Annotated in this window: 211 protein-coding genes, 4 tRNA genes and 1 riboswitch (1 of these 216 only partly in view); of the genes, 95 read left to right on the forward strand and 120 right to left on the reverse strand. The window is 60.8% G+C overall.

Annotated features, from left to right (window positions below):
• The 6 genes from HKD28_RS01845 to HKD28_RS01870 all read right to left on the reverse strand — a co-directional run.
• Positions 1 to 624 carry the start of a hypothetical protein gene (locus HKD28_RS01845; RefSeq protein WP_194266625.1) on the reverse strand. The gene continues 654 nt to the left of window position 1, outside the view, so the window shows 624 of its 1,278 coding nt (coding positions 1-624); the start codon lies at positions 622 to 624; the stop codon falls past the left edge of the window.
• Positions 614 to 1,801 carry a rod shape-determining protein RodA gene (gene rodA / locus HKD28_RS01850; RefSeq protein ID WP_194266626.1) on the reverse strand — a complete coding sequence of 396 codons (1,188 nt, stop codon included), beginning with the start codon at positions 1,799 to 1,801 and terminating at the stop codon, positions 614 to 616. The genes HKD28_RS01845 and rodA overlap by 11 nt, the downstream gene beginning before the upstream one ends.
• Positions 1,798 to 3,801, reverse strand: coding sequence for a penicillin-binding protein 2 (gene mrdA, locus HKD28_RS01855; protein ID WP_194266627.1), 2,004 nt, complete (start codon positions 3,799 to 3,801; stop codon positions 1,798 to 1,800). Before mrdA ends, rodA begins: the two co-directional genes overlap by 4 nt.
• A 63-nt stretch (positions 3,802 to 3,864) precedes the next feature.
• On the reverse strand, positions 3,865 to 4,431 hold the full coding sequence (locus HKD28_RS01860) for a hypothetical protein (RefSeq protein ID WP_194266628.1): 567 nt from the start codon (positions 4,429 to 4,431) through the stop codon (positions 3,865 to 3,867).
• A gap of 4 nt (positions 4,432 to 4,435) precedes the next feature.
• Positions 4,436 to 5,365: a rod shape-determining protein MreC gene (gene mreC, locus HKD28_RS01865; protein ID WP_194266629.1), complete on the reverse strand. Its 930-nt coding sequence runs from the start codon at positions 5,363 to 5,365 to the stop codon at positions 4,436 to 4,438.
• A 17-nt stretch (positions 5,366 to 5,382) separates the two neighbouring features.
• Positions 5,383 to 6,432 carry a rod shape-determining protein gene (locus HKD28_RS01870; protein WP_062033912.1) on the reverse strand — a complete coding sequence of 350 codons (1,050 nt, stop codon included), beginning with the start codon at positions 6,430 to 6,432 and terminating at the stop codon, positions 5,383 to 5,385.
• 310 nt (positions 6,433 to 6,742) lie between these two features.
• On the opposite strand from HKD28_RS01870, the gene HKD28_RS01875 reads away from it, so the two are divergent.
• On the forward strand, positions 6,743 to 6,997 hold the full coding sequence (locus HKD28_RS01875) for a YMGG-like glycine zipper-containing protein (RefSeq protein WP_062110705.1): 255 nt from the start codon (positions 6,743 to 6,745) through the stop codon (positions 6,995 to 6,997).
• 47 nt (positions 6,998 to 7,044) lie between these two features.
• Positions 7,045 to 7,545 carry a hypothetical protein gene (locus HKD28_RS01880; protein ID WP_194266630.1) on the forward strand — a complete coding sequence of 167 codons (501 nt, stop codon included), beginning with the start codon at positions 7,045 to 7,047 and terminating at the stop codon, positions 7,543 to 7,545.
• Between the two features lie 25 nt (positions 7,546 to 7,570).
• Here the strand turns inward: HKD28_RS01880 and HKD28_RS01885 are convergent, their stop codons facing one another.
• From HKD28_RS01885 to HKD28_RS01895, 3 genes are all read right to left on the reverse strand, one after another.
• Entirely contained in the window at positions 7,571 to 8,338 is a 768-nt protein-coding gene (locus HKD28_RS01885) for a sulfite exporter TauE/SafE family protein (protein WP_194266631.1), read from the reverse strand.
• A gap of 167 nt (positions 8,339 to 8,505) precedes the next feature.
• Positions 8,506 to 10,077: a 2-isopropylmalate synthase gene (locus tag HKD28_RS01890; RefSeq protein ID WP_194266632.1), complete on the reverse strand. Its 1,572-nt coding sequence runs from the start codon at positions 10,075 to 10,077 to the stop codon at positions 8,506 to 8,508.
• 209 nt (positions 10,078 to 10,286) lie between these two features.
• On the reverse strand, positions 10,287 to 11,114 hold the full coding sequence (locus tag HKD28_RS01895) for an N-acetylmuramoyl-L-alanine amidase family protein (protein WP_194266633.1): 828 nt from the start codon (positions 11,112 to 11,114) through the stop codon (positions 10,287 to 10,289).
• Between the two features lie 568 nt (positions 11,115 to 11,682).
• Here HKD28_RS01895 and HKD28_RS01900 point away from each other — a divergent pair.
• Positions 11,683 to 14,514, forward strand: a complete 2,832-nt coding sequence (locus tag HKD28_RS01900; RefSeq protein WP_194266634.1) for an Rne/Rng family ribonuclease — start codon at positions 11,683 to 11,685, stop codon at positions 14,512 to 14,514.
• 92 nt (positions 14,515 to 14,606) lie between these two features.
• On the opposite strand, the gene HKD28_RS01905 is transcribed toward HKD28_RS01900, so the two are convergent.
• Complete coding sequence (locus HKD28_RS01905; RefSeq protein WP_194266635.1) at positions 14,607 to 14,966, reverse strand: hypothetical protein; 360 nt, start codon at positions 14,964 to 14,966, stop codon at positions 14,607 to 14,609.
• A gap of 36 nt (positions 14,967 to 15,002) precedes the next feature.
• Positions 15,003 to 16,556: an exodeoxyribonuclease VII large subunit gene (gene xseA / locus HKD28_RS01910; protein ID WP_194266636.1), complete on the reverse strand. Its 1,554-nt coding sequence runs from the start codon at positions 16,554 to 16,556 to the stop codon at positions 15,003 to 15,005.
• A gap of 66 nt (positions 16,557 to 16,622) precedes the next feature.
• On the opposite strand from xseA, the gene purD reads away from it, so the two are divergent.
• Positions 16,623 to 17,852 (forward strand): phosphoribosylamine--glycine ligase, encoded by a 1,230-nt coding sequence (gene purD, locus HKD28_RS01915; protein ID WP_194266637.1) that lies wholly within the window; start codon positions 16,623 to 16,625, stop codon positions 17,850 to 17,852.
• A gap of 10 nt (positions 17,853 to 17,862) precedes the next feature.
• Here the strand turns inward: purD and HKD28_RS01920 are convergent, their stop codons facing one another.
• Genes HKD28_RS01920 through polA form a run of 4 tightly spaced genes read right to left on the reverse strand, consistent with a single transcriptional unit; the run spans position 17,863 to position 23,668 of the window.
• The gene (locus HKD28_RS01920) at positions 17,863 to 18,537 is read right to left on the reverse strand and encodes a hypothetical protein (RefSeq protein WP_194266638.1); all 675 of its coding nucleotides are present in this window, start codon (positions 18,535 to 18,537) and stop codon (positions 17,863 to 17,865) included.
• A 15-nt stretch (positions 18,538 to 18,552) separates the two neighbouring features.
• Positions 18,553 to 20,211: an ABC transporter substrate-binding protein gene (locus HKD28_RS01925; protein WP_207728809.1), complete on the reverse strand. Its 1,659-nt coding sequence runs from the start codon at positions 20,209 to 20,211 to the stop codon at positions 18,553 to 18,555.
• Positions 20,212 to 20,820 (reverse strand): SCO family protein, encoded by a 609-nt coding sequence (locus HKD28_RS01930; protein ID WP_099285431.1) that lies wholly within the window; start codon positions 20,818 to 20,820, stop codon positions 20,212 to 20,214.
• A gap of 13 nt (positions 20,821 to 20,833) precedes the next feature.
• On the reverse strand, positions 20,834 to 23,668 hold the full coding sequence (gene polA, locus HKD28_RS01935) for a DNA polymerase I (protein WP_194266639.1): 2,835 nt from the start codon (positions 23,666 to 23,668) through the stop codon (positions 20,834 to 20,836).
• 50 nt (positions 23,669 to 23,718) lie between these two features.
• On the opposite strand from polA, the gene HKD28_RS01940 reads away from it, so the two are divergent.
• Positions 23,719 to 24,744 carry an alpha/beta hydrolase gene (locus HKD28_RS01940; protein ID WP_194266640.1) on the forward strand — a complete coding sequence of 342 codons (1,026 nt, stop codon included), beginning with the start codon at positions 23,719 to 23,721 and terminating at the stop codon, positions 24,742 to 24,744.
• Positions 24,745 to 24,830: 86 nt separating this feature from the next.
• Positions 24,831 to 24,907 (forward strand) — tRNA-Arg (locus tag HKD28_RS01945).
• A gap of 102 nt (positions 24,908 to 25,009) precedes the next feature.
• Here the strand turns inward: HKD28_RS01945 and HKD28_RS01950 are convergent.
• The 3 genes from HKD28_RS01950 to panC form a co-directional block, all read right to left on the reverse strand.
• A complete protein-coding gene (locus tag HKD28_RS01950; protein ID WP_194266641.1) occupies positions 25,010 to 26,017 on the reverse strand; it encodes a glycosyltransferase family 8 protein in 1,008 nt (335 codons plus the stop codon).
• A gap of 189 nt (positions 26,018 to 26,206) precedes the next feature.
• Positions 26,207 to 27,904, reverse strand: coding sequence for an adenine deaminase (gene ade, locus HKD28_RS01955; RefSeq protein ID WP_194266642.1), 1,698 nt, complete (start codon positions 27,902 to 27,904; stop codon positions 26,207 to 26,209).
• Between the two features lie 58 nt (positions 27,905 to 27,962).
• Complete coding sequence (panC, locus tag HKD28_RS01960; protein ID WP_194266643.1) at positions 27,963 to 28,790, reverse strand: pantoate--beta-alanine ligase; 828 nt, start codon at positions 28,788 to 28,790, stop codon at positions 27,963 to 27,965.
• A gap of 74 nt (positions 28,791 to 28,864) precedes the next feature.
• On the opposite strand from panC, the gene HKD28_RS01965 reads away from it, so the two are divergent.
• The 4 genes from HKD28_RS01965 (at position 28,865) to HKD28_RS01980 (ending at position 35,166) form a co-directional block, all read left to right on the forward strand.
• The gene (locus HKD28_RS01965) at positions 28,865 to 30,100 is read left to right on the forward strand and encodes a TIGR03862 family flavoprotein (protein WP_194266804.1); all 1,236 of its coding nucleotides are present in this window, start codon (positions 28,865 to 28,867) and stop codon (positions 30,098 to 30,100) included.
• 4 nt (positions 30,101 to 30,104) lie between these two features.
• Positions 30,105 to 31,544, forward strand: coding sequence for an ATP-binding protein (locus HKD28_RS01970; RefSeq protein WP_194261928.1), 1,440 nt, complete (start codon positions 30,105 to 30,107; stop codon positions 31,542 to 31,544).
• Between the two features lie 108 nt (positions 31,545 to 31,652).
• Positions 31,653 to 34,046 (forward strand): TonB-dependent receptor, encoded by a 2,394-nt coding sequence (locus HKD28_RS01975; protein ID WP_194266644.1) that lies wholly within the window; start codon positions 31,653 to 31,655, stop codon positions 34,044 to 34,046.
• A 13-nt stretch (positions 34,047 to 34,059) separates the two neighbouring features.
• Positions 34,060 to 35,166 (forward strand): glycerophosphodiester phosphodiesterase family protein, encoded by a 1,107-nt coding sequence (locus HKD28_RS01980; protein WP_194261926.1) that lies wholly within the window; start codon positions 34,060 to 34,062, stop codon positions 35,164 to 35,166.
• A gap of 75 nt (positions 35,167 to 35,241) precedes the next feature.
• On the opposite strand, the gene HKD28_RS01985 is transcribed toward HKD28_RS01980, so the two are convergent.
• The 10 genes from HKD28_RS01985 to tkt form a co-directional block, all read right to left on the reverse strand.
• Positions 35,242 to 35,769: a type 1 glutamine amidotransferase domain-containing protein gene (locus HKD28_RS01985; protein ID WP_194261925.1), complete on the reverse strand. Its 528-nt coding sequence runs from the start codon at positions 35,767 to 35,769 to the stop codon at positions 35,242 to 35,244.
• A 62-nt stretch (positions 35,770 to 35,831) separates the two neighbouring features.
• Entirely contained in the window at positions 35,832 to 37,274 is a 1,443-nt protein-coding gene (aldA, locus tag HKD28_RS01990) for an aldehyde dehydrogenase (RefSeq protein WP_194266645.1), read from the reverse strand.
• Positions 37,275 to 37,594: 320 nt separating this feature from the next.
• Positions 37,595 to 38,122, reverse strand: coding sequence for a YaiI/YqxD family protein (locus tag HKD28_RS01995; protein ID WP_194266646.1), 528 nt, complete (start codon positions 38,120 to 38,122; stop codon positions 37,595 to 37,597).
• 3 nt (positions 38,123 to 38,125) lie between these two features.
• On the reverse strand, positions 38,126 to 38,668 hold the full coding sequence (locus tag HKD28_RS02000) for a gluconokinase (RefSeq protein WP_194266647.1): 543 nt from the start codon (positions 38,666 to 38,668) through the stop codon (positions 38,126 to 38,128).
• On the reverse strand, positions 38,665 to 39,360 hold the full coding sequence (rpiA, locus tag HKD28_RS02005; protein WP_194266648.1) for a ribose-5-phosphate isomerase RpiA: 696 nt from the start codon (positions 39,358 to 39,360) through the stop codon (positions 38,665 to 38,667). Before rpiA ends, HKD28_RS02000 begins: the two co-directional genes overlap by 4 nt.
• A complete protein-coding gene (pgl, locus tag HKD28_RS02010) occupies positions 39,357 to 40,097 on the reverse strand; it encodes a 6-phosphogluconolactonase (RefSeq protein WP_194266649.1) in 741 nt (246 codons plus the stop codon). The genes rpiA and pgl overlap by 4 nt, the downstream gene beginning before the upstream one ends.
• Positions 40,094 to 40,954: a Cof-type HAD-IIB family hydrolase gene (locus HKD28_RS02015; RefSeq protein WP_194266650.1), complete on the reverse strand. Its 861-nt coding sequence runs from the start codon at positions 40,952 to 40,954 to the stop codon at positions 40,094 to 40,096. Before HKD28_RS02015 ends, pgl begins: the two co-directional genes overlap by 4 nt.
• A 107-nt stretch (positions 40,955 to 41,061) precedes the next feature.
• The gene (gnd, locus tag HKD28_RS02020; RefSeq protein ID WP_194261918.1) at positions 41,062 to 42,060 is read right to left on the reverse strand and encodes a phosphogluconate dehydrogenase (NAD(+)-dependent, decarboxylating); all 999 of its coding nucleotides are present in this window, start codon (positions 42,058 to 42,060) and stop codon (positions 41,062 to 41,064) included.
• A gap of 3 nt (positions 42,061 to 42,063) precedes the next feature.
• The gene (locus tag HKD28_RS02025) at positions 42,064 to 44,937 is read right to left on the reverse strand and encodes a bifunctional transaldolase/phosoglucose isomerase (protein WP_194266651.1); all 2,874 of its coding nucleotides are present in this window, start codon (positions 44,935 to 44,937) and stop codon (positions 42,064 to 42,066) included.
• Positions 44,938 to 44,949: 12 nt separating this feature from the next.
• Positions 44,950 to 47,007 carry a transketolase gene (tkt, locus tag HKD28_RS02030; protein ID WP_194266652.1) on the reverse strand — a complete coding sequence of 686 codons (2,058 nt, stop codon included), beginning with the start codon at positions 47,005 to 47,007 and terminating at the stop codon, positions 44,950 to 44,952.
• A 137-nt stretch (positions 47,008 to 47,144) separates the two neighbouring features.
• On the opposite strand from tkt, the gene HKD28_RS02035 reads away from it, so the two are divergent.
• The 4 genes from HKD28_RS02035 (at position 47,145) to HKD28_RS02050 (ending at position 50,198) form a co-directional block, all read left to right on the forward strand.
• Entirely contained in the window at positions 47,145 to 48,149 is a 1,005-nt protein-coding gene (locus HKD28_RS02035) for an MBL fold metallo-hydrolase (RefSeq protein WP_194266805.1), read from the forward strand.
• A 65-nt stretch (positions 48,150 to 48,214) separates the two neighbouring features.
• Positions 48,215 to 48,715 carry an ankyrin repeat domain-containing protein gene (locus HKD28_RS02040; RefSeq protein WP_194266653.1) on the forward strand — a complete coding sequence of 167 codons (501 nt, stop codon included), beginning with the start codon at positions 48,215 to 48,217 and terminating at the stop codon, positions 48,713 to 48,715.
• On the forward strand, positions 48,712 to 49,779 hold the full coding sequence (gene hisC / locus HKD28_RS02045) for a histidinol-phosphate transaminase (RefSeq protein WP_194266654.1): 1,068 nt from the start codon (positions 48,712 to 48,714) through the stop codon (positions 49,777 to 49,779). Before HKD28_RS02040 ends, hisC begins: the two co-directional genes overlap by 4 nt.
• Positions 49,780 to 49,922: 143 nt before the next feature.
• Positions 49,923 to 50,198 (forward strand): hypothetical protein, encoded by a 276-nt coding sequence (locus tag HKD28_RS02050; RefSeq protein WP_194266655.1) that lies wholly within the window; start codon positions 49,923 to 49,925, stop codon positions 50,196 to 50,198.
• A 54-nt stretch (positions 50,199 to 50,252) separates the two neighbouring features.
• Here the strand turns inward: HKD28_RS02050 and HKD28_RS02055 are convergent, their stop codons facing one another.
• Positions 50,253 to 51,071 (reverse strand): glycosyltransferase, encoded by an 819-nt coding sequence (locus tag HKD28_RS02055; RefSeq protein ID WP_194266656.1) that lies wholly within the window; start codon positions 51,069 to 51,071, stop codon positions 50,253 to 50,255.
• A gap of 79 nt (positions 51,072 to 51,150) precedes the next feature.
• Between HKD28_RS02055 and HKD28_RS02060 the strand changes: the two genes are divergently transcribed.
• The 3 genes from HKD28_RS02060 to HKD28_RS02070 all read left to right on the forward strand — a co-directional run bounded on the left by HKD28_RS02060 (position 51,151) and on the right by HKD28_RS02070 (position 53,480).
• Positions 51,151 to 52,434 (forward strand): aminopeptidase, encoded by a 1,284-nt coding sequence (locus HKD28_RS02060; protein ID WP_194266657.1) that lies wholly within the window; start codon positions 51,151 to 51,153, stop codon positions 52,432 to 52,434.
• Entirely contained in the window at positions 52,431 to 52,991 is a 561-nt protein-coding gene (locus HKD28_RS02065) for a hypothetical protein (protein ID WP_194266658.1), read from the forward strand. Before HKD28_RS02060 ends, HKD28_RS02065 begins: the two co-directional genes overlap by 4 nt.
• Positions 52,992 to 53,057: 66 nt before the next feature.
• Positions 53,058 to 53,480, forward strand: coding sequence for a hypothetical protein (locus HKD28_RS02070; protein ID WP_194266659.1), 423 nt, complete (start codon positions 53,058 to 53,060; stop codon positions 53,478 to 53,480).
• Here HKD28_RS02070 and fliJ read toward each other — a convergent pair.
• Together fliJ and fliI are read right to left on the reverse strand one after the other, a co-directional pair.
• A complete protein-coding gene (gene fliJ, locus HKD28_RS02075; RefSeq protein ID WP_194266660.1) occupies positions 53,471 to 53,896 on the reverse strand; it encodes a flagellar export protein FliJ in 426 nt (141 codons plus the stop codon). The genes HKD28_RS02070 and fliJ overlap by 10 nt on opposite strands.
• A 13-nt stretch (positions 53,897 to 53,909) precedes the next feature.
• The gene (fliI, locus tag HKD28_RS02080) at positions 53,910 to 55,268 is read right to left on the reverse strand and encodes a flagellar protein export ATPase FliI (RefSeq protein ID WP_194266661.1); all 1,359 of its coding nucleotides are present in this window, start codon (positions 55,266 to 55,268) and stop codon (positions 53,910 to 53,912) included.
• A gap of 189 nt (positions 55,269 to 55,457) precedes the next feature.
• On the opposite strand from fliI, the gene HKD28_RS02085 reads away from it, so the two are divergent.
• Positions 55,458 to 56,201, forward strand: a complete 744-nt coding sequence (locus tag HKD28_RS02085) for a response regulator transcription factor (protein ID WP_194266662.1) — start codon at positions 55,458 to 55,460, stop codon at positions 56,199 to 56,201.
• A gap of 55 nt (positions 56,202 to 56,256) precedes the next feature.
• On the opposite strand, the gene glmM is transcribed toward HKD28_RS02085, so the two are convergent.
• The 16 genes from glmM to secA form a co-directional block, all read right to left on the reverse strand.
• Positions 56,257 to 57,615 (reverse strand): phosphoglucosamine mutase, encoded by a 1,359-nt coding sequence (glmM, locus tag HKD28_RS02090; protein WP_194266663.1) that lies wholly within the window; start codon positions 57,613 to 57,615, stop codon positions 56,257 to 56,259.
• Positions 57,616 to 57,711: 96 nt separating this feature from the next.
• The gene (gene ftsH, locus HKD28_RS02095; RefSeq protein ID WP_099285457.1) at positions 57,712 to 59,616 is read right to left on the reverse strand and encodes an ATP-dependent zinc metalloprotease FtsH; all 1,905 of its coding nucleotides are present in this window, start codon (positions 59,614 to 59,616) and stop codon (positions 57,712 to 57,714) included.
• 171 nt (positions 59,617 to 59,787) lie between these two features.
• A complete protein-coding gene (gene tilS / locus HKD28_RS02100) occupies positions 59,788 to 61,020 on the reverse strand; it encodes a tRNA lysidine(34) synthetase TilS (protein WP_235993238.1) in 1,233 nt (410 codons plus the stop codon).
• Positions 61,021 to 61,031: 11 nt separating this feature from the next.
• Positions 61,032 to 61,907 (reverse strand): tetratricopeptide repeat protein, encoded by an 876-nt coding sequence (locus HKD28_RS02105; RefSeq protein ID WP_194266664.1) that lies wholly within the window; start codon positions 61,905 to 61,907, stop codon positions 61,032 to 61,034.
• A gap of 144 nt (positions 61,908 to 62,051) precedes the next feature.
• Complete coding sequence (gene pal / locus HKD28_RS02110) at positions 62,052 to 62,531, reverse strand: peptidoglycan-associated lipoprotein Pal (protein ID WP_062029150.1); 480 nt, start codon at positions 62,529 to 62,531, stop codon at positions 62,052 to 62,054.
• 286 nt (positions 62,532 to 62,817) lie between these two features.
• Positions 62,818 to 64,329, reverse strand: coding sequence for a glycoside hydrolase family 32 protein (locus tag HKD28_RS02115; protein WP_194266665.1), 1,512 nt, complete (start codon positions 64,327 to 64,329; stop codon positions 62,818 to 62,820).
• A gap of 104 nt (positions 64,330 to 64,433) precedes the next feature.
• A complete protein-coding gene (gene tolB, locus HKD28_RS02120) occupies positions 64,434 to 65,795 on the reverse strand; it encodes a Tol-Pal system beta propeller repeat protein TolB (protein ID WP_194261903.1) in 1,362 nt (453 codons plus the stop codon).
• Between the two features lie 16 nt (positions 65,796 to 65,811).
• A complete protein-coding gene (locus tag HKD28_RS02125; RefSeq protein WP_099285462.1) occupies positions 65,812 to 66,807 on the reverse strand; it encodes an energy transducer TonB in 996 nt (331 codons plus the stop codon).
• Positions 66,808 to 66,819: 12 nt separating this feature from the next.
• Positions 66,820 to 67,260, reverse strand: coding sequence for a protein TolR (gene tolR, locus HKD28_RS02130; RefSeq protein ID WP_194266666.1), 441 nt, complete (start codon positions 67,258 to 67,260; stop codon positions 66,820 to 66,822).
• Between the two features lie 3 nt (positions 67,261 to 67,263).
• On the reverse strand, positions 67,264 to 68,055 hold the full coding sequence (gene tolQ / locus HKD28_RS02135; RefSeq protein WP_194261901.1) for a protein TolQ: 792 nt from the start codon (positions 68,053 to 68,055) through the stop codon (positions 67,264 to 67,266).
• A gap of 29 nt (positions 68,056 to 68,084) precedes the next feature.
• Entirely contained in the window at positions 68,085 to 68,510 is a 426-nt protein-coding gene (ybgC, locus tag HKD28_RS02140; protein WP_062029163.1) for a tol-pal system-associated acyl-CoA thioesterase, read from the reverse strand.
• A 52-nt stretch (positions 68,511 to 68,562) separates the two neighbouring features.
• Entirely contained in the window at positions 68,563 to 69,612 is a 1,050-nt protein-coding gene (gene ruvB / locus HKD28_RS02145) for a Holliday junction branch migration DNA helicase RuvB (protein ID WP_194261899.1), read from the reverse strand.
• Positions 69,609 to 70,211, reverse strand: a complete 603-nt coding sequence (gene ruvA, locus HKD28_RS02150) for a Holliday junction branch migration protein RuvA (RefSeq protein ID WP_077802342.1) — start codon at positions 70,209 to 70,211, stop codon at positions 69,609 to 69,611. The genes ruvB and ruvA overlap by 4 nt, the downstream gene beginning before the upstream one ends.
• Positions 70,208 to 70,714, reverse strand: a complete 507-nt coding sequence (gene ruvC / locus HKD28_RS02155) for a crossover junction endodeoxyribonuclease RuvC (protein ID WP_041111979.1) — start codon at positions 70,712 to 70,714, stop codon at positions 70,208 to 70,210. Before ruvC ends, ruvA begins: the two co-directional genes overlap by 4 nt.
• Positions 70,711 to 71,460: a YebC/PmpR family DNA-binding transcriptional regulator gene (locus tag HKD28_RS02160; protein WP_194266667.1), complete on the reverse strand. Its 750-nt coding sequence runs from the start codon at positions 71,458 to 71,460 to the stop codon at positions 70,711 to 70,713. Before HKD28_RS02160 ends, ruvC begins: the two co-directional genes overlap by 4 nt.
• 34 nt (positions 71,461 to 71,494) lie before the next feature.
• On the reverse strand, positions 71,495 to 74,260 hold the full coding sequence (gene secA, locus HKD28_RS02165) for a preprotein translocase subunit SecA (protein ID WP_194266668.1): 2,766 nt from the start codon (positions 74,258 to 74,260) through the stop codon (positions 71,495 to 71,497).
• A gap of 312 nt (positions 74,261 to 74,572) precedes the next feature.
• Between secA and HKD28_RS02170 the strand changes: the two genes are divergently transcribed.
• The 5 genes from HKD28_RS02170 to HKD28_RS02190 all read left to right on the forward strand — a co-directional run bounded on the left by HKD28_RS02170 (position 74,573) and on the right by HKD28_RS02190 (position 79,532).
• Positions 74,573 to 75,505: a peptidylprolyl isomerase gene (locus tag HKD28_RS02170; protein ID WP_194266669.1), complete on the forward strand. Its 933-nt coding sequence runs from the start codon at positions 74,573 to 74,575 to the stop codon at positions 75,503 to 75,505.
• Between the two features lie 7 nt (positions 75,506 to 75,512).
• Complete coding sequence (argJ, locus tag HKD28_RS02175) at positions 75,513 to 76,748, forward strand: bifunctional glutamate N-acetyltransferase/amino-acid acetyltransferase ArgJ (RefSeq protein WP_194266670.1); 1,236 nt, start codon at positions 75,513 to 75,515, stop codon at positions 76,746 to 76,748.
• Positions 76,749 to 76,880: 132 nt separating this feature from the next.
• Positions 76,881 to 78,110, forward strand: a complete 1,230-nt coding sequence (locus HKD28_RS02180; protein WP_194266671.1) for an NAD(P)/FAD-dependent oxidoreductase — start codon at positions 76,881 to 76,883, stop codon at positions 78,108 to 78,110.
• A gap of 80 nt (positions 78,111 to 78,190) precedes the next feature.
• On the forward strand, positions 78,191 to 78,940 hold the full coding sequence (locus HKD28_RS02185) for a 2OG-Fe dioxygenase family protein (protein ID WP_194261893.1): 750 nt from the start codon (positions 78,191 to 78,193) through the stop codon (positions 78,938 to 78,940).
• A gap of 52 nt (positions 78,941 to 78,992) precedes the next feature.
• Positions 78,993 to 79,532, forward strand: coding sequence for a hypothetical protein (locus HKD28_RS02190; protein ID WP_194266672.1), 540 nt, complete (start codon positions 78,993 to 78,995; stop codon positions 79,530 to 79,532).
• 22 nt (positions 79,533 to 79,554) lie between these two features.
• Here HKD28_RS02190 and HKD28_RS02195 read toward each other — a convergent pair.
• Positions 79,555 to 79,628: transfer RNA gene (locus tag HKD28_RS02195), tRNA-Gly, on the reverse strand.
• A 118-nt stretch (positions 79,629 to 79,746) separates the two neighbouring features.
• A riboswitch (SAM riboswitch) is annotated at positions 79,747 to 79,826 on the forward strand.
• Positions 79,827 to 79,899: 73 nt separating this feature from the next.
• Between HKD28_RS02195 and metZ the strand changes: the two genes are divergently transcribed.
• From metZ to HKD28_RS02210, 3 genes are all read left to right on the forward strand, one after another.
• Positions 79,900 to 81,093 (forward strand): O-succinylhomoserine sulfhydrylase, encoded by a 1,194-nt coding sequence (gene metZ, locus HKD28_RS02200; protein ID WP_194266673.1) that lies wholly within the window; start codon positions 79,900 to 79,902, stop codon positions 81,091 to 81,093.
• 41 nt (positions 81,094 to 81,134) lie between these two features.
• Complete coding sequence (apaG, locus tag HKD28_RS02205) at positions 81,135 to 81,608, forward strand: Co2+/Mg2+ efflux protein ApaG (RefSeq protein ID WP_062030082.1); 474 nt, start codon at positions 81,135 to 81,137, stop codon at positions 81,606 to 81,608.
• Positions 81,609 to 81,692: 84 nt separating this feature from the next.
• Positions 81,693 to 82,859 (forward strand): bifunctional 2-C-methyl-D-erythritol 4-phosphate cytidylyltransferase/2-C-methyl-D-erythritol 2,4-cyclodiphosphate synthase, encoded by a 1,167-nt coding sequence (locus HKD28_RS02210; protein WP_194266674.1) that lies wholly within the window; start codon positions 81,693 to 81,695, stop codon positions 82,857 to 82,859.
• Positions 82,860 to 82,936: 77 nt separating this feature from the next.
• On the opposite strand, the gene HKD28_RS15885 is transcribed toward HKD28_RS02210, so the two are convergent.
• The 11 genes from HKD28_RS15885 to aat all read right to left on the reverse strand — a co-directional run bounded on the left by HKD28_RS15885 (position 82,937) and on the right by aat (position 95,533).
• Positions 82,937 to 83,068, reverse strand: a complete 132-nt coding sequence (locus HKD28_RS15885; RefSeq protein WP_255314061.1) for a hypothetical protein — start codon at positions 83,066 to 83,068, stop codon at positions 82,937 to 82,939.
• Between the two features lie 154 nt (positions 83,069 to 83,222).
• Entirely contained in the window at positions 83,223 to 83,918 is a 696-nt protein-coding gene (locus HKD28_RS02215) for an ATP12 family protein (protein WP_194266675.1), read from the reverse strand.
• Positions 83,915 to 86,410 (reverse strand): AsmA family protein, encoded by a 2,496-nt coding sequence (locus HKD28_RS02220; protein ID WP_194266676.1) that lies wholly within the window; start codon positions 86,408 to 86,410, stop codon positions 83,915 to 83,917. The genes HKD28_RS02215 and HKD28_RS02220 overlap by 4 nt, the downstream gene beginning before the upstream one ends.
• Positions 86,407 to 87,411: an RluA family pseudouridine synthase gene (locus HKD28_RS02225; RefSeq protein ID WP_194266677.1), complete on the reverse strand. Its 1,005-nt coding sequence runs from the start codon at positions 87,409 to 87,411 to the stop codon at positions 86,407 to 86,409. The genes HKD28_RS02220 and HKD28_RS02225 overlap by 4 nt, the downstream gene beginning before the upstream one ends.
• Complete coding sequence (locus HKD28_RS02230; protein WP_194266678.1) at positions 87,408 to 88,793, reverse strand: replication-associated recombination protein A; 1,386 nt, start codon at positions 88,791 to 88,793, stop codon at positions 87,408 to 87,410. Before HKD28_RS02230 ends, HKD28_RS02225 begins: the two co-directional genes overlap by 4 nt.
• A gap of 96 nt (positions 88,794 to 88,889) precedes the next feature.
• A complete protein-coding gene (locus tag HKD28_RS02235; RefSeq protein WP_235993239.1) occupies positions 88,890 to 92,087 on the reverse strand; it encodes a DUF3971 domain-containing protein in 3,198 nt (1,065 codons plus the stop codon).
• Positions 92,088 to 92,212: 125 nt separating this feature from the next.
• The gene (gene bcp, locus HKD28_RS02240) at positions 92,213 to 92,716 is read right to left on the reverse strand and encodes a thioredoxin-dependent thiol peroxidase (RefSeq protein ID WP_194266680.1); all 504 of its coding nucleotides are present in this window, start codon (positions 92,714 to 92,716) and stop codon (positions 92,213 to 92,215) included.
• Between the two features lie 63 nt (positions 92,717 to 92,779).
• A complete protein-coding gene (locus tag HKD28_RS02245) occupies positions 92,780 to 93,169 on the reverse strand; it encodes a hypothetical protein (protein WP_194266681.1) in 390 nt (129 codons plus the stop codon).
• Between the two features lie 164 nt (positions 93,170 to 93,333).
• Positions 93,334 to 93,942 carry a hypothetical protein gene (locus HKD28_RS02250; RefSeq protein ID WP_194266682.1) on the reverse strand — a complete coding sequence of 203 codons (609 nt, stop codon included), beginning with the start codon at positions 93,940 to 93,942 and terminating at the stop codon, positions 93,334 to 93,336.
• Complete coding sequence (locus HKD28_RS02255) at positions 93,939 to 94,859, reverse strand: hypothetical protein (protein ID WP_194266683.1); 921 nt, start codon at positions 94,857 to 94,859, stop codon at positions 93,939 to 93,941. Before HKD28_RS02255 ends, HKD28_RS02250 begins: the two co-directional genes overlap by 4 nt.
• Positions 94,856 to 95,533, reverse strand: coding sequence for a leucyl/phenylalanyl-tRNA--protein transferase (gene aat / locus HKD28_RS02260; RefSeq protein WP_194266684.1), 678 nt, complete (start codon positions 95,531 to 95,533; stop codon positions 94,856 to 94,858). Before aat ends, HKD28_RS02255 begins: the two co-directional genes overlap by 4 nt.
• Before the next feature lie 130 nt (positions 95,534 to 95,663).
• Between aat and HKD28_RS02265 the strand changes: the two genes are divergently transcribed.
• Positions 95,664 to 95,882 carry a hypothetical protein gene (locus HKD28_RS02265; RefSeq protein WP_194261960.1) on the forward strand — a complete coding sequence of 73 codons (219 nt, stop codon included), beginning with the start codon at positions 95,664 to 95,666 and terminating at the stop codon, positions 95,880 to 95,882.
• Between the two features lie 11 nt (positions 95,883 to 95,893).
• On the opposite strand, the gene HKD28_RS02270 is transcribed toward HKD28_RS02265, so the two are convergent.
• Positions 95,894 to 96,733 carry an EcsC family protein gene (locus HKD28_RS02270; RefSeq protein WP_194266685.1) on the reverse strand — a complete coding sequence of 280 codons (840 nt, stop codon included), beginning with the start codon at positions 96,731 to 96,733 and terminating at the stop codon, positions 95,894 to 95,896.
• 154 nt (positions 96,734 to 96,887) lie between these two features.
• On the opposite strand from HKD28_RS02270, the gene HKD28_RS02275 reads away from it, so the two are divergent.
• Positions 96,888 to 97,406 carry a hypothetical protein gene (locus HKD28_RS02275; RefSeq protein WP_194266686.1) on the forward strand — a complete coding sequence of 173 codons (519 nt, stop codon included), beginning with the start codon at positions 96,888 to 96,890 and terminating at the stop codon, positions 97,404 to 97,406.
• Positions 97,407 to 97,418: 12 nt separating this feature from the next.
• Here HKD28_RS02275 and HKD28_RS02280 read toward each other — a convergent pair whose 3' ends face one another.
• Positions 97,419 to 97,835, reverse strand: coding sequence for an EVE domain-containing protein (locus tag HKD28_RS02280; RefSeq protein ID WP_194266687.1), 417 nt, complete (start codon positions 97,833 to 97,835; stop codon positions 97,419 to 97,421).
• Between the two features lie 213 nt (positions 97,836 to 98,048).
• On the opposite strand from HKD28_RS02280, the gene HKD28_RS02285 reads away from it, so the two are divergent.
• The 12 genes from HKD28_RS02285 (at position 98,049) to HKD28_RS02340 (ending at position 110,043) form a co-directional block, all read left to right on the forward strand.
• On the forward strand, positions 98,049 to 98,810 hold the full coding sequence (locus tag HKD28_RS02285) for a heme ABC transporter permease (protein ID WP_099285589.1): 762 nt from the start codon (positions 98,049 to 98,051) through the stop codon (positions 98,808 to 98,810).
• Positions 98,807 to 98,974, forward strand: coding sequence for a hypothetical protein (locus HKD28_RS02290; RefSeq protein ID WP_167315815.1), 168 nt, complete (start codon positions 98,807 to 98,809; stop codon positions 98,972 to 98,974). The genes HKD28_RS02285 and HKD28_RS02290 overlap by 4 nt, the downstream gene beginning before the upstream one ends.
• Positions 98,971 to 99,474 carry a cytochrome c maturation protein CcmE gene (ccmE, locus tag HKD28_RS02295; protein ID WP_172492861.1) on the forward strand — a complete coding sequence of 168 codons (504 nt, stop codon included), beginning with the start codon at positions 98,971 to 98,973 and terminating at the stop codon, positions 99,472 to 99,474. The genes HKD28_RS02290 and ccmE overlap by 4 nt, the downstream gene beginning before the upstream one ends.
• Positions 99,475 to 99,481: 7 nt before the next feature.
• On the forward strand, positions 99,482 to 101,461 hold the full coding sequence (locus tag HKD28_RS02300) for a heme lyase CcmF/NrfE family subunit (RefSeq protein WP_194266688.1): 1,980 nt from the start codon (positions 99,482 to 99,484) through the stop codon (positions 101,459 to 101,461).
• 12 nt (positions 101,462 to 101,473) lie between these two features.
• Complete coding sequence (locus HKD28_RS02305) at positions 101,474 to 102,028, forward strand: DsbE family thiol:disulfide interchange protein (protein ID WP_099285486.1); 555 nt, start codon at positions 101,474 to 101,476, stop codon at positions 102,026 to 102,028.
• Positions 102,025 to 102,495, forward strand: a complete 471-nt coding sequence (locus HKD28_RS02310) for a cytochrome c-type biogenesis protein (RefSeq protein WP_194266689.1) — start codon at positions 102,025 to 102,027, stop codon at positions 102,493 to 102,495. Before HKD28_RS02305 ends, HKD28_RS02310 begins: the two co-directional genes overlap by 4 nt.
• A gap of 5 nt (positions 102,496 to 102,500) precedes the next feature.
• Positions 102,501 to 103,241: a c-type cytochrome biogenesis protein CcmI gene (gene ccmI / locus HKD28_RS02315; protein WP_194266690.1), complete on the forward strand. Its 741-nt coding sequence runs from the start codon at positions 102,501 to 102,503 to the stop codon at positions 103,239 to 103,241.
• The gene (locus HKD28_RS02320) at positions 103,238 to 103,519 is read left to right on the forward strand and encodes a hypothetical protein (protein ID WP_062108981.1); all 282 of its coding nucleotides are present in this window, start codon (positions 103,238 to 103,240) and stop codon (positions 103,517 to 103,519) included. The genes ccmI and HKD28_RS02320 overlap by 4 nt, the downstream gene beginning before the upstream one ends.
• Before the next feature lie 78 nt (positions 103,520 to 103,597).
• Positions 103,598 to 104,494, forward strand: coding sequence for a DMT family transporter (locus HKD28_RS02325; protein WP_194266691.1), 897 nt, complete (start codon positions 103,598 to 103,600; stop codon positions 104,492 to 104,494).
• A gap of 126 nt (positions 104,495 to 104,620) precedes the next feature.
• Positions 104,621 to 106,024 carry a class II fumarate hydratase gene (locus HKD28_RS02330; RefSeq protein WP_194266692.1) on the forward strand — a complete coding sequence of 468 codons (1,404 nt, stop codon included), beginning with the start codon at positions 104,621 to 104,623 and terminating at the stop codon, positions 106,022 to 106,024.
• Between the two features lie 119 nt (positions 106,025 to 106,143).
• Positions 106,144 to 107,640, forward strand: a complete 1,497-nt coding sequence (locus tag HKD28_RS02335) for a S10 family peptidase (protein ID WP_194266693.1) — start codon at positions 106,144 to 106,146, stop codon at positions 107,638 to 107,640.
• Positions 107,641 to 107,823: 183 nt separating this feature from the next.
• Positions 107,824 to 110,043: a histidine kinase dimerization/phosphoacceptor domain -containing protein gene (locus HKD28_RS02340; protein WP_235993240.1), complete on the forward strand. Its 2,220-nt coding sequence runs from the start codon at positions 107,824 to 107,826 to the stop codon at positions 110,041 to 110,043.
• A gap of 71 nt (positions 110,044 to 110,114) precedes the next feature.
• Here HKD28_RS02340 and purF read toward each other — a convergent pair whose 3' ends face one another.
• The 3 genes from purF to HKD28_RS02355 are packed head-to-tail and all read right to left on the reverse strand — an operon-like array spanning position 110,115 to position 112,357.
• On the reverse strand, positions 110,115 to 111,554 hold the full coding sequence (gene purF / locus HKD28_RS02345; RefSeq protein ID WP_194266695.1) for an amidophosphoribosyltransferase: 1,440 nt from the start codon (positions 111,552 to 111,554) through the stop codon (positions 110,115 to 110,117).
• A gap of 25 nt (positions 111,555 to 111,579) precedes the next feature.
• Positions 111,580 to 112,143 (reverse strand): CvpA family protein, encoded by a 564-nt coding sequence (locus HKD28_RS02350; protein ID WP_194266696.1) that lies wholly within the window; start codon positions 112,141 to 112,143, stop codon positions 111,580 to 111,582.
• 1 nt (position 112,144) lies between these two features.
• Entirely contained in the window at positions 112,145 to 112,357 is a 213-nt protein-coding gene (locus HKD28_RS02355; protein ID WP_235993241.1) for a hypothetical protein, read from the reverse strand.
• 370 nt (positions 112,358 to 112,727) lie between these two features.
• Here HKD28_RS02355 and HKD28_RS02360 point away from each other — a divergent pair, with 370 nt between their 5' ends.
• The gene (locus HKD28_RS02360; RefSeq protein ID WP_194266697.1) at positions 112,728 to 114,590 is read left to right on the forward strand and encodes a Hint domain-containing protein; all 1,863 of its coding nucleotides are present in this window, start codon (positions 112,728 to 112,730) and stop codon (positions 114,588 to 114,590) included.
• Positions 114,591 to 114,692: 102 nt separating this feature from the next.
• On the opposite strand, the gene hemA is transcribed toward HKD28_RS02360, so the two are convergent.
• Positions 114,693 to 115,910 carry a 5-aminolevulinate synthase gene (gene hemA / locus HKD28_RS02365; RefSeq protein ID WP_194266807.1) on the reverse strand — a complete coding sequence of 406 codons (1,218 nt, stop codon included), beginning with the start codon at positions 115,908 to 115,910 and terminating at the stop codon, positions 114,693 to 114,695.
• 236 nt (positions 115,911 to 116,146) lie between these two features.
• Between hemA and HKD28_RS02370 the strand changes: the two genes are divergently transcribed.
• Positions 116,147 to 116,851 carry a pirin family protein gene (locus HKD28_RS02370; protein ID WP_194261866.1) on the forward strand — a complete coding sequence of 235 codons (705 nt, stop codon included), beginning with the start codon at positions 116,147 to 116,149 and terminating at the stop codon, positions 116,849 to 116,851.
• A 164-nt stretch (positions 116,852 to 117,015) separates the two neighbouring features.
• Positions 117,016 to 117,405, forward strand: coding sequence for a YidB family protein (locus HKD28_RS02375; protein ID WP_194266698.1), 390 nt, complete (start codon positions 117,016 to 117,018; stop codon positions 117,403 to 117,405).
• A gap of 36 nt (positions 117,406 to 117,441) precedes the next feature.
• Here HKD28_RS02375 and HKD28_RS02380 read toward each other — a convergent pair whose 3' ends face one another.
• On the reverse strand, positions 117,442 to 118,452 hold the full coding sequence (locus HKD28_RS02380; RefSeq protein ID WP_194261864.1) for an EAL domain-containing protein: 1,011 nt from the start codon (positions 118,450 to 118,452) through the stop codon (positions 117,442 to 117,444).
• Between the two features lie 250 nt (positions 118,453 to 118,702).
• Between HKD28_RS02380 and HKD28_RS02385 the strand changes: the two genes are divergently transcribed.
• Entirely contained in the window at positions 118,703 to 119,962 is a 1,260-nt protein-coding gene (locus HKD28_RS02385; RefSeq protein ID WP_194266699.1) for an MFS transporter, read from the forward strand.
• A gap of 18 nt (positions 119,963 to 119,980) precedes the next feature.
• Here the strand turns inward: HKD28_RS02385 and HKD28_RS02390 are convergent, their stop codons facing one another.
• The 3 genes from HKD28_RS02390 to HKD28_RS02400 all read right to left on the reverse strand — a co-directional run bounded on the left by HKD28_RS02390 (position 119,981) and on the right by HKD28_RS02400 (position 122,863).
• Positions 119,981 to 121,588 (reverse strand): NAD(P)/FAD-dependent oxidoreductase, encoded by a 1,608-nt coding sequence (locus tag HKD28_RS02390; protein ID WP_194266700.1) that lies wholly within the window; start codon positions 121,586 to 121,588, stop codon positions 119,981 to 119,983.
• The gene (locus HKD28_RS02395) at positions 121,588 to 122,217 is read right to left on the reverse strand and encodes a TIGR00645 family protein (protein WP_099285501.1); all 630 of its coding nucleotides are present in this window, start codon (positions 122,215 to 122,217) and stop codon (positions 121,588 to 121,590) included. Before HKD28_RS02395 ends, HKD28_RS02390 begins: the two co-directional genes overlap by 1 nt.
• 64 nt (positions 122,218 to 122,281) lie before the next feature.
• Positions 122,282 to 122,863, reverse strand: coding sequence for a DJ-1/PfpI family protein (locus HKD28_RS02400; protein ID WP_194266701.1), 582 nt, complete (start codon positions 122,861 to 122,863; stop codon positions 122,282 to 122,284).
• A gap of 174 nt (positions 122,864 to 123,037) precedes the next feature.
• Between HKD28_RS02400 and HKD28_RS02405 the strand changes: the two genes are divergently transcribed.
• The 3 genes from HKD28_RS02405 to HKD28_RS02415 all read left to right on the forward strand — a co-directional run bounded on the left by HKD28_RS02405 (position 123,038) and on the right by HKD28_RS02415 (position 126,615).
• Positions 123,038 to 124,081, forward strand: a complete 1,044-nt coding sequence (locus tag HKD28_RS02405; protein ID WP_194266702.1) for a cation diffusion facilitator family transporter — start codon at positions 123,038 to 123,040, stop codon at positions 124,079 to 124,081.
• A 9-nt stretch (positions 124,082 to 124,090) separates the two neighbouring features.
• Positions 124,091 to 124,984, forward strand: a complete 894-nt coding sequence (locus tag HKD28_RS02410; RefSeq protein ID WP_194266703.1) for a cation diffusion facilitator family transporter — start codon at positions 124,091 to 124,093, stop codon at positions 124,982 to 124,984.
• A 188-nt stretch (positions 124,985 to 125,172) separates the two neighbouring features.
• Entirely contained in the window at positions 125,173 to 126,615 is a 1,443-nt protein-coding gene (locus HKD28_RS02415) for a chloride channel protein (RefSeq protein WP_407925759.1), read from the forward strand.
• Positions 126,616 to 126,643: 28 nt separating this feature from the next.
• On the opposite strand, the gene HKD28_RS02420 is transcribed toward HKD28_RS02415, so the two are convergent.
• Complete coding sequence (locus HKD28_RS02420) at positions 126,644 to 127,438, reverse strand: acid phosphatase (protein ID WP_194266704.1); 795 nt, start codon at positions 127,436 to 127,438, stop codon at positions 126,644 to 126,646.
• Between the two features lie 126 nt (positions 127,439 to 127,564).
• On the opposite strand from HKD28_RS02420, the gene HKD28_RS02425 reads away from it, so the two are divergent.
• Positions 127,565 to 127,864 carry a SelT/SelW/SelH family protein gene (locus tag HKD28_RS02425; protein ID WP_194266705.1) on the forward strand — a complete coding sequence of 100 codons (300 nt, stop codon included), beginning with the start codon at positions 127,565 to 127,567 and terminating at the stop codon, positions 127,862 to 127,864.
• Here HKD28_RS02425 and HKD28_RS02430 read toward each other — a convergent pair whose 3' ends face one another.
• The 5 genes from HKD28_RS02430 to HKD28_RS02450 form a co-directional block, all read right to left on the reverse strand.
• On the reverse strand, positions 127,865 to 128,236 hold the full coding sequence (locus HKD28_RS02430; RefSeq protein ID WP_194266706.1) for a response regulator: 372 nt from the start codon (positions 128,234 to 128,236) through the stop codon (positions 127,865 to 127,867).
• Between the two features lie 25 nt (positions 128,237 to 128,261).
• Positions 128,262 to 130,331 (reverse strand): HWE histidine kinase domain-containing protein, encoded by a 2,070-nt coding sequence (locus HKD28_RS02435; protein WP_194266707.1) that lies wholly within the window; start codon positions 130,329 to 130,331, stop codon positions 128,262 to 128,264.
• 75 nt (positions 130,332 to 130,406) lie between these two features.
• Positions 130,407 to 131,447, reverse strand: a complete 1,041-nt coding sequence (locus HKD28_RS02440; protein ID WP_194266708.1) for a WD40 repeat domain-containing protein — start codon at positions 131,445 to 131,447, stop codon at positions 130,407 to 130,409.
• On the reverse strand, positions 131,444 to 132,442 hold the full coding sequence (locus tag HKD28_RS02445) for a CobW family GTP-binding protein (protein WP_194266709.1): 999 nt from the start codon (positions 132,440 to 132,442) through the stop codon (positions 131,444 to 131,446). The genes HKD28_RS02440 and HKD28_RS02445 overlap by 4 nt, the downstream gene beginning before the upstream one ends.
• Positions 132,443 to 132,461: 19 nt before the next feature.
• Positions 132,462 to 133,793 (reverse strand): O-antigen ligase family protein, encoded by a 1,332-nt coding sequence (locus HKD28_RS02450; protein ID WP_328748766.1) that lies wholly within the window; start codon positions 133,791 to 133,793, stop codon positions 132,462 to 132,464.
• 51 nt (positions 133,794 to 133,844) lie between these two features.
• On the opposite strand from HKD28_RS02450, the gene HKD28_RS02455 reads away from it, so the two are divergent.
• Positions 133,845 to 134,843, forward strand: coding sequence for an aldo/keto reductase (locus tag HKD28_RS02455; protein ID WP_194266710.1), 999 nt, complete (start codon positions 133,845 to 133,847; stop codon positions 134,841 to 134,843).
• A gap of 5 nt (positions 134,844 to 134,848) precedes the next feature.
• Here the strand turns inward: HKD28_RS02455 and HKD28_RS02460 are convergent, their stop codons facing one another.
• Positions 134,849 to 135,994, reverse strand: a complete 1,146-nt coding sequence (locus HKD28_RS02460) for a glycosyltransferase family 4 protein (RefSeq protein WP_194266711.1) — start codon at positions 135,992 to 135,994, stop codon at positions 134,849 to 134,851.
• A gap of 60 nt (positions 135,995 to 136,054) precedes the next feature.
• On the opposite strand from HKD28_RS02460, the gene HKD28_RS02465 reads away from it, so the two are divergent.
• Positions 136,055 to 137,791 (forward strand): putative bifunctional diguanylate cyclase/phosphodiesterase, encoded by a 1,737-nt coding sequence (locus tag HKD28_RS02465; RefSeq protein ID WP_194266712.1) that lies wholly within the window; start codon positions 136,055 to 136,057, stop codon positions 137,789 to 137,791.
• Between the two features lie 224 nt (positions 137,792 to 138,015).
• Here HKD28_RS02465 and HKD28_RS02470 read toward each other — a convergent pair whose 3' ends face one another.
• Positions 138,016 to 138,576, reverse strand: coding sequence for an HAD family hydrolase (locus HKD28_RS02470; RefSeq protein ID WP_235993242.1), 561 nt, complete (start codon positions 138,574 to 138,576; stop codon positions 138,016 to 138,018).
• A gap of 831 nt (positions 138,577 to 139,407) precedes the next feature.
• On the opposite strand from HKD28_RS02470, the gene HKD28_RS02475 reads away from it, so the two are divergent.
• The 5 genes from HKD28_RS02475 to HKD28_RS02495 all read left to right on the forward strand — a co-directional run bounded on the left by HKD28_RS02475 (position 139,408) and on the right by HKD28_RS02495 (position 144,875).
• Positions 139,408 to 140,859, forward strand: a complete 1,452-nt coding sequence (locus HKD28_RS02475; RefSeq protein ID WP_194266714.1) for a glycosyltransferase family 4 protein — start codon at positions 139,408 to 139,410, stop codon at positions 140,857 to 140,859.
• Positions 140,856 to 142,235, forward strand: coding sequence for a glycosyltransferase family 4 protein (locus tag HKD28_RS02480; RefSeq protein WP_194266715.1), 1,380 nt, complete (start codon positions 140,856 to 140,858; stop codon positions 142,233 to 142,235). Before HKD28_RS02475 ends, HKD28_RS02480 begins: the two co-directional genes overlap by 4 nt.
• A 170-nt stretch (positions 142,236 to 142,405) precedes the next feature.
• A complete protein-coding gene (gene mtnA, locus HKD28_RS02485) occupies positions 142,406 to 143,503 on the forward strand; it encodes an S-methyl-5-thioribose-1-phosphate isomerase (RefSeq protein WP_194266716.1) in 1,098 nt (365 codons plus the stop codon).
• The gene (locus tag HKD28_RS02490; RefSeq protein ID WP_194266717.1) at positions 143,500 to 143,904 is read left to right on the forward strand and encodes a hypothetical protein; all 405 of its coding nucleotides are present in this window, start codon (positions 143,500 to 143,502) and stop codon (positions 143,902 to 143,904) included. Before mtnA ends, HKD28_RS02490 begins: the two co-directional genes overlap by 4 nt.
• Positions 143,905 to 143,948: 44 nt before the next feature.
• Complete coding sequence (locus HKD28_RS02495) at positions 143,949 to 144,875, forward strand: DUF2272 domain-containing protein (RefSeq protein ID WP_207728811.1); 927 nt, start codon at positions 143,949 to 143,951, stop codon at positions 144,873 to 144,875.
• Here HKD28_RS02495 and HKD28_RS02500 read toward each other — a convergent pair.
• Positions 144,851 to 145,267, reverse strand: a complete 417-nt coding sequence (locus HKD28_RS02500; protein ID WP_194266718.1) for a rhodanese-like domain-containing protein — start codon at positions 145,265 to 145,267, stop codon at positions 144,851 to 144,853. The genes HKD28_RS02495 and HKD28_RS02500 overlap by 25 nt on opposite strands.
• Positions 145,268 to 145,335: 68 nt before the next feature.
• On the opposite strand from HKD28_RS02500, the gene HKD28_RS02505 reads away from it, so the two are divergent.
• The 4 genes from HKD28_RS02505 to HKD28_RS02520 all read left to right on the forward strand — a co-directional run bounded on the left by HKD28_RS02505 (position 145,336) and on the right by HKD28_RS02520 (position 149,951).
• Complete coding sequence (locus HKD28_RS02505) at positions 145,336 to 146,379, forward strand: cysteine synthase A (RefSeq protein WP_194266719.1); 1,044 nt, start codon at positions 145,336 to 145,338, stop codon at positions 146,377 to 146,379.
• Between the two features lie 81 nt (positions 146,380 to 146,460).
• The gene (locus tag HKD28_RS02510; RefSeq protein ID WP_194254179.1) at positions 146,461 to 147,186 is read left to right on the forward strand and encodes a response regulator; all 726 of its coding nucleotides are present in this window, start codon (positions 146,461 to 146,463) and stop codon (positions 147,184 to 147,186) included.
• A 5-nt stretch (positions 147,187 to 147,191) separates the two neighbouring features.
• The gene (locus HKD28_RS02515; protein WP_194266720.1) at positions 147,192 to 148,817 is read left to right on the forward strand and encodes an ATP-binding protein; all 1,626 of its coding nucleotides are present in this window, start codon (positions 147,192 to 147,194) and stop codon (positions 148,815 to 148,817) included.
• Between the two features lie 87 nt (positions 148,818 to 148,904).
• Positions 148,905 to 149,951: an aldo/keto reductase gene (locus HKD28_RS02520; RefSeq protein ID WP_194261841.1), complete on the forward strand. Its 1,047-nt coding sequence runs from the start codon at positions 148,905 to 148,907 to the stop codon at positions 149,949 to 149,951.
• 45 nt (positions 149,952 to 149,996) lie between these two features.
• Here HKD28_RS02520 and HKD28_RS02525 read toward each other — a convergent pair whose 3' ends face one another.
• Positions 149,997 to 151,355, reverse strand: a complete 1,359-nt coding sequence (locus HKD28_RS02525) for an RsmB/NOP family class I SAM-dependent RNA methyltransferase (RefSeq protein WP_194266721.1) — start codon at positions 151,353 to 151,355, stop codon at positions 149,997 to 149,999.
• Between the two features lie 57 nt (positions 151,356 to 151,412).
• On the opposite strand from HKD28_RS02525, the gene HKD28_RS02530 reads away from it, so the two are divergent.
• The 7 genes from HKD28_RS02530 to HKD28_RS02560 all read left to right on the forward strand — a co-directional run bounded on the left by HKD28_RS02530 (position 151,413) and on the right by HKD28_RS02560 (position 158,586).
• Positions 151,413 to 152,111, forward strand: a complete 699-nt coding sequence (locus HKD28_RS02530; RefSeq protein WP_235993243.1) for a YggS family pyridoxal phosphate-dependent enzyme — start codon at positions 151,413 to 151,415, stop codon at positions 152,109 to 152,111.
• Between the two features lie 114 nt (positions 152,112 to 152,225).
• Positions 152,226 to 154,253, forward strand: a complete 2,028-nt coding sequence (locus tag HKD28_RS02535; protein WP_194261839.1) for a potassium transporter Kup — start codon at positions 152,226 to 152,228, stop codon at positions 154,251 to 154,253.
• Positions 154,254 to 154,264: 11 nt separating this feature from the next.
• Complete coding sequence (hemW, locus tag HKD28_RS02540; protein WP_194266811.1) at positions 154,265 to 155,428, forward strand: radical SAM family heme chaperone HemW; 1,164 nt, start codon at positions 154,265 to 154,267, stop codon at positions 155,426 to 155,428.
• 36 nt (positions 155,429 to 155,464) lie between these two features.
• Positions 155,465 to 156,553, forward strand: a complete 1,089-nt coding sequence (locus HKD28_RS02545) for a nucleoside hydrolase (protein ID WP_194266722.1) — start codon at positions 155,465 to 155,467, stop codon at positions 156,551 to 156,553.
• Positions 156,554 to 156,595: 42 nt separating this feature from the next.
• Positions 156,596 to 157,015, forward strand: coding sequence for a DUF1489 family protein (locus HKD28_RS02550; protein WP_194266723.1), 420 nt, complete (start codon positions 156,596 to 156,598; stop codon positions 157,013 to 157,015).
• Between the two features lie 171 nt (positions 157,016 to 157,186).
• The gene (locus HKD28_RS02555; protein WP_235993244.1) at positions 157,187 to 158,131 is read left to right on the forward strand and encodes a VOC family protein; all 945 of its coding nucleotides are present in this window, start codon (positions 157,187 to 157,189) and stop codon (positions 158,129 to 158,131) included.
• The gene (locus tag HKD28_RS02560; protein ID WP_194266725.1) at positions 158,128 to 158,586 is read left to right on the forward strand and encodes a hypothetical protein; all 459 of its coding nucleotides are present in this window, start codon (positions 158,128 to 158,130) and stop codon (positions 158,584 to 158,586) included. The genes HKD28_RS02555 and HKD28_RS02560 overlap by 4 nt, the downstream gene beginning before the upstream one ends.
• Before the next feature lie 51 nt (positions 158,587 to 158,637).
• Here the strand turns inward: HKD28_RS02560 and HKD28_RS02565 are convergent, their stop codons facing one another.
• From HKD28_RS02565 to rimP, 10 genes are all read right to left on the reverse strand, one after another.
• Complete coding sequence (locus HKD28_RS02565; protein WP_194266726.1) at positions 158,638 to 160,626, reverse strand: FUSC family protein; 1,989 nt, start codon at positions 160,624 to 160,626, stop codon at positions 158,638 to 158,640.
• Positions 160,626 to 162,044, reverse strand: a complete 1,419-nt coding sequence (locus tag HKD28_RS02570) for an NAD(P)H-dependent flavin oxidoreductase (protein ID WP_194261833.1) — start codon at positions 162,042 to 162,044, stop codon at positions 160,626 to 160,628. Before HKD28_RS02570 ends, HKD28_RS02565 begins: the two co-directional genes overlap by 1 nt.
• A 65-nt stretch (positions 162,045 to 162,109) precedes the next feature.
• Entirely contained in the window at positions 162,110 to 164,260 is a 2,151-nt protein-coding gene (gene pnp / locus HKD28_RS02575; protein WP_099286145.1) for a polyribonucleotide nucleotidyltransferase, read from the reverse strand.
• A 196-nt stretch (positions 164,261 to 164,456) separates the two neighbouring features.
• Positions 164,457 to 164,726, reverse strand: coding sequence for a 30S ribosomal protein S15 (gene rpsO, locus HKD28_RS02580; protein WP_011253110.1), 270 nt, complete (start codon positions 164,724 to 164,726; stop codon positions 164,457 to 164,459).
• The gene (gene truB / locus HKD28_RS02585) at positions 164,686 to 165,687 is read right to left on the reverse strand and encodes a tRNA pseudouridine(55) synthase TruB (RefSeq protein ID WP_194266727.1); all 1,002 of its coding nucleotides are present in this window, start codon (positions 165,685 to 165,687) and stop codon (positions 164,686 to 164,688) included. Before truB ends, rpsO begins: the two co-directional genes overlap by 41 nt.
• 98 nt (positions 165,688 to 165,785) lie before the next feature.
• Entirely contained in the window at positions 165,786 to 166,214 is a 429-nt protein-coding gene (gene rbfA, locus HKD28_RS02590) for a 30S ribosome-binding factor RbfA (RefSeq protein WP_194266728.1), read from the reverse strand.
• A complete protein-coding gene (gene infB / locus HKD28_RS02595) occupies positions 166,211 to 168,973 on the reverse strand; it encodes a translation initiation factor IF-2 (RefSeq protein WP_194266729.1) in 2,763 nt (920 codons plus the stop codon). The genes rbfA and infB overlap by 4 nt, the downstream gene beginning before the upstream one ends.
• Positions 168,970 to 169,647: an RNA-binding protein gene (locus HKD28_RS02600; RefSeq protein ID WP_194261828.1), complete on the reverse strand. Its 678-nt coding sequence runs from the start codon at positions 169,645 to 169,647 to the stop codon at positions 168,970 to 168,972. Before HKD28_RS02600 ends, infB begins: the two co-directional genes overlap by 4 nt.
• Positions 169,622 to 171,175: a transcription termination factor NusA gene (gene nusA / locus HKD28_RS02605; RefSeq protein ID WP_099286149.1), complete on the reverse strand. Its 1,554-nt coding sequence runs from the start codon at positions 171,173 to 171,175 to the stop codon at positions 169,622 to 169,624. Before nusA ends, HKD28_RS02600 begins: the two co-directional genes overlap by 26 nt.
• 34 nt (positions 171,176 to 171,209) lie before the next feature.
• A complete protein-coding gene (rimP, locus tag HKD28_RS02610) occupies positions 171,210 to 171,821 on the reverse strand; it encodes a ribosome maturation factor RimP (RefSeq protein ID WP_099286150.1) in 612 nt (203 codons plus the stop codon).
• A gap of 216 nt (positions 171,822 to 172,037) precedes the next feature.
• Here rimP and HKD28_RS02615 point away from each other — a divergent pair, with 216 nt between their 5' ends.
• The 3 genes from HKD28_RS02615 to HKD28_RS02625 are packed head-to-tail and all read left to right on the forward strand — an operon-like array spanning position 172,038 to position 174,880.
• On the forward strand, positions 172,038 to 172,649 hold the full coding sequence (locus tag HKD28_RS02615) for a hypothetical protein (protein ID WP_194266730.1): 612 nt from the start codon (positions 172,038 to 172,040) through the stop codon (positions 172,647 to 172,649).
• 32 nt (positions 172,650 to 172,681) lie between these two features.
• Entirely contained in the window at positions 172,682 to 173,935 is a 1,254-nt protein-coding gene (locus tag HKD28_RS02620) for an AAA family ATPase (protein WP_194266812.1), read from the forward strand.
• Positions 173,936 to 173,938: 3 nt separating this feature from the next.
• Complete coding sequence (locus HKD28_RS02625; protein WP_194266731.1) at positions 173,939 to 174,880, forward strand: hypothetical protein; 942 nt, start codon at positions 173,939 to 173,941, stop codon at positions 174,878 to 174,880.
• Positions 174,881 to 174,901: 21 nt separating this feature from the next.
• On the opposite strand, the gene HKD28_RS02630 is transcribed toward HKD28_RS02625, so the two are convergent.
• Both HKD28_RS02630 and HKD28_RS02635 read right to left on the reverse strand, forming a co-directional pair.
• Positions 174,902 to 176,431, reverse strand: a complete 1,530-nt coding sequence (locus HKD28_RS02630; protein ID WP_194261825.1) for an ABC transporter substrate-binding protein/permease — start codon at positions 176,429 to 176,431, stop codon at positions 174,902 to 174,904.
• Entirely contained in the window at positions 176,431 to 177,177 is a 747-nt protein-coding gene (locus tag HKD28_RS02635) for an amino acid ABC transporter ATP-binding protein (protein ID WP_062030364.1), read from the reverse strand. Before HKD28_RS02635 ends, HKD28_RS02630 begins: the two co-directional genes overlap by 1 nt.
• A gap of 248 nt (positions 177,178 to 177,425) precedes the next feature.
• Between HKD28_RS02635 and ccmA the strand changes: the two genes are divergently transcribed.
• From ccmA to HKD28_RS02650, 3 genes are all read left to right on the forward strand, one after another.
• A complete protein-coding gene (ccmA, locus tag HKD28_RS02640) occupies positions 177,426 to 178,061 on the forward strand; it encodes a heme ABC exporter ATP-binding protein CcmA (protein ID WP_194266732.1) in 636 nt (211 codons plus the stop codon).
• Entirely contained in the window at positions 178,058 to 178,723 is a 666-nt protein-coding gene (gene ccmB, locus HKD28_RS02645; protein WP_062030368.1) for a heme exporter protein CcmB, read from the forward strand. Before ccmA ends, ccmB begins: the two co-directional genes overlap by 4 nt.
• A gap of 103 nt (positions 178,724 to 178,826) precedes the next feature.
• A complete protein-coding gene (locus tag HKD28_RS02650; protein ID WP_235993245.1) occupies positions 178,827 to 182,147 on the forward strand; it encodes a S41 family peptidase in 3,321 nt (1,106 codons plus the stop codon).
• A gap of 76 nt (positions 182,148 to 182,223) precedes the next feature.
• Here HKD28_RS02650 and HKD28_RS02655 read toward each other — a convergent pair whose 3' ends face one another.
• Positions 182,224 to 182,772, reverse strand: a complete 549-nt coding sequence (locus tag HKD28_RS02655) for a cytochrome b (RefSeq protein ID WP_194266733.1) — start codon at positions 182,770 to 182,772, stop codon at positions 182,224 to 182,226.
• Between the two features lie 144 nt (positions 182,773 to 182,916).
• Between HKD28_RS02655 and HKD28_RS02660 the strand changes: the two genes are divergently transcribed.
• Entirely contained in the window at positions 182,917 to 183,495 is a 579-nt protein-coding gene (locus HKD28_RS02660) for a YqaA family protein (RefSeq protein ID WP_194266734.1), read from the forward strand.
• A 5-nt stretch (positions 183,496 to 183,500) separates the two neighbouring features.
• On the opposite strand, the gene HKD28_RS02665 is transcribed toward HKD28_RS02660, so the two are convergent.
• Positions 183,501 to 185,465, reverse strand: coding sequence for a transglycosylase SLT domain-containing protein (locus HKD28_RS02665; protein ID WP_194266735.1), 1,965 nt, complete (start codon positions 185,463 to 185,465; stop codon positions 183,501 to 183,503).
• A 182-nt stretch (positions 185,466 to 185,647) separates the two neighbouring features.
• Entirely contained in the window at positions 185,648 to 186,505 is an 858-nt protein-coding gene (locus tag HKD28_RS02670) for a uracil-DNA glycosylase (protein WP_194266736.1), read from the reverse strand.
• Positions 186,506 to 186,604: 99 nt separating this feature from the next.
• On the opposite strand from HKD28_RS02670, the gene HKD28_RS02675 reads away from it, so the two are divergent.
• Genes HKD28_RS02675 through HKD28_RS02685 form a run of 3 tightly spaced genes read left to right on the forward strand, consistent with a single transcriptional unit; the run spans position 186,605 to position 189,719 of the window.
• Positions 186,605 to 188,380 carry a tetratricopeptide repeat protein gene (locus HKD28_RS02675; protein WP_194266737.1) on the forward strand — a complete coding sequence of 592 codons (1,776 nt, stop codon included), beginning with the start codon at positions 186,605 to 186,607 and terminating at the stop codon, positions 188,378 to 188,380.
• Positions 188,377 to 189,291, forward strand: a complete 915-nt coding sequence (locus HKD28_RS02680) for a 4-(cytidine 5'-diphospho)-2-C-methyl-D-erythritol kinase (protein WP_194266738.1) — start codon at positions 188,377 to 188,379, stop codon at positions 189,289 to 189,291. The genes HKD28_RS02675 and HKD28_RS02680 overlap by 4 nt, the downstream gene beginning before the upstream one ends.
• A 47-nt stretch (positions 189,292 to 189,338) precedes the next feature.
• A complete protein-coding gene (locus HKD28_RS02685; protein ID WP_194266814.1) occupies positions 189,339 to 189,719 on the forward strand; it encodes a hypothetical protein in 381 nt (126 codons plus the stop codon).
• 4 nt (positions 189,720 to 189,723) lie between these two features.
• Here the strand turns inward: HKD28_RS02685 and HKD28_RS02690 are convergent, their stop codons facing one another.
• The 10 genes from HKD28_RS02690 to HKD28_RS02735 all read right to left on the reverse strand — a co-directional run bounded on the left by HKD28_RS02690 (position 189,724) and on the right by HKD28_RS02735 (position 197,974).
• The gene (locus HKD28_RS02690) at positions 189,724 to 190,062 is read right to left on the reverse strand and encodes a hypothetical protein (RefSeq protein WP_194266739.1); all 339 of its coding nucleotides are present in this window, start codon (positions 190,060 to 190,062) and stop codon (positions 189,724 to 189,726) included.
• The gene (locus HKD28_RS02695) at positions 190,055 to 190,450 is read right to left on the reverse strand and encodes a response regulator (protein WP_194261816.1); all 396 of its coding nucleotides are present in this window, start codon (positions 190,448 to 190,450) and stop codon (positions 190,055 to 190,057) included. Before HKD28_RS02695 ends, HKD28_RS02690 begins: the two co-directional genes overlap by 8 nt.
• The gene (locus tag HKD28_RS02700; RefSeq protein WP_194266740.1) at positions 190,447 to 191,508 is read right to left on the reverse strand and encodes a protein-glutamate methylesterase/protein-glutamine glutaminase; all 1,062 of its coding nucleotides are present in this window, start codon (positions 191,506 to 191,508) and stop codon (positions 190,447 to 190,449) included. Before HKD28_RS02700 ends, HKD28_RS02695 begins: the two co-directional genes overlap by 4 nt.
• Entirely contained in the window at positions 191,505 to 192,362 is an 858-nt protein-coding gene (locus HKD28_RS02705) for a CheR family methyltransferase (RefSeq protein ID WP_194266741.1), read from the reverse strand. The genes HKD28_RS02700 and HKD28_RS02705 overlap by 4 nt, the downstream gene beginning before the upstream one ends.
• Positions 192,359 to 192,781, reverse strand: coding sequence for a chemotaxis protein CheW (locus tag HKD28_RS02710; protein ID WP_194266742.1), 423 nt, complete (start codon positions 192,779 to 192,781; stop codon positions 192,359 to 192,361). The genes HKD28_RS02705 and HKD28_RS02710 overlap by 4 nt, the downstream gene beginning before the upstream one ends.
• Positions 192,782 to 192,783: 2 nt before the next feature.
• Complete coding sequence (locus HKD28_RS02715) at positions 192,784 to 194,832, reverse strand: chemotaxis protein CheA (protein WP_194266743.1); 2,049 nt, start codon at positions 194,830 to 194,832, stop codon at positions 192,784 to 192,786.
• A complete protein-coding gene (locus HKD28_RS02720; protein ID WP_194266744.1) occupies positions 194,829 to 195,188 on the reverse strand; it encodes a response regulator in 360 nt (119 codons plus the stop codon). Before HKD28_RS02720 ends, HKD28_RS02715 begins: the two co-directional genes overlap by 4 nt.
• On the reverse strand, positions 195,185 to 195,454 hold the full coding sequence (locus tag HKD28_RS02725) for an STAS domain-containing protein (RefSeq protein ID WP_194266745.1): 270 nt from the start codon (positions 195,452 to 195,454) through the stop codon (positions 195,185 to 195,187). The genes HKD28_RS02720 and HKD28_RS02725 overlap by 4 nt, the downstream gene beginning before the upstream one ends.
• Positions 195,454 to 196,926: a methyl-accepting chemotaxis protein gene (locus HKD28_RS02730; RefSeq protein ID WP_194266746.1), complete on the reverse strand. Its 1,473-nt coding sequence runs from the start codon at positions 196,924 to 196,926 to the stop codon at positions 195,454 to 195,456. The genes HKD28_RS02725 and HKD28_RS02730 overlap by 1 nt, the downstream gene beginning before the upstream one ends.
• 118 nt (positions 196,927 to 197,044) lie before the next feature.
• Entirely contained in the window at positions 197,045 to 197,974 is a 930-nt protein-coding gene (locus HKD28_RS02735; RefSeq protein ID WP_194266747.1) for a retroviral-like aspartic protease family protein, read from the reverse strand.
• A gap of 201 nt (positions 197,975 to 198,175) precedes the next feature.
• Here HKD28_RS02735 and HKD28_RS02740 point away from each other — a divergent pair.
• Both HKD28_RS02740 and HKD28_RS02745 read left to right on the forward strand, forming a co-directional pair.
• Positions 198,176 to 198,252, forward strand: a tRNA-Asp gene (locus HKD28_RS02740).
• Between the two features lie 76 nt (positions 198,253 to 198,328).
• Positions 198,329 to 198,676, forward strand: coding sequence for a DUF3147 family protein (locus HKD28_RS02745; RefSeq protein ID WP_457851964.1), 348 nt, complete (start codon positions 198,329 to 198,331; stop codon positions 198,674 to 198,676).
• 9 nt (positions 198,677 to 198,685) lie between these two features.
• On the opposite strand, the gene HKD28_RS02750 is transcribed toward HKD28_RS02745, so the two are convergent.
• Positions 198,686 to 199,456 carry an ABC transporter ATP-binding protein gene (locus HKD28_RS02750; protein WP_194266749.1) on the reverse strand — a complete coding sequence of 257 codons (771 nt, stop codon included), beginning with the start codon at positions 199,454 to 199,456 and terminating at the stop codon, positions 198,686 to 198,688.
• A 4-nt stretch (positions 199,457 to 199,460) separates the two neighbouring features.
• Complete coding sequence (locus HKD28_RS02755) at positions 199,461 to 200,300, reverse strand: ABC transporter permease (RefSeq protein WP_194261806.1); 840 nt, start codon at positions 200,298 to 200,300, stop codon at positions 199,461 to 199,463.
• A gap of 134 nt (positions 200,301 to 200,434) precedes the next feature.
• On the opposite strand from HKD28_RS02755, the gene queE reads away from it, so the two are divergent.
• Genes queE through HKD28_RS02770 form a run of 3 tightly spaced genes read left to right on the forward strand, consistent with a single transcriptional unit; the run spans position 200,435 to position 202,337 of the window.
• A complete protein-coding gene (gene queE / locus HKD28_RS02760) occupies positions 200,435 to 201,076 on the forward strand; it encodes a 7-carboxy-7-deazaguanine synthase (RefSeq protein WP_194266750.1) in 642 nt (213 codons plus the stop codon).
• Positions 201,077 to 201,078: 2 nt separating this feature from the next.
• Positions 201,079 to 201,813 (forward strand): 7-cyano-7-deazaguanine synthase QueC, encoded by a 735-nt coding sequence (queC, locus tag HKD28_RS02765; RefSeq protein WP_194266751.1) that lies wholly within the window; start codon positions 201,079 to 201,081, stop codon positions 201,811 to 201,813.
• Positions 201,810 to 202,337, forward strand: a complete 528-nt coding sequence (locus HKD28_RS02770; protein ID WP_194261803.1) for a 6-carboxytetrahydropterin synthase — start codon at positions 201,810 to 201,812, stop codon at positions 202,335 to 202,337. Before queC ends, HKD28_RS02770 begins: the two co-directional genes overlap by 4 nt.
• A 15-nt stretch (positions 202,338 to 202,352) precedes the next feature.
• Here the strand turns inward: HKD28_RS02770 and HKD28_RS02775 are convergent, their stop codons facing one another.
• From HKD28_RS02775 to HKD28_RS02820, 10 genes are all read right to left on the reverse strand, one after another.
• Positions 202,353 to 203,252: a fructose bisphosphate aldolase gene (locus HKD28_RS02775; protein WP_194266752.1), complete on the reverse strand. Its 900-nt coding sequence runs from the start codon at positions 203,250 to 203,252 to the stop codon at positions 202,353 to 202,355.
• Between the two features lie 191 nt (positions 203,253 to 203,443).
• Positions 203,444 to 204,049, reverse strand: coding sequence for a CatB-related O-acetyltransferase (locus tag HKD28_RS02780; protein WP_194266753.1), 606 nt, complete (start codon positions 204,047 to 204,049; stop codon positions 203,444 to 203,446).
• Between the two features lie 121 nt (positions 204,050 to 204,170).
• Complete coding sequence (locus tag HKD28_RS02785) at positions 204,171 to 205,079, reverse strand: NAD-dependent epimerase/dehydratase family protein (RefSeq protein ID WP_194266754.1); 909 nt, start codon at positions 205,077 to 205,079, stop codon at positions 204,171 to 204,173.
• A 19-nt stretch (positions 205,080 to 205,098) separates the two neighbouring features.
• Complete coding sequence (locus tag HKD28_RS02790; protein ID WP_235993247.1) at positions 205,099 to 205,491, reverse strand: cupin domain-containing protein; 393 nt, start codon at positions 205,489 to 205,491, stop codon at positions 205,099 to 205,101.
• A gap of 29 nt (positions 205,492 to 205,520) precedes the next feature.
• On the reverse strand, positions 205,521 to 206,063 hold the full coding sequence (locus HKD28_RS02795) for an RrF2 family transcriptional regulator (protein ID WP_194266755.1): 543 nt from the start codon (positions 206,061 to 206,063) through the stop codon (positions 205,521 to 205,523).
• Between the two features lie 118 nt (positions 206,064 to 206,181).
• The gene (gene folE, locus HKD28_RS02800) at positions 206,182 to 206,856 is read right to left on the reverse strand and encodes a GTP cyclohydrolase I FolE (RefSeq protein WP_235993248.1); all 675 of its coding nucleotides are present in this window, start codon (positions 206,854 to 206,856) and stop codon (positions 206,182 to 206,184) included.
• Complete coding sequence (folK, locus tag HKD28_RS02805; RefSeq protein ID WP_194266756.1) at positions 206,853 to 207,752, reverse strand: 2-amino-4-hydroxy-6-hydroxymethyldihydropteridine diphosphokinase; 900 nt, start codon at positions 207,750 to 207,752, stop codon at positions 206,853 to 206,855. Before folK ends, folE begins: the two co-directional genes overlap by 4 nt.
• A complete protein-coding gene (folP, locus tag HKD28_RS02810) occupies positions 207,749 to 208,546 on the reverse strand; it encodes a dihydropteroate synthase (RefSeq protein WP_207728812.1) in 798 nt (265 codons plus the stop codon). The genes folK and folP overlap by 4 nt, the downstream gene beginning before the upstream one ends.
• A gap of 35 nt (positions 208,547 to 208,581) precedes the next feature.
• The gene (locus HKD28_RS02815; RefSeq protein WP_194266757.1) at positions 208,582 to 210,975 is read right to left on the reverse strand and encodes a putative bifunctional diguanylate cyclase/phosphodiesterase; all 2,394 of its coding nucleotides are present in this window, start codon (positions 210,973 to 210,975) and stop codon (positions 208,582 to 208,584) included.
• 409 nt (positions 210,976 to 211,384) lie between these two features.
• Positions 211,385 to 212,143, reverse strand: coding sequence for a DsbA family protein (locus tag HKD28_RS02820; RefSeq protein WP_235993249.1), 759 nt, complete (start codon positions 212,141 to 212,143; stop codon positions 211,385 to 211,387).
• A gap of 232 nt (positions 212,144 to 212,375) precedes the next feature.
• Between HKD28_RS02820 and HKD28_RS02825 the strand changes: the two genes are divergently transcribed.
• Positions 212,376 to 213,794, forward strand: a complete 1,419-nt coding sequence (locus HKD28_RS02825; protein WP_194266759.1) for a gamma-glutamyltransferase — start codon at positions 212,376 to 212,378, stop codon at positions 213,792 to 213,794.
• Positions 213,795 to 213,846: 52 nt separating this feature from the next.
• On the opposite strand, the gene fliP is transcribed toward HKD28_RS02825, so the two are convergent.
• Both fliP and HKD28_RS02835 read right to left on the reverse strand, forming a co-directional pair.
• Positions 213,847 to 214,569: a flagellar type III secretion system pore protein FliP gene (fliP, locus tag HKD28_RS02830; protein ID WP_407925761.1), complete on the reverse strand. Its 723-nt coding sequence runs from the start codon at positions 214,567 to 214,569 to the stop codon at positions 213,847 to 213,849.
• 41 nt (positions 214,570 to 214,610) lie between these two features.
• Positions 214,611 to 214,916: a flagellar biosynthetic protein FliO gene (locus HKD28_RS02835; protein WP_194266760.1), complete on the reverse strand. Its 306-nt coding sequence runs from the start codon at positions 214,914 to 214,916 to the stop codon at positions 214,611 to 214,613.
• Positions 214,917 to 215,141: 225 nt separating this feature from the next.
• On the opposite strand from HKD28_RS02835, the gene HKD28_RS02840 reads away from it, so the two are divergent.
• The 7 genes from HKD28_RS02840 to recA all read left to right on the forward strand — a co-directional run bounded on the left by HKD28_RS02840 (position 215,142) and on the right by recA (position 219,819).
• Positions 215,142 to 215,534, forward strand: a complete 393-nt coding sequence (locus HKD28_RS02840; protein ID WP_194266761.1) for a flagellar basal body rod protein FlgB — start codon at positions 215,142 to 215,144, stop codon at positions 215,532 to 215,534.
• Between the two features lie 13 nt (positions 215,535 to 215,547).
• Positions 215,548 to 215,955: a flagellar basal body rod protein FlgC gene (gene flgC / locus HKD28_RS02845; RefSeq protein WP_194261792.1), complete on the forward strand. Its 408-nt coding sequence runs from the start codon at positions 215,548 to 215,550 to the stop codon at positions 215,953 to 215,955.
• Between the two features lie 5 nt (positions 215,956 to 215,960).
• Positions 215,961 to 216,308 carry a flagellar hook-basal body complex protein FliE gene (gene fliE / locus HKD28_RS02850; protein WP_194261791.1) on the forward strand — a complete coding sequence of 116 codons (348 nt, stop codon included), beginning with the start codon at positions 215,961 to 215,963 and terminating at the stop codon, positions 216,306 to 216,308.
• Between the two features lie 2 nt (positions 216,309 to 216,310).
• Positions 216,311 to 216,583: a flagellar biosynthetic protein FliQ gene (locus HKD28_RS02855; RefSeq protein WP_194266762.1), complete on the forward strand. Its 273-nt coding sequence runs from the start codon at positions 216,311 to 216,313 to the stop codon at positions 216,581 to 216,583.
• 59 nt (positions 216,584 to 216,642) lie between these two features.
• On the forward strand, positions 216,643 to 217,497 hold the full coding sequence (locus HKD28_RS02860) for a flagellar biosynthetic protein FliR (protein WP_328748830.1): 855 nt from the start codon (positions 216,643 to 216,645) through the stop codon (positions 217,495 to 217,497).
• Between the two features lie 3 nt (positions 217,498 to 217,500).
• Positions 217,501 to 218,577, forward strand: coding sequence for an EscU/YscU/HrcU family type III secretion system export apparatus switch protein (locus tag HKD28_RS02865; RefSeq protein ID WP_194266763.1), 1,077 nt, complete (start codon positions 217,501 to 217,503; stop codon positions 218,575 to 218,577).
• A 204-nt stretch (positions 218,578 to 218,781) separates the two neighbouring features.
• Complete coding sequence (recA, locus tag HKD28_RS02870) at positions 218,782 to 219,819, forward strand: recombinase RecA (protein WP_194261788.1); 1,038 nt, start codon at positions 218,782 to 218,784, stop codon at positions 219,817 to 219,819.
• Positions 219,820 to 219,884: 65 nt separating this feature from the next.
• Here the strand turns inward: recA and HKD28_RS02875 are convergent, their stop codons facing one another.
• Entirely contained in the window at positions 219,885 to 220,859 is a 975-nt protein-coding gene (locus HKD28_RS02875) for a ferritin family protein (RefSeq protein ID WP_194266764.1), read from the reverse strand.
• A gap of 54 nt (positions 220,860 to 220,913) precedes the next feature.
• Positions 220,914 to 221,591: an ATP-dependent Clp protease proteolytic subunit gene (locus tag HKD28_RS02880; protein WP_194261786.1), complete on the reverse strand. Its 678-nt coding sequence runs from the start codon at positions 221,589 to 221,591 to the stop codon at positions 220,914 to 220,916.
• Between the two features lie 165 nt (positions 221,592 to 221,756).
• Between HKD28_RS02880 and HKD28_RS02885 the strand changes: the two genes are divergently transcribed.
• The 6 genes from HKD28_RS02885 to HKD28_RS02910 all read left to right on the forward strand — a co-directional run bounded on the left by HKD28_RS02885 (position 221,757) and on the right by HKD28_RS02910 (position 228,313).
• Positions 221,757 to 222,752 carry an OmpA family protein gene (locus HKD28_RS02885; RefSeq protein WP_194266765.1) on the forward strand — a complete coding sequence of 332 codons (996 nt, stop codon included), beginning with the start codon at positions 221,757 to 221,759 and terminating at the stop codon, positions 222,750 to 222,752.
• A gap of 123 nt (positions 222,753 to 222,875) precedes the next feature.
• Complete coding sequence (locus HKD28_RS02890) at positions 222,876 to 224,102, forward strand: LL-diaminopimelate aminotransferase (RefSeq protein ID WP_099286197.1); 1,227 nt, start codon at positions 222,876 to 222,878, stop codon at positions 224,100 to 224,102.
• Positions 224,099 to 225,388 (forward strand): homoserine dehydrogenase, encoded by a 1,290-nt coding sequence (locus HKD28_RS02895; protein WP_194266766.1) that lies wholly within the window; start codon positions 224,099 to 224,101, stop codon positions 225,386 to 225,388. Before HKD28_RS02890 ends, HKD28_RS02895 begins: the two co-directional genes overlap by 4 nt.
• Complete coding sequence (glpX, locus tag HKD28_RS02900) at positions 225,385 to 226,386, forward strand: class II fructose-bisphosphatase (protein ID WP_194261782.1); 1,002 nt, start codon at positions 225,385 to 225,387, stop codon at positions 226,384 to 226,386. Before HKD28_RS02895 ends, glpX begins: the two co-directional genes overlap by 4 nt.
• Before the next feature lie 10 nt (positions 226,387 to 226,396).
• The gene (gene recJ, locus HKD28_RS02905) at positions 226,397 to 228,196 is read left to right on the forward strand and encodes a single-stranded-DNA-specific exonuclease RecJ (RefSeq protein WP_194266767.1); all 1,800 of its coding nucleotides are present in this window, start codon (positions 226,397 to 226,399) and stop codon (positions 228,194 to 228,196) included.
• A 41-nt stretch (positions 228,197 to 228,237) separates the two neighbouring features.
• Positions 228,238 to 228,313 (forward strand) — tRNA-Glu (locus tag HKD28_RS02910).
• The last annotated feature ends 163 nt before the right edge of the window (positions 228,314 to 228,476 follow it).

Below are 228,476 nucleotides of genomic sequence, written 5' to 3' on the forward strand. Positions count from 1 at the left end.
ATGTGAACGATCTCGGACCGCCGCAACCCGGAGCAGAGCGATCGGAAACAGGAAGACGCAGAACGGCCCTGTCAGCCCCGACAGCAGCAGGACTGCACCGTCGAACAGGCGCTGCCCCCAGCCCTGTGGCGGCGTGCTCTGGAGAACCAGAAACGCCAGAATGGCGAGGTGCCACTGTGAGTTGGTAAGATTGACCTGCACTTCGTAGGAATTGGGCAGTGCGACCATAAACAGCGCGAACAGCAGACGCGACGTCCTTTCTGGCCATGCCTGATCGAGACGTCCGGTGAGCAGGAACAGAGGTGGCGCGAGTTGCACCAGAAAGGCCACAAACGCAAAAAGGGTCGGAGCCAGATGGAACGGCAGACCCTGCGCCAGAAGGCCGATCAGGCGGGGGAAGGTCTGGAGATATCCCGTCTCCGGATTGAGCAGGCTGGCCAGACCCTGCTCATAGGCCTGCGGGTACCAGACCCATGAATCTTCTCCCCAGAACTGCGCCATCAGCAGTGCGCCCGGATGTCTCAGGAACAGGGCCACTGCGAAGAGCAGTCCCCAAAGCACCATCTGACGCACGGACATCCCACCCTGCGGGATCGTGAGAGCACGCAGATACTCAGTCCTCATCGTCTTCCATCCCTGGATCGCGTTCATTCCGATGCACCCAGGCGGACATGAGCAGGCCAAAGCCGAACATCATCGTCAGCATCGCCGAACCGCCATAGGAAATCAGCGGCAGCGGCACGCCACCGACGGGGATGGCGCCCATAACCATCGACAAGTTTACGGCGCAGTACAGGAAAAAATCCATCGCAATGCCCAGACCCAGCAGCCGCCCGAACTGGTTGCGGCTGCGGATCGCAATGAGCATTCCGCCCATGACGAGCGTTGCAAGCAGCGTAATGACGGCGATGCCGCCGACAAAACCCCATTCTTCCCCGATCATGGTGAAGATGAAGTCCGTCTGTTTTTCCGGCAGGAAGTTCAGCTGTCCCTGACTGCCATGCAAATATCCCTCGCCCCACATGCCGCCCGAACCAAGGGCGATTTTGGACTGGATGATGTTGTAGCCCGCGCCGAGCGGATCATGTTCGGGATGCAGGAAGGTGTCGATCCGGGCTTTCTGGTAGTCATGCAGATGGCTGTAGATCAGCTTTCCCATGAAAGGCAGCGGCGCCACGAGCAGCAGGATTTGCCACAGCCGCATTCCTGCCGCGAAGAACATCGTCGCCCCGATGACGCCGATGATGGTGGCCGTGCCGAGATTGGGTTCCTTGAGCACCAGCAGGACCGGCAGCAATGTCAGGAGCGCTGGCGGGATCAGGCGCAGCGGATTGCCCATCCGCTCGTTGCCGATGCGGTGAAACCACGTCGCCAGCATCAGGACGAGGCCGATCTTGGCGAATTCGGAGGGCTGGAACTGCATCCCCGCCAGATTGATCCAGCGCTCCGCCCCCTTCCCCACATGCCCCATCCGCAACACAAGGGCGAGCAGCGTGACCGAAAGCAGATAGACCGGAACCGCCGCCATCCGCAGAACGCGCGGACTGACGAGCGAGACCGCAATCATCATGACAAGGCCGAAGCCGAACCGCACCATCTGCGGCCCGGCGAACGGCTTGGCCGACCCACCACCTGCGGAATAGAGGGCAATATAGCCTACGCCCGCCAGCACACAGACCAGCAGGACATACAGCCAGTTGACCTGCAACAAACGCGCCATGGGCCTGAAATCAGGCTCGGCACGCAGGAGGCGGCGGTCGGATTTGAGAAAGCCGAACGTGTTCAGGCCGTTGCGTTTCATTGCGTCGCTCCCCGCTCCGGCTGATCGTCTTCAACGGGACTATCCGTGGGAGCAGAAGCGCTGGCTTCAGCCGGGACGGACGGCGTTTGTGCCGCCGCAGGGGGTTGCGGAGCGACAGGTCGGACGTCACTGGCCGGATCGCGCAGCAGAGTATCGGTCATGATGAGTTTGGCGAGCGGAGCGGCTTCGTCCGCGCCCGCATTGCCATGTTCCACCACCACCGCGACGGCATATTTCGGATTATCGTACGGCGCAAAGCAGATGAACAGCGCGTGCGGGCGATATTCCCAAGGCAGGTTCATGGAGTTGAAGTGTCCGGATTCACGCAGTGCCCGCGACACACGCCGGACCTGCGCCGAGCCTGTCTTTCCAGCCATCTGGACCCCCGGCAGGTCCAGCCGTGCCTTAGGGGCCGTGCCGTGCTGATCGTTGACGACTGCAAACATGCCGCCACGCACGACATCCAGAAATTCCGGCGGCAGATCGACCTTTGGCACATCGTCCGTGGAAGCCATTGTGGAAATCTGGTCATTGGTCGCCCGCAGCAGATGCGGCTGAACATTGCGGCCCGAAGCGATGCGGGAGGTATAGGTCGCAAGCTCCAGCGGCGTGACCTGCACGAAGCCCTGCCCGATGCCGGCATTGACCGTATCGCCGCCATTCCAGTGAAAGCCGTGCTTCTGGCGCCATTCCGGTGTCGGGATCACACCGGACCGGACATGGGGCAGTTCGATATCCGGCCTGACACCCAGACCCATCAGGTTGCCGACGGCCTTGATCGGGTCCATGCCGCAACGACGCGCCACTTCGTAGAAATAGACGTCACAGGAATATTTCAGACCCTCGCGCATGTTGATCATGCCGTGGCCCCAGCGGTTCCAGCAATGGAAACGCACGCCACCCAGATCGTAATATCCGGGGCAGTTGAAACGGTCCTGCGCCGTAACGGAACCGGATTTAAGGGCTGCGAGCGCCACGGCGGGCTTGAAGGTCGAGCCGGGCGGATAAAGACCAGACACGGCCTTGTCCACGAGCGGCGTACGCGGATCACTGGCCCATTCGTTCCATTGGGCATGACTTACGCCTGAATCGAACAGGGACGGATCGAAAGACGGGGTGCTGACCATCGCCATCACCTCACCGTTCCGACAGTCCATGACGACCGCACTCGCCACACGGTCTTCAAGACGATCCAGCACTTGCTGCTGCAGGACGGAATCCAGCGTCAGGCGCACGTCCTCGCCCTGCTGCCCTTCCACGCGGTCGATCTCGCCAATGACGCGCCCGACCGCGTTGACTTCCATCTCAACGGAACCCGGTTCGCCACGCAGCGAGGCTTCCTGCGTCTGCTCGATCCCGGCGCGACCGACGCGCATCCCCGGAAGCGAGAGCGTCGTGTCCTTCGCCACGTCCTCTTCGTTCGGAGGCGCAACATAACCCACGATATGGGCGGTCAGTCCTTTGAACGGATAAAGCCGCGTCGAGCCGACATCGACCAGTACACCCGGCAAAGAGGGCGCATTCAGTTCGATCCGGGCCATGTCGTCCCAGGACAGGAATTCATGCAGCGTGACAGGGACGTATTTATGGACGTGTCGCAGATCACGCTCGATACGCGCGCGGTCATGCTCGTCCAAAGGCACGATCTGGGAAAAACGCTCGATAACGGCCGGGATGTCGGTCGTTTCTTCCGGCATCAGCAGCGCGCGCCAGCTCACCTTGTTGTCCGCAAGCGCCACGCCGAAACGGTCATGGACCGTGCCGCGGGCAGGCGCGAGAAGACGTTTGCTGGTGCGGTTACGCTCGGCAAGCTGGCGCAGATGGCCGCCATCCACGACCTGAAGATTGTACAGTCGCCGCCCGAGCACACCCAGAACCCCGGCCTGCACGGCCATGACCAGCAGAGCGCGGCGCGTGAAAACGCCGCGCCCCGAACGCACAGGCTCAGCCTGACGTTTCTGGCGTATCCGCGAGCGGAAAGGGGTGTTTCGGGAAAACATCAGGGCAGGAATTCAGATCCGGAAAAGAAAACAGCCTTCGACGCGGCACGCAGAAGGACGCTGTCAGGCCTGATCGGGATTGGCAAATGTGCGGCGTCCCCAGACGAACAGCGCGGTCAGGCTGGGATAGATACCGATTGTCAGCGCCGCCTGAAAGAGGCCAGGTGCGGGAGAGAGGAGTGCCACGGCGTGCAGACACACCAGCGCCCACTGAAAGAAGGAGGCGATTATAGCAAAAATACTGAAAATCAGCCACCCTATGAGAAATCCCAGGCGCGACAGGCCATAACGCCAGTGATGCGCCACGCCGTAAATCACCAGAAGCGACAGCAGCACCGTTCCCGGCGGCCCGAAGCTGAAAATTTCCACGACCAGCCCACACAGAAAGACCGCCAGTGCGGGCATGGAGCGGGGGCGGCTATGGGCCCAGAACCAGACCGTACACATCGCAATCCCGAATTGAAGCTGTGCCTGTCCGGGGATTCCAAACGGCGCGGACAGCAGGATGGCGGAGAACATGATGAACAACGACGGCATCGCCGCCCGGATGGACATGTCGAGCGCGCGGCGGAAAGTCTGTTTGGGTTCGACTGCGGAATGCAGATGGGGCGTGGAGTTCTCGGCGACCATGCGCTTACTGCCCTCCCCGTCCCGGCATATCCGGCAGGTTGGGCAGCCATGAAAATGGCAACGGCCCGATAAGCGGATTCTGCGGCAGCTTCTTTACCCGCACACGGCCCGGCGCATCCGGTGCTTGCGAATCGTCGTCGCCATAATCAAACACGCGCACGATATCGAGACGGTCCAGATCCGCATCCGGCACCACAACCGGGCGGTTCGGTGCGCTGTAATGCACCGTACCGACCGGCAGTCCGGCAGGCATCGTGCTCTGGCCCCGCGTCTCAACGCGCTCGCCTTCAACGGGATGATGGTCCTGCGGATAGAAAATCAGACGCGGCGCGGCGGTATCGTCACCGGCCATGATCGCATCCCCATGCGAGGAGGCCAGCGTGACGGGAATACGGCTGGCGTCGTCATTGATCATCAGAACACGGACCGTATGGGGGCCGACTTCCGTCACACGGCCCAGCAATCCGGCTGCATCCAGCGCGACATCCCCGATCCGGACCTGATGGCCACTGCCCACATCCAGCAGAACCGCCCGCGAATAGGGGCCGCCATCATCGCGGGTGACGCGCCCCGTCACGTACTGGGGAACTGTCTGCGGGATCCAGTGCAGGCTGTTTTTCAGACGGCCATTTTCCGCCGCCAGCGCAACCGCCACATCGTACCAGTGTCGCAGGGCGCGGTTTTCGTCCCGAAGACGAGAATTCTCTTTGGCAAGATCGGTCGCGCCGCGCAGATCCGTCAGCCAGACCATCGCACGTTCCTGCGGCCAGACCAGCCCATGATAGGCCGGGGCCATGAAATCCGTCGCCATCAGTCGCACGCCGTCAACGGCCGGACGACGGACCAGCCCCAGAAGGACAAGCCCGACCGCCAGCAGGATCAGGAGAGGCAGGATGGCCTTTGCAAGCACCTGCCGGGCATGGATGGACAGCATCCGGCGTCAGCCAGTCCTCAGTACATGCTGCTCAGAACACTACGCAGACGACGCATTTCCTCAAGCGCCCGCCCCGTTCCGAGCGCGACACACGACAGCGCGTTTTCCGCAACCGTGACCGGCAGGCCCGTGTAAAGGCGCAGCACCTCGTCCAGACGATACAGAAGCGCACCACCACCCGAGAGAACGATGCCCTTGTCCACGATATCGGCAGCCAGTTCGGGCGGCGTGTTCTCAAGCGCGGTCGTCACGGCATCGACGATCTGCATCACGGGTTCGGCCAGACTCTCGGCGATCTGGGCCTGACTGACGACCACTTCGCGCGGCACGCCATTAATAAGGTCGCGCCCCTTGATCTCCGTCAGCGGACCGTCGGGGTTGGCAGGATCGTCCGGCATCATGGCGGAGCCGAGTTCGATCTTGATCCGCTCAGCCGAGCTTTCGCCGACCAGAAGATTATAGGTCTTGCGAATATAGGAGATGATGGCTTCGTCCATCTTGTCTCCGCCCACACGCGCGGAACGAGCATAGACAATGCCGCCGAGGGAAATGACCGCAACTTCCGTCGTGCCACCGCCGATATCCACGATCATGCTGCCCGAAGGCTCCGTGACCGGCAGGCCCGCGCCAATAGCTGCCGCCATGGGCTCCTCAATCAGCATGACCTTGCGTGCGCCCGCGCTCTCTGCGCTTTCCTGGATGGCGCGACGTTCGACCGCCGTGGCGCCGGAAGGCACGCAGATAATAATCTGCGGGCTGGCGAAAGCGCGGCGGTTGTGAACCTTGCGGATGAAATGCTTGATCATTTCTTCCGCGACTTCAAAGTCCGCAATCACACCATCGCGCAGCGGACGGATGGCCGTGATGTTTCCCGGGGTCCGGCCGACCATCTGCTTGGCTTCATTGCCAACCGCAAGAACCTGTTTCTTGCCACGCACTTCGGCGATCGCCACAACGGAGGGCTCATCGAGGACAATGCCGCGACCCTTGACATAAACGAGCGTGTTGGCAGTGCCGAGGTCGATGGCCATGTCGGCAGACATGAGACCCAGCAGACGAGAAAACATCCAAAACTCCTGGCGCGGCTCTGTGCGGGTGACAGATGGCGGATCGTGATTGCGGGGCGGTTCCCCGCGGGTGGACTTAACCAGACGCGGCAGGTTCAGCAAGGCCCGGAGTGTCAATATAATGCGCGCGACGGGATCGGGGCGTCCAGATCCCATTTTTCAGATCCCATCCGGGGACATGGAAAAAAATAATCGTGCGCCCCGATCCTGCCACCCTTCTGTCACGTTATATGTGTCTAGAAGTGCGAAACCGTTCCTTCCGAACCGATCACCGGATGACGGACCGGAACGTCAAACAGGATGATTTGTCATGAAAACCCTTACAACACCCCGCTTTCTGGCAGCTCTGGCTCTCTGTGGCGTCGCTCTCACCGGCTGCGGCAGCCCGTATGACAGCGGATCCCGTGCCGGGTCCGGCGCCCTGATCGGTGCAGGTGGTGGTGCAGCAATCGGCGCGCTGGCCGGTGGCGGACGCGGTGCGCTCATCGGTGCGCTGGCTGGTGGCGGCACGGGGGCCGCAGTTGGTGCCGCAACGACACCTAACCGCCCACGCAACGGATATTGAGCTATAAGCAGCGCTCACTCCGTGAGAGACGATCAAGGATTCGGACTATGAGGACCGCTTTTTCCCATACTGGCCTGCGCTGCACGGCGTTGGTCGGAGCATTTGCCACGATCATGGCTCTGGGTGGATGTGAAGGGAATTACAACCCTGGCTCCCGCGCACTGGGAGGCGGCCTTTTAGGCGGCGGAACAGGTGCGGCGATCGGCGCTCTGGCGGGCGGCGGTCGTGGCGCAGCGATCGGTGCTCTGGCAGGCGGCGTTCTGGGTGCCGGTGCAGGTGCGATCACCACACCCAACCGCCCCAGTTCCCAGAGCGGCTATGGCCAGCAGCAGGGTTATTACAACAATCAGCAGGGTGCTTACCCGCAGCAGCAGGGTCAGTACATGCAGCCGCAGTACCAGTGTCCGCCGAACACGAACTGCCAGCAGTCGCAATATCCCAATAGCTACCCAAACAATACCTACCCGCCCAATAGCGGATATTCCCAGCAGGGTGGCTATCAGCAGCAACCCCCGGCCCAGAGCTATCCGGGCAATTACGGCTACTGAGCCGTAACACCCCGCCCCATCGACCTCAGATCATTCTCAGGCCGATAATGGCCAGAAGGATGCCCAGAAACCATCTCTGTGCATCCTCTGGCAGCCGTCCTGCCAGAAGCGTTCCCAACAGAATGCCAGGAATGGACCCCATCAGCAGTTCTACAAGCACGACGGAATCGACCGCGCCCTGAAGCCAGTGTCCGCCACCGGCCAGAAGCGCCAGCGGGACGGCATGTGCGATATCCGTCGCCACCAGTTCGCGCGTACTGACACGCGGATAAAGCACCGTCAGCGCGGCCATGCCGATTGCCCCGGCCCCGACGGATGACAGCGTGACCAGCGTTCCGAGAACGACCCCCAGAACGACCGTCAGCACATCAACCGTCTGCGGACGCAGCGTACCGGCATTGGCAGACCATTTCTGAAGCCACGGCTTGAACAGAATGGCAGGCACCGTCAGCAGGAGTGCTACGCCCAGCACTTCGGTGATGAGTTTCGAGATGAACGGGCTCGGACCGTAGTGACGCAGGAAGATAAGACACAGCAGACCGGCCGGAAGACTTCCCGCCATCTGAAGAAGAACGATCCTCCATCGTACAACACCGTGATGGCGATTGAGCGCCGTCCCGAAGATCTTGGTGATGGCCGCATAAAGCAGATCGGTGCCGACCGCCGATTGCGGTTTGACGCCGAAAAGCAGGATCAGCAGAGGGGTCATCAGGGACCCACCACCCACGCCGGTCATTCCAACCAGAAAGCCTACCAGCAGTCCTGAAAGCGTATAGAGCCATGAATGCGGCATGAGGGTTCCTTATCCGGCCAGATAAGAAAACCATACCGATCGTATTATGTTTGTCCACTGCTTATATAAACTATATTATATAGTTGATACGTGTAACAGACAAAAAAAACGGGCATGCAGAGATCCTCTGCATGCCCGGTGACTGAAGCCGAACCGTTTCGGTTGGATCAGGACAGAGCTTCCGGCTCCCGACGCTCGCGCTTGGTCAGGAGCTTGTTCAGTGCATGAATATAAGCACGGACAGCGGACACCACCGTATCGGCATCAGCCCCCTGCCCGTCCACGAGCTTGCCGTTTTCCTGCAAACGCACGGTCGTGCGCGCCTGCGCATCCGTGCCTTCCGTGACGTTCGCCACCGAGAACAGCGCCAGTTCGGCTGTGTGCGGGAACGCTTCACCAATGGCGCGGAAAGCGGCATCGACCGGGCCGTTACCACTGACCGCAGCGTACTGAATGGCGCCGTCCACGCTGATTTCGAGCTTGGCCTGAGACTTCTGCTTCGTCCCGGAAGCCAGTTCCAACGAGATCAGGTGGACCCGCTCATGATCGCGGCTCTCGTCATCGACAAGGGCGCGGATATCGTCGTCGAACACGACTTTCTTGCTGTCAGCCAGATCCTTGAAACGCGCAAAAGCAGCGTTCAGAGCCTCGTCTTCCAGCGGCGGGTAGCCGAGCTGCGCCAGCTTGTCGCGGAACGCCGCGCGGCCGGAATGCTTGCCCATGACCAGCGAGGTCTTGTTCCAGCCCACGCTCTCCGGCGTCATGATTTCGTAGGTCGCAGCGTTTTTCAGGATGCCGTCCTGATGGATGCCGCTTTCATGCGCGAATGCATTGCGCCCGACGATGGCCTTGTTCGGCTGCACGTCAAAGCCCGTGATCGTGGCCAGCATGCGCGACATGCCCAGCAGCTTCGTCGTCTCGATGCCGGTCGTCTTGCCGTACTGGTCGTGACGGGTCCGCAGGGCCATGACGATTTCTTCAAGCGCTGCATTGCCCGCGCGTTCGCCAATGCCGTTGATCGTGCATTCGATCTGACGGGCGCCACCCTCGACGGAGGCCAGCGTGTTGGCGACGCCGAGGCCCAGATCATTGTGGTTATGGGCGGAGAAAATTACCTGATCCGCACCCGGAACGCGCTCGCGCAGCATGGTGAAGATCGCGCGCATTTCTTCCGGCGTAGCAAAACCGACCGTATCGGGGATGTTAATCGTGTTCGCGCCATTGCGGATCGCCATTTCGACGCAGCGACACAGGAAGTCGGGATCGGTCCGCGAGCCGTCCTCGGCCGACCATTCCACGTCATCCGTGTACTGACGGGCCTTCTGGTTGCCGGACGCGATGATGTCCAGAACTGTTTCCGGCTCCATCCGCAGCTTGTACTTCATGTGCAGCGGAGACGTGGAAATGAAGTTGTGGATGCGCGGGCGCTCGGCCTTTTTCAGCGCCTCGCCACAGGATTCGATATCGCGCTTGCCACCACTGCGGGCCAGACCGCAGATCACCGAACCACGAACGTCCTCGGCAATCCGGCGCACACTCTCGAAATCGCCTTCGGACGCCACGGGGAACCCGGCTTCAATCACATCCACGCCCAGAGCGCTCAGCGCATGAGCCATGCGGAGCTTTTCTTCGAGGTTCATCGAAAAGCCGGGGGACTGTTCGCCGTCGCGCAGCGTGGTGTCGAAAATGATGACGCGGTCGTCGGCGATGGTGCCGAAAGACGGGTGATGGAAAGTCATGATTGTGATCGTCTCGTCTGGTTCAGGGTGGCTTTCGGTCTGTTATCCCCTGAACGCAACGGAGCGCTGTCCGCCTAGAATAAGGCGTTCAGGGGCCGATAAGTCGAAGCGAGAGGATCGAAAGAAACGTCATGGCTGCGTTAAATGACCGATTCTTGCGCCATGCGCAACCCGCATGATCATAAAGTCTCCCCCGCGCACAAAGCGGGTCAGCCGGTCATGACACCGGAATGCGTTGCGAAATAACGGTCTATGGCGGTTTTCATGGCACTGGCGACCTGTGTGCGATGCACGGCCTGACGCAGGGCGGCTTCATCAAGCCGGTTCGACATGAAGCCCATCTCGACCAGCACCGATGGAATTTCGGAAGATTTCAAAACCACGAACGCCGCATGACGTGACGGATGGGTCAGGAGGCCGATCCTGTTCCGGAACGAATTGACCACACTGGCTGCCATATGGGCCGACCCCCGACGCGTTTCTTCCGAAACGAGGCTCGCGAGAATCTGCTGCACATCGGGCGACATTCCATGAAAGGCCGGTCCGGCAAAGCGATCGGCACTGTTCTCCGTCCGTGCAAGGGATGCTGTCTGCGCGTCCGACGCCCCGCCTGAAAGTGTGTAAACACTCGCGCCCCGCACATCTCTGTCATGCAGGGCATCGGCATGCATGGAAATAAAGAGATGCGCTTGATGCCGTTGTGCCAGTTCGACACGTCCTTCAAGCGGAATGAACCGGTCTTCGGAACGGGTCATGGCAACACGGTACTGACCCGAAGCCAGAAGCTGGCGGCTCAGTTCTAACGCTGCGGCTTCGGCAATATGCTTTTCATAGGTACCGGAAACCCCGATGGCGCCAGGGTCTTTGCCGCCATGTCCGGGGTCCAGCATCACGAGAGGTTTCGGGGGCGGAGCCCCACGATGCACAGCGGGAGCGTGCAGCTTTGCGTGAACCGGGTGACGTCCGAAGGCTGTCAGAGGCGTCAGCAGAGACACTCCCGAAAGACCGCCGAAAGCCAATATGCGTCGCGTCAGCATCCCTTGTTTCCCGGTTGCAGCGGTGAATGACGAAACAACCATACAGCACGAAACCCTGTCAGGAACATGGCAGAAGGCTTAGGCCGACATCGCCCCACGCAGAAATGAAAAATGCCGCCTCTACCCCGGACTTGCCACAGACAGCAGTTTCGGTCATCCTGCGCGACAGGGACCTGTAAAGCGCGGTCCGACCGGATACGGGCCTTAACCTTTCCCGTGCCGCTCCCGCCTTTTCCTGTCCCCGCCACGACGTCCCGTCGTTTGACAGATGCGCGACTAGCCTTCCGCACCCTGTCCTGACCGGATCGAACTGGTGATATGTCACTCCGGTACAGGCCAGACGCCCGTCCGGATCAGGTTTTTCATCCGGCTCCGGAGTTCCGGACCGGCCGTCTGTTCAGGGGACGAATGTCACTCAACGTGCTCGCAGCCAACAACCTCAGTGAAACGGGACCCAACATGTCCCGTCGCTGTGCGTTCGGACTGCGCCGTTCCCCCCACCCCACACAATCTGACGTTCCCCCCGGCCCAGGCAGCCATTGCGGAGCGTCGTGGAGTTCAGTGTTCCATGACCAAGCGTATGCTCATCGACACCACGCACGCGGAAGAAACGCGTGTTGTGGTCATGGATGGTGACCGCGTCGAAGATTACGACGTCGAGACATCGACCAAGAAGCAGCTCAAGGGCAATATTTATCTTGCCAAGGTCATTCGCGTAGAGCCGAGCCTTCAGGCTGCTTTCGTCGAATATGGCGGCAACCGCCACGGCTTCCTCGCCTTCAGCGAAATCCACCCGGACTATTTCCAGATTCCTGTCGCAGATCGCGAAAAGCTCATCGCGCTCCAGGAAGAGGAAATTGCCGAACGCGGTGATGCCGAAGATGCGGCCGACAACGAAACGGTTTCCGAAGACGCTTCCGAAAGCGAAGACGGTGACAACCACGACCGTCGTGCCCCCGAAACTGTTGGTGGCGAGCATGATACGGGCGAGGAAAGCGCATCATCACGTCGCACGGCCCGCTTCCTGCGCAACTACAAGATTCAGGAAGTCATCCGCCGCCGTCAGGTGCTGCTGGTGCAGGTCGTCAAGGAAGAGCGCGGCAACAAGGGCGCGGCCCTGACCACCTACATCTCCCTTGCCGGTCGCTATTGTGTCCTGATGCCAAACGCCCTGCGTGGCGGTGGCGTCTCGCGTAAAATCACCTCCGATGCTGACCGCCGCCGTCTGCGCGACGTGATTGCAGAACTGGACCTGCCGAAGTCCATGGCGATGATCGTCCGCACGGCTGGTGCCGGACGCCCGGCGCAGGAAGTGACGCGCGACTGCGAATATCTGCTTCAACTCTGGGATGATATCCGCTCCCACGCCCTGTCCTCGGTCGCGCCGACGCTGGTTTATGAGGAAGCAAGCCTCATCAAGCGCGTCATTCGCGATCTGTTTTCCAAGGACATCGAAGACATCCTCGTGGATGGCGAAGCCGCTTGGAAGAGCGCACGCGAGTTCATGCGCCTGCTGATGCCGAGCAACGCCAACAAGGTGAAGCTGTGGCAGAACCGCGGCCAGAGCCTGTTTGCGCGCTATAATGTCGAACACCATCTGGACGCGATGTTCTCGCCGACCGCTCGCCTGCCTTCGGGCGGCTATCTGGTCATCAACCAGACCGAAGCTCTCGTCGCCATCGACGTGAACTCCGGCAAGTCCACCTCGCAGCGCAACATTGAGGAAACGGCCCTGCGCACGAACCTCGAAGCCGCCGAGGAAGTGGGGCGCCAGCTCCGTCTGCGCGATCTGGCCGGGCTTGTCGTGATCGATTTCATCGACATGGAAAGCCGTCGCCACAACGCACAGGTGGAAAAGCGCCTCAAGGAAGCGCTGCGCTCCGACCGTGCGCGCATTCAGGTCGGGCATATTTCCCATTTCGGCCTGCTGGAAATGTCCCGCCAGCGCCTGCGCCCGTCCATCGCAGAATCCGTTCTCACGCCCTGCCCGCATTGTCAGGGCACCGGCTTCATCCGTGGGACGGAAAGCTCAGCCCTGCACGTTCTGCGCGCCATTGACGAAGAAGGTGCACGCCAGCGTTCAGCCGAAATCGAAGTCTATGTCGGCTCCGAGATCGCGCTTTATATTCTCAACCACAAGCGCTCGTGGCTTGCGGATATCGAACGGCATCATCGCATGCAGGTCATCTTCCGTACGGAAGAAAACCTTGCAGCGGCAGATATGCGGATCGAACGTCTGAAAGCCCAGATCCCGGCTCCGACACAGAGCCGCGCTCCGGAACGGACGGAACGCGCCATGGAGCGTGCACCGGAAAGCGTCCGCACAATCGAGATCATCGAAGAACAGGCTCCGATCGCCCTGCGGACGGAGACCCCGGTCGTCGATGCGGAAATCATCGAGGATGTTGTGCCGTCGGAAGGTCACGAAGACAGCAACGATGGCCGTCGCCGCCGTCGCCGTCGCCGTCGTGGCGGTCGTCGGGAGCATAACGGAGACGTCGCAGCGGACGCACCGCAGGACCACATCGTCCATGCGCCCGAAGAGCGTGAGACCCCGGTTGCGGACAGTGCCGACGAAAACGGCATCATTCCGGGCCGCCGTCGCACCCGCTTCAAGCGCGTTGTTAAGGAGTCCGAAGGCTCCGAAGCACCACACGCAGAGCCCGTGGCCGAAGCCCGCGAGTTGGCACCCCGGCGCCCTGCTCCGGCAGCGCGCCCTGCCGCACCGGCGCCCGTCGCCCGCAACCCGCGCCGCTGGGAAGAACGCGAAGAGCGTCCCGTCCAGCATCGCTATACAGGCCCAACACCTGCCGATCCGTTCGGCGGCAGCTTCGACATCTTCGACGTGATCGAACAGGCGGAATTTGAAGGGACGACACAGGCCCTTCAGACCGGGATCAGCCTCCCTGCGGATGTTGTGATCGAGCATACTCCGGCTGTCGAAACGGTCGTTGTCGTGGAAGAGCCCGCAACCGAAGCTCCGGCAACGGAAGAGGCTCCGAAGGCCCGCCGTGGTCGCGGACGTCGCCCGGCCCGTGCCAAGGCGGTGGATGCCGCTCCTGCCGAGACGGTTCTGGAAGCCCCCGCAGCAGGCGTCGCTTCGGCTCCGGTTGCAGAAGAACCCGCAACCGAAGAGGCTCCCAAGCCCCGTCGGACCCGGGCCCGCCGCGCCCCGAAGACTGTTGCCGCTGAAGCTCCGGCCGAACCCGCTGCGGAAATCGTGGCAACTCCGGTAGAAGTCGCAGCGGAAGATCCTGCCAAGCCGAAGCGTGGCCGGACCCGTCGCACGCCGAAGGCTCCCGCTGTTGAGGCGCCTGCCGAGGATGGAAACATCCTTCAGCCGGTGAATATTGATGAAGTCGCTCCGGCTAAGCGTCGTGCAGGATGGTGGAAGCGCTGATCCGTCAGCACTTTCCATGCCTATAAAAAAAGGCCGGTCAGGAAATCCTGACCGGCCTTTTTCTTTGATACTGAATGAAGGGGGGACCTGCTTCAGCGGCAGACGCTCTGCGCCCCTGTCGCCGCGATATAGGTACCGGTCAACGGCTGGAAACAGGCATTGCGCGGACAGGAACTCGTGCTGGCCAGACTTTGCGGATACAGCGCCGCACCAGCCTGTGCCTGTTCCTGAAGCGCTGATCCGCAGAGCGGTGTATTCAGCGGCGCGGAAGGATCATTGAACAGCTTCTTCTTGCCGTCTTCAGGCGCTTCTTCCGCCAGACCCGGCGCAAAATCCTGTGGCGGGATCCGGGCCTGCGTCGCAGCGGCGGCAGGGCGCGCGGGGGCCGTGGGCTGCTCGGCGCAGGCTGCAAGCAGTGGCAGGGCAAGGAGACTCAACCAGAACGAACGCATGCAGACTCCGGATCGCAGATCAGATGGATGAAAAAATCAAAGCCCAAGATCGCCCTGCGGCGACAAGCTGTCCAGTCTTGCGCCACGATCTCCATCCACGAAAGACAGAACGACGCGATCGGCAACAGGTCGGGCTTCCGCACTCGTAACAGGCTGTCCGTTCATATCCTGCACGAGCACATAGCCGCGACTGAGAATGGCGCGAGGCGAGACGGCTTCAAGATGGCTGCCCAGCCCCTGAAGCCGCGCCTGCTGAAGACGGATGGCGCTTCTGAGAACGTCCGGCGACAGGCGCTGACGTTCGGTGCGCAAATGGAAATTCTGGAGCGACCGCTGCCATGAGGCGTCCAGACCGCCGGACACCATCTGCAAGGCGGCACGCCGACGTTCGATCAGTAACTCGGGGTTCGGCAGATGGGTAGTGGGGGCGTTCAGGCGAGCTCGGGCACGGCTGACGAGAAGTTCTGGCGCGGGCAGACGCAGGGCCTGCAAACGCGCTTGGCTGCGTCCGATCAGAAGCTCCGGCGACGGCAGATGCATGCCCGGCGCATCAAGTCGATGCCGGACGCGCATGACGAAGGACGGCAATGCCAGATCGAGCCGCTGGCCGCGATCCTCCAGACGCATCCGGGCGGAATCCAGCAGCCCCGGCAGGTCGGGCAGACGGGCGGCGGCCTGATCCAGTCGCGCGCGAGCTGTCTGAATGATGCGGGTCAGCGCACCCGTCAGACGGGCATTTCGGTGCGCCATGTCCGCAACCATTTCCGAGCGCAGCGGCACGGCCATCTCGGCGGCGGCAGTCGGTGTCGGCGCGCGACGGTCTGAGACGAGATCGATCAGGGTCGTGTCGGTCTCATGCCCGACTGCGGAAATGACCGGAACCGGACAGGCCGCGACGGCGCGAAGGACGCGCTCGTCGTTGAACGCCATCAGGTCTTCAAGAGAGCCACCACCGCGCGCAACGATCAGCACATCCGGCGTGCGCGGACGGCGGACGGACATGCCCTCAATGGCGGCGGCAATCTGGGCCGCCGCGCCTTCGCCCTGCACCGGCACTGGCCAGAGCAGAACATCGCGTGGGAAGCGGCGGCTGATCGTCGTGATGATATCGTGCAGGACCGCACCGGAGCGCGATGTAATGACGCCTACGAGAGACGGCAGGAACGGTATGGCCTTCTTACGCTCGGGGTCGAACAGTCCTTCTTCGAGCAGTTTGCGGCGCAGGCGCTCGATATTGGCGAGAAGCGCCCCCTCTCCTGCAAATTCCATGCGGTCGATGACGAGCTGATAGCTGGAGCGTTCGCCATAGGCCGAAACGCGACCGGTCGCGATGACCTCGTTGCCATTCTCGGGAGCCATGCCGAGGCGCGAGACACTCCCCCGCCAGATCACACCCGCGATCTTGCCGCCTTCATCTTTAAGCGACAGGTAGATATGCCCGGACGGATAGCGCTTGAGTTCCGTGATCTCTCCGCGCACGCGGACACGTCCGAATCCGGTCTCCAGAGTGCGTTTGATCGCCCCCGAAATCTCGGAAACCGAATATTGCGGTACATTCCCGCGGATCGACGCGCCATCACTCTCCATCATGGCGCCAGTCTATGCTACGCACGCCCTCAAACGAAGCCCATGAGTGCAGAATAAAGGATAAGCGGAATGCGCGTTTTGCTGGTCGGTTCCGGAGGGCGTGAACATGCCCTGGCTACATGTCTTGCGCGCTCGCCGAGCCTAACCGCTCTTTATGCGGCGCCGGGCAATCCCGGAATGGCGTCCGTTGCAACGCTCGTTCCGCTGAAAGCCGACGATGTTCTAGGTCTGGTCCGGTTCGCACAGGAACAGAAGATCGACCTGATCGTCCCCGGCCCGGAAGCGCCGCTGGTGGCCGGACTGGCAGACGCCTGTGCCGAAGCGGGCATTCCATGCGCCGGCCCGACGAAAGCTGCGGCCCTGCTGGAAGGCAGCAAGGCGTTTACGAAGGACGTGGCCGATGCGGCCGGCATTCCGACCGCGCGCTGGGAGCGTTTTGAAGACGAGGCTCAGGCCATAGAGTTTGTGCGTCGTCGGGGCGCCCCCATCGTCATCAAGGCGGACGGTCTGGCCGGTGGCAAGGGCGTCGTCGTGGCGCAGAGCGTGGATGAGGCTGAGGACGCCATCCGCAGGCTCGGCATGCCTCTCGTGATCGAGGAATGTCTGGTGGGCGAGGAAGTCTCGCTTTTTGCCTTCTGCTCGGACGACAAGGCTGTTCTGATCGGCGCGGCCCGCGATCACAAGCGCCTTGGAGATGGCGATACCGGCCCGAACACCGGCGGCATGGGGGCGATTTCGCCTCCTCCGGCTTTCGGGCGCGAGATGCAGGAAAAGGCGCTCGACATCATGGTGCGCCCGATGCTGGCCGAGATGGTCCGCCGTGGGACGCCATTCCGGGGCGTAATCTTTGCCGGGCTGATGCTGACGACCGAAGGGCCGAAGCTGATCGAATATAATGTCCGTTTCGGCGACCCGGAAGCACAGGCCCTGCTGATCCGCCTACAATCAGACCTGCTGCCAATCCTTGCCGCACTGGCGCAGGGCAATCTGGAACATGCCGCCGCCGAGTTCTCGGACGAACATTCGATCTCGCTGGTACTGGCCGCCAACGGTTATCCGGATGCCCCGAAAAAGGGTGGTCGGATCAGCGGAATCGAACGCGCCGAAGCCGTTCCGGGCGTTTCGGTTTTCCATGCCGGAACGAAGCTGGCGGATGGCGTTCTAGTCGCGGATGGCGGCCGTGTCCTGACGGTCTGCGCCAAGGCGGCAACGCCGGAAGAGGCCCGCAAGCTGGCCTATGAAGGGGCGTCTGCGATCCAGTGGGAGGACAAGATTTTCCGTAACGATATCGGATTGTAATTTTTACAACTCAGGACGAAACAGAGCTAATAGTATTTTTCTTTATTTCTATTGCCAAATTCAGAAGATCTATCGCTCTGTTAATCCCTTTTTCTCTCCGAAAAACAAATATATCCAAAATAGAAAAAATAGCTCTAAATACAAAGAATAGAGCCAATATCACAATTAAGTATTTAGGATAATTATTTAATATCAATATACCAACAATAATAGCTGCGGAAATTGGCAATAACCCAATTTTTCGGCTATCCCCAATAAACAGATTATTTGTATTTTGACGGAAAGTCATTTCACGATTGCATACGTTCAGTGCCAGACGAAGAGCATCAGAATCGTACCTTAGAAGCCTATTTACATAAGCAACATCCTCAATACCATAAACACTGATATCAGAACAAAAATTAGGAATATAATTCTTAATTCTTTTTCTCTGAACATTAATAAACCAAAAAATTTCATAAATAATCATCATTAATGAAATTAAACTAAGAGGATAAACAACACAAAAAAGGATAAAATTTGTTTTCGATACATAGAAATAGTATGCAATTGATATTAAAATCATTGAAATTATTAATATATGTTCAAATAAATAGAATAAAATCACCTCAATATTTTTTAATTTTATTCTATAAGATATTTCTCTTATTATTTTCAAAATATCATTTATGTCATTTTCTTTCATGCTTCCCTCTTGATTTTATTTAACCCAGACATGCGAAAACAGCATGTGGTTCAGAAGGGTCGAATAATAGTTCCCCAGCCGTTTTGAAACAAAATCGACCGTCTTCATCTGGATCATCGGAGCGCCGGGCATCTGCTGCATGATGGCATGGCCTGCGCCCTGCCAGATCGGCGCAGCTTTTGACGGGTCTATCTGGGCTTTTGCCTGATCGAACAAAGACTGGATGTGCGGGTCGCAGAAGCCTGTGACATTCGGGGAGACGGCTGAATTGGGATGGTAATTGTCACAGCCGAACAGGTCGTCGAGGAAGGTTGAGGCGGAAGGATAGTCCGCGAACCAGTAGGCCAGTGCGATCTGAACGTGATTAGCGGTATTCTGTTCGTAGGATTCCGCAAGGCCCGCCGTGATGGGGCGTAGCTGCGCGTTCAGGCCTACTGCCTGCAAGGCATTGCGCAGATAGGTGCCCATACCCAGTTCCATGGCACGGTTGGGCACCACCAATGTGACCGAAGCCCCCTCCGCCCCCGCTTCACGGATCAGACGGCGCGCGCGCTCCACATCCTGCGGACAGTCCAGTCCCAGATCCGCGCCGGGAATGCCGTGCGGCACCATCTGACACAGGGGAACAGAGATCGCGCTGCCCCCGAACAGGATCGTCATGGCATGGCGGTTGACAGCCATGCTGACGGCCTGACGCACCCGCACATCGGTGAAGGGTTTTTCGTGCGTGTTCATCGCCAGATAATACAGACCCAGCAGCGGCTCGATATGGACCTGCGCCGTGTATTGCGCGCCGAGTTCGCCCAGGCGGTCTCCCGGCTTGGCGTCCAGCATCCAGTCATACCGGCCCTGCTCGACCGCCGTGACCTGTGCTTCGTCCGAAAGACCGAAATCATATTCAATACGATCCACAAATCCGTCCGTCTGGGCCTGCGGATTCCAGACGTGGAAATACGGATTGCGCTCCAGAACCATGCCGTGTCCGGGATCGTACTGCGTGATGCGATATGGTCCGGTGCCGGGAATTGTTGTGCCGCCCATATCATGAGCGGGAGTTGTGGCGGGCAGAATCACCGCATGGGGGAAGGCCAGTTTGTAGAGAAATTCGCCATCCGGTTTCGTCAGATGAAAGACGATTTCGCCAGTCTCCGGATGTCCTTCGACGCCAGGAAGCGTGCAGCGGTCAGGCTTTGCCAGACAGTCCGCAGCTCCCTCGATACCGCCATAGAAAGATCCCGCCGTCGGGCCTCCGGCACGATAGATCCGGCGGAAAGACGCCACCACGTCTTCCACGCGCACGGGAGATCCGTCGGAAAAATGCAGGCCGGAGCGGAGATGCAGGCGCCATGTCAGGCCATCGGGGCTGATGACTGGCATGGCATCGGCAAGGTCCGGCACCACCTCCAGGCCCGCCGTTCCGCGCGCCAGACGAAACGTCAGGAGCGGATCGTACATGTTGAGGAACACCTGCATGTACTGCGTGCCGTAATTGATCTGCGGGTCCAGCGTGCCGCCCGGACCATCAGCCGTCAGATGCAGAGTGCCGCCACGATGGGGGCTGCCGAGCGTGATGCCGTTCCAGTCCGGCGGGGTCTCGTCCTGTGCACGGGCTTGAAAAGCCCCCAGCCCCAGAAACAGACCAGCCGCAAGAAGCGTAGCCCCCCGCCGTATCATTCAGCGCTTCGCAAGTTCACGCAGACGCGCGATCAGCGCATCTGCGTTGCCATCTGCCGGGATGGTTCCGGCATAGCGGGCGTTCGGGTCCATGATGACGATCTGTGGCGCGGGAACGAAATGGTCTCCCTCCTTCTGGAGCGGCGCATGATATTCTTCCGTCATGGCCTTGATCATGTTCGGGGTGCCGGTGAAAGGCATGACATGGGGGGCGACGGGCAGAACGTATTCCCGAAGCGGGTCGGCCTCGTCGAACGGATTGAGGGACACCGCAAGTGGCGAGACACGGATGCCGTCTTTGCGGAGCGCCACCAGAGCCTGCTCCATGCTCTTTAGGACCGGCTGACACTTATCTTCGGGGCAGTTGGCATCGAAGAACCAGACCAGCATCCAGGTATTATGGAAATCGCCTTCGGTGACGGTACTTTCCCCCAGCGAGTCCAAACGGAAACTGCCGCCGACCTCATTGCCGTTGGATTGGACCAGAAGACCCGGCCCACCATTGGACGCAAAGTGGAAGCCGACATATCCCAGAACGGCCGCCACGGCGAGAACGCCCCAGATGATGCGATTGCCGACCCGCTTGCGGCGTTCGTGATTGGTCTGCATGACCTTCCTGTCTTTAATGTGCGTCAGCCCAGCTTGGGCCGATACCGGTTTCGACTTCAAGGGCCACATCAAGTGTCGCGGCCCCTTCCATTTCCGTGCGGACAAACGCCGCCAGTGCCTTCGCGTCCTGCTCCTCGACTTCGAAGAGCAGTTCATCGTGCACCTGAAGCACCATTTTCGCCTTCAGGCCCGTTTCGGGCAGGCGTCGCGCCAGATGAACCATAGCGCGCTTGATAATGTCCGCAGCACCGCCCTGAAGCGGAGCGTTGATGGCCTGACGTTCCGCATAGGCGCGACGGGCACCATTCTTTTCGGCGATGCCCGGCACATAGCAGCGACGCCCGAACGGCGTGGTGACATAGCCGTGCTTTTTCGCCTCTTCCTTGGTCCGTTCCATATAGGCGCGGATGCCGGGATAGCGGGCGAAATAGGCATCGATATAAGACCGCGCCTCGCCCGGCGAAATCTGGAGCTGCTGCGCCAGACCGAAAGCCGAGATACCGTAGATGATGCCGAAATTGATGGCCTTGGCCCGGCGACGAGTCAGCGGGTCCATGCCTTCAAGCGGGATACCGAACACTTCGGACGCCGTGCGGGCGTGAATGTCCTGTCCCAGACGGAACGCTTCGAGCAGCGGCTCGATCTGTGCGACATGAGCCAGAAGACGGAGTTCGATCTGGCTGTAATCCGCAGACAGCAGAACGCAGCCGGGAGCGGCGACGAACGCCTTGCGGATGCGTGCGCCTTCTTCAGTGCGGATGGGGATGTTCTGAAGATTCGGCTCGTTGGACGATAGACGGCCCGTCGTGGTGATGGCCATCTGGAAGGACGTGTGAACCCGCTGCGTATCCTGATCCATCTGCTGGACCAGCGCATCGGCATAGGTCGATTTCAGCTTGGCCAGTTGCCGCCAGTCCAGAATTTTCCGTGGCAGGTCATGTCCCTGCTCGGCCAGCGCTTCCAGAACTCCAGAATCCGTGCCCCAGCTTCCGCTTTTCGTTCGTTTGCCGCCGGGGAGACTCATTTCGTCAAACAGGATTTCGCCAAGCTGTTTGGGAGAGCCGACATTGAAGCTCCGCCCGACCTGTTCGTGGATGTCCTGCTCGATCGCCCCCATGCGCTCGGCGAAATCGACGGACATGCGGCGCAGTTCGGTGGCGTCCACCTTGATGCCGACATCCTCCATATCCGTCAGGATCTGGATCAGCGGACGTTCGATTTCTTCATACAACGCTAGTGCCTGACGGGTCCGCAACTGCGGGCGCAGCACCTGCCACAGACGCAGCGTCACGTCCGCATCCTCTGCAGCATAGGCCGTCGCTGCCTCGATCGCGACCTGTGCAAACGGAATACGCTTGCGGCCCGTTCCCGTCACGGAATCATAAGTGACGGGCGTATGCCCCAGATGCAGTTCGGAAAGCTCGTCCATCCCCTGCCCGTGCTCACCTGCGGACTGGGCGTAGGAAATCAGCATCGTATCGTCGATCGGCGTAATTTCGGGAATGCCAGCGCCACGAAAGACAGTCAGATCGTATTTCGCGTTCTGAAATACCTTGAGAACAGACGCATCCTCCAACAGAGGCTTCAGACGCTCCAGCGCCTCGGTACGGTCCAGCTGGCGGAAGGCCGCTTCCCCGGTCGAATCTTCTTCCAGAAGGTCGCGGACGGTCTCGTGCAGGAACGGCACATAACAGGCCTTCCCCGGCGCAATTGACAGCGACAGCCCGACCATATTGGCCTGCCGCGCATTGAGACTGTCCGTCTCGGTATCGACAGCCACCACACCTGCGGTTCGGGCCTCTGCGATCCAGCGATCCAGCGTCTCCAGATCCGTCACGGTTTCGTAAGGTCCATAAGGCGCATCGGGGATCGTGATGGCCGCAGCGTCTTCCCGTTCCGCAGCCTTGTCTTCGGGCCGGACAATCTGGCGCGTGAACGGACGCGGCTTGGCGGCCAGACCCAGCCCCATACGCTGGATCGTGGAATGGAAACCCATCTCCTCCAGCCAGTCCCGCAGCGTTTCGCGAACCGGCTCGCGGCATCCCAGCTCGCTGATCGGCTGCGGCATCGGGGCATTGTCGTCCAGCAGCACCAGCTTGCGGGACATGCGCGCGGCCTCGGCATGTTCGATCAGATTGTCGCGCCGCTTGGACGCTTTCATGCCGGGGGCTGCGGCGAGGATCTGCTCCAGCGTGCCATATTCATTGACGAGTTGCGCCGCACCCTTCGGACCAATTCCGGGAACGCCGGGCACGTTATCCGTCGAATCTCCCATCAGCGCCTGCACATCCACAACCTGATCGGGGCGCACACCGAACTTGGCTTCGACCTCGGCTTCGCGGATCGGCTTCTGCTTCATCGGATCCATCAGCTCAACGCCGGGACGCACAAGCTGCATCAGGTCCTTGTCAGACGAGATGATGGTGCAGCACCCGCCCTCCTCCACGACCGCCTTGGCATAGGCGGCAAGCAGGTCATCCGCCTCCCAGCCCTCAAGCTCGATCGACGGCACATTGAAGGCGGCCGTGGCATCGCGGATCAGACCGAACTGCGGGCGCAGATCTTCCGGTGCTTCCGGGCGATGCGCCTTGTATTGCGGATAAATCTCGTTGCGGAACGTCACGCGACCAGCGTCGAAAATCACGGCCAGATGCGTGCCCACATGATCCCGCAGCAGACGCGTCAGCATGTTCGTAAAGCCATAAACCGCATTGACCGGCACGCCCTGCGGGCTGCTCATCGGCGGCAGGGCGTGGAAGGCGCGGAAGATGAAACCAGATCCGTCGATCAGGACCAGATGGGGCTTTCCCGAATCAGGCTTTTCCAGATCAGGTTTTTCTAACGGCACGAATGTCTCCCTTCTCGCCCCGAAGGAGCGGACGTTCTAAAATCCGCGCGATGATAGGCCCATTCCTTTCCGTTTCAAACCGCCTCACACGTCTTTCCTGCGGGCTGATTGGCCTGCTGGCGTTACAGGCCTGCACGGCACCGCCTATGCCCGACCTGCATCCGACGACGCGGGAAACGGCCCTGATCCCCCCAACACTGATGCTCGACATGTCGGACGGCGCCCGTGTTCCGCTGCGTCTTTATCCCGCCACCACATCAGAGCCACGTGGCATCATCCTCGCACTGCACGGATATGGCGACAGCCGGGACGCCTGGGAATTCGCGGCGCCAACCTTCACCTCCGCAGGCTTTACACTCGCCGCCCCGGACATCCGCGGCTTCGGACAGGCTCCGAACCGGGGCGGATGGAGCAACACGGCAAGGCTGGTGCAGGACGCCCGCGAACAGGTGCTCTGGCTGCACGCCCGTTATCCGCACGTCCCGATTCACGTCATGGGAGAAAGCATGGGGGGTGCCATCGCCCTCCTGCTGGCGACCACCGACACGCCGCAAATCAGCAGTACAATTCTGCTTGCCCCAGCGGCCCTGAATATCGGCCAACCTTGGGAAGCAGTTCTTGGCGGGATGGATTTTCTTGCTCCACACTGGAAACTGGACGGCTCGGCAGTGCCGGGTCATCGCGTCGCCAGTGACAATATTCAGGCGCTGCGCCGGATGTATTTCGATCCCCTCACCCTGCATAGTTCGACGATTCATCCGCTTTATGGCCTGACATTGTTAATGCACAGCGCCTACGAAGCGGCTCCAAAAACACGGACCCCGCTGCTCATCATTTTTGGAGGCCGGGACCAGTTCGTCCTGCCGCCCTTCACGGCACGACTTCTTCGCAGATTGCCTGCTGGTACTCGACTGGACGAACTGCCGGGCGCGCATCATCTTCTCAGCCGTGATCGCAGAGGGGCTGCACAGGATGCCGTGTCATGGCTGACCGAACCGGAGCATTTTCTGCCCTCCGGCGGTGATATCGCCGCTGCCGCATGGCAGGCCACGGCCCAGACACAGAGTTTTCCATGATCACCACCCGATCACAGGTCTGAACAACAGAACTTTAAAAAAGAGGGCTGGCAATCTTCCGCCGAAGCAGTTATCTGAACCCACATGGACCTGTAGCTCAGCTGGATAGAGCGTTGCCCTCCGAAGGCAAAGGTCACGCGTTCGAATCGCGTCAGGTCCACCATGCTCCCCAGATTTTGAGATGCTCAGGGTTTTTGGTTAACCTCAGTTCCTGCTGAAAGGGGAGCCAGGACGTTATTGCGCGCCCCGACCCTCAAAGCGACCTTCAGATAAAAAATCGCGTTGTTTTTAGATAGTTCAGGAGTTTGCGACGTCGCAGGATAACACGCCAGGGTGTCAGGATACGGGTTAGAAGCCACATTCTGTTCGCGTGACGGTCTATTTTGTTCAGACCGGACTGTCCTGACGAATGAAAGTATTCTCTGAGCGAATAGAAAGCCTCCAACTGCGGGAACTGTCTTAAAAGTTCAGCATAAGATGCCATGAAACGTCCCTGCCAAGGACGTGCTTTTGAAAACCATGGCTTTTCAGCACCTGTAAAATGAATGATCGACGGCTTAACAATGTTCAGGAGGTTGTTTTCGGTGAACATGGTCGTGAAATTATATTTGGGTGACATGGGTAGTCTTCTGCCGACACATACAGCGTTCAAAGCACTCTGATCGTGAAACATGCAATCTTCGGAATGTTTTACAAAATAATCGAATGCTTCTTTGCAAAGATTGATCCATGTCTCACGCGTTGCAGCCAAGACACCTGAGTTAAAATAATCTCCCTCATGCGAAATCCCCAATTTTTTGAGGTATTCGCGTGTTTTTTCTCCGGATTTGTCATGCTCCTTTGCTTTAAGGAACTGTCGGTCAATGACACCGAGTATCTTACCGTTCGGAATATCAGCATTTGCCAAATCAAAAATTGATCTAACAACCTGAACATCTCCATCAATATAGAGGATGTTTTCATATTTGGAATCTATATAAGATCCTGTAAAGAAACGGCCCAGGGCTGAAATGGAAATATGTGTCTTTCTAAAGGAAAGCGTTTCCTGTTCATTCAATACTTTATCAAGATCAAGCCTGATTATCGTAATGCCGTGGACTGTGACGAGATTGGTGATCGTGCGGAAATCGGTATCATCAAGATCTGTCGTGAACAGGAATAGATCCGCGACACTCATCGTATCTTTCTGGCGACTGATCTGAAGCATCGCGAGGATGCTGGGCACCAGAAAATTTCTATCCGCAACAAAGATAATTGCAGTTTTTTGGCCCAAAACAGGATCCTCTCTCGTCACAACAGCGTCAGACTTTCTATTGAGGATGCCATATTATTTTATAACTGTTTAGTTAATATTTTTCTCAACATGCCCTCAGAGCCTCTTTGCTACGGTGTATAGAAATAATCTTCAAAGCACTGAATTGCACCCATAGTATTCATGGCTGCCAAGCAGGCAGCCAAAATGTCAGAGCAGACTCATGGTCCGGACGTCGATCATTCCGAAATCCGTAATCTTGAGATGGGGAATGACCGGGAGGGGCAGGAACGCCAGTTGCAGGAACGGCTCCTCTAAAACCACGCCCATCTCTTTCGCGGCCTGTCGCAACACGATCAGATCATCGCGCACCTGTTCATAGGGGGCATCGCTCATCAGCCCTGCGACGGGAAGACGCAGTTCCGCCAGCACCTGTCCATCACGGACGGCCACGAAACCGCCGCCAGTCTTTTCCAGATGGTTCACCGCGCAGGCCATATCGGCGTCACTGGTTCCGACAACACAGATATTATGGCTGTCGTGACCGACGGATGAGGCCAGTGCGCCGCTTCTGAGACCAAAACCGCGGACAAAGCCCCGTCCGATATTGTCGTTATGTCCATGTCGCGCCACGACGCAGACCTTTGCGATATCCTGCTCAGGATCCGGCAGGACGACGCCATCGTCTTCCAAGAGATCAAGACGCAGGAATTCGGTGATGATCTGTCCCGGAATGATCCCCATCACCGGACGATCTGTGCCGCTGCCTTCAATCCGCATATCCAGCGCGCTCACCGGATTTGGCAGTTGCACGCTGTCCAGACCAACAGGCGCTACGATTTCGCGCCCTGCAAACAACGCGTCATTCACCAGACGACCTGCGGAAATGACATCCGACACCTGACAGCGTTCCAGATCGTCGAGCAGGACGATATCCGCGCGCTTGCCGGGCGCAATCTGCCCGCGATCTTTCAGACCAAAGGCGGTGGCGGCCGAGAGCGAAGCCGCGCGGTATGCAGCCAGAGGCTCCACGCCCAGTTCAATCGCCCGACGAATGAGAAAATCCAGATGGCCTTCATGGGCAATTTCAAGCGGATTCCGGTCATCCGTGCAGAACGCAAAAAACGGCGATGTGGCGACGTTTAGTAGCGGGACCAGCGCTTCGAGGTCCTTGCAGACAGAGCCTTCGCGGATCAGGACTGTCATCCCTTTCCGGACTTTTTCCAGCGCTTCTTCGGCGGCCGTCGCCTCATGATCGGTCGAAATCCCGGCTGCCAGATAGCCGTTGAGGGCCTTGCCGCGCATGAGAGGCGCATGGCCGTCGATATGGCCGTCCGCAAAGGCCGCGAGTTTGTCCATGCAGCCCGGATCGCCGTTCAGGACGCCCGGAATATTCATGAATTCGGCCAGACCGATCACTTTCGGATGGCTCCGATAAGGCAGCAGATCATCGACATTCAGGACCGCTCCCGACGTCTCCATCGACGTTGCCGGAACACAACTTGAGAGATTGACCCGCAAGTCCATGATGGTCCGCTCGGCGGCCGCCAGAAAATAATCGAATGCGGCGCGGCCCAGCACATTGGCCATTTCATGCGGGTCGCAGATAGCGGTCGTTACGCCATGCGGCAGAACACAGCGGTCGAACTCGAACGGCGTGACCAGCGAGGATTCAACATGCAGATGCGTGTCGATGAAGCCCGGCACGGCGATCCGGCCTGCACCGTCAATCGTCTGCACACCGTCATAGTCACCATAAGTCCCGACGATCCGGTCGCCACAGATGGCGATATCGGTGGGAACAAGCTCTCCCGTAACCAGATCGAACAGCCGGACATTACGGATAACCAGATCGGCGGGTTCGCGTCCCTGCCCCTGAGCCACCCGGCGCATGATGGTTTTCTGCATGTCTGAAATCCTCTGTCCGTCAGCAGTTCATGCTTATACCGCACGAAGGAGGTGGATCTCAAAGTGGCATATTGTCGATCAGCCGGACCCCCCCTGCCTGCACAGCCAGAAGCGCCAGTGCGTTTTCGGAACAGGGGTCTTCGCGGCGGAAAGTGTCCGCATTCACGACCGTGGCATAATCAATGTCCGGCAGTCCGGCCTTTATCAGACTGACACGCAAAGCACCTTCCAGAACATCCACGTTGCGTTCACCACTGCGAAACAGCCGCGCGGCTTCCTGCAAGGCCTGATATAGCGCCGGAGCTTTCTGACGATTCTCGGGCGTCAGACGCACATTGCGGCTGGACCGCGCGAGACCATCGTTTTCGCGCGCGATGTCACAGACCACGATTTCGACCGGGATATCCAGATCCGCCACAAAACGCCGGACGACCGCGCATTGCTGGGCATCTTTCTGTCCGAAATAGGCCCGCTGCGGCTGGACGATATTGAACAGCTTCGTCACGACCGTCGCCACGCCGGAGAAATGTCCGGGGCGGGACTGGCCTTCGAGTTCGTCCGCAACGCCGCCGACTTCAATGCGAGTTGCAAAACCTGACGGGTAGAGGATTTCCGGTGTCGGCAGAAATACGAGATCGGTTCCGGCATCTTTCAGAAGCGCCAGATCCCGGTCCGGATCGCGCGGATAGGAGGCGTAGTCTTCGTTCGGGCCGAACTGCGTCGGATTGACGAAAATGCTGACGGCCACCGCGCCATTTTCGGCCTTGGCCCTGCGGACGAGGCCCAGATGGCCTTCGTGCAGGAAGCCCATCGTCGGAACGAAGCCGAGCGTTGCATAGGCTTTCCGGGCGGTCCGAAACGCCGAGATTGTCTCAAAAACCTGCATCTGTGTTTCCTTTCCGGCCAGAACCAGTCGTGCGGAACCTGACAAACCCCGCCGCACATGGCAATCAGGCGCCTATGAGTGCTGCGTCCCCTTCCCCGTTCCTCGGCCCATCCATCACCATCATCGGAGCCGGTCCGGCAGGGCTGTTCGCAGCCGAAGTCCTGTCTGCACGAGGATGCAGGGTGCAGATCTTCGACCGGATGCCCAGCGTAGGGCGTAAGCTGCTCATGGCCGGGCGCAGCGGGCTGAACCTGACGCATTCGGAGCCGCTGGACAGGTTTCTGAAGCGTTATGGCAACGCGCAGGACTGGCTCGAACCCACTATTCGCGCCTTTCCGCCAGAGGCGCTGAGACAATGGGCGGAAGGCCTCGGGCAGCCCTGTTTTTCCGGCTCTTCAGGGCGGGTGTTTCCCAAAGCCATGAAAGCCTCGCCGCTTCTGCGGGCATGGCTTGAGCGTCTGGCGCAGCAAGGGGTGACGATCCAGACCCGGCATCGTTTCGTCGGCTGGGAGGGTTCGGACCCTGTTTTCGATACTCCTGACGGCCGGATTTCTGTTCAGGCGGACGCGACCCTCCTGACACTGGGGGGCGCAAGCTGGTCCCGTCTGGGATCGGACGGGCACTGGGCAGACCTTTTACCGGAGGACACCGCGCCTTTCGCCCCCGCAAACTGCGGCTTCGTGCCGGACTGGCCAGCCGATTTCGCAGCAAGGCACGACGGTAGCATCCTGCATTCGGTCGGGCTGTCTTTTAACGAACAACACAGCCGGGGCGACCTGACCATCACGGCCCGCGGTCTTGAAGGATCGGCGCTTTATGCCCTCTCGGCTGCGTTGCGGGACACGATCCAGCGCAACGGGCGGGCGGTTCTCACGCTCGACCTGCGCCCGACACTTTCGGCCGAGGAGGTTCTGAAACGCCTGCTGGCCCAGCGCGAGCGGGAGAGCCAGAGCAATCGTCTGCGGAAAGCACTCGCACTGGACGCACCCTCCCGCGAACTTCTCAGGCTTGCGACCCCGAAAAACGCCACCCCGCTTCAGCTTGCCCAGACCCTCAAGGCCCTTCCCCTGCCGCTGACCGGCATGGACGCGCTGGATCGCGCCATCTCGACCGCAGGAGGCATACGACAGGACGCGGTGGATGCACGGTTCATGCTGACGTCCCGCCCCGGCGTGTTTGTGGCCGGGGAAATGCTGGACTGGGAAGCGCCGACGGGCGGCTATCTGCTTCAGGGGTGTTTTTCCACTGCTTATGCAGCGGCAAATGGCGTCCTTGGGTGGCTAGAATCGTCCAGTTCGGCTATCGCCTGACGCCATGACATCCATCGTTCTCGGACAGGGCCGCGACGGCTCCGACACCTGCATTGATCTGCCGGAACTCCTGGCCACGCGCCTGCTGGTTCAGGGCAATTCCGGCTCGGGGAAATCGCATCTTCTGCGGCGCCTGCTGGAGCAGACGGCAACCCTCGTCCAGCAGGTGATGATTGATCCGGAAGGCGATTTCGTCACCCTCGCCGACCATTACGGCCATCTAGTGATCGACGTCGAAGACCAGTCTGAAGCCAGCCTCCGCGCCGCTGGGGAGCGCGTGCGGGCGCATCGGGCCTCCGTGGTGCTGAATCTTGAGCAGGTCGAAGCCGAGATGCAGCTTCGGGCGGCCGGCGCGTTCCTTAACGGCATGTTCGAAGCCCCGCGCGCGCACTGGTATCCGGCCCTCGTCGTGGTGGACGAAGCCCAGCTTTTCGCACCCGTGGCCAGCGGCGACACATCGGACGAAGCGCGCCGCCTGTCGCTGGGCGCCATGACGAACCTCATGTGCCGTGGCCGAAAGCGCGGTCTGGCAGGCGTGATCGCCACCCAGCGTCTGGCGAAGCTGGCGAAGAACGTTGCGGCGGAAGCGTCCAACTTCCTGATGGGCCGGACCTTTCTTGATATTGATATGGCGCGTGCAGCCGATCTTCTGGGTATGGAACGCCGTGCGGCGGAATCCTTCCGCGATCTGGCGCGCGGTCAGTTCATGGCGCTCGGCCCGGCGCTGAGCCGACGTCCGAAACTCGTGGCCATCGGCCCCGTGACGACCGCAAGCCACGCCACCGGTCCGGTTCTCGTGCCGCTTGAGCCGGTTTCAGCCGAAGACTTGCGGGACATCATTCTCGAACCCGTTCATGAGTTCACGCCCCGCGCGCGTCGGGAAACCCGCCCTCCTCCGCCGGATCTGCTCGCTCAACTCGATGCCTATGGTGCCGAGCGCGAGGCCGAGGAACCTGCCCCTGCTGCCGTGAGCGTCGAGGCCGATCCCGATCAGCTCTGGTCACTGGTCGCCGAAGTCGTGGCCGGAGAAGGTTCGGACTACAAACCGCTGGCGACGTTGTATCAGGACTTCCAGCTTCGGGCGCGCATTCAGGGCCTGTCGCGCAACGTGCTGGAACTGGGGTCTTTCAACCGGATGCTGGCCACGATCCGCGCCGGGATGGACCGGGAGCGCTCCGACAGCGAGGAGTGGAAGCAGGCCCAGACAGTCGCCGCGACCCTTCCGGAAGACGTGCAGGGCGTTTTCCTGCTGCTGGCCCGCACGGCGCTGGATGCGGAAACCTGCCCGGACGATGATGCACTGGCCCGCGCCTATGGGACGCATTCTCTGGGCCGCGCGCGCCGTCAGCTCAACTATCTGGAAGAGCGGGAAGTCATCGTTCTTCAGGATACCCCTTTGGGGCGGCGGGTGGCGATCGTCGGGCTGGGCTGGCAGACAGCCTGACTGTCATAATTCTGTCATCGCACGTTCACAGGAGCTTCACACGCAGTTCTTTACGGAAAGATTAGGGTCCGCCGCGTCCGAACCCTTCTTGCTCCGGAAAGATCTTCGATGCCGCGCAACCTGCTGCGTTCCCGCCTGCTCCTGACCGTTTTCTGCTCGCCATTTGCGCTGGCTGCCGCTCTTCCGCACTCTGCCAGTGCCGCCGCGACCGAAACCAGAAAAGCCGCACCAGCCAAACATGCTGCGAAAAGCAGCGCCAAGCACAAGGCCAAGGTGGATGCCGTCGCTGGCGGTACGGAACAGCTCGTCATCACGGCACGCCGCACCCGTTCCGAACAGGGGCTGAGCCATGTGCAGATCCAGCGCATTCTTCCGGGCATCAACCCGGTCAAGGCGCTTGAGATGCTGCCGGGCGTCGTGTTCAACAATGCCGACCCCTGGGGCAACAACGAGCAGAACTCCTCGCTCTACGTTCACGGCTTCAACCAGAACCAGCTTGGCTACACGCTCGACGGCATTCCGCTCGGCGATCAGGCTTACGGCAACTATAACGGCCTCTCCCCGCAGCGCGCGGTCATCAGCGAGAACGTCGGATCGGCCTCAGTGTCGTCCGGTGCGGGTGCGCTTGGTACGGCGTCGACGTCCAATCTCGGCGGTACGCTCCAGTTCACGACGCAGGACCCGCTTCACAAGCGCGGCGCGCAGATCGAGCAGGTTTTCGGAAGCTGGTCCACGTTCCGCACCTTCGCCCGCCTCGATACGGGTGAGTTCGGCAACGGCAATTCGGCCTATGTCTCTTTCGTCCGTCAGGATGCGCGCGCCTGGGACTTTGCCGGTCATCAGGGCGGCTATCAGGTCAACGCGAAGTTTGTTCACAACAGCGAACATGACCATTTCTCGACATTCTTCGACTGGTCCCAGAAGGTCGAACCCAATGAAGACAGCATCACGCTGCCGCAGGGTTACGGTCTCTATGTTCGTCCGTTCACTTATCCCAATTTCAATTACGCCAAGGCCAACGCAAATGCGGTCGGCCTGAACTATCGCAATTACTACTCTGCGGCCCAGCGCGAGGATTTCCTCGCCTATTCCAAGTGGACGCATGACTTCAGCGAAAACCTGCACTGGGACAACAGCATCTATTATCACCATGATCTGGGTGAAGGTGTCGTTGCCGGTCCGATCTCGGCCGCCGGTCTGCCGACGCTGTTCGCCGCCTATTATCCGGGGCAGGATCTGAACACCGTGTTCGGTGGCTCGGGCTACGCAACCCGTACGACCGAATACTGGGACAACCGCGGTGGCCTGATGTCCACGCTGCGCTACCATCTCGGCAAGCATTCGATCGAACTTGGCGGCTGGTATGAGCGCAACAACAACACGCAGGCCCGTCGCTGGTATCCGCTGAACGCCAACAACCCGACCACGCCTTACGAGCGCCAGCAGAACGCCCTGATCGACCAGTACACCAACAATTTCTATACCAACACGTTCGTGACGCATCTGCAGGACAACTGGCAGATCTCAAAGAATTTCTCGCTGATGGCGGGCTTCAAGTCCGAGCTGGTCTATACGAACGGCACGCTCCCCGTGGCCGCGAAGCCGGGTTCGCTTTCCCCGTCCTATGCCGTGACGGCACCGGGTGGCGAAATCGACGCCGCCAAGCCGTTCCTGCCCGCTTTCGGCGCGGTGTGGGACATCACGAAGCATGAGCAGTGGTTCGCCAACATCCAGGAGAACATGCGCTCCTTCCAGGATGCGGGCTATGGCAATGCCACCCCGTGGGGCGCGACCAGCCAGGCCGCTTTCGAAGAATTCAAGAAGAACGGCAAGCCGGAAACCTCATGGACCTACGAAACCGGTCTGCGTGAGCACCGCCAGATCCACCTTGGTCCGCTGACAGCGATCGAAGGTCAGGTCGAATACTATCACGTTCACTTCTCGAACCGCCTTCTGGCCGTGGCAACGACGCAGACCCTGTCGTCCATCATCGGTTCGGCAACCACGCTTGCCAACGTGGGTTCGGTCACAACGGATGGTATGGATTTCTCCTTCACCACCCATTTCGGTCCGCATTTCTCGCTGTACAATGCGCTGTCCTACAACAAATCCACCTATAACGATAACTACAGCACGGGTTCGAGCATCATCCACACGGCTGGAAAGAACGTTGTGGGCATGCCGGACTGGTCGGAAAAGTTCGTCTTCACAACCAACTGGGGCAATGCCTACGGCCAGTTCACTGGCGACGTGATCGGCAAGCGTTATGCGACCTATACCAACGATATGTGGGCCGCACCCTACGCCCAGTTCAACCTGAATGCGGGTTATACGTTCCACAACATCCCGCATCTGGCATCGCTGAAGGTTCAGGGCAACATTACCAACCTGACAAACACGAAGGGATGGTCCACGATCAACGCGACCCAGACCGCGGGTCAGTTCTCGGCCTATCCCATCGCGCCGCGCATGTTCTTCCTGAGCCTGAGCGCCGCCCTGTAAGGAACACTGCCTTATGCTGACACGTCGCCAGAGCCTCGGCCTGCTCGCGGCAGGGCTTCCCGCCCTGCACCTGCGGGCGAAAGCCGCGCCCTCACTGGCGCCGAAGCCGCTCGTGTTCGCCCATCGCGGCGCTTCGGCCCTGCGCCCCGAACACACACTGGCCTCCTATGCCCGCGCCATGATGGATGGCGCGGATTTCATCGAGCCGGATCTTGTCATGACGCGCGACGGCCATCTGGTCGTCCGACATGAAAGCAATATTGTCGGGACGACGGATGTTTCGGAACGCCCGGAATTCGCCTCCCGTCACCGATCCCTCAAGATCGACGGACGGGTCGAGACCGGCTGGTTCACCACGGACTTTACGCTCGCCGAACTCAAAACCCTCCGCGCCCGTGAACGCCTCTCCACAATCCGCGTCCACAACACACGCTATGACGACCACTTCGAAATTCCGACCTTCGAAGAAGTCATCGAACAGGTCGCAGCACAATCGGCGGCAACGGGAAAGGTTTTCGGTCTGGTGCCGGAAATCAAGCATTCCACCTATTTCAACAGCCTCGGGCTCAATCCCGAAGCCGCGTTTCTCCAGACCATCGCTGCCCACGACTATACCCGGCAGGCCCCGCTGGAACTCCAGTCCTTCGAAACCAGCAACCTCGGGCGCATCCGCGCTGATGTCCTGTCCATCAACCCGCAGGCGCGCCTGATGCTGCTGATGGGTGAACGCAAAGACGTACCGCCGGATCTGCTGGCAGCAGGCAAGACCACGACTTTCGGCGATCTCATGACGCCTGAGGGCCTCAAGGAGGTCCGGCGCTATGCCGACGTGATCGGGCCGTCCAACACGGACCTGATCCCGCGTGATAGCAAGGGCGCCTGGATGGAGCCATCCAGCCTCGTTACGGATGCCCATCAGGCCGGACTTCTGGTCCATTCCTACACGGCACGGCCGGAAAATCATTTCCTCCCCGCGCAGCTTCGCAACACTGCAGGCGACGCCGCCCGCAACCCCGAGGGCATGATCGCGGAACTGCGCCGCTATCTGGACATGGGCATCGACGGCTTTTTCACCGACGATCCCGCTTTGGGGCGCAAAGCCGTCGATGGCACGATCTGACAGCAGTCAGATCACCACCACAAAAAAGGAGGCTCTCTTTCCGGGAGCCTCCTTTTTTGTGGTTTTCAGGCGATGTCAGCTGAGCCTGAAGTGCCGGAGCATGGCCTTATTAAAAGCCGGGATATCGGCGGGACAGCGGGAAAAGACATAAGGCCCGTCAACAACAACCGCATTGTCCACCCAGATCGCCCCTGAATTCTCCAGATCGCGGCGAATGGCTGGCCAGGATGTGACGGTTCGTCCTTTAAGCTCATTCACCTCAATCAGCGTCTGCACACCATGGCAGATGGCTGCAATCGGCTTGTTCGCTTTTACGAACGCCTTGGCAAACGCCACCACGTCCCTGTTCAGACGCAGCGCATCTGACGAAACCGGACCACCCGGAAGAAACAGGGCATCGTAATCTCCTGCCTTGGCATCAGCGATCGCCAGATCGGCCCGGATGCCATGCGAGGGATAAATACCGTTATTAACGGCCTGAAATTCCCCGCCCTTGAGAGAAATGATCATGACAGTCGCCCCGGCATTTTCCAGAGCGGCCCGGGATGCGGTCAGTTCGATTTCCTCAAGGCCATCCGTGGCCAGTACAGCGACTTTTACCATGATGCCGATCCCCTCCTTCAGGAAAAAGCGGGCTACCGTCGTGTGGCACCCCGCCAATGCGTTCATGCGTTAAGGTAAATGGTCTTGGTCTGGACATAGGCTTCCATGCCGTGCTGCCCGTCTTCGCCTCCCAGACCACTCTCCTTGTAGCCATGATGGAAGCCCTGCGGCGCCTCGCCGCCCGGACGATTCACATAGACCTCGCCAAATTCAAGCTCGCGGGTCATGCGAAGGACCCGGCTCAGATCGTTGGTGAAGAGATAGGCTGACAGGCCATAACGGCAGTCATTGGCCCAGGCGATGGCCTGATCGAAGTCCTTAACCCGAATCAGCGACATGACCGGTCCGAACACCTCGTTATGAACGACGTCCATGTCCTGTGTGACATCGGTCAGCAGCGTCGGGGCATAGAAATATCCCTGATCATAGACGCCCCCTCTCAGGCGTTTGCCGCCCATGGCCAGACGCGCGCCCTGCCTGATGGCATTTTCGACCATGGCATGGACCTTGTTGAGTTCGTCCTCGCTGACTTTCGGGCCCATATCCGTGTCCGGGTCCGTTGGCAGTCCGACCTTCAGCGCCTCGATCTTCTCGCGAATTTTCTGAACAAACCGATCGTAGATGGCTTCATGGATATAGGTACGCTCGTTGGACGTGCAGACCTGCCCGCCATTGCCAAACCGTGCAGCCACCGCAGCATCCGCAGCCTTATCCAGATCGGCGTCTTCCATCACCATAAACGGTGCCTTCCCGCCAAGTTCGAGGCGGACTTCCTTCAGTGTTTCGGAAGCGGCCGCCATGATCTTCTTGCCTGCGGGGGTTGAACCGGTCATCGTAATGAGCCGGACGTCTTTATGCGCCACCAGCGGCACACCGACATCCTTGCCATCTCCCGTCACGATATTGATGACGCCATGAGGAATCTTTGCTTCCCTGACCAGCTTCGCCAGATGCAGGCAGGTCAGCGGGGTCAGTTCATGCGGTTTAAGAACAATGGTGTTTCCCGCCGCCACAGCGGGGCCGATCTTTCTTGCACAGAGTGCCAGCGGAAAATTCCAGGCCGTAATGGCCCCGATAACGCCCAGCGGCACGCGATCGATCAGGATTTTCTCGTTCGGCGAACTTCCCGGAATGATTTCGCCCTGAAGGCGCAGCACATTCTCCGCCGCGAACCGCAGCAGGCCAATCGCAAAATCGACTTCAATGCGGGCCTCCTTCAACGGTTTGCCCATTTCGGCGGTAATGAGAGCGGCCAGATTTTCGCGGTCCCGCTTTACCAGATCCTTCAAGGCATGAATGTAATCAGCCCGTTCGGTCGCCGTACGTTGGCTCCAGCCGACAAACGCCGATTTTGCAGCCGAGACAGCGACATCCACATCCGCTTCTCCGCCTTTGGCGACTTCGCCAATCACTGCTTTCGTGGCCGGATTTTCAACCGTGATCCATTCCCCGCCTTTCGGTGAGACCCAGCTGCCATTGATGAAAAGAGTGCTTTTCTCAGTCATGGAGTTTCCTGCATTCCTGTGTGACGACTTGCGCCCTGTCTTCAAACAGACGCATCAGGACGCCTGCAGTTCACTCAATGAGGGCACGAAAGTGACATTCTTTTGCAATCAAGAGCGATAAAGCGCCAATTTCCGGGAACGATCGTTCAGTCCCGCATCATGCCAGATGAAGTAGAGGAACGTTTACTCAGAGAACCAAGATGTGAAAATACGCGCCCTTCCTCACGCAGACTGTCCAATGCTGCAGCGATACTGCACCCCATACAGGGCCAAATCTTTTCAACACGGAGCGTCTGTTGGGGCAAAAGATATCCCCAGAATCAGGGAACATCTCCGGGGAAGGCCCTGTGGATTGTTTCTGAAGAACTGGGGAGCGATTGCGCCAGAGCAGCTTTTCTGCGGAGTCGCACGATGAGTGTATCGAGCGCGGATAAAAACCGGCTCCGGTCGTTTTTGCCGAAAGACGGATTATAGGTCGTCACCGCCCCCGTCTCGCGTAGACCCTGCATCAGATCGCGCATCGCCGAGACCATACCGACAGAGCGTTCGTCGATTTCCTCACCGTTCGGACGCAGAACCGAACCTTTCTTGGCAAGACACCGCACGGCCAGCGGAATATCGCTAGTAATGACGATGTCGGACGCCGTCACCTGCTCCGCAATCCAGTCATCCGCCACGTCCGGCCCTTCAGGAACCACAACGCGTTCGATGAGCGGAGACTGTGGGACATTCATCCAGCTATTAGCGACAATGATCGTTTTCAGGCTATAGCGCGCCCCAACCCGATAGATCTCGTCCTTCACCGGACAGGCATCGGCATCAACCAGAAGCCGGGTCGTGTTTGCCACGGATCAGCCCTCCGTCTGGAAATGACGGATCAGTTCCTCCAGCACCACGTCCGGGTGCTTCTCGCCGGACACGCGGATTACCGGCTCGTCGTCCCCCGGCACTTCAAGCGTCGCGAGCTGACTTGGCAGCAGGCTGGCAGGCATGAAATGCCCTTCCCGCCGCTCCAGCCGCGCCGCAAGTTCAGTGGCGGACGTGTCGATATGAACGAACTCGATTGGCAATCCGTTGGCACGAAGCTGTTCACGATAGGCACGTTTGAGCGCGGAACATGTCAGCACCGCACCATGGCCAGCTTCGACCTGTGCCCGCAGCCAGTCATGACACAGTGCAAGCCAAGGCGCGCGATCTGCATCGGTCAGCGGCTGGCCGGTGCTCATTTTCTCGACATTCGCAGGCGGATGCAGGGCATCGCCCTCCTGAAAATGCCAACCGAGCCGGGTCGCGAGGCCCGTTGCAATGGTTGTCTTGCCCGTCCCAGAGACGCCCATAATCACGAGAAAACGCGGCTCCAGACCCATCTTCACCCGTGCTGCCGAAGCCGTCATGGCTCCCACCGCTCCACGCCTTCTGTCGTGGCGACCAGAACATCCGAGGCCATGTTGAGGAACATGCCATGCTCCACCACACCGACGATCCGGTCGATTTTCCCTGCCAGATCTTCGGGATTTTCGATTGGTCCGAAATGGCAGTCCAGAATCATGTTGCCGGTATCCGTCACGAACAGCGATCCGGCACGATCGGCCCTCGGCTTCACACCACGCGCGCCACAGGCCGCAAGGCGCTCCGCCGTGCATTCCCAGCCGAAGGAAATGACTTCAACAGGCACAGGTGCGCGTTCGCCCAGCAGATCGACAGGCTTGGTGCCGTCCACGATCACCACGAAACGCTTCGCGGCCTGTGCCACGATTTTCTCGCGAAGGAGCGCGCCGCCCAGACCTTTGATGAGGTTCAGCGAACCGCGCTGGACCTCGTCCGCACCATCAATCGCAATGTCAATCCGACGATGCGCGCTGAAATCCGTCAGGGGAATTCCAGCCTTGATCGCCTTGTCCTCACTGTCATCGGAGGTCGGAATGCCGAAAATTTCCAGCCCTTCCGCAACACGCTCGCCCAGACGTTCGATCATATAGGCGGCCGTGCTGCCCGTTCCGAGCCCCACGACCATGCCGCTCTTGACCATATCAGCGGCTTCACGCGCAGCGGTGCGCTTGTGAACGCTCATATCCGTGCCGCTCATGCGTCTTCTCCGACCGCAGCGCGATCTGCAAGAATGACGATCCGGCCTTCGCTCGTCACGCGGGCGGACGGGATGGAACTGTCGCCTTCGACCAGACGCTCCAGCATTTCGACCTTGGACGCCCCCGTCACGAGGAACACGACCAGCGCGCTGGACTGAATGGCGGGGTAGGTCAACGTGATGCGTTCATAAGGCGCGGTGGACGGTGCGGCCGTTCCGACCCAAGCCTTGCGCTCCTTCAGGACAGGCTGTCCCGGAAACAGCGATGCCGTATGACCATCCGTGCCGAGGCCCAGCATGACCAGGTCGAACAGCGGACGCTTCGGATCAAGTTCCGTGGCGCCATAAGAGGTCCGGAGGGTTTTTTCGTAAGCCTGTGCGTCTGCCTCGACCGTGTCACCGGTCGGAATGGCATGGACGTTCTGCGCGGGCACCGGGACATGCGACAATAGGACGGACTGCCCGACCGTATGGTTGCTGTCCGCATGGCCTTCGGGCACGTGGCGCTCGTCGCCATAGAAAATCTCGACCCGCTCCCACGGAACCAGCTTTGCCCGTGATGGCGTTGCGAGGATCTCGAACAGGCGCTTGGGCGTGGAGCCTCCGGAAAGTGCCACCCGGAACAGGCCGTCCGTCTTGGCGAGAACACCTTCGATGAAGAGATCAGCCATCCGCAGGGCAACGGCTTCCGAATCAGGGAGGGTTTCCAGAGTGGCGGTGCGAATATCGGTCGTCATGAATGAGGAACCCTCGGCAGAATGTAGCGCTCAACAGCCTTGGCCCAGCCATCGCGCTCGTTGGTGTCCGTGCAAACCTGTGCGGCGGCTTTCACGTCCTCTTCGGCCTGTCCCATGGCAATCCCCAGTCCTGCGACCGAAAACATCGGCAGGTCGTTATGGGCATCGCCAAGGCAGGCCACCTCATGCGGCGCAATGCCGTGGGCAAGCGCCAGTTCGCGGATCGCCTCGCCCTTGTTGGCAAGGGCCGGCGTCACGTCGAGAAGAATATCGGAAGAGCGGCGCACGCTCGCTTCTCCCTGAAGCATCGCGCCGAGTTCGGTCTCGACGTCCTGAAGCAGGCTGGTGTTGCTGCTCACGCCCATCACCTTGCCAATGCCCTCGAATTCCTTGCGCAGATCGGGAACCTGATGCGGCGTCAGTCCGGTGATGCCGTGCTCATGCTGGACGAACGGCGTATGAGCGTCCTGAACCATCCAGTAGGACTGCCGCAGGAACCATGTTTCGATCCCATGCAGATGCAGCATGTCATACACGATCGACAGCACATTCGGGGTGAGAACGCGGCTGACACTCGTAGTCCCGTCGGGCTTGAAAATGATACCGCCATTGAAACCGGCATTCTGCCCGGTCAGACCAAGCTGCTCGATATAGGGCACCATGGCGGCGGGTGGCCGCGCACTGGCGAGGCACAGCGGAATCCCCCGCTCCTGAAGTATTTTCGCCATCGTCAGCGTGGACGGCGCAATGGTCTTGTCTGGCGTCAGGAGCGTGCCATCCATGTCGGATACAACCATCCGGATGGTTTTTGGCAACGGTGGCAGATCCGCATGGATGGCGTCGAGGTCAACGGACATAAAAGCCCCTGTAAAAACCCCCGTCAGAGTCTTTGCGGGGGCTGGCTGGTCAGCAATGGTAAAACCATACCCTGCCAGCCAGTCATTGCCCATGAGGGGCGGTAGTCTTATTTCTTCTCGACGTGTCCGCCGAAACCGAAACGCTGTGCCGAGAGCACTTTCTCGGCAAAGTTGTTGCCGGACCGCGAACGGAAGCGCGTGAACAGCGCGGCCGTCATGACCGGAGCCGGGACGTCTTCCTCAATAGCGGCCTCAATCGTCCAGCGACCTTCACCAGAGTCCGCGACTTCGCCGGAGAACTCGTTGAGAGTTTCCGAACGGGTCAGGGCCTCGGCCGTCAGATCGAGCAGCCAGGACGACACGACACTGCCGCGACGCCATACTTCGGCAATATCGCCCATATTGAGTTCGAACCGGTCTTTTTCCGCAAGAACGGGGGAGTTCTTGCTTTTCATGATATCGAAGCCCTCTGCGAAGGCCTGCATCATGCCGTATTCGATGCCGTTATGGACCATCTTCACAAAGTGCCCCGAACCGGCAGGCCCACAGTGCAGATAGCCCTGCTCGGCCCGCGGATCATGGCCCTTTTCGCCACGGCCCGGCGTGCGCGGCACGTCCCCGATGCCCGGCGCCAGCGCGCTGAGGATCGGATCAATATATTCGGCGGTTTCTTTCGTGCCGCCGAACATCATGCAGTAGCCGCGTTCCAGACCCCAGACACCGCCTGAGGTGCCGACATCCACATAGGAGATGCCCTTTTCGGCCAGTTCGGCCGAACGACGGACGTCGTCCTTATAGTAAGTGTTGCCACCGTCGATGATGACATCCCCACGCCCCAGAAGGCCGCCGAGTTCCTGAACACAGGCCTCGGTGATGGCACCTGCCGGAAGCATGACCCACACCACGCGGTGTTCGTCACCTTCGAGCAGCTTCGCCATCTCGGCGACAGAACCGGCGGGGGTCGCACGCCCCGCTTCGCAGCGTCCGGCGACCGAAGCCGTCACTTCCGGCGTGCGGTCGTGCACGACGACATCATGTCCGTGGCGTGTCAGACGGACGGCAATATTGCCGCCCATCCGTCCCAGTCCGATGATTCCGATCCGCATGACTTATGCTCCTGCCAGTGCTTCGTGGATTGCCGTTTCCAGAGCTTTCAGCCCGTCTTCCAGCGGTCCATCGATATGAACGCGAAGGGCGCGACGGCCACGGGCCGCGAGCACTTCGAAATCGCCTCGTGCCTGCGCCGCCTTGACAACGCTGAAGCTGAAACCATGACCCGGAACCGGCACATCCGCCGCATCCGTCGCCGTGACCTGAAGGAACACGCCGCTGTCGGGTCCGCCTTTGTAGGCCTGGCCCGTCGAATGCAGGAACCGGGGGCCGAATTCGGCGGCTGTCGCCACTTTCAGCGTATCCCGCAGTTCCATACGAACGGACTGTGCCCAGTCGCGCGTCTGCTGATCGCGACGGATATAGGCGAGCAGACCGACATAGTCGCCCGGCTTCACACGATCAAAAAGGGTCTTGAGAATGGAGACCGCATCGCTTTTGCTGCCAGCAGCTTCCGTGTTCTTCGCATCCGCGTAGAAGGACAGCGGACCATCCTTCGCGAACGGCGTTTCCGGCGGCAGCGAGCCCGTTTCGGCATAGGCCGAGGTCAGCTTGCGGGTTTCGAGCTTGCTGAACTCAACGTCAGGCTGATCGAACGGATCAATCCCAAGAACCGCACCAGCCACAGCCGTCGCGAATTCGAACAGGAAGAATGCCTGTCCGATCTGGGACGCATCGGCCAGACGGATGGTGACGACCGGCGCACCAGCGGCCCGCAGAGCGCCGAGACGGCTGTCGGGAACGTCGTCGCCCAGCAGAAGGTCCACAAAAATGCGGTCCGTTCCATAGACATCCGGCACGCCGAGTTCTTCCTCGTCGATGGGGATCAGGCCGAGGCCCTTCTTGCCGGTGCTTTCGGCGATGAGCTGTTCCAGCCATGCGCCCAGCGACGCAATGCCGTCAGAGGCAAGGATCGTCACCTTGTCGCGACCGAAGCAGTGCGCGGCATGACCGAGGATCAAGCCCAGAACCGCACCCGGATTGGCAGCCGGAGGCGCGCTTCCGTCACAGGATTCCACCATCAGGCGCGTGACCGTCAGCAGCTTGCGAACGTCAATGCCGCTTGCCGCCGCCGGAACGAGGCCGAAATTGGACAGGACGGAGTACCGACCGCCGATTTTCGGATCGCCGTAGAACACGCGCCAGAAGCCGTTTTCCTCGGCCACTTTCTGCATGTGCGAACCCGGATCGGTGATGGCGATGAAGCTGTCACCCGGCTTCTTGCCCAGAGCCTGACCGGCCACCTGCCAGAAATGCGCGAACAGGATGTTCGGCTCCAGCGTACCGCCAGACTTGCTGGCCACGATGAAGAGTGTGTTCTTCGGGTCGATGGCTTTCTCGAACGCCGTGACCTGCTGCGGGTCCGTACTGTCGAGAACATGCAGCTTCGGCCAGCCTTCGCGCTGTCCGAACGTCTCGGCCAGAACCTCGGGACCAAGGCTCGAACCACCCATGCCCAGGAGCAGGATATCCTTGAAGCCGCGACTGCGGACATCGCGGGCCAGAACCTCCAGTTCTTCGACGTTCCACAGACGGTCCTGTACGATTGTCAGCCAGTTCAGCCAGTCGGCTTCCGGGCCATTCGTCCAGACCGACGGATCTTTCTGCCAGATCCGGCGCAGACCGCCGCTCTGGCTCCAGTCCTTTTCCGCACCGGCGACATCGTCGCGCAGTTCCGGCGGCAGGTCGGCGCTGACACGCAGCAGACGCTTGCCGATGACGGCCTCGCGCTTGGTTGCCACAGCCGTCAGCAGAGTGTCGAACGACACGCTGAATGCTGCACAGCCTTCCTTGACGAGCTTCGTGGTCACGCCATTCAGATCCAACCCAAGACGCTCGGCCTCAGACAGAACATGCCGCGCCTGTTCGACATTCTCGGTCAGGCTGGCGCGCGCCTTGCCGTGATCGCGGAACGCATCGAACGTTGCGGGCGGAATGGTGTTGACCGTCTCGGGACCGATCAGCTCTTCGACATACAGGACGTCGGAATAGGCCTTGTCCTTGGTGCCAGTGCTGGCCCAGAGCAGACGCTGCGGGTTGGCGCCCTTTTCGGCCAGCGCCTTCCAGCGCGAGCTGTTACGGACTTCAAGATAATACTGATAGGCCAGCTTGGCATTAGCGATTGCGACCTTCCCGCGAATGGCCTTCAGAGCCTCGGCCTCCGCATCGCCAGCCGCGATGCGACGGTCGATTTCCCCGTCGATCTTGGCATCGATACGACTGACGAAGAACGACGCCACACTGGCAAGACGCGAGATGTCTTCACCACGGGCCGCGCGATCTTCAAGACCGGCAATATAGGCTTCCAGCACCGCCTTGTAAGCATCAAGCGAGAACAGCAGCGTCACATTGACATTGATGCCGTCCGCAATGGCGTCACGAATGGCGCCCGTGCCTTCAGACGTACCGGGGATCTTGATCATCAGGTTTTCACGCCCGACAGCCTTCCACAGACGCCGCGCTTCCGTGATCGTCCCGTGCGTGTCGAACGCCAGATAGGGCGAGACTTCGAGGCTGACATAGCCGTCCAGCCCTTTGGTCTTTTCGAACACCGGATACAGAACCGCGCAGGCGGACCGGATGTCGTCGATAGCCAGATGTTCGTACAGATCGCCGGGGGGCAGGCCTTCGCCTTCCAGCAGCTTGCGGATCTGCGGATCGTATTCGGTGCCGTGTCCGATGGCCTTCTCAAAGATGGCCGGGTTGGACGTGACGCCCCGCAGGCCGTCTTCATCCACCAGCTTGCGGAGGCTTCCATCCTCCGTGAAGCTGCGCTGGATGAAATCCAGCCAGGGGGACTGGCCGTATTTCTCAAGCTCGCGCAGCACGCTGCCGACTTCGTTCAGACCGGTATTGGAGATTGTGTCTGCCACAGGATCTCTCCCTTACTTGCCGCGCAGGGCCTGACGCTTTGCTGCGTCAAGAACCGCTTCAGGCGTGAAACCGAATTTCGTGAGAAGTGCGGAGGCCGGAGCCGACGCACCGAACGTGTTCATCGCGATGATCGCACCGCCGATGCCGACATACCGATCCCAGCCGAACGCCGCGGCCTGTTCGACCGCAACGCGGCCGATGACATCCGGCGGCAGGACGGAATCGCGGTATTCCTGGCTCTGCTCTTCGAAGAGATCGAAGCTCGGCATCGAGACGACGCGGGCCTTGATGCCCTCTTCCGTCAGTTTCTCGTAAGCCGTCACCACGAGGCTGACTTCCGAACCCGAAGCGATCAGGATCACGTCGGGCTTGCCGTCACAGCTCGCCAGAACATAGGCACCCTTCGCCAGACCGGCGGCGGACGCATATTTCGTACGGTCGATCGTCGGCAGGTTCTGACGGCTCAGAGCGAGCACGGCAGGCTTGTGCGTCATCGGGATCAGCGTCCGCCACGCTTCGGACACTTCGTTCGCGTCGGACGGGCGGATCGTCATGATGCCCGGCGTTGCGCGAAGCTGTGCGAGCTGCTCGATCGGCTGATGCGTCGGTCCGTCTTCACCCACGCCAATGGAGTCATGCGTGAAGATATACAGAACCGGCAGTTCCATGATGGCCGACAGACGGATCGGCGCCTTCATGTAATCGGAGAAGATCAGGAAGCCCGAACCGTAGGAGCGGATGCCCGACAGCGCGATACCGTTACAGATGGAACCCATCGCATGTTCGCGCACACCGAAATGCAGGTTCCGGCCACCATAGGTGCCGTTCCATTTTTCCGGCTGGAAAGAGCCGCCGCCCTTGATGTCCGTCTTGGTGGACGGTGTGAGGTCAGCAGAGCCGCCGATCATCCAGGGAAGGTTCTTCGCAACCGCATTCAGAACCTGACCCGAGCTTGCACGCGAGGCAACGCCCTTCGCATCGGCTTCGAAAGTCGGGATGTCCTTGTCCCAGCCTTCCGGCAGACGGTGCTCGATGATGCAGTCGATTTCAGCCGCGAGTTCCGGATGGGCTTCACGATAGGCCGAGAACAGCTCGCGCCATTCTGCATTGGCTTCCGCGCCGCGCTTGCCGAGACCTTCGGCGAAATGCTCCTTTACACCGTCCGGGACATAGAAGTCCGGAGCGTCTTCCGGCCAGCCATAAGCAGCCTTCGCACCCTTGATTTCTTCCGCACCCAGCGGCTCGCCATGTGCCGAAGCCGTACCGGCCTTCTTGGGCGCGCCGTAGCCGATGACCGTCTTGAGCACGATCATGCTCGGACGATCCGTCACTGCACGCGCAGCTTTGAGGGCTGCGAGAATGGCCTCGACATCGTTGCCGTCCGGCAGCGTCTGGACATGCCAGCCATAAGCTTCAAAACGCTTGCCCACATTTTCCGTGAAGGCCAGATCCGTCGACCCTTCGATGGAAATCTGATTGGAATCATAGATCCAGGTCAGGTTCCCAAGTGCGAGATGGCCAGCGGTGGACGCGGCTTCCGAAGCCACACCTTCCATCATGTCGCCATCGCCACAGAACACCGTGACGTGATAGTCGAACAGTTTGAAGCCCGGGCGATCATAGCGCGCGGACATCCATTTCTGCGCGATCGCCATACCGACGGAATTGCCGCAACCCTGTCCGAGCGGGCCGGTCGTGGTTTCTACACCAGCGGTAAAGCGGTATTCCGGATGACCCGGCGTCTTGGAGTTCAGCTGACGGAACTGCGAGAGATCCTCGACAGTGAGGGACGGCGCGTCAACGACCTTGCCATCCTGAATATCCTTCACGCCTGTGAGGAACAGGGTGGAGTACAGCAGCATCGACGCGTGACCGACCGAAAGCACGAAACGGTCACGGGCAGGCCAGCACGGATCGGCCGGATCGTATTTCAGATCGTGCTGCCAGACCGCATACATCGCGGGGGCGAGGGCCATAGCCGTGCCGGGATGGCCGGAATTGGCGCGCTCGACACCTTCCATCGAAAGAGTGCGGATCGTATTGATGGTGAGCTGAGGAAGCGTACTCATCGGAATGGGATCTCCGGCTTGTGACTGACAGGAAGAAACGCAACGATATCTTCCATACCTTCTGCTGCCACGGCATGACGCGAAGTCGCGACAGACGCAATGGCTGATCGGTAAACCATATTGTGAAACACGCTCTTGTGCTTGAAGACAACCTGCCACACTTCGACGGTCGTCATTACCGAAACCCCGAAGAATGGCGCCCGGACGAGGCACGAACGGCCCGCAGTCCCTCGCAGCGGATCGGGAACATCTTCCGCTGGCAGATGGGCCTCAGGCCACGCTGGCCGGATGCCCTTCCCCCGCAGAAAACCTACGATCAGGTCACGCCTGCGCCGGGGGAATGCTGTGTCACGTTTGTCGGTCATGCGACCGTTCTGCTCCAGTTTGGCCGTGCAGGACGCGCGCCTCTGCGGATCATCACAGATCCGGTCTTTTCCGAACGCTGCTCCCCCTTCCGCAGTTTCGGTCCCCGCCGCGTCTGCCCGCCCGGCATCGCGCTGGATGCCCTTCCCCGCATCGACATCATCCTCGTCTCGCACTGTCATTACGACCACATGGACCTGCCGAGCCTGCGGGCACTGGCCGAACGTGACGATCCGCTCTGCATTTCCCTCCCGGGCAACCGTCGCCATCTGAAAAAGGCCGCTCTTCCGCGCATCGTCGAACTGGACTGGTGGGACGGCACGACTGATGACGGTGCCCACATCACAGCCACACCGGCGCTGCATGGAAGCGCACGCACGCCGTTCGATTCCAACCGCGCGCTCTGGGGTGGCTTCACGATCGAAGCGGATGGCCACACCGTGTTTTTCGCGGGCGACACGGCCTGGGGCAAACATTTCGACGCGATCCACCGTCGCTGGCCGGATATCGACCTCGCCATCCTGCCCATCGGGGCCTACGAGCCGCGCAACCTGATGCGCCGCGTTCACATGTCCCCCGAAGAGGCGCTCATGGCTTTCGATACGCTCAAGGCACAACAGGGCCTGCCGATCCATTTCGGCACGTTCCAGCTCACCGACGAGGCCATTCTGGAGCCGCCCACCCGTCTGGAGTTCGCCTGCCGACCCGCTGGCCGTCCTTTCAGGGCGCTGGAAAACGGTGACAGCCTCACTCTTCCGTCAGTTGACACAAAAAGCTAAACTGCCCTCCGACATCCTTTCCCCGGATTTTCTGTCATCGGGGACACCGCCATGTGGAAACCGTCATGAACGCCCAGAACGTCACTTTCACGTCAGACCAGATCACCGCCCTGTTCATCGACGCGGCCCGTGAAGGCGATACCGACCTCCTGACCCAGTTTCTGGATGCCGGCATGGCCATCGATACGCCGGACAGCCGTGGCTATACCGCCCTGATCGTCGCCACCTACAACGGCCATACGGACGCCACGCGCCTGCTGCTGGACCGCGGAGCCGACACGGAAGCCACCGATCTCAAGGGGGCCACCGCACTTTCGGGCGTCGCGTTCAAGGGCCTGACCGAGATTGCAACACTTCTGCTCGATCATGGCGCCGAGGTGGATCACGCCAATCATGCCGGTCGCACACCGCTGATGTTTTCCATCATGTTCAACCGCGAAGACATGGCGAAAAAGCTTCTTGCCGCCGGAGCAAACCCGGACCTGAAGGATGCGGACGGCGTTTCGGCCCGTGATCTGGCCGAACGCCAGCTCATGACCGGCCTGTTCGCCGGAGCGTCCGCATGAGTCGTTTCTGGAACCGCCGCGTTCAGGATCTGCACCCCTATGTACCGGGCGAACAGCCCAGACTCGCGGACCTGCTGAAGCTCAATACGAACGAGTCTCCCTACGGTCCGAGCCCGAAAGTGCTTCAAGCCATCCGGGACGTGGCGTCCGACGACCTGCGCCTCTATCCCGACCCGACAGCAGCAGACCTGCGGGAGACGATTGCGACCCGGTTCGGCACCACCGCCGATCGCGTTTTCGTCGGCAATGGCTCCGACGAAGTTCTGGCCCATGCCTTCCGCGCGCTGTTTCACGACGATGCGCCGGTCCTGTTCTCGGATGTGACCTACGGTTTTTATCCGGTCTATTGCGGCCTGTTCGACCAGCCGTTCCGCCACATTCCGCTCAATGACGATTTCACGATCGACATCGACTCCTATACTGGCGACTGCGGCGGAATCGCCGTCGCCAACCCGAATGCCAATACGGGAATCGCCCTGTCGCTCGAGCAGATCGAAACGCTCCTCAAGCGCCATCCTGACCGGACCGTCATCATCGACGAAGCCTATGTCGATTTCGGTGCCCAATCCGCCATTGAACTGACACATCGTCATGACAATCTTCTGGTCGTCCAGACGCTCTCAAAGTCCTACGCTCTGGCAGGACTGCGTGTGGGCTTTGCGATCGGTTCTCCGGAACTGATCGAGGGTCTCATCCGCGTCAAGGACAGTTTCAATTCCTATCCCCTCTCCCGCCCGGCACAGGCCGGGGCCATCGCCGCGATTCAGGATATCGAGTGGCTCGCAGACATCACGGCCCGCCTCGTTGCAAGCCGTGACCGGCTGGTTCCGCAACTGCAAAATCTTGGCTTCCAAGTCCTGCCATCCTGTGCCAATTTCATTCTTGTGCACCACCCGGAGCACAAGGCCGGAGCCATCGCCGCAGCCCTGCGCGAGCGTGCGATCCTTGTCCGGCACCTCTCCACCCCGCGCATCCAGGACTGGCTGCGTATCTCGATCGGAACGGACGAATCCTGCACCCGCCTGACTGACGTTTTGCGGGACATCCTCTCCTCCCGATCCTGAATTAACCGGACGGTAATGTTCCGTCCCCCATAATCATGAGCCAGACAGGGCCAGACGGGCGCGTTTATGCGCGCTCCATCCCGCCACCCTCCGGGTGGGTGAACGGGAGGCCCATGAATGTTTCATGCGGAAAGACCGAATACATGCGTGCATTTCAAGGACAGATGTCCGACAACCAGCCTATTCGCCGCAATCAGGCCGAAAAGGAAAAGCAGCTTCGGGACCTCAAGGAAACGATCGCTTCCATGAAGTCCCACACGTCTCCGACGCTGAAGGAAAGCATTCAGCGCCGCATTCGTGAGCTGGAAATCGAACTGCGCACCATTGCGCGCGAAAAAGCCGCGAAGGCCGCAAACCCGGACGCCCAGTCCGACCGCCAGCGCCGTCCGCCGCGCCGTAATACGATCCGTTCCATGTAAAGGATGGTCGCAGAGAGGCTGGTACGACAATTCCTCCGTACCAGCCTCTCTGCATCAAGACACCTGAACAGCGTCCCCGTGTGTCTCTGACGCCCGGTCCCATGCCGGCCCCATCAAACGTAGCCTCGTAGAGTGCAGGCCGTCCGTCTCGGTCAGAACGTAATAGGCAGTATATTCCCCGGTCGGTTTTCCCGGACGATCCATCAATGCTTTGAAAACATTGCGGTCCGCCGTCATCTGCGTTCTATCCCCGACCAAGGGCTGATTCCACATTTCCAGCGCTTCAGGCGCCCGTGCCCGGTCAATCATCAGGCAGTTCGGATCCACGAACCCGCCGTAGCTTTCGCGGAAAATCCCCCCTCCGATCCCGACCGACTCCCACTGATCCTCACAGACTGGTTTCAGTGTCCGCGGATGCACGAACCAGCGCCCTGCCCACGCCCAGTCCTGTCCTTCAATCGCCGCCAACAGAGAGGACAGATGGTCTGGCGCCCACCAGTTATCATCGTCGAGATAAGCAATGCGCGGAGCATTCGAAAGCTGGCTGAGTACGCTGCGCAATACGCCGCCGTCTCTCGCCCGCCCGAACCCTCCATGACGCTGCGACGTGGAATAGCCGGGCCAGAGCACTTCCACAGCCCAGCCCGGTGGCCGTCCTTCAATCGCGCTCTGAATCAGATCGTCAGCACCGTCTCCCGGAGGACAATCCAGACCGACAAGGATCTGAACCCGCAGATCTCCCACTTGCCGGAAAACAGACTGGATCGCTCGGACAATGGTAGGCCTCAGAAGGCTTGGCATGACAACCGCCACATCGAAAGGGCGCTGGTCGGGCGTGCCTGGATCAGCGAAAATATGAAGTCCGGGTTTCATGTCCGGCACGATACTGCGCCCTCAAAGCCCTGTCACCTCACGCGCTGCTCTCTTGCACTTCAACGCTACAGGGCACACCATGAGGGTCAGAATGATCACTGCGAAAGAGTCCAACGTGTCCGCTCCCTCTACCTTTTCGCACGAACAGCTGCTCGACCGTCTGGGCGAGGTCGCCGTCCGCGTTGGCCTGAACATCTCGCCGGGCCAGCAGCTCCTCATTACCGCACCACTCACGGCCGTCGCACTGGTCCGACGCGTCACGGAACACGCATACAAAGCCGGAGCTTCACTGGTCACGACCTTGTATGCGGATGATGAAACCACGCTCGCACGTTTCATCCACGCCCCGGACGACGCCTTCGACGTCGCTCCGACATGGCTGGCCGAGGGCATGGCGCGTGCGTTCCGTGAAGGCGCAGCCCGCATGGCCATCACCGGCGCCAACCCGACGCTGCTCAAAGGACAGGACCCCGAACGCATCGCACGCGCCAACCGCGCCAGTTCCAAGGCAAACCGTCCGGCGATGGAAATCATCACCCAGTTTGCCGTGAACTGGAACATCATCGCCTGCGCCACACCGGCCTGGGCCGAACAGGTCTTTCCGAACCTTCCCCCTGAAGAGGCGCTCGCTGCCCTGTGGGACGGTATCTTCAAAGCATCTCGCGTGGACGTGGCCGATCCTGTCGCCGAGTGGAAAGCCCATAACGCCGCCCTGCATGCCCGGGCGAAATTCATGAACGACAGCCGCTTCGATGCCCTGCATTTCAGTGGCCCGGGCACGGATCTGACAGTCGGTCTTGCGGACGGACATCTCTGGGCAGGCGGCTCGGAAAAATCCGGAAATGGCATCGTCTGCAACCCGAATATCCCGACCGAGGAAATCTTCACGACCCCGCATCGCAGCAAGGTCAACGGACGCGTCAGCAGCACCAAGCCGCTGTTCCATCAGGGAACTCTGATCGACGAAATCTCGGTGCGCTTTGAAAACGGCCGTATTGTCGAAGCAACCGCCAGTCAGGGCGAGGACGTGCTCAAGCGGATTCTCGATACCGATGAAGGCGCGGCACGGATTGGCGAAGTCGCCCTTGTACCGCATTCCTCGCCCATCTCGGCCAGCAAGATCCTGTATCGGAACACGCTGTTCGATGAGAATGCGTCCAGCCATATCGCACTCGGCCAGGCCTACACAAAATGCATGGTCGATATCGAAGGTCTGACGCCGGAAGAACTTCTGGAACGGGGCGTCAACGACTCCCTTATTCATATCGACTGGATGATCGGTTCGGACAAAATCGATCTTGATGGCCTCAAGAACGGCAACCGCGTGCCGCTGATGCGCGCTGGAGAATGGGTGCAGGTATGACGCTTTTCCGCATGACAGGCCTTACCGGCCTTTTCGTCTCTGTAGCGATGCTGCCTCTGGCCGCACAGGCACAGTCTTATCCGCAAGCCGGCTACCCTGCTCAGGGGGGCACCACAAGCCAGACCCAAATCGACGGAAGTGTGCCGCTTCAGGGAACTCCGCAGCAGACTCCTCAGATTCCGCCGCAGGTCCGTGCCGATATGGAGCGCGCCATGCAATACCCCCTGCCGCCAGACTTCATGACCCGTGCGGCAGCAACGATCGCCGAGCTTCAGGCCCGCAACATCCAGCCCCCCAACTCACATGGCGCAGGACTGGCCGAGACAATCAGCCGCATCAGCCAGATTCCCGGACTTGCGCCTGTCCTGCAAAGCCACGGCTTCACGCCCGAAAGCTTCGTGATGGGTATGACGACCTTCGGCATGACCCTTGCCGCCAGCAACGGCCAGCTTCCAGCCGGAATGCCAAGCCCCAATCCCGCCAATGTCGCGCTTTTCAAAGCCCAACCCCAACAGGTTACGGCCCTGATGCAGGCCATGGGCAATCCACCCCACTGAATACAAAACCGCGGCCGTGTTTCCAGCAGGATGACATGGCCGCTTCAGTCTCCGAAAAAGATCCGAATGCCCATCAAACTCGACCCCGCACTCCTCCCTGCTCTGGATATCCTTGGCATGGCCCAGTCCGGCGCCCTTCTTCGTGCCGAGCGGGAGACGCCATCAGATGGTATTCCCGCCTTCGTCACCCGAGCAGGCTGGGATGAACTCACAGCGACACATGCTGCAAACCACAATGCTCCCCACAGTGTGCTTCTTCCGGCGCTCGAAAAAGCCGTCGCCCGTATTCTAGCTCACGCAGCCCAAAACGCGTCGCAGACGGGCGAAATGACGCCTGTCACCACGCTGCAAAGCGATCTTTTTCCCAGCGATCCTGATCTGGTTCTGGCCTTCGTCCGTGACAGCACCCATCCCGTAGCCTGCGCCCTGATTGGCACAGCCACGCAGATCGAGGCAGCACTCCGTGGTCGGGACGCTGCTCAGGACTGACTGAACTGGCGAATGGCCAGTTCATCCAGCGCATTCTGTTCTTTTTTGAGCTCCGCCTGCCGCTCTTCTTCCTGCCGCTCCTCCTTCAGAGTTTTGACGGCTTCCATGGCAGCTCTCGCAATAATCAGTGCCGACCGCACAGTTTCACGATCCAGCGCGGCTTCGCGGCAGCGTGCCTGCGCTTCGGCAACAGCCTGCCGCCCGGCAGGAAGCCAGCGGCTGAAGGCTTCCACAGCACCATCCCCCGCTGTCGGACTGGAGGCGATCCGCTGCTCGCTCAGTATTTCTTCCTGAGCCGCCGACAGCTTTTCTTCCGCAGCCGTCTCACGCGCAACGGCCTCCGCAAAGCTTCTTTCAACCAGATCAAGCTCCTGCTCACGCAGGGTGATGAGAGTGTCGAGAGGTGAGTGTTCCATCCTGAAGGATCCTTTACGCCGCATTTAAAGGAGTGGTTTGCGGAATCGTCTGCATAATCTGGGCCAGTTGTTCAAAAGCCTCCGCACGCGTCGACCGCTCGTTCCGCCCCTGAGACAGGAACTGGTTCAGCTTGGGCACCAACGTGATGGCCTCGTCAACCTCACGATCAGTGCCTGACTTGTAAGCACCAAGACGGATCATATCCGCCATACGCTGATAGGTCGCCATCGCTGCGCGCGCACGTTGAGTAAGGGCGTTTTCCTCAAGAGAATTGCACCCCGGAACCGCACGGGACAGGGAGCGCAGGACATCAATGGCGGGATAGCGTCCCTGTTCACCAATCTTGCGATCCAGAATGATATGACCATCCAGAATACCGCGCACCGCGTCCGCAACCGGCTCGTTCTGGTCATCTCCCTCCACCAGCACAGTAAAGAGAGCCGTAATCATCCCCTGATCGGGATATCCCGGACCTGCGCGTTCCAGAAGGCGGGGCAGTTCGGCAAACACGGAAGGCGGGTAACCACGCGTCGCAGGGGGCTCCCCTGCAGAAAGACCAATTTCACGCAGCGCCATGCAAAACCGCGTCACGCTATCCATCAAAAGCAGAACCGACTTACCCTGATCCCGGAAATATTCCGCAATCGCCATGGCAGACAGCGCTGCTTCACGACGCATCAGTGGGGGTGAATCCGATGTTGCAATCACCAGAACGCTCCGGGCCAACCCTTCGGGCCCAAGATCATCCTCAATAAATTCTCGAACTTCTCGCCCGCGCTCACCCACAAGCGAAATCACGGCGACATCACATTCCGCCCCCCGCGCCAGCATTGAGAGCAGGGTCGATTTCCCAACACCCGACCCGGCGAAAAGCCCAAGCCTCTGACCGCGACGACAGGTCGTGAACGCATCAAGAGCGCGCACTCCGAGATCAATCCGTTCTCCCAGGCGTGCCCGACTGGCCGCGTTAGGGGGTGGACACTGGATCGCCTGACTCTTGATCGCAGGGAACAAAGGTCCTTTTCCATCAATCGGCTGCCCCAGCGGATCCACCACCCGCCCCAGCCAGCTTGAATTAACTCTCAGGCCACCGTCACGACGGCTGAGGGGAATTCTGGCCTCACAACCTGGGCCAATCCCATCCAGCGTACCAAACGACATTAGGCGCGCAACATCTCCCTGAAATCCCACAACCTCAGATTGTATAATCCGCCCGTCACGCGCCTTAACCGCGACTCGATCCCCAATCGTGATGAATCCATCGAGTCCGATCACGGTCATGCAAAGACCCACAACGTCTTTCACGCTTCCTTCAACCCAGTCGCAGGTGAAGTTCGTGAGCATTTCAAGCAGCTTGGCGTAATCGCTCATAAAGGCAGTTTTCGACCGTTTCCTGCGGATTATTCCGACTTCCCGACCCTACAACCCTATCGTTAAGAGGAGCTTAATGTTCCCCTTTAACGAGAATAATAATGACAATTTTACGATTTTTGATCCATGTCTATCGACAGACACAACCTTGGGTAGTAACCATTGATTCACCAAGCCGGGAGTTGAAACATGCGTATCCTTCTTGTCGATAGCGATCAGTCCGCCGCCGCCACATTGTCCCAGACACTGCGTAACGCGACCTTTACCGTCGATCATACGCCCTCTGGCGAAGAGGCCATCGAGATGCTGCGCCACTACGATTATGACGTGGTCGTGCTCGAACTGATGCTGAACGATCTGGAAGGATACGAAGTCATCCGGCGCGTCCGGGCAGCACGGATCACGACGCCGATCCTCGTCCTTTCGGCGCTGCTTCGCTCCCAGGCCAAGATCCGGGCTTTTTCCATGGGTGCTGACGATTACATGACGAAGCCTTATGACGCAGGCGAACTGGTCGCACGTCTTCAGGCCGTCATGCGACGTTCCCGGGGCTTTGCCGAGCCGAAACTGCGCGTCGGCAATCTGGAGCTGGATCTGAACGGCAAGAATGTTACCGTCGATGGCGCAGCCTTGCATCTGACAGGCAAGGAATACGCCATTCTGGAGCTTCTGGTGATCCGCAAAGGGTCCGTCCTGACCAAGGACGCGTTCCTCAATCACCTTTATGGCGGCATTGATGAACCGGAAATGAAGATCATTGACGTCTTCATCTGCAAGCTACGCCGGAAACTACAGAATGTCGGTGCAGGCAACCTGATCGCCACCGTCTGGGGACGTGGCTACATCCTGCGGGAAGACGATGTCTCAGAGACGGCTGCGCTCGCCAGCCTGCCTCCAGCAGTCACCGCACCCATCGTCGAAGCAGTCGTCTGATCTTTTGAGATCAGACGACTAGCCTGACACGCATAACGGGTGATGTCAGGCGCTTTCAGACATGAGCAATGGCGCGAATGATATCGCAGACATGATCAACCACTTCATGCACGAGCGCCTCGTCTTCTGCTTCTACCATAACGCGAATCAGCGGTTCCGTTCCGCTGGCGCGCAGAACAAGACGGCCACTCCCGGCCAGGCGTTCATCCGCCCAGGCCTTTGCAGCAGCAAGGTCTGGACTGCCCATCGGGCTGGCTCCTGAATAACGGACGTTTTTCAGGAGTTGCGGATACGGCGTGAAGAAACGGCAGATTTCACTGGCCGATCGCTTGGTTTCCACAGACACGGCCAGAACCTGCAAGGCGGCGATCAGACCGTCTCCTGTCGTGGCATAATCCGACAAAACCATATGTCCGGACTGCTCACCTCCGAGATTGGCCCCAATCTCGCGCATCCGCTCCACGACATACCGATCACCAACCGATGTCCGCTGAAGCTCAAGCCCTTTTTCCGCCAGAGCTTTTTCCAGCCCCATATTGGACATCACGGTCGTAACCACAGTGTTGCCGCGCAACCGTTCATGTTGCTTCCAGAAGGAAGCGATCAAACCGATGATCTGGTCTCCATCAACGAGATCGCCATTTTCATCCGCAATCAGAACCCGGTCCGCATCGCCATCCAGGGCAATGCCGAAATCCGCACCATGTTCCCGCACCGCCGCACACAAAGTTTCCGGATGGGTCGATCCCACACCGTCATTGATGTTCAGCCCATCCGGCTCACAGCCGATCTTGATGACCTCCGCCCCCAGTTCCCACAATGCTTTGGGTGCCACGCGGTAAGCAGAGCCATTGGCACAATCAATGACGATCTTCAGGCCATCCAGACGCAACCCTCGTGGGAACGACGCCTTTGCGTTCTCGATGTAACGACCAGCCGCATCCGTCAGGCGGGAAGCCCGTCCAATCCGTTCCGGAGAGGCCAGTCGGGCAGAAAGATCCTGAGCCATCAGGTCTTCGATTTCGCCTTCAACTTCGTCCGAAAGTTTGAAACCATCCGGCCCGAACAGCTTGATCCCATTATCTGTAAAAGGATTGTGGGACGCTGAGACCATGACCCCAAGATCAGCCCGGAGAGAACGGGTCAGCATAGCGATCGCAGGCGTGGGCAGCGGACCAACCAGAATCACGTCCATCCCTGCCGACAGGAAACCCGCAACCAGAGCACATTCCAGCATATAACCGGAAAGGCGCGTATCCTTGCCCAGAACGACGCTGTGTCGGCGGTTCTGGCTCCGCATGAAATACAGACCCGCCGCCTGCCCCAGTCTCTGCGCGATTTCCACCGTCATGGGCGCGGTATTGGCCGTCCCCCGGATGCCGTCAGTACCGAACAGAGACCTCTTGGTGGCCATAATGAAAAATCCTGCCTGTCTGCCAGAAATAAAAAAGGCGCGGCACCGAGGATAATTTCCTCAATGACGCGCCCGTTGGTGCGATTGGTTGCCTGATTAACCCGCCTGAGGCGCCGGATCAAACGCGCCGGGACGTGTGGTCGGAACGGACGCACGACGGTTGTCAGGCACCTGCTCGTCATCTGCAGTCCGCTCGATAGCCTCGCCGCGCATGATACGACCGACATCGTCACCCGTCAGCGTTTCATATTCCAGCAACGCTGCGGTCAGACGATGCAGATCATCAAGGCGCGTCGTCAGCAGATCATGGGCCTGCTTATAGGCCGTATCGATCAGAGCTTTGACTTCCTTGTCGATCTCTCGCGCGGTTTCTTCGGAAATATTCTTGTTCTGCGTCACGGAATGACCAAGGAACACTTCCTGCCCGTTATCGCCATAAGCGATCATGCCCAGCGTGTCGCTCATGCCCCATTCGGTCACCATCCGCCGTGCGAGATCTGTCGCACTTTTGATGTCGCCCGATGCCCCGGCGCTGACTTCCTCACGTCCGAAGATGATTTCTTCGGCAACGCGGCCACCCATGGCGATAACCAGTCGGGCCAGGCACCATTTACGGCTGTAGGAAATGTTATCCTTCTCCGGCAGTGTCATGACCAGACCCAGCGCACGACCACGCGGCACGATCGTCGCCTTGTGGATCGGATCACTGCCCGGGGTGAAGATCGCGCAGATGGCGTGGCCAGCTTCGTGATATGCCGTCGAGCGCTTTTCGTCTTCGGTCATGACCATGGAACGGCGCTCCGCCCCCATCATGACCTTGTCTTTGGCTTCTTCGAACTGTGCCATACCCACGGTCCGGCGTCCCTGACGGGCAGCCATAAGGGCCCCTTCGTTCACGAGATTGGACAGATCCGCACCCGAAAAACCCGGCGTTCCACGCGCAATCACCTTCGGGTCCACATCCGAAGACAGGGGCACTTTCTTCATGTGAACGCGCAGGATCTTTTCACGACCGGCCACATCGGGGTTCGGCACCACGACCTGACGGTCGAAACGACCCGGACGCAGCAAAGCCGGGTCCAGAACATCCGGACGGTTCGTCGCGGCAATCAGGATAACACCTTCATTGCTTTCGAAACCGTCCATCTCAACCAGCATCTGGTTCAGAGTCTGCTCGCGTTCGTCGTTACCGCCGCCAAGTCCCGCACCACGATGGCGGCCTACGGCGTCGATTTCGTCAATAAAGATGATGCAGGGCGCGGATTTCTTGCCCTGTTCGAACATGTCGCGCACACGCGACGCGCCGACGCCGACGAACATTTCCACAAAGTCCGAGCCGGAAATTGTGAAAAACGGAACATTGGCCTCGCCCGCAATAGCGCGCGCCAGCAGCGTCTTACCCGTGCCCGGAGGTCCGACCAGCAGCGCACCCTTGGGGATCTTGCCGCCCAGACGGGTGAATTTCTGCGGGTCGCGCAGGAACTCGACGATTTCCTGAAGCTCGGATTTCGCTTCGTCAATGCCCGCAACGTCTTCAAACGTCACACGACCGGTCTTTTCCGTCAGCAGCTTGGCGCGGGACTTGCCAAAGCCCATGGCCCGGCCACCACCGCCCTGCATCTGGCGGAAAACCATGAAGCACAGGCCCACCAGCAGCAGAACCGGCAAATAAGCGCTGGCATAACGCAGAATCGGGCTTTCTCCGCTGTCCATCGGCTTGGCGGTCACTTCGACGCCAGCAGAAGTCAGACGGCCCGGAAGGCTCGGATCAAGTGGGGCATAGGTCTCGAAAGACGTGCCGTTCGTCAGGGTTCCGGAGACATTCTGCTCCTGAATCACAACCGAACGCACCTGATGCTGGTCCACATCATGAATGAAATCGGAATAGGCGATCTGCTGGGCTGCATGCTGTCCGCCACCGGGCTGGAAGGCTGTCAGCACTGCCATTCCGACCACGATGATGACCGCCCAGATCGCGACGTTACGGCCTAAATTGTTCATCTCGCTCTCTGTCGTCCTTCAGACTGTTCCGTCAGATGCAGTACGGGATCACCCCTCACAACTGGCCGACCGGTCACATTCTGCGTTGACTCCATAACATAAGCCTCCGCGTCCACGATCCTACCCCATCAAGGGCAGGAAAACGCATTTCTTGCGATTTTGAGGATCTTTTTATGCTGTGAGATGATTTTCTCCCGTTACGGGAACCGCGACAGCCCAGACAAAATCGGTCTCACCGGGCATTTGCCCTATCCGTGGCCACAGGATCAGTCGACCCTGATGCCACACACCCGGAAGACAACGGGCAGCGGCATAGGGAATACCCAGCCTGCGCAGATCCAGTCCGTGCACGGCGTCACCCAAAGGTCCGATCACACTGTCTGCCGGAATATCATGCATCAGCAGACGCCAGCGTCCGTCCCAGACACACCCTTCCTTTGCCGCAAGCGGGGCAGCAAGAGCGCGTTCCTCTCGAACGAGGATCACGCCGCTGCCAAAACGCCCGGCCGGTTGAATCTGAACGCCAGACAGCGTGCCGCATCCTTTTTCCAGCAACAGCCGTACGGCCTCTCTCGCGGGGCGGTACGCATGCCCTGAAACAAGCCGGATCAGAGCGGACAGAGTCTCTTCGTTCATCCCGGCCTGTTCCAGAAAAACCCATCCCTCGGGATGCCAGACGGCATGGGATGCAAGATTTTTGGCCAGTACCACCTCACGACTCCGGTTTTCCTGGCGTGCCGTCAGATGAAGGGTCTGGATATTGCGCCTTTGCTCAGGTGTCAGATCCTGCCGCCACCGCACCCGCTCGAACCGTCGGTTGGCATTCGACGGGTCCTCGATCCATGGCAGACCCGCGGCTTTCAAAGTCAGTCTCAGGCGCGATGGGTCGAGCGTTAAAAGCGGACGCAACACCCAGATACGCCCTCGCACAGCGCTCATCTGAATGCCACCCAGCCCCAGAGGTCCGCTCGCGCGCAGACTCCGCATCCACACGGTTTCATCCTGATCGCCCGCATGATGTGCCACAAGAAGATCCAGACATCCTGCTGCAACGCAGGCCGCCTCCAGCGCCTCGAACCGTGCCTCGCGCGCCCGTTCCTGCAATCGCCCTTTCGGAAACGGCGCGAGCGTCAGGAGGCGGGCGGGTACATCCATGGCGGCAAGCCGTTCAACCGTCAGCCGTGCTTCGGCAGCCGATTCAGGCCGCAGGGCATGATCAACCACGAAAGCCACGACATTGCGTCGCCAGCGCCGAGCCAGAAACGCGAGCGCCATGGAGTCGGCGCCCCCCGAAACAGCAAGGGCAATCGGAGCGTCCGGGATATCAGGTGGCCAAGGGCCGAGACCTGACATCAGGCCCTGAAATTCGCATTCCCCGACCGGATGATCGGGTCCTGCTTCCAACAACGCGGGTTTCAGTGACAGGCAGCACGGCTCCGGAATGTCGTCTCGGCGCTCTTCACCCGCGGCGCAGGGGTTGGAAATTCCGATTTCAGCTTATCAAGAGCCTGACACGCCGAGTTCTTGTCCCCCAACGCCAGCATCGAAGCGGCCACACCCAACAGGGAATCCTGCGCCTTCTGGGACTTCGGAGCCTTCGTATAGGCGTCATAATAAGCAACCGCAGACTGGCGATACTGCTTCTGTCCTGCCAGAGACTGGGCCAGAAGGAACTGTGCATCCACTTTACCAGACAGACTATGGGCTGTTTTCACGGCAAAACGCGCATTGCTCTCCGCATCCGTATAGTTCCCGGATCTAAGAGACGCATTTCCAACCTTCAACGCATCCAGAGCGGTTTTCGGCTGCTCGGCGGCGTCCGGAGTAGCAGCGGAGGCTTTGTCCTCGGCTGCTGCCGGAGTTTTAGCTGGAGCAGGTGTCGAAGCCCCGCCTCCGCCATTTTGGGAAGCAAACTGCATGTCCGAAATCTGCTTGGACACATTGGCCTGATTGTCGCGGACGGAGTTGCTGAGCTGATCCAGTTCGCCACGCATCTGGCGGTTCTGTTCTTCCAGAGCCGAAACGCGCTCCAGAAGCTGGGCCGTCAGGTTGCCATCGCCCGCCGAAACCGGAGCCGCTGCCGTCGCACTGGGGGCACTCAGGCCGCCGCCATTCTGAACCTGTGAGAGCTGCTGACGCAGGGAGGCAATTTGATCCTGCAAAGCAATCGCCTCGCGTGAGGAAATTTCCCCGCTATCCGGCGCATCCTGTGCCACGGCCGGGAGGACAGGCGAAAGGACGGAAAAAGCCGTGCCCAGAAAGACGGCACGCAGGGAACGGGACAGCACCATAACGGATCTCCTGAGACAAACTCGCACTCACGGGCACGCAGGCAGGTCATACGTGCAACATGCGCCCAGTCATAAAACAGAAACGGCCGGGGGATAATCCCCCGGCCGCTCATCATCCCAGTCCGTCAGGCCTGAAACGTCTGTTCAGCGAACAGACGTGATGGCGTTACGGTTCTGTGCCCAGGCCTGCTCGTCGTCGCCATCAGCGGTCGGACGATCCTTGCCGTAGGAGATCGTGGTGATGCGCGAAGCGCTCACGCCCTTGGCGACCAGATAGTCGCGGGCTGCGTTTGCACGACGCTGGCCGAGAGCAATATTGTACTCTTCCGTGCCACGGTCATCGCAGTTACCAGCGACCTGGATGCTGACCTGCGGGTACTTTGCGAGCCATGCAGCCTGCTTGTCCAGCGTAGCGCGGGCTTCTTCAGAGAGCTGGGACTGGTTCAGCTCGTAGAAGACGCGGTCGCCGACATTGGCAACCAGATCGGCTTCGCTGCCGGGCGTCGGGCCAGCTTCCTGAGCGACGGCGCCTGCGCCATTGCTGTCACCCTTGTTGGTGTTGCCGTTGGAACAGGCTGCGAGAACAAGCGCCAGACCAAGCGCGCCAAATACCTTGAACTTCATGTGTCTCAATCCTGAGAACGGCCCCACAGCGGGAACCGAATGCGGAAAATGCCGCGTTATTCCGGACCACCTCTTTCCTGTTCGGAACAGACAGGAATCGGTTCCGATCCCTGCATGCCAACCTTGAAAATCAGTGGCCATAAGCGCCCATACTCATGACTCGAATCACCGGTCAAGTGCCGTGTTAACGCCGGTTAAATGTGAAAAGTTCGATTCATAATCGGAACCAGAAATTTCGGCATAAATGTCACAGCTATTCTGAAGAATGTGGCAGAATTCTGCCACATCATCGAAACCAGCGTGCTTTCACGCTCCTGAAACATGCGCTGCCTGCGTAGCTGCCCAGCGTTACAGTCGTAGCATGAGGAGAGGGAAAGACCACCTCCGTCATCCTGACGAGTCCGTCAGCCGCGAAAATCTCGACCGAACTCCGGTCCACAATAACTCTCAGACGAACACCCCCATCCTGTGGAGGAAGGGGTGCCACATGCCGCGTCGTAAAGGTCGTGTCCGGTACCAAAACCCCTGACCGACTGCGGTCTACAACCAGTTCCCGACGTGTGGGGTCGTAGAGGATCTCGGTGCCAAACATGCCATCCTCCGTCGCCGCCACAGTCAGCACCGCCACGTCTCCGTCAGGCTCAATAACCAGTTGGAGTTCAAGCACCGCATCCGCGAAATCCGTACAGTCCGCAACGCTATCGGGAAGCTTCCAGACCACTTCTGCTTCCGGGCGGATGTCGCTGGCCACAAAGACCTCGACCGGAGCGCCAAGACTGACTGGGTTTTGCTTCATCAAAAGCGTACCGTCCTCCTGCCGCACAAGGGACAGATGCGTCGGAAGCGTCATCTGGCCGCGCCATGGAACGGTCGGCGTCTGGTTGGCGTAGTTCCAGTTGCCCATCCAGCCGATACTGACGGGTGTGGGCGTTCCGGCGAAGCAGACAATCGCATAATTGTCCGGTCCATAATCCATCCAACGATACTGCCAGGGATCATCTGTGGCCGTTGGCTGCTCTGCGGGCGTGAAGATCGTGCCGTCGAACTCTCCGACGTAATAGAACGTCCCAGATCCACCTGTCAGACCACCGGGATTGACGCTGACGATCATCACCCAGCCGGAAGCCCCAGCCTCCCCCTCAATCGGGAGCCGCGTCAGAACCGGTACTTCCCACAGCATGTCCGGCGTATGATAGCCGGGCGGCCGAAAGTCGCTGAGGAACTCCCAGTGCAGAAAATCGGTGGAGCGGAAGAGCTTGACCACCTGCTGTTCGGCCTCGACCGCCGTCAGCACCCAGTATCCGCCCTCTTCATACCAGCACAGTGCCGGGTCCCGGAAATTCCGGGACACCGGATCGAGCGTCAGAACCGGATTGTGAGCGTAGCGGGTCCAGTTCGCTCCACGATCCAGACTGACCGCAACCGAAACCGCCTGGGTGCCGTCTTCCTGCTCGCCCGGCATGTCGCGGAATACGCTGGTGTAGAGCGCTAGAAGCGGAGGATTTTCGTCTGTTCCCAGACTGCTGCGATTGTCTCGGTCATAAATCACCGTGCCGGAATAGATCTGCTCCTGCGGTGTGGACGGCAGCGCAATCGGTTGCTCTTCCCAATGCAGCAGATCACGGCTGGTGGCATGACCCCAGGAAATATAGCCCATGACGGGCTCGACCGGATTGTGTTGGTAAAAGAGGTGATACACACCATCAATCAGGATCGGCCCGTTCGGATCATTCATCCAGTTCCGGGCCGGGGCATAATGCAGCAGCGGACGCCACTGCCGTGTCTCCTGAAGGGACATGGGAATTCTCCTGTTCAAGCAGTCTTTGCGACGCCCTACAGGAAAAAGGGTTCCCCACCCTTTTGCAAATCCGCGCCCCCGAACCGGAAGCGCGGAACACAGCCTCAGCCGTTGCGCGGTGACCAGGCCGGATCGGACGCACCCGTCGAGGTCCGGATCGGACGCTCGTTAAAGCCCGTAATATCGATCGTCCCGATCCCCGATGCAAAGCCCGCACCGCCCGCACCGGCTGCGCTCTGGCGGCAGAACGCCAGCACACGGCCATTGGGGCAGAAGGTCGCGCTATCAACGGTAAAGCCCTGCGTCAGAATACGCTCACCGCTGCCATCCGGGTTCATCACCCCGAGCGAGAATCCGCCGCCGCCGATGCGCGTAAAGGCGATCAGGTCTCCACGCGGGGACCAGACCGGCGAACCATACTGGCCGGTACCATAGGAAATCCGCTTCGCCGGACCACCCGACGCACTCATGATATAGAGCTGCGGGCTGCCACCGCGATCCGAGTTGAACACGATCTGGCTGCCATCCGGGCTGAAGCACGGGCTGGTGTCGATTGCGCCATTGGAATTGGTAATCTGACGCTTTGCACGCGAGGCCAGATCGACAATGAAAATATCCGACCCGCTGCCACGCGTAGCGGACAGCACGACGGAACCGCCGGTCGGCGAGAAACGCGGGGCAAAGGAAATGCCCGCGAACTCACCCAGAATCTGCTGACGACCGGATGCCAGATCGAACAGGTACACGCGCGGACGATTGTTGGCGTAGGACATGAACGCAATCTGGTCGCGCACCGGGTTGAAGCGCGGCGTCAGCGTCAGCCATTCGCCGTTCGTCAGCATCCGTTCGTTGGCACCATCCTGATCCATCAGGGCCAGACGTGTGATCTGATGATGACGCGGGCCGGTGCGGGCGATATAGGCGATGCGGGTGTCGAAATAGCCCTTCTCGCCCAGCATCCGCTCATAAATCACATCCGCGATAATATGCGCGATGCGACGCCAGTTGGACGTCGAGGCCGTGTAAGCCGTGCCCTGAAGCTGCTGGCCGGACAGCACGTTCCACAGACGCATCTCAACACGCACACTGCCCGAACCGATCGCCTGTCCGGAAACGGCCGCACGAGCCCCCTGCGCCTTGAGTGCACTGAAATCGGGCGTGGAGCCGGGCGGCACGTCGCCGCTCATGACCTTGAACAGGCCGGTGCCGTTCAGGTCGGACGTGATGACACCGGAAATCTGTTCACCCAAGCCTGCCCCGAAATTCGGGATGACAATGGGGATCGGCTCCTGACGGGCCTGATCGACGGTAATTTCAGCCTCACCGGGGCCAGAGGCAGCTGCGGACTGGGCAAAAGCGGCCAGAGGCGTTGCCAGAAGGCCACCAGCAGCGGTGGCTCCCAGAACGGAGCGGCGCGAAAACAGCGCGCTCAGGGCCTCGGCGTCGGTATCGGGAATGAAGGACATGAGACTTCCTCGTGGATTACGGCCTGAAGACAAAACGCAGCTCATGCGTCTGACCAAGCATCTTGGAGGGAATGGGCAGATGGGCACAGGTGGGGCTCAGCACCGCATCCCGCGCCCGCTCCGCCAGAACGCGGTAAGACGGGTCGGATGCCATTTTCGCAGCCGTATCAGGCGCAAATTTGACAATCCGCGCCTCACCGGTCGCGTCGACGGTCACGACCATATGCGCGACAAAACTCGCATAGTTCCGTGCTTCGGTATCTTCAGTGTAGCAACGGCGCACGGAGCCGCCGATGGCTTTCTGATCCGCCATGGACAGCGACTTCGTAATGTCGCCGTTCGGCACACCGCCTCCGTTCGGCGCACCACCCTGTGGAGGATTGGCCTTTGCGGTCGGCGCATGGGTCTGCTTCTGATCGGCGCGGAAATTATCCAGCGTTGCCAGCAGCGAATGACTGTCCGCTTCCGTTTTCTTGGCCGCGTTCGGCTGCGTCATATGCGAAAATTTCGGCATATCCGGCAGCTTGTCGGCTTTCTGTGTCTGCGGGCTCGGCGGCGCAACCATCGTCGATTTCGACGGTGGTGACGGCGTGGGCGGCGACGCTGGCACAGGCTGCGGGGACTCATCCGTCATTTTCGGCGGAAGCTTGATATCCGGCAGCTTCTGCGGCGGCGTCTCCGGCGGAGGCGGCACAGGCTGGGGCGGCGGAGGTGGCGGAGGCGGCTCTTCCGTCGGCGCTTTCAGAGGAGGCGTCGGAGACGGAGGGGCCTCGTTCTTCACAGGCGCGGGAGCCGGAGCGGGCGCAGGAGCCGGATGATCGGCCTTGACCGGATGGGTCGGCGGGCCAGCCTGCTCGAACTCCATCTGCACCGTGGGTGGTTCAGGCGGTTCGGGTGGTTTTTCCGGCGGGATTTGAACAATCAGATACGCGATCAGCCCCAGATGAATGGCGACTGATCCGTAAAGCGCATGACGAAAGCGCCTGTTGTCAGAGCGGCGTGGACGGACCACGGCAGGCGCCTCTTACTGGCCGCTCTGGGGCTGCTGCGCGAGAAGCGCAACATGCGTGAAACCGCCCGACGTGATCTGGCCCATGACCTGCATCACCTGTCCGTAGTCGATATGGGCATCAGCACGAACAAAGATGCGATGGGTCGGATCGTTCTGCGACTGCGCCTTGAGCTGCTCGATCAACTGGTCGGACGTCACCGGTTGGTCTCCCAGATACAGCGAACCATCCGTTTTCAGAGAGACCGTGATCGGCTTGGAATCCGAATTGACCGGGCTGGCATCCGTCTTCGGCAGATCCACATTGACACCACTGGTCAGCATCGGCGCCGTCACCATGAAAATGATGAGCAGCACCAGCATGACGTCCACCAGTGGCGTGACGTTGATTTCCGAGGCGGGCCGACGCTTGCGGCGTCCGCCTCCTCCAGCCCGTCCTCCCGCAGACATCCCCATGGTTCAGGCCTTCCCGCCGGTCGTATCGTCCGCACGTTCCTCGGACTGACGCGACAGAATAGCCGCGAACTCGGTGCCGAAGGCTTCCATACGATCCGTGAACTTCTCGAATGAGTTGCTCAGACCGTTATAGGCAATATAGGCCGGAATAGCCGTCACGAGACCAATGGCCGTTGCGAACAGGGCTTCGGAAATACCCGGCGCCACAACGGAAAGATTCGTGTTGTGCATCTGCGCGATGGACGCGAACGAATGCATGATGCCCCAGACCGTTCCGAAAAGACCGACAAACGGCGCCACCGGGCCGATCGTCGCGAGGAAAATCAGGCGGCGCGTCAGACGATCGTTCTCACGCATGATGGTGATGTCGATGGCGCGGTCTACGCGCTCGCGCACGCCACCCCGCGACAGGTCGATGCCGCCAATTCGGGCGGAACGGCGCCACTCGCCCATGGCCGCGCCGAAGACGGCCGCCATCGGATGCGTCGGGCGCGCACCGTCGGATTCGTAGAGATCGTCGAGCGATCCCCCTGACCAGAAACGGTCCTCGAATTCCGTCGCCTCGCGATTGACGCGACGGATTAGAATGATTTTTTCCGCAATGATCGCCCATACGCCAGCGCTGCACAGCAGCAGACCCAGCATCACCAGCTTTACAACGATGGAGGCGTGCAGGAACAGGTCCAGAGGCGAAAGACCGGTCGCACCGACCGCCCCAAGCGCACTCGAACTTACCTCATGATCCACTGTTCTCTCCTGTACAGATCCTGTCCCTTGCGGGTCAGGACTCTCCATTGCACTTCACGCGGAAACAGGAAAGTGGGTCAGACCTCTCCTGCCTCCAGTTTTCTTACTGCATCACGCCAGCGAGGCGGAATTTTGGCAGGTTTCATGTCAACGGCACTCAGACAGGCCAGTTCCACGTCGATAACCGTAGCGGTTTCGCCACCCCCGGAATAATTCCGGACGGTCTGACAAAGTTTGAGCCGCGTCGGGGTCATGGCGTCCAGCGCCGTCTCGATTTCCATTTCATCATCGAGTCGGAGTGGCGAGCGATACCGGATCGCCGCCTGACGCACGACGAAGACCAGTCCAAAATCGTTCAGAAGTTCTGTCACGGATGCATCCGCATCGCGCATCGCCTCGCTCCGCGCCCGCTCGGCAAAACCCAGATAGCGCGCGTGATAGACAATGCCGCCTGCGTCGGTGTCTTCGTAATAAACCCGGAACCTGATCTTGTGCGTGGCCATACTGTCTCTCCAGTCATGGTGCGCCCATCTCCCGAACCGCGTTCAGGATCATTCAGGGCGCGGAATCGTCCTGCTCCAGCGTGGAAAGCAGGTCCACCTGGCTCGCTGGCGGCGTAAGACCGAGATGACGCCATCCTGCCTCACCCAGCATCCGCCCTCGCGCCGTTCTCAGAACGAGCCCTTCCTGAATGAGATAAGGCTCGATCACGTCTTCCAGCGTATCGCGTGCTTCGGCAAGCCCTGCCGCCAGTGTTTCCACACCGACCGGGCCACCATGATGATGCTCGGCAATTCGCTTCAGATAGCGCCGATCCATCGCATCCAGCCCGCGCCCGTCAACCTCAAGCCGCCCCAACGCCGCATCGGCCAACGCCCGGTCCACAACGGCCTGTTTCGAGACGAGTGCGAAGTCACGCACCCGGCGCAACAGACGCCCGGCAATCCGGGGCGTACCGCGCGAACGGCGGGCAATTTCTTCGGCTCCATCGTCCGTCAGGCGCATCCCGAGCTTTACGGCACCGCGCGAGACGATCGCCCGCAGTTCTTCCGGCGTATAAAACACCAGCCGTAGCGGAATCCCAAACCGGTCCCGCAAAGGCGTCGCCAGCAGACCAGCCCGCGTGGTCGCGGCCACAAGCGTGAACGGCGCCAGATCAATCCGCACGGAGCGCGCGGCAGGCCCCTCGCCGATAATCAGATCGAGCTGAAAATCTTCCATCGCCGGATAGAGGACTTCCTCGATCGCAGGCTGAAGACGGTGGATTTCATCAATGAACAGCACATCGCGCGGCTGGAGATTCGTCAGGATCGCCGCCAGATCGCCCGCCCGCTGGATGACCGGCCCGGAGGTCGCCCGGAAACCCACACCCAGTTCCCGCGCGACGATCTGCGCCAGCGTCGTCTTGCCCAGACCCGGTGGTCCGTGCAGCAGAACATGATCCAGCGCCTCACCCCGCGCCCTAGCAGCCTCAATGAAGATGGCAAGATTTTCGCGGCTGGCTTTCTGGCCCGTAAAGTCCGCAAGCGTCTCAGGACGCAAACCGCCCTCGCCCGTATCCTCGGGCTGACGGGCCGGATCAGTTTCGCGATAGATGTCACTCATCGCGCAAGATCCTTCAGGCTCAGACGGATCGCCAGATCAAGCGTCGCATTCTCGTTCTCGGCCAGAACTTTGCTCAGAACCGGCCACGCTTCGGCCCGTCGGAAGCCAAGCCCCGCAAGCGCCAGCAGTGCATCATTCTCGACACTCGGCCCGGAGACGATTCCCGGCGCAGACACAGTCCCGCCGCCACCCGGCATTTTCGCGACCTTGTTGCGAAGCTCGCTCAAAATCCGATCCGCCAGACGCGGCCCCACACCCGCAGCCCGCGTCAGCGAGCCTTTGTCCCCGGCATTGATCGCCAGAAGAAGCTCGCCCGGACTGTTGGCCGACAGGATCGCCAGCGCCACTTTCGCGCCCACGCCCTGAACGGTCGTCAGCAGGCGGAACCAGTCCCGCTCATCCGTCGTCGCAAAACCGAACAACTGGATCGCATCCTCGCGCACGATCGTTTCGATCAGCACGCGCGCCACGGATGGCGGCTGGGGCAGTGCCGCCAGCGTGCGGGTCGAGGCCGACACCACATAGCCCACGCCATTGACATCCACGATGCAACGCTCGCCTTCGATCTGCCCGACAAGTCCAGTCAGTTGCCCGATCATGCCATCCGCTTTCCGGCCACGACATGTGCCGCACTGGCCCGGTGATGGGCATGACAGATCGCAACGGCCAGCGCATCGGACGCATCGGCCTTGCGAATTTCCGCGCCCGGCAGCAGCCGCTTCACCATCATCGTCACCTGCTCCTTGGTTGCAGACCCGGTCCCGACCACGGATTTCTTCACCGTCATCGCACCATATTCCGCAACCGGCAGACCTTCATAAGCAGGCGTCAGCAGAGCAACACCACGTGCATAACCGAGCTTGAGCGTCGAAGAGCCATTGCGGTTGACGTAGGTTTCTTCAACGGCGGCTTCCGCTGGCGCATATTCGCGGATCAGCTTCTTCAGCGCCCCGTGCAGCTCGCACAGGCGCAGCGGCACGGATTCGGACCCATCGGTCCCGATGACACCCGACGCCACATGCTTCAGGTGATTGCCGTCCACGTCGATGATGCCCCAGCCCATGAACCGCAGGCCGGGGTCAATGCCCATCAGACGGATCAAGCAGCCAGCGCCTCGGCAACGTCGTCAGGAATATCGAAGTTCGCGTAGACGGCCTGAACGTCGTCATTATCTTCCAGAACGTCGATCAGCTTCATGACCGAACGTGCCTTGTCCTCGTCCAGCGTCACGCTGTTTTCCGGACGCCAGTCGAGCTTGGACGACTGCGGCTCGCCAAAACGGCTTTCAAGCGCATCGCGGACAGCAAAGAAATTTTCCATCTCGCAGGTGACTTCATGGCCGTCTTCGGTGGTGACGGCATTATCCGCACCGGCTTCGATCGCAGCTTCCAGCATGTCGTCTTCGGACGCCACATCGAGCGGATAGCTGATGACGCCCAGACGCTGGAACATGAACGAGACGGAGTTCGTCTCACCCATCGAACCACCATGCTTGGAGAAGGCTGCGCGCACTTCGCCCGCCGTCCGGTTGCGGTTATCCGTCAGCCCTTCGACAATGATCGCAACGCCAGCCGGACCATAGCCCTCGTAACGGACTTCGACATAATCGTCGCCACCCGCCGTGCCGGACGCCTTCTTGATAGCGCGCTCGACATTGTCCTTGGGCATGTTGACTTCGCGCGCCATGGACAGCGCCGCACGCAGCCGCGGGTTGGACGCAGCTTCGGGCAGACCCGAGCGCACGGCAACCGTGATTTCACGCAGAACCTTGGCGAACTGCTTGGCCCGCTTGGCATCCTGCGCACCCTTGCGGTGCATGATGTTCTTGAACTGTGAATGACCGGCCATCGGTCGCTCCTTCCTCTATCGTCGTGTCAGAGGCTCAGACGAGCCTGCCATGACAGTGTTTGAACTTCAGACCCGATCCACACGGGCACAGGGCATTGCGCGGCGTCTCGGCATTCCAGCGCTGAAGCGTCTCGGCATCAGGCTCTACCCCTGCCGAAACGGGCTGCGGGCGCGGCGTGAACGGCATTGCAGGCGAGAAAGACGCCACCGGACCCGGCGCCGGAATTTCCGAACCCGTTGTGCCCTGCGCGAACAGTCCCGCAGGTTCCTCAGATGGGCCGGACGTCTCGGTATTGATAACCGGGAACGGCGGCGGCTCGGAGACAGCCTGAATGCGGCACATCGTCTCCGTCACGCGGACCCGCATGTCATCCAGCATCGCCGTGAACATCTGGAAGGCTTCCTGCTTATACTCGTTCAGCGGATCACGCTGACCATACGCCCGCAGACCAATACCCTGACGAAGCTGATCCAGCCCGTGCAGATGCTCTTTCCAGACGGCATCGAACGTCGTCAGCACGACCTGCTTTTCAATCAGGCGCATCAGTTCGGGGCCCATATTGGCCGTCCGCGCCGCCTGCGCCTTCGCGGCTTCGGCCTGAATGCGCTCAATCACGCTTTCAGAATCCATGCCGTCTTCCTTCGCCCAGTCTGCGATCGGAAGATCCAGGTTCAGAATACGGGAAACCTCGCGGGTCAGCCCTTCCGTATCCCACGCTTCAGCAAAGGATTTTTCGGGAATATGGGCATGGACCAGATCTTCGATCGTGTGTTCGCGCAGTTCGGCGATCACACCCGAAAGGTCTTCCGTCGCCATGTACTCGCGGCGTTGGGCGTAAACCTCCTTGCGCTGGTCATTCATGACGTCGTCATATTTGAGCGTGTTCTTGCGCATGTCGAAATTGCGCGCTTCAACCCGCTTCTGCGCCTTTTCCAGAGCCTTGTTCAGCCACGGATGAACGATCGCTTCGCCTTCCTTCAGGCCCATTTTCTGCATCATCGCGCCCATACGATCGCTGGCGAAAATGCGGATCAGATCGTCTTCAAGCGACAGGAAGAAACGCGAATTTCCCGGATCGCCCTGACGGCCAGAACGGCCGCGCAACTGGTTGTCCACGCGGCGGCTTTCATGACGTTCCGTACCAATCACATACAGACCGCCTGCGTTATGAACTTCCTCGTGATGCTCCTCGACGCTCGCACGGATGTCCTGCTCGACGGCCTCGCGCTGCGCCTCGTCTTCGACGTTCTCGATACTGGCCTTCACCAGCATCTCGATATTGCCGCCCAGTTTGATGTCGGTTCCGCGGCCCGCCATGTTGGTCGCAATCGTGATCGCACCCGGCGCACCCGCCTGCGCGACGATGATGGCTTCCTTTTCATGCTGCCGGGCATTGAGCACGTTATGCGGAATGCCGCGCTGCGTCAGGATATGGGAGAGATATTCGCTCTTCTCGATGGACGTCGTGCCCACGAGAATGGGCTGGCCCGTCTTGTGGATATCGCGGATCAGATCGGCCACGGCATTGAACTTTTCCGCAGCCGTCAGATAGACCTCGTCATCCGTGTCGATCCGCTGGACGGGCAGGTTCGTCGGGATTTCCACCACATCGAGATGATAGATTTCGGCGAACTCGTCGGCCTCGGTCATGGCCGTACCGGTCATGCCGGACAGCTTCGGGTAGAGACGGAAATAGTTCTGGAAGGTGATGGAAGCGAGCGTCTGGTTCTCCTGCTGGATCTCCACATGCTCCTTGGCTTCCAGCGCCTGATGCAGACCATCCGAATAGCGGCGCCCATCCATCATACGACCGGTGAACTCGTCGATAATGACGACCTTGCCCTCACGCACGATATAATCCACATCCCGCGTAAACAGCGTATGCGCCCGCAGGGACTGCTGGACGTGATGAACGACAGCCACGTTGTGAATGTCGTACAGCCCGCCTTCCTGAAGCACCCCGGCCTGCGCCAGAAGTTCCTCGACGCGGTGCGAGCCTTCTTCGGTCAGCGTGACCGAACGCAGCTTCTCGTCCTTGTCGTAAACGTCCGGCTCCTGAACGAGCTTCACGACCACATCATCGACAGAGCGATACAGGTCGGAGCTGTCATCCGCAGGGCCGGAAATAATGAGCGGCGTCCGCGCCTCGTCGATCAGGATGCTGTCCACCTCATCCACGATCGCGTGGTTGAACGGACGCTGCACCATGTCGGCGAGCGAATATTTCATATTGTCGCGCAGGTAGTCGAAACCGAACTCATTATTCGTGCCGTAGGTGATATCCGCCGCGTAGGCGTCACGACGCTCGCCATCCGACAGGTTCGGGATGATCACACCCGTCGTCAGCCCGAGGAAGCTGTACAGAACGGACATTTCCTCGGCATCGCGTCGCGCAAGATAGTCGTTCACCGTGACGACATGCACACCCTTGCCACTCAGCGCGTTCAGATAGACCGCAAGTGTTGCAACAAGCGTCTTGCCCTCACCGGTCCGCATTTCCGCGATCCGACCGCCATGCAGGACCATGCCGCCAATGAGCTGCACATCGAAATGGCGTTTGCCCAGAACCCGGCGCGATGCTTCGCGGCAGACCGCAAAGGCTTCCGACAGCAGACCATCAAGGGTTTCGCCCTTCTCAAGCCGCTCCCTGAACTCGACCGTCTTGTGCCGGAGCTGTTCGTCAGAGAGCGCCTGAACCGCAGGCTCCAATGCATTGATCTCGGGCACACGGCGCTGATACGCCTTGAGCGTGCGATCGTTGGCAGAACCGAAAAGGGCGCGGGCGAGGCGTGCGAACATGCTGAACCTTGAGATGCCGAAGACCCGGAACGCCAGATCTTTCCAGAACCGGAAAGACCCGCACACCGTGCCGTCAGGATTTTCACGTCTGCTGGAAATAGGACCGGGGCCGCGTAGGGTCAATGGAGAGGCCGCAGAGAACCTTGAGGAAATGTCCGCATTGTCATCGCAGTGTCACATCAAACCCGTAGACCGCACCCATCCGACACCCTCGTGAAGGAATGGTAACGGACCGCACCCTTGCAGGGCGGACCAGCCTTTGTCATGGTGCAGACCATCCTTATTCTCAGGTTACATCCGAGGTAGTCCCACATGCGGCTTTCCCGCTCCACTTTCGCTCTCGCAGTCCTCATGGCCGGCACATCGGTTACGGCATCGACGGCTTTCGCCGCTCCTGCTGCCGCTCCCGCAGCGGCCCCGGCCGCAACGGCTCCTGCAGCAGCCCCCGCCGCCAACCCGGACATGCTGATCGCCACCGTCAACGGTTCAAAGATCACGCTCGGTGACGTGCAGCGCGCTGCTGGCAACCTCCCGCCGCAGGCCCGCCAGATCCAGCCGTCCGTTCTGATCCCGCTGATCGTCAACCAGCTCGTTGACCAGAAGGCCGTTCAGATTGCCGCCGACAAGGAAGGCCTGAGCCGCAAGCCGGACGTGAAGGCCGCCATGGACGCTGCCTCTGCGAACGCCCTGCAGAACGCCTATCTGGAAGAAAAGGTCGGCCCGCTGGTCACCGATTCCACGCTGCACGACTTCTATCAGACGCATTATGCGAACAAGAAGCCGGAAGAAGAGATCCACGCCCGCCACATCCTCGTGGACAGCGAAGCGCAGGCCAAGGACATCATTGCCCAGCTCAACAAGGGTGCTGATTTCGGCAAGCTCGCCGCACAGCTTTCCAAAGACAAGGGCTCAGCTGGCGCAAATGGCGGCGATCTCGGCTGGTTCAAGAAGGCTGACATGCTGCCGGCCTTCTCTGCTGCCGCCTTCGCCATGAAGCCGAACACGATCTCCCAGACGCCGGTCCACACCCAGTACGGCTGGCATGTGATTCAGGTTCTCGCGACCCGCACGGCCCCGATTCCGACCTTCGATCAGGTCCACGACCAGGTCCGTCAGGAACTGATCCGCGACAAGGTCCGTGACATCGTACAGAACGCCGAATCCCAGGTGAAGGTCGTTCACTACGACTCACAGGGCAAGGTTATCCCGGACGCAGCTCCGGCTGCCGCACCTGCAAAGAAGTAAGACTACCATGGCAAAGCCGCTCCCCGTCTCTCCGCTCGCTCGTCCGCTGCCGGACCTTGCAACGATTGCGGGCGTGCGGCTTTCCGCCGTCGCCGCGGGCATCCGCTATCAGGGCCGTACGGACCTGATGCTGGCGGAATTCGTCCCCGGTACGGTCGCGGCAGGCGTCTACACCAAAAACGCCTGTCCCGGCGCTCCGGTCCTCTGGTGCCGGACCGCGCTGACAACCCCCTATGCCCGCGCCCTGCTCGTCAATGCAGGCAACGCGAACGTCTTTACCGGTCGCGCCGGAATACAGGCCTGCTCCGACTGCGCTGACGCCACCGCACAGCTTCTGGACTGCCCCCCGCAGGACGTCTTTCTCGCCTCCACAGGCGTCATCGGCGAAAAACTGCCTCAGGATCGCATTATCGGCGCCCTCCCCGCTGCCAAGGCTGGTCTGGACGAAAACGGCTGGGCCGATGCCGCCCGCGCCATCATGACGACGGACACCTTCCCCAAGGCCGCACGTCGGGACGTCAAGATTGCCGGAACGCCCGTCCGCATTCAGGGCATCGCGAAGGGATCGGGCATGGTCGCCCCTGACATGGCCACGATGCTGGCCTATGTCGCAACCGACGCGAAACTGCCGCAGAACATTCTTCAGTCTCTGCTGTCCTCGGGCTGTTCCCAGAGTTTCAACGCCATCACCGTCGATTCGGACACCTCCACGTCGGACATGCTGATGCTGTTCGCCACCGGACTGGCTGACAATCCCGAGATCGACGACATCAACGACCCCGCTCTCGCCGAGTTTACCCTTGCACTGAACGACCTCCTGCTGGAGCTCGCGCTCATGGTGGTTCGCGACGGTGAAGGCGCGACGAAGCTCGTCCGCATCGGCGTTACGGGCGCTGAAAGCAATCTCTCCGCCCATCGCATTGCGCTCTGCATCGCCAATTCCCCCCTCGTAAAAACCGCCATCGCGGGCGAGGACGCCAACTGGGGCCGCGTGGTCATGGCCGTTGGAAAAAGCGGCGAACCTGCGGACCGCGACCGGCTTTCCGTCGCCATTGGCGGAACATGGATCGCCAAAGAGGGTGGCGTTGTCGAAAATTACGACGAAGCCCCGGTTGTGGCCCATATGAAGGGTCAGGAAATCGAAATCGTCGTCGATCTCGGCCTCGGTGACGGCGAGGCCCGCGTCTGGACCTGCGATCTGACGCATGGCTACATCGACATCAACGGCTCCTACCGCAGCTAGACGCTCCCAACACGTCAGCGAGAGCGGGGCTTGTGCGACCCCGCCTCTGTCGATAGCAAAATCTGTCGTTGATCTCCTTCAGGCGCTCGCAAAACCGGGTGCCGTTTCGCACCTGATATAAGGAAAATGTCCATGTCTGCTGCAGCTCGCGTGCTTGTTCTTGGCGGTGGCGTCGGTGGGCTTGAAGCCGCTGCGGCTCTGGGCCGTCACCAGAATATTTCCCTGACACTCGTTGATCGCAGCCCCGTCCATTACTGGAAGCCGGCCCTTCACGAATTCGCTGCGGGCACCATGCAGCATCAAGGCAACTGCATCCCTTTCACCGAGACAGCAGCCAAATTCGGCTTCACCTTCGTTCAGGGCAGCCCCACGACGGTCAACCGCGACAACAAGACGGTCTCGCTCGATACGGGCGCCACACTGCCCTACGACTATCTGGTGGTGGCCCTTGGTTCGCGCGCGAATGATTTCGGCATTCCCGGAATCGTCGATCACTGCATGTTCATCGACAATCTGAACGACGCAGACACCCTGTTCGCGACCTTCCGCGAGGCCGTTCAGAAAGCTCGGACGGCAGGCGAAAAGCTCTCCATCGGCATCGTTGGCGGCGGCGCAACCGGCGTGCAGCTCATTGCCGAACTGTGCAAGTCTATTGACGACGCCCGCGGTCTCGGCCCCTCCGTTCGCAAATCCCTGCTGAACGCTGTGCTGATCGAAACCGGCCCGCGTATCCTTCCGGCCTTCCCGGAAGCCGTCTCCTCGGCCGCCGCACGCCAGCTCGAAAATCTCGGTATTGCCGTCCGAACTGAAGCCATGGTGGTTGGTGCGGACGAAACAGGTTTCAGCCTCAAATCCGGCGAACATATCCCTGCCAGCCTCCGCGTCTGGGCTGCGGGCGTTCGTGCTTCGGATGCCACGAGCCTTCTGGAAGGCCTCGAACGCGGCCGCTCGGGCCAGCTTGGTGTCACCACGACGCTTCAGACCACGCAGGACCCGACCGTCTTCGCGATCGGTGACTGCTCCCGCATCGACGCCGCACCGATTGCCCCAACGGCCCAGGCCGCACGGCAGCAGGGCCAGTATATCGGTCGTGCCCTGTCGGAGATTATCGCAGGTAAGACCCCTGCCCCGTTCGCTTATAACGATCGCGGCGCCGTCGTGGCCCTTGGGGATTATAACGGCTGGGGCATGCTGGACGCCAAGCGCAGCTTTGGCGGCGGTCTGCTCTCGGGTCTGGCCGCACGCCTGATCCATGAAGGGCTGTACCGCCAGCATCTTGCAGGCATTCTGGGCATCACGCCGACAGCCTGCAGCACGCTCCGCGAGCATCTTTCTCCCGTCAAACCTGATCTGGGGGGCTGAAAACCCTTTTCAGAATTCCGTCAAAGGGGGAATGTGGCACGTAGTGTCCCCAGACCCTGCGTCCCCTGTTCCGAGGATTCATGAGCCCTACCGATCTCTCCCCACCCTTTGACAGGGTTCTGACCGACATCGAAGACACCCTGCTGGAAAAAGGGTTCGCCTTCCTTCAGGCCCAGACCACACGCCCACTGCTCGACCATGAGGGCCTGACTGACTGGCAGGGCTTCGCGGAAAGCTGGAATCATCTGGGTCTTGATCGCTACATGGCGGATGGTGGCCGCTACCGCCGCCGCCGTTATGCGACTTTCGCGGTCTCGGGCGAGACCATCACACGCAAAAAACATCAGCCCCATTACCAGAGCCGGGACTACAACCTCCTCAATGGCGGGGTTGAGCGATGGTTTCCGGCCGTCGCAGATTCGATCGCATCCCACCCGGCCATGACCGCCGCCATCCGCACCATCAGCACAATCGCGGATGCCCTGACGCCGCCCACGGAAAAGCCGCCGTCATGGCATGTGGAAGTGCATCAGTTCCGCATCGAGGCGCGTCCCGGCAATGAAGGACGCCCCACGCCCGAAGGCCTGCACCGCGACGGTGTGGACTGGGTTCTGGTCCTCATGGTCGCCCGTCACAACGTGGAACAGGGCGTCACTACGATCCACGATATGCGGAAGGAACCGCTGGGGTCCTTCACCCTCATCAACCCGCTCGATGCCGCCATTGTGGACGACCATCGCGTCTATCACGGCGTTACGGCGGTGCAGCCTGTCGATCCAGCCCAGCCGGCCTATCGGGACGTGCTCGTGGTCACGCTGCGCCATGAATGACATCAAAACCTTCACAGATGCCCGTCTTCAATTTCGTGTTATGATTGGTGCCATGTCGATCCAGCAGATTCTTTCCCGCCGCGCGGCAGTTCTGGCCCTGTCCTTCATGCTCCCCGCAGCACTGTCCTGTGCGGATGCTGCGACAGGCAAAAGCCATCACCATACGCGCCACGCCGCGCAGCCCGCCAATGCGGGTGCAGCGCCCGTCATTCTGACAGCGCATCCGGGCACGAAGCTGGATGAAGACGCCCGCAAACTGAACGAGGATGATCTTCAGGACGCGGCGAAACATCACGATCAGCCTGTCGTCCTCGTTGGTTCCGCATCGCTCTCGTCCGGCAAGAATGACGAAGCCCTGTTCGTCCAGCTTCAGTCCGCCCGCCTCTGCGGCTCCGCAGGCTGCACCACCTCGGTCTATCTGAAGCACAACGATACCTGGAACACGGTTCTGGACTCGGTGAACGGCGATATTTCCGTCCTCCCCACGCGCCATAAAGGCATGCACGACCTTCTGGTCAGCCCGAACGACCGCTGGATCTGGAACGGCAAGGAATATCAGGACACGCTCAGCGCACCGCCGATGCCAAAATAATCACTGATTTTTCTGGAAGGTCTGGAGCGGGCGAGGGGAATCGAACCCCCGTATGCAGCTTGGGAAGCTGCCGTTCTACCATTGAACTACGCCCGCACTCCGCACGGACCATAACCGCTACACCCGTCTTTCGCAATCCACCCCATCCGGACTTCAGGGTGTTGACGCAAAACCGAAATACAGCCCATAGTCCGGGTGTCACAAACGCTCCGGCGTGACTGACCCTCGTGATTTGAGCGGCCGGCTTGCGGCGAGGTTAAAGAATTGCGCTAAAGAGGCCCTGCGTCGTTATCGAACGATTCCCAGGACTTCCACGGCCCGCCACATGCGCCCTTTCTCTACAGGGCGTCTTATGGAGGGACACATCATGTCTTCAGAAAACTGGCGCACAGCCACCCGCCTCCTGCACGAAGCTCCGAACCGTACGGAATTCGGCGAGACGTCGGAAGCCCTCTTCCTGACCTCCGGCTTCGTTTATGACAGCGCCGAACAGGCCGCTGCGACCTTTACAGGCGACGTCCAGCACTTCCAGTATTCCCGCTTCGGCAACCCGACCGTCGATACGCTTCAGGAGCGCCTCGCACTCCTCGAGGGCGCCGAAGCCTGCGTTGCCACCGCAACCGGCATGGGCGCGGTCTCCTCGGCCATCCTGTCGCATGTAAAAGCCGGTGATCGTGTTGTGGCTTCCCGCGCCATTTTCGGCTCCTGCTACTGGATCGTGACCAACCTCCTGCCCCGCTACGGTATCGAGACCGAACTGGTGGACGGTACGGATTACGACGCCTGGGAGCGCGCCCTGTCCAAGCCAACAGCAGCCGTGCTGATCGAAAGCCCGTCCAACCCGATGCTCGACGTCCTCGACATCGCGCGTGTGGCCGAACTGACGCATAAGGCTGGCGGCCTGCTGATCGTGGACAACGTGTTCGCCACACCGCTCGGTCAGTCCCCGCTCAAGCTGGGCGCGGATGTGATCGTCTATTCCTGTACGAAACATATCGACGGTCAGGGCCGCGTTCTTGGAGGCGCGGTGCTCGGTTCCAGTGCATGGATCAACGAGACACTTCAGCCCTACACCCGCAATACCGGCAATGCTCTGTCGCCGTTCAACGCCTGGGTTCTGCTCAAGGGTCTGGAAACGCTCCAGCTCCGTACGGATGCCATGGCCCGCAATGCCGCTGCCGTCGCCGATGCGCTGGCCGAACTTCCGGGTGTCGTTCAGGTCCGCTATCCGGGGCGCGCCGACCATCCGCAGCATGAACTTGCCAAAACCCAGATGAGCAATGGCGGCTCCATGGTCGCGTTCGTGGTGGACAAGGGCCGTGAGGGCGCATTCGCCTTCATGAATGCCTTCAAAATCATCGCGATTTCCAACAATCTCGGTGACGCTCGCAGCCTTGCGACCCACCCGGCCACGACGACCCATATGCGCGTCAGCGAAGACGAACGTGCGCGTCTGGGCATCACGGAAGGCGCCATCCGTCTTTCCGTCGGTCTGGAAGATCCGGCAGACCTGATCGACGATCTGAAGCGCGGCGCCGCAGCAGTTGCGGCCCTTGCATAAGTTTTTCTGACAAAAGACCGGGATGGCTTTACAATGGCATTATGCCTGACAAGTCATCCCACCCCCTTCTCCATGCCGATCCCGAGACAGCCCTCGCCGAAGCCATGGAAACTGCGCCCTGCTTCAGCAAAACCACCGACGACGTGACAGTCACGGTCCGGACCTTCTGGCTGGACGACCAGTCCCATCCTGAAGATCACCAATATGCATGGGCCTATCACATCAGCATCGAGAACGAGCGGAAGGACACCTTCCAGCTCCTGTCCCGGAGTTGGGAAATCGTGGATGGGCTTGGCCGCAAGGAGCATGTCCATGGCGATGGCGTTGTTGGCGAACAGCCCGTAATCGCTCCGCAGGAACAGTTCGACTATACGTCTGGCGCCATGCTGACCACGCCCTCGGGCTTTATGCACGGCACCTACCACATGCTGGAGCCACGTTCGGGCCATCGCTTTGACGTCAGCATCCCCGTATTCAGTCTCGACAGCCCCCATGACAGCACGCTGATCCACTGACAGGCCGTATCGGGCGTCTGTGAAGAACGGCGCGGGCAGCATCGCGACCTTGACGTCCCTGCCGTCCCGGCCCATTCCTCCCCCATGCGTATCGCTGCCCTTCTTCTCGCTGCCGGTCGTGGCCGGCGCTTCGATGCGTCCTCACAAAACGGGGACACTTCTTCCAAGCAATTCCGGATGCTGCGGGGCAAACCCGTCATCCGTAGAGCCGCCGAAGCCCTTTTGCCGCATGTGGACGCGCTCCTGCCGGTCGGGGACGATCCTCTGCTGGCCGACAGCCTGAAAGGGCTGGACGTTCTACCGCCCGTCAGCGGCGGCGCGGAACGCCATGACAGCGTGCGCAACGGCCTTGAAGCTCTCGCGGCCCTGCCCGAGCCGCCCGATCTGGTGCTGGTCCATGACGGCGCCCGCCCCTGCGTCCCCGAAGAGGTGGTACAGAACGTCATCAACGCGCTGAAAACCCATGAAGGCGTGATTCCGGCCGTCGCCGTCATCGACACGATCAAGAAAGCCGCCGACGGCATCATTATCGATACCGTCCCGCGTGACGGGCTGTGGCGTGCCCAGACCCCGCAGGGCTTCCGCTTCGGCACCCTGCTCGAACTTCACCGCACCCTGCGCGATGCCCGCACCGACGATGCCGCCCTGCTCGAACAGGCTGGCCATCCGGTGGCGATCGTTCAAGGGTCGGAAGACAATATCAAACTGACTGTTGCGGAGGACCTGATGCGTCTTGAAGGTGTGATTGACCGGAACCTGCTGCCCCGCGTCGGACTGGGCTATGACGTCCATGCTTTCGAGGAAGGCCGCAAGCTGATCCTGTGCGGCATTGAGGTGCCCCATACGAAGGGCCTCGCCGGACATTCCGACGCCGATGTGGGCATCCACACGCTGTGTGACGCCATTTACGGCGCTCTGGCCGAAGGCGATATCGGCCGCCATTTCCCGCCTTCCGACAATGAGTGGAAGGACATGGATTCGGCCCGCTTCCTGATCCACGCCGGCGAACGCATCCGCGAGCGCGGCGGCTTTCTCGTGAACGCAGACATCACGCTGATCTGCGAACGCCCCAAGATTGGCCCACATGCCGAAACCATGCGCCAGCGCCTCGCCGATCTGCTGAAGGTTAGCGTCAGCCGCATCTCGGTCAAGGCCACGACCTCGGAGCGTCTGGGCTTTACGGGACGTGAAGAAGGCATTGCCGCCACCGCAACCGTCAGCATCATGGTCCCGGATAACGGGGAAGCCTGATCCGCAGTTCCGATACGAAAAAGCCCGGTTCCTCTAAGGGGACCGGGCTTTTTTTATTGCCTGAATTGCAGGAAAAATCAGCCGTGAATGGCACAGACCACCACGATCAGCGGGGTCGCAGCCAGAAAAAGCCATGCTCCAATGGAGCAGGTCTTCACGACACGGGTACCCATGTGACGCAGCAGGGGCCTACGAACGGATACGGACATAACTTCCTCGACTCTGACAGTGTTCGACAGAACCGGAAATAGCGCCCGCTCCCCGGTCGGGGCGAGTCACCAATCATCTCGTTCTGTCACATGGCAGGGCCTTCAATGATCCTCGAATATGGCAAGATCATGCCCCATTCAGGGCATTTTCCTCTCAGATCGAAACCTTACGTCCCAATGTCAGAAACAGTCCCGCATCGAGAATATCCTTCTCGCGATTTTCCATCGTGCGGACGAGTTCATCATCCTGCCCCCATGTCGCAAGCTGGGATTTTTCGTCGTTATTGGCCCACAACACAGCATCCACGAGGCTGACAGCGCCTCCCACGACAGCAAGCGCCAGAAGCAGACTCCCCGTCGCCTGTGCCAACACACCCAGAACCGCAAGCTCCAGAGCATCCCGCGCGGCCAGTAGCTGCGCCAGAGCGTCCAGATATCCGTCCGGCTGCGCCACTGGCATGAGACCATCTGTTACACTCGGGTGGATCCCGTAACCCGAAAGCCAGGCGAAAACCTGCGCCGCAACAGGCCCGATCCCGTCTTCACAATAACAGAGCCCGTCATCTACCCCGAGTCCGAGCAGCATATCCCGTGCTGCCTGCGGATCAGGCGCGGTCCGCTCGATCATCGTCCCGGCAATCCGGGTCAGGGGCAGCGCGTCCGGCGTGAAGGACGCATTTTCCGCAATCCCTCCCCACTCCCCCGCAATGGCGTCGGCCAGAGCGGACGAACGGACGGCCAGAACCCGTCCCTGCGGCAGACGGATCGGTCGTCCATCCAGACGCGGCTCGAACAGGCCGCCCTCGGATACGACCGAAACGGCTTTCCAGAAACGCTTGTGCCCGCTCAATGCAGAACTCCCAGAGTCCGAAGGATATCCCCGGCCTTTGAATGATGAGGCTTGACTGCCTCAGGCGTTGGACCGGGCTGTCCTTCACGTGCAGCAGCCAGAGGGGCCGTGCATGGATCGGCAGCATTGCCGTCCCCGCCGATCGTGACGTGAAAATTGCCGCCCGCATCCCGGTCCTGCGCGACATGCGGGGCCGCGAGCGTTCCCGTCAGCACAACCGGTGTGGAGGCCCCTGCCCCTTCAAAATCCACCACAGGCAGAAGGCGCAGATCCAGAACCTGCGTCCCAAGACCGACCGTACCATTGCCCGAAACGGAGAAGCGCCCGGACTGGAGCCCCAGCGTGTCGATATGCGCCATATCGTTTGCAATGGTCATATGCAGCCCCAGACACCGCAGCGAGCGGTCGCCTTTCCCGAGGACCACACTGGCCGCAGATCCCGCCATCTGCCCAAGCAGCGTACTCTGCACCTGACCGTCCACCATCGACAGGCCCAGATGCCCGTCCAGCGACTGCCTCAGTTCGTCAGCGTTGTTGCCCTTGGCTGAGAGATACCCCACGACCTGCACAGGCCCCTGAAGGAGCAGCGGCATCCCAAGACGCGTCTCCAGCAGACCGGCTGGCAGAATAAGCGGCTGGAAGGTCACGTTCCCCGAGACAGGCAGCGTGCTGGCATCCAGTTCCACCATCCCCGAAAGCGCCAGCCCCTGCGCCTGTCCGGAAATCGGGTCCAGACGCAGATGACCGCCTGACAGCGTCAGTCGCGTCGCCAGATCGGTATAGTCCCGTCCCGCAAACACGACGTGATCGGCTGTCAGATGCAGGTTCACATCCTGCGCCCGCAGCCGTTTGACCCAAGAGGGCGTCAGGTCCGGCGCACTCGGAATTGCGACAGGATGCTCGTCTTGCGCCGAAACAGTCTTGTTACCCTGCGACGTCGCTGGCGTTACGGTTGGAACAGCCACTGCCGGAAGCGCTGGCTCAAGCCAAATCCCCTTGAGCACGTCCAGATCCATTTTTGCGGCATGAATATTTCCGCTCACAACGGGCGGCACATCCTGCCCCAGAACCACCTTGAGCGCCCCATCCAGAGCCAGTTCCTGACTGCCGAATGTCAGGCCTTCAAGTGAAAGGCTCTCGCGGTCATGCGTCTCCAGCGTGCCATGCAGGCTCACATCATGCAGGAGCGCGCCGGGCAGATGGAGTGTCTTGCCACTCCCTTCCGCCACCAGATGCCCGTTTTCCGCACCAACCGTTCCCGAAACGGCGACACGGGCCTTGTCCTGTGCATTGAGAGATGGCCCACCGGAGAGGAGCGTGGTCTGGCTACGCAGTTCCGCCGTTAGCGGCACTGCGGTCTGCAGGCCGTTCCGCCATGCAGCAACCGCCTGCTGCATCGTCCCGGCCCCGGCTTCCACATGCCACGCCGTATCGCGCCACTGCGTATCCGCCGTAACCGTCAGCGCTGCATCCGGACCCGCAGAATCAAGATGAAGATTCTGTACCGCGCCCTGTTTCAGCACAACAGAGCCGACATGCAGATGAACGCGCGTGGGCGTCATCGTCTCCGCAAGACGGTGCAGCAGCGCATTTCCGTCCAGACCAGTCAGCGGACCCGGACTGCCCTGAAGCGCAACATCGCCGCCCAGTGCCGGAACATCCGGCAGATTGGCGTGAGGGAACAGACGATGCGCGTCCTGAAGGTTGGGCCACTCGCCCTGAACCGTCAGCAGCACGTTTTCCATCTTAGACGGATTGCCGATCCGCCCGTCCAGATTCAACCAGTCGCGCCTGTCGCCCTCACCCAGCGTTGTGCCGATGCTGAACGCCCAGGGTTGAGTGCCCTGACGTTGCGACAGAGTGCCGACATGCCCCTTGAGCGTGAAGGGCGTCCCGGCATGGTGTCCCTGAAGGCTGATCCACGGGCTGGGACTGCGCAGCCCCGCCAGATCCAGCGAATCCAGCCCGAACGCTCCACTCGTATGGCTTAGGTGATCGTTCCAGAGCACGGCCGTCTGCGCGACATGCAGCCCATCAAGCGACAGGTCCCAATGCGCATGGATCCGCTGACCGCTCCGTGTCTTCACCGGCAGAGAGGCATTCTCGTCCTCACGATCCGGCGTCAGAGACCAGTTGGCCTGTCCATCCGAACCGCGCACGAGATTGACGGTCGCTTTTTCGATGACGACATCCTGAAACCGGACCTCGCGATGCAGCAGGGCAAAGACGGCAATTCCGGCATGGATCGTATGAGCCTTGAGAACCGGCGTCTGCCCATCGCGCTTCAGCACGACGTCGGACGCCTCGAAGGCCGGCCAGGGCAGAAGCTGCACCGACGAATGACGGACCTGCATCGAAAGCCCTGTCTGGTGCCGAAGCGCCACGGCCACACGCTCGCGGAGCGCGTCCTGATCGATCAGGACATGCGTGGCCACGCTCACACCAACAAAAGCAACGATGACGGCAATCAAACCGCCGGTAAGCTTCTTCATTTCGCAGGCCCCCTGCCCTTGCTGATGCCTCCACGAACGCGTTTGGGCGCGGGCGTTTCACCCGGCACAAAGCCCAACGTCCGGAATGTCTCGCGCATATGCGGCGGCAGAGGGGCCGTCACGATCAAACGCCCACCGGCGGGGTGAGGAATATCAAGCTGACGCGCATGCAGGTGCAACCGGTCGATAAAGCCTTCCGGATGTGCGGCCTTTCCGCCATAGCGCGGATCACCAAGGATCGGCGTGCCAATGGATTCGGTATGCACGCGAAGCTGATGCGTTCGCCCCGTCAGCGGAGACAGCTTCAGCCAGCTCAGCTTCTTTCCGGCGGCATCGAGCGTCGCATAATCCGTCTTGGCCGAAGCCGCGTCTTCCTCATCGCGTGACGCCGCGATCACCAGCGCCGCGCCACCTGCACCGATCTTGGCCAGAGGCTGGTCGATGATGCCGGATTCCGGCGATGGCCGTCCGACAACCACAGCCCAGTACGTCTTCTCCACATCGCGCCCACGGAACGCAGCCGCAAGCTTCGCCGCCACACCCGGCGTCCGCGCAATCAGAAGGATGCCGGACGTGTCACGGTCGATACGATGCACCAGACGCGGCCGATCGCCGCCCTCAGGCCGCAGGCCGTCAAGCATCATGTCCACATGTTTGGTAATCCCCGGACCGCCCTGCGTCGCAAGGCCCGATGGTTTGTCGAGAACAAGCAGGTGCTCGTCCTCGTAAATCACCATCTTGCGGATCTCGCGCTCCAGCATCGGATCCGGCGGCGGCAGGGGCGCGGGCTTGTCCACGTCCGGCAGCGGCGGGATGCGGACGGTCTGTCCGGGGATCAGGCGCGTATTGGTCTGAACACGCCCTCCCTCCACGCGGATCTGTCCCTTGCGGCACAGTTTCTGAAGCGCGCCCTGCGTCAGATTGGGGTAGTGACGTCTGAACCAGCGGTCGAGGCGAATATCGGCCTCATCCTCGGTCACGATGCGGTTGGTAACTGTCATGGTTCGCGGGATGCCCTCTTGGCGGCCCGCATGTCCAGAAGTTTTCTGATCCGCCCCTCATGTCCGCGGTCGGTGGGATGATAAAGAGACGCTCTGGGCATCCCATCCGGGAAGTAGTTCTGGCCCGAAAATCCACCCTCGCTGTCGTGGTCGTATTCGTAGCCCTTGCCGTATCCGATATCCTTCATCAGGGATGTCGGTGCATTCAGGATATGCGACGGCGGCATCAGACTGCCGGTATCGCGCGCCAGAGCACGGGCTGCCTTATAGGCCGTGTAAACCGCATTGGATTTCGGCGCGGTCGCCAGATGCACCACGACCTGCGCCAGCGCCAGTTCCCCTTCCGGCGAGCCCAGCCGTTCATAGGTCTGCCACCCTGCCACAGCCATCGGCAGCGCGGACGGATCGGCCTGTCCCACATCCTCGGCCGCAAAGCGCGTCAGGCGACGGGCGATGTAGCGCGGATCTTCCCCGCCCTCCAGCATCCGCGCGAACCAATATAAAGCCGCATCCGGATCGCTGCCGCGCAGTGATTTGTGCAGCGCGGAAATGAGATTGTAGTGCTCTTCCCGATCCCGGTCATACAGGATAGCCCGGCGGGACAGGATCGCCGCCAGATCGCGCGGTGTCAGCAGCTGCGACGGATCAAGCGCCACAAGCTGCTCGACCATATTCAACAGATACCGCCCGTCCCCGTCCGCCATGGCGCGCAAACTGGCCCGCGCTTCCGGGTCGAGCGGCAGTGGACGACCGACTTCCTCCTCCGCATGTTCCAACAGGCTCTCAAGGCTTGCATCATCCAGCCGGTTCAGCACCAGAACCTGACACCGCGAGAGCAGTGCCGCATTCAGCGCAAAGGACGGATTTTCGGTGGTCGCTCCCACCAGAACCACCGTTCCGCGCTCCACATAAGGCAGAAACCCGTCCTGCTGCGCGCGGTTGAAGCGATGGATTTCGTCCACGAACAGAAGCGTGCCCTTGCCCGTCGCCGCTTGTTTCTGGTCCGCCTCTTCAAACGCCCGGCGCAGATCCGCCACGCCAGAAAAGACGGCAGAAATCTGGGAATAAAACAGCCCGGCCCGTCCTGCGAGCAGACGTGCAATCGTCGTCTTGCCACATCCCGGACCGCCCCACAGGATCAGGCTGGACAGCGTCCCGCGCGCCAACATCCGTGTCAGTGTGCCTTCAGGCCCGAGCAGATGATCCTGTCCCCGCACGTCTTCCAGCCGCTTCGGGCGCAGACGGTCCGCCAGAGGCTGCGTCCGCGAGGGCGGCCGACGCTGCACCTGCGGCGCTTCAACCGAATGCCCCTGCCGTACAGAGTGCGGCGCGTGCCCGGACGGACGCTTCGCCCCGGGGGCGCCGCCGAAAAGATCTGTCATGTCCGTCACTGGCTTCCCGCGCTCCCCGAAATGTTCTTCGACTTCCCGATCAGAGATGGGACTTCCGACCTGTCAGGATAATCCCCAAACCCAACCTTAATGCAGAATACGCCGAAGAACGCCCGGCAACAGCATCGACAGCGGATTGACTGACAGATCGGGTTTTTCAACCGTTCCATGGAGCTCAAACGTCGCCGCCAACAGTCCGCCACCCTTCTCGGGAGACATCAGATACCCCAGAACCGGCAGCTTCCCCGGAAGCGCATTCAGCCCGAAAACCGGCACGATCGTCCCGTTGAGGTTCAGCTCGGACGTTTTCAGATCAATCGGCCCTTCCATCGTGGCCCCAAGCGCCTGATTGCCGATCACCCCGTCACGCAGCACCAGCATGTTCCCCGCCAGACTGAGCCGCGTGGACAGATGGGTGATTTCAAACCGGTCCAGATGATTGGTCAGCCAATGCAGCGGCGAGAGGTCGGACACCGCCGTTAACGTCAACGGCGGCCGCAGGAACTCGGACGGTCCCATGTCCACATGCCCCCGGAATGGTGGCAAACCGCCCCACAGCCCTGCCGATTTCGCGCTCCGTCCTTCCGGAACCTTCCGCACACTGGTTTCATCCGGCGTGAACACCCCGTCCAGATGCGTCTTTCCACCCCGGATGCGATCATACAGCCCCAGATTTTCCAGAAGCAGACCCAGATTGTCGACATCCAGAACGAACGGATGCTCCCGCCCCGTATCGCCCAGAACCGCCCGCACCCGGGTCGGCGCGTCCAGCGCAAAGCGCCCTGATGTCAGATGTCCGTTGCGCAGCTCGATCTGCGAGACGACACCGCCCACCTGCGCTTTAGGGCCGTAATAGACATGCGGCGCGTTCAGGGAGATGGACCAGCTATCTCCCATCGACGCGCTTTTCCCGCCTGATCCACTCTGCGTTCCCGTATCCGCCACCGGGGGATGCGGCGCGAACATCGGCGCCAGATCCAGCGGGTCCGCATCGACCGTCACACCCACAGGCTGTTCCGCACTCTGCGGCAGGGCAATGCGCGCATCCCCCTGCGTCCGCCCGATGCGGAAACCTTCCAGAACGATCCCGGTCAGCTTGCCTGCCCGCGTGACGCCCCTGCCCGCCACGGAAAGATCGGTCCCGTGTGCCTGCAAGCCGTCCAGAACAGACATTTTCCCGTCCTGAAACCCGATATGCACCATAGCCGTCGCAGGCTCACCCAGTGGCTTGGCCCAGATCGGCACACTCAGAGCAGCCTGGGCCATGTCCAGCGACAGTTTCAGATCGGACGTTTCGTTCGCCTGCTGCACAAAATGCGCATTCAGAACCGCATGGCCATCAAACAGACCAACTGGCGCGATCCGGGCCTTTGCCGCAGACTGCGGGTCCAGAACCGAGCGCGCATCAATCGTCTGCAATACGTGCGACGGCGCACCACCCCGGAAATTCTCATGCAGGACAACATGCGTGGGAATACCCGCAAGCTGGCCATCTCCCGTCAGGTCGAGCGCATCCTCGGTGGCGGACATCTTGCCCGAAGCCCCGTCCACCGCATGTCCCATCAGGATATTTCCCAGATGCACTCCCGAAAACGCCGCCTGCGTCCAGACATGCAACGCCCCGTCCGGGATACGCGCCACCAGCGGCAGCGTCATGCGGACATGCGCGTCCACAGTGCCTGCTGGCTGCGTGAACGGCAGCGGATGACGTGACAGCAGATGCAGCCGCGGATGCGCCAGAGCGGACATGAACCCCGCCAGAGGCCCCGTCAGATGCGCGGAAATATCGCCCGTCTGGTCTTTGTCATAGAGCTTCCCGATCCGGATTTCCCCATCCGGCAGCAGCACGTTCTGCTTTACATCCGTCGGCTGAACGCCGCGGCTCAGATCAATAACAAGCGTTTCAGGGCCGTCGAAACGCAGGGACGCATCAAGCCCCGTCGCCGGAGGAACAGGGCGCAGCCAGTGGACCGTCAGACCATGTCCGCTCAGTTGTCCCTCAACCGAGGTCGGCAGGATTTGATCCGGCCCATGATCGCTGTGCAGATGGGCTTTGACGTGTAGATCCCGCCCGGTCCCGTCCGTGATGTTCTTCGAAACCCAGCGTCGCCCGCCTTTGACGATCGTTGCAGGCCAGATGGACCCCACCGTTGCAAAGCGGATCGCATCCAGCCCGGCCTCCGCGTCTGCGTCCAGCACTGTCGGCTTGAGCAGATTGTCCAAGCTGGCACTGGCCGAAGCCTTCAGATGGGTTAGCGTACCGTCGGTATCCGCCACATCCAGCGCTGCTGAATGAACGTCGAGCCGCGCACCACCCCTCAGGCCCGGACGGTCCATCCGCAGATGCACGCTCGCCTGCCCTGCATGAAGATGGATCGGGTCGGCGGTTTTCTGAAAAACCTGCCCATCACCGACAGACACGTTCAGCGTCAGTTCCGATGGAAGTGCATCCATCCCCTGCGGCACAAAAACCGCATCTGCCCCGATGGACACGGGGACATGCCAGTTCGCAGCTTGTGGATTGAAAACCCCAAGCTGAGCCGGCTCAAATGGCGTCGCCTCCAGATGCAACAGTCCATTATGCCCGACCTGACGGGCCTGTGCCGTCAGGCTGGTATGGAATCCATCGAGCGCAACCGCGGCCCGACCGGACCCGATCCACACAAAATCCCGTGAATGTGGCGCCACCCGGATCCGGCGCGCCTTCATATCTACGCCGCCGATGACGGCGGTCCGGTCCTGTGGAAGCCCGGCGAATGTGATGGAGACATTATGGACATCCACGGCCCGCAGACGGTCGAGCCGCGTCGGCACACCCCGGCCACCCCGTTTCTGCTCTGGCAGATCCATGTCCACATCGCCGTCCGGCAAACGGCGCAGGGCCAGCGTGGCTCCTTCGAGACGCAGGGTCCGAGGCGCAATCACGCCTTCAAACAGAGCGCTCAGCGAAAGAACGGCATCGGCCTCAGTCGCACGTTCCGCCACCAGATTGTCAAACCGGGTGACTTTCAGCCCGCGCGCCATCAGCACCAGCCCAGCCGGAACGCCGCCCGCGCTCGGCTGCCACTGGATCCAGAGCCTGTCCCAGCTCAGCCGACCAGCCGGATGTCCGGGGCGTTTGCCCGCCGCAATCGAGACCGGCTCCACAACATGGGAGACGCGCGTGATCTCCACGGGGCCGTGGGCCAGTTTCCACAGGAACACACTGCCCGCAGCCGCCACGAGCGCAACCGGCGCAACACAGATCAGGGCAACCCAGCGCGCCACATGCCAGTGTCGCGGCATGTGTGGGCCCGGGCAAAAAGGATGCAAACGCCTGCGGGGAGGACGCGGGAAGTCGTGGACGGCCATAGACGGTCATCGGCGCGTTTCCGGCCTGTCTCCCTCGTGAGAGTTGGAGGTGTAAGCCCTCAGGCTTTCGGAAGGTTCCGGAAAGCCTCCGCCACCAGAGCGGCATGTACGGCAGGTTTCACCTTGCGCCACACATTCCGGATGACGCCCTGTCCATCCACCAGAAAGGAACTGCGCTCCATCCCCATATAGGTCCGGCCATACATGGATTTCTCAACCCATGTTCCGTAAGCCTCGGCAACGGCATGGTCTTCATCCGAGGCCAGCGGGAACTTCAGACCATATTTCGTAGCGAATTTCTCAATTTTCGCCACAGGGTCCGGGCTCACACCGATGATCGTCAGATCCTCGGCATCAAATTCGGGCAGAACGTCCTGAAGGCCACAGGCCTGCGTCGTACAGCCGGGGGTGTCGGCTTTCGGATAGAAATACAGCAGATAAGGCTTCCCGCTCAGTGCGGCACTGCTGACAGTCCGCCCGGCGGAAGCGGGAAGCGTAAAATCTGGCGCCCGGTCGCCCGGTTGTAGGTCTGTATTCTGTGAAGAAACGGTCATAAGCGGCATGATTGCCCGACCCGTCCGATCCGATCAAGGCAAACCGGACGAAAACCGTTCAGTATTCCGGGATCAGTATCCCGGATACATCACAACGGGGGGCGGTCCGTAAACAACCCGTGGCGGCGCCGCATAGACGACCGGCGGTGGAGCATACACGACCTGCGGCGGCGGAGGGGGCGGCGGACCGTAGGGCTGGGCCAGTAGCGCACCGCCTACGGCACCGAGAGCCAGACCACCCAGAATGCCCCCGACAATCGCGCCGGAATGGTCATGATGCCAGCCACCGCGCCCACCGCCCGGAGGTCCGCCATATCCATAGCCGCGGCCATAACCCGGACCATATCCCGGCCCACCGCCATGCCAGTGAGCCTGCGCCTGAGGCACGATGGCATTCGGGACGATTGCGGAACCGATCAGCAGCGGAGCGGCCATAAGAACTGCACGTGTGATGCGACGCATGGCATCTTTCTCCTCGAAACACGTGGAGCAGAAAAGCCGGTTAAAACAGGCTCTTCCGTCCATGAGAAAGATCATGCCCGCTGAAAATGGCAGCAAGAGGCGCCAATCATGGCAGGAGCCGGACAAATTGTAACAGACACCCGTGCAGCCTCAGAAAGCACCCCTCAGTGCGGCGACTCGACCCGGTGATAACCCGGCGGCGGGTCAAAAACGTCGAGCGGCTGCGGAGAACGACTGACCGAGACCGCTTCCACGACCGGCTTTCCGTCATGCACCGCCCCCAGCATCAACCCGTCTTCCGTGTAACAGAACGTGGTCGGATGACGGTCGGTGTCGGCACTTTCCCAGATCGTGCAGGCTTCCCCAGCGATCCGGCCCTGCCCCATTCTGCGCCATGATCCGGCTGCGGGGGTTCCGGGCGCCGCGAAATTACCGCCCGGCGCAGGCATGACCGTCGCCGTGCGCTTGGTCCCATCCAGCACCATCAGGATATGGGTGCGGTAATCCGTCAGCATGACCGTTGCTGACCCTTCGGGCTCGATCCGCTGCCGCCACGACGTGGACGTCCAGCGCATCCGCTGATGCAGATGCTGTCCGGCCGGGCCCGTCAGAACATAATCGATATCGGCATCATGCAGCGGCGTCACGAGCGGAGCCTGTGCCTGAAGCGGCGCGGGAGTTGCAGGAACATCCGCCTTCGCGGAAAATCCGACCACAGCCCCCATCAACAGACAGACCGTCATTCCAGCTGTGCGCAGTCCCGTCAGGCTCATTTGTGATTTCCATCGGCCGGACCACTCGGCGGCTGATCCGGCGCGGATACGGAACCATCTCCTGAAGAATCATTCGAAACGGAGGGCTGTGTCGTATCAGGCTGAGCGCTCTGGCCCGGCAGCAGTGCCGTATGCCCACCCGGCGTTGTGGTGGCTGGTGCAGGTGCATCCCTGTCCCCGATCACGGGCGTGTCGGAATCCGACACGTCAGGCGTCGCGGCCTCATGCGTCGTCGTCTTCATCTCTGTGCCCGAGGCTTCCGGCACCGGCGATGGCGTCGCACTGCCTGCCTGGCTTTGATGCGCGGGACGCATTTTCGGCTCCAGCATATGAAATCCTGCCGGTGGCTCGAACGTGGAGGACGGGATGTCCTGATAGGATACCGAAAGCGCCTTGATGGAGCCTTCCACACCGTCCGCATCCACGCCGTTTTCCGCCAGAATGACGCCATCCGGCGTCACACAGGCGCTGGCCGTGCCGTGACTGCTCTGAATGGTCCAGCGGTCGCACGCCACTCCCGCCACGGTGTCATGACCAGCGGCCTTATACTGCATGTCCAGATCAAGCATGAACGGATTGTGCAGACCGTGGCTTGGATGAAAGCGCGTATAAAGCTGCTGCTTCATCATCACGAGCGTGACCTGCTGCGCCGGACGATCAAGAATCGTCACCCCGTTGCCATCCTGCGAATCGATCCGCAGCAGATCGCCCGCGCCCGAGAACGCGACTTTGACACTCTCGGGATGACCTTTCGTCGCACTCGACAGCGTGGAAAGCTCATACACAACCGTCACATCCCGCGTCGGCGTCAGGCGGGGATGATCGTCCGCATGAGCCGGTGTCATCACAGACAAACCGGCCACCAGCAGCCCGATCGGCGCGGCGCTCAGAAAAACAGGGCGCGTAAAAACAGTCATGGCGGATCTCCGACAGGCACGCGCCCGGGAAGCGCGCGCAGGGACGCAATGGATTCACGCAGGGCCTGAAGGCTGAAATCGTCAGGCCAGACCGCACGCACGGTCAGCGCCTGATGAAGCAGGGACTGATAATCCTCCGCCGGAATCCCGATCCCACCCAGCCCCGTCAGATGCGGCGTGGTGTATTGCGTATCCAGCAGCGTGTATCGCCCCTGTCGCAGCCCTGCGACAAGATGGACCAGCGCCACCTTAGAAGCATCACGTTCCCGCGAAAACATGCTCTCACCGAAAAAAGCCCCCCGAAGCGACACGCCATACAGCCCCCCCACCAGAGCCCCGCCGTCCCAGACTTCAATGGAATGGGCGTTTCCCTGACGGTGCAGCTCACCATAAAGACTGCGGATGCGCCCGCTGATCCATGTCGTCTCCCGCCCGGGAACCGCTTCAGCACAGGCCAGCATGACATCATCGAACGCCCGATCCGCCGTCACCGTCATCCTGCCCGACATCACGAGGCGCATGAGCTTTTTGGGAACATGCATCCCGTCCAGCGGCATGATCCCGCGCTCTTCCGGCAGATACCATGTCAGTTTCGCGCTTTCCGCATCCGGAGCCATGGGAAAAATCCCCGAGGCATAAGCCTGAAGCAGAAGATCCGGCGTTATCTCATCCATGACGACACAGTTTCTACCCGTTTCCTGAACTGAGGCGCCGCAGAGCACATGGATGGATCCTGTCGTGCGAAATCATGGCCGTGAAGACAACGACCATGGTAAAGGTGGCCTGCCATCAGGGAGACCGCCAGTGCCGCTTGCTTTCATTTACGCCATCATCCTCGTCATACTTGGCGCCCTGCGCCTGCTGATGCCCGAAATACACGGCCTGTTGATGGTTCTGGCCAAAATCAGCGCGGCCTGTCTGGTTATCTCCGCGCTCGTGGATCTGTGGACGATGCGCAAAAACGTCGAACCTGCGACGATGACCGAAGCATCTTTGACCACAGAAGGAGCAACGGAAGCCTGAGACTCCTGAGCTCAGGAAAATGTCTCAGACGTGCCCATCCCACCCGCCCGCAGGTCAGCAGCAGCCTCCTTAACGGCCAACCCATGCGTGCGTTCCAGACGACGGATCGTGAAATGGGCCCGTGCCAGCGCGCGGTAATGCGCCAGAAACGCCGTGTTGAGAGACGCCCCACACAGCGCGCCCGCAACCGGCACCATCTGCAACGCGAACTTGCGCGACAGACCTATTCCGTAATGCGACGCTACTTCCGCCATCAGCATCACGATAGGCCGTCCGCGCAGCAGCGCACGCGCCGAGAAGAAACCCAGTTCGCCTTCCTCGTCGCTCTGACGCGCCGGAAAACTGCGGAGCGCAAAAACTTCCAGACAGGCCCGGCGCGTGTCTTCGTTACGCAGATCCTCGCCTTCCTCGCGGGCGATGCGGGCGATTTCGCGCATGATGGTCAACGTCGTGAAACCAACATCCGGCGCAAGACCGAAAATTCCCCCGAAACCGCCCAGCGCACCAGAGACGGCCACCGCGGCCTGCCCCAGATTCTCACGCATGGGATCGCGCGGGGCCGGTGCATCGTTGTCGATACCCAGAACAGCCACACGAAACGCCCGTTCGATGGCAACTTCCGCCGTCTTGTGGAATTTTTCCTGCACCGCCGGGGCCAGTCCGAGTCCCTGCATGCCGAGTCGCGTCGCCTGTCCGACCGCGCCGCCCATCAGGTCGGCCAGACGCACGAGAACCCCACGGCCCTGCTCCACCTTTTCAAGAACGGACTGAAGCTGTGCAAGGGAATCCCCGTCCAGCGCCGTCGAGGCGAAATTGCTGGTCGGAAGCTGCGTGTCATTCACTGAGGTCATGACGATCAAAACTCCTGTTCGTAAGACCCGAAACCGTTTACCGGATAGCAGGTTTCATATCCTAACATGGCACCATCATGGGGATATCGGCGCCAGAAGACTACCCGGGCCAACTATCCGGACGAGCACCGTCGGGGTGAGGAGAATTACACCAATGACCGCATTATCGCGCTTGATCCTGTCGGCCCCGCTGACAGCCACCCTCCTCGTTCCGGCGGTTTCTCCAGCTTTTGCCGCCCCGAGTCACAGCCACCACCATGCCGCTCACGGCACGGCCAATCTGCCGCAGATGGGCCCAACCTCCGGTCAGATCGTCGGCGCGCCCGCAAAACCCCTGACCCCGGCCCAGACGGCAGCCCTCCCCGATGAAGGCGCCCCGCCCCCGCCGCACGGCTATACGGAAGTGGAAGACTCGGAAACCGCCCTCGCCAGCTATAGCGACCGGGTCCGGACGCATCTTCCGGTCGGTATGCCCGGCCCGAACGCGCAGCAGAAAACCAACGGCCCCAACAACCTGCCGTCCCATTTCACGTTGTTTGGTATGCCGGTGAAGTTCAATGCGCCGGTGCAGTCGCCTTATGAAGATGAAGACTCACCAACGAGCTATGCCGGTCATCCGGTCAATGGCCAGACGAACATCCTCGTCAACGGTGACGCCTCTCCCATTCACTAAGAAATACGGTCTTCAGGGGCGCACCCAGTCCCCGATCTGCGTCAGGTGACGGAACTCCTCCTCCGTCACCGGCGCCACGGACAGTCTGGACTGTTTGAGCAGCGCCATCTCCGCCAGAACCGGATCGGCCTTGATTTCGGCAAGACTCACGGGACGGCCAAAAGCCCCCATCGCCTTCACATCCACACAGACCCAGCGCGGATCATCCGCAGTCGGGTCCGGATAGGCTTCCCGCACGACTTCCACCACACCCACAATCCGTTTTTCGCTAACGGAATGGTAGAAAAACGCCAGATCGCCGATCTTCATCGCCGCAAGATTGTTGCGCGCCTGATAGTTGCGTACGCCCGTCCACGGCTCGACATTATTATGGACCTGCTGCGCCCATGAGAACGCCTCGGGTTCCGATTTCACCAGCCAGAAAGCCATCTCTCACTCCCGCCACAAAGGCTGCCCCCAAGGGCCGCCCCAAAAGCCGCCCTTGGGGCATTTTGCGCTCAATTCCGTGAAACGTGATAACAGTGATCGGAACAATGGGACAACGCGCCTCTTCCGAATATGATTGCTTCGGACTATTTCAATGGGGAACCTGTCGCGGGGAACCCATCGCCGCGTTGCCACTCTGCCGAGGTCCGTGTCCCAGTGCGCCCTACCCCCAACCTGCTCCATCGCTATGCCAATCCGGGGCAGTTCCTGCGTCTGGCGCGCACCCTGCTGCCTTGGCTGACCGGTGGCGCAATCGTGTTTCTCGTGGTCGGTGTGATCTGGGGTCTGTTCATTGCACCAGCCGACTGGCAGCAGGGCGACACCGTCCGCATTATGTATGTGCATGTCCCGATGGCCTGGCTGGCATCGTCCTGCTACCTCGGGCTTGCAACCTGCGGCGTGCTTTCGCTGGTCTGGCGCCATCCGCTGGCGGATCTGGCCGCCATCGAGATCGGGCCCGTCGGTGCCTGCGCCGCCGCCCTGTGCCTGATTACGGGCTCGCTGTGGGGTGAGCCGATGTGGGGCACATGGTGGGTCTGGGACGCGCGCCTGACATCCATGCTGGTGCTGTTCTTCCTGTATCTGGGCCATATCGCCCTGATCCGCGCCTTCGACGAACCCGCCCGCGGCCAGCGCGCCGCCGCGATCCTCGCTCTGGCCGGCGTCATTGACCTTCCGATCATCAAGTTCAGCGTCCAGTGGTGGAACACCCTGCACCAGCCCGACAGCATCACCCTGACCGGCGCACCCACCATGTCCATGATGATGCTCTGGCCGCTGCTGATCTGTACGATCGGCTTTACGCTCGGTGTTGCGGCCGTCATTTTCACCCGGCTTAGTGCCGCCATCCATGAAAGCCGTGCGCGCCAGATGATGGCCCGTTCGCGTCTCGATCGCAGGGACAGTCAAGCAGCATGATGCATCTCCCGAACCACTGGCCGTATATCGCGGCCTCCTATGCCCTGACGCTGGGCTGCTCCCTTGTGCTCGGTGTTGGTGCCGCCCTGCGCCTTCGGAAATCCAAAGCCCGTCTGGCCGCCGTCGAAGGCCATGCCCGCCGCCGTGAAAGGTCAGCCTCATGACCCGCAAGACCCGTCGTCTCTGGATCGTCATCGCCTGTCTGGCCTGTGTCGGTTCCGCCGCTGCCCTGACGCTGCGGGCGTTCTCGTCCAACATCGTGTTCTTCATGGCCCCCTCGCAGGTAAAGGCCAATCCGCCCTCACCCGATCGCACCATCCGCCTCGGCGGCATGGTCATGGCTGGCAGCCTGCACCGCATCAATGAAAACGGCACCCCCGTGAACGCCTTTCAAGTGACGGACGGGCAGGCCGCGGTCGAGGTCCATTACACCGGCATCCTCCCCGACCTGTTCCGCGAAGGGCAGAGCGTCGTCGCCCTCGGCACCGTCCAGAAGGATGGCGGCTTCACGGCCAGCGAAGTCCTCGCTAAGCATGACGAAACCTACATGCCCAAGGAAGTCGCGGACGAACTCAAGCGTACCGGCAAATGGGACCCGCGCTTCGGCAAAGCGCCGGACGCGTCGAGCTGGGACACCATGACCGCAAAGAAAGCAGGGGGCTGATCGCCTAATGTTCGGACCAGAACAGGGCCATTTCGCCCTGGCCCTCGCCTGCGTGCTCGCCCTCGTGCAGTTCGCCGTCCCACTCTGGGGCGCCAACCGCCGCGACGCGCGCCTTGTGGGGCTTGCGCCTTATCTCGCGGTCTCGCAGTTACTTGCGCTGGGCTATTCGTTCCTGTGCCTCGTGATGTGCGCCGTCAGCGACGATTTCTCGGTCCAGAACGTCGCGGCAAACTCCGCTGTCTCCAAGCCGCTGCTGTATAAAATCACGGGCGTCTGGGGAAACCATGAAGGCTCCGTCCTGCTCTGGACGCTGATCCTCGCCGTCTGTGGCGGCGCGGTCTCACTATTCGGCCGCAACCTGCCGGACATCCTGCGCGGGCGCGTTCTGGCCATTCTCGGCGGCGTCTCCGCCGGGTTCCAGATGTTCTGCCTCCTGACGTCCGATCCGTTTGAGCGCGTCTTCCCCGCTCCAATGGACGGTCAGGGCATGAACCCCCTGCTTCAGGACCCCGGCCTCGCCTTCCATCCGCCCATTCTCTACACCGGCTATGTCGGTTTCGCCGTCCCCTTCGCCTTCGCCGTCGCTGCCCTGATCGAGGGCCGTGTCGATGCCGCATGGGGCCGGTGGGTCCGCCCGTGGGCCGTGGCGGCCTGGTGCTTCCTGACCTGCGGCATCGCGCTTGGTTCGTGGTGGTCCTATTATGTGCTGGGCTGGGGCGGTTACTGGTTCTGGGACCCGGTGGAAAACGCCTCCCTCATTCCCTGGCTGACGGGGACGGCCCTCGTGCATTCCGCCATTGTCGTCGAGAAGCGCGAAGGCCTGAAGATCTGGACGGTCCTGCTGGCCATCGCGACCTTCTCGTTCTCGCTGTCGGGCACGTTCCTCGTGCGCTCGGGCATCCTGAACTCGGTCCACGCCTTCGCCAACGATCCCGCCCGCGGCGTGTTCATTCTGGCCCTGCTTGCCATCGTCATCGGCGGCTCGCTGGCTCTGTTTGCGTGGCGCGCGCCTTCCCTCACCTCGACCGGCCTGTTTTCGCCGGTTTCGCGTGAAGGCTCGCTGGTCCTGAACAACATCCTGCTATGCTCGATCTGCGCTGTCGTCGTCACAGGCACGATGTACCCGCCCTTCATGCAGCTTCTGGCCGGGCGTACCATTTCCGTCGGCAAGCCGTTCTTTGACGCCGCCACGATCCCGCTGACCCTGCCGCTTCTGCTGGCCATGGGCATCGGCACCGCCCTGCCCTGGAAGCGCGCGCAGCTCGCCCGGACGTTCTCGCATCTCTATGCGGCAGCCGGGATTGCGGCGATCGGACTGGCCCTGTGCTTCTGGAAGCTCTCCGGCATCCTGCCCATCGCCTGCGGTGCGCTGGCCATCTGGGTGATCGCGGCATCCGTCTCCGACGTCCTGCGCCGGGTCGGCATTGGCCATACGTCCGCGCAGGGCGTGTGGGAGCGCATGAAGAACCTGCCGCGTTCAAGCTGGGGGGCGGCACTCGCCCATATCGGCGCAGGCATCACCATTCTCGGCCTGTGCGGCATGTCTCAGGCCGAGCACGCCATCGTTGAAGTCCATATCGGCGAAACGCGCTCTCTGGCCGGGGACGACTGGACCCTGCTGGACGTGCACGACTATATCGGCCCGAACTACAAGGCCATGCAGGCCGACATCGCCATCCGCCATAACGGCAAGCTCGTGACCATCCTGCATCCTGAAAAGCGCGACTTCACGACGCAGAGCCAGACCACGACCGAAGTCGCCATCCACACCAACTTCATTACGGATCTATACGGTGTAGTCGGTGACCGTCACGGTACGGGTAAGGACACGACCTACGTCCTGCGCCTGCACCGCAATCCGCTCGCGCCCTGGATGTGGCTGGGGGGACTGGTCATGGCGATTGGCGGCGCGTTCTCGCTGTCCGACCGCCGGATGCGGATCGGCGCGCCCAAGCGTGCCGCCGCCCGCAACATGGCCCGCGCCTGAGGAGAAACGGACATGAGCGTAACACGACGCGGCATCCTCACCGCCGTGCCCATCATCGGCGCGGGCGTCCTCGGCGTCGGTTTCTGGCGGATGCTGAGCGACATGCGCAGCGGTGCCTTTGACCCACGTGCGATCAAGAACCCCAATGTCGGCAAACCTATCCCGACCTTCGCCATGCCGGGCCTCCCCGGTCTTGGCGACGGCTTCACAGATGCGGAACTCAAAGCCCAGCACCGTCCGGTTCTGGTCAATTTCTTCGCCTCATGGTGCATTCCCTGCGTGGCGGAAATGCCCGGCCTGCGCGCCATCTCGCGCAACATGCCCATCTGGGGCATCGCCTATGAGGACAAGCCCGAAAACGCCAGCGCCTTCATCCAGCGCGACGGCTCGCCTTACGCCCGCGTCGCTTCCGACCGGCATGGCCGCGTGGCGATCGACTGGGGCGTGACCGGCGTACCCGAGAGCTTTCTGGTCGCACCGGGAGGCCGCATTATCTGGCATGGCAGCGCCGCCCTCGACCCGCAGATCTACGAGGCGGAAATCCGCCCGAGGCTGGCCGGATTATGAAGGCTTCCAGACGCTTTCCGGCCCTGCTGCTCGCGGTTAGCCTGATCGGCGGCGGCGTAGCCCTTGCCGTGGACGATCCCGCCGAAATGCTGCCCAACCCGGTGCAGGAAAAACGGGCCGAAACCATCGGCGCGCATCTGCGCTGCCTCGTCTGTCAGAACGAGAGCATCGAGGACAGCAGCGCGCCCCTCGCCCGGGATCTGCGCAAGGTCGTCCGCGAACAGGTCGCGGCAGGCAAAAGCGATCAGCAGATCATGGACTGGATGACCGAACGCTACGGCGAATTCATCCGTCTGGCTCCACAGTTTTCATGGTCCACCGCCCTGCTCTGGCTGATGCCGGCGCTCGCGCTGGTGGCCGGACTTGTCATTGCATGGCGTACGGCCAGACGCCGCGTCGTCGCCACGCCTGCGCCGCTCACGGATGACGAGCGCGCGCGTCTGGATGCCCTTTCGGGCCGGGAGTAAATTTTTTGTTCTGGTTGGGAATCCTGATTATCGCTGCGGTGGCCCTGTGCCCCGCCTTTCTGGGCCTGCGAACCCTGCGCCGCCGGGTGAATGCCCGCGACTCCGCTCTCACGCTCTATCGCGGACAGCTTGGGGATCTGGAGCGCGATCACGCCCTCACCCTCATCAATGATGAAGAATATCAGGCCGCGCGCCTTGAAGTTCAGCGCCGCCTGCTGGCCACGGATGGCGAAGCCGCCGTCGAAGATCTGTCGGCTGAACCGGCAAAGCGCCGCCGGGTTCTTCCTGTTCTGGCGGTCGGACTCGGCATCCCGGTACTGGCATTTGCCCTCTATATCGTTAACGGCCACCCCTCCCTCCCGCCACAGCCACTGAGCGAACGTCAGACTGGGCCGGACGCGAAGGGTCTGGAAATGATCCATAAACTTCAGGCTGAAGTCGCTACGATCCCTGCGACATCCTCGACTTATGCGACCGGACACTTCATGCTGGGGCAGGTCGAAGCCAAGTCCGGTCTGACGGAAGATGCGATCCGGGACTGGAAAGCCGCTCTCGACGCCCATTTCGAGCCCGAGCTGGCCATTCGCCTCGCCGAGCTTGAAAGTCGTAACGGCAGCCACATCTCTGGCGAAAGCCTTGACCTCTATCGCCGCGCCCTGGCAGCGGCACCGGCCGATGCGCCCTGGCGTATGGCCGTGGAAGCCCGTATTGCGGTTGGCGAACATCAGGAGAATAACGGTCAGTGAGAAAACCCGAAGCCAACGCCATCGCGCTGTGCCCCGTCTGTCGCAAACCCATGCGCCCGACATCGGAGAAATGCCCACATTGCGGTGCTGAACGTCATTACGGCCCGCGACTTCTTGAATCCGCCGTCTGCGCCTTTGCCGGAATGGTCCTGCTCTCGGCGGTTTCCACCCTGATTCTACCGATCTCGCTGTGGACCATCATGTTCGCCGCCATCGGACTGGTGGCCGGTTTTCTCTTTTCCCACAACCGTTTCAGTGGGGATCGCTGGCTGCAATAACGTGTTGGGATGGGCGACGCGCTTATCCCACTTTTGCAACTCTTCCCGCTCTCGAAACATTCCTGCTAATAAACAGGAATGACCCAATCTTCCGGACGTTCCCTGCCCTTTTTCGTCGCCGTGGCCATCCTCTCCTGGGCGAGCGCTTATCCCGTCGTCCGGATTGCCCTGCATGATTTTGCACCCGTGCCACTGGCAGCACTGCGTTATGCCGTCGCGGCTGTCATGGCGGCTCTCTGGCTCTGGTGGAAACGCCCCACACGCCCGCTGACCGCCGATATTCCGCAGATTTTGGCCTGCGGCATGATCGGGATCATGCTCTACAACATCCTGTTCAACTGTGGAGAAATGACCGTCTCGTCCGGGGCGGCCAGTCTTCTCATCAGTGCGGCCCCGCTGATGGCGGGGCTTCTGGCCATGCTGTTCCTCAGTGAGCGCATGTCCCGCTGGGGCTGGGCCGGATCGATTCTGAGTTTCAGCGGCGTCGCCATGATTGCCAAAGGACAGAGCGGCGGCCTCTCCTTTGGCTCCGGAGCCACGCTGGTGTTCGGCGCGGCCGTCTGCGCGGCGTTCTACACGATCCTCCAGAAAGGCTTGATCCGCCGCTACGGTGCCCTGCCGACAATCGCCTATGTCCTGATTTCGGGTGCGATTTTCCTGACCCCCTGGCTGCCTCAAGGCCTTACGAGCTTCTCCCATGCCTCATGGCAGGGACAGGCGGCTGTGCTGGAACTTGGCATTTTCCCGGCAGCGTTCGGTTATGCCGCCTGGGGTTTCGTCATCGGCCATCTCGGCGCTTCACGCGGTGCGGCCCTGCTTTACCTGCTGCCGCCCGTGACGATGGTTCTGGCCTATTTCCTCACCGGCGAAGTCCCATCCCTGCGAACCCTGATCGGCGGTGCGGTCGTCATGGCGGGTGTAATTCTGACAAATACCTATGGCCGTCACCCGGTGGCCCAGATCGTGGAATCCTGAAGCCGTTTTCTTGCTGTGACGACATCGGGATTTTCTATGGCTCGGTTCCTTTGTCCTGCGGCGATTGTGCGATAATTTCCCCCGTGAAATGAGCCCGATCACCCGCAGGAAAGCCGAAAACAGACAATGAGCCGTACCGAAACCGATGGCATGGGCCCGATCGACGTCGCTGACGATGTGCTGTGGGGCGCTCAGACCCAACGCTCCCTGAAATATTTCAGCATCGGTCGCGAACTGATGCCGCATGAAATGATCGAAGCCTATGCGATCATGAAGCGGGCCTGCGCGACGGCCAATGCCGCCAGCGGCCGTCTGTCTCAGGAGCGGGCGGATCTGATCCAGACCGTTTGTGACGAGATCATCAAGGGTGAGCATGACCGGATGTTCCCGCTCCATGTCTGGATGACGGGCTCGGGCACGCAGTTCAACATGAACGTCAATGAAGTGATCGCGAACCGCGGCTGCCAGATCACAGGCAACCCGCTCGGCAGCAAAACGCCTCTGCATCCGAACGATCACGTCAACATGTCGCAGTCCACCAACTGCAACTTCCCGACTGCCATGCACATCGCAGCCGTTCTCGGCACGCATCGTCGCCTGATCCCGGCCCTGACGCGCCTGCGTGACGCCATGGCCGCCAAGGCCGAAGAATGGCGCGATCTGGTCAAGGTCGGCCGCACGCATCTTCAGGATGCCGTCCCCATCACGTTGGGTCAGGAATGGCACGGCTATGCGGGAATGCTGACGGACAACATCGCCCGCCTCGAACAGGCCCGCGACGGTCTGTTTCCCCTCGCCCTCGGCGGCACCGCCCTCGGCACCGGCGTCAGCACGGATGAGGGCTTCGACCGCCGCGCCTGTGCAGAAATTGCCCGCCTAACCGGACTTGGCTTCACGGCTGGCGAGAACAAGTTCGCGCTTCAGGGCGCACATGATGCGCTGGTGCATCTATCAGGCGCGCTGCGCACAACGGCGGGCAGCCTGTTCAAGATCGCCAACGACATCCGCCTGCTCGCCTGCGGCCCGCGCGCCGGTCTGGGCGAACTGCACCTGCCGGAGAACGAGCCGGGATCGTCGATCATGCCGGGCAAAATCAACCCGACACAGGCTGAAGCGCTGGCCATGCTTGCTCTTCAGGTCATGAGCAATGATGTTGCGGTCGGCCTCGGCGGGGCTGCGGGCATGCTGGACATGAACGTCTACAAGCCGCTCATGATCCACAACATCATGCAGGGCATCACCCTTCTGCATGATGGGTCGGAAAATTTTCGCCGCTTCCTCGTCGAAGGCACGAAAGCCAATACGGAGAAGCTGAAACAGGATCTGGAACGCTCGCTTGTCCTCGTCACGGCCCTCTCCCCGGCCATCGGCTACGACCGCGCCGCACAGGTCGCGCATCACGCCATGGAAAAGGATCTGAGCCCGCGTGACGCCGCGCTGGAACTGGGCTTCATGACATCCGAAGAGTATGACCGCGTCGCCGACCCGCGCCTCATGCTGCGTCCGAACATCACAGCCCCCAAAGCCTGACCGAACACCCGCGTCAGACCGCTTCCGCATGACGAAAACTTCATGCGGAAGCGATGGTCGTTACAGCTCAGGACTGATAGGGCGGACTCTTCTGCTTTTTTCCCGGAGATGCCCGTCAGATGATGACCCGCCGCGCAGCCCTGCTCGCTTTAACGCTCCTCACTCCCGTCTGTACGGCTGCGGCGGCCGATGCCCCCAAGACCGACACCAAGACCGAAACTGGCAAGACAACCGACGCCTTCACGGGTGAGCCCGCCCTGCTGCCTGCGGATTCCGTCACCCAGCATCATCTGAACGGCATCGCCTACACCGCCCATGCCGGAACGCTCATCCTGCGCGGCCCTGACGGCAAACCGACGGCCCGCATGTTCTACGTGTCCTACACGAAAGATGGCGTCCCGGCTGGCACCCGTCCGGTCTCGTATTTCTTCAATGGCGGCCCGGGTGCGGCCACGGCCTATCTGAACCTCGGCGCGGCTGGCCCCAAGGCTCTGACCATGCCTGCCAAGGACCCGACGGACGGCACTCATGCCCAGCTTGCGGACAATCCCGACAGTTGGCTCCCTGTTACCGACATGGTCTTCATCGACGCCGTGGGCACGGGCTATTCCCGCCCCACCGATACGGCCAAGGCCGGAGACCAGTTCTACGGCGTCAAGCAGGATGCCAGCACTTTCGCCAAGGCCATTGGCCTGTGGACGGCAGCGAACGGTCGTGAAGCCTCGCCGCATTATCTCGTGGGCGAAAGCTATGGTGGCATCCGCTCCATTCAGGTCGCCAATGCGCTCCAGATGGAACAAGGCATTCTGCTCAACGGTATCGTCATGATCTCCCCGGCCATCGAGATGCCTCTGCTCGATTCGGACGATAATCCGCTTTCCGCCGCTCTCATGATGCCAAGCCTGATCGCCGCGCATCAGAGCCCGAACGTGACGGAAAAGACGGCAGACGAAGCCTATCAGTGGTCCCTGAACACCTATCTGCCGAAAATCGCCGGAAAGCTGCCGTCGGGCAGCGACGGTCAGGCGCTTTATGCCGAGATTGCCCAGCGCACCGGCCTGCCGCAGGACGTGATTGCCCGTCAGCACGGCATTCCCGCCATCGGCTCGCATGACATCATGTCCCGCGACGGTCGCCTGTACGGACTGTACGATTTCACGCAGTCCATCGCCGACCCCTCGGCTGACGGTCTGGACGAAAGCCCCGATCCGACTCTGTTCGGCTTTGGCCGCGCCTATGGCAATGCCTTCTCGGGCTATGCCGCAAACGACCTCGGCTTCAAGACACCCCTGACCTACGACCTGCTCTCCTTCAAGGTGAACGGAAGCTGGAAGTGGAGCGCGGGCGGCCCGTCGCCCATCCATCAGATCCCGGTTCTGAACCGTCTTCTGGCACTTGATCCCGGCCTGCGCGTTTTTGTGGCGAACGGCTATTATGATGTGGCCTGTCCATTCGCGACCGCGCGCTGGATGAAAGATCACCTGACCGTCGGCGCAGATCGCGTGTCGCTGCATCTCTATCAGGGCGGCCATATGCTCTATACCCGCCCGGCCAGCCGTCATGCCCTCTCGGCAGACGTCGCGTCCTGGATTCAGGCAGACAGCCGTCAGCCCTGAAATAAAAAGTCATAAATTGACAGCAGGCGGTGAGGAACGGATAATGAATATGATGAGTTCCGGGCCTCACCTGACCGGACCTTTCGCGCGGAACACGGTGGCCGCCAATAGAGAGACCTTTATGCCCGCTGCATGTCAGACTGCCTGCAAAATGCTCTCTCTGTCCTTCAGGCGGACCACCGTTTGACGATCCAGCGTCCTGCGGGCTCGGAACCGGGTTATTCGCTGGAACATGCGGTCACGACATCCTGTGACCGCGAACCCATCCATCGCCCGGACGCCATTCAGCCGCACGGCCTCCTGCTGATCGCCGATAGCGCAACCCGGACCATTCTCGGTGGAGCAGGAGACATCGAAGGCCGTCTGACCCCAGATTGGCTGGGGCGTGATCTTGCGAGCGTCCTGAACGTCCCGCCCGAACGTTTTCAGGACGAAAAACGCGCATCCCTGTCCGATCTTCGTATCCCAGGGCTCGCAGGCGAGACCTTCAGCGTCGTACGCCATACCCAGAACACACATCTTCTCATCGAACTCGAACCCATCGAATCCCACAATCTGCTCACCTGGGATATTTTCGGCGAAATCGACAGAACGGCAGACCGTTTCGAACGCTGCCCCGATATCGCGTCCGTCTGTCGTCACGGTGCGACAATCTTTCAACGCCTGACCGGCTTTGACCGCGTCCTGATCTATCGTTTCATGGAAGACGGCACGGGCCGCGTCGTAGGCGAAAGCCGCAACAACGCCTTCCCTTCCCTGATGAACCACCACTTCCCGGCCAGCGACATTCCTGCGCAGGCCCGGACTCTCTATGTCCGCAACCGCATCCGCGTCATCCCGGACATCACTTACGAAGCTGCCCCCATTCGCCCGCCCGAAGCCGGGCTTGCGGGGATCAATCTCAGCGACGTGCAGCTCCGCAGCGTCTCACCGATCCACCTTCAATACATGGCCAATATGGGTGTGCGGGCCTCGGCCTCCGTCTCGCTAGTCGTCGATGGTGTGCTTTGGGGACTGATCGCCTGCCACAACTCTTCTCCAAGGCGCCTGCCCGAAGATATTCGCGCGGCGTGTCGCACACTGGCAGGCGTCATGTCCCGCCAGTTGCGAAACAAAGAAGAGCTGGTGACCTATCAGGAGCGTCTGCGCCTGCGCAACGCGATGGAAGCCGTCACGTCCCATTTTGACGTGCGCCGTCCGCTTGAAAACAACCTTCGCAACTGCATCAACGAATTACAGGCCCTTTTTCCCTGCAACGGGTTTGCCGTCATCAGTGCCGAGACCATCAGTGCAACCGGTGTGCTCCCCGACACGGATAGCCTGCACAAGCTGCATGACTGGTTGAGAGCGGGCAGCATTGGCGGAATTTTCAGCACTGCCATGCTGGGGAGGGACTATCCCCCGGCCACCGAGTGGCCTGAACGCTGCGCCGGTCTTCTGGCCATCACACTCCCTCTTCGCACCCCTATCTGTATCGTATGGAGTCGGGTCGAAATCATCCAGACCATCGAATGGGCCGGTCATCCGCACAAGGACGATACGGGCAGCGACGGCATTCTGCGCCCTCGCACGTCCTTTCGAACATGGGAGCAGACCATCCGCGGGCACAGCACCCGCTGGACCAGCGAACAGAAACAGGCAGCCCGTCGCATCCGCCGCCTCCTGATCGCAGACGACCAAACGCAGCAGCTCCGCGAACTCAACGCAACCCTTGCCGCCACTCTGGAAGAACGCGAAGACCTGCTACGCCAGAAAGACTTCCTGATCCGTGAGGTCAATCACCGCGTCCAGAACTCGCTTCAGATGGTCGCATCCTTCCTCAAACTTCAGGCCCGAAGCGCGTCAAATGAAGACACCACAACAGCTTTGAAGGAAGCGCAGCACCGGATTGCCGCCATCGGCCTCGTACATCGTCGCCTGTATCGTGACGAGCATATCGGCGTCGTGGATCTGGGCCGCTATATCGAAGAGCTGATGGAAGAATTGTGCACGTCACTGGGTGAGGGCTGGCACGACCAGATGCATCTCTCCCTCTTTCCAATCCTGATTGCTGCAGACCGTGCCATCAATATCGGCCTGGCCCTGACCGAACTGATCATCAATACCAGCAAATACGCCTATGACGGCCATGCCGGGCCGCTCTATGTCGGACTGACCCAGACCGGCTCCCGACTGGTCCTGACGGTTTCGGATCAGGGTGAATGCACCCCCCAACTCAAGGGAACAGGCTTCGGGACGCGCATGATGAACGCCGTCGTCAGCAGTCTTTCCGGCACACTGACCTACACAACACTGAACCCGGGCCTGGAAGCCGTCATGACACTGCCTCTGGATTCCCTGCTCCCCACGGAAGTGCCCACCCCTCCGAAGGCCGCCTCGCAGACGCCCTATCCATATCCCTGAACACCCAACAAACAAAAAGGCGCCTGACCACTGGTCCGGCGCCTTTTTTTATTACTGCCGCAGGAAGAGAGTTACACGACGAGATTACCTTCCTTGTCCACCAGCTGGATCGGATAATCCCCGGTAAAACAGGCATCGCAATAACGGCGCGCACCCTCGGCACGGTTCGCATGGCCCAGCGCCCGGTAAAGCCCGTCGAAACTGACAAACGCCAGACTGTCCACACCAATGGCTCTCGCCATCTCCTCAAGCGTATGGGTCGCAGCCATCAGCTTGCTCTCTTCAGGCGTATCAATGCCGTAAAAGCAGGCATGTTTGGTCGGCGGAGACGTGATGCGCATATGCACTTCCGTCGCACCGGCAGCCCGAACCATGTCCACAATCTTGCGCGACGTCGTGCCACGGACGATCGAGTCATCCACAAGAATGACACGCTTGCCCGCCAGAACCGGCCGGTTGGCCGAGTGCTTCATCTTCACACCAAGGTTACGGATCTGATCCGTCGGCTCAATGAAGGTCCGGCCCACATAATGGTTGCGGATGATCCCCAGCTCGAACGGAATACCACTTTCCGCCGCATAGCCGATCGCGGACGGCACGCCTGAATCTGGCACCGGCACCACAACATCCGCCTCAACCGCGCTTTCACGGGCCAGTTCGCAACCGATCTGGCGACGCGCCTCATAGACCGGCTGGCCTTCAAGCACGGAATCAGGCCGCGCAAAGTAAATATATTCGAACACACAGAACCGCCCGCCCTGATCCCCGAAAGGACGCAGCGAGCGCAGACCGTCATTGTTGATGACAACGATCTCGCCCGGTTCGATATCGCGGACATAATCCGCCCCGATAATGTCCAGCGCACAGGTCTCGCTGGCCAGAACCCAGCCGCCGTTCCCCTGATCATGACCCGGCATCCGGCCAAGAACGAGCGGACGCACACCGAGCGGATCGCGCATGCCAATCAGACCATCATCCGGGGTCAGCGTAATCAGCGAATACGCACCCTTGACCTGTTTGACGGCATCAATGAAGCGGTCGAGCACGGTCGTATAGAGCGAAATGGCGATCAGATGGATGAAGACTTCCGTATCCGTCGAGGAATGGAAAATGCATCCCCGCTTGACCAGCGCCTGCTTGAGCGTCGCCGAATTCGTCAGGTTGCCGTTATGCGCAACGGCCAGACCGCCGAACTCATAATCGGCATAAAGCGGCTGAACATTGCGGACATGTGTGCCGCCCGTCGTGGCGTAACGGTTGTGGCCAATGGCGACCGTGCCGGGCAGCGTCGCCATGACGCGGCTGTCTCCGAACACATCGCCGACCAGACCCAGACCTTTGTGCTGGTGGAAGCGTTCGCCATCGAAACTGACGATGCCTGCCGCTTCCTGTCCACGATGCTGGAGGGCGTGCAGGCCCAAGGCTGTCAGGGCCGATGCATCAGGCACACCCCAGACGCCAAAAACCCCGCATTCTTCATACGGGCGGTTGAGACTGTCGGACTGGGTCATGCGGCGCGGCCTTTCCGGACTGGTTTCACAAGGACGCCTCATGGCCGCTTGTGACCTCAGACGCAAGATGCGGTTGCAGGAAATGAGGCAGATAACCTGTCAGATGGGTTGCCCCGGCGGCAATGTAAGGGCCGATGAGGCTTCCCTGCATCACATAGGACATCCACGAGCCAAAAAAAGAGCCTGCCAACAGATAAAGAACGATCAGGGCCACATAACCCCGCGCCACACCGAACACCGCGCCCAGAATGCGGTCCACACCCCCGAACAGAACACCCCGCGCCGCGGCCCCGATCCTGGCACCGATCATGGTAAAAAACAGGAGCACGACAACAAACAGAATCGCCGTACTCGCACTGCCCGCCAGCGCGGCCTGATGCAGATAGGGCGTCAGATAAGGTTCAAGCAGCCCATGAAACCGATAGGTCAGGACGATTGCTCCGACCCATGCCAGCAGTCCGGCCAGTTCTGTAGCAAAGCCGCGCGTCAGCCCCCACAGGGCCGAAAGCCCCATGATGCACAAAGCGACAATGTCGAGACGGGTCAGATCCGCAAGCGTGATATGGGAAAGGTCTGGCAGAGGCGGCATGTCACGGCAGCTTCGTCGAACGAAAACGGCCCCCCTTGTAGGGACGTATGCCACCAACGCGCAACTCGTCCGCCAAACGGATGCGCTCCTCGATTTCCGCCCACACCAGCCCGGCCTCGACGTCCCGCGCTTTCCAGATTTTCTCCAGCAGCACAATAAACGCCGCGCTATCCCGAACCAGCGCCGGACGGTCATTGATCATGACATCAAGCACACAGCTTGCACCCGCAACACCCAGACGCCGCGAGAGCTTTGTTACTTTTCGATTCTTACGGAACGGAACTGATTTTTCCTGTGGCGTCATCACGACATGATGAGCGGAAGCCCACTGTCAGGCAAGCCGTTACCGCTCTTTTCCCAAGGCCGTTCAGGGCGCTTTTACAAAAAAACCACTAATTTCGATATTGGAACGTATTTCAGGGGAAATATTTCCGCGATGTTTTGTCATCAATGTTTTTATTTTTGAAATATGCGTGATCTTGAACCTGTGTCATCCAATAATTAACTCTTTTTCTGAAAAATGCTCAACAGGTCAGGTGTGGAACTCTTTCCTCTCGCTCCTGACGCCATCAGGATGCAATGAGATGACAAATTACTGGATTGGCGGCGCAACCGGCGACTGGTTCGCAGCCACAAACTGGAGCGAAGGCACGGCCCCCCCGAACAAGGGATGGGTGGATGTTCTGGCCGGAAAACAGGACGGAAGCGCGGTAACGATCAATGTTGCGCAGGCCAACGCCACACAGATCACCACTCTGAAGGTTGGCACCAACGCCACCCTGAACATCACCGTGACGTCTGCCACGCCCAGTGCTACGGCATTCTATGCCAACAGCCTGACCGTCGCGCAGGGCGGGACGATGCTTGTCAACACGCCCAGTACCGTCAATCTCGGCAGCAACCCGACCATCAACGGCACCCTTCAGATCTCGGGTAACCCGTCCATTTCAATCAACAGCAACAGCGTCGGCGGCTCAGGCACCCTGATTCTGGATCATACGACGCTGGGCAGCACGAATGCTCAGTTTCAGATGGGTTCGTCCTTGACGACGGTTCTTCAGAACGGCGCGTCTCTGTATGTCAACAACGCCACCGCCGGCGGAAGAATCGTGTTTGGCCGTGACGCCGTGGACGACACTCCAAACCAGCTCATTCTGGCCGACTACAACCAGACGGTCTCCACCCCGATCACGGGGTATGATGCCACGTCCGTCATCACCATCGGTCACGGTGGATCGCCCCCTATCAGCGCGACCTTCATTGCCAACAGCAACGGCACCTACACGCTGAAAATTGCCTTCGACAACTATAATAACGGCATCACGCTCTCGAACGTCTCCTTCGGGCCCAACTCCACCCCCGGCACCCCGACGATCGTACAGAACGCCAATGGAAGCTGGAGTGTTGTCGGCGGTGCAACCGGATATAACGGGCAGATCTGTTATCTGGCCGGATCCATGATCCTCACCCCCGACGGCGAGCGCGCCATTGAAACCCTGAAGGCCGGGGATCTGGTGACGATCTGCGAAAACGGCGAACGCCACAGCCGGACAATCCTACGCGTCGGACACTCTCATACGACAGTCGGCACCAGCGGACTGCCAGATATGGACGCCGTGCCTGTTCGCATCCGTGCCGGGGCTCTGACAGACGGCATTCCCAACCGGGATCTTCTGGTCACGCCAGAGCACTGCATGATGCTTGAAGGCACCTTCATTCCCGTACGAATGCTCGTCAACGGCATGACCATCGCCTACGACCATTCCATTACCGAATACGACTATTATCACATTGAAACTGAACAACACGCCATTCTGACCGCAAACGGCGCGCTGTCAGAAAGCTTCATGGATGTCGGCCATCGCCCGGATGCCCTCATGCACGGATCTCAGATCGAGCGCCTGCATGCTCTAAGCTGGGAAAAGGATGCTGCCGCACCATTGGTCACGGATCGCGCCCATGTCGAACCGATCTTCGCAGCAATCGCACTCCGCGCGCAGGCTCTAGGCTACCCAGCTCCCCAGACACTCTCATCGACAGACAGCGCGGATAGAACCCGTCTCGTGCTGGAAGACGGAACAGTCCTGTATCCCATCCGCACCAACGGCGAACAGTTTGTTTTCATGCTACCCGAAGGCTGCCAGAGCGTCCGCATCCTGAGCCCGACCGCCCGGCCGTCTGACCGGATCGGACCGTTCGTGGATGACCGCCGGATGCTGGGTCTGCTGATTGGCGACGTGACAGTGTGGAGCGATGAACAGACCCGGCATCTGTCCAGCCATCTGTCAGACCCATACGCTGACGGCTGGTGGGGCGTCGAAGCCAGTCACGCCCGCTGGACGACAGGCAATGCGCGACTGGACCTCGGCGGGGCGCTCAGGACTTCCGGAGGCATTCTGAGTCTCCATATCCTGTCACATGGGGTTCAGGCAGCAGTCGCTGCCTGAGGTCGCCCGCGCCTGAGCGAAAATAAAAAAGGCAGCCCTTTTTCAAAGGCTGCCTTTTTTATGACCTGAAAGAAAGGGCGGAAAAATCCGCCCATACACCCTTCAGGCTGCCGCGGACTTTGACGTCTTGAGCTGGCGTTCTTCCCACAACGTGGCAAGCGCCTCGACCAGTTCGTCAATCATCTCGTTCGTATGAAGTGGCGTCGGCGTGATCCGCAGACGCTCCGTTCCGCGCGGAACGGTCGGGAAGTTGATGGGCTGGATATAATTCCCGAAACGGTTCAGCAGTTCATCCGAGAGGCTGCGGCACAGTTCGGCCTCCCCCACCATGACCGGAACGATATGGCTCGGATTCATGACATGCGGCAGACCTGCCTTGTCCAGTGCCTGACGCAGATAGGCCACGGCCCGCTGCTGACCGTCACGCTCGGCACTGCTGCGGCGCAGATACCGCACACTGGCCAGCGCACCAGCCGCGATCATCGGCGGAAGAGCCGTGGAGAAAATGAATCCCGAGCCGAAGGAGCGAACAAAGTCACAAAGTGCGGCAGAGGCAGCAATATAGCCACCCACAACACCATATCCCTTGCCCAACGTTCCCTCGATCACCGTCAGACGATGTGACAGACCGAGCTTCTCGGCCACGCCTGCACCGTGATCGCCATACATGCCAACCGCATGGACCTCATCGAGATAGGTCATGGCGCCATATTTATCGGCCAGATCGCAGAACGCCTCGATCGGGGCAATATCACCATCCATCGAATAGACGGACTCGAACGCGATGATCTTGGGAACGTCGGCAGGAAGTTCCTTCAGGCGACGTTCCAGATCCGCGACATCGTTGTGACGGAAGATCTGCTTCTCGGCTCGTGAATGACGGATGCCTTCGATCATGGAGGCATGATTGAGTTCGTCAGACAGCACAACGCAGTTACGAAGACGTCCTGCAATGGTCCCGAGCGTCACCCAGTTCGACAGGTAGCCTGAGTTGAAAAGCAGCGCGCTCTCTTTGCCGTGCAGAGAAGCGAGTTCTTTTTCCAGCTCCACGTGATAGTGGTTGGTACCCGAAATATTGCGGGTTCCACCAGCGCCAGCGCCCGTTTCGTCTAGCGCCGTGTGCATGGCGCTCAGGACCTCTGGGTGCTGCCCCATGCCGAGATAGTCGTTCGAACACCAGACCGTCACATCACGGCCCAGGCCATGATGGAAAGCTTTGGGAAAATGACCCGCCCGGCGCTCCAGATCCGCAAAGTAACGGTAGCTGCCATCCGCATGCAGACCGTCGAGAGCGGACTGAAACATCGCATCATAGTTCATCGCGTTTTTCTCCTGCCCGGCACTGTAATCCTGTGACACGGTCTCGCCAAGCTCTCCCGCCAGATAAGACCACACACCAGCTATTTATTTCTCAATACTGCAAACCATCCGACCTGCATGGTGAGACTGATTTTCCAGATCTTTTCTGGAAACCTTGTATTTCCATACTTTCCATTTTCTTCACGCACGCCCCATCCCATTATCTTTCACAAGACATCACTCAGGAGCATGCAGCCATGCTGGACATCAGACCTTTTGCCACTCTCGGTCACGCCGATCACGGGTGGCTCGACGCGCATTATCATTTTTCCTTTTCGGACTATCAGGACCGCAACCGGATGCACTGGGGACGGCTGCGTGTGTGGAACGACGATCGTATCGCGCCCCATAACGGCTTCGGCGCCCATCCACATCGCGACATGGAAATCATCACCTATGTCCGCACGGGTGCCATCACGCATGAAGACAGCCTCGGCAATCGTGGTCGAACCGAAGCGGGCGATGTGCAGGTCATGTCAGCCGGTAGCGGAATTACGCATTCCGAATTCAACCGCGAAGACGACGCCACGACGCTCTTCCAGATCTGGCTGATCCCCGATGAGACGGGCGGAAAACCGTCCTGGGGTACCCGACCGTTTCCACGTCATGAGCGCAACGGGCGCCTCGTCCCACTCGCTTCGGGCTTTCCGGAAGACAACGCCCTTCCCATCCGCACCCGTGGCCGGGTCTCCGGTGCGACACTCAAGGCCGGAGAAACCCTGACCGTCCAGACCGACCGCGCCATGTTTACCTATCTTGTTCCCGCTACAGGCAGCGTGGAAATCGAAGGGCGGATCGTTGGGCACCGGGACGGTGCGGCCCTTCATGATGTAGAAAGCATCACGATCACCGCGCGGGAAGATGCGGAAATCGTCCTCGTGGAAAGCGCAGCCTTGCGCTGACACGACGGAGGGTAAGGTTTTGTGACAAGAGGAGGAAAGTCTGTGACAAACAACACAGAAAGGTGTTTCTTCCTCCTCGCATCCTGATCAGGAGCCAGACGTTAGGAAGACAGGGCCACCAGCCCGGAAAAGGCCCGTTTTCTTCTGACAGAAGGAGCCTGACAATGACCATCCAGAGCACATACACACAGAAGTCCGGCAAGGGCCAAACCGAAGCCCAGGCCTCAACGTCGGTTTTCACCCGTTTTGGGGACTGGCTGAGTGGAGCCAGCACCGATCGCTCGGGACTGACTGAAGTCACCATCAAGATGATGAAAGATGACTGTCAGTTCGCGACAACGGTTAGTGAAATCCGCGTCCCCCCCTCAACCCCGCTTTCACCAGAGCAGGTCGAGGATCTCATGGGGGAAAAGAGGATAAACCATATTTGCGATCAGACCGGTCAGTCGCCGGAAGCTGTGGAAACAGCTTTAACCGAAGTGCTTCCAATGCTGGCTTCCATGCTTCGGGAAAATCCGGAACGTCTCTTCAGTTATCAATGTAAGATCAACTGAACACGACTTCCAGATTTCCGAACGGCGGAGGTCTCGTCAGAGACCCTCAGCCGTTCGTGCCATACGACGACGACGCGGTCGTCCGGCGTTTTCTTCAAACCGCTCACTGATCTGGGCCGTCGTTTCCGGGGCGGCCAAAACCGTCCCGGATGCTTCGACACATCCAACCTTCTGTGCAAACGCAAGAAGATCCGGAAAATCCAGACCAATACCCCGAACCTTGAGCCCCAGTGCTTTGACGGCTTCCAGAGCAGCCCGATAAAAAAGCACTGCACCCTCGTCCAGAAGGGGAGCCTCTCCCGACTGCCGCCAAGTCATGTCCGAAGGCGCCAGCAAAGACGTATCAAACTGCACGCCGTCCAGTAATCCTCCGACGGCCCGCTCGCGCAGAAGACTCAGGCTGGAGGGGGCGCTTCCAAAGCCGCCAAGGAAAATCTGGCATCCCTGATCGCGCAGGGCTGAGAGCGTGTAACACGTCTCCTTGTCGTCCTGGGCCAGGCCACTTTCCTGAAAAACCAGATCCAGACGACTGACAGGGAAACCACTGTTCTGAAGAACTGTATTCAGTCGACCGTTAAAGTCTCCGTCAGGCGCCTGATCATCCTCCAGAGAAACCATCAGCCGCATCGCCTCCGGCCATGTCGCGGCCTGTGAACATGCGTTTCCCAGGAGATCGGAATCAAATTCCCGCTGTTGCTGTCCCAGACTCTTGCGTCTGCTCTTGCGCAGGGTTCGACGGGGAACCGAGAGCCAGAGCTGACTCATATCCACCTGCGCGCCGATGACCTTGTCTGTTCCGTTGCGCCCCAGAACGAAACGTGGGAGCCATCGCAGGGGAGGCAGTGCGCTTTTTTGACGCGCCCTGCGACTCCGAAGTGTCGTGGCAAACATTCCCGCACTGGACTCTGCCATAGAGGCAGCATAGTCCGGTTTACCTTCGGGTAGTTCGGACAGCCCATCCACCCTGACTGTCTGGCCGACATGCAGGCCCTGAGGGGTTGTCGCAACCGAAGTCGCTCCCCGTCCTAGATCATCCAATGCGGACACCTCCGTTCTTCATGTCAGAACAATGCCGCTGAACCTCCTAATTTTTCCTTAATGGTGCAGGCGTTTCTGCTGTCGTTCGAACCGTAATTGCTGGCTTATACCCGCCCGACCTATCCGCTTTGGATGCATCCAAACTCTTCGTTCGATCAATCCGGACAAAGCTGCTACGGTTTCATGCCCGGACCTTCTTCCGGGCCTGTGACACCCTTGGGCGTGGGGTCTTTTCCCCTCCGAGACAGGACCATTCTGCATGACGGATGCCACAACCCGCTCCGCCGTATCTACATCTTCCCAAGGCTCTCTTATTGCCCTCCTGCCCTACTGGCAGGTCACTTTTGCCTCCTTTATGGGCTGGTTTCTGGACGCTTTTGACCAGACGACGCTCATGTTTACCCTTCCCGACATCGCCCATGATTTCGGATGCACGATTGCCGATCTGGGGGTCGTCCTGATGGGGCAGTCCATCGGGCGCGCCGTCGGCAATACAGGCTGGGGATGGCTGGCTGACCGCTATGGTCGCAAGCCGGCGTTTATGCTTGGTGTCGTCTGGTTTGCCGTCTTTTCCGCCATGACCGGGCTCTCCCATCACTTTTATGTGCTGATGGCCGTACAGTTCCTGTTCGGAATCGGCTTTGGCGGCGAATGGACCGCTTCGGCCGCTCTGCTGATGGAAAGCGTCCCGGCCTGGACACGCCCCATGGCCTCCGCACTCATGATGTCCGGCTATGAAGTCGGCTATTTCGCCGCCGCTGGCGTGCAGGCCCTGATCCTGCCGCATTATGGATGGCGCGTGCTGTTCTTCATCGGTCTCGTCCCTGCTGCGCTGGCGCTGTTCATCCGGATCGGCGTACCGGAAAGCCCGGTCTGGCTGCGGACCCACGAAGACCGTCTGACCAGAAAGCAGCACCACACAGCCCCGCCACCGCGTCCCAAATTCCGTCTGACGGGTGCAGCGCTTCAGGCGATCGCTTTCATGAGCTTTCTCGAATTCCAGAAAGCCGCGATCTACACCTATTACCCGACCATTCTGCGTGGCAGTCACCACCTGACACAACAGGCCGTTTTCTGGCCGGTAACGCTCTATTGTCTCGGATCGTTTGGCGGAAAAGTCCTGTGCGGCTGGCTGGCAGAGCGTTTCGGGGAAGTCCGGGTCATGCTCAGCGCGCTTGTCGTCGTGATGCTGACGATCTGGCCGTTCCTGAGCGCACCCACCTGGACCATGCTACTGGTTGCAGCCTTCGTCATGGGTGCCGCGGCTTCGGGGATTTTCGCGCTTGTCCCGCATTATCTGGCACAGCGCTTCCCGTCCGACACCCGCAGCTTCGGCATGGGACTGGGCTATGCGCTCGGCTCCATCGGGCAGGGTATGGCACAGAAACTTGTGCCCATGTTCGGCCCAACCATCCTCACACTGCCGTTCTCAGCCGAAATCTTCGTGCTGGGCACCAGTCTCGTGACGGGTGCCATCGCCCTGATCCGCCCCAAAGAACTTCCCGGCGAACATATGTGAGGGCTGTGTCGCGGTCTCTTAAAGAGAGGCCGCCAGCCACTCCGCTGCCCGGATGCCATCAATTCCGGCAGAAAGAATACCGCCAGCATAGCCTGCCCCTTCGCCCGCCGGAAACAACCCGCGCAGGGTTGGGCTTTGGCCGTCACGGTCACGACGCAGGCGGATCGGCGAGGATGTGCGCGTTTCCACGCCTGTCATGACGGCATCATCCATGGAAAAACCACGCAGCTTGCGTTCAAACTGCGGCAGAGCTTCACGGATGGCGTCCGTTACGAAGGGCGGCAGACACAGTGTCAAATCCGTCGGCGTCACACCCGGCTGATAGGACGGCACGACATCGCCCAGCGACGTGGAAGGACGCCCGGCCAGAAAATCCCCAACCCGCTGGGCAGGGGCGTTGTAATTGCTGCCACCCGCGACGAACGCTGCTTTTTCCCACTGTCGCTGAAACGCCATGCCGCCCAGAACGTCGTCCGGGAAATCAAGCTCGGGCTTCACTTCAACAACGATACCGCTGTTCGCATTGCGCTCGGCCCGCGAATACTGGCTCATCCCGTTGGTGACGACCTGCCCTTCCTCGGACGTTGCCGCCACGACCTGCCCGCCGGGGCACATGCAGAACGAATAAACCGCACGACCATTCGAGGCATGATGGACGAGCTTGTAATCCGCAGCCCCTAGCATCTCATGCCCGGCACTGGCGCCGAAACGGGCCACATCGATCACGGATTGCGGGTGTTCGATCCGTACGCCGATGGAGAAGGGCTTGGGGTCCATTTCCACATGGGCTTCACGCAGCATTTCAAACGTATCGCGCGCCGAGTGTCCGACTGCCAGAATGACCCGCTCCGCCGGAAGGGTTTCACCGTTCGACAGATGCAGGCCGCGCAGACGACGCTCCGCGCCTTCGCCGTCCATCTCAAATCCCTCAACACGGGTCTCGAACCGGTATTCGCCGCCCAGACGCTCGATTTCGGCGCGGATGAACATGACCATCGTGACCAGACGGAACGTGCCGATATGGGGTTTGGAGATCGTCAGAATTTCTTCCGGCGCACCCGCACGGACGAATTCTTCCAGAACATGCCGCCCCAGATGTCGCGAGTCCGAAACCCCGGAATAGAGCTTGCCGTCAGAAAACGTCCCTGCCCCGCCTTCGCCGAACTGGACGTTGCTCTCAGGCGTCAGAACGGATTTACGCCACAGGGCGAACGTATCGACCGTCCGCGCCTTCACGTCCTTACCGCGTTCGATAATGATGGGTTTTAGACCGGCCTGCGCCAGCGTCAGCGCCGCCATGATCCCGCAGGGTCCCGCGCCGATCACGACAGGACGCGGTGCCCCCTCGGGCAAGGTCGCCTCGGGCAGATGATAGGTCGTGTCCGGTGTGGGGCGGATATGCTGATCGCTCGCATGGGCGGCCAGAACCGCAACCTCGTCCGAGACATCACAGTCCACGTTATAGACCAGCACGATATGGCCGCGCTTGCGGGCATCATATCCACGACGCGCGACGTGCAGGGACTTCAGGTTTTCGGAATCGATGTTCAGACGCGCAAGCACGGCGTCGCGCAGGGCCTCCGCCGGATGATCGAGCGGGAGGCGCAGTTCGGTGATACGGATCATCAGTGGTGCCCGTTCCCCGAATCATTCCCTGCTTTTCCCGCAACGGGCGGCGCAGGATCGGCATGATGCGTGTCGGGGGAGCCTTCCATAATCCGGTCCATGATGGCCATCAGCACGCCCGAGACCACGAAAGCGAGATGGATGCCCACGCTCCATTCCAGAGCGCGCGTCGAGGTCTCATCCACACGGATGAAATCTGCCAGCACATGGATCGCGGACATGGCCACGATCGAGGCCATGAGCTTGATCTTGATGTCCCCGAACGTGACATGCCCGATCCAGCTCGGATAATCCTCATGGCTGCGGATATCGAGCCGCGAAACGAAATTCTCGTAGCCTGAGAACATGACGATCAGCAGCAGATTGGCCAGCAGGACCAGATCAATCAGATCCAGCACGCCGACGAAGACGTCGTCGAAATCCAGCCCCGTCGCCTTCAGCACCAGTCCGATCAGTTGCTGGAAGAACTTGAACGCCACCAGCAGCAGCCCGATCGTCAGGCCGAAATAGAGCGGTGCGGCGATCCAGCGCGTGGCGAAAAACGCACGCTCCATGAAGCCTTCGGCACGGCCGAAACTGCCGGTGCGTCGGGTGGACTGCGGATCGGGAGAAGGAGAGGAAGTCGTCATGCTTCCTCTCTACGATTTCAGGGGATGTTTCGCCACAGTGTTGTGAACGCTGGGCGTAAATCCCTTACGGTGTGATCTGCGTGCCCAGAACCTTGAGGAACTGCCCGATCCAGGCCGGATGTGCAGGCCATGCCGGACCGGTGACGAACTGCCCGTCTGTCACGGCGCCATCCATCGGGAGGGACTGGTAGTCGGCCCCGGCGAGCAGCACTTCCGCACGACAGGCCGGATAGGCCGAAATCTTCTTACCCTTGATGACGCCCGCCGCTGCCAGAAGCTGCGGACCATGACACACAGCCGCAACCGGCTTGCCGCTCTCAACGAATGCCCGCACCAGATCCAGCACGCTTTCTTCGGTGCTGAGCTGTTCTGGCGCACGTCCACCCGGAATAATCAGTGCGTCGTAAGAATCTGCCGTCGCGCCTGCATAGGTCGCGTTCAGCGTGAAATTATGGCCGCGCTTTTCGGTGTAGGTCTGATGGCCTTCGAAATCGTGGATCGCCGTAACGACCTGCTCCCCGGCCTTTTTGCCCGGCGAGACCACATCGACCTTGTGCCCGACCAGAAGCAGCATCTGGAACGGCACCATGATTTCGTAATCCTCAACGAAATCACCTGCGATGATGAGAATACGTTTTTCAGCCATCGTTTCCTGTCCTTCTTCACAATCGCAGCCCTGAAGACTGCGGCCATTCTTCTATCTCTAACGACACCACGCTCCGCGCCGTTCGGCAACATCGTCACGCATGGGGATATAGAGATGGGACGGTCGCGTCACATGCGGTAAGGTTAGGCCTTCATTCTTGCAGCACTGGCCTCCATGACTTCAGATCCCCACCACGCCTGCGATCACGACCATCATGACACCGCGTCGCCGCATGATCATGCAGGACATGACCACGCGGATCATGACCACCACGATCATGACCATGGGGATTGTGACGGGCACAGTCATGGCTTCGGATTCGGACACCAGCACGTCCATGCGCCGGCAAGTTTCGGCGCAGCCTTCGCCATCGGGATCGCCCTGAACACGGCCTATGTCGCCGGGGAAGCGCTGTGGGGCATCTGGGCGCATTCGATGTCCCTGCTGGCCGATGCGGGCCACAACCTGTCCGACGTATTGGGTCTCGCGGGCGCATGGCTGGCGCAGGTTCTGGCGACCCGCCCTTCGAGCGCACGCTTCACCTATGGCCTGCGCCGCTCCACGATCCTTTCTGCTCTTGCGAATGCCACAATCCTGCTGCTCGTGACTGGCGGCATCGTCTGGGAATCCGTGCTGCGCCTGTTTTCCCACGAGATGGTGCAGGGCGAGGTCATCAGCTGGGTCGCGCTGGTCGGAATCGCCGTCAACGCCGTCACAGCCCTGCTGTTCATGAAAGGCGCCTCGAGCGACCTCAACATCCGTGGCGCTTTCCTGCACATGGCGGCGGATGCCGTCATGGCGTTCTCGGTCGTCATCGCCGGTCTGCTCATTTCCTTTACGGGCTATACGATCATCGACCCGATCATGAGCCTGATCGTCTCGGCTTCCATCGTGATCGGCACTTGGTCCCTGCTCCGCCGTTCACTGGATCTGGCGCTGGATGCGGTCCCGGCGGGGATCGATCCCGAGGCGGTTCAGACAGCGCTCCTTTCCGTCGAAGGCGTGTCCGGGCTGCATCATTTGCATATCTGGGCCATGAGCACGACCGAGACTGCCCTGACCGTCCATCTGCTGTGCGATCCTGCACATCCCGTCCCTCCGGACCGGATCATCGCCAACGCCGCCGCATTGCTGCGGACGCAGTTTGACATCGCCCACCCCACTTTCCAGCTTGAAACACAGCCCTCTGTCTGCGACACGCACCAGCCCTGCTGCTGAGGACGCGTCATGACATCAACCCGCATCAAGGTCGCCCGGGCCTCCATCGCGCTGAGCGTGGTAGTCCTTGCCATAAAATACGCGGCCTATGTGGTTTCGGGCTCCAGCGCCCTGCTGTCGGACGCGATCGAGACCATCCTGAACGTGGTGGCGGCTGTCGGAACGCTCTGGGCCATGTCCGTCGCGGCCCTTCCGGCCGACGACAATCACCCCTACGGCCACGGCAAGGCGGAATATCTGTCCGCCGTCCTCGAAGGCGTTCTGGTCGTCCTGACGGCGATCGGCATTCTGGTCATCGCCGTTCATGACTGGCGCCATCCCGAACCCATTCGCGCGCCCCTCTCCGGCGTGGCGCTGAACGCGCTGGCCGGGCTGGTCAATCTCATCTGGGGCCGCATTCTGATCACGGTCGGGCGCAAACAGGCCTCACAGGCGCTTCAGGCCGCAGGCGAACATGTTGTTTCGGATGTCTGGGCGACCGTGGCACTCGTGATCGGCGTCTCGCTGATCCCGCTGCTCAAATGGGACCGCCTCGACGCCGTGCTGTCCGGACTGGTCGCTCTGAACGTCATGCGCGCCGGCTTCTCCATGATGAAGCATTCCCTGTCCGGCCTGATGGACGAAGCGCCGTCGCCCGAACAGATGGAAGCGGTCAAGGCCGTGATTTCCTCAAGCGCTACCGGCGCGCTGGAAGCCCATGACCTCCGCATCCGCAAGGTCGGCGCCCTGTCCTTCGTGGAGTTCCATCTCGTGGTGCCGAGCGCCCTGACCGTTCATGACGCCCACGAAATCTGCGACCAGATCGAAGCCGCCATCCGCTCCGAACTGGGCCGCGCCTCCATCCACATCCATGTCGAGCCTGAAGACAAGGCCAAACATTCCGGCGTTCTTGTCCTGAGCTGAAGATGGCCAAAGCAGCGCTGACTGTGCGGTTTATGACACAGCCCGGAACGGATTCGGTCCACCGCGCCTCATCGGCGGAGAACCCTTGACCCTCCTCCCGCGTTGGTGGCAGGTGCACATCATCAGCGCACGGGCCTGAACCGGGCGTATCCTCCACAGCCCGACCCTCCTTCCCGGACGTCCGAATATTGGCCGATACACCGCCTCCTTCTCCCGTTGCCGCTGTTCCCGCAGAGCCTCCGGCCACAGATGTGCGTTCCTCTGCCCATGCCATGCGCCGCAAAGACCGCATTCTGCATCTGAAGCGTTCGGCACAAGTAACAACGAACCAGTGGCGCCGCACGGCGGTCTACTGGCTCGGCGCGGTTCTGGTCGGTATCGTGGCTGTGCTGTTCGCGAGAGTAGGCGACTGGGCGGCAGGTGTGCGCCATCAGATCATCGCCTGGCACCCTGCGGCCATGCTGGTCGTAGCCCCGGTCGGACTGGCGCTCATCACATGGGCCACGCGGACCATCTTCAAGGGCGCACAGGGCTCCGGCATTCCCCAAACAATCGCGACCCTGCATATCGAAAATGTCGCGGTTGTGGACCGCGTGCTGTCCCTCAAGACCTCGCTTGGCAAAATCCTGCTGACCTCCTTCGGCCTGATCTGCGGCGCATCCATTGGGCGCGAAGGCCCGAGCGTGCAGGTTGGGGCGTCCATCATGCACGCCTTCTCGCGCCTGCTGGGACAGTCGAACATCGCCGCGCGACGCAGCATGATCCTTGCAGGTGGCGCGGCAGGCATGGCCGCAGCGTTCAATACGCCCCTCGCCGGGATCATGTTCGCCATCGAGGAACTCTCCCATTCTTTCGAACAGAAGACCTCGGGCCGTACCCTCACGGTTGTCGTCCTCTCCGGCGTCACGGCCATCGCCCTGATCGGAAACTACACCTATTTCGGCCATGCAGACGTGGACGTTCCTGTCGGCACGGCATGGATCGCGGTTTTGACCTGCGGGATTCTCGGCGGTCTTGCGGGAGGCAGCTTCTCGGCCATTCTCATCAAAGCCTCACGCGGCATTCCGGGGTGGGTCGGACACTTCGCCGCCACACGTCCGATCGCCTTTGCCGCGTCCTGCGGCTTCATACTGGCCCTGATCGGCCTCCTCTCCAAAGGCGCGACCTACGGCACGGGCTACGATCAGGCCAGCGCCATTTTCAACGGGACCGAGCATTATCCGGCCTCGTTCTTCGTCCTCAAATATCTGGCGATGATCGTCTCGTACTGCTCCGGCATCCCCGGCGGCATGTTCGCCCCGTCACTCGCCATCGGCGCAGGAATTGGCGGCTGGGTGGAGCAGTTCCTGCCGCACACCACGCCCGGCGCGGTCGTCCTGCTGGGTACGGTGGCGTATTTCTGCGGCATGTCGCAGTCCCCCCTGACCGCAACCATCATCGTCATGGAAATGTGCGACAACCAGCAGGTTACGCTTGCGCTGCTGGCCACGTCCTTTCTGGCGTTCGGCGTGTCAAAAATGATCTGCCCGCATTCGCTCTATAGCTGCCTTGCCGACCGCTTCATGGAAGCGAACGATCGCGGCGCCCATCACACCCCGCCCCCGACGGACAAGCAAAAACCGGCACCCTAATTTTTTCAGGAGCGCCGTCCGTCCCGCCTCAGGGTTCGCTGAGCAAAGAGTGCGTCGCAGCCTCCTGTTCTACCGCGCAACGTGCCGCATCGGGCGCGACCGGATGGACCTGCATCGCCAGCAGTTCACGCCGTGCCGCTGTCAGATCGTCCTGAAGGTCCGGATTGGCCAAAAGCGCATCCATCAGAGACGACGCATTCAGATAACCGGCCTGAACGTCGGATTTCCAATGCGCGCCACACACGATCCGGCTCTCTCCGAACACCCGCCCACGCTGAAGCAGCGCCGTGGCATGTTCGGGCATCAGATGTGCCAAAAGCAGCGCCATGCCATATCCCGCCGTTGTATGGCCTGAAGGATAAGACGCGTGCAGCCCGAGCCCATCGGGAGACGTGCAGATCGGCAGATTCGTGCCTACAAAGGGGCGCGTGCGGTGCCAGAATGTCTTGGCTTCGGATGTCCGACGGCCAACAGCATGGCGGATTCGCTCTAACACCCGCGCCAGATGGGGCGCCTTTGCGAGGTCGAGATCGAACCCTGCCGCACACGAGAAATCCCGAACCAGATGTGCCGGGTCCAGATCCGCGTCGCTCTGAGCCAGTTGCCAGCGCGGTGTGTCCTTCAGGGCGCGCGTGGCACGGAACACCCGGTCATCGTCAATCTGCGCCGCGCTCCCTTTCACGGGAGGCGGTGCCAGAACAAGCCGCTCGTCCGGTGCCGCACTTTCAGGCAATGCTTCGTTATGCCGCGCTGATGGAGCGCAGGCCGAGAGAACAGAAGCACATAAAAGTAAGGCAACAGGCAAACGAGTGGCAGAACGCATGGGCCGGAACATCCCGTCAGAGAGTAATACCCCTACCCTTAGCGTCGGGCGCTCCTGACGCGAAGGCTTTTCCGCATGAAGCCCTCATGACAATATCCAAGCTCCAGAGCCCGACAGGATCGCCCCATGACGTCCACTGCGCCCCGAATTTCCATCCGCTACTGCACCCAGTGCAACTGGCTGCTCCGTTCCGGCTGGATGGCTCAGGAACTGCTGTCGACATTCGGTCAGGCTCTGGGCGAAGTCGCGCTGATCCCCGATACCGGAGGCCGTTTCGAAATTCATGTGGACGAGACGCTGATCTGGGAGCGCAAACGCGACGGAGGGTTCCCCGGCCCCAAGGACCTGAAACAGCGCGTGCGGGACATCATCGACCCCGAACGCGACCTCGGACATACCGACCGCCCCTCCAGTCAGCAATCCTGATCAGGTCATTGTCTCGAAAGTCTTTCTGACCTGATCGAGACTATAGGGTTTGGGAACGAACAGACCGCGTATCGGCAGTCGGACCTGATCTGCGGGCATGTCCGCGGATGTCAGGATGATTTTCACGGGGGGCCAGCGTTTGCGTGCAATTTCCGCTAGCTTCTGACCGTCTTCTCCATCAGGCAGATGAATATCGGCAAACAGGTAACGGATCGTCGGGTCCGTCTCAAGCAACGCAATGGCATCCGCCGTCGAACGCGCGCTCAGGGTTCTGAAACCGGCACCCTCGAAATAGTCTTCCGTCATCATGCGAATGAACACGATGTCTTCGACAATCAGGATGGTGGGCCGTGTCTCAGGGTCCTGGGGCATAAAAATCACAGGTCTCCGGTCAGTCTCAGAGTGTTGCGAGCGACAGGGTCGGCGCAGTCAGATCCGCACATAAACCCGTTGACGCGTAATGAAGTTCCGTTTTTCCGTGTCGGCCCAGTCCGGACCTGAGAAGACGGACGCCAAATCCGGTTCGCTTCGGCGGTGTAACGGGCGGTCCGCCTGTCTCCCGCCACTTCAGCGTCATCACGGCCTCTGCGCCCGTAATCGTCCAGCTGAGGGACACCTTCCCGTCCGGAACACTGAGGGCGCCATATTTCACGGCGTTGGTTGCCAGTTCGTGCAGCGCCATCGAAAAGGAGGTCGCCGTATCGGGTCCGAGCTTGAGAAACGGTCCGGACACCTCGACCCGCTCTTCAACGCCCAGCGGCGTCAGCACTCCGCGAACCAGACTGGCCAGATCGGTGGACTGCCAGTTCCGACGCATCAGCAAATCGTGCGCCGCACTGAGCGCCACCAGACGGGATGTGAACGTTGCAAGCGGCCCCTGATCATCCACGTTCCGGAATCCCTGATGCGCAAGACTCTGGACGATGCTGAGCGTATTCTTGAGACGATGCAGGATTTCATGATTGACGATTTCCTGCCGCGCCTCGGCCTCCCATTCGTCCAGCGCCGTAAAAATCCGATCAGAGCCTGTGCGGATGAAGGACGTCTCATCCAGCGTCCAGTCTCGTGGCGTGGCGCTATGGACAAACAGACAGCCCGTCAGTTCAGCATGATCCATTTTCGGAACAATGATCTGCGCCTCCACACCCAGCGCGCGACAGGCCTCCTGTTCTTCCTCCATCCAGGACGGATTGGAAAGATCGTCCAGAATGAGAACAGCGCCACTACGAAGAAAATTGGACGTGCGGCGAAATGTCTGAAATGTAAAAACCCCCGAAATCGGCGGCACATCAGGGCTGCACCAGCCATGATCGATGGTGAAAACCTCATCACGCATTGTAATGGCCGCAAACCCGACACGCTGGACCTCAAGCCTGCGCCCGAGAAGTTCGCAGGCCTCTGTCAGAGCCTGCCTGCGGGTCGTGGCGGCACGCAGGGCATCCTCAACCGCGAGCAACGTGGTCAGACGACTGGTCGCGTTTTTCTCCGGGGTGATGTCCTGAAGCGTTCCGATCAGTCGGACCGGACGTCCGGACGCGTCCCTGTCCAGCACGCCCTGACGCAGAACCCAGCGCTCTTTGCGATCATCATCCCGGACAATCCGGTATTCCAGTTTCAGGGGAGCAGAACCGTCCAGAAGTTCTGACAGAAGCGGAATCCGTGCCTTGTCATCCTCATGCACCCGCTGGGCCCATTGTGGTGCGGTCACGACTTCGGTGACGGGCATGCCGATAATACGACAGACTTCAGGAGAAACGGTGATGTCCCCACTGACCAGATCGTATTCATAAATACCCACGCCTCCTGCCGCGCCCGCAGCCTGATGGAGTGCATATTTTTCGCGCGCCTGCCGCCGTTCCGCTTCTGCCTGACGGGCCTCTCGGGCAACACGCTTGCGACGGAGCTGCTGCGCAGCCAGTCGCCGTTCCTGTGCGATCGTCTCCCGACGCAGTTCCATCAGCCGCATGGTCTGCCGGGCCAGAGCGGCCAAGCCGTCATGCTCGCGCTGTGAAAGCCCCTGCGGACGTTTTTGCAGATCTACGACGCATAATGTCCCGAAAATCTCGTTTTCGGCTGTAAACAACGGATATCCCGCATAGAACCGCAGACCCGGCGCACCGCAGACAAGACTGTTCCTGCGCGTCTCCGGATCGGCCATCATATCGGTGATCACCACCGGCGCCCGTCGAGCTATGACAGCCGCACATCCGGAATTTTCCAGCGCGCCATAGGTCTGATCGGTTCCGACACGCGCGGAAAACCAGAGCTGATCTCCGTCCAGAATACTGACCAGTGCGATTGGCGTGCGGCATAATGACGCCGCAGCGATGGCAAGATCGTCCAGATCGAGATCAGAAAATGCTTCCAGGTCTCCGTAGGCGCCCAGCCCGGCAGAGTTGCCCGGTTGCACGGCGGACGATGATAGAGTCTCCAGATCCGCCTCCTGAACAGGAACCCTGTCCTGCATCAGACAGACATACCGCGTTTCCGCTCCAGCAACAATTGACCCGCTGCGTCAGCACGCATCGGGCACAAGCATGGCTCAACCGCCGCTGGACAGATCGATTGCCGCCAGAACCCCGTCTTCTGTCCCGAAGACCAGCGCGCCACCCTGCGGCGTAAAGCCCAGCGACGTCACCTTGCCGCGCTTCGTATCCTGTCCCGAGCACAGCGGCAGCACGCGCTGGTCCCCTCCGCCGATTTCCGCCAGAACAACCGTCCCGTCCTCATAGCCCGCAGCGATGATGTCTTCCTTGGGATTGGGGCAGACCGCACTGACAAACAGACCCGGCAGCCGGGCCAGTTCCGCCGGAGCCTTGCCCATCGGGCCACCACCCGTGAACGGCCACAGCACAATCGCATCGGCTCCCGCCGTCGCAAGCCAGCGCCCGTTACGCGTGAAGGCCATGGACTTCACCTGCTTGGGATAGCCGCTCATGCGCATGTTATGCCCGTCAGACAGGCGCCAGCCATGCAGATCGTTTTCCTGCATGGACGTCACGAGCGCCTCTCCGCCCGGATGGATGGCAATCGCGATATGGCTGCCCTTCCATTCGAACGGCCGCACGCTGTCGACCTTGGCCTGCACGAACCACATCGACACACCATTATAATGTGACGCCGCAATCCGCTTGCCCTTCGCATCGAACACGATGCCGGTCACGGTGGAGGGATGTTCCAGCACCTTGAGCGTCTGGTGGCCTTCCGCCGCACGGACCTCGATCTGCTTGCCGGACGAAAACGCCAGATGACCTGTCGTACTGGCCACACAGTCGATCCAGCGGCGCCCTTCGTGCAACACGTCCGTGCGCCCATCGGCAAAAGTCCGGACGAGCTTCCCGTCCTCACCGCCCGACAGGAACGAATCCGGCTCACAGCCCTGAGCCAGACATAACCCGCCGTCATGCACGGAGACGACCGTCCAGCTTTCCGCATCCCGCAGACGATCCCGCGGAATGAGAACAAGCTCCCCATCCACCGTCAGCGCCGCAAAGCTGCGCCCGTCGCGGGAGGAGACCACATGAACGATCGGGCTCTCGAACCGGCGCTCAGCACCCCGGTCCGCCAGAAGATCCTGCATCATACCGCAATGCAGCTTTCAAAGCCGCGCCGAAGCTGCGGGCGGTTCAGATTGCGCCCGATGAACACCAGACGGGACTCCCGGCTCTCCCCCTCGCGGAACGGGCCGATGAAATCCCCATCTGCCATCATATGCACGGCCTGAAATGCAAAACGGTTCTGCTCGCCCTTGAAATGCAGAATGCCCTTGGCCCGCAGAATGTCCGCGCCCTGCTCCTGAAGGATCGCCCCGATCCATGCCTGAAAACGGGGCTGGTCGATCGGCTCCTTGATGCTCAGGGAAATGCTGGTGATGCCTTCCTCGTGGGAATGGTGATCGTTCTCCAGGAAGTCCGGCATCGTCTTGAGCGCGCGCGCCAGATCGAAGCCACCCTGATCCAGAATGTCCGTCAGCTTCACGCCGCCATGCTGCGCCTCATGGATCTGCGCCACGGCGTTGATCTTCTTCAGACGCGCCACGATGTCCTTGCGGCGCTCTTCATCCGCCAGATCGACCTTATTCAGCACGATCACATCCGCGAACGCGATCTGGTTGACGGCTTCGGGGCTTTCGTCCAGCGTTTCCATGACGTTGAATGCATCCACAACCGTCACAACCGCGTCCAGACGCGCCTTTTCGCGGAGGTTCTCGTCCACGAAGAATGTCTGCGCGACCGGGGCTGGATCGGCCAGTCCGGTCGTTTCGACGATGATGCCGTCAAACCGGTTGCGACGCCGCAGCAGACTACCCAGAATGCGGATCAGATCTCCGCGCACCGTGCAGCAGATGCAGCCGTTGTTCATTTCGAACACTTCCTCGTCCGCATCCACCACGAGGTCGTTGTCGATCCCGAGTTCGCCGAACTCATTCACAACAACCGCATATTTGCGACCATGCTCGGCCGTCAGGATATGATTGAGAAGCGTCGTCTTGCCGGCGCCAAGAAAGCCGGTGAGAACCGTTACGGGAACGGTTCCGCTCCGTGTCGGCGTGACAGTCGTGTCAGGGGTGCTGGACATAAGGCCTCCGTAATCTGCCTTACGATATAGGCCGGACCCCGCCCGCTTGAAACCCGTTCCGTATCGGCAGGGCCCGATAGGCCAGCGCCAACCCCAGCAGCAGGAACCCCCAGCCACTCAGCGGCAGGTTCAGGAAGTCCGACGTCGAGGCGATGGGCCATTCCTGAATCAACACCGCCGCAAACAGACCGATCGCAATCGCATGGCCATCCCGCCCCGGCCAGATCGCCTTCAGCCATGTCGCAATCATCAAGACGAACAGGATCAGCCCCGGTACTCCGGCATTGACCAGCGCCTGAAGATAATGGTTGTGCGGATGCTGCACACACAGATCCAGCCACCCCCTCTCGGGCACGGCCTCCGACAGTCCTGGCAGGCCATGAAAGGTGGACGGGTCTGAGCAGAAATGCCGGTAGGCGTCATAGCCTTGCCCGATCCAAGGGTGCGCCTGCGCCATCACGACCGCATGGGTGTAGATTTCCCCATAAGGCGACTGACCGAAATGCGTGAGCTGCTGCCGCGCCAATGTCACGAGATGAAAGAAGCTCCTGGGTGAAAACACCCGCGCCACCAGCACCAGAACCGGCAGCATCGCCGCCGCCGCCAGCGCGGCCGGACGCATGGGCCGATAAAGTAGCGCACACACCCCGATCCCCAGAAGCGAGAGCACAAGCGGCATCCTTTGCCCCGCCAGCACCATGATCCCAACGGCCAGAATTGTGGCGGCACACAGCCCAAGCGTTCGCATCAGACGACTGCCCGCCTTTTCCGCCACCGCACATCCCACCATCAACAGCGGCAAGATCAGTCGGGACAATGGTGCAGCAGCGCGAGGGTGCTCGTACGGCCCCGTCAGCGTTCCGTCATGAAATCGCGGAATCCCGAACAGATTGCGCCCGAACACGGCCTGAACCATCATCTGAACGGCAATATAAACCCCGCACGCACAGGTCAGCCACAGCACACGTCTGCGCCAGATCGCATCCCGGAGCAGCCAGCAGCCCAACGCAGCCGCTGCAAGCGGAAAACGGATCGCCAGAAGCGCCTGACCCAGCGCCCCATGTCCCGGCGATACCCACAGCGTGCACAGAACCTGCCAACTCCACCAGCAGAACGTGGCGACAACCCAAGGTTCCCGGAGCCAGTCCCATCCCCCCTCACGCCGCCCGATCAGCGAAGAATGGAGCAGCAGCAGAACAGCCAGAAGATCAAGATCGGCCTCACCTGCCACGCGCACATGCGTCAGGGCCAGAGGCAGAACCAGGGCAGCCCATCGGCCGATCCGGGTCACAGTGGAAGGAGAGAAGCGCATCTTAAGTGGATGGAAGGTTTCGGCTTCGCATGCAACCACTTACAGTCCGAAGCGCTTTTTCGTTACTGTCTATTTCGAGTGGAGACAATCATGGCATCCGACACCATCCTCATCCCCGGCATCGACACGCCCCTTTCCCGCGTCGCTCTTGGCACATGGGCCATCGGCGGCTGGATGTGGGGCGGCCCCGACGATGACAATGGCGTCCGCACCATTCATGCGGCCCTCGACGAAGGGATCAACCTGATCGACACGGCCCCGGTCTATGGTTTTGGCCATTCGGAAGAAGTCGTCGGTCGCGCCCTCGCCGAAAAGCCGAACAAGGCCCACATCGCCACCAAACTCGGTCTGCACTGGGCTGGCGAAGACGAAAAGAACATGAAGGTCTTCCGGGACTCCCGCCCGGCGCGCATCCGCAAAGAGGTCGAGGACTCGCTGCGTCGCCTGCGTGTCGAAACAATCGATCTCGAACAGATCCACTGGCCTGATGACAAGACCCCCATCGACGAAAGCGCCCGCGAACTCCAGAAGCTCCATCAGGAAGGCAAGATCCGCGCCCTTGGCGTCAGCAATTTCTCGCCCGAACAGATGGATATTTTCCGCGAAGTCGCCCCGATCGCCACGATCCAGCCACCGCTGAATCTGTTCGAACGGACGATCGAAAAGGACATCCTGCCGTATGCCGAAAAGCACAATGCCGTCATTCTGGCTTACGGCGCCCTGTGTCGTGGCCTGCTGACTGGCAAGATGAGCCACGACACGACCTTCCCCAAGGATGATCTGCGCTCAAACGATCCGAAATTTCAGAAGCCGAACTTCGAGAACTATCTCGCAGCCGTCGAAGACTTCAAAAAACTCGCCGAAAAACGCGGCAAATCGACCATGGCCTTTGCTGTCCGCTGGGTTCTCGATCAGGGGCCGGTCATCGCCCTGTGGGGTGCCCGCAAGCCTGAACAGGTCTCAGGTGTAAAGGACGTTTTCGGCTGGACCCTGACGGACGAAGAAAAGAAAGCCGTGGACGACATTCTGGCGCGCCATGTGCCGAACGCCATCGACCCGACATTTATGGCCCCGCCCCAGCGGGACTAATTCTCTCAGGACTGCGGCTTCCGCCGGGCAAACGCAATCGCCGCATGCCGCAGTTCTTCCACGCGACTGCGGGCCGCCCCAACATCGAACAGGGTCGCCCGTTCCCGCCCTTTTACACCCAGCCTGACCCTCAGACCGTCATCGTCCATCAGACGGCTCAGGGTTTGCTCCAGTTCGCCGGGGGCGTCCGGTGCCGCCAACAGCGCCGCGTCTCCGACCAGATCCGACAACGCGCCCACAGGAGACGCCACAACCGCCGCGCCACATCCCATGGCTTCCAGCGCGGTCATGCCAAATGGCTCCTGCCAGCGGCTTGGCACCACAACGATTGCCGCCTCCGCCATCACGGCCAGAACAGCCTCATGAGGCCGATACCCTGTCATCACGATCCCGGCAGCAGCCGCAAGAGGCCGAAGCTGCTTCAGATAAGGCGTTTCGGGAGAGTCCGGCCCGAACCGATCCGCTCCCATGATAACAGCCCGCCACCCCGGATAACGCGCTCTGATCTGACCCCAGGCGCGGACAAACGCATCCACACCCTTGTCCGCCACGACCCGCCCGGCAAACAGGACCGTCTTCTGCCTGTCGTGTGAGACTGGCAGTGCGGACAGATCCAGACAGTTGGGCTGCACCTCAGTTCGGATCGGGCCGCAGCCTTCCCGGAAACGCTGGATGACCCAGTCCGAAACACCACAGACCAGCACATGTCGCGCCAGATCCTCACGCTGTCGGACCGACCGCGCGCCCCTCATCCCGCAGGGATCATTGTGCAGAACCAGACGCACCGGCCCAAACCGCGCCAGAAACCGGGCCAGATCCGGCCGGTTGTGAATTTCCGTGAGCGCTGGCCGACACGACCGCATCATCGCCACACAGGCAAAACGCAAACGCCACCCATGCGAAAGAGGAACCCTTGGCACGATTAACGGTTGATAACGACCGCCGGGTAAAGGCACGCCCACCGCCACCCTTCCCGCGACGACATCTCCAGCGCCGGCAAGACGGCTAACCAGCAGGGAAATTGCCCCCGCATGACCTGCTTCGTAACGCTCGCGCGGCGGAAGAATGGTCAGGACAGGGGCCTGAATCGTGTCAAATTCGGTCTCAGCAACATTTTGTTGCAGTTTGAGCGATTCCTGACTGTCCGACATTTCCAGTTTCTTAACAGAAGCCAAGGCATCTTACATCGAGATTAACGGATGGAAATGATTGTGCGTATTTCCCAGAGAACAGGTCAGGAAGGAGAACGCCCCTGCGCGGACACACGCCTTCCGAGGACTGCGTCCCGGGAAAATATCAAAACACTCTTTCCGATTCACCATCTCGCCGACGCCTCCAGCGAGGGATTGGCCATTCTGTATCAGGGCCGGATCATTGAGGCCAACAGATCTCTCCTTTCCTGCCTCGGGACCGACCTCCAGAATTTCCCCCCGCTCGAAGAGATCCTTCCCGCCGCTCTAAAAGCCCTGCCGGATAATCAGTACCATTCCGGCCTTCTTATGACGCTGCAGAAAGAGGCTATTCCCGTCCAGTTCAGACTGACTCCCCTTCGCCGAAACGACAAAGACTGTCTGGCGCTGGCCGTCACATTCCTCAGGTCTCTTTCTCCCGCCACAGACATTCTGCCTCCGGACTCTGCCCCGGGCCTGTGCAGCAGGACAGAGTTCGAGAGACATCTCGAAGACTTCTTCCTCAAGCATGCAGTGCCGCAAGCCGCAGGTATTCTCCTGCACGTCAACATCAACCGTTTCCGCACCATCAACGAGCGTTACGGCACCAGAATCGCCAACGACCTTCTCGAAGCGATCGGACAACGCCTTCAGACATTCCTGAGTGATGACTGCATCGTTGCACGCTTCAGCAGCGACGAGTTCGGAGTTTTCTGCCCTTTCCCGTACGAACAGCCCACTGAGGCCACACACTGGGCACAGATTACACGGGATATCTTTCACACCACACTGCCCGTGGATGGACACAGAATCCACATCACAGCCAGTATCGGCTGCTGCCTGATTCCATTTGATACATACCGCTTCGAGACGGCCTGCCATTATGCTGAACTTGCCCTGAGCGAAGCCCGTCGTCTTCAGTCGCCAGACTGGATCAGCTTCAATCCTGTCATGCAGGCAAATGTCCAGCATCGCTGCGAAATGGAACATGACCTGCAACGGGCTCTCGAATCAAACGAGTTTTTTCTCGAATTCCAGCCTCTGATCTGCCTTAAAACAAACAGAGTCGAATGCGTCGAAGCCCTGCTTCGCTGGCAACACCCGGTCAGGGGTGTGATTGCCCCGAACGAATTCATCCCGGTTGCGGAAGACTGCAACCTCATTGTCCCGATTGGCCGCTGGGTACTGCTCGAAGCCTGTGCTCAGGCAAGCAGACTGCCGGAGCATATCAGGATCGCCGTCAATATTTCCGCAGTCCAGTTCGCGCATGACGACATGTATGCAGCCGTCATCCAGACGCTTTTTCAGACGGGTCTCGCTGCGGAAAGGCTCGAACTCGAACTGACGGAAAGCATATTTCTGGACGCTGTACAGCGCAATCTGGAAACCATGGGCAAAATCCGCGCTCTGGGCGTCAAGATTGTCATGGACGATTTTGGTATCGGATTTTCAAGTCTCAATTATCTGCGTAGCTTTCCGTTTGACCGGATCAAGATCGATCGTTCCTTCATCCGAGACATGTTGAACGATCCACAGGCCCAGAGCATCGTCAGCGCCATCATGACGCTGGGACATGCCATGTCGATGGAAGTTATCGCCGAGGGTGTAGAAACCGCCGCACAACTCGACATGCTGCGTCATACATCCTGCACGACGGCACAGGGCTTCCTGATGGGCCGACCTGCTCCTCTCGCAGATCTGTCAGCCTGTCCGGGGATGACCGATACGACCGTCATACCTCAGAAAAATGCCAGAATCTCCAGAGATCACCTATCCTGACACGTTCCGGATTTACGTTCGTCAGCCAGACGCTCTCTCCTGACAACACGACGGGTCTCACGCAACAGCCGATATTTTTCCACCGCGCTCAGGCAAACCCTCTCCTCAGGGTCACGGCATCCGGACTGCTGCGCCTTCGAGGAAATACGAGACGGGGAGGCCTGCGTGTTCCTGTAAGATGCCATCATCTTTCCAATCAGACTATTTGATACGAATTGTAACTTTCACCTTACAGACTGTCGAGGACTTTCCGGAAACTCATTCTCACACAATGACCTGCCCATTTCTGGAAACAGATCGGACAGTTTGTCAGGTCCCACCATGATCCCTCGAAGGCCTGCCGCACATGCAGCCTGCATGTCGGTCGGCTGGTCTCCAAACAGGACGCAACGCGCAGGATCCAGTTCCCATCGTTGCAACAGATCAAGGATCATACCGGGCGACGGTTTGCGGTCCACGCTATGCCCTCGATAACGTTCGACTTCGGCCTCTGGGTGCATGGGGCAGTACCGCCAGTCATCCACAGTCCCGCCATGCTCGCGGATGCTGTCGATAACCCAGTCCATAAGAACCATAAGGTCGGCTTCGGAATAGAACCCCCGTGCAATCCCGGACTGGTTGGTCACGATAAAAACGTGATGGCCACTTTCGGTCATTCTGGCGATGGCCTCGCGAACACCGGGCTCCCATTCGAACCGTTCGCGCGTTCCGACCCATCCAAAGTCCCGGTTAATGACGCCGTCACGATCCAGAAAAACGGCCGGACGGCGCAAATTCAGCGACATCTCCTGCAGCGTCTTTTCCAACCTGCTGTCATTCGCACAATCGTAAAAATCCCCTGTCAGCGAGAGACCCCGGAGCGTTCCATTTTCCGCCAACTTTGGAAGCACGTCTTGCTCCAAAGAGCAGGTCTCCGACAGCATTTCACAGATCGAGACATCAAAAAGACAGAGGCCGGTCCTCACTAAAACTGACTTTTCCAAGTCGTCACGGTTCTGGTGAAACGACACAAGCCCGTTTGCACGCAAAAAGACTTCTGTCTGCTGCTCCGGCAAAGTGACCGGGCGCAACAGCATCCAGTGTCCATTCCGTGCGTGTGTCAGCAAACGCGCCAGATTGCAGGAAAACAATGTGTTTGCGGGACATATGAGGAATTTTTCCCGCAGATGCGGTCGGGCATGACGAAGCGCCCCCCCGCTGCCCAGCCCGGGCGGTGCAACGCTTATGACGATTTTGGCGGGTCTGGGGAGGAAAGAACCAAGACTTTCAATAGCAGTCAAAGCGTCCTGCGAGCCCTGTGCAGTCAGAATTATGAACTCGTTGACACCAAAACGCTGCATTTCCCGCATAAGCCAAGCGAGAAACGGCCTATCTCCACGGGGCAAAAGCGACAGAGGCAAGGCGTGTGATACAGGATCCTCCAGCAGAATGACGCATTGACGAACCGTAACGCTGTTCACAACAGAACTCCCCTGACCCAATCAATCCTGCGGAACGAAGGCTCTGCCTTGTCCCCGCTCCCCTTGCCCATCCGGTAGGGCTTACCTAAACTTTAACACTAATATCGTTTGACAGACCGGCATCCCTGTCGGCCGCCACAAAGCTAGTCCGGACATATGCAAGCAGATTATACCATCTGGATCGACGTCGAAGACATTTTCCAGTATTTCGAAAACAATTCGCGCCCCAGCGGAATTCAGCGACTTGTCTACGAAATCCTGCATGTCATCCGCAAACAGGCCGCAACCAAACCGGGTATGGGCAATATTGCCCTGATCCGACGCGGACAAGACGAAACACAGCTTGTTTCCACGGTGTCTTTCGACGATCTGGAAAATCTTTTCGTCGTGCGTGCCGATGAAAAAGTCGCACATGACAGTCGCCCGGCGCCCCAGTCGCGCAAAACGCCCCGTGCTTTTGTAAGAAATCTGCGCCACACCGCCATCAGACGCATCGAAAGCCTGCCGCCGGAACTGGCACGTCCTCTGCTGACGATGGCCGTAAATCAGTTGCGCGCCCTGCGCCTTTTACGCCGTTTCGTGCAAAAACAGATGACGCGCCGTTCGGAAACGGGAAACGCCCGGACACCGGCTGTGATGCAGTCGTCAATTACGGCCGACACAGCCAATCAGCCAAAGCCCGGCGATATCTTCCTGATCCTCGGCGCAGCATGGTCGGAGCCCGGCTTCGGCGACCGTTTGGCCAGAATGCGCAAAGCGTATGGCATCCAGCCTGTCCTGCTACTGTCCGATCTCATTCCCGCCATCCGACCGGAATGGTGTGCGCTGTCCCTGATCCGGGATTTCCGGCACTGGCTGGATACGACCCTCCCGCAGTGCGGACGCCTTCTAGCCATCAGCCACGCTACGGCGAAAACCATTGATGACTATACCCGGAAACATCGCCTGAAGCTGCTGGCCCCCGTGCAGACCGTGCCGATTGGCAGCGGGTTCGGGCCGCCTCGCAAAGTGACAGGTGAACGTCCGAAAGGACTGCCTGCACCAGAAAGCTATGTCCTGTTCGTCTCCACCATCGAAGCGCGCAAGAACCATATTCTGGCGTTCCGCGTCTGGCGTCGTTTGGTCGCTGATCTGCCTCCCGAACAGGTGCCGACGCTTGTTTTCGCAGGACGGGTCGGCTGGCTCGTCTCCGACCTCATGCAGCAGCTTGAAAATACCGACTGGCTGCGTGGCAAGATCCGTCTTCTGCGCGACCCGTCGGATGACGAACTGGCGCATCTGTATGACGGCTGCATGTTCACGCTTTTCCCATCCCTGTTTGAAGGCTGGGGCCTGCCGGTGACGGAAAGCCTGATCCATGGCCGTCCCTGCGTGGCCTCGAACGCCACTTCCATCCCAGAAGCCGGCGGCCCGCTGTCGCGCTATTTCGATCCGGAAAACACCGACGATGCCTACCGCGTCGTCCGTGAAACGATCGAAGACCGCGAAGGCCTGACGAAATGGCAGGAGCAGGTCCGGACGCAGTTTAAACCCACCCCGTGGGAGCACACTGCTGACGCCATTCTGGACGCCTGTCACGCCGCGTATGTGGACGGGAGAGCGTCATGACCCTTTGGATCGACGTCGACGACCTGCTGTTCCACCTCGTGCATCATGGCCGTCCGAGCGGCATTCAGCGTGTGGTGTTCGAGCTCTGCGCAGGCCTGCGGACCCTACACGGCCACAACGTCCAGTTTGTACGCCGCGGGGCGAACAAACACGATCCGCGCGATTTCCGCACCATCGACTGGTCGGTAGTCGACACGCTGCTGCGGCAGGTCATGAAAGACAGCGGCGCCAAAGCCGCAAAAGCCTCGGCGCCGCTGTTTTCCGCCATGCAGTTCGCCGAGAACGAAACACACCGTCAGGCATTGACCGGCATCCTGCAAACGGAAGGACAGGTTCTGGGCGGACTGGCGAGCCTGTGGGCCGGGCTGGGAAGACTGGCGGTCAACGAAGGCAAGGCGGCTCTGCGCCGCCGACGTCAGCAGTCAAGCACCGACGCCGCGCAGCACGCCGAAGGAACCCCCCTGGCGGAAGCTGTCGAGGCTGGGGACGTCTTCCTGACGCTGGGTTCTCCGTGGCATCATGAGAATTATGTCCAGACAGTCCGGTGGCTGCGTGATGAACTGCGGGTCTCCTTCGGGCTCCTGATGCATGATCTGGCTCCCATCCGCTGCCCCGAATGGTGCCATATTGGCGTGATTACGACGTTCCGGGCCTGGCATCATGCCGTGTTACCGCTGGCGGACATCATCTTCGCCAACAGCCGTGCCACAGCACAGGACGTCCAGTCCTATCTTGCGGAAGAAGGCATCGGAACGGGAATCACGGTCCAGCATGTTCCGATGGGAACGGAGTTCGGACTGGCGGAAACCGTCATGCCAACCGAACGTCTGGTAAGCGAGCCCTATGTCCTGTTCGTCTCCACGATCGAGGCCCGCAAGAACCACATGCTCCTCTTCCGGATCTGGCGGCAGATGCTGGAAGATATGCCGGTCGATCAGGTTCCGACGCTGTTATTCGCGGGGCGTCCGGGCTGGCTCGTTTCCGATCTCATGCAGCAGCTTGAGAATACGAAATGGCTGGATGGCAAGATCCGCTTCATCCAGAACCCGTCCGATGCCGAACTGCGGCGCCTCTATTCCGATTGCAGCTTCTCGGTCTTCCCGTCTTTCTTCGAAGGCTGGGGCCTACCGGTGACGGAAGGTCTGGCCATGGGACGTCCCTGCATCGCCTCCAACACGACCTCCATCCCCGAAGCAGGCGGACCGCTCGGGCGTTACTTCAACCCGCGCAACCTTGGGGAAGCCTATGCCCTGATCCGTCAGGTCATCGACGATCCGGAAGATCTGGCGGCCTGGACGCAGAAGGTGCGGAGCGAGTTCAAACCCGTTCCGTGGACCGTCGGGGCCAAGGTCATCCTCGACGCCGTCCAGCGTTGAAAATCCTGCGCTTGCAGACGTTTCGCCCCCTGTGCATGAAAGTTTCATGCACAGGGGCTTGAGTCAGGCCCGCAGATCACGCACATGCAGAACCCAGCAGTTCAGTCAGCATGGGGTCGTTCGCGCTCCCGTTGCAGCCCAGTCTTTCCGGCCTTCCGAGGAGCGTTCCCTTGAAAATCAATGGCATTTCTTATCGCAGCCTCTGGCGCCCGTCCGACGATGCCAACAGCATCCGGATTTTCGACCAGACCCGCTTCCCTTGGGCTGTGGAGCTTCTGGAACTCCGGGACGTCGGCGGCGTGGCCGAGGCCATTACGTCCATGCAGGTGCGCGGCGCCCCGCTGATCGGGGCCGTCGCCGCCTATGGTCTGGTGTTCGCCCTACAGGACGACGCGTCTGACGATGCTCTGGACAAGGCCGCAGCCTTCCTCGTCGCCACGCGCCCGACTGCCATCAACCTGCGCTGGGCCATCGAGCGCATGGTCAAACACCTCAAGGCTGTTCCCGAAGCCGGGCGTGTCACCGCGGGCTATGCCGAAGCCGACGCCATCTGCGACGAAGACGTTCAGGTCAATGAATCCATCGGCCGTCACGGTCTGGAACTGATCCGCGAGATCTGGGAGCGCAAGGGCCGTCAGGGACAGGTCAATCTTCTGACGCACTGCAATGCCGGATGGATCGCCACCGTCGACTGGGGCACGGCCCTTGCCCCGATCTACATGGCGCATGACGAAGGCATTCCGGTTCATGTCTGGGTGGATGAGACGCGCCCCCGCAATCAAGGCAGCCTCCTGACGGCATGGGAACTCGGCAGTCACGGCGTGCCGCACACTGTCATCGCAGACAACGCGGGTGGCCATTACATGCAGGCCGGACGGGTGGATATGGTCATCGTCGGCACGGACCGCGTGACCGCGCAGGGCGACGTGGCCAACAAGATTGGCACCTATCTCAAGGCCTTGGCCGCGCATGACAACAACGTCCCGTTCTGGGTGGCACTGCCGTCCTCGACGATCGACTGGCGCGTGCGTGACGGCGTAAAAGAAATCCCGATCGAAGAGCGCAGCGCGGATGAAGTGCTGTTCATGACAGGCCTCGACACCCGAGGAGACGCCAGCCGCGTCCGCATCGCGCCTCTCGGCAGCCCGGCCGCAAATCCGGCCTTCGACGTCACGCCAGCCCGCCTCGTGACGGGCCTCATCACCGAGCGCGGCCGTTGCGACGCCAGTGAAGCCGGGCTGCGATCACTGTTTCCCGATACTCCGTGACGTCTGCGGCACCCTGCAAGGGCTACGCTCCGCTATGGTTTCGGATCATTCGGGCGTTCCTTGCGGGAAACGCTGTTCTGGGGCTGACCGCGAGCGTCTTTCTGCCCGCACTCTGCATCGGGTTCGGTATGGCCATGGACAACCCGGCAAGCGAGCCCCTCTTTACCCGCTGTCTGTTGATCTATCTCGGCCTCCTGCCGGTTGTCTGTATCGTCACGCTGACATTCCTGTTCAGAACAAGACCCATGTCACTGATGCAGACAATATTCTGTGCTGGAATATCCACGGCTCTGCTGGGCTTCTGGTTTCCTCCCGTGGGGCTGCCTGTCATTCAGAAAACCTGCATAAAAATAAGGGCATGGCAGGCCGTGGCCCCTTCCCCGGTCAGCCTCCATCCTTGACGCTCTGTGTCACATGCCGTTCAAGTTGAGGTCATGACGGGTACATGAGGATAACAGTGCCAGATTCGCATCTTTTCAGGCGAGCAGCCGCTACGGCCGCCCTGCTCGCACTGGCTGCATGTTCAAGCCAGCAGAGTGTCAGCCCGTATCCGGCCCGCACGCCGAACGCCCAGTATGCGAACGGAACTACTGGTCCGGTAGGTTACGACGTCCATGTTCCGGACTTCGCCACCCGCAATTTCGAGCCGTTCAACCGGCAGGATGTCGCGGCCATCGCCCTGCGCGAATGGCGGATGTTCGGCTCCCCCGTCTCGGACGATAACCCCGAAGACCGTCCCGAACCCACCGATGCGGCGCTGAAGCCCGAACGGCTCCCCGGCCTTTGGCAGCGGATCGGCGAATACTGGTGGATCGGACAGGACCCGTATGAGACGGAAGTCGGCTGGACGGGCAAAACGGACTCTCAGGGCACCCGCTTCGAGATCGCGCATGACGGCCACTATGCCTGGTCTGCCGCATTCATCTCGTATGTGATGCGTATTGCGGGCGCCAATGGACGTTTCCCGTATTCCCCCAATCATTCGACCTATATCAACGCCGCCGCCAGCGGGCAGTCCAGCGGCGTGACTGCCCATGATCCCGGAACCTACGCTCCCAAGCTCGGCGATCTGATCTGCGTCGGGCGCGGCAAGAGCAAGACCGTCACTTTCTCCATGCTGCCGACCAGCTACGGCTTTCCAGCCCATTGCGGCATCGTCTCCGCCACCAACCAGAACGCCCAGCCTTTCGGACACGAGCTGAGCATTGTCGGCGGCAACGTGGATGACGCCGTGGCTCTCACCCATGTCCCCACGGATGCCAACGGCATGATCGCCGACAGTTCAGGGCACAGCTACGACAGCCGCTATCCCTGGTGCGCCGTGTTGGAAGTGCATTACGACGCGGATCAGGAACCCGACAGCGGCATGTAAGCCGACGGCAGGCCGCTGGACCGCCAGCCCTTGCCGGGGCCGTGCTGGTCTTCGAATCCGTCCACGATATTGCTGACATCCGCATAACCGGCATTTTCCGCCAGCAGTGCGGCATGATGTGACCGCACACCCGATCGGCACAGGAACAGCAGCGGTGTCTGCTGGTCGGGAACGGCTTCGACCAGGGCCTCAAGAAACTCGCGCTGAAGGTCAGGCTGCCAGGTCACACACAGAAGCGGCGCGGTCATCGCATCCGCGTCGGGCAATCCCACATGCATCCATTCCGGCGGCGTGCGCACATCCACCAGAACAGGCTGCGCGTCATTCTCAGAGCCCGTTCCATGCTTTTTTTCAAGCATGTCCCACGCCTGCCTTGCTGTCAGAACCTTCATGCTCTTTCTCATCCTTCCAAAACACGTTCTATAATTCACCCAGCACGGGCCAGCACAGGAGTTACCGTATGACCGACCTCTCTCCGAACCGCCAGGCTGCCACGATCGGATGGCAGACCGTCTCCCCGGGTATGACCGCCGCGATCGGAGGCACACCTCTGATTCGCCTTGAACGCGCGTCCGAGGAAACCGGCTGCAATATCTACGGCAAAGCCGAGTTCATGAACCCCGGCGGCTCCGTAAAGGACCGCGCGGCTCTTGCAATCATCAATGATGCCCTGAAAAGCGGCGCCCTGAAACCCGGCGGCACGGTCGTTGAGGGAACGGCGGGCAATACGGGAATCGGCCTGACGCTGGTCGCCCATGCGGTAGGCTGCAAGGCCGTGATCGTCGTGCCGGAAACACAGAGCCGCGAGAAGCTGGACTTTCTGCGCATGATCGGCGCGGATCTGCGTCTTGTTCCCGCCAAGCCCTATCGTGATCCGGGCAATTACGTTCATGTCTCGCGCCGTCTCGCCGAAGAAATCGGTGGCTTCTGGGCCAACCAGTTCGACAACACCGCCAACCGCGAAGGCCACCGCGCCACCACAGCCCGTGAAATCTGGGAACAGACGGGCGGAAAAATCGACGCCTTCACCTGCGCCTGCGGCACGGGCGGAACGCTGGCCGGAATCGCACTGGGCCTGCGCGATCAGGCCGCAGCAGCCGGAAAGACCGCGCCGCGCGTCGTCCTCGCCGATCCGGAAGGTTCCGCCCTTTACGGTTGGGTGAAGTCCAACGACCTCACCATTACCGGGGGTTCAATTACCGAAGGAATCGGTCAAGGCCGCGTGACCGCCAATCTGGAAGGCTCGGCACCCGATGACGCCGAACGCATTCCCGATGCCGAGGCGCTGGAGCAGATTTTCTCCCTGACCTCGAACGAAGGTCTCTCGGTCGGTGGCTCGTCCGGCATCAATGTCGCTGCGGCAATCCGCACCGCACGCCGTCTTGGACCCGGACATACGATTGTTACAATTCTGTGCGACGGTGGTGCCCGATATCAGTCCAAGCTGTTCAACCCGGAGTTCCTGCGTGCGAAAAACCTGCCTGTCCCGCCCTGGCTGGCCTGACCTCGCCGCAGTGCCGTCCCATATCGGGGGCGGCACACGCAGTCCGAACGCGGTCACAGCATTCCTGAAAGGCCTCTGGTCATGAGCACGGAAACACTGCCCCATCTTCTGGTCGTGGATGATGACCGCGAAATCCGCGAACTGCTGAGTCAGTTCCTCGAACGCAATCATTTCCGCGTCACAGCGGCCCGTGACGCCCGCGAAGCGCGCAAGGCCTGGGCGAACGGGCATTACCAGCTCGTGGTGCTGGATCTGATGCTGCCTGGCGAGAGCGGTCTTGAAGTCGCGCGCTGGCTGCGCTCGCAGGACAACGTCCCCATCATCATGCTCACCGCCATGAGCGATGAAACCGACCGGATCATCGGCCTCGAATTCGGTGCGGACGATTACGTCGCCAAGCCTTTCAACCCTCGCGAACTGCTCGCCCGCATCCGCGCGGTGCTGCGCCGGACGATCGACGTCGAGGACAAGCGACAGGTTGCCGATACCCGCAAGATCCACTTCGCGGGCTGGTGCCTCGATCCCGTCCGTCGTCGCCTGCTGAACCCGGATGGTGCGGAAGTTTCCCTCACCGGTGGCGAGTATGACCTGCTGATGGCACTGCTCGAACGCGCAAACCGCGTGCTGACGCGCGACATGCTTCTGGAACTGCTCCGTGGCCGTCAGGCCGGACCGTTCGACCGCGCCATCGACGTCGCGGTCAGCCGCCTGCGTCGCAAGCTCGAAGACGACGGCCGCAATGCGCAGGTCATCAAGACGGTCCGCGGCGGGGGCTATGTCCTCGCGGCAGAAGTCGAGCGTCTCTGACCGGAATGCACATTCTTCCACGATCTCTCGTCACCCGCACCAGCCTGTTGCTGATCGTGGGGCTTGCCATCGTGGAAGCCGCAGGACTGGCCATCCACGCGCTGGACCGCTTCGATCTGGAAGAGCGCAGTCAGGTCCATGAAGAGCAGGTGCAGGTCTTTTCGATCTACCGCACGGTCGCGGAAGCCAGCCCGGCCGACCGTCGCGACGCCATCGAAGACCTGCGCGTCCCCTCCAACGTCACGGTCCTGCTTCTCAAAGAGCCGGACCCGTTGATCGAGGGGCATGAAATTCCCCTCCCCCCGAGAGTGTCTTCCCCTTTCCTGCATCATCCGCGCGATGGCTTCCCCCAGCCCGGCATGATGGACGAAAACGGGGCCCATCCGGGTGCGGACATGCCCCCGCATATGGGACCACCGGGTTTTCCAGAACCCGGCATGAACGGCCCGGATTTCCACATGCCCCCCGGCCCTTCCGGTACGCCCTTGGGTGGCCCTATGCCGGGTCCAATGGGGAACCCGATGGACGGCCATATGCCTCCCCCGATGGAAGGAAACCCCCGCTTCCCGGGAAGCCTGCACCGGCATGACATGCCGCCCTTCGTGCGATGGGCGCTGCTGCCGTCGTCCCTTTATCCGCGCAAGGTCCTGATCGGCCAGAAACTGCGAACCCACTCCACTTCGATCCTCCTGCCGGATCGGGACTGCTGGGTCGTGGTCCGGTTCGTCACCCCTCTGCCCAACCCGTTCGGATCACCAACCTTTCTGATTGCGTTCCTCGTCATGTCCATTGCCGGGAGTGCGATGATCGTCTGGGCCACACGCCGCCTGATCGCCCCCGTCACAACGCTGGCCAATGCCGCCGAAGCACTGGGCCGGGACGTCAATACAGCCGCTCTGCCTGAAAACGGCCCTTCCGAAATCCGGCGTGCCGCAATTGCCTTCAATACGATGGCCACACGCATCCGCCGTTTCGTAACGGACCGCACGCTCATGCTGACCGCCATCGGCCATGACCTCCGCACGCCCATCACGCGCCTGAAACTGCGCGCCGAGTTCATCGATGACGACGCACTCCGCAACAAGGTGCTGGCCGATCTGGACGAGATGGAAGCCATGGTTTCCGCCACGCTGGCCTTCGGACGTGACAGCGCCTCTGCCGAACCCATCGTCACGCTGGACCTGCGCGCCCTGCTCCAGACCATCATGGACGAAGCCGCCGAAAGCCTGCCGGACAAGGCGGACGACCTGTTCTACGAACCGCCCAATGTGCCCGTCCGCATCAAGGCGCGCTCGGTTGCACTGAAACGCGCTCTGAACAACCTCATCCTCAATGCCCTGAAATATGGCGGAAACGCCCATGTCACACTCATTCCGGCCATCCGCCCCGGCGAGAAAGGCAATGCGGTTCGCATTCTGATCGAAGACAATGGCCCGGGGCTGCCTGAAAACGAGCTGGACCGCGTGTTCGAACCTTTCGTCCGCATCGAGAGCAGCCGCAACCGCGAAACCGGTGGAACCGGCCTTGGTCTGGCCATTGCCCGCACCATTCTGCATGGTCAGGGCGGGGATGTCCGCCTTGAAAACCGGACCGGCGGGGGCTTGCGCGTCATCGTCACGCTGGCCCCATAAACAGAGCATGGACAGAGCCGCGCCTTGATCAATGGCGCGCTCCTCCCCATGCTAGGGGCTTCTCCCATTTCTGATCAGGTCTTTTCCATGAAACAGCGTGAACTTGGCCGCACCGGCATTGCCGTCAGCGAAATCTGCCTCGGCACCATGACCTTCGGTCAGCAGAACACCGAAACCGAGGGCCACGCCCAGCTCGACATGGCGCTGGACCACGGCATCAATTTCATCGACACCGCCGAACTTTATTCCATCCCGCCCCGCGCCGAGACGCAGGGCTCAACCGAAACCATCATCGGAAGCTGGCTGAAAGCGCGCGGCGGCCGTGATCGTCTTGTCATCGCCAGCAAGGTCGTCGGACGAACGGCCATGCCGTGGTTCCGCCCCGATGGCGAGGAAGCACGCCTCACCCCGCGCCAGATCCGCTACGCGCTCGAAGGCTCACTGCGCCGCCTCGGCACCGATTACATCGACCTCTACCAGCTCCACTGGCCCGACCGGAAAGTCGGCCTGTTCGGCGAAGGTGGCACGACCTTCCGCGACCTGCCCGAAGACTCCGCCGTTCCGTTCGAAGACACGCTCGGCGTGCTCGGCGATCTCGTGAACGAAGGCAAAATCCGCCATGTCGGCCTCTCCAACGAGACCGCCTGGGGCGTTTCGAAATTTCTGGAAGCCTCCCGCACAGGCCTGCCGCGCGTCGCCTCCATCCAAAACGCCTATAACCTGATCAACCGGACTTTCGAGATCGGTCTTGCCGAAATGGCACTACACGAGAAGGTCGGACTGCTGGCCTATTCCCCGCTCGCGCAGGGCTACCTGACCGGAAAATATCTGAACGGCGCCCGCCCCGCCGGAGCCCGCACCACGCTGTTCAACCGTGGTCAGCGCTACCAGAAGCCCGGCGTTGACGATGCCATCACGGCCTATCACGCCCTCGCTCGTGAGGAGGGGATCGATCCTACCCAGCTCGCGATCGCGTTCGTCACCTCACGCCCGTTCGTGACGTCCAACATCATCGGCGCCACCAGCGTCGATCAGCTCCGCACCATTCTCGGCGCGGCAGATGTCGTCATCACGCCAGAGCTGGAAGAGAAGATCAACGCCATCCATCAGGTCCATTCCAACCCTGCCCCCTGAAGGCAGCACATCAGGCATCGGGAATATTCCCGATGCCGACCGGACTCAGACCTTGATCAGACGCGCGGCAAAGAAGCCGTCCATGCCGCCAAGTTCGCTCCACAGGCCCGGATGGGTGCGGAACATCCCGTCCCATGTCCGGGCAACGGCCATATCGGCCAGTTCCGCTTCCGAAAACGGATCGAACTTCCAGCCACCGCGCGCAATCGCCGCCTTGATCCGCTCCGGGCCTTCCTCATCCTGAAGCGAGCAGACGGCATAAAGCAGCACGCCACCCGGCTTGAGCATTTCATGCGCGGCATCAATCAACGCATCCTGACCTTCCGCCAATGCCGTCACGTCGCGCGGGCGCTTGATCCACAACACGTCCGGATGACGACGCAGGGTGCCCGTCGCGGAACACGGCGCATCCAGCAGAACCATGTCCACCGGAGCGTCCGGACGCCATGTTGCGGCATCGGCCACAACCGTCTTCGCGGACAGCTTCAGACGCGCGATATTGTCTTCCAGCCGCTGCGCCCGCGCTTCCTCACGCTCGACCGCCACAACCTGCGCACCTGCCGTTGCAAGCTGGGCCGTCTTGCCGCCCGGCGCTGCGCAAAGATCCACGACGGTCTTGCCCGACACATCGCCCATCAGCTTCACTGGCATCGTCGCCGCGACATCCTGCGCCCAGAATGCGCCGTCCTCGAAGCCTTCCAGCGTCGTAATGCGCGTCCCGGCCGGATAACGGACGGACCCTGTCGGCAGCACCTCGCCACCTTCCGGTGCGACGGCTCCCGGACGTAGCGTCAGATCCAGCGGCGCTTCACGATGCAAGCCACGCGAAATCGCCCGTGCCCGCTTGCCCCACGCGCTCCACAACCACGGCGGAACATCCAGCCGGTCCACGTCTAGACCATCCAGAAGCTCCTGCCCTTCCCGCGAAACACGCCGTAGCACGGCGTTAGCCAGCCCCGCGAATGGGGCCAAACCACGACGGCGCAGAAGATCCACGATCGTCCCGACCGCCGCATGGGGCGGCGTTTCGAGATGCAGCAACTGCGCCACGCCCATCAGCAGCGCGCAACGCACCGGCTCGGGCGGTTCGCGGCGCAATAACGGCTGAAGCAGTTCGGTCATGCTGCCGAGATGACGCAGGGTTGTCGCCGCCAGACGATGGGCCGAGGCGCGATCCCGCGGGTCCAGTCCCTGCCCGGCACGATCCAGCGTCGTCTCCAGCATCCGGCGATGCTCGACCACCCCACAGACAATATCGAAGGCAAGGTCGCGCGTCGGGTCCGGCGCAGGACGACGCTGCGGCGTACGGCCACCCTGTGACGACCCTTGCGGGCGACGTGGTCCAGCATTCCGGGTTCCGGAGGCCGGATTACGGGGAGGCTTGTTGGATGGGGGCTGGGTCATGACAGGCTATCGATCTCTCGCATCCTGCCGAAATCGCATCTTGCGGCCACGGACGCAATGGCGTCTTCTCCCGACATGTCCGATCTTATTGCCCAAAACCTCGCCGCCATCCGTCATCGTATCGCTCAGGCCTGCGAAAAAGCCGGGCGCGCAGAGGCGGACGTGTCTCTCGTGGCCGTCAGCAAGTTCCACCCGATCGAGAGTGTCGAAGCCGCGTTAAAAGCCGGTCAGCGCCTGTTCGGGGAAAACCGCGTGCAGGAAGCCGCCTCCAAATTTCCGCAGCTTCGCGACCATTTTCCGGACCTGCGCTTGCACATCATCGGCGGCCTTCAGACCAACAAGGCCCTCGAAGCCTGCCAGATCGCGGACGTGATCGAGAGCCTCGACCGCCCGTCTCTGTCAGACGCGATCGAGAAAGCCGCGCAGAAAGCCGGACGCCTCCCCGAGCTTCTCATTCAGGTCAATACGGGCGACGAACCGCAGAAATCCGGTATTCCCCGCGACGAGGCCGATGCGTTCATTGAAGCTTCCCTTGAAAAATTCGGCCCGAAAATCCGGGGTCTGATGTGCATCCCCCCCGAGGATGAAGACCCCGCGCCCCATTTCCACTTCCTGCGCAGAACCGCCGAACGGCATGGACTGCCGGTACTCTCGATGGGGATGTCCGCCGATTTTGAAACCGCCATTGCCGAAAACGCGACGCTCGTCCGGGTGGGAACCGCCATTTTCGGAAGCCGTCCCGTGCCACAATCCTGACGCACGGCTTGCGTCCGTCGCAGAAATCTTGTCATGAGGGGAAGTTGCCGTGATGTGGAGCGCGCTTGACGAGTGCTGCGACAGGAGATGACGGCACTCTACTGACGCCCGTAAATGGAACCAGCAATGCCTGAACATGACGGTGACCGCGCCTCCAACTCTCCTCATGGCGTAGGGATTCCCAACGACTCCGGCGACGTCGTCCAAACGATCGAGCAGGCCCGTTCGGAAGGCCATACCCACGAGATCGGTGGCGAAGATGACGGTTCCAGCCACAAGCGCCCCGCCGGCATGGGCGCGCTGCTTACGGTTCTGGGCGTGGTTTACGGCGATATCGGCACAAGCCCGCTCTATGCGCTGCAATCCTCCGTCAGCATTGTCAGTACGCCCAAGATGCCTGCCCAGCCCTGGGAAATCATGGGGCTTGCGAGCTTGACGTTCTGGGCGCTGATGCTCATCGTCACCATCAAATACGTCATTCTCATCATGCGGGCCGATCATGACGGCGAAGGCGGCATCATCGCCCTCATGTCCCTCGCCCAACGCGTCTGCAAATCGCAGCATTTCCGATGGCTGTTCGGCCTTGTGGGCATTGCGGGCACCTGCCTGTTCTTCGGCGACAGCATCATCACCCCGGCCATTTCAGTGCTCTCGGCCGTAGAAGGCATCGAAACCGCCGTGCCGTCGGCCAGCCACATCATCATCCCGCTGGCAATGATCGTACTGGTCGGGCTGTTCTCGGTTCAGGTGCTGGGAACCGGCAAAATCGGCAAGGCGTTCGGCCCGATCATGGTGGCCTGGTTTGCTGTTCTCGCCATTCTCGGCGTCAAGGGAATCTTGCTCTACCCCCATATCCTGCTTGCCCTGTCGCCGACCTTCGCGCTCGAATTCATCATCATGCACGGCTACCTGTCGTTCATCGCACTCGGTTCGGTCGTGCTGTCCGTCACGGGTGCGGAAGCGCTTTATGCCGATATGGGCCATTTCGGACGCGCCCCGATCCGCAAGGCCTGGCTGTTCTTCGTCCTGCCGTCGCTGACGCTGAACTATTTCGGTCAGGCCGCCCTGCTGATCCATAATCCGCATGCCCTGTCCAACCCGTTCTATCTGCTGGTGCCCCACTGGGCACAGATCCCGATGCTGATCCTTGCGACCTTCGCAACTGTGATTGCCTCGCAAGCCGGTATCTCGGGCAGCTTCTCGCTGTGCCGCCAGCTCATCCAGCTCGGCTACCTGCCCCGCACCCGCATCATGCACACCAACGCGTCGGAAGAAGCGCAGATCTATCTGCCGTCGCTGAACTGGATTCTGGCCTTTGGCGCACTGGTTCTGGTGCTGTCGTTCCGCACGTCCTCGGCCCTCGCCGCAGCCTACGGCATCGCCGTCACGGGGACATTCCTGTGCACCTGCGTTCTGGCCATGGTGGTGTTCCGCCGCGTCTTTAAATGGAAGACCGCCACGGTCGCGATCGTCTTCGGCTTCTTCTTCATCGTGGACAGCATTTTCTTCTCCGCAAACGTGCTCAAGATCCCCGATGGCGGCTGGGTCCCGCTGGCGATCGGCATCATCAGCACCATCATCATGACCACCTGGAAGCGCGGCCGCAGCCTCATCGCCGCCCGCCAGCAGGCGGATTCCATGCCGATGGGCTCTTTCCTCGCGCGTCTGCCACAGTCCCGCACGATCCGCGTTCCCGGTCTGGCCGTCTTCCTGACCGCCAACCCCGACATCGTGCCGAACTCGCTGCTGCATAACCTCAAGCACAACAAGGTTCTGCACGATCACATCCTGTTCGTGACGGTCCAGAACCTCGACCAGCCGGAAGCCGAGCGCGGCCACCGCGCCATCGTTCAGGAACTCGCCCCCAACATTCACCGCGTCATCGTCCGCTACGGCTTCATGGAGATGCCCAATCTCCCTCGCGCTCTGCTGGAACTGAACGCGCTCGGCGTGGCGTTCGACGCCATTCAGGCCTCCTATTTCACGTCCCATGAACTCGTCGTCCGCTCCCGCGTGCCGAAGATGCAGCTCTGGCGAATGTGGATCTTCCTCCTGCTCCAGCGCAATGCGGCCTCCACGACCGAGTTCCTGCGCATTCCGCCCGATCGCGTGGTGGAATTCGGCGTCCGGATCGCCATTTGACGTCCCGTCCTTTGGCCGAGCCGCTTTCCCTCTACATCCATTGGCCCTTCTGTCTGGCGAAGTGCCCCTACTGCGATTTCAACTCCCATGTCCGGGAGGTGATCCCGCAGCAGCGCTTCGCCACAGCCCTGCGCCGTGAACTGGCCCATGATGCCGCCCGTCTAACGCGCGATGGCGTCAAACGCCCCCTGCGTTCGATCTTTTTCGGCGGCGGCACACCGTCACTCATGGAACCCGAAACCGTTGCCGCCCTGATCGAGGACGCATATCGCCTGTTCGATGCCGAAAACGATCTGGAAATCACGCTCGAAGCCAACCCGACCAGCGTCGAGGCCGGAAAATTCGCGGCGTTTCGTCAGGCCGGGGTCAACCGCGTCTCGCTCGGCATTCAAAGCCTGCGGGACGATGCGCTGCACAAGCTTGGCCGCGAACACTCCGCCACGCAGGCCATCCGCGCCCTCGAAACCGCCCGAACCCTGTTCCCGCGCATTTCCTTTGATCTGATCTACGCCCGCCCCGGCCAGAGCGACGCCGACTGGACAGACGAGCTCACCACAGCACTCGACCTCGTGGCCGATCACCTGTCGCTGTATCAACTCACCATCGAACCGGGCACGAAGTTCGAAGCCATGCACCGGCGCGGCGAACTCACCCTGCCCGACGAAGACACCGCCGCGCGCCTCTATGACCTGACCGGCGACATCGCCGGCCGTCACGGCCTCCTGCCTTATGAAGTCTCAAACTACGCCCGCCCCGGCGCCGAGAGCCGCCATAACCTAACCTACTGGCGTTATGCGGATTATATCGGCATCGGCCCCGGTGCTCATGGGCGCCTGACGCTGGACCGCGAGCTTTACGCCACCCGCCGTCACCGTGCGCCCGAACCCTGGGCCGAGCGAGTTGAAAAGACAGGCTCAGGCAGTACCGAGGAAACCCTGCTCACGCCGGAAGAAAAAGGCCGCGAAGCCCTGCTGATGGGCCTGCGCCTGTCTGAAGGCATCGACGAGGCGGCCTTCGCCGCCCGCACGGGCCGCGCACTTCTGGACTGTGTGGACCCGGCTCTGCTCGAAGCCTGCATCGAGGAAAACTACCTTGAACGGGACAGCGGCATCCTGCGCGCGACCGGCGAAGGACGGCTTCGTCTTGAAGCGATACTGGCGCGCCTCGTCACTTGAGGGCATGATCCGGTCTTAATCCATCTGGAAGAGACCATGCGCCGATCCATTCTCTCTGCCCTTGTGGCCGCCTGCACCGTACTCGCCCCGCTTGCCGCAGCAAACGCGGCTCCTGCTCCGAATTACGTCGTGCTCGACAACGACTTCCTCGGTCCGGGCGGCTCCAACATCCAGTCCATCATTCCCCTGCTCAACCGCCCCGGCGTGACGCTGCTCGGCCTGACGTCGGTCGTCGGCGATGACTGGGAAAACGCAGGCACGGCGCATGCCCTGCGCTTTCTGGAAATCGCCCGCCAGACGCAGATCCCTGTCGCCGATGGCGCCACCACGCCGCTGGTCAACACCGTCGCGGAGACGAAACTGCGCGAACAGCAGTTCGGCATCATTCCCTGGAAAGGTGCATGGGGCGGCCTCGGCTCCATCGAACACGTCCCGGCCACACAGCCTCCCGTCGGCAAGCTGCCAGAAGGCACGCCCCATACCGCCGCCGACGCGCTTCCAGCCGCCATGTTCCTGATCCGCGAGGTCCACGCCCATCCACATCAGGTCACGATCATCGCCGCAGGTCCGCTGACGAACCTCGCCCTCGCCATCCGGATCGACCCGACTTTCGCCGAAACCGCCAAACAGCTCGTCTTCATGGGCGGCCTGCTCGATGCCAGCATGATGTCCGTCACCGGCAATGCCGATTTCGCATCCGACTTCAACCTGATCATGGACCCCGAAGCCGCCCAGATCGCCCTGACAGCGCCATGGCCCGCCATCACCTGCGTCGGCAACGTCTCGAACGACATCATGATGACGCCCGAACTCGCAAACCGCATCAATGCAAAGCACAACGCCGTCACGGATTATCTGCAAAAGTATCAGGCGCCGCTACCGCTCTGGGATGAACTGACCTCCGCCATCGCCGTTGATCCAACACTGATCACAAAATCCGTCACGGCCATCATGAACGTCAATATCGACCACGGGATGGATTACGGTCACGCCCATATCTGGCCGGATTCAACCGCTCCGAAGGGCATGGGTCTGCGGAAGGTGAAGATCGTGCAGTCCATCGACAAGACGCGCTTCATCAACGAGTTCGTCTCGCAGTCCCAGAACACCCCCGGTACACACTGACCAAGCACGCACTAAGAACTTGAAGGAGGGCATCCGACACCTATGCTGAACATCATCAAACTGGCCGTCGGCTGCCCGAGCATCGAAGTCCTGCGCGAACGGCTGAACCATTACCGCATCAACGGCCGCGCCACCGTCCAGACCCGCACCATGCCCAAACGGGCCGAGGAGGTTCTGGACGGCGGCTCCCTGTATCGCGTGATGGACGGCATGGTCCTGTGCCGCCAACCCATCATCGGTCTGGAAAGCGCCCAGCGCGCGGATGGCAGCACAGGCACGCTGATCGTCGTGTCTGACGAAATCATCCCGGTCCAGCCACGCCCGATGCGCCCGTTTCAGGGTTGGCGCTATCTGGAACCCAAGGACGCGCCCCCCGATCTGGGCAGCAGCCTTGGTCATGACGGCATTGCCGATCTCCCGCCACAGCTTCGGAAGGAGCTGGCCGAGCTCGCCCTAATCTGATCCCCCAAGATCTGCCCCCCGAGGCCGCGCCACATTTTTGCTGCATTCCGGGAACGGAATGGGACGTGAAACGTCATGCCTTTATTGCGGGGAGCCAGAGGATGCTCCCCTCCGGCCTGCCGATCGTCCCAAAGGCGCACCGTGCAGATCAGAACAGAAGGAGTGCCGCCTTTGCCGCCCTTTTCCCGCCTCTCCCAAACAGGCACGGTCGCCGTCACGCTGTCAGCAGCCCTCACTCTCAGTATCAGCCTGACAGCTTTCGCTTCCGATGCGCTTGCACAGACAGCCAACACTGCTGAAACGCCAGCCGCGCTCTCAAAAACCCTGCCCGGCAAGATCGTCTACACACAGCTCACAACGCCCGATCTGGCCAAAGCCAAGGCCTTCTATGGCGCACTGCTGGGCTGGAATTTTCAGGACCGCCCCGTCTCGCGCGGCCATTATGCCGAGGCGCTGGTCAACGGCCATGTCGTAGCAGGACTGGTCGAGCGTCCTCTCCCCGATACGAACAACCCACCCCAGCCGCTCTGGCTTCCGTTCATTTCGGCGCTCGACGTCCCGACAGTGGCCAAGGAATCGCTCCAGTGGGGCGGCAAAATCCTGTACCGTCCGACCGTTGTTCCGGGCCGTGGCGAACAGGCCATTATCGCCGACCCGCAGGGCGCGCTTTTCGCCGCTTTGCACGCCCCTCACGGCGACCGCAACGATACGGACGACACGGTTCAGGGCGACTGGATCTGGCATACAATCCTGACCCCGGCTCCCACAGCCAGCGCGGGATTCTACCAGAAACTCTTCGGCTATCAGGTTGAAGACGCGCCTCCGCCCGACACGCACCAGCACTATATTCTGGACTCACAGTCCATCGCCCGTGCGACCGTCAATCCCCTGCCGGCGCGCCTGCCCCCAGATGCGAGCGCGCGCTGGATCGGCTTCATACAGGTGGACAGCGTCGGGAGTGCCGCCGAAAAAGCCGTGCAGCTGGGAGGACGCGTTCTGGTACAGCCCCACCCCGATCATCAGAACAGCATGATCGCCGTCCTCGCCGACCCGAGCGGCGCCGCCTTCGGCGTCATGGAATGGCATGATCCCAGCGCGGCAGGAGATACGAAATGACCCGTTGGACAACAAAAACCTTCCTGCGCCTTGGCGGTACGCTCTGCCTTCTGGGAATGCTGTCGGGCTGCGGTGACTATGAATATGGCGGCCCCGGCCAATATGGCACCTATTATGGTGGCGGGGGCTATTACAGCAGCACCTATAATCGCGGCTGGGGCAGCACATGGGGGCCCGGCTGGGGCTGGGGACCGGGCTATTACGTCGGCCCCTATCCCGGACGCGGTCCGGGGCGGCCTCCCGGCGTACGTCCCGGCCCCCGGCCTGGAGGACCCGGCCATGGTCCCGGTGGACAGGGGAGGCCCGATGGCAGACCGGGAGGTGGGTTTGGCCATGGACCTGGTGGTGGAAGACCCGGAAGCGGTCAGGGACCGGGAAGGCCGGGCGGCGGAGGAATGGGCGGTGGCAACCATGGCGGTGGCCAAGGCGGTCGTGGACCCGGTGGGCGCCGCTGAACCCCATCATATCTGCTCATGGAAACCGGAGGCGGTTCTCCGCCTCCAGGATCAGACAGTCTTGCGGCCCGCACGCTCCAATGCGGCGATCTCGGCCATGACGTCTCCATTCTCGATCTTCTGGGCAATGTCTGCGAAAGGTGCCCCCGCCTCAAGAGCCGTGGCCGTAGCACTCCAGCGCTCCCCGGCCTGCGCATCTCCTTCACATAACCCAGCCGAAATATCGAACCGCAGCAACGTCGCCTCCCCGCTGAGACGACGCAGCGCCCGCAACAGGGCATGAGCCTGCGTCGCGCGCTCTCCCACTGCCGAAACCCCGCCCAGAACGGGAAGCGAGCCTCTGGCAAACTCGGCCCGTGTGGTATCGATCCCGGCCTGACGCTGGACGCGATCTGTCGTTACGGGATCTTCCCGCTTCAACACAGCCGAAACATACCGCAGATTGCCGATCACTGCCGTCTGCAACAGGCCATCCATGTCCTGCCCCCGCCGCTGCGGGCAGACCGTGAACGCACAGAGCAACCCAATGACACTGCCGAGCGTGTTATCCAGCACCCGCATCCACGCAATGCCTTGCGACGGCATGAGCATTTCCGTCACGACAATGAACTGCGCGCTGATGAACACGACCAACATGGTATAATTGACAGCGCGCATCGCGATCGCCCCGATCACAAAGAGCGCCACCGCCGCCAGCATCTGCGCAGAACCCGGTAGAAACGGCGTCAGCAACAGCGCGAGCACACCACCACCCAGCGTTCCCAGCACACGTTCTAACGCGCGCACCAGCGTTGTCTGACCGGAGGGCTGGATCACCAGAAGCACTGCCACCAGCGCCCAGAAACCATAATCCAGATCCAGCCACCAACTCGTCAGATAGGTTGCCAGCAGACCCACCACGAGACGCAGAGCATGTTGCCAGATCGTCGGCGTCAGACGCGCCGCATGACGTGGCAGTTCAGCATCGAACGGGAGACGCGCCTTTTGCGCCAGCCCTTCGGCCAGTGTTCCCAACGTCCTCGCACTGGTCGCCACAAGTTCGCCAACCGGCCCCGCCGTGGCAGGAATACTCCCCGCCAGCGCCAGCCCTTCAGCGGCCAGATGTTCAAGATCAGGCTCAGGCTCGAGCGCCGCGTCGCTCGCGTGCTGACACAGGGCGGAAAAAGCCGCCAGCGTGCCCCGTGCTTCAAAATCCAGCCCACGGGTTTCGACAAGATGCTCGACGGCCAGCATGGCGGTAAACAGACGTTCCGCCCCGGCCAGCGAGGCAATCAGCCGCCCACGCATACCGTAACTCGCATGTCCGGCATCGATCTGCAGCGCCAGCCCTCGGGCCCGCTCGATGGCCGTACGCACATTCTGCCGGTGTACGGTTTCCTGCAGCCGCCCCGCTGCGATTTCGCCCGCCATAACCGACAACAGCCGGTAACAGGCTCCAACAGCCCGTCGCGCAGGGGCGTAAGGATGCTGCGGCCAGACCACGAGACACAGAAATGCCGCCCAAAGCCCCCCACCCCCAAACGCAAAAGCAACGACGAGAGCGTCCTGAAATCTATGCGCTGGAAACCCGGTGCCCGCCAGCATGACACAGCCCAGCAGCGCACAAAGCAGCGCGATGGACGGCGACAGCGCCCTGGCCAGCCCCGCCATCAGCCCCGTCAGCACGAGCCAAGGCAGCACACCCCAGAGCGGATACACCGCAATTAGCGACGTCACGCCTCCAAGGATCGTGCCGCACGCCGTAAAAAGTCCAAGAATACGAAACTGCTCACGCGCCGTCCCGCCCGGCTCGATCAGACAGCTCCAGAAGGCGGCAAAGCCAGCCCAGGCTAGAACGGCCTGATGTTCATAAATCGCGGGAAGCAGCGCTACGACCGTCGCCACCGCCGCCCGGGTTCCTTCTGCCGGAGCAATCTGCTCCGGGCTTACGGGAACCGAATGACGCGCCAGAAACTGCTTCAGAAAATCAAGCGGTCTCTCCCGCCCCTGTGAGGCGCGGGAGGGAGGCGTCTGGCGGGAAAGCGGCGGGTCAGAGGCCATCAGCGACCGGTCAGAATACGCTCCACGAGCTGGCTGACCGTCGGGACAAAGCCGTTCGCGTAGAACGGGTCGGTTCCGAAACGCCACGCATTCGTGCCGCCGAACATAAGGTTATGGTCGACCACATTATCCTCATCCGCACCGGGCGGAATATGGGAAATGGTCTGGAGCGTCTTCTGAATGCAGAAAGAGCGCGGATCCGCCTTCTGGCCGTTGGTATACGGCTCGCGTTGCATCCAGTTGGAAAAGCGGCACTGCGAGAGACATCCCATGCAGGCCGTCTGATCAGCAAGGATTTCGCGCGCACTTTCGGGCGTCACGAAGACCAGCGTATCGTCCGGCGTCCGCAGAGCCTCGGTAAAGCCCGCGGCTTCCCAGTCTGCAATTCGCGGGCGGTCGGCGGCCGGGACGAACACTTCGCGCTTGCGGGCGCCAACGCCGTAGGACGCCTCGTAGCCGTCGCCAGCTTCCTGACTGTACGGCACCTGACGCTCGGAGCGCTCACACAGATCCTGCAGGAAGCTGTTGCGGACGGCCGAGGAATAGAAACCGGTCGGAGAGAAGCGGTTGAGATATACATCCCCCTCCTTCAGCGTCAGCAGACGGCGCTTCCAGGCATCGGGGATCGGGCTTTCCTGCGTCAGAAGCGGGCGGGTTCCGAACTGGAACACGATCGGCCCCAGCTCCGGATTGCCGATCCAGTCCTGCCAGTCCTCAAGATGCCAGACACCACCGGCCATGATGATTGGCGTCTCGCCCAGACCATAATTCCGCATGACACGGCGCAGTTCGAGAACGCGCGGATACGGATCTTCTGGCGAAAAGGGATTTTCCGTGTTGGACAGACCGTTATGGCCACCCGCACGCCACGGATCTTCGTAAACCACGCCGCCCAGCAGTTCAGGCGCCTTGCTGTACGCACGCCGCCACAGAGCGTTGAACGCCCGTCCCGAAGAGACGATCGGATAATAGGGAATGCCGAAACGGACCGCGATGTCAGACAGGCGGTACGGCATGCCCGCGCCACAGGTCACGCCATGCACCAGCCCCGGAGCGCCTTCGAGAATCCCGATGATGACCTCTTCGGCCCCACCCATTTCCCAAAGGATATTGACGTTGATCCGGCCTCTGCCGCCCGAAATCTCGTGAGCGATCTTCGCCTGCGCGATACCGCCATCAATCGCGTAACGGATCAGTTCCTGCTGACGCTCACGCCGCGTGCGACCATGATAGACCTGCGGAACCGGATGACCGTCCTGATCGTAGCTGTCCGCATTGACAGCCGAAATGGTCCCAATCCCGCCCGCAGCGGCCCAGTGTCCGGCCGAGACGCCCGTAGAGACGGAGACACCTTTGCCCCCTTCGATCAGAGGCAGCACGTCCTGACCACCAAAACGGAGGGTATCAATAGATTTCATGGGGACTGGCTGTCTCCGAAACTCAGAAAAAAAAGGGCGGGGCCTTGTGAGCCCCGCCCCAACACTCACTCGGCGTCGCGACGGGGCGGACGGGCCGGTCGGGCCCCCACGCTCTCCGTGATATCGGCACCCGTGGCCTGATCGACAACCCTCATGGAGAGCTTGACCTTGCCGCGGTCATCAAACCCGATGACCTTGACCTTCACGGCATCGCCCTGCTTGACGACATCGGACGTCTTCGCAACGCGGCCTTCAGCCAGTTCGGAAATGTGAACCAGACCGTCACGCGGGCCAAGGAAGTTCACGAACGCACCGAAATCGGCGGTCTTGACGACCTTACCGTCATAGATGCGGCCGATTTCCGGTTCAGCGACAATGCCTTCGATCCGGGAGATGGCCTTCTGGGCCTGCTCGTCGTTCGCAGCGGCGATCGTCACGGTGCCATCGTCGCCGATATCGACCTTCGCACCCGAATATTCGACGATCTCGCGGATCACCTTGCCACCGGAACCGATCACGTCGCGGATCTTTTCCTTCGGCACGGAAATCGTCGTGATCTTCGGAGCATTGCCCGAAACATCCGAACGACCTTCCGTCAGCGCCTTGGACATTTCGCCAAGGATATGGATCCGGCCTTCACGGGCCTGTTCCAGCGCGATCTTCATGATTTCAGGCGTGATGGACGTGATCTTGATGTCCATCTGAAGCGCGGTCACGCCGTCAGCCGTACCAGCCACCTTGAAGTCCATGTCGCCGAGGTGATCTTCGTCACCCAGGATGTCGGACAGCACGGCGTAGCCACGGTCTTCCTTGATCAGGCCCATGGCAATGCCAGCCACCGGACGCGGCAGGGGAACGCCGGCATCCATCAGCGCGAGCGACGAGCCGCAGACGGTCGCCATGGAGGACGAACCGTTGCTTTCCGTGATCTCGGAGACAACGCGCATCGTGTACGGGAAGGCTTCCTTGGTCGGCAGCAGCGGATGAATCGCGCGCCATGCCAGCTTGCCATGACCGATCTCACGACGACCCGGGGAGCCCATGCGACCACACTCGCCAACCGAATACGGCGGGAAGTTGTAGTGCAGCATGAAGTTGGAACGGTATTCCCCTTCCAGCGCGTCGATGATCTGCTCGTCCTGACCCGTGCCGAGCGTCGCGACCACAAGGGCCTGCGTCTCGCCACGCGTGAACAGGGACGATCCATGAGCGCGCGGCAGGATGCCGACTTCGGCAAGGATCGGACGAACCGTCTTCAGGTCACGACCATCAATGCGGATGCCGGTCTTGAGGATGGACCCACGAACGACCTGCGCCTCAAGCTCCTTGAGCATCGGCTTGGCGAGTTCGACGTCCAGACCTTCCTCGGTCAGGATCTCGTTGATCCGGTCCTTGGCTTCGGCAACCTTCTTGTAACGGGCCTGCTTCTGACGCTCCTTGTAAGCGTCCGCCATCAGCTTGTTGCCGACCTTCTCGACGCGCTTGCGAAGGGCGATTTCTTCCTTCGTCAGCGACGGCAGATCCCACGGAGCTTTCGCAGCGTGCTCGGCCAGCGCGATGATGGCATCGATGACCGGCTGGAAGGACGTGTGTCCCAGCGTGACGGCTTCAAGCATCGTCTCTTCCGAAAGCTCGCTGGCTTCGGATTCGACCATCAGCACGCCTTCGGCCGTACCGGCAACCATCAGGTCGAGCGTGCTGTCCTTGAGTTCGTCATGAACCGGGTTCACGACCAGCTTGCCATCGATGCGGCCGATACGGGCGCAGGCAACCGGGCCGAAGAACGGAATACCGGAAAGCGTCAGAGCAGCCGAGCAACCGATCAGCGACACGAGAGCCGGATCGTTCTCGTTGTCGTAGCTCAGAACCGTTGCGGTGATCTGGACTTCGTTGCGGAAGTTTTCCGGGAACAGCGGACGGATCGGACGATCGATCAGACGGGCGTTCAGGACTTCGGCTTCGGACGGACGGCCTTCACGCTTGAAGAACCCACCCGGGATCTTGCCAGCGGCGTAAGCCTTTTCCTGATAGTTGACCGTCAGCGGGAAGAAGTCCTGTCCCGGCTTGACGCTCTTGGCGCCAACGGCGGTGCAGAGCACGACCGTATCGCCATAGGTGATCATGACGGCGCCGTCTGCCTGGCGTGCGACCTTGCCGGTCTCCAGGATCAGGGGGCGTCCGGCCCATTCGATTTCCTTGCGGAAATAATCAAACATGCATGTTTTCCCAAATTAAGGGTGAAACCATCTCCGGGTGTCCGGCAGGTGGCGGAGCAGCGTTTCGGACGGCATGGCGGTGATGGCGGGAAGTCCCCGGCACGACACCATGTGGCCTGAAACGCCGGTCGCGCACCCGCACCGCCGGACAGGCGATGGCGAGGGTGTCCGGGAGCATGCTCCCGGACAGTTCAACTCAGCGACGCAGGCCGAGACGCTCGATCAGGCTCTGGTAACGGGCCTGGTCCTTGCGCTTCAGATAGTCCAGCAGGCTACGACGCTGGCCGACCATCATCAGAAGGCCACGACGGGAGTGGAAGTCCTTCTTGTGGGTCTTGAGGTGCTCGGTCAGGTTGACGATACGCTCGGACAGGATGGCAACCTGTACTTCCGGCGAACCCGTATCCGTCTCGCTCTGCTTGTACTCAGAAATCAGTGCCGTGCGGCGTTCTGCGGTAATCGACATCGTGTTCTCCAAAAAACTCGTGGTTTTCCAGCATCCGCGCTGCCCTGAGCCGCCCATGACGGACATGACACAGACCCAGCACGTGCTCTCCGATCATCGCGCGCCACAGATGGTCTTCCCCCTGTGACGATGCCGGCAGAGGATGCACGAGGTCCGAAGGGTCTATCGACTGCCCCCAGACAAGCACCCTTCCCTCCGCATCGGTGACGGCCAGCGCCGGGATGTCGACCAGCGCGGTCGCCGCATCCAGCAGAGGAGCCGGAAGAGCATCGGCGTTGTCCACAGTTTGAGTCGATTTGTCCAGTGATATCTGATCGATCGTCAGGGCATGACTCAGATCGAATGGACCGCACTTCGTCCGCCGCAGCACGGAAATATGCCCGACCGTTCCACAGGCCAGCGCAATGTCCCGCGCCAGCGAACGCATATAGACGCCCTTGCCCGACTGCACGTCAAAAACGGCCGTATCCGCATCCGGACGTTCCACCAGCGTTATCGAATCGATCCGCGCCGGACGAGGCGGAAGTTCAGGCGGACGGCCTGCGCGCGCCATGTCATAGGCCCGCTCCCCCCCGACCCGAAGTGCTGAAAACACGGGAGGCACCTGCATGACATTGCCTGTCAGCGCAGGCAGAACGGCAAGAATCTGCTCATCAGTAGGCCGGTTCGGCGACGTCGTCAGAACCTCGCCTTCAAGATCGTCCGTCGTCCGGCTTTCCCCAAAGGTCAGCGTGAAGCGATAACGTTTTGTCGCATCCATAATGTAGGGAATGGTCCGTGTCGCCTTACCGAACGCAATCGGCAGCACACCGGACGCCAGCGGATCGAGCGTCCCGCCATGCCCCGCTTTTTTCGCATCAAACGCCCAACGGAGTTTGTTGACCATATCCGTGGAGGTCGGACCCAGCGGCTTGTCGAGAATCAGCCACCCGTCGATATCGCGTCCACGTTTCCTGCCCATACATCCCGTCCTTGCTTGTGAAGGCCGCTGATAAACCAGCAAGGGGGCAGAATGCAAAAAAACGCCCCTCACCGGACGGGAGGAGCGTTTTTAAAAAATTATTCCGGATCTTTTTCCAGATCCCGCCGGACTTCCGGAGAGCGCATGATCTCGTCGAGTTCCATGGCGTTATCCAGCGCCGTGTCAGGCTGGAAGTGGATTTCCGGAACCGTCCGGAGATTGAGAGCCTTGGAGAGCCCCGTTCTCAGGAACGGTGCCACCCGCTTCAGGGCAGGCAGCAGAACTTCCACATCGCTCCGACCCAGACGCGTCACGAAAGCCGTGGCGTGTCTGAAATCCGGGGAGATGCGGACTTCCGTGACCGTGATGCGCACATCCAGAAGTTCCGGATCGCGGAACTCTGTCCGGGCGAACAGCTCCGCCAGAACACGGCGGACCTCTTCGGCCACCCGGAGCTGCCGGGTGCTGGGCCCCTGGGCAACAACACCTGCCGGGCCCTTCAGGTCATGTTTCGAACGCGAACTCAAGCCGGGATCACTTCCATTTCGTAGCACTCGACGACGTCGCCTTCGCGCAGGTCATTGTAACCCGCAAACGACAGACCACACTCGTAACCGCGCGCCACTTCCTTGACGTCATCCTTGAAGCGCTTGAGCTGGCTCAGCTCGCCCTCATGAATGACCACATTGTCACGCAGCAGACGCACGCCACAGCCGCGCTTGACGAGGCCTTCCGTGACATAGCAACCCGCGACCTTGCCGGTCTTGGTGATGTTGAAGACCTGACGGATCTCGGCGTAGCCCAGGAACTTCTCGCGATGCTTCGGCGCAACCTTGCCCTTGACCAGCTGCTCCACATCATCCGCCACCTGATAGATGATCGAGTAATAGCGGATATCCACACCCTCGCGCTGGGCCAGTTCGCGGGCCTGCGTGGTGGCACGGACATTGAACGCCACGATGATGGCGTCCGAAGCCTTGGCAAGCTGGATGTCGCTTTCCGTGATCTGACCGACACTGGCGTTCAGAACGCGAACCGCAACTTCCTCATGGGCCAGCTTCTGCACCGTCGCGGAAATCGCTTCCGCAGAACCCTGAACGTCTGCCTTGACGAGGAGGGCAACTTCCTTCTGCACACCCGCCTGAATCCGGGCCAGCATCTGATCGAGGGTACCACGGGCTGCAACCTGCGAGGCTGCCTCCTTGTCCTTGATCTTCCGCTGACGGAACTCGCTGATCTCACGGGCCCGGGCATCGTTTTCGACAACGACGAACGGCTCACCCGCACCTGGCACACCCGTCAAGCCAAGAACCTCGACCGGCATGGACGGACCAGCATCCTTGAGCTGACGACCACGGTCATCAAGCACCGCACGGACACGACCCCATTCAGAGCCAGCCACCAGAATGTCGCCCCGACGCAGCGTGCCCTTCTGGACGAGAACGGAAGCCACAGGGCCACGTCCACGATCCAGACGGCTTTCGATCACCACACCTTCGGCAACGCGGTCCGGATTGGCACGCAGATCCAGCATTTCGGACTGAAGCAGAATGCACTCTTCCAGCTTATCCAATCCGGTCCGCTTGAGGGCCGAAACCTCGACGTCCTGGGTGTCGCCGCCCATTTCCTCGACCACGATCTCGTGACTCAGCAGTTCCTGACGGACGCGGTTCGGATTGGCACCCGGCTTGTCGATCTTGTTGATCGCCACGATGATCGGAGCATTAGCCGCCTTGGCATGCTTGATGGCTTCGATCGTCTGCGGCATCACACCGTCATCGGCTGCCACGACCAGCACCACGATATCGGTGACGGACGCACCGCGGGCACGCATGGAGGTGAAGGCCTCATGACCCGGCGTATCGATGAAGGTGATCTTCTTCCCCGACGGAGCCGTAATCTGATACGCGCCGATATGCTGCGTGATGCCACCGGCTTCGCTTGCCGCCACGTCCGTAGTGCGGAGCGCGTCAAGCAGGGAGGTCTTGCCGTGATCGACATGACCCATGACCGTCACGACCGGAGCGCGCGGCAGCAGCTCGTCGGCGCTGTCTTCCACACCTTCGATACCGATTTCGACGTCGCTCTCAGAAACACGCTTGATGCGATGGCCGAATTCCTCAACCACCAGCTCCGCCGTGTCGCCATCGATGCTCTGCGCAGCCGTCGCCATGACGCCCATTTTCATGAGTGCCTTGATGACTTCACCCTGACGGGACGCCATACGGTTGGCCAGCTCGGCCACTGTGATGGTTTCCGGCACGATGACATCACGCACGACGCGGACCTGATCGGAACGCAGACGCTCCAGTTCGGCCTGACGACGCTCGCGGTCGCGCTGACGGCGGACCGAGGCCAGCGAACGGGTCTTGTCGTCATCGCCTTCGATCGCAGCGCGGACGTCGATACGTCCCGAGCGGCGGTCGCTGCCACCGGCTTTGCGGGACGGTGCCGACGGACGACGTGCCGGTGCGGGAGGTGCGCCCGGCCCCGTACGACGGGGCGCAGGACGACGCTCGTCGTCACCACCAGCAGCGGCTGCGCCGGAACGGAGATGAAGTGTTTCGTTATTGCGTGCGGCAGGCGCAGCAGAGGGTGCAGGACGCGACGGCTGAACCGGACGCGGCGGCATGATGGCACGCTCGGCCAGCGGACGCAGACGCTGAACCGGGGCAGCAAGCTGCACACCACCGGTCGAATGCGTACGAGGGTCCAGCGGAGCCGAACGCTCGGCTTCCTCGGCTTCACGGGCTGCAGCTTCAGCTGCAGCCTGTTCCGCTGCACGTGCAGCAGCTTCGGCAGCAGCCTGTTCCCGTGCGGCCTGCTGTTCGCTTTCCTTCAGAGCAGCGATTTCCGCCGCTTTCTGCTCGGCGATCAGACGCTCTTCCTCAGCGGCGCGACGCGCAGCCTCGGCGGCAGACATGATCTGGATCTTTTCTTCTTCACGCCGTGCCGCTTCTTCAGCCGCAGCCTGACGCTGCCCTTCCAGGGCGCGCTGGCGGGCGGCCAGTTCGGCTGCCGTCAGGGCACGACCACCCGGCCGACCACCACGGGCCGCTGCACCGGCACCTGGGCCAGTGGCATTGCGCTTGGGTTTACGCACTTCAACCTGCACGACCTTGGAGCGGCCATGACTGAAGCTCTGACGCACGGAGCCAGCATCCACAGTACGCCCGACCTCCGGCCGTCCAGCGGGGCGAAGCGACAGGCGGCTGCTTCTGGTCTGTTCGCCGCCCTGTGATGGGGTGTTGTTTCCGTCCTGGTTGCGCTCGTTGCCGTCGCTCATAGTTCCGCCTGTTCCTTACTGACCCCTTCAGGGTCTGGGAGCGGACGTCCTGCCACTCCCGAAAATCTCTCATGTTCGGCGATCAGGCGCTGTGCCAGCGCACCGGGCGCCATCACCGCATAGACCGCCCGGTCCCGGCTGAACGCCGATTCCAGGACCCGATCGGGAACTGTCACAACCGGCAGAGAACGCCGGCCCGACACCAGTCTGGAAAATTCGTCCGGACTTGCACTTTCCGAACGGATCACCACCCCTACCCTGCCGGAAGTAAGCCACTCCCGGCATTTCTGAAACCCGCAGACCGTCTGACCGGCTCTCCGAGCCAGACTGACTGCATCCAGCATCCGCTGTACCAGAGCCCCGCCAACAAGATCGGCAAGGTTTTCCGGTACGGACACCTGAGCCTTTGCCGCTCTGGCGAAAGCCTGTCGTGTTCGGGCGCTATCTAACACATCCCGGCTGGCACTCAACCACATTCCCCGGCCCGGAAGTTTTCCGGCGAGGTCAGGGACAACCCGGTTATCGGGGCTGACCACGAAGCGGATCATGCTTTCGGGCGGCTTCTGCTCTCGCGTTACGAGGCATCGCCGCTCCGAGCCGCGACGCCCTAAAGCACCACGAACGGGACCATTATCAGTATCAGAAAGATCAGACGTCGGTCGACTCCCCGTCATCGTTTTCCGTTTTTACCGAGTCGGCTTCTTCGCCATCGAACCAGTGCGCACGGGCTGCCATGATGATCTCATTGGCGGCATCCTCGTCGATAGCCTCGTCACCGAGGATCTCCACCAGTTCGTCGCCTGCGAGATCCGCCAGATCGTCGAGCGTCTTCACGCCCTTCTCACCCAGCGTCACCAGCATCTGGTTCGTAAAGGTGCCCAGTTCGGCCACGTCGTCCGTAACGCCCAGCGCCTTGCGCTGATCGTCCAGAGCCTGCTCCTTGCTGGCCAGATAATCATTGGCGCGATGCATGAGCTCTTCAGCCACGCTCTCGTCAAAGCCTTCGATATCGTTCAGTTCGCCCGGGTCCGTGTAGGCCAGTTCCTCGATGGAATGGAAGCCTTCCGTCACCAGCAGGCCCGCAATCACGTCATCGACGTCCAGCGCCTCGACGAACTGCGAGGAGCGCTTGCGGAACTCTTCCTGACGACGTTCCGATTCCTCGGCCTCCGTCAGAATGTCGATGTCCCAGCGGGTCAGCTGACTGGCCAGACGCACGTTTTGTCCACGACGACCGATGGCCAGCGAAAGCTGCTCATCCGGCACCACGACTTCAACGCGACCCGCTTCCTCATCCATCACCACCTTGCTGACTTCAGCAGGCGCCAGTGCATTGACAACAAACGTCGCAGCCTGCGGGCTCCAGGGAATGATGTCGATCTTTTCGCCCTGCAATTCGGCCACGACAGCCTGAACGCGGGAGCCACGCATACCCACGCAGGCACCCACCGGATCAATCGCAGCATCACGCGAAATCACGGCCATCTTGGCGCGCGATCCCGGATCACGGGACACGGCCTTGATCTCGATGATCCCGTCATAGATTTCCGGAACTTCCTGCGCAAACAGCTTGGCAAGGAAGGCCGGATGCGTCCGGGACAGGAAAATCTGCGGACCACGCGGCTCGTCACGCACGTCATAGATATAGGCGCGGATGCGATCAGAGTTGCGAAAAGATTCGCGGGGGATCAGCTCATCACGACGCAGCAGGGCTTCGGTATGACCGATCTCCACCATGAGATTGCCGTACTCGGTCCGCTTGACAGTCCCGTTGACGATCTCGCCTACGCGGTCCTTGAACTCATTATACTGGCGCTTGCGCTCATATTCGCGCACGCGCTGTACGATGACCTGCTTGGCCGTCTGTGCGGCAATACGCCCGAAATCAATCGGCGGCAGCGGATCGACCAGATGCTCGCCAGCCTTGATTTCCGGCTGGAACTTCCGGGCGATATGCAGCGGGATCTGCGTGTCTTCGTTCTCGACCTGCTCGACCGCCTCGGTCCAACGGCTCAGACGGACCTCACCGCTCTTGCGATCAATCGTCGCGCGGATGTCCTTTTCATGCCCGTACTTTGCACGGCCAGCCTTCTGGATGGCCTGCTCCATCGCTTCGAGCACTTCCTCGCGGTCGATATTCTTCTCGCGGGAAACTGCATCAGCAACCAGCAGCAGTTCGGGACGTGTAACAGACGTGTCCATCAGATCGGACCTCCAGCCAGCATGAGACGGGTCATCACTTCTTTCCCGGCTTTTTCGGATTCAGTTTGGGCGCCTGGCGCGCTTCGCCGCCATCTTCCCCTTCAGGATTGAGCCCTGCAAGAGCAGCGCTCGCCTCGATCAGCGCATCGGTCAGAACCAAACGGGCCTTTCGGATATCCGTCAGCGGCAGAACCGCCTCGGTTCCGTCATCCAGACGGATGAGGGCATTGCCGTCCCGCGCACCCATGACAGTCCCCGAGAAGCGGCGGCGGCCATTGAGCGGCACGTCCAGTTCCGCCTTCGCCAGATGCCCTGCGAATCGTTCCCAGTCCTTGGCGCGCGTCAGCGGGCGGTCGATCCCGGAGGACGACACTTCCAGCATCCATGCGCCGGGGATCGGATCATCAACGTCCAGAATGGCGCCGACGGCGTGACTGATCTGTTCGCAGTCTTCCACCGAAATCAAAGAGCCGTTCGCACGGTCAGCCATGATCTGGATCGTCGGAGTATCGCGCCCCAGCACCGAAAGACGCACGAGTTCGTAGCCCAGATCGGCCAGGGTCGGCGCGATCCGTTCCGCGATACGGGCTTCCAGCCCCGTAAGGTGAGGCAGTTCGATGTCGGAAGAGGCGTGCTGCTGAGACAAGACAAAAAAGGCGGCCCGTCAGGGCCACCCCCCAAATGAGCGGAAGATGAATGGAATGTGCTTTATGTAAGTCACCTCCCCTCAAGACGCAAGAGGAACGCAAATCCCTTTATTCCTGAACAGCTTGTCCATTCGGCGAGTCGAAAGATTTGTTTACATTCCGATGCCTCGAAAGCCCTTGTCTTCGGACGCTGTCAGGAGTGAGATAGTTTTGAAATGACCGTGCAGCCCGATCCCCGTCCAGAACCGCGCCCGCAGCCTCTGCCCGCCGATCCCGCTTCCCGGAGCCGGGCTCTGTGGGGTGGAGGTGGCCTGATCGCGGCCCTGACAGTCGGGGCCGGCGCTTTTTTCTACACACATAATACGGCCACACCCATTGCTGCCGCCGTGGCCCCACCTTCCCAGAACGTGCCAGCCGTACCCGCGGCCCAGACCGCCGCAGTTCAGCTCTCAATGTTACCGCCCGCAAAGGCCCCTGCCGCCCTTGCAAAGAGTGGATTCAGTCCGGCCGACCGCGCCCGCATCCTCGCGGCCGTGAAGGACGGCAAGATGCGCCTCGTGGAAATGCCGGTTCTGGATGCTTCAGGCGCCATCGGTCAGACCATTGACGTCACGGTCTCAGGCCTGACACAGCGCGTGATCCTGAACGGCAGGTTCCAGCATCTCATCATTCCGATTGTCGAAGCCGGACAGATCCTCATCGCCCCGGTCAGCATCCCGCATGCGCCTGCCCTGATCGTTGGTGCCCTTACAGCCCTTGGCCCCGAAGCCCTGCCTGCCCTGACGACGCTGGACCAGCGCGTCCTGCTCAATGTGATCGTCCAGTAAGGAACTGCCCGGTGTTCAAGTCTCTCGTGCCCATGCTCAACCGGGCCATGCCGCTGATGATGGCCGCCTTTCTTATTCTGGCGGTCATTCAGGTCGCGGTCATGCTACACCTGTCGCTGAACGGGCTGTGGGCCGCCATCGAATGGGGACGGCGGTTCTATCTTCCACTGGCAGGCATCAGCGCTCTTCTGGCAGTCACGGGGCTGGCGTATGAAACATCAGCCGAAAAACTGGCGCGTCGCGGACTGCGCCGCAGGAAAGGTCTCATCATGGATGTTCTCAGCCGTCTGACGAACCGCGGAGCCCTTGAAGAACTCATGGCCCGCGAACAGCGCGAAACCGTTCTCGACGCCGACGAACTGGCGGCGTCCCTTCGCGCCCGCGTCATCGGACAAGATCAGGTCTGCGAAGATATCGCCCAGCAGATGCGGCGCCGTCTGGCCCTTCAGGTCCGTGGCAAGCCCGTGGGGATTTTCCTGCTCGCAGGCCCTCCTGGTACCGGCAAGACCTATCTCGCCAAGCAGATGGCCAAGCAGATGGAACGCCCCCTGCTGCATTTCGACATGACGCAGATGTCCAGCGCCCATGCCGCAACGCAGCTTTTTGGATCGCCCAAGGGCTATGTCGGCTCCGACACGTTCGGTAAGCTCACAGGCGGCCTCAAGGACCATCCGGACGCCGTGGTCCTGCTCGACGAAATCGAGAAGGCCCATCCGGACGTCTTCAAGAAGTTCCTGACCGCATGGAATGATGGCCACGTCACGGAGGCCTCCACCGGCGAGCAGGTCTCGACCACGCGCGCGATCTTCATGCTGACGTCCAACATCGCCACCGAAGCCCTGACCGAAATCTCTGATCGCCTCGCCAACGAGCCGGAGAAAATGCGTGCCGAATCGGTCGAGGCCCTGCGCAAATCCGGCTTTGCACCCGAAGTTCTCAACCGTCTGGACCGGATTTTCATTTTCCGTGCCCTGCGTGGTCTGGATCTCGCCCGCGTCGCAGCACTGGAAATCGAAGCCATGATCGAAGGTTACGGTTTGCATGTGGAAACCGGCGGCATCGACGCTGGTGTCCTGTTCCAGGTCATGATGAAGCAGAAAAACCTCGGCACCGGCGCCAGCGCGCGCGATCTTGTCCGCTCCATCGAGGACATGGTCAGTGAAAGCCTGATCGTCGCGCGTCAGCAGGGCGCCAAGCGTGTCCGCCTCGTCACGCAGGACGACGGCACCGTCATCACGGAAATCGCCAGTGATACCGAAGTCCAGCTTGGTCGGGTGAGTCACTGATCCATGACGGCATTCGGACGGCTCTGGCGGCGTGCGCCACTCTGGCGCACCAGCGTGATCGTAACGGTCGGCGCACTTGGCATGGCGGCCTTCTACCCTACCCCGGCGCTCAAGAAAGCCATGCCGTGGCTTCCGGGACATCTGCCGGGCGCGGCACCCGATAACGCCGCTTCCGGCGCATCACAGCCGGACGCGCAGGGGGCACAGTCCAATGGTGCGCCCGGCCTTGGTGACCAGATCGGCGTTCCCGATCCGGGCATCACCGAACACGGCAGCATCACCATCGCCGGACGCATCCTCCCGCTTCCGGCCGGAGACTGGCATCCGATCCTGACCGCCCGAAGCGGCGCACATGGCGAACTCTCCCAGCAGGTTCTGGCCCGGACCGATCGCGGTGTCGTCTCGGGCGTCATCGTCGTGCGCGCCACACAGCAGCCCGTCCCGGCCGATCTGGCCGAACAGCTCGAAACGCCCTGCCATGACGACCGCGATTACGCCGCGCATATCTCAGACAAGCCCGGCGTCTCACAGGAGTGCAGCTACACCAGCAACGCCGTCCTCGAGAACCAGAGCGTCAGCAGTGACCCATTCATCACAGCCGCGTTTAACCGAATGCACACACTCGGCTTTCCGGTCCCGAGCCTGATGATCAATGTCGGCTGGTATTATGCCGCAGCCGCAGGCAAAGGCACCGCTCACATCGAAACGGTCGAAACACTCGTTGCGCCCATTGAACGCGGATCGCGCCAGCTTCTGGCACCGCCGCAATACTGGAACAAAGCCTCAGTTCACAAAAACCCGGAGGCTTCCCAGTTCATTGACGCGCTGGACCGGTGGATGATCGGCTGGTCACGGGTTCTGCGTCAGGGCTTTGACGGAACACTGAATACGGCAACGCTTGTGCCGCCCCTCATCAACGATCCATCCGCCCCGCAGCCTTCCTGAACCGAGCCCGGGCACCCAGCTCTAGTGGTGCCCGGCTCCCGAGAAGCCGCGTCCCAGCCGCCGCTCCGCCATACGCGCCAGTCGCACAAACGGCAGTCCGAGCAGTAGATACGCCATGCCGACCATGATCCCCGTTCCAAAATAATCATAATAGGTCGAGGACAGCCGCACATAGGTCTGGCTCAGCTCCGTCAGCGTGATGACGGAGACGAGCGAACTGTCCTTGAGCAGCGAGATAAAATCGTTGGTCATGACCGGCACAACTGTCCGGAACGCCTGTGGCACAATCACGAGCCGCAGTGCCTGCCAGTGGGTCATGTTCAGCGCAATCGCCGCTTCCATCTGCCCGCGCGGCACGGACAGAAGCCCGGCGCGATAGTTTTCCGCCTCATAAGCTGCATAATTCAGGCCCAGCGAAATCACACCCGCCACGAAAGGCGACAGCCGGATCCCGAATGCCGGCAGCCCATAGAAAATGAACAGCACCTGAATCAGTAACGGCGTCCCGCGTACGACCTCAACATAAATGCCCGCAACAAACCGCAGCGGAGCCGCGCCATAATGCCGCGCGAGCGCAAGCAGAAGGCCGAGTGCCACGGCCAGGACCATGGCCAACGCCGAAACCGCCAGCGTCATCAGCGCCGCCTGCCCGATCAGCGGCAGGAAACTGACATAACGCCGCATCAGAACACGCCAGCCGCTGCCGGTCGTGTTCGCCATGGCCTCCTGATAACGGTTCCACTCCGTCGGTGCGATATCCGGCTGGCTGTTGTCGCCCGTGTAGTTCGCCATCAGCGGCGTCCACAGGTTCCAGCGCGCCAGAATGCGATGCAGCGTTCCGTCCTTGATGATCTCGCCGAGCGCCGCATCCACCTGATCACGCAGTTCCCGGTTTTCGGGCGAGAACGCAATCCCGTATTCCATGCTGCCGATCGGCTCGCCCACGAGCTTCATATCCGGCGAGATACTGCCATAATACAGCGCAATCGGCGCATCGAGCAGGATCGCATCCAGCCGCCCGTTCCGCAGATCCGAGAACGCATTCGTCTCTTCTTCATAAGAGCGCACATTCGAGCCACCCTGCCGCCGCAGCATCCGCTCTGCCGTCGTGTCCTTAATCGTCCCGACGGTATGACCTTTGAGGGCCTCCATCGTATCCAGCCCGGTCTGATCATGCCGGACGATGATTCGCTCGCTCGTCACATAATACGGACGCGAAAACAGAACGGCCGCCTTGTGCTCCGGCGTCATTTCGATGCCGTCCAGCACCATGCCGTACAACCCGCGCGACAGACCGGGGATCAGACCGTCCCAGTCGTTCTGAACAAACTTGGCCTTGCGGTGTAGACGCTCGGCAATCGCGTCAGCCAGTTCATATTCAAAGCCGGTCATCCGCGATTCATGAGCCGGGTCATGGAAAACGTAAGGCACATTCGCCTCACCGTCCGACGCCCAGAGCAGATCCTGCGACGCGGCAGCAGGCGCGTCGGCCAGCGCGACAGAAACGGGGCTGACCGCAAGAGCCAGCACAAGCGCAAGAATTTTCTTCATCACAGAAGCGTCCGCAGGAACTGGCGTGTGCGTCCCTCTCTGGGGTTGGCAAACATCAGGTCCGGATCACCGCTCTCAACGATTTCACCGCCTTCGACAAACAGAACACGGTCCGAAGCCGCACGCGCAAAACGCATGTCATGCGTCACGACAAGCTGCGTCATACCATCATCATCAAGGGCCCGCATCACGGACAGGACTTCCTCTGAAAGCTCGGGGTCCAGCGCGGAGGTTGGCTCGTCATACAGCATGACGGACGGCTTCATGGCGAGCGCGCGCGCAATGGCCGCGCGTTGCTTCTGCCCACCCGAAAGACTGTCCGGATAGCGATCCTTGGTCGCAGCAAGGCCAACCTTTTCCAGCAGTTCGCAGGCAATGGATTGCGCCTCGTCGCGGGACATTTTCTTGACCTGGATCGGCGCCATCATGACGTTATCGAGCACCGTGCGATGGGGAAACAGGTTGAAGGCCTGAAACACCATACCGACATGCGCGCGCAGCTTATGGGCCTCGGCCTCGTTGGCGCGGCTCCAGTGCTTGCCCGTACACGCAACCGTCACATCCTCGATGCGGACAGAGCCTGCATCCGGATGCTCCAGAAAGTTGAGGCAGCGCAGAAACGTGGACTTGCCACATCCCGAAGGCCCGATCATCGAAATCAGTTCGCCCCGCTCCACATCGAGCGACAGGCCCTTCAGAACCTCGTTCCCACCAAAAGATTTGGCGATACCACTCGCCTGCAGCACCAGATCAGCCAGTTCCGGAAACCCTTGAAAAAAGACGCACGATCACACGACCGTGCAGCCCTCATAACGGACCTGAGCACGGGTATCGAGACCTTAATGCAGCGCGCGGCACAATTCATACGATCATCACATTCCGCCCTCCCCACGCACTGACGCCACACCAGCCCTTGCGAAGGATGCCCGCAGGGTCTCTAAAACAGAAAGACACACACCGGGACAGAACCGAACCCCGCGCATGAGACCTTCCGATGACCACCCCGTCTGACTTTCCGCCACCTCCCACGCCCGGCCGCCTGCTCGATGTCGAGGACGTCACGGTGTTCCGTGGAGACCGGCTGGTGCTCGACGGCGTGTCCCTGACGCTGGACGCCGGGGATGCCATGATCCTCACGGGGCCGAACGGGGCCGGGAAATCCACTCTTCTGCGCACGATCTCCGGCCTGCGCCGTCCCGATTCAGGCGAGGTCATCCGCTATGGCGCCCTTGCCTGGCTCGGCCATCAGGATGCCCTTAAGCCGGGCCTGACACTGGCGCAGAACCTCGCTCTGGCTGAAAAACTCGGGACAACCAGCCTGCCCGACGCGCTTGACGCTCTTGATCTTACCCATCTGACCGATCTTCCCGCGCGCCTGCTGTCCTCTGGGCAGAAGCGCCGCGCCGCTTTCGCCCGCGTCATGCTGTCCGGCGCCCCGCTCTGGCTGCTCGATGAGCCAACGGTCGGGCTGGATGTCGCCAGCATCGAACGCCTCGGCGCCGTCATGGCCGCCCATCGCGCCAGAGGCGGTGCGATGATCGTCACGACGCATGTGCCCCTTCCCCTCGACAACACCCGCTCGCACGAACTGCCCTCGCTCGCGCATGTGGACTCCTTCTGGCTGTCATGACCGCTTTTCTCGCCCTGATCGACCGTGACCTCCGTCTGGCGTTCCGCTTCGGCGCCGACACGCTGGCCTCGCTGCTCTTCTTTATATTATGTGGCAGCCTGTTCCCGCTCGCCCTCGGCCCCTCGCCCGACCTTCTGCGACATATGGGGCCGGGTATCATCTGGGTTTGCGCGCTGCTGGCCTGCCTTCTGCCACTGGACCGTCTGTTCGGGGCGGAACTCGAAGACGGCTCCCTCGATCTGCTGATGCTGACCGGTCCGGCCCCTGCCGCCGTGGCCTTCGCCAAAATGGCCGCGCACTGGCTGACGACTGGCCTGCCGCTTCTGATCGCCAGCATCCCGCTTGGCATCATGCTCGGCGTCAAAGGCTCCGAACTGCCGCTCCTGCTGGCCGGTCTTGCGATGGGCACGATGTCCCTCTCACTTCTCGGCGGCATGGCAGCCTCAATCGTACTTGGCGCGCGGCGTGGTGGCGTTCTGCTCCCGCTGCTCGTTCTGCCGTTGGCAACGCCCGTCCTGATCTTCGGCGCGGCCTCGTCCTATGCCGGACAACTCGCCACTTCCCCTGCCGCCAGCCTCGATCTGCTGGGAGCATGTCTTTTCGCCTGCCTGCCGCTGTGCCCCCTCGCCGCCGGGCAGGGCCTCAAGGCCGCCGTAGGTTGAGAGAAATGTTATATCTTAACAGGATGTCATCCGGGGGCCTTTGACGCGATGACACCTTTATGAAACGACTGAACCATATTCGTTTCATATCGAGATCATCGCCATGTCCCTACGCCCCTCGCTCAGAAACTCCCTCCTGTCCTGCGCCGCCCTGATGGGGCTGGGGCTCGGCGTTGCCCAAGCCGAGCCGGGCTATCTGCGTGAACCCTCGATTTCCGGCCAGACCGTCCTGTTCAACGCCGAACAGTCCGTCTGGAGCGTTCCCCTCGCAGGCGGGCAGGCCCAGCGTCTGACGACCGTGCCGCAGGGCGCGAATGCCATCGACCCGCATCCCGTCATTTCTCCAGACGGCACCCAGATCGCCTTCGCCGCCAATTTCGACGGCCCGACCGAAATCTACGTCATGCCCCGCAACGGTGGCACGCCGCGCCGTCTGACATTCGAGAACGTCGCACGTCTGAAAATCATCGGCTGGGACGCCCATGCCGGGGTGCTCTATGCCAGCCCTGCCGCAACTGGCCCCTATTACAGCCAGACCGTCTCGGCCATTGATCCGAAAACCGGCGCAACGCGCGTCTTCCCGCTTTCCGGCGCGAACGATGCCGCGCTCAGCCCGGACGGACGCTGGCTTTATGCTGTCCGCTTCGGCCTCGCTACGACCGGCGATCACATGCGCGCCTATCGCGGCGGCGCGCTGTCCCAGCTCTGGCGCTTCGACCTTCAGAACGGCAAGGAAGCCGAGCGCATCGGCACGCATGACGCCAACCTGATCCGCCCGATGCCCTGGCGCGACCGCCTGATCGTCATTTCCGACGGAGATGGACGTTATAATCTGTGGAGCCTCGCCGCCGACGGCTCGGACGCGAAACAGCTCACCCATTTCACGGATTACAGCGTTCTCGAAGCCGCCATTTCCGGCGATCATATCGTCTTCCGCAAAGGCGCGGACCTGTTCGATTTCAATCTGGCCAGCGGTGAGACCACGCCGGTCAAGGTGGACCTGACCTCCGACAACCTGCCCCGCAGCCCGTACTGGCTGGAAAAGCCAACGCGCTTCCTGACGTCCTCGACCATTTCTCCCAAGGGCAATGCCGCCGCCTTCACCATGCGCGGTCATGTCGTGGTCGCCGGGGCCTCGCCCCGCCGCGTCGTCGTACTTGCCACCCCCGATAACGTCCGCCTGCGTCTCGCGCAGATCACGCCAGACGGCAAATCCGTCATTGCCTTCAGCGATGCGGGCGGCGATTCCGCCCTGTGGCGCTTTGCAGCCGATGGCAGCGGCAAAGGCGAGGCCATCACCCAGCCGTCCTCCACCGAACCCGTCGCACTATCTCTTTCCCCGGATGGCAAATACGCCGCCCATACCGACCTTCTGGGCCGCCTCTGGCTGACGGACCTGTCCACCAAGGCCGACAAGCTGGTCGATAACGCCACGCTGGACGGCACCAACGTCTTTGATTCCGTCTCGTGGTCCCCGGATGGACATGTTCTGGCCTATGTCCGTACACGCGGCACAAACCTGCGTCGCCAGATCGCCCTTTACGTCCCCGCCACCGGCCAGTCGAACTGGGTGACGGACGGTCGCTATGAATCCTATACGCCCAGCTTCTCCCCGGATGGCAAATGGCTGTGGTTCCTGTCCGACCGCACGTTCTCGCTCGCCAACGGCTCGCCCTGGGGAGATCGCAATATCGGACCGGCCTTCCCGAAACGCACAGGACTCTACGCCCTCGCCCTCCAGTCCGGCGAACGCTTCCCGTTCCAGCCCGCAACCGAGCTGGACCCGACGGATAAGAAGCCCGACGCCGATAAAAAGGACGACAAGAAGAAAGACGGCGACAAGAAAAAATCCCTTCCCGCCATCGAATGGGCCGGGATCGCCACACGTCTCTATCAGGCCCCGGTTCCGGCCGGAGACTATGAAGGCCTCGGCGTTTCTGACGACTATCTCTTCACGATCGACAATTCCGGCTCAGGCGATGGTCCGGGCGATCTGAAGTCGATCCATATCGACAATAACGAACACAAGATCGAAACCTACGCGGCCAAAATCTCGGATTTCGACATTACTCCGGATGGCAAGACCCTTCTGACCCTCAGCCCTCGCGGCAAGAACGCGCCGGAACTGCTCCTGACGCCCACTGGCGAGAAGCAGCCCAAGGAACTGGACGGCAAGAAGATCGACCTCGACCATCTGCGCCTGCGGATCGACCCCGGACAGGAATGGTCGGACGAATTCGTGGACGCCTGGCGCCTGCACCGTGACCACTATTATGACCGCGACCTGCACGGTGTGGACTGGAAAGCCGTGCGCGCCCATTTCGCCCCGCTCGTGGACCGTCTCGGAGACCGTGCGGATCTCGACGATCTGCTCGGTCAGATGGTGGCGGAAATCGGCGCCATGCACTCGCAGCTCCACGCGCCCACGACCTTCGACCAGCCCGCTTCCAACCTCATTGCCGGCCTCGGCGCGCATCTGACGCATGAGGACAAGGGCTTCCGGATCGACCACATCTATCAGGGCGACCGCGACCTCCCCGATCAGCAGTCCCCGCTGGCCGCCCCCGGTGTGGACGCCCGGAACGGCGATCTCATCGTCGCAATCAACGGTCAGCCGACAGCAGGCCAGCCCGATCTCGGCTCGCTTCTTGCCGATCAGGCTGGAAAGCAGGTTCTTCTGACGCTCTCGCGCGGCGGGAAAGACCACAAAATCATTGTGACGCCCGTCTCTTATATGAAGGAGCGTGACCTGCGCGCGCGGGACTGGGAGGTCAGCCGCGCGGATATCGTCGATCGGACCAGCCACGGCCGCATCGGTTATCTGCATCTGCAATCCATGGTCGGTGACGACATGGAAGCATTTGCCCGCGAGTTCTATGCCAATATCGACAAGGACGGCCTGATCGTGGACGTCCGCGGCAACACGGGCGGCAATATCGACAGCTGGGTTCTCACACAACTCATGCGTCGTCCGTGGATGTTCTGGGGCCGCTACGGCAACGCGCCGTCGGTAGACATGCAGCAGTCCTTCCAAGGCCGCCTGATCGTCCTGTCCGACGAGATGACCTACTCGGACGGCGAGACCTTCTCGCAAGGCATCAAGTCCCTGCATATCGCCCCACTGTTGGGTGAGCGGACCGCAGGCGCGGGCGTCTGGCTCTCGGACGGAGACCGCCTGATCGACAACGGCAATGCCCGTACAGCCGAAAATCCTTATTTCGACCTGAACGGACAATGGCTGGTCGAGAACAAGGGCGTCTCTCCGGACATTGAAGTCGAGAACATGCCGGTTGCCACCTTCAATGGACAGGACCAGCAGCTCGACGCCGCCCTCAAATGGCTGCGCAAAGATATGGCCGACCATCCGCGCCCACCCCTGAAACCCGCTCCCTTCCCGGCCCAGCAGCCTGCTGCCCCGAAATAAACCGGAGCGTCTCTCCACAAAAAAAAAGCCCCTGTCCGATCACTCGGACAGGGGCTTTTTCATGACATGCCGGTTCTCAGAGCATCCGGTTCATAACCGTATCCCTGCGACCATAACGATGCAGCAGCGCCGCAATGCCATGCCCGGCAATCAACACTCCCAGAATCCATGATGAAAACTGGTGCAACACATTCACCAACGGCACGAACACGGGCGCCTTGTGGGCCAATGGCGGCAGATCGACGACCCACATCATAGGGATCGGCAGCCCATGCACCGAACTCCGGACCCATCCCGTCAGCGGCACCACCAGCATCATCGCGTAAAGCGCAAAATGCCCGACCTGCACCGCCAGACGCTCCTCTTCCGGAATATCCGATGACATCGTGGGCGGCCGGTGTGTTGCCCGCCAGACAAGCCGCAGAACCGTCAGGATGATGATGAACGGCCCGATTTCCTTATGGATCAGTAGCAAGAATGCCTTCTGGGGCGTTGCCGCATGCGGCATGATCCGCCCCACATAAAACCCCAGCAGCCACAGCGGAATGATGATGGCCGCCATGCCCCAGTGAAACAGTCTGGCGACAAGGGAATAACGCTGAAACGGCGCAGGGGTGTTGTCCATGAAACGGCAATACTCCGGAAGAACGGTTCCACGTCCTATACCCGTTCGTTTACCGAAACACATGTTGCACAGAGTTACGGATTTGCAAGCTCCCGCAGGCCGGGTAGGACAGTACGCACGTTTTTACAGGAAGATCAGACCACCATGCTGACACTGCTCTACACCCGCATCACCGAACTGGCCGCCTCGCCGCGTGCCGTGTGGTGGCTGATTGTTGTCGCCGTGGCGGAATCTTCCGTATTTCCATTGCCCGTGGACCTGATGCTCGTCCCCATGCTGCTCGCCAACCGTGAACGGGCATGGTTTCTGGCATTTGTCTGCACGACCGCCAGCGTCGTGGGTGGACTGATCGGCTGGCTGCTGGGTGCGTTCCTGATGAAACATATCGGGATGCCGATCGCGCATTTCTATCATGCCGACCAGCGCATCCTGAATCTGGAAGCGATGTTCCGCCGCTATGGCGTCTGGATCATTCTCGCCAAGGGCCTGACCCCTCTGCCCTACAAATTCGTCACGCTGGCGGCAGGAGCGGCGCATTTCCCACTGCTGCCATTCATCGCCGCGAGCATCGTCACGCGGGGCGCACGCTTCTTTCTCGAAGCCGCCCTGCTCCGCATGTTCGGAGAACCCATCCGCGATTTCATCGAAAAACGTCTGGCGCTCGTTCTGTTCGGCGCTCTGATCCTGATCGCAGGCGGCATCGCCCTGATCGAATTTCTTTAAGGACCTTAGTTCAGGGCCATGCGCTCATGCGCCATGGCCTGCTCTTCACCAAAAGACGGCCATTCCGAACGCGTCAATGCCTTCAGGGACGGAGACGGCAGCCCCATACGGTGCGCATACAGCCACGTATAGGTCAGGGCGCGATGGACATAATCGCGCGTCTCGTTATTCGGCAGCGTTTCCATGAAAAACAGCGGGTCATGCATGTCCGCCTTCTGCGCGCCTTCCCAGCGCGCAATCGCTCCCGGTCCGGCGTTGTAGGACGCCAGAACCCGAACCAGATCGCCACCTTCAGGCGGCGTCACCGTCGCAACACGGCTCGACTGGTTCGCGAGATACAGCACATAAAGCTGTCCGATCTCCAGATTGGAAGACGGATTGTGCAGACGGCTGACCATATCAGGCGCCACCGGAATCACCGCCACGCCATGCGAGTCATATGTCATGTGCGACGTGGTGACGAAACTCGCCGTCACCGGACGGATCTGCATCAGACCATGCGCACCGGCCCCTGACGTCGCCGACGGATCGAAGTTGGATTCCACCCGCGTCAGCGCATAGACCAGCGCAGGGTTCATTCGAAAACCATGGCTGGGCTTCAGGGCAGGCAGAGGCAGCGGCGTCGGCGGCGTCACCTCAGATTCCCGATGCATGACCAGAGAGGCAAGCTGCTCGGACAGATCCTCATAACCCGCCGCCTGAGCAACCAGCTGAAGCGACCGCGACCGCGCGCTGTCGGAAGCGACATCCACCCACATACGCCGGATCAGGTTTTCGGCCCGCATCCGTTCGCCGATCTGAAGCAGTGCAAAAAGCTGACGCCCCTGCGGAAGGGCGCCCACAGCCTCGACATCAATTTCCGCAAGTACAGGCACCGGATCATGCAGCGTGACCTCGATCCGCCCACCGGGCAGACGCGCATGGCCATGACGCCCAAGTTCCAACGTCTGGGACGCCAGCATGCCATAGAAGGTTTCGTGATGCGTGGCGGCGCGATGCAGCCACTTCACATAGCCCGCCATATCATGACGACGCCCCTCGGCCCGTGCTGCCCAGAACGCAGCAGCCGCACGGATTTCCAGCGCCGTCACAGGCGCATTGGCCGCAGACTGGAACAGCTCATAGGCCGCCTCGACATGCCCTTCACGCCAGGCAGCAAGCCCGGCAACATAAGCGGGCAGCCCAACCTGATGATCCCCACGGCCAAATCCAGCACTCGCATTCCGCAACGCCGCAAGGGTTTCCCCCTGCGACAGCAGACCAAGTGCAATCTCACCGTAAAGCTGCGCCGCGTAAGGGGCTGTCATCCCCGGTGTGATGTCCACCAGATGCAACGCACTTTCCGCCCCCCGTAAACCCGTCAAAGCCCGTTCCTGAACCGTGCGGTCCAGCAGCGGATTGCGGGCGAATGCATGCATCAGCGGATCAACGGGAGCAGCCGCGCCCTTCATATCGTCAGCCCGCGCATCAGCGGCAAGCGGACGAACGAAAGACTGCATCTGAACCGTTCCCGGAAGTGCAATTTTCAGCAGAAGAGCCTGAATGGTCGATGCATCGGGCTGGGACGCATAGTCATGCAGCCATTCCCGAAGCTGTTCGGCCGCAGGATGCGCGCCCGGCGCAAGATAACGCTCAGCCAGCACATCCGGCAGGAGGACATGGTCTGTCAGCAGACGCATCTGTTCCTGAGCAATCCGGGAATTGCCTTCGCGCTGGGCCTGAAAGATCAGCCGATAGCGGTTGGCCATGGCCGCCGTCAGCGGATGGGGCAGCGAGACAACGCCATCCCCGCCCAGAGACGGCCGGGCTTCGGCAAACGCAGTCTCATCCCCGGCCGGTTCCGGCTGGGGGCTGAGGTTGCGTGTGCTGTCCGCACGCGCCGGAGACAATGAGCCACCGGCCAGAATCAGTACGCTGACGAGCAAAGCCCGGGCGCTACTGCCTGAAATGAAAGGGGGTGTCCTTCGCATAGCAGCGGGTTGCTACCCGCTTTGCAGGGCCTTGGCAAGAACTTGTTAAGTTCTACACATCCTTGGACTGGGCAATGATATAACCCAACCCCAAAACAATCCAGTGGCAAACACCTGTCATCGCGCGTTTTTTTACGTTTTTCCGAAGTTTTTTAACGGTAGTATTTGTACCCACTTAGTCCTCATTCTTCTGGAGAGAGTTTCTCCATCAGAATCAGCAGATCCTGCCAGGCATTCCGCCGCGCAGCCGCGCTTGCCCGCAGTTGCAGAGGGTGCCGCATGGGCAGAAGTGGCACCGGAGTCGCAAGCCCCGGAACCGATACGTCCGTCCACCGCCCCCGCATTCGCCCGACAGCAGCATCCGGACCCACCAGCATCTTGAGCGGCGTCACCCCCATCGTCACCAGAAACCCCGGCCGACACAGGGCAATAGTCCGCAACAAGAGCGGAAGACAGGCCTGCATCTCCGCATCACTCGGTGTTCGCCCGCCGGGCGGCCGCCACGGCAAGGCGGGCGCCATCGAAATCCCCCCGCGCTCCAGTCCCGCAGACCGCAGCATTTTCTCCAGCAATGCCCCGCCCTCGCCCGCAAACAACGTGCCGGAACGGTCCTCATCCGCATCGGGCGCCTCGCCGATCAGCATGAACGGCGCCCCCTCGACGAAAACCGGCTCGAGCCGATGTGTGGCGGTTCGGGCCAGAAACAGATCGCCCGGCGCTTCGGTCAGGCGCATCAGTGTCGGCAGATCGGGCGCTTCTTCCACCGCCCGCCCGGACAGCCCGCTCGCCGACACGCCAGCCGCCTTCGCAGGCATCCGGCGCGCTCCGTCGCCTCCCGAAAGAGCCGCAGGCAAATGTTGCGCAAAATCCTGCCGCTCCGTCCCGACACGCGGCGGCAGTTGCGGCGTCGCCTCGGACAGACGGTCCACCGGTATTTCACACAGGGCCTCGTCCACACCCCAGTCATACTGGAGCTGAAGCGCGGCCAGCAGATCGGCCCGGCTCAGAACTGCCGACACATCACTGACTGGGGGCGTCATGGTTGATCCGTCCTGATGGCCTCTCACTCCGTCGCCACACAGACCCCAAAGGGATGCCGGTTGGCGTGGAGCCTCAAGAGGGCTAGAGTTTCTTCCATTATGCAGATCACACGCGGCTGGCCCAGATCATTCGAGGAATTTTCCCGCCCGCTCCGTCTGGTGCTTCCCGCTCTCGCGCTGGGCAGCGGCCTGACAGGGAGCGCGCTGGCCGCCCTGCCTCCCACCATAAAGCCCACCGTCAATCCGGAAAATTCCCTGACCGGCTGGATGCTGGCGGCAACGGTCATGATGGAACGCGGAGACGTTCCCGCCGCCAATCTGGCCCTCTCCCATGCCCTGCCGCTCGCACCGCATAACCTTCAGCTACAACACGACGCCCTGCGTTATGCCGCCATGGCCGGTCGTCAGACCGAAGCCGTCAAACTCGCCACCGCCCTGCCCGATCAGGGCGGTGGCAGCGATATCGGCACCCTCATTCTCGCGCAGGACGCCTTCGCCCGGCAAGACTGGGCCGCGATGCGCCGCATCCTCACCCGAAGTCCCCATCACGGTCCGCTCGTCACAATCGCAGCACCCGTTCTCATGGGCTGGAGCCTCGCCGCCGAGGGCCACCCCGACAAAGCCCTGAACCTGCTGGCGGAAGCCGCAGGGCAGCCTACGACCCGCAGGCTCTATCTGCTGCATGCGGCCATGGTGGCGGAACACCTGCCCACTCCCCTACTCGCCGGACAGCTCTATCACCGCACAGGAAACGCGTCCGGAGATCCACTGACGCTCCAGATCCTCTACGCGCAGCTCTATGGCGGCTGGCTCGAACGGCACGGCCACCACAAGGAGGCCAGCGACGTCGTCTCCGCTCTGGGCGTGACTTCTCCGCTGGCCGCCCTCGTCATCGGCCCGATCCAAGAGGATCTTCCAAACCTTAAAAAACCAACGCCGGCACTCGGCGGGGCCGTCCTCAATCTTCAGATGGCCCTCATGATTACGGACGCCATCCAACAGGACGGCATTCCACGCGATCCAGCCATCATCGCCCTGCAACAGGCCATTTTCCTCGATCCCGGCCTGACACTCGCACGCATCTTTCTGGCTGATACTTTCCGCGAAGCCAACCAGATCACCAGCGGCCTCGCCGAACTAAACAGCATTTCCCCGTCCGATCCCCTTGCCGCCCTGGCCGCACAGGAACGGATCAACCTTGCCCTGCGCTCAGGAGACCTCGGACAGGAAGCCGATGCCCTGCACCGCGCTCTCGCCCTGCGTCCCGAGAACCCGGAATTCCTGATCCAGCTTGCCGAAGTCGAAGACCAGCGCGGCCATCATACAGACGCAGTCGCACTCTACACCCGCGCCCTCAAGGCCTCCCCGCCCCGTAAGGAAGTCCTCTGGCCCATCCTGCTGGGCCGCGCGATGGCCGCTCAGGAAAGCGGCAACTGGCCGATGGTGCAGGACGACATGAAACATGCGCTGGAACTCGCTCCGGACCAGCCCGAAGTCCTGAACTTCGTCGGCTATGCCAATATCGAGCATAACACCGATCAGGCGCAGTCTCTCGCCATGCTGAAAAAAGCCGTTGATCTCCAACCCGCGGATGCGTCCATTCAGGACAGCTACGCCTGGGCCCTTCTCAAATATCGCGCAGACCTCAAAACCGCGCTTCCCGTGCTGGTTCAGGCCGCCGAGCACGCGCCCGGCGATGCCGAAATCGGCTATCATCTCGGCGTCGCCTACTGGTATCTCGGACGGCACACCGAGGCGCAGGACCAGTGGAACCAGTCCCTCGACGACAACCCCCAGCCGCAGGACCGCGCCCTTCTGCTACAGGCGCTCCAGAACGGCGGCCCCCATCTCGCAGCTTTCGAACAGAAACAATGACCTTCACAAACGCCCCCCAAGCCACAGCACACGCCAAAATCAACCTGTTCCTGCACATCACCGGCCGACGCGACGACGGATACCACCTGCTCGACAGCCTCGCGGTATTCGCAGGCGCCGCAGACCGCATCACGCTTGAAGGCCCCGCCGATACGATGTCGCTGACGATCGACGGCCCCTTCGGCCAAGGGCTGGAAGCGGACAACCAGAACCTCGTCCTGCGCGCCGCCCGCGCCCTTCAGGCCAAGGCTGGCACAGCATTTAATGGCCTGACCGAGTCCTTTCGCCTGAAACTTGAAAAGAACCTTCCTGTTGCTTCGGGGATCGGTGGCGGTTCTGCGGACGCTGCAGCAACGCTGCGCCTGCTGGCCCAAGAATGGGACGTGGAACAGGCCACACTCTTTCCGGTCGCCGAAAAACTGGGCGCAGACGTTCCCGTCTGTATCGCGCAGCGTCCGGCTCGGATGCAGGGGATTGGAGAAATCCTCGCACCGGCCCCGGTCCTGCCTGATGCGGGCCTCCTGCTCGTCAATCCCGGCGTCGGCGTCTCGACACCCGAGGTCTTCCGGGCCTTCGCCGCGGGCGGCGGCATTACGGAGCGGCCTCAAGCCTTCCTGCCTATCCGCTGGGACAGCGCAGAAGCCATGGTCGCCGACCTGAACGCCACAACCAACGACCTTCAGACTCCGGCCCTGTCACAATGCCCGGTGATTGGCACTGTTCTGGCGTCCATCGGCAGCCTTCCCGAGTGCCTTCTCACGCGTATGAGCGGTTCAGGCGCCACCTGCTTCGGGATTTTCCCCAATCCCGACAGCGCCATAAATGCCGCACGGATCCTGAACGAACAGAGCGCGCGTCTGAATTGGTGGACATGGGCCGGAGGCTTCCACCACACTGGGTCTTCAACCTGATCACATCACAACCGGGCAGGGAGCCGAACATCATGACAGCCCCACGCATGCAGGTCACACGTTCCGAAGACGGCAAGACGGCCATCCTGTCCTTTCTTGAAGGCAGCGGCGTTTCAGGCAGCCTGTCTCTAGACGAGGCCCAGTTGTCCCAACTGATCACAAGCCTAGGTCTGGCCCATGCCGCCCTGATCGAAAAACGCCCGCCAGCCCCCATTGCAGGCGCGCGCTTCACGCCGGTCTACACCACAAACTGGGCCCTTCAGATCGACGCCCTGACCGAAGGATCAATGCTGGCGTTCCAGCATCCGGCCTATGGGCCGGTTGGCGTTGTCTTCGGCCCTCAGGACGTCGAACAGATTATTCACGGCCTGCAGAAACAGCGCACCATGATCCGCTCGAACCCTCAGGATGCCAGCACACCAAGCTGATCCCTCAGAAGAGCTCAACCTCTCCGGAGCCTACTGACGGACGGGGGGCTTTCGCCAGCAGACGCTGACGGATCTCTCCCATCGTCAAACGATCCACAACTGACCGCTGAACCTGCACAGTCTCTACCTCAGGCTCACGGCTCAGCCCTTCACAGCAGCTCGCCACCTGATCCAGAACCTGGGCGATCCTGTCGAAATCCTGCAACTCCAGAGGATTTTCTCCCAGAAGCGCCTTCAGACAGACGGTCTCCAGTCTTCGCAGTTCCTGAAGACTGACGGCGAGCTGTACCCCAAGCCCTTCGAGAACCTGAGGCAACGGAAGTCCCTTCGAAGCCTCAAGCACCGCAGATCGGTCCGAAAACAGCTTCGATGCGGGATTTAAGCGAGCTGGCCGTAAAAGGCTTGGCCAGAAAATTGTTCACGCCCTCCGCGATCGCCTGCTGCACCAGTTCCTTGCTCGCCTGCCCGGTCAACATGATGAAACCTGTTTTCGCAGTGCGCGCATTGCTCCTGACGGCCTTCAAAAGCTCAAGCCCGTCCATGTCCGGCATGTTGAAGTCCGAAATGATAAGATGAACCGAATTGCTCTTCAGATGCTCCAGAGCTTCCACCCCGTTGCGGACACCAGCAATCTGCACAAAACCGATCTGGGCAAGCGTATTGCGCAGGATCGAACGGATAGAGGTCTGGTCGTCCACGAGGAGCACGGACATGGAAGATGCGGAAATCATGGATACGTCTCCAGAGAACGGCGTTCACAAAGATTGAGAATAGCGGGACCAATGGCGGACAGCGGAAGCTGCGTGTCCACCGCGCCCAATTCATAAGCAGCCCGTGGCATGCCATAAATGACAGAACTTGCCCGGTCCTGACCGATCGTACAGGCACCGGCATGACGCATGGCCAACAGACCCTGCGCACCATCGCACTCCATCCCGGTCAGGATGACGCCCACAGCATTTTTCCCCACTGTGGCGGCAAGAGAATAAAACAGTTCGTCCACGGATGGCCGATGCCCATTAACGGGGGGCGCCGTTACCAGTTGGCAGACATACTCACCGGGGCGCACCCCACCCCTGATACGAAGATGACGCCCCCCACCGGGCGCGACATACACAACACCCGGCTTCAGCACATCGCCCTCTTCCGCCAGCCTGACGTCCGGTTTCACAACCCTGTCCAGACGGCGCGCAAAGCTCTCGGAAAACTGTTTTGGCATATGCTGTACGATGACTGTCGCGGGGCAATCCTTCGGAAAATGCTCGAGCACATCCGTTAGAGCTTCCACGCCACCGGTCGAGGCACCTATGCCAACGACAGTTCCGGTTTTCGTGGCAGCCATCACTCTGGCTCCCAAACTCCCCCCTACCGATACGGCAGGTTGCCCTTTTGTGGCGCCTGCTCGAACAATCGCGTCTCCCAACCCGGCAAAGGGCTCCTCTCCGCTCCCGAGCGCCATTTTCGAATACCACTCGGCAGCCCCCATCCGGAGCGCCTGCTCCACCAGCCCTTGATGACTGGAGAGACGACCCGACACCATCACTACAGGCATCGGGCGCAACCGCATGATCTTTTCAAGAAACTGCAATCCATTCATGGACGGCATTTCGTAATCAAGCGTCAGCACATCAGGATTCAGCCGCACGATCAGATCGCGTGCCTCAAAAGGCGTTCCAGCCGTTCCAACAACCTGGACGCGGGGATCACGTTTGAGAGCTGCTGCGATCAGCGCCCGCGTTGTCAGAGAGTCGTCGACGACCACGACCGTCAAAGGCTTTAAACCGCTCATGGAGACATCTCTCCGGTCGAAACCTTGCGATAGGCATTATACCCAATGCTTTCCATTCCAAAGCGTTCGGGATGAGCAATACGTTCCGAATGTCCCAGATAAAGCTCACCACCTGGAAAAATGCGCGTCGAGAGATTGCCCCAGAGCCTGTCCTGAGTTTCCCGGTCGAAATAAATCGCGACATTCCTACAGAAAATGGCGTGAAACCGCGATGAAAACGGCCATGGCTCCACCAGATTGAGCCGGCGAAACCGAATCATGTCCCGAATTCTTTCAGACATGACGACCCGATTGCTTTCGAGCCGACAGAACGACAGCACGCCGGCCTCAAACAAGGCTTCCGCTTCCACAGAATTATAACTGCCCAGCTTGGCCTGACTGAGGATGTCGGCATCAATATCTGTCGCCAGAATCTTTGCCTTCAGTCCCGAGATGCCAGACAGACACTTCAAGACTGTCATAGCAATGGAGTAGGCTTCTTCGCCGCTCGAACAGGCTGCCGACCAGATCCTGAGTTCCTCGCCACGTTCAATGCGCGAGTATAATTTCTGGCGCAATAACTGCTCCAGATACGCAAAATGATGCTTTTCCCGATAAAAGCTGGTAACGTTTGTCGTCAGCGCCGAAACAAGATGATTTCTTTCATTAACTCCAGCGCCACTTACCAGAAAATCACAATACTCATCAAAAGAGCCAAACCCTTCCTGCCGGACACGGCGTGAAATTCTCGAATAAACAAGGCTTTTCTTCTTGTCAGATAAAGAAATTCCAGCAGACGTTTTGGCAATCCCTGCAATAATCCGAAAATTTTCGTCCGATATCTCCTGTTGATCCTGAAGCTCCATCACTGTCATTGCAAACTTCCTTCAAACAGCGAGGACACATTCACAGAAAAAACCAGACGCCCTCCCAAGGACAGAATGCCGTTTGAATAGTATTTGAGATTATCGCTGGAAAGCTCTGGAAGGGGTCGGAAGTCTTCTTCGTCAATATCCGAGATATCCGTCACATTCGAAACCGAAAAACCAATAATCTTCTTGTCGTCTTTCAGAAAAATAATGGCCTTTTTTTCATCGTTATCATCAGAAACCCCCATCATCTGGGCCATGTTCACAAGCGGGATCACGGAACCGCGGACATTGACCACTCCTTCCACAAAAGCCGGAGCTGCCGGAAAAGGCGTCGCTTTCGCCCATTCCTTGATTTCCTTCACGGCAGAAATCTGAACAGAAAATTCCTGGCTCCCCAAGGAAAAGACTAGAGCTTTTTCCATGATCATACCCTTTCCTCCAACGAACCTTCCCGTTTTTTCAGAAGCTCACCAAAGAGAAATTCAACGTCCAGAATAAATGCCACGTTCCCATCCCCAAGAATGGTCGCCGTTGAAAAGCAGGCGATTTTTCTATAGTTGTCTTCAAGATTCTTTACTACAAACCTTGAATGATCAATGATTTTATCAACAATAAATGCAAGTTTTTCTTCGTTTTCATTTTCAATAACAAAACATATCTTTTGATTCAGTCCATCAGAAGACGTTCCAATAATATCAGAGGCATAAATCACGGATAAATAGCCGTCCCGATAAGGATATCCGTATTTCCCTTCTCCAACATGAAAAGCTTTTTTCGCGTCGAAGATAATTGTCTCAAGGACGTTATTGACCGGAATTACAAAATCCTGGCCTTCGGCCTTGAAAATAATTCCTTCAATAACTGACAACGTAAACGGCAGTGAAATCGAAAACGTCGTCCCCTTTCCTTTAGCAGAGCTAATAAAAATCCTCCCATTGATCTGCTGAAGACTCTGCTTGACCACATCCATTCCCACGCCGCGCCCCGAAACATCGGTGACTTCTGCGACAGTGGAGAAACCGGGCTCAAAAATCAGGGAATAAATTTCTTCCCGATCCAGTCTTTGACCTCTTTCAATAATCTTTTTTTCAACCGCTTTTTCGTAAATCCTGTCGGCATCCAGACCAGCGCCATCATCCTGAATTTCGACGATGATCCGCCCAGAGCGCTGAAACGCCCGAAGTCTGAGCAGCCCTTCCGGATCCTTGCCAGCCAGCGATCTGGCTTGGGGACTTTCGATACCATGATCAATCGCATTACGGACCATATGCGTCAGAGGGTCGGACAGCTTTTCGAGAATGGAACGATCCACCTCGGTGTCTTCTCCCTCCAGCACAAGCCGAACCTGCTTTTCCGTTAGTCTTGCCGTCTCTCGGACAACCCGGCCCAGCTTCTGGAAAACGGTTTTGATCGGATAGGCCCGCATGGTGATGACGTTTTCCTGAAGCTCGTGAATAAGCTGCTCCTGCGCCGTCACGACATTTCCCAGAACAGAATCTCCGTGAACCTTGTTACGCCGCATCTGTGATTGAATGGCACCCTGATTGATCACCAGCTCCCCAATCAGATCGACAAGCTTGTCGATCCGCTGGATGTCGACACGGACAGTCGCGGATTCCTTGCGCTCGGCAGGCTTCTTGATCTGAAGATCTATTTTTTCTTCAACCTCCACAGGCAGAGATGCGGGACCGTCAGCAACATTGTCAGCTATGAGCGTAACCGTCGCTTGAAGATCGTCTCCGGACCATTCGAAAATTTCCTCGACGTCACCACGCGACTTCTGAGTTTCCAACAGGAGATTCCACGTTAGATAACTCCGTTCAGGTGAAATATCGCCAATCAGTGGAACCGCGTCCGTATCCACTTCAACCTGAAGCGCCCCCAGTCCCTTCAATGCGATCAGAATATTCCGGACATCATCGCCGCGCTCGTAAAACTCAGTCGTTACTCTCAGGGAAATTGAAAACCGCTGGTCGACCGGCGCCTCGATTTCAATTTTGACTGGCGCAAACGCCATCCCGAAGATGTCATCCATCTCCACATCCTCGGGGGACGGCTCTGGTTCGGGCGCTCCTGAATCAAGATATCGCTCCAGTTCAGCCACAGTATCGGAGGCAGCCTCACAGGCCGTCCCTTCATTTTTAAAAGCTGTAACGATATCGAACAGAGCATCCTTACACTTTAAAAACGTCGCGATACTCTCAGCTGTGACGGACAAGGCTCCTGACCGAAACAGGTCAAGCACACTCTCAAAAAGATGGGAGAATTTTACCAGTTCCTCCATCCCAAAGGCCGCTGCTCCGCCTTTGATGGAATGAACGCACCGAAAGATCGTGTTGATCTTTTCTTTGTCTTCCGGCTCATCGCTCAACGTCGTCAGTTCTTCTTCAAGAAGAGCGAGCTGTTCATCGCACTCGTCAAAGAAAATCTGTCGGATGGCATCCATATCATCCGTAAACTCTGTCGCACTCATGCGCTGACCCGCCTGACTGCCGCAAGCAGTTTAGGGCCGTCAAATGGCTTGACGATCCATCCTGTCGCTCCGGCCTCGCGCGCAGCACGCCGAAGCTCGTCACCGGATTCCGTCGTCAGAAAAATGATCGGAACAAACTTCGTTTCATCCCGAGTACGCAGGGCCTGCGTCAGTTCTAGCCCGTTCATACGCGGCATGTTCAGATCCGTTATGATAACGGCAGGGGAAAATCCCTTGATCTTTTCCAGAGCATCCACGCCGTCTTCAGCCGTTTCGACGTCGTATCCGCCTCCGCGAAGCTCACGACTGATCAGATCCCGCATGGTTCTGGAATCATCGACAACCAGAATATTCATGCTGCGCCTTCCCCTTTGAGAAGAAAATCTCCGCCAAGCAGGGTAAGGTTTTCTTTCATTTCATCGGAGACGTTTCTGATTTCAAAAGACGTGCCCAGCGTCTGCGCAGTCGCAAATGCGGAGACCAGCAATTGAAAGCAGAGTCCCCCAACACGCTGCACACTCTCTCCATCCAGAAGAAAGGCGCCCTCCTGTTTTTTCAGAAGTTCTGAAAACGGAACCGCATATCTGGTATCCAATATTTCAGGGAGAATGAGGGCTTCCATTACCGGAATTCCTCCCAACCTTCATCAGACGTCTGAAAAGGACTTTCTCCCCACTGCGTGGTGGCAGGTGGCAGAATGGAGTCTTCTTTTGCCAAGCCAAACTGGTCATCACCATAATCCTGCAAGTGAAACCGCTGGAGACTTCCCACAAGTTCCTTGGCTTCCGCACTCAGATTATGACTGGCAGCCGTGGCTTCTTCGACCATTGCGGCATTCTGCTGAGTGTTTTGATCCATCTGGCTGACCGCAACGCTGATTTCCGAAAGGTCATTCGCCTGGCTCCGTGCAGCCGTAGCAATTTCACCGATCAGCACACTGATTTCACTGACGTTCTCCACGATCGATTTCATCGCGACCCCCGTCTCTTCGACCAGAGAACTGCCACGACTGACCTGCTGTGTGCTGGAGGTGATCAGTCCCTTGATTTCCTTGGCCGCATCCGCTGATCGCTGCGCCAGCGCACGAACCTCGGCCGCGACGACCGCAAATCCCTTACCCGCGTCCCCTGCTCGGGCAGCTTCGACACCGGCATTCAGCGCCAGCAGATTTGTCTGAAAAGCAATATCGTCAATCAGCCCGAGAATCTGTGCGATATGGATGGACGATTTCTGAATGTCCTGCATGGCCGCCGTAGCAGCCATCATCACTTCTCCAGATCTTTCCGCACGATCACGCGTCTGACTGGCGACTTCGCTCGCATGAACCGAGGCCGCAGCCGTCTTGCGGACAGTTTCCGTGACATTGCCGACAGAAATCGTCGTTTCTTCAAGACGCGCAACTTGAAGTTCCGTACGACGGGCCAGATCGTCTGCCGCGGATGCAATTTCAGCAGACCCCGATGAAATCGTCGAAATGCTGTCGTTCAGCGAAACCATCACTTTCTGAAGGCTCAACGCCGTTTCGTTGAAATCCTGCCGCAGTCGGTCGTAGCGGGCGGGCAAGGCCTCTTCGAGGCGAAATCCCAGTTCGCCATCGCGCAGATTCGCCATGGCATTCCCAACAATCTCAATCACCCGCTCATGTTCGGCAGCTTCCTGCTGGGCCGACTGCCGTGCGTCTTCAGCTTCGATCCGAACAGCGGCAAGCGCAGACTGCGCCTGAGATGCCAGGATTTCACTTCTCTCGGAATTGGTGCGCGCCTCGCCCAGCATGACCTGTAACCGGACCAGACTGGCTTCATGAGCATCTTTCGGCAGGGTCCCTTGGGCGGCAAGCTGCCTGACAGCCCCTGTCAGAGCATCCCCGCGTCCCGCGACCTGAACAAACGCAAAAATTCCCGAAACAACAAACAGTCCAAGAAGCGCGATTTCAGGGACAAGAAACGCCCTGGCAGATGCAGCAGAGAGGCCGCTCACCTTCACCCCCCAGAGCACCCCACAGACTCCGACGATTACAGGAATGGCAAATATCAGAAGCAGCCGCCGACGCAGCAGGAAACTCCCTTGTACGGGAACAGAGCGTATGTCGGACATGCCAGGCTGTCTCTCCAGAAACACAGATCACACCATGCCGGCCAAAGGCAGCCGGCCAGATAATCTCCTTCCTAGAGAACAGTTGATTGAAACTCCGTTAATGCGCCTCCAGACAGTCTCAGTAAGAGGGGGCCGGAATATCGACATCGTGCTGAACAAACATCCGGTTGCCGTAACGGGGGATCCAGATCCGGTAATGTTTCAGAACATCCGCCCCGAGGAGCGCATCCGTATCGGGCAACCCTCCCCCCACTTTCAGAGAGACATCGTGAAAAACGATATCCCCCACCTGAAGTGTCTCAAAATGATGGAGATAATTTTTCACAGGGTCCCGCGTCAGCCCATATCCGGTTGAAACAGGATCTTTTTCCAGCATCGCACGCGTCACACCAGCTGCCCGGGCCGCGTCCAGACTGATCAGGGTGGTCGAGGCTCCCGTATCCAGCGTTGCATCAACCGGATGGCCGTTCAGACGTATTTCCAGGGTGGTTTTATGGCCTTCATTATAGATATGGCTGATCGGCACGACGTGGATATGACCCTCCCATCCCGGCGTGGGGATATCACAGTCTTCCGTCTCAACCAGCCGGACACGGTGTGAAGGCATGTCCACAATCGTATCGTAGCGCCCAAGAAAATCACGCCCGAACACCCCCACAACCGGAAGGCCAGCGACCTTTCCGACAAATTTCCCGGCACCGGCAACTGCGATGTTGGTGGCTTTGGAACTCCCCATGTCCAGCGTGTCGATCGTCACGACACGTCCATAGTCCTGACCTCCAACACCATGGATCAGAACCGTTCTCCCCATATCATTCAGACCCAGAGGTTCGACAAAGCTCTGTCCAACCGTCGTAGCGAACGCCCCCGTATCGACAATAAGTGCAACCGGGTGCCCGTTGATCGCGGCCCGCACGATCGGGCTACCCCAGTCATTCAGCACGGGCATGTTCCCGCTCGTGATCAGCTTGCACTGGTGCGGCCCCGTCTCGCACCCGGCCAGCACCGTCCCCAGAAACAGCAGTGCCGCCAGTCGTCCCAACTTCATGAGGCTCTCCCGCCTGTATCGTTCCGTTACACAGGACACGCCCCTTTCCTCCCGGGCAAGGCAGTTTTTTGATCCGAAAGGCTTTTTTTTCAAAAAACCCTCTTGTCACCCCACAGGCAGGCTGATACATCACCGCCACCGACCAAGAGGAAGCCAAACAGCTTCAAGACGGAAGGTCCCAAGACACTGAAAAGTGTCTCTGCGGGTGTAGCTCAGTTGGTTAGAGCGCCGGCCTGTCACGCCGGAGGTCGCGGGTTCGAGCCCCGTCACTCGCGCCACTCCTCTCATGGAGTTGGCCGCATTCTCCAAAAAAAATTCTGAAGAAGCCACTGCCCGTTTTTAGGGAAGACTATGCTGTTCTTCATTCTGAAATGCCTGATTTCAGGGCTCCTGATCGCCGCCGCCTCCAGTATTGCGCGGCGCTATCCCGGCTTTGGTGCATTGACTGCATCCCTGCCGCTCGTATCGGTTCTGGGCATGATCTGGCTCTGGCTGGAAAAGCCGGACCGCATCGTCATGAGCCGTCATGCGGAAGCGACATTCTGGTATGTGCTTCCCTCGCTGCCCATGTTTCTACTGATTCCGCGACTGCTCCAGGCAGGGCTGCCGTTCTGGTTCGCCCTATTGGCAGGATGTGCGCTGACGATTGTTCTGTATCTCTGCACGACATGGGCGCTCGCCCGTTTCGGTACAGGCGGCTGAGACAGGCCCTCAGCCCGCCTCTTCCAGATAGACGTCCAAAACCTCGTCTGGCGTGCCGTCCATGCGGATATGTCCGTTCTCAAGCCAGATGACGCGCGTACACCATTGCCGCATGATCTTGGGCTGGTGCGTGGACAACACAAGGATTTCCGCCTGCTGGACAAGTTCCTCAAGGCGCGCCTTGGCCTTGTTCATGAACACCCCGTCCCCCGCGAGAAACCATTCATCCATCAGCAGGATCTGCGGCGAAGACGCTGTTGCCAGACCAAAGGCCAGTCGGACACTCATGCCCGCACTGTAAACCTTCATCGGCATGTCCATATAAGGGCCGAGTTCGGCAAAATCCTGTACGTCCTGCTCGATCCGCTCAATCTGCTGACGTGAGAGACCCTCATAGCGTCCCTTGAGGCGAATATTTTCACGCCCCGTCAGTTCGGGATTCATGCCCAGACTGCTGTCCAGCAGCGTCCGCATCGTTCCATCAAGCCGCACGCGTCCCGCAACGGGCTCGTAAATGCCCGCAAGCGCACGCAACAATGTGGTTTTTCCAGCACCATTGCTGCCGATCAACCCCAGCCGCTCGCCGGAATTCAGCGTGAAACTGATCTCCCGCAGCACGCTCACGATCGTGCGCTCCCGCAGATCATGCATCAGATGCGCCGAAGGCGATGATGGCGCAAACCGGGCCAGCGTTTTGCCGACCTGCCGCTTCAGGGAGCGGCTCTGCCCATGATACAGCGGAAAATCGATACAGAGGCGATCAACAACAATCCCGGGCATCAGATCAGATCCAGTAAGGAATGCGCGACCGCATCCGGCAGAACAGAATGGCTGCCAGAAGCCACAGAAGCACACTGTGCCCGAGAGCCGCTTCCCAGACGATGGACTCCACCGTCTGGCCCAGAAGCGGCGCCCGCACGATTTCAAGCAGCGGATAAAACGGATCAAGCAACAGATAGTGCCGTCCGGTCGTGATCAGTTCCGGCTTCCAGATCACCGGCGTCACGAAAAAGAAAATCTGCATCAGAGACGCCACGATGGGCGCAATGTCCCGAAACCGCGCGCCCAACATCCCGATCAGCAGAATGACGCAGAAACTGTCCACGATCCAGAGCGGCAGACTGAACAGCAGGCTCCAGATCTGCTGCGGCCAGACATGGAAGACCGCAAACACGACGACAACGACAACCATGTTATGCAGCAAAATCAGCAGATTCCTGACGATCACCTGCGTGACCGGCAGACTGACCGGAATCCGCATCGCATGGAACAGGGACGTGCTCTGCGTAAAGACTGTCCCCGCATCGTTGATGACGGTCCCGCCATATCCCCACAACACGATCGAAAGTGACAGGAACGGCAGATAGGCTTTCAGATCCATGTGGAAGAGATAGCCGTACACCACCCCCATCGCGCCAATCATGACAGCCGTGGACAGCGTCAGCCACAGCGGTCCCAGAATGGAGCCGCGATATCGCATCTTGATATCCAGCCAGCCGAGCGTCACGGCCAGCGGCAACAGCCGCAGGCCCGCCTGCAGATCGCTCCACGCGGCGCGGACGAGCCCCCAGCCGCGCAGAGGCTCAAGGGTCAGAACAGGAGAACGGGCATTCATGTCTTCCATGCGCCTTCCCTACCATGAAAGCAGGCGCTGCCCATCCCCCTTGCCCGCGAAACATCCCACTTCGCAGAACACCTTCAGCCCGACATGATGATTTCCCTTGCATCCTGCGCCATCCTCGCCGACATGCTGCGGTCATGTCTTATGCTGTGAAGGAAATGTTCGTGACCCTCCAGGGCGAGGGTGCACAGACAGGCCGTGCGTCGGTGTTCTGCCGGTTCGCGGGCTGCAACCTGTGGTCGGGCCGCGAGCAGGATCGCGCCACGGCCGCCTGTACGTTCTGCGATACCGATTTTATCGGGACGAATGGCGAAGGCGGTGGCCGCTTCGACACCGCCGAGGCTCTGGCCGCCACCATCGCGGCCTGCTGGACCGGCACCGCCGATGACAGCGGTCGCCGCTATGTCGTTTTTACAGGCGGCGAACCTCTGCTCCAGCTTGATGATTCGCTGATCGCCGCCGTGAAGGCTCAGGGTTTTGAAATCGCCGTGGAAACCAACGGCACGATCGCAGCGCCTGCCGGAATCGACTGGGTCTGCGTCAGCCCCAAACCCAACAGCACGCTTGTCCAGATCGAAGGCGCGGAACTCAAGCTGATCTACCCCCAGCCGGAGCTGCCGCCCGAACTGTTCGAACATCTCTCCTTTCGCCATTTCTGGCTTCAGCCCATGGACGGCCCCGACCGCATCGCCAACACACAGGCCGCCGTCGCCTACTGTCTGCGCCACCCGCGCTGGCGCCTGTCGCTCCAGACGCACAAGCTGATCGGAATCCCCTGACCATGAACACGAACACGGCCATCAGCAGCAACACCGCGCTCGTCCTGTTCTCCGGCGGGCAGGATTCCGCAACCTGCCTCGCCTGGGCCCTCTCCCGCTTCGACCGCGTCGAGACGGTCGGATACGCCTACGGACAGCGCCACGCCATCGAACTCGAATGCCGCGACACCCTGCGCGAGCAGATGGCCGCGTTTTCGCCAGAGTGGAAAGCACGCCTCGGCGACGATCACACGATCGACCTCGCCTCCCTCGGCGCGCTCTCCGAAACGGCCCTGACCCGTGAAGCCGAGATCGGACTGAGCGAAAACGGTCTGCCCAACACGTTCGTGCCGGGCCGCAACATCATTTTCCTGACCTTCGCCGCAGCCCTCGCCGTCCGCCGCAATGCGCGCCACATCGTCACCGGCGTCTGCGAAACCGACTATTCCGGCTACCCGGACTGCCGCGATGATACGATCAAGGCCCTGCAGGTCGCCCTGAACCTCGGCATGGACCAGCGTTTCGTGCTGCATACGCCGCTGATGTGGATCGACAAGGCCCAGACATGGGACCTGACCGAGCAACTCGGCGGCCAGCCCCTCGTGGACCTGATCAACCGGGACAGCCATTCCTGTTACATGGGCGATCGTACGCATCAGCATGACTGGGGCTATGGCTGCGGCACCTGCCCGGCCTGCAACCTGCGGGCCGACGGATGGCGCCGCTACCAGCAGAGCCGTCATGGAGGCGCCGTATGACCGCCGAACTCGTCTTTACGCGGCGTTTCTGCATGGGCCATAGGCTCATTACCGGATCAAGCGAACGCTGCGCCATCCCTCATGGCCATAACGAATATGTCCGCGTCACGCTGCGTCCGGCCAAACAGACCCGACTGGACGGTCATGCGAACATGATCCTCCCCTTTGCGGACGCCAAAACGCGCTGGCACCATTTTGTGGACAACAGCCTCGATCACGCGCTCCAGCTTTCGGAAACAGACCCGCTTCTCGCATGGTTCCGCGCCAATGAACCCGAACGCGCCAGCCGGATCGTCGTCACGCCCGGCGACCCGACAACCGAACTGATGGCCGCCCTCATGCTCGCCAAACTGACCGCCATTCTTGCGGATCAGGGCGACATTCTGCGCGTTCATGAAATCGAACTGGAAGAAACCCCTACCAACACCGTGCGCCTCGGCGGCAATCCGCAGCATTACCTGCCCGCCGTCTCAAGACCCCCGGAACAGTGCTGGTGGAATAAAGCGGACGCCAGCATTTCCTGACGTCCGAACCAAGCTTCAGGCCTTATGGACCGAAGCGTCGTAAATTTCCCCGATCACCTCTCCCAGCGCGGCATCGAACTGCGCATCATCCATCTGATGCCTCAGATCCCCGATCAGCGCGCGGGAGAAGCTCGCAATCATCCGGTGATTGTGCCGCAGCTTCTCGCAGGCCTGATCCAGCGGATAGCCTCCTGACAGCGCCACAACCCGAACCATCCGCGGATCACGCGCAATATCGTCATAGAGATCCGCAATTTCCGGGATTGTCACCTTCAGCATGATCCGCGCGTCCTCGGGCAGCTTTTGCAGCTCTTCGAGAACGTAATCGTGCAGAAGCTGCTCACACGCGGCCTTGTCCGGGCTCTTGATAAGCACTTCCGGCTCCAGAATGGGCACCAGCCCATGTTTGCGAACCTGTTCGGCCACCGCGAACTGCTGGCGAACAATGGCCCGGATGCCGCTTTCGGAGGGTAGACGGATGGTGGAGCGTTCTTTCGTTCCATAAACGCCCAGTTTGGCCGCACGCGCCAGCAGGGCATCCAGATCGGGCATCGGCTTCATAAGCTGAACGCCGTCCGCTTCCGCCTCCAGCCCCTTGTCGATTTTCACAAACGGCACAACGCCCCGTTCGCGCCACAGATAGGCCGGAACAGGCTCACCATTCACGTCGCCGTCCATCGTGCGCTCGAACAGGATGGCCCCGATCACCTTGTCGCCCGTAAAGGAAGGCGCCGTGATGATCCGAACCCGCATGTCATGCATGAGCGCGAACATCTGGCTTTCGTCCGAATAGTCGCTCTCGGCAATACCATACTGCTTCAGCGCGCCCGGCGTGGAACCGCCACTCTGGTCCAGAGCGGCAATAAACCCGCCTTTGTCGGCCATCTGTGACATCATCTTGTCTGCGGTGCTCATCAAGATCCCCTTCGATACAGGAAAACCGTCACCGCTCCCGAAGGACCCCACGGATCACCCCGCCTCGCAGTGCGTTTCCCGACACAGTCCAATCGCGCCGATGCCCGGAATGGTTCCTGCCCGACAGCTGCGGAAAGTCATAGCGCACCCCCGACACCCGATGAAGCGGCCCGCCGCTCACCAAATCAGGATCAGCCGTCTTCAGAGCCGTTCTGACCATTTTCATAAAGCGCCAAAAACGCCTCGATATCGTCGCTCATCAGCGCTCCGCAGCGCTCTTTCACCAGAGTTTCCGGCCATTCCCACCAGGCCAGCGCCAGAAGCCGCGCAATGATGCTTTCGGGAAACCGGTACCGGATCACTTTTGCCGGATTACCCCCCACAATCGCATAAGGCGGCACCGATTTCGTCACGAGCGCCTGCGCGGCAATCACGGCCCCGTCGCCAATCGTCACGCCAGACATGACCGTAGCCTGCGCTCCAATCCAGACGTCATTGCCGATCACGACCTCTCCCTTGCTGGAGTGATCGTCTTGCCCCTCCTCGGCAGCGGGCCAGAAATGCGAGAGCGTTTTGAACGGATAGGTGCTGACCAGATCGGCCCGGTGATTCCCCAGAATGATCGTGACACCGGGGCCGATCGAACAGTAGTCGCCAATCCGCAGCCCGGCCTCTCCGGCTTCCAGAACAGTAGGGACACCATAAGTGTGTGGGCCGATCTCCCAACCCCACTCATCTTGCTGATACGCCAGCGCATAACGTGTCAGGGCCTGAAAGGCACGATTTCCAAACGACATGGGCTCATTCCTTCATGCTGATGCCTGCGGAAAAGCCGAAGCCAAACACAAAGAACCGCAGCCGCAAGACCAGCATGCCCCTGCCGCACCGGAAGTCCATGCGCCTCGAGAAAACGTGATTTCAGACGTTCAACCAAGGCACTCTTGCTGGCTGAAGTCCGAGAAGCGCCTTCGCCTTGCGATTACAGGCCCCGCTCAGACTGTTCTGATAATAGACGCTCTCTTCACCGCCCCGCCTGACAGTATCGGCCTCATCCATATGAGGCGGAGCATCGGCCCCAACCCACGCCGCATAGGCTGGCAACCATCGAGACAGCGCGGTCGGCTGGTCATCAACCACGTTATAAACCCCCGCAGGTGCCGCCAGAGCCGCAACCGTTGCCTGCGCCGCATCGTCCACATGAATGAACGAAAACACGCCCTGCCCGGCTCCAATCACATGCACCTCCCCCTCGCGGACATGCAGGCTGAACGCACCATCCGGCCAGTACCAGGTGCGCGGCCCGTAGAAAAACCCGTATCTGAGCGCGACACCTTCCATGACGCCATCACCCAGAACGCGTCGTTCCAGCATTTCATACATCCGCGCACTCTCCCCGATCCCGCCAGGAGCATCCGTTCTCAACGGCGAGTCTTCAGTCGCAAGCGCCCCCTCACCATTCAGGTAAAACCCGCAGGACTGCTGGACATAACGTCGCACCCCCACAGCCCGAGCAGCATCATGAAGATTGCCCCCGCCCTCCAGACGCAGCCCCCGGTCCGCAGGCAGCCTTTGCGCCAGATCGAACGGGCTGGACGGCAGGGACGTCAACTGATCGATCACAACCTCCGGCCGTACCCGCTCCAGCAGAGCGAACATTTCCACCCGATCCAGCGCATTCCCCACCACCGGCCGTGCGCCCAGTTCCTGAAGGACAGGCGCATTTTCAGCCCGACGCACCATCCCCCAGACCTCATGCCCCGCCTTCACCAAACGCGCGATCAGAGGGCGACCCACAGCACCGCTTGCCCCAGCCAGCAGAATTTTCATGATCCGGCTCCTTCAGACGTCACTTCGCAGGCAAGACGAACGGCGCAGCCTTGTCCTTGACGAAAAACGCAAGGAACCGGGCAGGCTCGGTCTGGCTGGCATTGCGTCCAACAAGATGCACATCATCCGGCCCCTCAAAGAACGTCTGCCCCGGATGAAGGGTCATAGGCTTCCCACCCCGGACCTGCATGACAACACTGCCCTGCAACACATAAACGAACACCGAAGCGCCATGCCGATGGATCGGGTCCGACCCGCCGGGTGGATAATCGACGGTCAGCATGACCCCTTCTTTTACCGGTATGCCCGGCAGATCATGGGCCAGAAGCGGCGTGACCTTCGTTTCGGCATGAAGGGAAGACGTGCAGACGCACAAAGCCAAAGCGCCAAACGCAATAAAACGACGCATCATTCTGTATTTCGATGTTGGATGTGAAAAAATCAGTCCGTATCCGCAGACCGCCGCTGCCGGACTTTACTGGTCCGGCGTGTCTGGGAGCGGTTCTCAAGCCATCCCTGCGCCTGTCCCAGAAACGCAGGAGGCGCCTTGTTCCGCATGGAGCCTGCAAGATCGGCCAGAGATGTCCGCGCCAGTTCCTCGCGCATGGTCTGCTCGGCCCGCAGCAGGGCCGCATGAATGCTGCACACGCCTTTCGTGGCCCATTGCGGCGGCGCGTCATCGAACAGGACGCAGCGCCCGCGAATTTCCTGACAGTTAAAAAGGCTCTTCCGCCCCTCAGCCGCGTCCACAACATCCAGCACGCTGATCTGCGTCGGAGGGCGGCCCAGCCTGTAGCCGCCCCTCAGCCCTTCGGAAGCCGCAAGAATCCCGGCCTTCTCCAGCTTCGGAAGCTGCTTGGCGATAAAGGCCGCCGGAATGTCCTGAAGCTCCGCCAGATCCAGACTGCTGACCGGTTCGGGATGCTCCACGAGCCACAACAGGCTGTGCAGGACGTATTCGGTGCTTGCGCCATAAAGTGCCATACGCAGACCATATAAGTCCGCGTTTTGATTCGCAAGTCATCCACGCGCAGAAACGCAGGCTTCAAAAGCCTTGAAAAATCATCCGTTTTTCAGAATACCCCGAAACGCCTGGCGCGGATTACCCGCGCAGAAGCGACATAATCTCCATCCGGGCCGCATTGTCGTGCTGCCAGCTTCCGCGTGCGATGGACGTCACGGTCGTGGAACCGGGCGAGCGCACACCGCGCATGCTCATGCACATATGCTCGGCCTCAATCACGACCAGCACAGCTTCCGGCGCCAGAACATCTTCCATGCCCTGCGCGATCTGGTCCGTCAGACGCTCCTGAAGCTGCGGTCGACGCGCAAAGCCTTCCACCAGCCGCGCAATCTTGCTCAGTCCCGTCAGACGCCCCCCCGCCGGGAGGTAAGCCACATGCGCCTTGCCATAAACCGGCAGCAGATGATGCTCGCACATCGAATGGAAGCGGATATCCTTGACGATCACCGCACCATGATGCCGGTCCGCCGAGAACTGCGTCTTCAGATGATCCCGCGGGTCCTGATGCAGGCCGCTGAACACTTCCAGATACATCTTCGCCACGCGCTGCGGCGTATCGAGCAGTCCCTCGCGATCCGGGTTTTCACCCAGTGCCTCAAGAATTTCCCGCACAGCCCCCGCAATCCGCACTTCCGCATCCGCAGGCAGCGGCAACGCTCCCATCGGACGACGCTCCTCGGACGAGAGGCTCTCCTGACTGTCCGACTGATAGGCCGATGCGGTGGCTACGGTCGTGGCGTTCAGGTTGGTCATGCGGGTTCAGGCTCCTCTATGCCCCAACGGCCCGTGCCATCAGGGACGCGCCGGGTCACATCCCCCGGGCTCCGCGGCAGGACTGCTAGCGCGTCCCGCACGCGACGTCCACTAATGACATGATCTGGATCAATTTCCGCCAGCGGTTCCAGCACAAAAGCCCGCTCGAACAGACAAGCATGCGGCAGCCTCAGAACCCGGTCCCGAACCTCCCGCGCGCCATAATAAAGAACATCAATATCCACGGCCCTCGCGCCCCAGCGCACGCCCGGCACACGTCCCAGCTCCGCCTCGATCGCTTTGCACTCCCGCAGAAGCGCATGAGGCGCCAGCGTCGTCCGTCCGGTCGCACAAATATTGACGAATGTCGGCTGCTCCACGCCGCCCCAGGGCGCACTGTCATACAGCGACGACACCTTCACGATCTCCAGCCCGCCCACAAGCGACAGCCGATCCACAGCCGCCGCCAGAACAGCCTCCCTTTCTCCAAGATTGCTACCCAGAGAGAGCGCAACCTCGTAAACCCGGGCCTGTTCCACCACCACGGCCGTCCCTGACACCACATACGGCACCGGCGCGGACGGTTTGCGGACTTCAACCCGAACCCACTCCACACGCTCAAGCCGCGCCAGCACACTCTGCGCCATCCGCCCGGCGACCGTCTCGATAAGCTGAAGCGGCTTTCCAGTCACGATGTCCGACGCGATATCGCACAGCGTCCCGTAACAGACGGCCTGTTCGTAATCATCGCCCGCAATCGCATCCGACAGATCCGCCCGGATCTCGATATCCACCACGAAACGCTGCCCGATCCGCGTCTCTTCGGGCAGGACACCATGATAGCCAAACAGACACAGATCCCGCACGAAAACAGACGTCAGGGCAGGCACAATCATCGGACATCCTTCAAAATCTGAAGCATTTTCAACGCATCCACATGCTCGCGCACGTCATGCACCCTCAGGACCGCAGCGCCCTGCTCCACCCCGTACAAATGGGTCGCCAGCGTTCCCGCCAGCCGCTCGGACGCCGCACGCCCCAGAAAATGCCCGAACATGGATTTGCGCGACACCCCCAGCAGAACCGGCAACCCATATTCGGTTCGCAGATCCCCCAGCCGCGCCACGGCCTCCACATTCTGCACCTGCGCCTTGCCGAACCCCACACCCGGGTCCAGCACAATCCGATCGCGCATAATCCCGGCCTTTTCTGCCAGTTCCAGCGACCGGTCAAAGAAACGCCGCCAGTCCGCGCGCAGATCCAGCGCCTCGTCCACGTCATGACGGTTATGCATCACAATCACCGTCGCGTCCGAATCCGCCACCACCGAGGCCATGTCCGGGTCCGCCTGCAATCCCCAGACATCGTTGATGACCGCCGCACCGGCCTCAAGCGCCCGCTTCGCGACGAACGCCTTGGTCGTGTCCACCGAAACGACCACTCCGTCCTCGACCAACTGCCCCACGACCGGCGCAAGACGCGCCCATTCCTCCTCCGCCGCAACCGGCGCAAAACCCGGCCGCGTGGACTCGGCCCCCACGTCCAGCAGGTCCGCCCCATCCGCCACGAGCGCCCGCCCATGGGCCAGAGCCGCTTCAGGCCGAAAAAAGCGGCCTCCGTCAGAAAAGGAATCCGGCGTGACGTTCACAATCCCCATGACCGCCACCTGCCCGTTTCCAAACCGGTTCATGCTGCCGTTCCCATCCACAGTCTCCACATATCTTTTCAGGACAGATCCGCCACCCGGCGCGCCCAGAAGAGCGGTACGTCTTCCTCCGGAACCGGGCGCCCCAGATAGAACCCCTGAACTTCCGTACAACCCTGCTCCTGCAAATGGCGGCAATGCTCCGGCGACGAGACGCCCTCCGCCGTTACCGCGACGCCAAGATCCCGTCCCAGCGCAATCACATTCCGCACCACCGCCGCACTGCGCGCATCCTGCAACATGTCCTGAATGAAGGCCGCATCCAGCTTGATCTTGGAAAACGGAAACTGTCGCAGATACATCAGCGTCGAAAATCCCTTGCCGAAATCATCCAGCGCAATTCCAACACCCCTGAATTCCAGTTCGCGAAAAGCATGGTGTACACGGGGCCCCACCTCAAGCGCCTGCGTCTCCGTCACTTCGATCTGCAACCGGTGGGCCTCCAGCCCCGTATGCGCCAAAACCTGGAAAATACGCCCCGCAATATCGGGAAGGGAAAAATGCGTCGCCGTCATGTTGACCGAAATCCATAATGGAACCGGCCAGCGCCGCGCTGCCCGACATGCTGTCTCCAGAACCCAGAAATCGAACTCCAGCCCGCTCCCAGTCTCGACAATCGTATCGATAACCTTTTCGATCGACAGATGTTTGTGCGCCGCCCCCTTCCACCGGGACAGCGCCTCAAATCCGATCACCATTCCGGTCTGGGCATTGACGATGGGCTGATACACCAGCGCGAATGCTTTTTGCCGCAAAGCCTGACGCACATCCCTGAACAGACTCTGCTGACGGCTTCCCGCCATCTCCTCGCACGGATCAAAAATGCTGTAACGCCCGACCCGCTCTCCCCGCGCATCCCGCAGCGCTGTCTCGACAGCCTCCACCAGCACCTCACCGTCACCGGTCGTCGATACCGCCATACCAATTGCGGGCTCCACGTCGATAACATCCCCGGCTACGCTAACAGCGCCGCTCAGCGTCAACAGAATTTCCAGCGCCAGCGCCTCAAGAAACTGGCGTTTCCGCTCGACCGGAATTCCTGTCACAACCGCCAGATCCATCGCGCCGTACCGCGCTACGAAACATCCCTCCGCGCCGTTCAGATGGGCGGGGACATTCCGTGCAAGACAGGCCTTCAGTCGCGAAAGGCTCTTCTGAAGAACCTCTGCAGCCTCGTCCGGCGTCACCACACGCCGCCGCCCGAGACTGGAGACATCCAGCGAGATGAGAACGACCACGAACGCCTGTGCGCCACGCATCGTCTCCAGAAGCCTTTTCTGAAGATGCTCCTGACAGGCCAGCCGGTTCGGCAACCCGGTCAGAGCATCATGCCGCACGCGATGAAAATGCCGCTCCCGCACACGCTGGAGAGCCGTCACGTCGGCGCCCACTCCCAGATATCCCCGAAACACTCCGCCCCGGAACACCGGCTCTCCCGTCAGCATCCACCAACGCGCGTCTGACCCGGCCACGGCCCGAACCACCAGTTCCCGAAACGCCAGCCGATGCATCAGACAATACGCCAGATGTCGTTCTGAAGAGATCGAACCAGACTGATCAAAGCTGGCCGCGGGTATCTCCAGCAGGCTTGCCAGCGTCCTACCCGCGATCTGCGTTTCATCACGCCCCAGAATCCGGCAAAGCCCCGCCGATGGGTTGCGCAGAACACCCGCCTCGTCCGTCTCCCAGAGCCAGCGCCCGGTCGGTGCCGCAGAGCGCCGCGTGAGAAGCGACAGGATATCTGCCTGCTCCCGCTGTTTCAGACGCGCAATCTGCATCCGCCACAACAGAACACCCACCAGCCGGCTGATCCCCACAACGAAAAGCCCGCACACCGTCGCCATAAGAAAGAACGACGCCGTAAACAGGACCGACCGGTAAAAACAGCCCTCCAGCAGCGCCCCATAGGCCCCTGCGATGATCGGGACAACCATGGCCTCAACGGCTCCACTCACCGGAGCACAGAGCAGAAGGGGCGCCATCAGCCCAAAACACACACCAAGCGTCAGAAGATGGATGTCTTCACAATGCAGCCGAAACACCAGAATAATGAAAACGAACCAGACGAGCCCCAATGCCCCATTCAACATCCGCAACGCCCTGCGGATCGCCGCGTAATCCGCAAAACTCCGCATGCTTCTGATGTTTGGCTGAACCCGGAAAAACCAGAGTAGTAAAGCGCCTTCGATCCCCACAAACAGGAAAAGGGCCAGCCACCAGCTCGATGACCACACACCCAGCGCCACCACCGGCGCACTCACCGCCTGCGCCAGAAGATGAATGGGAAAAAGGAGCCTCAGGGAACGCAGCTGCCCCCTGTTGAACGCAGTCTGAAAAGACGCCGGAACCTGCGTCGCCTGAAAAAACAGGGCTTTTTTCAAAACGGGGGAACGGCTGCGGTTAAAAACGCTCAAGACGGCCCATCGCACCACCAGCGATTGCCGGAACCACCGTCTCAGGCGCGTTCCCCCGGAAGGCCGCCGGTCCGGCTCCTCAGCACAGGGCCCGTCCTGACACCCTGCTGCGCCAGAAACCCCGGATCCCCGTTCCCCACCAGCGCTGCTCCCCGCGCCGGACTGTCTGTCGTCTTTCATACACCATCATACCAGTGGAGCACGTCAAAAATCCGAAACGACTTCGTCAGGATCAGAAGAACGCCGTTTCACGAAAACAGGAAAACCATACCGGCAAATACGCGCTTGCCAAACCCCGGAAAACCGGTTCCGCACGAGTTCCTTTAACGTTCACGAAGTCTCCCTTCGCGAACGTTAAAAACACCAGCCGTTTTTAACTTTTCAGCAAGGATTTCTCGTACCCAAACCCTCAGGCTTTACGCGCACGCTCCAGAAACGCATCCATCTGATCTGCCTCAAGCGCCCCCGGCGCGACAGCCGCCGTACCAAAAATGAAGGTCGGCGTCCCATCCAGACCAACCGCGCGTCCCTGATCCAGATTGGTCGTGATCAGCGCCACGGTCTGGGGCGAGCTCATATCCGCCGTCAGCTTCTTCGCATCCAGACCATTGGCCTGCGCCAGAGCGACGATCCGCTCCATGCTGGGCTTGGTGGTGTCTTCCATCAGCGCCTTGCGCATGACGTCATATTTACCCTGCGCACTGGCCGCGAAAATGGCCCGCGTATCCAGAACGCTGTTGCTCCCCAGAACCGGCACGACTTTCTCAACAAGCCGCACGTCCGGATGACGGGCCAGGAAACGATCCACCTCGCCCATCATGGACCGGCAATACGAACAGCGCGGATCGTAGAACTCCACAACCGTGATCTTCCCATGCGGATTGCCCCGGATGGCAAAGTCAGGAGCGCTCTGAAGCTCGGACTGATGCGCCTTCACAGCTGCAAGCGTCGAATCCTGCTTCTGCTCCTCGGCCTTTTCACGGATCGAGCGAATAGCATCCGTCAGAATGCTCGGGTCGTTCTGCAATGCGTCGCGCATGATGCCGACAATCTCGGCGCGCTGGGCTGGCGTGAAAGACGTGGCCGGAGCCGCCAGAGCCTGTCCGCCCACAAGAAAGGCCATTCCGGCAACAACAGCAGACGCCGTGGCAAGCAGATGGTGTTTCAATGGAAAGCTCCGGATCAGCTGAAAGAAAGACAGAATGTCTGATCCATACGCCATAAAGAACGTCCACCGCAAAGAGAAGACACCAACTCGCCCCTCCCACAAACCGCAGATTGCCGTTATGAGGGAACAAGAGCCGGAACCGGACCCACGGCGCAGACCCGTCTGCCCGCGCCCGTCCTCCGCAAAGGCCACGAGGCCGGACAGTCGTGACCAGACATTGGAGAAACGCCAGGTGGCGCATCGTCAGCACCAGATTTCCACCCCGGACGCCACACAGACCCGTCGCATCGCGTCCCGTCTCCCGGCCTCACTGATGGCCTCGGTAGCCTCGGGCCTCCTTCTGGGCGCCTGCTCGTGGATCCCGGGCTCCCATCTCGTGGGCATCAGCGAAACAGCCGCCCCCGCAGGCGGCAGCATCGGCACGGTCGTCGCCGACGAGCCCCAAGCCGCGCTGGTCGGCCATGACGTGCTGGCCCGCGGCGGCAACGCTGCCGATGCCGCAACCGCCACGGCCCTCGCCCTCGGCGTTACCCTGCCCTCCCGCGCCTCCTATGGCGGCGGCGGCGCGTGCCTGATCAGCCGCCCCGGCGAAGCGGCGCAGTCCATTTCCTTCCTGCCCCACCCCGGCACCAGCAAAGGCGCCGACCGCCCGGCCGGTACGCCTGCCAGCTTCCGCGGCCTGTATCTGATGCAGCTCCATTTCGGCACGGTCGAGTTCAACGATCTGATCGCCCCGGCCCTGAACCTCGCCAGCACTGGCATCACCGTCAGCCGCGCCCTGGCAACCGATCTGGCCGCCGTCCACACGGCCCTTCTCGCGGATGAAAATGCGCGCGCCATTTTCGGACGCGGCGAAGCCAACACGCTCGCCGCCGGCGACAGTCTGGCCCAGCCCCGTCTCGCAGGCTTCCTCGAACGCATCCGCGTCGCCGGCGTCGGCGATCTCTATAACGGCGCCCTCGCCGACGTTTACGTCACCGCAGCCCAGAAAGCGGGCGGCGGCCTGAACGACGACGACATGCGGCAGACCCTCCCCGTCCAGACGGACGCCCTGACGGCCCGTCAGGGTGGCATAAACGCCGCGTTCCTCGCCCCGCCCGCCGATGGCGGCCTCGGCGCGGCGATCCGATACACGACGGGCGCCTCGGCACAGGGCGCTGTCGCCGCATGGCGCGCCTCGGGTAACACGACCCTCGCCGCCGCTCAGGCCGCCCTCGACAGCGGCCATTCCGGCAACGGCAGTCTGCCGTCCCTTCCGGCTTCGACGTCCTTCGTCGTGACCGACCATTCGGGCATGGCGGTCGCCTGCGCCCTGAGTGAAAATAACCTGTTTGGAACAGGCCGTATCGCTGGCAGCACCGGCGTTGTCCTCAGTGCTTCCCCGGCCCGGACCCCACAGCCCCTGCTCTCCGCTGCAATCCTGCGTGACCAGCGCAGCCTGCGCGCCGTCATCGCCGCTTCAGGGCAAAATGAAGCCGCAGACGCCGTCGGAGACGCGGCCCGCGCCGCCGCCCATGACGCCCCGATCCCCCATGAAGGCGCCGGTCGCATCAACGCGATTGTCTGCCACGGCGACGATTCGTGCCACGGCGTCACCGACCCCCGCGCCGCAGGCCTCGCGGCAGGCACCACAAACGACAGCACCCACTAACAAAAAAGCCCCGCCGATTGTTGAACCGGCGGGGCTTTTTCATCTCCGGATCCTATCCGGTAAAACTTCGCACCAGACTTCCCGCGACCAGTGACCATCCGTCAACGACCACGAAAAAGATCAGCTTGAACGGAAGCGACACGGTACTCGGCGGCAGCATCATCATGCCAAGGCTCATCAACACGCTGGACACCACCAGATCGATGACCAGAAACGGTAGATAGAGCAGAAATCCCATCTCAAAACCGCGCCGCAACTCCCCGATCATGAAGGCCGGCACCAGCACACGCCAGGGCGTATCGCCAATCTTCGCAGGCGGTTTCTCATGCGCAATATTGAGGAACGTCGCCACATCCGCAGGCCGCGCCGTCACCGCCATGAAATCGTGAAACGGCTGGGCCGCCGCCGTCAGCCCCTCCATTTCCCCAACACGCCCCGCCATCATCGGCTCGATCCCCGCATCCCACGACTTCTGAAGCGTCGGCTGCATCACGAACAGTGTCAGAAACAGCGACAGCCCGATCAGCACCGTATTAGGCGGCGTCCCCTGCGCGCCAAGCGCACTGCGCAACAGCGACAGAACAATCACGATCCGTGTAAACGCCGTAATCATCACCAGCAGGCTCGGCGCCAGAGAGAGAACCGTAATCAGCGCCGTAAGCTGCACCAGGCGACTGGTCGTCCCAGCTCCCCCCGTCGCTCCGTTCTGCCCCAGATCAATGCTCACGGACTGCGCATGCGCCAGCGACGGCACACACACACACGTCAGCAGCATCACAAACGGCAAAAAGGCTCCAAACCGCATCAGAGCCTGCCTCACGCCACGTCCTCCACAGCGGAGTCATCCAGCGCCGAAGCAAACGTCTCCCGCTCCGTCCAGTCCATCAGGATGTCCTGATTGCCCCCCGTCAGAACCAGAACTTCCCGCGTGCCATACCGCACAACCGAAAGGCGCCGCGTCCGGTCAAGTGCCATCTGCCCCACAAGCGACAACCCAGCTTGCCCGCCCCGCGCGCCATTTTTTTTCTGCTCCAGAAACCGCAACAGGGGCCGGCTACAGAAAATCAGCACAACAATAAAAATCAGCGCGGCAATCGCGTTCGCGCATTCATGCAGGGTCATAGGTCAGTCATCCTCATTCCCCGGCATGATGCCCAAGATCAGTTAATGACCGCTTAATTGACGACGAATTTCACGCAGGAGGCGGACGGCACTCCTCAAAACAGGCGATGCATATCGGTCGCCCACTCCCGAATCTGCGGCTCAGGCAACCATTTATTAAAGATTTCACGCCATCATGCCCCTCGCCGGCATTTTCCCGGTTCCTGCATGACGGAGACTGTCGCGATGCGTAACATCGACTCAACAAGCGCAGGCGGCACCGACCTCTTTTCTCTGGGCCGTGACCGCATGAACTGGCTTCAGGCCCGTCAGCAGGTTCTGGCTGGCAACATCGCCAATTCCGATACGCCGGACTATCAGGCCAAAGACGTCTCCCCGTTCGAAGCCGCTCTGGGCGAATTCGACATCACACCAACCATCACGCAGCCCAATCATATCGGATACACCGCCTCTGGCGCGCACGTCATCGAAACGTCGTCGGAACAGTCTCTGGACGGAAACCAGATCTCACTGGACCAGCAGATGGAACAGGTCGCGGATGTGAACGACCAGCAGCACCTCGCTGTAAACGTCTATTCCAAATATCTGAGCATGTTCCAGACAGCGCTCGGCAAATAAAGGACGCTGACGGATGAACCTGTCCACCACCATCGGTATTTCCGCAAGCGGCATGGACGCACAGTCCCAGCGCCTGCGTATTGTTGCGGAAAACCTCGCCAATCAGGATACGACCGGCTCCCAGCCGGGCGCTGATCCCTATCGCCGCAAAACCATCACCTTTGCCGAACAGGTGGACAACGAAAGCGGTGCCTCGACCGTCGGCGTCCAGAACATCGGTCAGGACATGTCGGATTTCGACACCCGTTACGACCCGTCCCATCCCGCCGCCGATGAGCGCGGCTACGTCAAGGTTTCCAACGTGGATTCCATGACCGAGATGATGGACATGCGCGAAGCCGAGCGCTCTTACGAAGCCAACCTGAACGCCATGCAGAGCAGCCGGACCATGCTGTCCCGCACACTCGACCTGCTGAAGTAACACAAATGCTCACCTCCCTTTCCCACGCCCATAACGCCTACGCCGTCCAGAGCCTCCAGAGCCGCCTTGAAGGCGTGACAGACGATATTGCGGACGGCCTTCGCACTCCATCCACAGCAGGCAGCAGCAGTTCGGGCACAGATTTTGGATCCGTCCTCTCGCAGTCCGTCAACAGCGTAATCGACAGCGGCCATGATGCCGAAGCCAAGGCAGCGCAAGGCCTCACAGGCGGTGGCGACATGACCCAGATCGTCACCGCCATTTCAAACGCACAGCTTGCCCTGCAGACCACGACCGTGATCCGCGACCGCATGGTGCAGGCGTATCAGGACGTGATGAAAATGACGATCTGACCATGCAGGCCATCGATCTGGGCGCCATTCTGGAGCAGACGTTCATCGTTGCCCTCAAACTGAGCGCCCCCGCCCTCCTGACCGCGCTTGGCGTCGGCCTTCTGGTCTCCCTGGTCCAGGCCGTAACGCAGCTCAATGAAGCCACGCTGTCCTTTGTTCCAAAGGTTCTCGCCATCGGGGCCGTCATGGTGATGGCAGGGTCCTTCATGACCGCGACGCTCATCGGTTTTGCCCGACAGCTTTTCGATCAGCTCATTCTCGTCGGCACGACCTGAGGCTGCCGCCTTTCAGACCCGGATTTGACTGACATGCGCGCACTCAAAGAAACCGTCCTGTGAACACGGGTCTTGCCAATACAGCAGCCCCTATAGCGCTTCAGGGTCTTGATCTCAGCGGTCCGGTTCTGAGCGTCTGGGCGCTCGCTTTCGTTCTGGTTCTTTCCCGCACCGGCGGAGTTGTCATGCTCATGCCCGGCATTGGCGAACAGTCCATGCCCATGATGATCCGTGCTGGATGCGCCATCACGCTGACGGTCCTGCTCCTTCCGCTCGTCGCCCCTTTGCTCATGCAGACACATCTGGACGCACTCGCGCCTGTCGCCCTGTGCGGCATGATCGCCGTCGAACTTTTCGCGGGGGTTCTGATCGGCTGGATGGCCCGACTGATCTGCATGGCCCTGCCAATTGCGGGTCAGATCATTGCAGTCTGTATGGGCATTTCCAGCGTCCTTCAGCCCGATCCGGATCTCGGGTCCGGCAGTTCCGCTCCTGCCCGTTTCCTCAACCTACTGGCGCCGCTCGTGCTGCTCGTGACGGGTGCTTATATCCTACCCATCCGCGCCATCCTCGGCAGCTATACCCTCATCCCTCCCGGTGGCACGCTGCTCCTGACCAACACACATGCGCACTGGAATCTGCTGGGGGACTCAGCACAGGGTGTCATCCAGCTCACGGAACACAGCTTCGCTCTGGGGCTGGAACTCAGCGCCCCTTTCCTGATCCTGTCCCTTGTCTGGCAAGGCATGCTGGGCATCATGACGCGCCTTCTGCCGACGCTACAGATCTACAACGCCGCCAGTCCCCTGCAACTTCTGGGCGGCATCGCCCTTCTCGGCCTCACCCTCAGCACCATGATCGCCATCTGGCAGGGACAGGCCTTCGACGTCCTCCGGGCCCTTCCGGGCCTCTGAACGATGTCTGACTCCGACGACAAAACAGAAGCCCCGTCAGCCCACCGCCTCCAGAAAGCGCGCGAGGACGGCCAGATCGTCATGTCCCGCGAGGCCATGAGTTTCGTGGCTCTTCTGGGAGGATTTGCGGGAATCTTCATGATCCTGCCCTACCTCGTGACGGATTTTGTCCACACCATGAAAGCCCTCATGGCCAATGCAGGCACCGTCCCGATGGCACAGGGCGGTTTGCTGAACAGTACGAATCACGCCATTGAAGCGGGCCTGTCCTTGGCCGTCCCCCTAGCTGCCACCGTGGCCGCCTTCTGTCTCGGTGCCGGATTTCTGCAAACGGGCTTTCTCATCCACCCCGGCTCATTGCTCCCCAAACTCGAACGGGTCTCTCCCCTCGCCGGCTTCAAGCGCATCGCAGGTGGCGGAACCCTGCCGGACACGTTCAAGGCCCTCGCAAAATTCGCAATCTTCGCCGTAGTTCTTTGGCATATCAGTAAAAACGCCATTCCAACCGCGTCACGCATGGTCGGATTGGAACCCGGCCCCCTCCTGAAAATGATGACGGATCTCGGATTCAGTGCCGCGGCCTCGATGATCGGCGCACAACTGGTAATCGCGGGCTTCGATCTTTTCTGGATGCGCTTTCGCCATATGTCCAAGCTGAAAATGAGCCGCGAAGACCTCAAGGACGAATATCGAAATGCGGAAGGCGATCCGCATGTGAAAGGCCGACAGAAGGCCTTGCGAGCCAAAGCCGCCAGACAACGCATGATGGCCGCCGTCAAGACAGCCACTGTAGTCGTCACCAACCCGACGCACTACGCAGTCGCTCTTGTCTATGAAAAAGGCAAAGGTGGCGCTCCGAAAATCGTAGCCAAAGGCATGGATGACGTCGCCGCCAGAATCAGGGAAATCGCACAGGACAACCGCGTCCCGATCGTCGCCAATCCGCCTCTGGCCCGTGCCCTCTTCACCCTCCCGCTGGAAAGCGAGATCCCGGCCGAGCACTTCAAGGTTGTCGCGGCCATCATCGCTTATGTGTGGAAACTCAAACGCCCCGCAGGCCTTTCCGCCCCCTTGAGGTAAGCCTGCCCCTCGCACAGGAAAAAAATCTTCCACCAAAGCCTGTCTTCCCCTTGGCGTCACAGGGTGCAGACATGATATGCCTCCCAGAAGAACATTTGCGAACACAGGCAGGCGACAGCCATGACTGACATGGCACTTTGCGAGAATGACTGCCCGGTCTATCGTGGTTTCCAAACGCCAGCCCGAACCTATTGCGAGGATTGAATGGACAAGACCAAGGCGCTTGAAGGCGCACTCAGCCAGATTGAGCGTGCTTTCGGCAAGGGCTCGATCATGCGCATGGGCCAACGGCCAAAAGTGGAAACGAATGTGATTTCCACCGGCTCCATCGGGCTGGATATTGCGCTTGGGATCGGCGGCATGCCCCGCGGCCGCATTGTCGAAATCTATGGCCCGGAAAGCTCGGGCAAGACCACACTTGCCCTGCATGTTCTGGCCGAAGCCCAGAAGAAGGGCGGCACCGTCGCCTTCATCGATGCCGAACATGCCCTTGACCCCGGCTACGCCCGCAAACTCGGCGTCAATATCGACGATCTTCTCCTGAGCCAGCCGGATGCCGGCGAACAGGCTCTGGAAATCGCCGATACGCTCGTCCGTTCCGGCGCCGTGGACGTTCTCGTCGTGGACTCCGTTGCGGCTCTCGTCCCGCGCGCCGAGCTTGAAGGCGACATGGGCGACAGCCATGTGGGTCTGCATGCCCGCCTCATGAGCCAGGCTCTGCGCAAGCTGACGGGAACGGTCTCGCGCTCCAACACGCTCGTGATCTTCCTGAACCAGATCCGTATGAAAATCGGCGTGATGTTCGGCAATCCGGAGACGACCACGGGCGGCAACGCCCTGAAGTTCTACTCCTCCATCCGCCTCGATATCCGCCGCATCGGCTCCATCAAGGACAAGGACGAGGTTGTCGGCAACCAGACCCGCGTCAAGGTCGTCAAGAACAAGATGGCCCCCCCGTTCCGTCAGGTCGAGTTCGACATCATGTATGGCGAAGGCATCAGCAAGATGGGCGAACTGCTCGATCTGGGTGTAAAGGGCAACATCGTCGAGAAATCGGGCGCATGGTTCTCTTTCGACAGCCAGCGGATCGGTCAGGGACGTGAGAATGCCAAGCAGTTCCTGCGCGACCATCCGGAAATGGCCTCCGAAATCGAACGGCGCATCCGTGCCGAAGCCGGTGTTCTCGCCGACGCTCTGATGACGGACCCCGAACCCGACGCAGACGGCGCTTCGGAAGACTGAAACGAAAAAGGGCTCCCGTAACGGAGCCCTTTTTTATTGCCTGCGTCTCTTGCGAAAAGGACCGCTCAGGCCGCAACCCGGTTGCGGACCCGATCCCAGAGCTTCGCACCCTTGATGATCGCGCGTGCAATCGCCGGGGTCGTCGTCGGACGCATCAGCCGCGGATCATAGCCTGCAAAACGACGGTCATTCTCATCCAGACAGAGCTGCATGAGGTCCGGAATCTTGACGTCCATGGCCGTCATGTCCTTGGCACCCGTGACGGTAAAATTGTTGTCCTGAGTGTGTTCTTCGCCATTGTCGTCAATCGAGCGGGCCAGCCCCATGCGCTCATAGGCGAGGAACAGCCACACCCCGATCACACGCAGCTCAAACCAAGGCCGCTTCCACACCGGCATGGTCGCCCGATGCCAGGCCAGCCAGTTCGCAAACAGCAGGATATGGCGGCATTCTTCCTGCATCACCGGCTCGAACGTCTCGATCAGTTCCTGCGGGAACAGCCCGGCCCGCTCGGCGAGGGCAAACAGTCCGAACGCAAAGAAGCTGTCCACACATTCCGAAAAACCCGTGACCAGATAGGCCCATTCCGTGTCTTTCGGCGTGATGTACGGAGGCTCTGGTGCCATCGGAATCTTGTAGGCCTCGACCAGCTTGGACAGAACTTCCTTGTGCCGGTTCTCTTCCCACGCATTCCGCGAAAGCGCGTCTTTCATGTCCGGATCGGTGATCATGTCCGCATAAGCGGCCATCCGCAGACGTGCCTTGCCCTCGGTCTGAACCGCAATATCCCAGATCGGCAGGGACGTGATGCGATGCAGCGTCTCCGGATCAAGTTCAGGCCAGTCGATCACGGAAGGCTTGTACGGATTGAACGTGTCGCGGAACATCGCAGCGACAGCCCGCTTGTGTTCTTCCGTACCGGGCTTGAGCGGGCCCTGAATCGGGCTGCTCCAGTGGCGCGCTTCGTAATCAACGCGCTCTAGCGTCTTCTCCGACGGTGCGTCGGGAAGATGGGAATAGATTTCGGCCAGACTTTTCATGATGGTCTTCGCGGCGTGCCCGAAGACACGCCGTGCCCCTTGGAGCTTGTAGTTTTACTTCAGATCGGTCGCAGAATTGATGATACGGTTCACAAGCCCGTATTCGATCGCTTCCTGCGCCGACATCCAGTAGTTGCGGTCCGTATCTTTGGCGATCTTTTCGTAGGTCTGCCCGGTTTCTCTGGCGAAAAGACGGTTCAGACGCTCGCGCATCTTGATGATCTCGCGTGCCTCGATGTCGATATCCGTGGCCGGACCGCGCACCCCGCCCATCGGCTGATGGAGCAGAAAGCGCGTGTTCGGCAGGCAGACGCGCCGCTCGGGACGGCCAGCCGCATAAATCAGCGCGCCAGCGGAGGCGACCCAGCCGGTCCCGATCATGTTGATCGGCGCAATCGAATCCACAAAGCGGATCATGTCATGGATGGTGTCGCCACTCTCCACATGACCGCCCGGCGAGTTCACATAGACATCAATCGGCTTGTCGGACGTTCCGGCCAGCGCCAGCAGACGACCCGTCACGTCACGGGCGATCTTGTCGTTGATACCGCCGAAAATCAGAACTTTCCGCTGATCGAACAGACGGCCTTCAAGCTCACTGATCGGGCTGTTCAACGTCTTGTTGTCTTCCTCGCGGGTTTCGCGCTCCGGAGCATCCGGCTCGTCATCCAGGCGGGTCGGGTTCATTCTGGTGATATCCATATCGTTTCCAGATCCAGCATGCATCTTCATACCCCCTATCCTGCGCTTCGTTTTCGTCGGTGCCAAGTCCTCCTTCCGTCTCAGGTGGACAGGACCACTCGCCATCCCCGTTCCGAACGGCTAGTGTCCGCCATATTTCGACATTCCAAAGACGGCAGGAACGGCACAGTGGCCCCAGGGATCAGCAGGCAGCCCATGACAGCGGCAACACGCAGAACTGCGGGAAAAATCCCGTTTCTCCTGCTGATGACCGCGCCACTTCTGACGGCCTGCCAGCATCGGGACATGACCGACACCGTCACCGGCTGGTGGCATGGCTTCGAAGGCGGTGAAATCGCAAAATTGCGCGCGCCTCCGCCGGGGGAAAACCTGCCTTACCCCCATGTCGGCCGCACGCCCACGCAGGCACCGAACCTCCCGACCCCGGAAGCCCGCCTGTCGCTGACGACCCGCCTTGAGGCGCAGCGCAACCTCGCCCAGCGCGAAAGTGCTGCTCAGGGCGCTCTGCCGACCATCCCGCCGCCGCCCAAACCTACACCGGCGGCCGTGACGACCGCCAACGCCGAACAGAGCGGCATGACCATGACAACCGTTGGCCAGCCGGAGCCCGAAAGCCCGTCGGCCATCAACCCGGCACCCGACACACCCTCCACGGCCTCTCCTGCGCCAGCTCAGGCTCCGGCAAAGAAGCCCCCTGTTCAGGCACAGCCCCCCGCCCCGGAAGCCGAACTTCCTCCCGTGGTGGCCAAATCCATCCCGCCAACCCCTCCGGGCGAATTTCCGAAAATCGGAGACCTCCCGCCCCCACCGCCGCAGTTTCCGGGGTTCGACCTCCCGCGTGACGCCCTACTGAGCGATCCCGTCCAGCCGGATATCGACACCTCAACACCAGAAGGCACCCTGATCCGCTTTCAGCCCGCCACCGACCACGTCATGGGCAACCCTCAGGGCGATTACCAGCATATCGTCTCACAGCGCGGCAACCGCCCCCTGACCATCCGGGGCTTCGGCGCTTTCATGAGCGCGGACGCCGCTCTTGCCCCTGCGGATCAGAACCGGGAAATCGCCCTCGGCCTGCTCCGCGCCCGCGTGGTTGCACGCGCCCTGATCGAACGCGGCGTCCCGGCCTCGGCCATCATCCTCAAGGCCGAGGCCATCGGCGACGGCGTGCGCGTCACGATCGGAGGCTAACAGGGGGCTGAACCGAGAGGCCGAAAGACACATTGTGAGATCTGTCACAGTCAGACTGTTCCACTCCTGAAAAAACCTGTCTATCGTCGCCTCTCCCTTTCACCCTCTGCCCCAGAGCTGGTCATGACCGAAGAGTTCCACCGCATCCGCCGCCTGCCGCCCTACGTGTTCGCTGAAGTGAACAAGGCCAAGGCCGCCGCGCGAGCCGCCGGTGACGACATCATTGATCTGGGCATGGGCAACCCCGACAGCGCACCACCCGCGCATGTCGTGCAGAAACTGATCGAGACGGTCGGCAATCCGCGCGCGCATGGCTATTCCGTCAGCCGCGGCATTCCGGGCTTACGCAAAGCCATGGCGAACTATTACGAACGCCGCTTCAACGTCTCGCTGGACCCGGAAACCGAGGTCATCGCAACGCTGGGCTCCAAGGAAGGGCTGGCGAACCTCTCCGCCGCCATCACGAGCCCCGGCGACACGATCCTCGTCCCGAACCCGTCCTACCCGATCCATCAGTTCGGCTTCATCATCGCCGGAGCCTCCGTCCGCTCGATCCCGGCCACGCCGGACGAGGACATGCTCCGCGCTCTGGACCGCGCCGTCCGCCATTCGGTGCCCAAGCCGACGGCGCTGATCGTCAACTTCCCGTCCAACCCAACGGCCTTCGTTGCGAACCTCGATTTCTACAAGGAGCTTGTGGCCTTCGCGCGCCGGGAAAACATCTGGATCCTGTCCGATCTGGCTTACGCGGAAATCTATTTCAACGAGAACGAACCGCCGCCGTCCCTCCTCGCCGTTCCGGGTGCCAAGGACGTGGCCGTCGAGTTCACGTCCATGTCCAAGACCTACTCCATGGCGGGCTGGCGCATGGGTTTCGCGGTCGGCAATCCGAAGCTGATTCAGGCCCTGACACGCATCAAATCCTATCTGGACTATGGCGCCTTCACGCCCATTCAGGTCGCCTCCGTCGCCGCACTGAACGGCCCGCAGGACTATGTTTCGGAAATCCGCGCCATGTACAAAGACCGCCGGGATGTTCTCCTGCGTGGCCTTCAGAGCGCCGGATGGGACGTACCCGTGCCCGCAGGCTCAATGTTCGCCTGGGCCCCCATTCCCCCCGCCTTCGCCGAAATGGGCAGCGTCGCCTTCTCCAAACTCCTGCTCAAGGAAGCCGGGGTTGCGGTTGCACCCGGCCTCGGATTCGGGGAATACGGCGAGGGCTTTGTCCGGATCGGACTTGTCGAAAACACCCAGCGGCTGCGTCAGGCGACGCGGGCCATCAAGAGCTTCATGACCCGGCACGGCGCCGGGGCCGGAACCGCTGACCTTCTTGGAGCTGCATCATCGTGAAACCACTGCGGATCGGACTGGCTGGACTTGGAACTGTCGGGATCGGTGTCATTCGTCTCCTGCGTGAGAACGCTGACCTGATTACCGCCCGGGCCGGTCGGCCGATCGAAGTCGTGGCCATCACGGCCCGTGACCGCACGCGCGACCGTGGCGCCGACCTGTCCGCCATGCGCTGGCACGGCAGTGCCACCGCCGTGGCGCAGGACCCGGAGATCGACGTCGCCGTCGAGCTCATCGGCGGCTCCGAAGGTCCGGCGCATGACATGGTCCGCACCGCGCTCGAACGCGGGCTGCCGGTCGTGACCGCCAACAAGGCCCTCGTGGCCCTGCATGGCGACAGCCTCAGCCACCTGTCTTCGGAAAAGAACGCCCCCCTCCTGTTCGAGGCGGCTGTGGCGGGCGGCATTCCCGCCATCAAGCTCGTGCGCGAAGGTCTGGCCGCAGACCGCCTCCTCAGCGTCGGCGGCATCCTGAACGGGACCTGCAACTACATCCTGACTGAAATGCGCGCCACAGGCCGGGACTTCACGGACGTCCTGACCGAAGCGCAGGCCAAGGGCTATGCCGAAGCCGAACCCTCCACGGATGTGGATGGCTGGGACACGGCCCACAAACTCGCCATTCTGGCCGGTCTCGCCTTCCGCCCCATCGCGTTCAAGACGCTCTCCGTTCAGGGTATCCGCGACATCACCGCGACCGATCTGAAGTTCGCCGACGAACTCGGATACCGCATCAAGCTCCTCGGCATGGCCCGGCAGGCTGAAAACGGCAGCGTCGCAGCATGGGTCCGGCCCTGCCTCGTTCCTACCAAAGCCCCCATCGCCGCCGTCGATGGCGTGTTCAACGCCGTCTCCACGCAGGGAGTCTTCAGCGGTCCAATGACCATCTCCGGTCGTGGCGCGGGCGAAGGCCCGACCGCCAGCGCCGTCGTCGCCGATCTGATCGATCTGGCGCGGGGAACCGCCATTCCGGTGTGGGGCACAGCTTCCGTTTCACCCGCTGCCGACTGCGCCAGTCTCGCTGATTTGAACAGCGCTTTCTATTTACGTCTAAACGTTCAGGACCGTCCGGGCGTAATGGCAGAGCTGACATCGGTTCTCCGGGACCACGATGTCTCCGTTCACTTTGTTTCCCAGCATGATGCTGCAACCGGATGCGCCGACCTGACAATCATCACCCATCAGGTTCCTGAAAAAGCCATTCATGCAGCCGCAACAGCACTCGCCGTCCTTCCTGTCGTGACCGGAAAGCCGCTTGTGCTCAAAATCGAGGATCCCCTTGCGTGATCGACCCTCAGAACATCCCCCCCTATCGCGTCACTGACCGCAACCTTGCCCTTGAGCTCGTCCGCGTGACGGAAGCGGCCGCAATCGCTTCCGCACACTGGACCGGTCGCGGCCAGAAGAACGAGGCGGACGGCGCAGCCGTACAGGCCATGCGCGCCGCCTTCGACACCGTCGCCATCGACGGCATCGTCACCATCGGCGAAGGCGAGATGGACGAAGCCCCGATGCTCTATATCGGCGAGAAAGTCGGCTCCGGCGGCCCTGCGATGGACATCGCGGTCGATCCGCTCGAAGGCACGAATCTCTGCGCCAAGAGCCTGCCGAACGCCCTGACGGTCGTGGCGTTGGCCGAGCGCGGCAAGTTTCTCCACGCGCCTGACATCTACATGGAAAAAATCGTCGTCGGCCCGGACCTTCCGGAAGGCGTGGTGGATCTGGACGCCTCGATTGGCAACAATCTCCGCTCGCTGGCCAAGGCCAAAAAGCGTAACGTGTCGGACATGGTCCTGTGCGCGCTTGACCGTGAAAGACATGAAGAGCTGATCGCCTATGCCCGCGAAGCCGGTGCCCGCGTCATGCTCCTCAGCGACGGCGACGTCGCAGCCGCCATCGCAACCTGCGTGGACGGCGGCGGTGTGGATCTGTACGCCGGTTCCGGTGGCGCGCCCGAAGGCGTTCTGGCCGCCGCAGCCATCCGCTGTATGGAAGGCCAGATGCAGGGCCGCCTCCTGTTCGAAGACGACACCCAGCGTCAGCGCGCCCGCGAAATGGCGAACGGCCTCGACCCGGCCCGCAAGCTCTACCTGCACGATATGGCCGCCGGCAACGTCCTGTTCTCCGCAACAGGCGTCACGTCCGGCCCGCTCCTGAAGGGCGTGGAACGTCCGAGCGCGACCCGTGCCCGCACGCATTCCATCGTGATGCGTTCAAAATCCCGCACGGTGCGCTATATAGAGAGCCATCACAGCTTCAAACCACAGGCAGAACCCGCGTCCTGAACGGAGAACCATGCTCGCAGACGATACGGGCGCCGTCCTCGGCGTAACCCGAAGTGCAGGAAACCGCCGCTGGATCTGGCGCGATCCCAGACTGGCGGAAGCAGACAACCGGCTGGCTCTCGCTCTCGCCCAGCAGGCCAATATTCCTGAACTTCTGGCCCGTATCCTCTCGGCACGAGGCGTCGCACCCCACGACGCCTCTTCGTTTCTCAATCCCCGCCTGCGCGACGCCATGCCCGACCCCTCCTGCCTGCAGGACATGGACCGGGCCGCCGAACGTCTCGCACAGGCCGTCCGCAACCACGAGCATGTCGGCCTGTTCGGCGACTACGACGTGGACGGCGCCTGCGGCACAGCCCTCGTCTGCGACACGCTGCGCGAACTCGGCTGCACCGTCAGCACCCACATCCCCGACCGCCTGACCGAAGGCTACGGCCCCAACACCGCAGCCCTTGAGAACCTGCTGTCACAAGGTGCGACCCTGCTGGTCTGCATCGACTGCGGCACAGCTGCGATCGACATCCTCAACGGCCTGACAGACCGTGCCGACATTATCGTTCTCGACCATCACAAACCCGACGGAGCCGCCCTGCCAAAAGGCATCGTGGTCAACCCGAACCGGCTGGACTGCGCGTCGGGCCTGAACAACATCTGCGCCACCGCCGTCGCCTTCCTCACCATGGTCGCCACGATCCGCCTCCTGCGCCGCACCAACTGGTTCGGCGACGGGCAGGCCATCCCCGACCTGCTCCAGCGCCTCGACCTCACGGCGCTGGCCACCATCTGCGACGTCATGCCCCTGACCGGCCTGAACCGCGCACTGGTCATGCAGGGTCTGCGCGTCATGTCACGCGGAGAGCGCCTCGGACTGGCCACGCTGTCTTCCGTCGCAGGCGTGAAGGAAGAAGCCAGCGCCATGGCCTGCGGCTTCGCCCTCGGCCCGCGAATCAATGCCGGAGGCCGCATCGCACAGGCGGATCTGGGCTTGAAACTCCTGCTGTCCGAAGACGTCGTGGAAGCCCGCGCCCTCGCGGAGCAACTCGATCGCGTCAACCGCCAGCGCCAGACCGTCGAATCCACAATCCTCGACTCCGCCATGGAACAGGCCCAGCAGCAGCTTGATGCGGGCCACGCCGTCATCTTTCTGCACGGTGAAAACTGGCACCCCGGTGTCGTCGGCATCGTCGCTGGCCGCCTGAAAGAGCGCTACAATCGCCCCGCCCTCGTCGCCGCCCTGACCGATGGCATCATCAAAGGCTCAGCCCGCTCGGTTCCCGGACTGGACCTCGGAACCGCCATCATCGCCGCCCGCCAGAACGGCCTCCTCCTCACAGGCGGCGGACACGCCATGGCCGCCGGGTTCTCCCTTGCCACAGACCGCGCCGAGGAGTTTCACGCCGCCCTGAACGCCCAGCTCTCCACGGCACTGGCGTTGCCCAAACAGGACGCGCTGAAACTCGACGGCATCATGACACTGGCCGGAGCCTCCATCGCCGTCGCCGATCAGCTCGCCCGACTGGAACCTTTCGGCCCCGGCAATGAAGAACCGGTCCTCGCCATCAGCAATGTCCGCTGCGTCAAAAGCGAACGGATCGGCAAAGACGGCAACACGCTCCGCGTCATCCTGCAGGGCGAGGACGGAAACACCCGCCTGCGGGGTTTGATCTTCCGTGCGGGCGACAAACCCTTCGCCCCCCTGCTGGAAGACCGCGCCATGCCCCTGCTTCATGTCGCAGGCACATTGCGCGCCGAAACATGGCAGGAGCGAAAAAATCTATCTTTTTTCATTTCCGACGCAACAGCCGCTTGACGCCCCCCGAAACCCCTTCTATACACCCGCTCACGCCTCCAGTCCCGTTCGTCTAGAGGCCTAGGACACTGCCCTTTCACGGCGGCAACACGGGTTCGAATCCCGTACGGGACACCAAATTTTTGGTAATGATATCAGCAGATTAAAGCTATATCGGGCGCCAGAGCTAAAAAATTAAGTAGCGATTTTGGACCAATTCTGGACCAATGACGATTCCGTCCCCTTTCGGAGTTCGTCTCATGGCCCGTATAAAGTCCGCCGAAAATGCTAAAGATCCCGC

Origin of the sequence: Gluconobacter cadivus, from assembly GCF_015244745.1 — a bacterium.
GTDB classification, from domain to species: Bacteria; Pseudomonadota; Alphaproteobacteria; order Acetobacterales; family Acetobacteraceae; genus Gluconobacter; species Gluconobacter cadivus.

What these genes read in the sequence shown, in the direction of transcription:
- HKD28_RS02750 (WP_194266749.1), bottom strand. Translation starts at nt 199,456, where the DNA reads ATGCCCGGGATTGTTGTTGATCGCCTCTGTATCGATTTTCCGCTGTAT.
- HKD28_RS02310 (WP_194266689.1), top strand. Translation starts at nt 102,025, where the DNA reads ATGAAGGCTTCCAGACGCTTTCCGGCCCTGCTGCTCGCGGTTAGCCTG.
- folK (WP_194266756.1), bottom strand. Translation starts at nt 207,752, where the DNA reads ATGATTGTGCCTGCCCTGACGTCTGTTTTCGTGCGGGATCTGTGTCTG.
- queE (WP_194266750.1), top strand. Translation starts at nt 200,435, where the DNA reads ATGTCTTATGCTGTGAAGGAAATGTTCGTGACCCTCCAGGGCGAGGGT.
- HKD28_RS02435 (WP_194266707.1), bottom strand. Translation starts at nt 130,331, where the DNA reads ATGCAGGACAGGGTTCCTGTTCAGGAGGCGGATCTGGAGACTCTATCA.
- HKD28_RS02875 (WP_194266764.1), bottom strand. Translation starts at nt 220,859, where the DNA reads ATGAAAAGTCTGGCCGAAATCTATTCCCATCTTCCCGACGCACCGTCG.
- pnp (WP_099286145.1), bottom strand. Translation starts at nt 164,260, where the DNA reads ATGTTTGATTATTTCCGCAAGGAAATCGAATGGGCCGGACGCCCCCTG.
- aldA (WP_194266645.1), bottom strand. Translation starts at nt 37,274, where the DNA reads ATGACTGAGAAAAGCACTCTTTTCATCAATGGCAGCTGGGTCTCACCG.
- HKD28_RS01965 (WP_194266804.1), top strand. Translation starts at nt 28,865, where the DNA reads ATGAGTGCTGCGTCCCCTTCCCCGTTCCTCGGCCCATCCATCACCATC.
- HKD28_RS02705 (WP_194266741.1), bottom strand. Translation starts at nt 192,362, where the DNA reads ATGACAGTGATGGAGCTTCAGGATCAACAGGAGATATCGGACGAAAAT.
- HKD28_RS02600 (WP_194261828.1), bottom strand. Translation starts at nt 169,647, where the DNA reads ATGACGGGGAGTCGACCGACGTCTGATCTTTCTGATACTGATAATGGT.
- hisC (WP_194266654.1), top strand. Translation starts at nt 48,712, where the DNA reads ATGAGTCGTTTCTGGAACCGCCGCGTTCAGGATCTGCACCCCTATGTA.
- HKD28_RS02510 (WP_194254179.1), top strand. Translation starts at nt 146,461, where the DNA reads ATGAGCACGGAAACACTGCCCCATCTTCTGGTCGTGGATGATGACCGC.
- truB (WP_194266727.1), bottom strand. Translation starts at nt 165,687, where the DNA reads ATGGGCAGGAAACGTGGACGCGATATCGACGGGTGGCTGATTCTCGAC.
- ade (WP_194266642.1), bottom strand. Translation starts at nt 27,904, where the DNA reads ATGCAGAAAACCATCATGCGCCGGGTGGCTCAGGGGCAGGGACGCGAA.
- glmM (WP_194266663.1), bottom strand. Translation starts at nt 57,615, where the DNA reads ATGGCCACCAAGAGGTCTCTGTTCGGTACTGACGGCATCCGGGGGACG.
- HKD28_RS02335 (WP_194266693.1), top strand. Translation starts at nt 106,144, where the DNA reads ATGATGACCCGCCGCGCAGCCCTGCTCGCTTTAACGCTCCTCACTCCC.
- HKD28_RS02480 (WP_194266715.1), top strand. Translation starts at nt 140,856, where the DNA reads ATGACCCTTTGGATCGACGTCGACGACCTGCTGTTCCACCTCGTGCAT.
- ccmA (WP_194266732.1), top strand. Translation starts at nt 177,426, where the DNA reads ATGACCACCCCGTCTGACTTTCCGCCACCTCCCACGCCCGGCCGCCTG.
- HKD28_RS01880 (WP_194266630.1), top strand. Translation starts at nt 7,045, where the DNA reads ATGAGGACCGCTTTTTCCCATACTGGCCTGCGCTGCACGGCGTTGGTC.
- HKD28_RS02660 (WP_194266734.1), top strand. Translation starts at nt 182,917, where the DNA reads ATGCTGACACTGCTCTACACCCGCATCACCGAACTGGCCGCCTCGCCG.
- HKD28_RS01905 (WP_194266635.1), bottom strand. Translation starts at nt 14,966, where the DNA reads ATGCGTTCGTTCTGGTTGAGTCTCCTTGCCCTGCCACTGCTTGCAGCC.
- HKD28_RS02245 (WP_194266681.1), bottom strand. Translation starts at nt 93,169, where the DNA reads ATGCGTCGCATCACACGTGCAGTTCTTATGGCCGCTCCGCTGCTGATC.
- HKD28_RS02330 (WP_194266692.1), top strand. Translation starts at nt 104,621, where the DNA reads ATGAGCCGTACCGAAACCGATGGCATGGGCCCGATCGACGTCGCTGAC.
- HKD28_RS02560 (WP_194266725.1), top strand. Translation starts at nt 158,128, where the DNA reads ATGACCCGTTGGACAACAAAAACCTTCCTGCGCCTTGGCGGTACGCTC.
- HKD28_RS02270 (WP_194266685.1), bottom strand. Translation starts at nt 96,733, where the DNA reads ATGACCTCAGTGAATGACACGCAGCTTCCGACCAGCAATTTCGCCTCG.
- HKD28_RS02475 (WP_194266714.1), top strand. Translation starts at nt 139,408, where the DNA reads ATGCAAGCAGATTATACCATCTGGATCGACGTCGAAGACATTTTCCAG.
- mreC (WP_194266629.1), bottom strand. Translation starts at nt 5,365, where the DNA reads ATGCTGTCCATCCATGCCCGGCAGGTGCTTGCAAAGGCCATCCTGCCT.
- tolR (WP_194266666.1), bottom strand. Translation starts at nt 67,260, where the DNA reads ATGGGGATGTCTGCGGGAGGACGGGCTGGAGGAGGCGGACGCCGCAAG.
- HKD28_RS02190 (WP_194266672.1), top strand. Translation starts at nt 78,993, where the DNA reads ATGTCGATCCAGCAGATTCTTTCCCGCCGCGCGGCAGTTCTGGCCCTG.
- rpiA (WP_194266648.1), bottom strand. Translation starts at nt 39,360, where the DNA reads ATGAGCGGCACGGATATGAGCGTTCACAAGCGCACCGCTGCGCGTGAA.
- HKD28_RS02060 (WP_194266657.1), top strand. Translation starts at nt 51,151, where the DNA reads ATGAGGGTCAGAATGATCACTGCGAAAGAGTCCAACGTGTCCGCTCCC.
- HKD28_RS02520 (WP_194261841.1), top strand. Translation starts at nt 148,905, where the DNA reads ATGAAACAGCGTGAACTTGGCCGCACCGGCATTGCCGTCAGCGAAATC.
- HKD28_RS02210 (WP_194266674.1), top strand. Translation starts at nt 81,693, where the DNA reads ATGCGTATCGCTGCCCTTCTTCTCGCTGCCGGTCGTGGCCGGCGCTTC.
- HKD28_RS02630 (WP_194261825.1), bottom strand. Translation starts at nt 176,431, where the DNA reads ATGAAGAAAATTCTTGCGCTTGTGCTGGCTCTTGCGGTCAGCCCCGTT.
- HKD28_RS02170 (WP_194266669.1), top strand. Translation starts at nt 74,573, where the DNA reads ATGCGGCTTTCCCGCTCCACTTTCGCTCTCGCAGTCCTCATGGCCGGC.
- HKD28_RS02280 (WP_194266687.1), bottom strand. Translation starts at nt 97,835, where the DNA reads ATGGCTTTCTGGCTGGTGAAATCGGAACCCGAGGCGTTCTCATGGGCG.
- HKD28_RS01925 (WP_207728809.1), bottom strand. Translation starts at nt 20,211, where the DNA reads ATGATACGGCGGGGGGCTACGCTTCTTGCGGCTGGTCTGTTTCTGGGG.
- HKD28_RS02515 (WP_194266720.1), top strand. Translation starts at nt 147,192, where the DNA reads ATGCACATTCTTCCACGATCTCTCGTCACCCGCACCAGCCTGTTGCTG.
- HKD28_RS02325 (WP_194266691.1), top strand. Translation starts at nt 103,598, where the DNA reads ATGACCCAATCTTCCGGACGTTCCCTGCCCTTTTTCGTCGCCGTGGCC.
- HKD28_RS02505 (WP_194266719.1), top strand. Translation starts at nt 145,336, where the DNA reads ATGACCGACCTCTCTCCGAACCGCCAGGCTGCCACGATCGGATGGCAG.
- HKD28_RS02855 (WP_194266762.1), top strand. Translation starts at nt 216,311, where the DNA reads ATGCAGGCCATCGATCTGGGCGCCATTCTGGAGCAGACGTTCATCGTT.
- pal (WP_062029150.1), bottom strand. Translation starts at nt 62,531, where the DNA reads ATGAAGTTCAAGGTATTTGGCGCGCTTGGTCTGGCGCTTGTTCTCGCA.
- argJ (WP_194266670.1), top strand. Translation starts at nt 75,513, where the DNA reads ATGGCAAAGCCGCTCCCCGTCTCTCCGCTCGCTCGTCCGCTGCCGGAC.
- HKD28_RS02620 (WP_194266812.1), top strand. Translation starts at nt 172,682, where the DNA reads ATGCTCAACCGGGCCATGCCGCTGATGATGGCCGCCTTTCTTATTCTG.
- HKD28_RS02530 (WP_235993243.1), top strand. Translation starts at nt 151,413, where the DNA reads ATGGCGTCTTCTCCCGACATGTCCGATCTTATTGCCCAAAACCTCGCC.
- ftsH (WP_099285457.1), bottom strand. Translation starts at nt 59,616, where the DNA reads ATGAACAATTTAGGCCGTAACGTCGCGATCTGGGCGGTCATCATCGTG.
- HKD28_RS01895 (WP_194266633.1), bottom strand. Translation starts at nt 11,114, where the DNA reads ATGCTGACGCGACGCATATTGGCTTTCGGCGGTCTTTCGGGAGTGTCT.
- HKD28_RS02185 (WP_194261893.1), top strand. Translation starts at nt 78,191, where the DNA reads ATGAGCCCTACCGATCTCTCCCCACCCTTTGACAGGGTTCTGACCGAC.
- recA (WP_194261788.1), top strand. Translation starts at nt 218,782, where the DNA reads ATGGACAAGACCAAGGCGCTTGAAGGCGCACTCAGCCAGATTGAGCGT.
- HKD28_RS02235 (WP_235993239.1), bottom strand. Translation starts at nt 92,087, where the DNA reads ATGCCGCGACACTGGCATGTGGCGCGCTGGGTTGCCCTGATCTGTGTT.
- HKD28_RS02725 (WP_194266745.1), bottom strand. Translation starts at nt 195,454, where the DNA reads ATGGAAGCCCTCATTCTCCCTGAAATATTGGATACCAGATATGCGGTT.
- HKD28_RS02420 (WP_194266704.1), bottom strand. Translation starts at nt 127,438, where the DNA reads ATGCGTTCTGCCACTCGTTTGCCTGTTGCCTTACTTTTATGTGCTTCT.
- HKD28_RS02225 (WP_194266677.1), bottom strand. Translation starts at nt 87,411, where the DNA reads ATGACAGTTACCAACCGCATCGTGACCGAGGATGAGGCCGATATTCGC.
- HKD28_RS02065 (WP_194266658.1), top strand. Translation starts at nt 52,431, where the DNA reads ATGACGCTTTTCCGCATGACAGGCCTTACCGGCCTTTTCGTCTCTGTA.
- HKD28_RS02370 (WP_194261866.1), top strand. Translation starts at nt 116,147, where the DNA reads ATGCTGGACATCAGACCTTTTGCCACTCTCGGTCACGCCGATCACGGG.
- HKD28_RS02425 (WP_194266705.1), top strand. Translation starts at nt 127,565, where the DNA reads ATGACGTCCACTGCGCCCCGAATTTCCATCCGCTACTGCACCCAGTGC.
- HKD28_RS02405 (WP_194266702.1), top strand. Translation starts at nt 123,038, where the DNA reads ATGACTTCAGATCCCCACCACGCCTGCGATCACGACCATCATGACACC.
- HKD28_RS02535 (WP_194261839.1), top strand. Translation starts at nt 152,226, where the DNA reads ATGGAACCAGCAATGCCTGAACATGACGGTGACCGCGCCTCCAACTCT.
- HKD28_RS02680 (WP_194266738.1), top strand. Translation starts at nt 188,377, where the DNA reads ATGACCTTCACAAACGCCCCCCAAGCCACAGCACACGCCAAAATCAAC.
- HKD28_RS02565 (WP_194266726.1), bottom strand. Translation starts at nt 160,626, where the DNA reads ATGGCCTCTGACCCGCCGCTTTCCCGCCAGACGCCTCCCTCCCGCGCC.
- HKD28_RS01985 (WP_194261925.1), bottom strand. Translation starts at nt 35,769, where the DNA reads ATGGTAAAAGTCGCTGTACTGGCCACGGATGGCCTTGAGGAAATCGAA.
- pgl (WP_194266649.1), bottom strand. Translation starts at nt 40,097, where the DNA reads ATGACGACCGATATTCGCACCGCCACTCTGGAAACCCTCCCTGATTCG.
- HKD28_RS02410 (WP_194266703.1), top strand. Translation starts at nt 124,091, where the DNA reads ATGACATCAACCCGCATCAAGGTCGCCCGGGCCTCCATCGCGCTGAGC.
- HKD28_RS02710 (WP_194266742.1), bottom strand. Translation starts at nt 192,781, where the DNA reads ATGGAAAAAGCTCTAGTCTTTTCCTTGGGGAGCCAGGAATTTTCTGTT.
- HKD28_RS02700 (WP_194266740.1), bottom strand. Translation starts at nt 191,508, where the DNA reads ATGAGCGGTTTAAAGCCTTTGACGGTCGTGGTCGTCGACGACTCTCTG.
- HKD28_RS02795 (WP_194266755.1), bottom strand. Translation starts at nt 206,063, where the DNA reads ATGGCACTTTATGGCGCAAGCACCGAATACGTCCTGCACAGCCTGTTG.
- HKD28_RS02050 (WP_194266655.1), top strand. Translation starts at nt 49,923, where the DNA reads ATGCGTGCATTTCAAGGACAGATGTCCGACAACCAGCCTATTCGCCGC.
- nusA (WP_099286149.1), bottom strand. Translation starts at nt 171,175, where the DNA reads ATGGACACGTCTGTTACACGTCCCGAACTGCTGCTGGTTGCTGATGCA.
- HKD28_RS02670 (WP_194266736.1), bottom strand. Translation starts at nt 186,505, where the DNA reads ATGACGCCCCCAGTCAGTGATGTGTCGGCAGTTCTGAGCCGGGCCGAT.
- bcp (WP_194266680.1), bottom strand. Translation starts at nt 92,716, where the DNA reads ATGCCGCTTATGACCGTTTCTTCACAGAATACAGACCTACAACCGGGC.
- HKD28_RS02650 (WP_235993245.1), top strand. Translation starts at nt 178,827, where the DNA reads ATGTCCCTACGCCCCTCGCTCAGAAACTCCCTCCTGTCCTGCGCCGCC.
- HKD28_RS01875 (WP_062110705.1), top strand. Translation starts at nt 6,743, where the DNA reads ATGAAAACCCTTACAACACCCCGCTTTCTGGCAGCTCTGGCTCTCTGT.
- fliP (WP_407925761.1), bottom strand. Translation starts at nt 214,569, where the DNA reads ATGCTGCTGACGTGTGTGTGTGTGCCGTCGCTGGCGCATGCGCAGTCC.
- HKD28_RS01980 (WP_194261926.1), top strand. Translation starts at nt 34,060, where the DNA reads ATGCTGACACGTCGCCAGAGCCTCGGCCTGCTCGCGGCAGGGCTTCCC.
- HKD28_RS02545 (WP_194266722.1), top strand. Translation starts at nt 155,465, where the DNA reads ATGCGCCGATCCATTCTCTCTGCCCTTGTGGCCGCCTGCACCGTACTC.
- ybgC (WP_062029163.1), bottom strand. Translation starts at nt 68,510, where the DNA reads ATGGCCACGCACAAGATCAGGTTCCGGGTTTATTACGAAGACACCGAC.
- folE (WP_235993248.1), bottom strand. Translation starts at nt 206,856, where the DNA reads ATGACCAACCTGAACGCCACGACCGTAGCCACCGCATCGGCCTATCAG.
- HKD28_RS02015 (WP_194266650.1), bottom strand. Translation starts at nt 40,954, where the DNA reads ATGTCCGTTGACCTCGACGCCATCCATGCGGATCTGCCACCGTTGCCA.
- HKD28_RS02055 (WP_194266656.1), bottom strand. Translation starts at nt 51,071, where the DNA reads ATGAAACCCGGACTTCATATTTTCGCTGATCCAGGCACGCCCGACCAG.
- HKD28_RS02250 (WP_194266682.1), bottom strand. Translation starts at nt 93,942, where the DNA reads ATGAGCCTGACGGGACTGCGCACAGCTGGAATGACGGTCTGTCTGTTG.
- HKD28_RS02835 (WP_194266760.1), bottom strand. Translation starts at nt 214,916, where the DNA reads ATGACCCTGCATGAATGCGCGAACGCGATTGCCGCGCTGATTTTTATT.
- HKD28_RS02085 (WP_194266662.1), top strand. Translation starts at nt 55,458, where the DNA reads ATGCGTATCCTTCTTGTCGATAGCGATCAGTCCGCCGCCGCCACATTG.
- infB (WP_194266729.1), bottom strand. Translation starts at nt 168,973, where the DNA reads ATGAGCGACGGCAACGAGCGCAACCAGGACGGAAACAACACCCCATCA.
- fliE (WP_194261791.1), top strand. Translation starts at nt 215,961, where the DNA reads ATGCTCACCTCCCTTTCCCACGCCCATAACGCCTACGCCGTCCAGAGC.
- HKD28_RS02785 (WP_194266754.1), bottom strand. Translation starts at nt 205,079, where the DNA reads ATGAAAATTCTGCTGGCTGGGGCAAGCGGTGCTGTGGGTCGCCCTCTG.
- rpsO (WP_011253110.1), bottom strand. Translation starts at nt 164,726, where the DNA reads ATGTCGATTACCGCAGAACGCCGCACGGCACTGATTTCTGAGTACAAG.
- HKD28_RS02735 (WP_194266747.1), bottom strand. Translation starts at nt 197,974, where the DNA reads ATGAAGTTGGGACGACTGGCGGCACTGCTGTTTCTGGGGACGGTGCTG.
- HKD28_RS02685 (WP_194266814.1), top strand. Translation starts at nt 189,339, where the DNA reads ATGCAGGTCACACGTTCCGAAGACGGCAAGACGGCCATCCTGTCCTTT.
- HKD28_RS02730 (WP_194266746.1), bottom strand. Translation starts at nt 196,926, where the DNA reads ATGTCCGACATACGCTCTGTTCCCGTACAAGGGAGTTTCCTGCTGCGT.
- HKD28_RS02655 (WP_194266733.1), bottom strand. Translation starts at nt 182,772, where the DNA reads ATGGACAACACCCCTGCGCCGTTTCAGCGTTATTCCCTTGTCGCCAGA.
- panC (WP_194266643.1), bottom strand. Translation starts at nt 28,790, where the DNA reads ATGCAGGTTTTTGAGACAATCTCGGCGTTTCGGACCGCCCGGAAAGCC.
- HKD28_RS02180 (WP_194266671.1), top strand. Translation starts at nt 76,881, where the DNA reads ATGTCTGCTGCAGCTCGCGTGCTTGTTCTTGGCGGTGGCGTCGGTGGG.
- HKD28_RS02000 (WP_194266647.1), bottom strand. Translation starts at nt 38,668, where the DNA reads ATGACGGCTTCGGCAGCACGGGTGAAGATGGGTCTGGAGCCGCGTTTT.
- HKD28_RS02255 (WP_194266683.1), bottom strand. Translation starts at nt 94,859, where the DNA reads ATGACTGTTTTTACGCGCCCTGTTTTTCTGAGCGCCGCGCCGATCGGG.
- HKD28_RS02755 (WP_194261806.1), bottom strand. Translation starts at nt 200,300, where the DNA reads ATGGAAGACATGAATGCCCGTTCTCCTGTTCTGACCCTTGAGCCTCTG.
- HKD28_RS01975 (WP_194266644.1), top strand. Translation starts at nt 31,653, where the DNA reads ATGCCGCGCAACCTGCTGCGTTCCCGCCTGCTCCTGACCGTTTTCTGC.
- secA (WP_194266668.1), bottom strand. Translation starts at nt 74,260, where the DNA reads ATGTTCGCACGCCTCGCCCGCGCCCTTTTCGGTTCTGCCAACGATCGC.
- HKD28_RS02675 (WP_194266737.1), top strand. Translation starts at nt 186,605, where the DNA reads ATGCAGATCACACGCGGCTGGCCCAGATCATTCGAGGAATTTTCCCGC.
- HKD28_RS02885 (WP_194266765.1), top strand. Translation starts at nt 221,757, where the DNA reads ATGACAGCGGCAACACGCAGAACTGCGGGAAAAATCCCGTTTCTCCTG.
- xseA (WP_194266636.1), bottom strand. Translation starts at nt 16,556, where the DNA reads ATGATGGAGAGTGATGGCGCGTCGATCCGCGGGAATGTACCGCAATAT.
- HKD28_RS02840 (WP_194266761.1), top strand. Translation starts at nt 215,142, where the DNA reads ATGCGTAACATCGACTCAACAAGCGCAGGCGGCACCGACCTCTTTTCT.
- fliJ (WP_194266660.1), bottom strand. Translation starts at nt 53,896, where the DNA reads ATGGAACACTCACCTCTCGACACTCTCATCACCCTGCGTGAGCAGGAG.
- HKD28_RS02040 (WP_194266653.1), top strand. Translation starts at nt 48,215, where the DNA reads ATGAACGCCCAGAACGTCACTTTCACGTCAGACCAGATCACCGCCCTG.
- HKD28_RS02890 (WP_099286197.1), top strand. Translation starts at nt 222,876, where the DNA reads ATGACCGAAGAGTTCCACCGCATCCGCCGCCTGCCGCCCTACGTGTTC.
- HKD28_RS02350 (WP_194266696.1), bottom strand. Translation starts at nt 112,143, where the DNA reads ATGCCGCCTCTGCCAGACCTTTCCCATATCACGCTTGCGGATCTGACC.
- HKD28_RS01930 (WP_099285431.1), bottom strand. Translation starts at nt 20,820, where the DNA reads ATGCAGACCAATCACGAACGCCGCAAGCGGGTCGGCAATCGCATCATC.
- purF (WP_194266695.1), bottom strand. Translation starts at nt 111,554, where the DNA reads ATGACCCAGTCCGACAGTCTCAACCGCCCGTATGAAGAATGCGGGGTT.
- HKD28_RS02115 (WP_194266665.1), bottom strand. Translation starts at nt 64,329, where the DNA reads ATGTCCCTTCAGGAGACACGGCAGTGGCGTCCGCTGCTGCATTATGCC.
- rodA (WP_194266626.1), bottom strand. Translation starts at nt 1,801, where the DNA reads ATGAAACGCAACGGCCTGAACACGTTCGGCTTTCTCAAATCCGACCGC.
- HKD28_RS15885 (WP_255314061.1), bottom strand. Translation starts at nt 83,068, where the DNA reads ATGTCCGTATCCGTTCGTAGGCCCCTGCTGCGTCACATGGGTACCCGT.
- HKD28_RS02550 (WP_194266723.1), top strand. Translation starts at nt 156,596, where the DNA reads ATGCTGAACATCATCAAACTGGCCGTCGGCTGCCCGAGCATCGAAGTC.
- fliI (WP_194266661.1), bottom strand. Translation starts at nt 55,268, where the DNA reads ATGAGCGATTACGCCAAGCTGCTTGAAATGCTCACGAACTTCACCTGC.
- HKD28_RS01870 (WP_062033912.1), bottom strand. Translation starts at nt 6,432, where the DNA reads ATGTTTTCTCGTCTGCTGGGTCTCATGTCTGCCGACATGGCCATCGAC.
- HKD28_RS02775 (WP_194266752.1), bottom strand. Translation starts at nt 203,252, where the DNA reads ATGAGCACCGCAGACAAGATGATGTCACAGATGGCCGACAAAGGCGGG.
- HKD28_RS02665 (WP_194266735.1), bottom strand. Translation starts at nt 185,465, where the DNA reads ATGCGAAGGACACCCCCTTTCATTTCAGGCAGTAGCGCCCGGGCTTTG.
- HKD28_RS02360 (WP_194266697.1), top strand. Translation starts at nt 112,728, where the DNA reads ATGACAAATTACTGGATTGGCGGCGCAACCGGCGACTGGTTCGCAGCC.
- HKD28_RS01940 (WP_194266640.1), top strand. Translation starts at nt 23,719, where the DNA reads ATGATAGGCCCATTCCTTTCCGTTTCAAACCGCCTCACACGTCTTTCC.
- aat (WP_194266684.1), bottom strand. Translation starts at nt 95,533, where the DNA reads ATGGATGAGATAACGCCGGATCTTCTGCTTCAGGCTTATGCCTCGGGG.
- HKD28_RS02525 (WP_194266721.1), bottom strand. Translation starts at nt 151,355, where the DNA reads ATGACCCAGCCCCCATCCAACAAGCCTCCCCGTAATCCGGCCTCCGGA.
- HKD28_RS02160 (WP_194266667.1), bottom strand. Translation starts at nt 71,460, where the DNA reads ATGGCCGGTCATTCACAGTTCAAGAACATCATGCACCGCAAGGGTGCG.
- HKD28_RS01970 (WP_194261928.1), top strand. Translation starts at nt 30,105, where the DNA reads ATGACATCCATCGTTCTCGGACAGGGCCGCGACGGCTCCGACACCTGC.
- HKD28_RS02880 (WP_194261786.1), bottom strand. Translation starts at nt 221,591, where the DNA reads ATGAAGATGCATGCTGGATCTGGAAACGATATGGATATCACCAGAATG.
- HKD28_RS02470 (WP_235993242.1), bottom strand. Translation starts at nt 138,576, where the DNA reads ATGTCGCTGAATTTGCGCCGTCCGGCCGTTTTTCTGGATCGTGACGGC.
- HKD28_RS02460 (WP_194266711.1), bottom strand. Translation starts at nt 135,994, where the DNA reads ATGTCGGACAGTCAGGAATCGCTCAAACTGCAACAAAATGTTGCTGAG.
- recJ (WP_194266767.1), top strand. Translation starts at nt 226,397, where the DNA reads ATGCTCGCAGACGATACGGGCGCCGTCCTCGGCGTAACCCGAAGTGCA.
- purD (WP_194266637.1), top strand. Translation starts at nt 16,623, where the DNA reads ATGCGCGTTTTGCTGGTCGGTTCCGGAGGGCGTGAACATGCCCTGGCT.
- HKD28_RS02390 (WP_194266700.1), bottom strand. Translation starts at nt 121,588, where the DNA reads ATGATCCGTATCACCGAACTGCGCCTCCCGCTCGATCATCCGGCGGAG.
- queC (WP_194266751.1), top strand. Translation starts at nt 201,079, where the DNA reads ATGAACACGAACACGGCCATCAGCAGCAACACCGCGCTCGTCCTGTTC.
- tolQ (WP_194261901.1), bottom strand. Translation starts at nt 68,055, where the DNA reads ATGGAGAGTCCTGACCCGCAAGGGACAGGATCTGTACAGGAGAGAACA.
- HKD28_RS02445 (WP_194266709.1), bottom strand. Translation starts at nt 132,442, where the DNA reads ATGTCCAGCACCCCTGACACGACTGTCACGCCGACACGGAGCGGAACC.
- HKD28_RS02220 (WP_194266676.1), bottom strand. Translation starts at nt 86,410, where the DNA reads ATGAAGAAGCTTACCGGCGGTTTGATTGCCGTCATCGTTGCTTTTGTT.
- tolB (WP_194261903.1), bottom strand. Translation starts at nt 65,795, where the DNA reads ATGTCCTTCATTCCCGATACCGACGCCGAGGCCCTGAGCGCGCTGTTT.
- HKD28_RS02105 (WP_194266664.1), bottom strand. Translation starts at nt 61,907, where the DNA reads ATGGTGCTGTCCCGTTCCCTGCGTGCCGTCTTTCTGGGCACGGCTTTT.
- HKD28_RS02305 (WP_099285486.1), top strand. Translation starts at nt 101,474, where the DNA reads ATGAGCGTAACACGACGCGGCATCCTCACCGCCGTGCCCATCATCGGC.
- HKD28_RS02865 (WP_194266763.1), top strand. Translation starts at nt 217,501, where the DNA reads ATGTCTGACTCCGACGACAAAACAGAAGCCCCGTCAGCCCACCGCCTC.
- HKD28_RS01890 (WP_194266632.1), bottom strand. Translation starts at nt 10,077, where the DNA reads ATGACTTTCCATCACCCGTCTTTCGGCACCATCGCCGACGACCGCGTC.
- ccmB (WP_062030368.1), top strand. Translation starts at nt 178,058, where the DNA reads ATGACCGCTTTTCTCGCCCTGATCGACCGTGACCTCCGTCTGGCGTTC.
- HKD28_RS02500 (WP_194266718.1), bottom strand. Translation starts at nt 145,267, where the DNA reads ATGAAGGTTCTGACAGCAAGGCAGGCGTGGGACATGCTTGAAAAAAAG.
- HKD28_RS02625 (WP_194266731.1), top strand. Translation starts at nt 173,939, where the DNA reads ATGACGGCATTCGGACGGCTCTGGCGGCGTGCGCCACTCTGGCGCACC.
- HKD28_RS02770 (WP_194261803.1), top strand. Translation starts at nt 201,810, where the DNA reads ATGACCGCCGAACTCGTCTTTACGCGGCGTTTCTGCATGGGCCATAGG.
- HKD28_RS02780 (WP_194266753.1), bottom strand. Translation starts at nt 204,049, where the DNA reads ATGTCGTTTGGAAATCGTGCCTTTCAGGCCCTGACACGTTATGCGCTG.
- HKD28_RS02070 (WP_194266659.1), top strand. Translation starts at nt 53,058, where the DNA reads ATGCCCATCAAACTCGACCCCGCACTCCTCCCTGCTCTGGATATCCTT.
- HKD28_RS02715 (WP_194266743.1), bottom strand. Translation starts at nt 194,832, where the DNA reads ATGAGTGCGACAGAGTTTACGGATGATATGGATGCCATCCGACAGATT.
- metZ (WP_194266673.1), top strand. Translation starts at nt 79,900, where the DNA reads ATGTCTTCAGAAAACTGGCGCACAGCCACCCGCCTCCTGCACGAAGCT.
- HKD28_RS02290 (WP_167315815.1), top strand. Translation starts at nt 98,807, where the DNA reads ATGATGCATCTCCCGAACCACTGGCCGTATATCGCGGCCTCCTATGCC.
- flgC (WP_194261792.1), top strand. Translation starts at nt 215,548, where the DNA reads ATGAACCTGTCCACCACCATCGGTATTTCCGCAAGCGGCATGGACGCA.
- HKD28_RS02495 (WP_207728811.1), top strand. Translation starts at nt 143,949, where the DNA reads ATGAGGATAACAGTGCCAGATTCGCATCTTTTCAGGCGAGCAGCCGCT.
- HKD28_RS02275 (WP_194266686.1), top strand. Translation starts at nt 96,888, where the DNA reads ATGACCGCATTATCGCGCTTGATCCTGTCGGCCCCGCTGACAGCCACC.
- HKD28_RS02400 (WP_194266701.1), bottom strand. Translation starts at nt 122,863, where the DNA reads ATGGCTGAAAAACGTATTCTCATCATCGCAGGTGATTTCGTTGAGGAT.
- HKD28_RS02300 (WP_194266688.1), top strand. Translation starts at nt 99,482, where the DNA reads ATGTTCGGACCAGAACAGGGCCATTTCGCCCTGGCCCTCGCCTGCGTG.
- HKD28_RS02790 (WP_235993247.1), bottom strand. Translation starts at nt 205,491, where the DNA reads ATGATGCGTCGTTTTATTGCGTTTGGCGCTTTGGCTTTGTGCGTCTGC.
- HKD28_RS02440 (WP_194266708.1), bottom strand. Translation starts at nt 131,447, where the DNA reads ATGATGCAGGATCTTCTGGCGGACCGGGGTGCTGAGCGCCGGTTCGAG.
- HKD28_RS02230 (WP_194266678.1), bottom strand. Translation starts at nt 88,793, where the DNA reads ATGACAGATCTTTTCGGCGGCGCCCCCGGGGCGAAGCGTCCGTCCGGG.
- HKD28_RS02385 (WP_194266699.1), top strand. Translation starts at nt 118,703, where the DNA reads ATGACGGATGCCACAACCCGCTCCGCCGTATCTACATCTTCCCAAGGC.
- HKD28_RS02395 (WP_099285501.1), bottom strand. Translation starts at nt 122,217, where the DNA reads ATGACGACTTCCTCTCCTTCTCCCGATCCGCAGTCCACCCGACGCACC.
- folP (WP_207728812.1), bottom strand. Translation starts at nt 208,546, where the DNA reads ATGAACCGGTTTGGAAACGGGCAGGTGGCGGTCATGGGGATTGTGAAC.
- tkt (WP_194266652.1), bottom strand. Translation starts at nt 47,007, where the DNA reads ATGAGTACGCTTCCTCAGCTCACCATCAATACGATCCGCACTCTTTCG.
- hemA (WP_194266807.1), bottom strand. Translation starts at nt 115,910, where the DNA reads ATGAACTATGATGCGATGTTTCAGTCCGCTCTCGACGGTCTGCATGCG.
- ruvA (WP_077802342.1), bottom strand. Translation starts at nt 70,211, where the DNA reads ATGATCGGGCAACTGACTGGACTTGTCGGGCAGATCGAAGGCGAGCGT.
- HKD28_RS01885 (WP_194266631.1), bottom strand. Translation starts at nt 8,338, where the DNA reads ATGCCGCATTCATGGCTCTATACGCTTTCAGGACTGCTGGTAGGCTTT.
- HKD28_RS02695 (WP_194261816.1), bottom strand. Translation starts at nt 190,450, where the DNA reads ATGATTTCCGCATCTTCCATGTCCGTGCTCCTCGTGGACGACCAGACC.
- apaG (WP_062030082.1), top strand. Translation starts at nt 81,135, where the DNA reads ATGCCTGACAAGTCATCCCACCCCCTTCTCCATGCCGATCCCGAGACA.
- HKD28_RS01920 (WP_194266638.1), bottom strand. Translation starts at nt 18,537, where the DNA reads ATGAAAGAAAATGACATAAATGATATTTTGAAAATAATAAGAGAAATA.
- ccmE (WP_172492861.1), top strand. Translation starts at nt 98,971, where the DNA reads ATGACCCGCAAGACCCGTCGTCTCTGGATCGTCATCGCCTGTCTGGCC.
- HKD28_RS02455 (WP_194266710.1), top strand. Translation starts at nt 133,845, where the DNA reads ATGGCATCCGACACCATCCTCATCCCCGGCATCGACACGCCCCTTTCC.
- HKD28_RS01860 (WP_194266628.1), bottom strand. Translation starts at nt 4,431, where the DNA reads ATGGTCGCCGAGAACTCCACGCCCCATCTGCATTCCGCAGTCGAACCC.
- HKD28_RS02570 (WP_194261833.1), bottom strand. Translation starts at nt 162,044, where the DNA reads ATGAAATCTATTGATACCCTCCGTTTTGGTGGTCAGGACGTGCTGCCT.
- HKD28_RS01900 (WP_194266634.1), top strand. Translation starts at nt 11,683, where the DNA reads ATGACCAAGCGTATGCTCATCGACACCACGCACGCGGAAGAAACGCGT.
- gnd (WP_194261918.1), bottom strand. Translation starts at nt 42,060, where the DNA reads ATGCGGATCGGAATCATCGGACTGGGACGGATGGGCGGCAATATTGCC.
- HKD28_RS02720 (WP_194266744.1), bottom strand. Translation starts at nt 195,188, where the DNA reads ATGAATATTCTGGTTGTCGATGATTCCAGAACCATGCGGGATCTGATC.
- HKD28_RS02375 (WP_194266698.1), top strand. Translation starts at nt 117,016, where the DNA reads ATGACCATCCAGAGCACATACACACAGAAGTCCGGCAAGGGCCAAACC.
- HKD28_RS02430 (WP_194266706.1), bottom strand. Translation starts at nt 128,236, where the DNA reads ATGCCCCAGGACCCTGAGACACGGCCCACCATCCTGATTGTCGAAGAC.
- HKD28_RS02615 (WP_194266730.1), top strand. Translation starts at nt 172,038, where the DNA reads ATGACCGTGCAGCCCGATCCCCGTCCAGAACCGCGCCCGCAGCCTCTG.
- mrdA (WP_194266627.1), bottom strand. Translation starts at nt 3,801, where the DNA reads ATGTTTTCCCGAAACACCCCTTTCCGCTCGCGGATACGCCAGAAACGT.
- ruvB (WP_194261899.1), bottom strand. Translation starts at nt 69,612, where the DNA reads ATGAGTGACATCTATCGCGAAACTGATCCGGCCCGTCAGCCCGAGGAT.